The sequence below is a fragment of the Fervidobacterium riparium genome, assembly GCF_025370035.1.
GTDB lineage: Bacteria > Thermotogota > Thermotogae > Thermotogales > Fervidobacteriaceae > Fervidobacterium > Fervidobacterium gondwanense.
In genome coordinates, this window is the sequence record NZ_CP009277.1 from 938,700 (window position 1) to 1,169,385 (window position 230,686).

Consider the following 230,686-nt stretch of genomic DNA (forward strand, 5'->3'; position numbering starts at 1 on the left):
ATTCTATCTTTTCGTACAACTCTGTTAATTCGTAAGAATAGATAAGCGGGTAAAGCTTGTTGTGTATTCTCAATGACATGTCGGCATCTTCACAAGAGTACTTTGCAGCTGCTTCAACGGGGACATAAGAAAAGTCACCTGCAAAGAGTGGAACGGAAGATTGGACAACTTCCTCGTAGCTTATCATCTTGTGCCCTAAAAGCTTGAGAGCGAGGTCATCGAGATTGAATCTTTTCTCGTTGGGATTTAGAAGGTATGCTTCGAGCATCGTGTCAAAAGATGGGTAAGGAAACTCTACGCCCATCTTCTTGAGGAATTTGATGTCGAATTTTATATTATGCCCACCAAAGTTTTTTAAATTTAAAACTATCTCAAGGAAGTGTTTGGCTTTCTCATACTGGATATTCGGACCACCAATATGCGACAAAGGTATGTAATAAGCGATGCCTTCATCGATAGCGATCGATATACCAACAATCTTTCCCGTATGTGGATCTAAAGATGTGGTTTCCAAATCTAAAGATATCTTTTTTGCTTTCTCAATTTCACTAAGTAGTTTTTCAAGTTCCTTTTCATTTCGCACGACATTGTATTGAGACTTGTCCGTCAAACTCGATGAAAGTTGTAATTCTTTAATAATACTGGAAAACTCAAATTTTTTGAGTGTTTCCAAAAGTACCTCAGGTTTATATCCCTCAAATACAAGATTTTTTAGTTCTATATTTATTTCTACATTTGAATTCAGCTCAACCAGTTTTCTGCTCAGTTCAAAATCTTCAAGACTGCTTTGTATGCGTTCTCTTACTTTCTCTGGAAGCTTATCGAGGTTGTTGAGAGCGTTTTCAACACTACCAAATTCTTGCAAAATCCTTGCAGCGGTCTTTTCACCTATTCCCGGAACTCCCGGAATGTTATCTGAGGCATCTCCAACAAGTGCGAGATAATCTGCTATCTGATTTGGATAAATACCGTATTTTTCGTATACTTCTTTATCTGTGTATTTCTTAATATCCGTTACGCCTTTTTCTATACGCCATACGTAAGTATTATCTTTAATAAGTTGCAGCATGTCTTTATCGCTAGTAACTATGTTTATTTCTTCTATATTCAGAAAATCTTTGTTTCTTTCGAAGATTTTTACAAATGTAGCTATTACATCATCCGCTTCGTAACCTGGATATTTCAGAACTTTTACCCCAAAACTTTGAACTAACTCTTCAGCAAAATCAATTTGTTTTAATAAAGGTTCAGGTGTTTCTGGTCTATGCGCTTTGTACTGCTGATAGAGTTCCTTTCTATACGTACTTCCACCTTTGACATCAATAACAAAAGCGCAGTAATCCTTACCTACCGAAACATTTTCCTTCAGAAATTTCAAAAGCATCCTTGCAACACCAAAGAGGGCACCAGTTGGTAGCCCTGTTGTTGTTGACAAAGATTGATCAATTGCAAAGTATGCCCTATAAAGCAATCCAGTACCGTCAAATAGAAATACCTTCGCCACTCGATTGCAACCTCCGAATTTCTAGTAATGTGTTTACCGCACGCCTGAGATGAGGAATAACTATCGAGCCACCTACAATCAGTGCTATATCGAATGTTTCAAAGAATTCCTCATCTGTCGCACCAAGCTCTGCGCATCTAATCATATGGTAAGTGATGCAGTCATCACATCTCAGAACCATTGAGGCGACCAATCCCATGAGTTCTTTTACTTTTGGTTCCAATGCTCCGTTCTGATACACAGCACCATCTAAATTCCAGAATCGCTTTGTGTTGAGCGTACCTCTGTCGAGTATTTCCTTATTCATTCTTTCTCTAAATTTTTTGAATTCTTCAAGTGTGTTGAATTGACTTTCTGACATCCTTTTGCCCCCTTTGGAACTAAACATCAATACTTCTCAATACCAAAGCCTGCTTGTCCTGGTCCAACGTGCATTGAAATGACTTTTCCGGTCGGAGTATAGTAAACATTCTTGACTTTATACACACCTTTTAGAATCTGTTCTATCTCTTTCAGTTCCTCCATGTTGTCGCAACTAACCATGTACAAATCGACCGTACTGCCAGGTGTGAAACCTTCTGATTCTGCTTTTTTAAGTAGCTCATCCACGATAGCTTTGAAACCTCTGGCCTTAGTGAATGGAACCATATTTCCTTCTTCGTTTATATATATCCCAACTCTGATTTTGAACAGTGAACCAACAAATCCTGCAAATTTGCTTACTCTTCCGCCTTTTACCAAGAAGTTAAAATCTTGAACGTAGAAGAACGCACCGAAACCTTTAGCTTTTATCTTCTTTTCAAGTTCTTGTGCGACATCATCGAGTTCCGCTTCCAAATTAAGAAGCTCTCTGGCATAGCGAGCCATTGGGGAGATTGCAGTAGATGCCATTTTGGAGTCGACAACCTTGACGGGAATATCAACTTCATGCGCCGCAAGGGTAGCAGAATTAAATGTTCCTGACATTGCACTTGAAATTGTTATTACTAATATCCCCTCGTAACCCTGCGACTTTAGTTCCTCATATTTCATTCTCCAGTCCTCGATACTGGGTTGCGAACTCTTCGGCAATTCCTGAGCATTTTTGAGTTTTTCGTAAAATTTCTTCAGATTTTCGAATTCTCTCGTATCATCTTTTTCCGTTGAGCCATCTGGCCAGTTTACGTAGAGAGGTACAATGTCGACATCCCATTCCTTGAGCATCTCTTTTGGAAAATCTGACGTACTGTCAACCAATATCTTTACTTTCTTAGGCATACTCCACACCTCACTTTGTTTATTCTGATTTCGCTATCACTTTAAAGAGTTCTTTGATGTTCCTTATAGATATAACTTCCATTTTCGAATCTTTTGGGGTGTATTTAACGTTCTCAGGAATTATAATCTTATCAAGCCTAAGATTTTTTGCATTATCTATCCTTTTTGTAACGTTCACTGCCGCTCTAACACTGCCATCGAGTCCTATCTCTCCAACCATGAATGTATTTCCGATATATGAATCTAAGAAAGAGGAAAGAATCGCACCTGCAATAGCCAATTCGCAACCTGGATCTGTAATATTTAAACCACCAGAGACATTCAAATATATATCGTGGAAGTCAAGCGGCAAGTTCAGGTGCTTAGCAAGCACGGCTGATATTATAATCACTTTCCTCACGTCTACACCGTGGGAAATTCTCCGTCCTGAAGCCATTTTGACTCTCGAAACTAACGCTTGAATCTGAACATTCAAAGGTCTACTGCCTTCAAAAACTCCTGTAAACACGTTTCCAGCGGTGTCTGAATACGTTAAAAGCTTGTCTTCGGAAAGGCTACTCAAACCTTCTTGCGTCATCTGGAAGACTGCAATCTCGCCGCTTGGACCGTATCTGTTTTTCTGAACTCTGAGTATCCTATAATCGGTTGTCCTCTCACCTTCAAAGTAAACAACAGTATCCACAACATGCTCAACAAGTTTTGGACCAGCGATCAAACCTTCTTTAGTCACGTGTGCGATCAAAATTGCCGGTATTCCGTTCTTCTTGCTAAAAATCCTCACTTTTTCAACGACGGCCTTAATCTGAACAACTCCACCTACTGGTGAGTCAATATCAGCACTGCTCAAAGTCTGGATGGAATCAACAATTATGAGTTTTGTTTTGTCCACATCGATGTTATTTAGCACGTCTTCTATTTGTGTTTCCGATGTAATTAATATGTTATTATTCTTTATATTCAAGCGTTTAGCTCTGTTTCCTATCTGCGAAACACTTTCTTCACCTGAAATATAGTACACGTGCTTTTCATCATTGACTGAGGATATTGAATTGCAAATCTGGAGTGCCAAGGTACTCTTTCCAACCCCAGGCTCTCCACCCAATAAAAGAACCTGCCCGTGTACAAAACCGCCGTTTAGAAGTTGATCCAAAGCGGGTATGTTTGTCTTGATTCTTTTTTCATTAGTTAATTCTATCGCACTCTTTATATCAAAAAAGCGAGGATGAGCCTGAAACATCCCCGCACTATCTGCTCGTATAGATTTTGAACTAAGAGAAACATCTTTCATCTGAAATTCTTTAGCGGTATTCCATTCACCGCATACTGGACACTTACCAAACCACTTTGGAGATTCGTAACCGCACTTATCACATACGTATATAGTTTTCCCCTTCGCCATAGTGGTAAGTCCTTTCTCAGTTTTTTCTTAATTAACTGTCTGCATCTCAGCTTTTTTGTTTATAACAAAACCAAGCTTCTCTCCTTCTTGAACAACGTAAACTTCTGAGCTATCTTCAACTTCACCTTTCAGCAGTTCTTCAGAGAGTGGGTCTTCGATGTATTTTTGAATGGCTCGCTTAAGTGGTCTTGCGCCGTAGACATTATCGTACCCAACGTTGACAAGAAATTCTTTCGCTTCCGGTGAAAGCACGAGAGTGATATGCCTTTCGGAAAGTCTTGAACGTATATCTCTCAAAAGTATGTCTATGATTTGTTCTATATGCTCTTTTGTAAGCTTGTGGAAAACTATTATTTCATCGACTCTGTTAATGAATTCCGGTTTGAATACCCGTTTAACTTCATCTAAAACCTTGTCTTTCATTTCGCTGAATTCTCTTTCTCGTGTTTCTCCCTCTACAAATCCGAGGCTCTTTCTTGTGGCAACGATGTCGCTACCACCTATATTGCTTGTCATGATTATTATAGTGTTCCTAAAATCTACAACGTGACCCTGTGAATCTGTTAACCTTCCGTCGTCCATTATCTGCAACAACAAGTTGAACACATCGGGGTGTGCCTTTTCAATTTCATCGAACAGTATCACAGAGAATGGTCTTCTTCTTACTTTTTCAGTTAGTGTTCCACCTTCTTCGTATCCAACATATCCCGGAGGTGCACCAATAAGCCTTGAGACGGAGAATTTTTCCATATACTCGCTCATGTCAAATCTGACAAGCGCTTTCTCGTCACCAAACAGGTATTCAGCTAACGTCTTTGCAAGCTCTGTCTTTCCAACACCAGTTGGACCTAAGAACAAGAAAACTCCAACTGGTCTTCTTGGATCTTTTAAACCACTTCGAGCACGTCTAATAGCCCTTGCTATCGCATTTATCGCTTCTTCTTGACCTACAACCCTCTCGTGAAGTGCGGATTCGAGTTTCAATAATTTTTCTCTTTCTGTCTCTTCGAGTTTCTTTAAAGGAATGCCTGTCCATCCTGCAACTACTTCTTCGATTTCTGGAACATCAACAGTGGCAATTGTAGAATCTATCTCTTTGCGCCAGTCATTGTACATATCATTGAATTTTTCTCTTAGCTCTTGTTCTTTCTGTTTTAATTCGGCAGCTCGTTCGTAGTCTTGCTTGGCAACAGCTTCTTCTTTTTCATTTCTTACAGATTCTATTTGTAGCTTTAATAGTTGCAATTCACTTGGCATTACAAACAATTTAAGCCTCGTTCTCGCTCCGGCCTCATCTATCACGTCGATTGCTTTGTCTGGCAAGAAATGATCAGTTATGTAACGCTGGGAGAGATAAACCGCAGCTTCTAAGGATTTATCTGTGTACTTGACTTTGTGATGACTTTCATATTTTGCCTTCAAACCTTTTAAGATTTCAAGCGCCATCTGTGGCGTTGGTTCTTGGACGTATATCTTCTGGAACCTTCTTTCAAGTGCCGCATCTTTTTCTATGTATTTTCTGTATTCATCTGGTGTCGTTGCGCCAATACAGTGAAGTTCGCCACGTGCGAGCGCGGGTTTCAATATATTTGCCGCATCTACGGCTCCTTCAGCCGAACCTGCTCCAACTATCATGTGGAGTTCGTCTATGAAGAGTATTATGTCTTTATTTCCTTTTACTACTTGGAGTAATTTCTTCATCCTCTTTTCGAATTCTCCACGATACTTCGTGCCTGCTACTATGGCTGCAACATCGAGAGAAAAAATAGTCTTACCCTTAAGTGGTTCAGGTACTTCACCAGAGACAATTTTCTGTGCGAGCCCTTCAACAATTGCGCTCTTACCTACACCAGGTTCTCCGATGAGAACTGGATTATTCTTCTTTCTCCTCACCAATATCTGCATTAATCTTTCTATTTCATTTTCGCGACCGATAACCGGGTCAAGCTCTCCTCGGAGTGCTTGCGCTGTCAGGTCTACACCAAAGCCTTCAAGTTGCCTCACGGCTGGCGAGGATGGCTGCTCTTCGTATGAAGGCAGTGGCTGAGCTTCTTCGAAGAAATCTTCCTCGGAGATGTTATCTGCGATCTCTTTTCTTAGCGCCTGAATGTTTACATTTAATTTTTTCAAAATATGGATTGCTATACCTTCACCTTCTCGTAATATACCGAGCAACAAATGTTCGGGATCTATCTTTTCGCTTCCCATCATTCGCGCTTCTTCAAAAGCGATTTCTGTTACTTTTCTTGCTCTCGGAGTCATCTGTGGTGACATAATGAAACCGCGCATTCCAAGACCGACTATAGATATTACCTCGTTCTTCACCCGCGCATATGTCAAACCGTATCTTTCCAAAATTGTAGATAATGGTTTATCATTGAGTTTTAATATTGCGAGCAAAAGGTGTTCTGTACCAACATATGAATGTCCAAGGTCTTTCGCCTCTTCTTGAGCAGTAACAAAAACTTTGGCGGATCTTTCAGAAAATCTATCGAACATATCTATCACCTCCAATGTTCAGAATTATTATACCACACTATTTAAGAAAAATAAAGCATGTGGTGTTTCACTTGCCTAATATTCATTAAACAAAGAACAGTATTGAACTAAATGTAAGTGTTGGTTGCATTTAACTTTCAATAATATGTTTTACTCTACCTATTCAGCCAGTTTGTAATGTGAAACTTATGGATGTGAATTAAAAAGTTACTTCTTTTTCTTTATAAGGCAAACGCGAAAAATGAGAAAGTCCGGTAAGATTTTTCCTTATATTAATTAACTCTGCAAGTATAATCAAAAAGGCACATAGATGCGTTACAATTAGAATACCGGAAATTCATAATGGAAAATGAGAGCAAAAAAACAGGGGGGATTTTCGTTATGGTATTTGAAATGCCACTTGAACAGCTCAAAACTTATATGGGAACAAACCCATGTCCACCAGACTTTGACGAATACTGGCAACAAGCATTGAAAGAGATGGACGATGTTGATCCACAAGTTGAAATTGTGAGAGAAACGTCTATTGAAGCACCTTATGCGGAGTGCTATAACCTCTACTTTACAGGGGTAAAAGGTGCAAGGATAAGAGTACAGCTCATAAAGCCTAAGAAGATTGAAGAACCTTGCCCCGCGATATTGAGTTTTCACGGTTATTCTTGGTATTCAGGCGATTGGAGTGATAAATTTGGATTGGTTGCTGCTGGTTTTATTGTTGCCGCGATGGATGTGAGAGGACAGAACGGTTATTCTGAAGATGTTGGTGGGGTGAAAGGAAATACAGTTCATGGACACATTATTAGAGGTTTAGACGGGAAAAAAGAAGACCTCTTGTACAGACAAATTTTCTTGGACACAGCAGAGCTTGCAAAAATAATTGCGAACATGCCGGAAGTAGATAGCCGTAGAATCGCTGCAATGGGATTTTCGCAAGGTGGTGGACTAGCTCTTGCGTGTGCTGCGCTCTCGCCTTATGTATCAAGAGTGATCTCGGTTTACCCATTCTTGTGTGATTACAAGAGAGTTTGGGAGATGGACCTTGCAAAGGATGCGTACGAGGAAATCAGGACGTATTTCAGATTCAGAGATCCACTCCATGAAAGAGAAGATGAAATATTCACGAGACTTGGGTACATAGATGTCCAACATCTTGCAAAATGGATTAAGGCAGAAGTTCTGATGGTCACGGGACTTATGGATACAATCTGCCCGCCATCTACTCAGTTTGCTGCATATAACAAGATTCAAAGTAAAAAGCAGATGTTAATCTACCCTGACTTTGGACATGAACAAATTTTCTTCCTAAATGACAAAATATTCATGTATCTCATGGAAATGCTTAGATGAGTACAAAAAGCTGACATGAGGTAATATCTATAGATTACGAAAAAGAAATTCTGCTGTTTCTTGCGTTAATTGATCGAAAACAAATAGGGGGCTTTTACTGCCCCCTATTTCGTCAAACAGGAACATCTTCGAACTCACTTTATGGGTATATTTAAACTTCCGAAAGGACACTTCATTTCTCTATAGCACCTCGAAAAATCTTTTGAACAAATTCCTTATTTAATTCGAAATCGTAATCTGAGAAAACAGCCTTACCAAGGAGTATTACTTCACCGTCGCCAAATTTGAAACTTGCAGCGAGCACAACCTTATCCACAGGTTGAGCATCATCTTTACCGTCTGAATCCACTGAATTTGCGCTTTCTGACGATATCAGTATATTTGCGTTTCCATATATCAAGAGCGAACATGTTGAGTAAAATCTCACGTTCTCTGCAAGTACTTTATAATTTGCACCATAATTATTAATTTCGTCAACAACTTGATCATCGTTAAACCTTACAGGTGAGTTCATAGCGTCTAAAATCAAATTGAGGTCCTCAGTGTTCCCACCGTTACTATAATCACTCTTTGAGGTAATGACTAATGTACCACCTTTTCTCACGAACTCCACTATATTCTTAATTTCTTCATCTGAATATCCCTTTCCGTTCATAACTATGAGATATTTTCCGTCAAGTGAATCTATCGTGTTTATGTACTGTACATCATATCCTGTTGACTTCAAGAACTTATCAAATAGGGTCAGCTTATCTTTGGAATAATCGTTAGAATGCCCTTGATCAATAAATACAACGTTTCTTAACTGTTCAATAGTCTTGGAATCTTGTGATATACCGAAGGCTTTCAGAAGTTCGATTGCACTTTCAAACACCCTCGCACTTGGGAGAGCTTCTTTGTATATATTGAAGTATTCTTCATCAGAGCCTTTTACTAAGTAAACCTTTTCACCCATCTTGTTGAGCCATTCTATCTCGTCAGGCATCAAATCCTTGAAAAAGCTCAAGCCTTCAGCACTTGGAGTTGGTATGATCACATAGTCGACATCGTAGTCTTTTAGCATCGTTTCACTAAACGACACGATATTTCCTGCGTTGCTAAGTGTTTGTATGGCTCTGAGTAATTCATCTGAAAGGTCATTTTCGTGAAGTTTGTCAAATAGTATAGAAAATCCCGCCTTTTTTGAAACTTCAAATGAAATAGACTGGATATTAACATCGTTGAACAAGAACTCAACCTTGTGTGTACCCTCAGTGAATTTTCCTAAGTCTATACTCTTGTCGTAAATAATGCCATACGATGGCAAAGAAATATCTTCGGTGGAAACTTCCAGATCATCTACCAAAATCCTTAGTTTCCCAGACTCTTCAATGTTTTCTGTGTTGTAGATATCGAAACTAATGCTGACGTTTTGTGAAACATTTGGCTTCTCCGGACCTACTCTGACATAGTTAACTTTTATACCTGATTCTGCTTCAAACCATACCGGTGCAGAGACGATTTCGTTACCGTCCTTTTGCAAGATGTAGATAAAATACCATTCGAAGCCGTCAGGAATTTCGAATGAGTTTCTATACTCAAATTCGTCCTTGCCCTGAACATCCTTTACTTCATAGGTTTTGCTTTGTGAGACGATATACATCTTTCCTACTGGGTCATTCTTATCAGAGTAAAAAACGGATATTTCGACCTGACTATCTTTAGATGAATTCAAGATACTTCCCATTACTGCACCATTTGCGTAGAAATATATCTTTACATTTTTATCCTCACTCGCAAATGTTCTTCTGCTCCACAGAGCCTCCATAACATCTTCGTATGTGAGTTCTTTAGCTAATATTCCAGTTCGACCATCGTTTGCGCTTGCCCAATTTGGTTTGTGGTTATCCTGGTTTGCAGTGGGGCTTAGATGCCAGCCTCTGTTCAGTGCTAAGATGTAGTTTCTGTACATTTCCTCAGAGATAATGTCTGAGCTCGACCAGTTACCATTACCAATTTCTACAAGATTGACGTAATTATCAGCCTCTGGCCAAAACCAGAAATTGTTGAAGTTTCCAAATGTCATTCCTGGATGATTAAATTGAGCCAACTTCTTTACCTTTACTATCCATTCATAAAAGTCTTTCAGGTCACCTTTCTCGTCTCTACTTATGAATTCTAAAGTTTCGTAAACATTTATGTGTCCTGAACCGGCAGTCCATTCAAATCCCTGCAGTCCCACAAATTTGCCTTTCACCGTTGAAGTTCTTGCCGCTTCCTGGGTAAGAGATGTCTTTGACTGACCATTGACAGGGATTTTTAAAAAGTAGCAGTGATCCGTGACTGCCTGAACATCCGCATAGTTTGAAGCATGCTCATAAGCTTCTTCTGGTGTACCTTTCCCGTCCGAAAACGATGTGTGAGCATGTAAATTTCCATAAAATATCTGGTACTCATCTGCAGAACTTAAGCTTAGTGTTGGGAATACTATGAAAGAGAAAAATAGAAGTGTTAGCAAAACTTTAGCAAATTTCGTAGTGTTCATTGACCCATCCTCCCTTCGAAATGGTTGAATTGCCAATTTCGGTTTAGCTAATCATTATACCACAAATTCGATTGGGATTGCTTATCTGGATGAGAAAAAATCGATTCTTGACAGTACAAAACGGCTATGGTAAAATCATACCGCTGTTAGAGATAAGCAGTGGCGGCGTAGCTCAGTGGCTAGAGCAGATGATTCATAATCATCGTGTCAAGGGTTCGAGTCCCTTCGCCGCCACCAATTTTTTAAGTTAGCACTGGTTTGTTTGAGCCAGCGTAGCTCAATCGGTAGAGCGACGCATTCGTAATGCGCAGGTTGAGGGTTCGAGTCCCTCCGCTGGCTCCAAATAGCTAATATCAGCTGATTAGGACTCCGACTGGGAGTCCATATTTTTTTCAATACATAGTATAATAGAGTACGAGACATGAGGTAAATTCAACGGAAACGTTTAAGAAAGAGGTGTAAGTATGGAGAAGATAGGTTTTGTGGATTTAGTAGATTTCTACGTAAAAGCCGGTGACGGTGGAAATGGTGCTGCTACTTTCAGAAGAGAAAAATACGTACCTTTCGGTGGGCCAGATGGCGGAGATGGCGGAGATGGCGGTTTTGTCTTCCTTGTTGCTGACCCAACAATATCAACGTTGTATCATTTAACCGAAAAAAGAAAATATACCGCGGAAAATGGCGAAAATGGTCGACGGAAAAAGCAAGATGGAAAGAGTGGTCGAGATTTAATATTAAGAGTTCCTGTAGGCACTGTTGTTAAAGATTATGATACAGGTGAAGTGATCGCTGACCTTGACGAGCCTGGAAAGTACTGCTGTGTTGCGCGTGGCGGTAAAGGTGGTAGAGGCAACACACATTTCAAATCATCAACAAACCAAGCACCTAAGATTGCTGAGAGAGGTGTAGCTGGAGAGGAGAGACATATCTTACTCGAGCTCAAGTTACTGGCAGACGCGGGACTCGTTGGGTATCCGAATGTTGGGAAAAGCTCTATAATATCGCGAATTAGTAATTCTAAACCTAAGATAGCAAACTATCATTTTACAACACTTATACCCAATCTTGGGGTTGTTGTCGTTGATAAACCCGAAAACTCTTTTGTTGTAGCAGACATTCCAGGGCTGATTAAGGGTGCGAGTGATGGAAAAGGACTTGGGAACGTTTTTCTGAGACATGTAGAAAGGTGTAATTTAATTGTTCACGTTGTTGATATTGCTGGTAGTGAGGGGCGCGATCCAGCGCAGGATTATTACGATATAAGAAAAGAGCTTGAGTTCTTCAGCCCATACCTGGCAAGCAAGGAAGAGATAGTGGTTGGGAATAAATCCGACCTACTTTCAGAGGAAGAACTGTTAAAAAATATCGAGAGATTTAAGAAAGCAACGGGAAAAGACGTGCTTCCAATTTCAGCCGTGGTCGGTATTGGCCTTGACAAGCTTAAGTTCAACATATGGGAGCGCATTAAGGAGAGTCGCAAATTACTTACGGACAGAGTTGATATTGAAAAGATTCAGTTTGCTAAACCAGAACCAGTTAGAATCACGTTGCCGGATAGGGTTGATATCGTTATCACAAGAAATGATAAAGGTGAATTCGAAGTAAAAAGTCAATATATAACAGCGTATCTTGAGAAGTACAAGAAAGAGGCAAAATACATGTTAGAGGATATTCTCGAAATACTTGAAAAGAACGGACTTGATGATAAGTTAAGAAAGGCTGGTGTAAAAGATGGAGATACTGTATGGATTGAGGGAGTTGAATTCACTTTCAAAGAATGATACTGCAGTTCTCTTTGGGAGTTCCTTCAACCCTCCACATTTAGGACATCTTGTCATTTTTAATTACGCATTCAATTACTTCGATGCAGATTTCTATATTTTACCAACCAAAAATCCGCCACACAAAGCGATAAATGTTCCATTTGAAAAACGTTTCGAATGGGCAGTCAAAACTTTTCAGGTTTTTAAGTCGCAATATAAAGGTCTATACATAACCGATTTGGAAAAACATATTGAAGGAGTTAATTACGCCATATATAACGTGGAATACTTCTTGAATTATTATAGAAATGTAATACTTCTTATTGGGGAAGATGCACTTGGCAATATTGAAAAGTGGTTTAAATATGAAGAACTTTTGAGAAAATCAACACTTGCCGTGTATCCAAGGACACGCGATGGAAGGCTTTACAAACGTGGACACGATGTTCTCGGGGAGTTATATGATAAAGTACTCGAACTGGACTTTCCAATTATTGAGATCTCATCATCAGATATTAGGAGATTTGTACGAGAAGGGAAATCGATAACTGGCCTTGTTCCAACCGAAATAGAGGATGACGTCATCAAAACTTACCAACATTTAGAAGAGGGAGAGAGATGGTGAAGAAAGCAAGTTTCCTTCCAGGAAATATTGGATTAGCTCCAATGGCTGGAATAACGGATTACACCTTCAGACGCATATGTTTTGCACGCGGCGCTCACTTTGCTTTTACAGAAATGATTAGTGCAAAGAGTATTCTTATGAATTTATCTGTCAACGAGACTTATTTGCCAAGAGAAGATGAAAAGTACAAAGTTGGCGTGCAGCTCTTCGGTTCGGATCCTTATGAATTATCTGAAGCAGCTTCAATTGTTCAAGAAAGAGGATTGTGGATTGATTTAAATGCGGGGTGTCCAGTTAACAAAGTAGTAAAAAAAGGTGCAGGCAGTGGTTTGTTAAGAGACCTTCATAAGTTAAAAATTATAGTGCGTGAGATGAGAAAGGTTGCAAAACGATTCACTGTTAAAACCCGTATCGGTTGGGACAAATACGAATTTGAAAAGATTTACGACATACTTGTTAGCGAAGGTGTGGACGCGATATTCATCCACGGAAGAACTGCGAAGCAGATGTACTCTGGAGAAGCTGTATGGGATATCTACAATCCTGGACTTGTTCCGTTATACATAAGTGGGGACGTATATTCTCATGATGACTTTAAAAGAGCAACTGAGAAATATGGTATGGACGGTGCTATAGTTGCCAGAGGTGCAATTGGTAACCCTTGGATCTTTTCTGGAGCAAAGCCGTCCTTGAATGAGAGAATTAAAACAGTCTTTGAACATATAGATGGCCTTTACAGTGAATACGGAACACATGGCGTTGTGGAGTTCAGAAAATTCATTGCAGGGTATACTAAGGACCTGCCATACGCACGGGAGTTTAGAAATGTGGCTATGAAAATTACAGACACCGATGAGCTAAAAAGAGCTTTCATCGAATACTTCCGAAGGGTTGAAAATGTACTCGAAGGTATTTATGCTCAAAACGAGAGGGGTTAATGAATGGGAAACGTATATCTCTTAAGACATGGAAGCACTGAATGGAATGAACAACAACTATGGCAGGGAGTTGTCGACACAGAGCTGTCTAGAAAAGGATACGAGCAGGTGCGAAACGTTGCGAGACTTTTAAGGAACAAAAATGTCTCGAGAATATTCTCCAGTCCTATGAAAAGGGCTTTACAAAGTGCAAAGATAATCGCAGAAGAAATAGGGTATACTGGGCAGATCGAAATCGACAACAGACTTCGCGAATGTGAAATAAGGTTGTGGAACGGGAAGAATTTTGAACAAGTACTGACTGACCATCACAAAGAATTCAACGAATGGAGAACAAACCTTTATTCGAATGTAGATGGGGCAGAATCTCTAGCAAGCGTGCAAGAACGGATGTCCCAAGTTTTGTCAGAAATAATAGTTCACTATCCGAATGAAAATGTTATAATTGTTTCGCATGCAATTGCGTTGAGGATGTTAATTGCCAAAGTTCTCGGTCTTGTTCCACCTTTGCATCTGAACTTTGGACTTGACAATGCTTCACTGAGCTGTCTGTATGTGAGAGACGGTACAGTGAGAGTTAAGTTCCTAAACATTTCTGCGGACGAACTCATCTACTGAATTAAACATAACCCTAAGGTGATGTTGAATGCAAGGAGGTTAAATAATGAGATTGGTCTTAATAATATTAGGATTCCTGTTTCTCGCTTATATTGGCGTGAAAGTAATACCGCTTAAATTGAGATATGCGAATATTTTTTTTGCTCTTACTACAATCTTTCATATATTTGCTGCGTTCAGTTGGTCATATGTTCTTATATCCATATCTTTTGTTCTGATAATAATTTTCTTCCTCGCCCTGCTATACCTTTTTGGTTTGTAGCTTATTAATGAAAATCTAACGTTTTTTGGGAGTGGTTGAGTTGCCTGGAAGTAGCGTGAGCATTGTCGAAGTCGATAAGTACTTTGGAGATTTTCACGTATTGAAGAATATTAACCTTGAAATCAGAGAAAATGAATTCTTTTCTCTCCTTGGTCCCTCTGGCTGTGGTAAAACGACATTGTTGAGAATAATCGCTGGCCTTGAAGATGTGGATGATGGCGATGTTCTACTCGATGATAAAAGCATCATTCACTTGCCACCAAATAAGAGACCAGTGAATACGATATTCCAAAATTACGCACTTTTTCCGCACTTAACTGTTTATGAAAATATAGCTTTTCCTCTAAGATTGAAAAAATTATCTGAAAACGAGATAAAAGAAAAAGTTGAATGGCTACTATCACTCACTCGATTGGAAGAACATGCAAAAAAGAAGCCAACACAACTCTCGGGAGGACAAAAACAGCGCGTTTCACTTGCAAGAGCACTTGCGAACGAACCAAAAGTACTTCTTCTCGATGAGCCAGTGAGTGCACTTGATGCAAAATTGAGACAGGAATTGCTAATTGAACTTGATAATCTTCATGACAAGGTAGGCATCACGTTTATTTACGTTACGCACGACCAATCTGAAGCACTCAGTGTTTCGGATCATGTCGCCGTTATGAACAATGGCATTGTTGTGCAGTACGGGACACCATATGAAATATATGAAAGCCCAGCGGATACATTTGTAGCAACGTTCATTGGTGAAAGTAATTTGATGAAGGGAACGGTAAAAGAGCTCATTTCTGAAAATTACGCACTTGTTGAATTTCCAACACTTGGGGACATCGTGTGTTTTAGGGATAAGCCATTGAACCTTGGCGATGATGTCTTGATAACTTTGAGACCTGAAAAAATTAGAATAAGTCATTCGAAACCGCAATTGTCTGCAGATTCATACACAAATATCGTTCACGGGATTGTTGATGAGACGATATATATGGGCTATCAAACGAAATATTTCGTTAGAACTGACGGTGGTTATATATTAAAGGTCTATAAACAACATGCTAGTTACCTCTTGGATGAAAAGATAATCCAGTGGAAAGACGAAGTTTATATGTACTGGAATCCAGACGATAGTTTCATCGTGGAGGTAGAAAGAGTTGATTAAAGAATTGACTAAGAAAACTTCCAAATTCAAAGGATACGAAAATTATGGGTTAACATATTTGATTTGGTTGCTGTTGTTCTTTTTGATTCCTGTCATAATTATCTTAGCTTACAGTTTTCTTGAAAGGGATTACCAAGGTGGAGTTAATTTCAACTTTTCCTTGAATGGTTACCGTGATATTCTAAATTTCAATTACTTAATTGTTTTTGGTAGAACTGTGCTAATATCCCTTATCTCATCAGCAGTATCGATTTTAATAGCGATACCTGTTGCATATTACTTAGCTTTCAGCAAATACAAAAATATATTACTTCTGCTTGTAATTATTCCATTCTGGACAAATTCTCTGATTAGGATCTATGCTTGGATATTCATATTAGGTAACAATGGTCTTGTCAATCAATTCTTAATTAAGCTTGGATTTATTGAATCTTACGTGAAGTTCATATACAACAATTTCGCGGTAGTTTTGGTCCTTGTTTATACATACCTGCCATTTGCTATTCTGCCCCTGTTTTCGTCAATAGAACGATTAGAAAAACAGATATTCGAAGCAGCTATGGATTTAGGTTGTACAAGGAGACAAACCTTCTTTAAAGTCTTGCTGCCAAATATTCGTCAAGGTATTGTGTCTGCGTTTGTCTTTGTATTTATTCCAGCGATAGGAACATATGCAGTTCCTGAACTTGTAGGTGGGAAAAACTCAAGACTTATCGGTAACGAAATAGCAAGATTACTTACAACAGCAAGAAACTGGCCAGCGGCTGCAGCCATTTCTTCTGTTCTGCTTGCGATTACAATAATAGCTGTCCTATTTTTCATTTTCGGTGGTGAAAAACGTGAAGCCAGGTAATTTTGCTAAAGCTATCTTGATAACTGTTATGATTTTCTTCTACTTACCTATTTTCATAGTTGTGCTTTTTTCGTTTAACTCGTCAAAATCACCCGAATGGACAGGATTTAGCCTTAAATGGTATGAACAACTATTCACGTCGTCTGCTCACATCTGGAGAACTTTTTTTAATTCTTTAATTGTGGGTATATCATCGAGTGCCATTGGTGTTATACTTGGTACTTTCGGAGCGGTTTCTGTATATCTCGGCAACAAGAAATTTAAGAAGATAGTCTGGACAACTACTTACATACCTTTCATAATACCGGATATAATAATAGGCGTTTCTTTGCTTGTTTTTTTTGCGACAATTCACTTAAGACTAAGCCTCTTCACAATATTCATCGCACATGTGACGTTCTCCATTCCATACACGATGATGATAATACTCACAAGACTACAAGACTTTGATAAATCAATCATTGAAGCATCTTACGATTTGGGTGCAACCAAGTTCATTGCATTGAGGAAAGTTATCTTTCCGATCGCATTACCAGGTGTAATAGCAGCATTTTTCATGGCATTCACACTTTCCATAGATGACTTTGTGATTACATTTTTCGTTGCTGGTCCGAGTTCAACAACATTGCCACTGCAAATCTTTTCCATGGTAAGATTTGGGATATCACCTGTAATTAATGCTATTTCTACGCTTCTTCTCATTGGAACTGTGATGATAAGTATCTTACTGAGACGGTATATAAGGTATATAATATAGTTGAACTCACACTTGTTTCATATTAATACAGATGGTGGAGGTGTAGTTATGGTACATGACGTAAAGGCTTACGTTGAAAGGGTTAAAAAAGCTGCTGAGTATTTGAAAGTTAAGGTATTGGAGCTTCCTGAGATTTGTATAGTCCTAGGATCCGGTTTACACGGTATCGCAGATAGCGTTGAAAACCCTGTAAGAATATCTTACAAAGACGTTCCTGAGTTTCCGGTTTCGACGGCTCCGGGACATAAAGGCGAGTTGATATTTGGGAAACTTAACGGTAAGAATGTCGTGCTCATGAATGGTAGATTCCACTACTACGAAGGATACCACATGAGAGATGTAACATTTGGTGTTAGGGTTATTCAAGAACTCGGTGTTAAGTACTTATTCTTAACGAATGCTGCAGGAGGGCTCAATCCAGACTTTGAAGTGGGAAGACCGATGATAATCTCTGACCACATAAACATGATGGGTGACAATCCTTTGATTGGACCAAACATTGAAGAGTGGGGCCCAAGGTTCCCGGACATGTCAAATGCGTATGATAAGGAGTTAAGGAAAATTGCAAAAGAAGTTGCTGGTGAACTTGGTATACCTGTTTATGAAGGAGTCTACGTTGCCGTCTCCGGACCAAACTTTGAGACTCCTGCTGAACTAAGGATGCTAAGATGGATGGGGGCAGACGCTGTTGGTATGTCAACTGTTCCTGAGGTTATTGCTGCAGCTCACAGAGGTACAAAGGTTCTTGCCATTTCAGCAATCACGGATCGTGCAGTTCCTGATGACTTAAAACCATTAACGGCAGAGGAAGTTCTTGAAGTTGCCAACAGAACAGGACAAATGATAGTTAAAATACTGTCGAAAGTTATTGAAAGACTATAAACAACGTGTAAATAAGCCAAAAGCTGGTGATTTTATGTCTATTAAAACACGTCTGCTTTTGCTTTCAATTCTTTTGGTAGCGGTTCCATTAACAATTTCAATCTTATTTACCGTTATCAATTTATCGAATGAAAGCACTAGAATACAAAATGAAGTTAAAAAGCAGCTCGGTGATCCAGAGGTTCTTTTCAAAGAGTTTTTCGATACATTTTCACAAGAACTTGAGCGACACATAAATGAATACAATGAAAAACTGGTATCAGCTGTAGAGAAACAAAAAGAAAGCGTCAGTGCAGCTTTTGAGAACGTTTACCTTGGTACACTTGAAAAAGAAGCAAATTCTATAAAGAACGTTGTTGAAAACCTTATTAAAGACAAAGTTGCTAATATTGAAAATCTTTCAAAGGTAGCTGCAACTTCGAAAGAAGTTATAAACGCTGCTGCCGAGAAGAATTTGGACCTCGCTTTGAAAAGAAGCCTGCTCAATAACTATGTTGAACGTTCAATGTTCGATTACATTTCTCTTTGGACAACCGAACCCAGTGAACCAAAGTTGAAGATAAGGCCCTTTGTTAAGCTAAATGAGAAGTTTCTTGTGGAGTATGCTTACTCATTGGCACCTGGTGTTTCATCTACTTTGTATAAAGACTTGGAGTTTTCACAGTCGATTATTGAAAGGGCTAATAAAATATTGTCATCTCCATCAGCCTATTCCGATTCCTTTGTTTTCAAAGGTTCCCAGGGAATATATATAGTCTCAATAAATCCAGTCATGCACCCCCAACTTGGCAACACAGTTACTGGTTTTGTAATATCTGCTGGTAGACTTACAGAAAGCTTTTTTGATGATATAAAAAGGCTTACAAATGCTGATTTAACAGTATATGTGGACGGTAAGGCTTACGTGACAACAAGGGTGAACGAATCCGGTGAAAGGGTCTCTGGTATCGATGAACCCTCAGAAGAAAAATATACATTCAAAGTTGGTAGTGATGAATATCTTGCAGTTAAAAGCGACCTCAACGTTATGGGAGACAAGATCGGAACATTTGAAGTTGCACTAAGAAAAGAAGTTGTAACTGCACAGATTGAGATTCCTCAGCCTGAAAAGTTTCAGCTTCCTGAAATCAAAATGCCGGACATCAAAGTAAATGTTGATTTCAACCTTGCAAGGCTTGTAGTAATCAACTTGATAGTAGGTTTTGTGATTTTAGTAGTTGCCTTGATTGCATCTGTGCCGCTTATTAACAATATCTCGAAAGAAATAGTGAGATCCGCAGATATAATTGAGAAATTTTCAAATGGCGAAATCGTATCGTTTGATGTTAAGACATTTGGAGAATTTGAGCGTGTTATAGATTCTCTAAAGGGATTGTCCGAGAACCTTGTAGACTATGCAAAGGATATGAAAGAGAGTTCAAAAGAGTTGAATACCGAAGTTGAGCAGGTTACAACCATAAGAGATACGCTCGAAAGATCTGTTTCAGATTTCAGCGATTTTGTAGAAAACTACATTCTGAATGTTGAAGATGTGAAGTCCAAGATCATGACTCTTCAAAATACAGTCGATAGCTCTATGACTAATAATCAAAACCTTTCTGAAAAACTCTCTGATTTATTGAAAGATATTGAACATGCACAGGCTGAGATATTAAAGAACGTTGTCTTAATAGAAGAAATGAACGATTCAGTCAATTCTAACGTTGAAGTGTTTTCAAAGTTCAGTACGACGGTTCAGAGAACTATAGAAAAGTTCTCTTCAATAAAAGAATCAATAGCAAAAATACAAAATGTTGCATCACAAACTAATTTACTTGCACTAAATGCGGCAATCGAAGCAGCAAGGGCAGGAGAAGCTGGTAGAGGTTTTGCTGTTGTTGCAGATGAGGTTATGAAATTATCTGTTGAAATAAACACACTTTCCAAGAACCTCGTGAAAGAAGTTGATACCTACACTAATGACCTCAGAGAGCTTGACCAATTGTATGAAAGCTCCGGTGAGAAATTCAAAAAACTGCAGCAGGCTAAGGAAGAATTTTCCTCGAATTATTATACAGTGATAGAAAAAGTTCAAAATATAGGCAGTTTGAGCGCACAAGTTGGAATGCAAATAGAAGAGAACAGTCAGGCGTTTGCTCAGATAGAAGGCCTCATGGATGATGTTGCAAATTCGATAATTTCTTCTTCACAACAGTTGCAAAAGTTCAATGAGGATTTCAGAAGAATTACAAAAGTATTTGAACAACTCAGTGAGAGTACTGAAAAACTTAAGGTAATCTCGCAAAAGATGGAAAATATTTCTCGCTGGTTTAAGGTTTAACTCTTTCGTATATCTCCACAGGGTGGCTTTCATATTAGAGAGCCACCTTTTTAGTTTTAAGCAAATATGTTATAATAAGAATGTTGCAAATTAGGTTTAAAGGAGTGATTATTTATTAGCTTCTTGGCAGTCGAAACTGCGCAGAGAGATACTATCGTTGCGATCGCCACCCCACCGGGTACAGGTGCAATTGGTATTGTAAGAATATCTGGTGAAAGGTCATGGGAAATAATTCAGAAATGTGTTCGTAAGAGCATATACGATGAGAGAAGAATTCTTTATGGAAACTTTTACGATACAGATGGCAACGTTGTAGATGAAATATTGTTTGTGGGATTTAAAGCACCAAAAAGTTATACAGGCGAAGACATGGTAGAAGTGTATTGCCATGGTGGCGTACTGGTCACTCAAAAAATACTGGCCGAATTGATAAGACATGGTGCAAGGCTTGCAAAAAATGGAGAATTTACAAGAAGGGCATTTTTAAATGGTAAGATAGATTTGATAAAAGCTGAATCAATACTCCAGATCATAGAAGCCAAGAGTGAGGAAAGCCTTCGATTAGCGATTGACAACCTTAAAGGTAAGCTATCTGAAGAGATAAACAGAGTTAGAAACTCTCTAATAAATATACTATCTAAAATCGAAGTTTCAATAGATTACGGTGATGATATAGAAGTTCCGCGCGACGAGATTATGCAGGACATAGCTGATGTGGAACATTTTTTGTCAGACAAATTGGCTCACGCTGACAAGGGTATACACATCTCAACTGGCGTTACGCTCGCAATAATTGGAAAACCAAATGTTGGAAAGAGTACACTTTTGAACAGATTGCTTTTGGAAGATCGTGCTATAGTAACAGATATCCCTGGAACAACGAGGGACATTATAAAAGGTGAGATAAAGATCCAGGGCATTCACTTTGTCATATCAGATACTGCAGGTATTAGGCATACGGATGACTTTGTGGAAAAGATTGGAATTGAAAGGGCAATAAAGGAAGCAAGCCAAGCTGATGTGGTCATATTCTTGCTCGATGCGACAACTGGTTTCACTAAGGATGACCAATATATACTTAATATAATTAAAGATAGCAATTTCATTCCGGTGTGGAATAAGATAGATTCTGGAAACAAAGTCATCAAAGTTTCTAAAAACAACGAAGATATTCTGCTCAGTGCATCGAGTGGTGTAGGATTGAGAGAACTCGAAGCAAAGATCGTTGAAAAGGCACAACCACTAGTAGCAGAGGGACAACTGTCACACATAACGTCCAAACGGCAAATTGAACATCTGAAATTAGTGAATGAAAATGTTGTCAAAGCTATGAGGTCGCTTAGAGAAAATTACCCACTTGATATCATATCAATAGACATCCGCAATGCATTGTCTGAGCTCGATAAGCTCCTCGGGAGAAATTTCACAGATGATTTGCTTGAGAACATCTTTGCAAATTTCTGCGTAGGTAAATGATTAAAAAAAAAGCGGGCTTTTTTTGCCCGCATAAAGCCGTGGGAGGTGTATCTCAAGGGGGATAGGGGGTTCTCTGTAGTGAGTATACCATTTTTTGTGTTAAATTATCAGTACTCTTTATTATAATAACACCGAACAATTGTGTTACAAAATACTTGAATACATGATGTGTTAAGAAGAGCCTTAAAAACATCTCATTTTGCCTCTCAATATATTAGACTCGATATAATTCAAAATCGTTCAAAATTTTCTAAAATTTTTCCAGGCAGAGGTGGGTTTATGAATTTTGACGTAGTTGTTGCTTTATTGGTCGTAGCAATTGTGTTGCTGATGATAATACCTATATCTGACTTCATGCTCGACTTCTTTCAGTTATTGAACATATCGATTTCACTTGTAATCCTATTCTCAACGATGTATATAACTCACATACTTGAGCTTGCATCATTTCCGACATTATTGCTTATTGTAACTATATTTAGATTAGCCCTGAATGTTGCCTCTACGAGGGCTATATTATTAGAGGGACCAAAATTTGGTGGTAAAGTGATTCAGACGTTTGGAAATTTCGTCGTTGGTGGTAACTACGTCGTAGGAATCGTAGTTTTCCTTATTTTGGTGATCATTCAGTTTATAGTCATAACACGTGGTTCGGAAAGAATTGCGGAAGTTGCAGCGAGGTTTACACTTGATGCAATGCCTGGAAAACAGATGAGTGTCGATGCTGACTTGAATGCAGGACTGATAACGGAAGAGGAAGCGCGACGTAGGAGGGAAGAGATAAGGCGAGAAGCAGATTTTTATGGTGCTATGGATGGAGCCTCAAAATTTGTACGAGGCGATGCGATAGCGAGTATCATAATTACAATAGTTAATAGTCTCGGTGGTATAATTATAGGGGTATTGATGCACCAACTGGGTTTTGCTGATGCTGCTAAGACCTTTCTTTTGTTCACGGTTGGTGATGGGTTAGTTAGTCAAATACCGGCACTTATGGTTTCAACCGCAACGGGTATAATTGTTTCTCGTAGTGCGACGAAAGATAACCTTGGAACCGAATTGATAAAAGAACTTTCAGGAGAAAAGAGAGTTATCATTTTAACAGGATTTGTACTGATCTTTCTCGGTGTTTTTACTCCCCTTCCAACATTCACGAGTTTAATAATTGGCGGATTTTTCTTGATAGTCGGATTTATGATACGTAGGCAAGAACTATTACAACCACAAGTGCAACCGATTGGTCCAACGCCGCCTGGCCCTGGTATGCCAGCACCATCTGGTCCTATTCTCTCAACACCGGAAGAGGTTTCAGAAGTTCTTCAGTCAGATACTGTTGAAATTAACATAGGTTATGGACTTTTACCACTCGCGGATCTTTCACAAGGTGGCGATATGCTTGAAAGGCTAACTATGATTCGAAGACAGTTGGCACAAGAATTGGGACTTGTGCTTTCACCAATTCGAGTTCGAGATAGTGTGATATTGAAACCAAACGAATACGCTGTATTTATTAGAGGTGCTGAAATTGACAGATATGAACTAATCCCTAACAGGCTTTTGGCTATAAATCCTGGATTTGTAAGTGAAAAGATAGCTGGTATAGAGGTGAAAGAACCCGCTTTCGGTTTGCAGGCTTTTTGGATAGACGAATCGAAAAAGGAAGAAGCCATTCAAAAGGGCTATACAGTAGTCGATCCGCCGACAGTCTTTGCTACGCACATAACTGAATTGCTACGCAAACATGCTCCTGAACTGCTTGGGAATAGAGAATTTCAGCTACTGGTAGACGGCGTACGAAATAAGTTTGACAGATTAGTTGATGACGTCTTCAACGTTGTGAAACCAACGGTTGTGAAAAAAGTATTACAAGAGTTACTTGCTGAAGGTGTTTCGATAAGAAACTTACCATATATCTTTGAGCTAATACTTGATAACGCAGATAAAGCAAGAGATGTTGAGATGCTCGTCGAGTATGTACGAAGAGGTCTCAAAAGGCAAATCACAATAAAACTCTTAGCACAAGATAAACAAATACACGGAATCGCACTTGATAGTGAGCTTGAAAGGTTACTTACGGAGTCGATTTCCGAAAGCGAAGAAGGTAGATACCTGAGTGTTAACCCGCAGATTATGCGCGAGATTATAGAAAAGATTTCACAGGAATTGGAACAACTTATGAGAAAAGGTTTTGCACCTGTGCTCGTTGTTTCAGGTACCATAAGGCCTTACATTGCAAAAATGGTCATTCGATTCATACCTGGCGTAACAGTGATTGCATTTGAAGAGATACCTGAAGATATGAATTTGTCAATTGAGGGTGTGGTGAAGATATGATAGTGAAGAAGTATGTTGTTAGCGACATAAAAGAAGCTTTCGAAAAAATAAGAGTTGAACTTGGCAAAGATGCTGTGATTCTCAGCACGCGAAAGATAAAGAAAGGTGGTTTTTTAGGGATTGGTGCAAAGACTTATATTGAAGTGACGGCGGCCGTTGAGGAAAAGAAACAGCAACAAACCGAAGATAAGGGTCAGATATATAAATTGCAGGAAATACTTTCTAAAACCAAACAACCCCAGCAAAGTCCAGAAGATATTACGGAACTAAAGAAGATGATGCTTGAACTTAAGTCCATGATGGTGAGTCAGAGAAGCAATGAACCCCAGTGGGTTCAAGACTTTAGAAAAGCTTTGAGTAAACAAGACATAGATGAAGAGATATCAGAAAAGATCATCGAATACGCAAGGGTAAAATACCAGGAACTGGATTTTTCAAATGAAAACACTAGACTAATACTCTCAGAGATGTTCCTTCCTTTCTTGAATACATCGGTACCAGAGATAAAGGGAAAAGTTATGTTTGTAGGGCCGACTGGTGTTGGGAAGACCACAACACTGGCAAAATTAGCCGCAAAATTGAAGCTAAACGATCATAGAAGAGTTGGGATAATTACTCTTGATACGTATAGAATAGCAGCGGTTGATCAGCTGAAAACTTACGCTATGCTTCTCGATGTCCCGATAAGAGTTGCATACACTCCAAAGGAAGCAAAACTTGAAATAGAAGCACTCGCTGATTACGATATAATCCTTATTGACTCCGCTGGAAGAAGTCAAAAAAACGAACTCCACATGACAGAAATCAAAGCAATGAGTGAGATTGTTGAACCCGACTATGTCTTTTTAGTTGTTGGCATGCAATACAGATCAGAAGACGTGAAAGAGATTGCTTCTAAGTTCTCGATAGTTTCACCAACCCATGTAATTCTTTCCAAGATGGATGAAACATCATCGCTTGGACACTTTGTAAACGTTCCGACATTTTTGAATGTTCCCATAGCTTTTGTTACGAATGGACAGAGAGTACCAGACGATATAATTGAAGCGAACAGCAGGGAATTAGCCGTTTTACTCTCACGCGAGGTGTTAAAAAATGCAAGATCAAGCAAGTAGTTTAAAAAGCAGTCAGATAGTGTCAGTTATAAGTGGAAAAGGTGGGGTAGGTAAAACGTTGGTGTCTACAAACATGGCTGCAGTAATCGCGGAAAGCGGAAGAAAAGTACTGCTCTTAGACGCCGATGTGGGATTTACAAATGCGGATATACTTCTCGGAGCGTACCCGAAGTTTACAATGAAAGATTTCGTGAATCATAAATGTTCGATAGAAGAACTTGTCACACCAACAAAATATGGTTTGGATCTCATGTCACTTGGGGGAGACGTTACCGACTTACTTGCGACAAACGAGTTAGTCTTGAAGGATTTCGCGGTGCACTTCTTGAAGCTGTTAGATCATTATGATTTGGTCATAATGGACATGCCACCAGGTTTTTCGAATTCCTACATGCCATTCCTAACATTGACGGACGATTTTGTTATCATGACAACACCAGAACCTACATCTGTGGTTAATACTTACACCATGATAAAACTCCTCAGTCTCAAGGGAATTAATGGTGAAAACATCCATGTTGTCGCGAACATGGTTCAGAATTCTAAGGATGCAACGAAACTTATGGAAAGGCTGACTGAGGTTGTTGAAAAGTTTGCAGGAAACAAGGTGTCATCCGTTACACTTATGAAAGAACACCCGTTGGTGGTCAAAAGTATTCAAGACAGAGAGCTTTTTGTTGTCAGATACAGAAGCATACAACCAGCGTTTTCTATTATGAGAATCGCTTCTAATTTGCTTAAGGAGAATATCAACAAAAAGGATGAAAACACTCTGATTCAGAGATTTCTCAATTTCTTTAGAGGTGAATACAGGTGACTTTGGAAGAGTATATTAATGCCAATTTAATGAATGCTGTGCTTCGAGGATTTACAAAAGATGGAGAAATAACAGTCCGACTCAAAGGTATAAAAGGACGAGTTTTTGTGATAACTTTTGTCACAATTCTCAGTATCCCAGAATTACTCAGAGTAGATGTTCCAATCGAAGGTTTTGTTATAACATTTGTCGGGAAGCTTAAAAGCATAAATGAAGGCTTGTATGAATACGAAGCTCTGGACAAAGTTGGTATTTTGCAAAGAAGGACTAAGCCAAGATACGCCGCGTTTGAGGAGTGCTCGATATATGGTTTTGATACCGTTATTATTGACGTCTCAGAAAACGGATGTCAGGTAATATCAGAATTCAAACCAAAGCTGAAAGAAAAGATAGAGATGAAACTCGAGAGGATAAATTCCTCTATAGTTGAGGGCACGGTAATGTGGGTTGTTGAAGAAGAAGAATGTTATAGGTATGGAATCTTCATTGAGGATATAAAACCTGAATGGAAAGAATTAGTTGAAAACTATAAGCAAATAGGAGAGGGACTGTGATGGCTTATGTAGAACTTGTCGATGCTTCAAAAACGCTGAAGATAGGTTTACCGGCAAGTATAAAAATAGTTTTTGTCAAAGAATTGGAAGGTGTCTACAAGAGTAATGTTGCAGACATAGATTTCAACCGTCGAATCCTTTTTTTATCAATTCCATCTTTAAAAGGCAAGTTTATACCAATTCCCAAAGGTGTTAGAATGACCGTAAATCTTTTCGATAGATCTTCAGTATATGAGTTTGATACTGTATCTTTGGGAGTCATAAAGTATGATAACATGTACGTGATTCCAGTTCCATTCCCTGAGAGTGTTAGAAAGACGGAGCGTAGAAAATTCGTTAGAGTGCCAATTTACGTGGAGGGAAAATTTTATATTTCAGTTGAGAATGAGACAGAGTCGTTTGTTTTCACAACCAAAAATATTAGTGCCGGTGGGCTCATGATGGCTACAAAGAAGTATTTGAAGGTTGGTGATATAATATATATCGATTTAAAGCTTGATACAGACTTGATGATGAACAAACAGAAGTCTAAAATTGTTCGCGAAGATGAGCACACTGAAGATGGATTTGTATACGGTGTTCAATTCTTGGATTTGCCAGTCTCTCTTGAAACAAAATTGGTTAGATTTGTTTTCCAGAAAGAACTGAAAATGAAGAGTATAAGATAATTTTCAATGGTCTTGCCTTATTTGAAGGGAGGAAGAAGGATGCTTGAAAAGCTTACAGACGTTCAGTTAGACGCGATAAAAGAAGTTGGAAACATAGGAACAGGTAATGCAGCAACTGCACTCTCAATGATGCTTGATAAAAAGGTGGACATTTCGGTTCCTCAGGTAAAAGTTGTCCCTATTTCTAAGATACCTTTTTTGTTTGAGAAACCTGAGGAAGTTGTTTGTTCAGTAAAGATGGAACTTAGAGAGGATATGACGGGTGAGATCCTCTTAATTTTTGAACCCAACACAGTTAAGATTATAGCAAAAGCATTAACAGGTGTAGAAGTTAATGATGTCACCGAACTTGATGAATTTACATCTTCAATGCTCAAAGAAATAGGAAATATAATGTGCGGTTCATATGTAACTGCACTGGCAGGTTTTACAAACCTTTTCATAAATCCAGAACCACCAGAATTAACCATAGATATGATAAGCGCCATAATATCAGAAATTTCAATTCCATTAGCGATGGCAGGTGAGGAAAGCATAATGCTCATTGAGACGCTCATAGAGATAGAAGGCATAGAACAAAAGCTGCAGGGATATCTGCTCTTAGTTCCATCCGTGGAGTCATTGGAAAAGCTCCTTAAAGCCTTAGGGATGTGATAAATATGAAGAAAAAGGTTATAATAGGAATAGGCGAATGGGCTGTTGAAAAGAATCCCGCAGTTTTGGTAACACTCGGCTTGGGTTCTTGCGTTGGCGTGTGTATTAGAGACCCAGTGGCTAAGGTAGGAGGAATGGTTCATGTAATGCTACCTGAAAGTGGCGGTAAACCTACGAATACACCTGGCAAGTTTGCTGATACCGGTATAGATTTGGTCATTGAAGAGATGGTAAAGATGGGAGCAAGTAGGGGTAGACTTGAGGCTAAGATTGCTGGTGGAGCCTCGATGTTTCAGTCTGCTATGGACATAGGTGCAAGAAACACCCAGGCTGTGAGAAATGCGCTTCAAAGAAATGGTGTAAGGATTTTAGCTGAGGATACAGGCGGTAATAAAGCTAGGAGCATTGAATATGATATTGAAAGTGGGAAGTTACTTGTTAGAAAAGTTAAAACAGGTGATGCTGTGGAGGTTATAGAAATTTGATTGTTAATAAAGAATCAATAATAAGAGAATTCTTGCCTTTAATCGGAAAGATGGCTAAGGATCTAAAAGTTAATCTTCCACGTAATGTTGAAATTGATGATTTAATTCAGGAGGGTGTAATTGCCCTCTTGCAAGCTGTGGAAAAATACGACCCAAGACATGGAGCAACATTTAAGACATATGTCTATAATAGAATAAAAGGTGCAATGATAGACTATTTGAGAAAATTAGATTATCTCCCGAAGAATGTCAGACAGGATATCAAAAGGTTGGACAAGGCACTTTCAGAATTTTACGTACAACACCAGCGACTCCCAAAATATGAGGAATTAGCTGAGATCCTTAACATGAGTGTAGAAGATATCCAGCAAATTTATAATGAACTGATGTTGAAGCAGTACATGAATATTGATGAATATCTTTTTGAAGTTCAAGAAAATTCACATATTAACTTTGATATATCATCAGACGAAGATGTTAGAGAACAGGCATGGAAATCTATACTTTATGAACAACTAATTTTGGCGATAAATAAATTAGATGAAAGAGAGCAACTTATACTTAGCCTAAGATTTGAACATGAGCTTTCACTTAAAGAAATTGCTGAAATTCTTGGTGTAAGCGAATCAAGGGTTTCTCAATTATTAAGTGCGATACTCTCGAAGCTTCGAGCTTCTATTGAAGCAGAGAGGGAGTGATGCAGATGGCAGAACCAATTAGTGGCATACAGAATCAGACGATCTTTTTGAAAGTTAGCCATGAAAATTCTCATATGGTGAGTATACAGCAGTATGCTGCACAAGCTGCAAGTATGAGTAGTGCACAAAGTGTTGCGAGAAGAACTGAAGCAGAGCTCCGTTCAACAAGAAATGTTGAAAATACCGAGCAAAAGTACATGAAAAGCGCCACGGAGGGCAAGAGTCAGGGAGAGTACTACTCCTCGGAGAGAAAAGCTAAAGAAGGGGTAAGGGATAAAATTAAGAATCAAGATAATTCTCATATATTAGATGTGAGGGTATGAATTATGATCGGCTATCTTAGCGTCAAAAGCATCGATGGAAAGTACTTGGGAGGAATCTTGATCGTTAACGATTACGGCATTCCTGTCGAGTTCAAGTACTCCGAGCCTATAGTTCCAACGAGGCTGCAGCAAATTATTTACGGAAATTCGCTTGAATATTACTTAAATACCGAGATTATTTCAAAAGGTTTGATACAAAAGCTGGAAAATCGACCAGAATTATTGTTAGTCGAGGATCCTATGTTACTTTTCGACAAGAATATCGTTATGGTAACACTGCTACCACAAATGGTTAACGAAAAAACTGAAGGCAACGAAGCTGTTGTAAATGTCAATAACAAGAGTATACGAATAACTTTTCCTGAAAACATAAAAGTAGAGAATACTCTTGTCCAAAAAGTTGTAGAGCTATCTCAGAAATTCGATATATTTGAACCATTTGATAGGATAGAGAAGGCACTTGAGTACGTATGCGAATCGCAAGAGAGATAATAGAAACTCTCAAACTTGAACTGGGTTTTCTAAAGAGCAAAAGTGTACAGTTGGAATTTAAGTCTGACGTGAAAAATGAGTCTATCAAGTTTGAGTCTCAGTTTGATAAGCTCGATATTGTAGTACCTTTTTTTAAAGATTTGCACGCAAGTTTTTCTCTGAAAGTTGATAGTTTAGTTGAGAATTCGCAAGCTTTAAAAGTAAGAAATACTAACGGAAACTTAACTTTGAATGTTAACAGTTGCCATCTTGCCCAACGCATAGCCGTACATGAATCGCTTCCAAAGTCGGAATTCCTGATAAAAAATTATGAGATGGCATCTTACTATGCAAAAATACAATCGGTTACCCCATCCTTTGATTTCTCTGCACTTTCTCACAACGTTATAGGGCAGGCTAAAATTAGTGGGTACCGTAGCGTCAAATTTCCTTCAAATATCCGAGTTGAAGAGGGAAAAAATTTTCCAATCTACTTGTGTGAATATATACCCTCACAGTATGTAGAAAAAGCAAAAATCTTGGATGCGTTAAAAGCATTGAGTCAAAAACACGATATATCCCACCTAAAGTTTTACGCTTATTATAAAGAAATACCAATTACGAATGTTGAGTCAATAAAGATCCTACAAAATAGAAACATAAGGGTTTACTTTAACTCCAAGGTTGCTTTGAAAGGGTATAATAGGAACGTGACATTCAAAGATGTATTGGTTTTTAAATACGATGACAAGTATCTTTACCACCTTTTATAGTTTTTTCACACAAAATTAGACAAATTTAATCTTCATATATTAGGTAACTATGCTTATAATAGTTACAGTAGCACTTTGACGATAGAGCTGAATTTTTCATTTTCTTTGGGAGGTGTGGTAAGTGAAGTTGCTCACGTTTAAGGGAGGAGTGCATCCACCCGAGAGGAAATTAACAGAGCACGAAAAAATTCAGAAAGCCCCATTGCCGGAGAAGGTTGTAGTCATGATGGCTCAGCACGCAGGTGCACCTGCAAAGCCAGTTGTTCAAACTGGGCAGCAAGTCAGGACCGGGCAAGTTATCGGTGAACCACAAGGTCCTATATCAGCCTATGTTCATTCGCCTGTGACTGGAACCGTTGTTAGTGTTACAAAAATTAACAGCGCTGTTCACGGCATGGCTGTCGAAGCTGTTACAATCGAGGTAACAGGTGAAGACGAATGGGAACTGTTACCAAAGTTGGATTGGGCCAAAGCTTCTAAGGAAGAGCTTGTTGAAAGAATCAAACAGGCGGGGATAGTTGGTTTGGGTGGTGCAATGTTCCCAACTCATGTAAAGTTGAATCCACCGAAACCCGTGGACACTCTGATAATCAATGGTGCAGAGTGTGAACCGTATCTCACGATAGACCATCGAGTAATGCTTGAAATGAGTGAGGATATACTCTTAGGTATAGAAATTACAAAGAAGATACTCGGGGTAAAAGATGTTTATATTGGAATTGAAAGTAATAAGAAAGATGCCATTGAAAAACTTGAAAGAGAATGGAATGGCAAGGTAAAAGTTGCACCACTCAAAACAAAATATCCTCAGGGTGCAGAAAAACAACTGATAAAAGCTATCACGGGAAAGGAAGTTCCAAGCGGGGGACTACCATCCGATGTTGGGGTTGTTGTGCAAAACGTTAGTACAATGATAGCCATAAAAGAAGCTGTTATCGACGGGAAGCCACTGATAGAAAGAGGATTAACACTAACCGGTGAAGGTGTAAAGCAAAGAGGTAATTGGTGGGTAAGGATAGGTACACCAATATCTTGGATTATAGAAAAGCTTGGCGGTGGTTTAGTCGAAGGTTATGAACAAATAAAGGTATTGATGGGTGGACCCATGATGGGAATACCTGTTCCAAATTTTGATACTCCGATTCTCAAAGGAAATAATGGTATCACCATTATACTTGAGCAAGAAAGAAGGAGCACTAATTGCATTAGATGTTCCTATTGTGTTCATGTCTGTCCGATGAATTTGCAACCATACCTTTTGGATTTGATGGCAAGAAAGAAAAAATATGACGAAGCCGCTGCTATAGGTCTTCTCGACTGTATCGAGTGTGGCTCATGCACTTACATCTGTCCAGCTAACGTAGAGCACGTTAAATCCATAAAATTGGCGAAGAAGGTATATCGCACACTGAGAGGTGGTAAAAAATGAAACTATCCACGAGCTCAGCACCTCACGTCAGAACCAAAGACTCAACAAGCAAGATAATGTTGGACGTGATAGTAGCCTTGGTCCCGGCCGTTATAGCAGGTACTTACTTTTTCGGGCTTTACGCTTTGGTTCTTTCCATCATAGGAATGGTGAGCGCTGAATTAATTGAGTTATTTATTATGAGAGTATTGAGGAAAGATAAGAGTTTTGTTCCGAATGGTAGCGCGGCAGTAACAGGTTTGCTTCTCGCACTAAACGTAAGTGCCGCGACTCCTTGGTGGGTACTGGTCATAGGAGTTGTCTTTGCTATTGCCATAGTCAAACACGCTTTCGGAGGATTGGGTCAAAATATATTCAATCCAGCGCTTGCCGCAAGGGTGTTCCTATTGGTTTCTTTCCCAACAGCAATGACCACATGGTATAAACCAATTAATTCGTTTGCTGGATGGTATACTGATGCTCAGACAACTGCTACACCACTCGCAATACTTAAACTTCAGGGATTTAGCAAGGTTATGGAGAACACGAATTATTTAGATCTTGCTTTCGGAAACATAGGCGGTTGTATTGGTGAGACAAGCGCAATACTGCTATTTATTGGCTTTTTGTATTTGCTTTTCAGAGGAAGGATAAAAGTGATAGTTCCAGCAACATATATAGGCACTGTTTTGCTGGTCGCCTCGATTTTCTATTCGATAAATCCGGAAAGGTTCGGCTCACCCACTTTTCATCTCTTAGCTGGTGGTCTGATGCTTGGTGCTCTCTTTATGGCAACTGACATGGTAACATCTCCAATGACTTTGAAAGGGCAAGCCATATTTGGTGTTGGCTGTGGAGTACTAACGATGCTTATTAGATACTTAGGTGGTTATCCTGAAGGTGTGTCACTCTCCATACTGCTGATGAACAGTTTAGTCCCGATAATTGACAGGCACACCCAGCCAAAGATATTTGGGAGGGGAAAAGCATGAATAACAAGAATAATGAAAGCAAGAAGGCAATGTGGAAACTTAGCATTACTCTCATGATTTATACACTTATTGCTGGAATCGCTCTTGCGCTTGTTTACCAGTACACGCAGACAAGGATAGCTGAAGCTGAGTTAGCTAATGTTATAAAGTCGATGGAGTATTTACTTACAGACGAAACTGGTAATCCAATAGTAAGTCCAGAAGAGATTAAAAAGCTTGTGATTGAAAAGAGGAACGAAATGGGTAAGGTAATATATCAAGATGATATAGGTACAGTAATCTCTCCCGTGTACGAATTCGAAACTTCAGGTCAGAAATATTACATTCTCAGTGGTTACGCTGTTGGTTATGGTGGGAATGTCGTTACAATGGCAGCATTCAAATATGATAGGAACGAGCTATCACTAAGTTCGATAAAAGTCCTTGACTATTCGCAAGAGACACCAGGACTTGGTGCTAAGATCTCCGAAGAGAGCATCCAAAAAAGATTTTTCCCAATTCCAGAAGAGGGACTGAAAGCTGGGTTAAAGGTGGATAAAGATGCAGGTAAACAATCTGTAGACCCTGATGAAGCAAAACTTGAAGGTGTAGTAAAAGTGTCAGATGTCATGACTGGTGCGACGATCACACCGAGGGCTGTTGTGAATTCTCTGAATACAATGTATAAATTCTTGAGAGAAAAAGAATTAGGAGGTGAACAGTGATGGCCTCCAAGCTCTCAGAGTTCACGAAAGGTATAATAAAAGATAACCCAACGTATGTTCAAGTTCTCGGCATGTGTCCTACGCTTGCTACGACTACAAGCGCCAAGAATGGTTTTGGTATGGGAATTGCTGCGACGGTAGTTCTCGTGATGTCAAATGTTGTTATATCAGCCATACGGAAAACAGTTCCTGATAAGATACGAATCCCGATATTTATAACTGTAATTGCTACATTCGTTACGATAGTAGACCTCTTGATGCATGCATTTACGTACGAGCTGTGGAAAACGCTTGGATTATTCATTCCGCTTATTGTTGTCAACTGTATAATAATGGGACGTGCGGAAGCTTACGCTTCAAAGCACGGTGTTGTAGATTCATTACTGGATGGTCTTGGCATGGGGGTTGGATTTACATTGAGTTTAACATTGCTTGGAAGCATTAGAGAATTGCTCGGAAATGGTACAATTTTCGATGTAGAAATATGGGGAAAGGCGTTCAATATGTTTGTTATGATACTTCCACCTGGGGCGTATCTCACACTCGGTTTGCTTGCAGCTCTCTTTGCGGCAATATCTATAAACAACCAAGAAAGGGCAAAGAAAAAAGCACAACAGGAAGCACAAAAAGCGCAACCCGCACAGAAGGCTGGTGAATCGAAATGAAGTTGTTCCTTATATTATTGTCCGCAATGTTAGTTAACAATTATGTTTTTGTTAGATTCCTTGGTATATGTCCGTTCTTAGGTGTGTCACGAAAAACATCAACTGCGCTCGGTATGGGCTTTGCGGTGATTTTTGTTCTCGTAATGTCATCAGCAATTTCTTGGTCACTCGATTTGCTTCTAATAAGGCTTCACTTAGAATTTTTGAGAACAATAGTCTTCATATTAGTTATCGCGACTTTCGTACAATTTGTTGAGGCATTCTTGAAAAAGAATAACCCAACGCTCTACGAAGCTCTCGGTATTTATCTTCCTCTGATTACAACGAACTGTATAATACTCGGAATTGCGATTGTAAATAGCTTATCGAAGTATAACTTGTTAGAAGCTGTATTCAACGCCCTTGGTGCTGGCATTGGATTCCTGATAGCGCTGTTGATTTTCGCTGGTATAAGGGAAAAGCTTGACTTGTACGATGTGCCAAGACCATTTCTTAACCTGCCGATATCTATGATAACAGCCTCTCTTCTTTCCTTAGCGTTCATGGGATTCCAGGGCATGATTAAGTAATTTCTTAGTAAATATATAGAATAGCGAAGTTCCGGGGTGACCCCGGAACTTTTTATGTATTTAACATTTTTTGGAAAGAAAGTTTTCTGATCATTCAAAAAGTATAGGATTTGTGGTAAAATAATATGATGCAAATAAGGAGCGAATTAAATGGAGGTGCACATATGAGTGTGAAAGAATGGAAAAAGGTGCTTTTTGGTAAGGAATGGACATTCCAACACGGTAAAGTTGCTAAGCAGTCCGCTGGTTCTATTTGGGCGAGGTTTGGTGACAGTGTTGTTTTGGCAACCGTGAATGTTTCTGACAATATTGTTGAGGGTATCGACTTTGTTCCTTTAACCGTTGAGTTTATGGAGAAGTTCTATGCAGCAGGTAAGATACCTGGAGGTTTTGTTAAAAGAGAAGGGAAGCCTTCAGAAAGCGGAATCCTTTCTTCAAGGCTTATAGATAGACCTATTAGGCCACTCTTTCCAAAGAGACTAAGAAACGAAGTCCAAGTTATTGTAACTGTTCTATCGGTTGATCCTGATTGTCCAGCAGATGTACTTGGAATATCTGCCGCGTCTCTTACATTAAATATTTCAAAAATACCATTTGACGGTATTGCCGCCGGTGTCCAAGTTGGTTATGTCGATGGTGAGTTCATAGTCTTTCCGACAGTCGAACAACTTGAAAGAAGTAAGATAGATATCGTCGTTGCTGGAACTAAAGACGCTATCACAATGGTTGAAGGTGAAGCAAAAGAGGTAAGCGAGGACGAGATGCTCAAAGCACTAATGGTTGCGCATGAAGCAATCAAGGAAATTGTCGCGTTCCAAGAGGAAATTTTGAAAGAGTTCCAGATTGAGAAAATGCCTCTTCCAGAGCCCAAATACAACGTTGAGCTCGTCGAGAAATTCGCAGAATATGTAGATATGAGCGAACTTGAAAAGAGAATATTTATCCGTGGGAAACAGGAACGAGCTGAGATGGCTGACGATTACTATGAGAGTATAGTTCAAAAATTCTTCGAGGATAACAATATATGCGAAGAAGAACAGGAAGAATACAAAATACCACTGAAGGAAAAGTATGACGAACTGTCCAAGAAACTTATGAGAAAAATAATTATCGAACGCGGAATGAGAGCAGATGGGAGGGGGCCAAAAGACATTAGACCAATTACATGTGAAGTTGGTCTCTTACCACGAACACATGGTTCGTCTCTTTTCACGCGTGGCGAAACCCAGAGCCTTGGTATAGTCACGCTCGGTTCTCCGGCAGAAGAACAGATAATCGATACGCTTGTTGAGGAAGGAACTAAAAGATTTATTCTTCACTACAACTTCCCGCCATTTTCAACAGGCGAGGTAAAGCCACTCAGAGGTACAAGCCGAAGAGAAATTGGGCACGGGCACCTTGCCGAACGCGCTGTGAAAGCAATTATCCCGTCCGAAGATGAATTCCCGTACGTTATAAGGGTTGTATCTGAGATACTTGAATCCAACGGTTCATCGTCGATGGCAACGGTATGTTCCGCTTCATTAGCATTGATGGATGCGGGTGTTCCTGTTAAGAAACATGTTGCTGGAGTCGCGATGGGGTTGGTACTTGAAGGCGATAAGTCTGTTGTGCTTACAGATATTCTCGGGCTTGAAGACCACTGGGGAGATATGGATTTTAAAGTCGCGGGAACAAACGATGGTATAACAGCATTTCAAATGGACTGTAAAGTCTCTGGGGTTAGCGAAGAGCTTCTCAGAACGGCACTTTACCAAGCAAAAGAAGCAAGGATGTTCATCCTTGGTAAACTCTACGAAACAATATCTGAACCAAGGAAGGAGTTATCACCATATGCCCCAAGAATTAGTTGGTTCTATATTGACCCTTCAAGGTCTGGAGAATTGATCGGACCGGGTGGTAGGATTATAAAATCGATAATTAAGATGTTTGATGTAGAGATAGCTCTTGATGACGAGAGTGGAAAAGTAACAGTTAGTGGTGTTAACGCAGAGAAAGTCAATGAGGCCGTCGAATACATTAAAAACATGTTTAGAGATGTGAATGTTGGTGATGTATACGATGGAAAAGTAACGCGCGTTGAAAACTACGGTATATTCGTGGAAATCGCACCGGGTAAAACAGGTTTGACTCATGCGAGCAAGCTTGGTAATATGAAACCGAACGCGTTCAAAGTTGGCGACAGAATCAAGGTAGAAGTTGTAAGCATAGATGAGACTGGTCGTTTTCAACTAAGGAGGGTTGAATGATCAATCTATGATAAAAATAGCGGAGAACGTTTATTATTACGAAATCCCTGGTGTTCGTTCTGCAACAATAGCTTTCATTGTTGGCAGTGGTCCGGTTTATGAACCGGACCATTTACTCGGTATTTCTCACTTCATTGAACACACAGTTTTTAGAAAAACAAGAAAAAGAACACTGAAAGATATAAAATTTCCCATTGAGGAAGTTGGTGGAAGCTTAAATGCATGGACCGACAAAGAGGACACCGTTTATTATGCCAAAGTCCCATCATCGTATTTCAAGACAGCGTTCGATATTTTACGAGAAATAGTTTTTGAGCCTTACTTTATCGAAAGGAACGTGGAACTAGAAAGGAAGATCATCCTCCAAGAGTACTATTCAGATATGGAAATTCCTGAGCAGAGGTTGTTTAACAAATTCTTTGATGAACTGATAGACGGTCCACATTCAAAATCTGTAATCGGCAATGAGAAAACTATAAAAAGCATAACGATAGATGATATCGTACAGTTCCATTCCGAAATGTACGCACCCTATAACGTTAAAGTCTTGATAGCTGGTCATATAGACAAGAAAGATCTCGAATACGTTAAGAAAAAACTAGATCTCTCAGAGGGTATTCGAACTACAAAACAAAACTCTATGCTCAAGCCAGGAATTGTTTACGATAAATTTCAAGAGACACAACAGATGCATTTTCTTTTTTCTCATAACGGAATATCGCTTTCTGATGAAGAAAATATCTACGGAGCTATGGTTCTCAAAACACTGCTTGGAAGCGGTATGAGTTCTGTCCTTTTTGAACAGATAAGGGAAAGAAAAGGACTGGTTTACGATATAAGCGCTTCTCACTTACAAGGAAAAGAATGGGGAGTTTTCCTCATCTATGCGGCCACTTCAATTGAAAACTCAAATGCACTTGTTAGCGAGCTGTTCGGTTTGCTGAAAAACTTGGAAATTACTAAGAAGCTCTTTGACTATGGAAAGAAACGATTGCTTGGATATTTGGAGTTACTTACAGAAAGTACATCATCTCTCATTTCGCTTTACACACAATATTTAGCCAATGACTTAAGAGTTAAGACGTTAGATGAGATAATAGAAAATGTAAAAGCAGTAGATTTGGAAGCGGTAAAGAAAGCATATGAAAAAATGATATCTGGACAATGGTCAATGACGTGTGTTACGCCAAATGAAGAGCTGAGTATTGGACTGGAAGATATAAGAGTATGAAAGTAATAAAGTGGAGGTGTGAAAAATGCACGATTTCGATACATTAACACCCCGTCAGATAGTAGAAGAGCTAAACAAATACATAATAGGGCAGTATGAAGCGAAAAAGGCTGTCGCTATCGCAATTCGTAATAGGATAAGAAGACAGAGGTTGCCAGAAGAATGGAGAAAAGAAGTAATACCTAAGAATATACTGTTAATAGGTCCAACAGGTGTTGGAAAGACCGAGATAGCAAGAAGATTGGCACAACTCTCAGGTTCTCCGTTTTTGAAAGTTGAAGCGACAAAGTTCACAGAAGTGGGCTACGTTGGAAAGAATGTAGAATCCATGATACGCGATCTTGTTGAAATCGCGGTCAATATGGTTAAGCAAGAGAAGATAAAAGAAGTAGAACCGAAGATTAAAGAACTCGTGGAGGAGAGAATTCTTGAGGCACTCGTCCCAAGTAAAAAACAGAGTGTACCATTTGCAAATATATTCGGTTTTCAACCGCAATCAGAGCAACCTGATGAGCATGACATTAGAAGGCGAAGAGCAGAATTAAGAGAAAAACTCAAGAATGGTGAATTGGAAGACATGGAGATCGAAATAGATGTTGAGGCGTCTACACCAGGCGTTGGATTTGTGGGAATTCCCGATATGGAAGATATGGGGATAGATTTTTCTCAGGTATTGGGAAATATTCTACCAAAGCAGAAGAAAAGAAGGAGGATGAAAATCTCCGAAGCTCGGAGGGTATTGGCACCTATTGAGTCAGAAAAGGTTATAGATATGGATGAAGTTGTGCAAAAAGCGTTGGTGCTCGCACAAGAGAGAGGAATCATATTTATTGACGAGCTTGATAAAGTAGCGGGTGGGGGGCAAACACATGGACCTGATGTTTCAAGACAAGGTGTGCAAAGAGACTTACTGCCAATAGTTGAAGGAACTACAGTGACAACAAGGTATGGACCAGTGAGAACCGATTATATACTCTTCATCGGAGCCGGGGCGTTCCACATGACAAAACCGACAGATCTCATCCCAGAACTGCAAGGAAGATTTCCTATAAGAGTTGAGCTTGAACCTCTAAAAGAGGATGATTTTATAAGGATATTAACTGAACCTGAAAATGCTCTTGTAAAACAGTACAAAGCGCTGTTGTACACCGAGGGTGTCGAGCTTGATTTTACTCAAGACGCGATACGACAGATAGCGAAGATCGCATATCAACTTAATGAAAGACTTGAAAACATAGGCGCAAGAAGACTGTACACCGTTGTTGAAAAGCTCTTAGAAGACATCATGTTCCAAGCACCTGAAGTGGAAGAAAAGAAAGTAGTCATCGATGGAGAATTTGTTGTAAAAAAACTCGGAGAAATAGTAAAAGACGAGAATATTTCATCGTATATCTTGTAAAACTATGTCAAATATCTTAAATTGGCAAAATAGTGTACGGGGGTGGAAACGTGTTAAAGACGAACATACGTAAGTTTAAGGAAGGGTTGCTTGCTTACATGTTCTTGCTGCCAGCTTTGCTGGTGCTGAGTGTATTTACATTCTGGCCAATTGGATTTTCCTTCGTTCTAAGTTTCTTTAAATGGGATTTTCGAAACATGAAAAACCCATTTTTCTACGGCTTAGGGAACTACAAAGAGATTCTTAAATTTGACTATCCTGTAAAATTTTCCTTTTACAAGGGATTAATCTACAGCTTACTCTATATTGCCATTGCATTCTTGACGACAATGTTGGTATTTGCCATTGTCCAGTTTGTAATCAAAAGAAGCAGGACGAGAAGAGATGTTTTATTCATAGCAACTTATATAGCTGTTGTTCTAATTTATCTTGTTTTACGTCAATCCCTCTCGTTACTGGCGGCAATTTTGATGTTCATATTGTTCTCGGCAGCAATCGTATATTTTTGGAAAAAATCTACGTTCACCAGTCTAATTAAAGAACATGCGTGGATTAGTGCTATTATATTTATTATTTCATACCTTGTCTTTGAGTTCCAATTGTCAGCAAGTCTAAACAATCAGTCTTATGGTCTAATAGATTACCTACTCGATGCCTCTGAAAAAAATCTCTTTGCAAAAGCACTTCTCAACACGACGTATTACGTTATCCTCACCGTTCCTATTGGCTTGACTTTAGCGTTGTTAATAGCACTTTTATTAAACAATGATATAAGGTTTAAAGCATTTTTCAGAACATCTTTTTTCATACCATTTGTTACATCAAGCGTTGCTGTTGGATTGATCTGGAAATGGATATACAACGATGATGTTGGATTGTTAAACTATATATTGACTTCAATGGGTTTGCAACCTGTCAAGTGGTTGAAAGATGCAAAGTGGACCATACCAACTGTGAGCATTGTTTCAATTTGGAAGAGTGTTGGATACAACGCTATGATATTCTTAGCAGGCCTGCAGAACATCGACACATTTTACTATGAAGCAGCGGAAGTGGATGGTGCGAATAGTATGCAGAAGTTTTTCAAAATAACATGGCCACTACTTTCTCCAACAACATTTTTCCTACTCATAGTATCTGTGATAGGTGCTTTCAAAGTCTTCCAGGAAGTATTCATACTCTACGATGGACTTCCAGGTCCTTACGGAAACAGCGGTATGACAATGGTTTACTACGTCTTTGATCTATTTTACCGACAACAGAGGATGGGTATAGCAAGTGCTGCAGCTTACCTACTATTCTTAGTAATTCTCGTCTTCACATTCATCCAGTACAAAGTTGGCGACAAAGTTGTAGAGTATGTCAGCTGAGGGGGAAAATGTATGAGAGAGCTTAAAAAGTTGTTCATATATGTGTTGTTAATTATTGGAACTGTTGTCATGATAGCACCTTTTGCCTGGATGCTTGTAACTTCTTTCAAGCTTCCTTCTGAAGTAAATTCTTGGCCCCCAAGATGGACTACAAAATCATTTTTATCAAGTAGGATTGTAAAAGTAGTTCCCTCTACAGGTACTGTCTCGACAGCCAAAGGATTGAGTCTTAGAGAAGCGCTTACATTCGTTTCTAAAAAAAGCACTGGTTTGAACCTTGTCGTAAACGATGATCCGTTTTATAGAGGAACACTTCGGATACCATTGAAGAATGCGAAGTACAGCTATGGTATAGACAAGCAAAAGCTTGACGAGTTTATTCAAAAACTCGAGTTACCTCAAGAATTTAGCAACGAGTATGGTACTCCAGAAGAGTTTTTTGAAAGTGTGTTTCTGTATTACAAGAGTGGAGCTAACCCATATTTCAAAAGGTCTGAATTTACAAACAACTTACTTATGACACTAGATTCTCTCTTTGATACGATAGATACTATAATGACTTTTGGTATAGATAGAATAGTAGATGATGAAGAAAGAGGCAATTTTGAGAACTTCTTGAGAGCAAAACAGAAAGATATCGAAGAGCTGAAAACAAAACTTGAGAAATTTAAAGCAGGTACTGAGCTTGTTTTGAGTGATAAAGAGATACACGAAATTCTGAGTATCATTAATAATTACAACTTCGTTTACGATGGTTTTAATGAGATAAGCGATAATTATAATAACGTTTTCAGAGGTGGTTTGGGCACATATTTACAAAACATAAAATTCTACACAGAGGTTGCTACTTACTTTGGACAAATACAGTCTCTTGTTGTTGACAGCGATATTATCGCAGTACCAATGACGAAAAAAGAACGAATTGAGCTACTTATTAAGCGTTCAGAAGACTTGAAAGACAACAAATTGTTGCAGGAGATAGTTAGAAACGTTCCACTGAATAGTGTCGTTGAAGAGTTTGCAAAGAGATTGGATGATAGGATTTTGAAAGAGTATGAACTGAGTTCCAGCGAATTGACAAGTATAAAGACATTGATAGGAAATCTTATTAATATAGCACTTGAGAATGGAATAGATGTAGAAAAAGAAGCATCAGTATCGTTTGAAAATCTAACAAAAAGAATAGAAGAGGTTGTAGGCTTCAATTTGTCGTACATGTCAACAAAATCTAAACTTGATGCTTTTGCTGAAGAGATAGATAATTCTGAAAATCTATTCAAGGACATTACATTGAACGTTCAAGAGATGCAAAATCTGAGAAATATATACGAGAGCACTATATATGCATGGAAAATAAAAACTGCGCCAGCTTTTGTAAAAGATATTCTTGTAAAAGAAGGAAAGAATGTTGAGATAGTCATGGAAGGTGTCCATCCTGTTTATTTTGTCGATGACAATATTCAAACTGTTAGCCTGACCTTCATGTTTTCAGAAGTTGTCAAAAACATCTTTCAGAACTACGTTGATGCTTGGAATGCTGCGCCATTTGGACGGTATTACGCAAACACAATATTCGTTGCCGTTGTGACGACGATTCTCGAAGTCATTATTTCAGCAATGGCTGCTTATGCATTTTCATGGATGAATTTCCCTGGGAAGAAGATTCTTTTCAGCATATTCTTAGCTACAATGATGGTACCGGGAGAGGTCTTGCTTGTGCCGAATTTTATAACAGTAACTAAGCTTGGATGGATTGACACGTATTACGCCCTTATCGTTCCATGGGTTGTCAGCGTATTTTCTATATTTCTGATGAGACAGCATTTCATGAGTATTCCAACAGAACTCTTTGATGCTGCAAAGATAGATGGCTCGTCGCACTGGAGATTTTTGTGGCAAATAGTTGTTCCTTTAAGTAAACCTGTTGTCATAACCAGTGCATTGTTGAAATTTGTAGGAAGCTGGAATGCGTTCTTGTGGGTTCTGATAGTAACTAATAGTCCAAAATACAGAACACTAACTGTTGGACTTCAAGCATTTAGCTCAGAGGTTGGTACTCTCTACAACATGTTGATGGCTGCCGCAACGTTTAGTATACTGCCAGTTGTTGTTATATTCCTTTTCACACAGAAGTATTTCGTAAGAGGTATTGCAAGAACCGGATTAAAATAACTATTTTGGAATTATAAAAATCAGCGATCGTATAGGGGCACTCTGCAGAATTGATGAGTGCCCTTTTTTAATACTTTTAACATAAATGCCAAATGAATGACTCTTAACAACTTAATCTACAGTGATAATATAAATATATGAAAGGAATATTGAAGATTAAGGAGCAGATCAACTAATGTACAACAAGACGATGAAACTTTCTGTTTTGGAAGGAGCCCTTTACACACTTGCATTCAACGCCACACAGGGGTTTGTATATTCAACCCTTGCTCTTTACTATGACTTTGATCCGCTACTTGTTTCAGTTTTAGCGGTTTTACCAGCAACGTCACAATTGATACAGTTTCTAACTCCCATGATATACAAATTGATACCGTCAAAACAAAAGGCTATATTTTGGCTTGCACTAATTGCACGAACAGGATTTATCGTTCTGCCTATCTCAATAATTGGAAGGATTAGGAACGATATTATCGTTGCGGTTCCTTTTGTTCTTTTCAGTGTACTTAACAGCTTAGTTGGTAGTCTATGGACCTCCGCAATGAAAAATATAGTTCCTGAGGAGCAGAGGAACAGGTATTTCGGCATGAGGAATACTATTGCAACTTTTGCAGGTCTAATTGCGTGGGTTTTGTATTCTCTAATTCTTCAGTACTTTGAAAGAGAACTTGCATTGTTGCTGATCTATTCCGTTTCATCTGTGATATTTATAGTAACGGCATACCTTTTATATTTACACGATATACCAGAGACAAAAGTTGCAGAGTATAGTTTATTGATGCCACTTGGAACTTTGAGAAACAAGAAGTTTCGGAATTTCTTGTTGTTTGTATTTATATGGAATTTTGCAATTCAATTTGCTGGCCCGTTCTTTAGCTATTTCGAGGTTTCTCAATTGAAGGTTCCTTATTCATATCTTGGTGTACTCAATGTTGTGAATTCAGTCCTTGCTATGTTCTTTTACACTTTCTATGGAAAGGTAACGAGCAACATTGGTGAAAAGAATATGATAAGGTACGGTATTACACTTGCTCTCGGAATACCGTTTCTGTATTCAATTATGACTCCGAGCAACTATAAGTATTTGCTCTTGATTGATGTGACTGTTGCCGCGATGGCTTGGAGTGCTATAAACCTCGCATATTTTACTTTGCTTTTAAGAATAGTAGATGAGCCGAGCGAGGTATACATATCCATGCATGCTTTTGTCGCAGGCGTTGCATCTCTGATAGCCTCACTTGCTGGTGGCTTTACCTTGAAAGCAATTAGAGATGTCACTATTGGAAATTTAACAGGTTACAACATCATGTTCATGTTGGCATTCATTCTGAGGCTTGCAGCTTTGATATATTTCATAAAGATGGATATCGGAGAAAGTCACAGACCTCTAAAGTTTTCTGAAATTAGTCAGATATTTCTAAGAAGACACAAGGAGTAAATCAGGAGGAGTGTTTGATAGATGTACATAACTATTGGTGTTTTTGATGGTGTTCATAAGGGACATGTAAAAATACTTTCAAGGCTTAAGGAGCTATGCGAATTTAATGATTGTGGTGCTCGTGTATACACAATTGTGTACCCAATGGAATACTACACTGGAAATTTTGATGGGTTAATTACATCACTTGAAGATCGATTTGAACTGCTTTCCGTTTATGGTGACGTTGAAATACTTGAACTGCCAAATATAAAGAATTTTGAGCCAGAAGAATTTTTTGAAAGGATTTCCTCTAACATAGATGGTATAGTTGTTGGTCATGATTTTCGATTTGGAAAAGGCGGAATTGGGGATACTGTTTTACTTTCTAAACTTTGCAATGAAAAGAGAATAAGACTTGAGGTTATACCGCCCGTAATTGTGGATGGTGTAAGGGTAAGCAGCAGTTATATAAGAAAACTCATAAAGAACGGACAGGTTTCAGAGGTCAGAAAATTTCTTGGTAGAAATTACTCAATACACGGAACTGTATATAGAGATAAGCAAATAGGAAGAAAGCTGGGATTTCCAACTGCAAATATAAAAAGACCAGACCATTATCTTGTTGAACCGATGCCAGGTGTCTACTTTGTAAAAGTCTATCTGCCTGTTCAAAAGTATGGCTTGATGAATGTTGGTTACAGGCCTACAATAGAGCATTCAAGGAAGTTAAAATATGAGGTATACATATTAGATTTTTCCTCAGACATCTACGGGCAAGAAATTCGAGTGGAATTCTTGGAATTTATGAGACCAGAGATAAAATTTTCTTCCATCGGCGAGCTAATAGATCAGATGAAAAACGATGAGGCAAACGCAAGGAGGCTTATTGAAGAGTATGAAAAGAAGAAGTCTTAATTGTAAAGACTTCAATATGTTGTCGAAGTTAATAATAGAACATTTCCCACGACCTCATTCAGAAACGGATCCATACAAAGTTCTAATAACAACTATACTGAGTCAAAGAAGCAGGGACGAGAATACAAACGTTGCTGCAAAACAACTTTTTGAAGTGTATAACAATATAGAAATCTTAGCAAATTTGAACCCAACGCAACTTTACGATTTGATAAAACCAGCTGGTTTATATAAAGAGAAAGCAGAAAGAATAGTTCAAGTATCAAGGATAATCTTAGAAGAGTATAATGGGGTAGTACCTGACACGCTAGAAAAATTGCTGCGTCTTCCCGGTGTTGGTAGAAAAACGGCGAATATCGTCCTATATGTTGGTTTTGGAAGACCTGCACTTGCTGTTGATACACACGTTCACAGAATTTCCAACAGATTGGGTTGGGTTAATACAAAGAGACCAGAAGATACAGAAGAACAATTAACAAAAATATTGGACCCCGAACTTTGGGGTCCAATAAATGGTTCTATGGTTGAGTTTGGAAAGAATATTTGTAAACCTGTATCACCAAAATGCGAGATTTGTTTTTTGAAAGATTGCTGTCGATATTATTCAGAACTAAAGAGATAAATATTAATTCTATCACTTCTTTTGAGCAAACGCCTGAGCCATGAATCCACCTTGTGCTTGCAATTTTGCCAGTGCACTTTCAAGCGTTGAGTACTTTGCCCAGAGCTGTTGCTCTTTTTTCTGCAAGTACTCAAGCATTGTGGCCATACGCTTGGAAAGTATTCGTTTCTCTCTCTCGAGCCTTCCGTTCAAACCAGCAACTGTGTCTATTTCGCCGTTGAATTTTGTCAATGTCCAGCTGTAATCTTTTATTTGAAGCGCCAATCCTTTAGTTCCCTCAGTATTCCCAAAAAATTGCCAGACCGCTTCCGCACCGTTGGCATCGATGAAACTTTTCAGCTTGTCTTCATTCAAGGTAATTTTACCTCTCATTGTGTTAGTGAAACCTTTTCCTGTATCACCAGATTCAATTCCAAGAGTATTCAAAGTTTTTCCATCAATGTTCATTGTTAAGAAGCTTCTGAATTTGTCAAATGTTCTTCTTATGAACGAATCGCTCTTAAGTAATCCTTGAATCTTCTCATCTTCAGTCATCTGGTCTTCTGTTTTACCTCTAACTTTATTCTCAGTGAGTTTTGTATAAAGAAAATCGGTCAACTCATTCCACTTATTTACAAATTCTTTCACACGCTCGACTATCTTATCCTTGTCTGTTGAAACTGTAACTGTTGTTGCTCCAGTTGCTGTTAAATTAAGCGTCAGCCCGTTGTATGTCAGACTGTTAGTTCTTGAGGTCAATTGTTCAGTGTATCCATTTAATGTTACGTTTACCTGTGCAACACTTCCAAGTGTAAAGGTACCAGTGTCCAGTCTTAGAATGGTTAGTAAATCGCTATCACCTGTCACATCAATAATATTGTCTCCTGTTGTTTTGCTTGTTATGACTAACCTTCCGTTTTTATCGTCATAAGTTGCGAGTACTGAAGAGACTGAACTATTTATTTTCTGAACTATGTTACTAATCGTATCTGTATCTTTTAAAGTTATATTTGTTCCATTAATCGTTAGAGTTCTGTCGCCAGTAATTCCGAGATTAGAAAGTGTCTTATATGTTGAGTACGCTCCGACATTTCCGCTACTTTCCAAGGTGAATGTTCCGGATTGTTGAGTCATAACCGCGTCGTTTAATCTGAAAACAAAAGTGAAGTTACCAGACGTATTTGAAATCTGAAACGCCTTATCAGATGTTATTTTAAGTTTTCCATCTGTAAAAGTAACGGTCGCACTCGCACCAAGGCTTGTGAGTGCGCTTTGAAGATTAGCAACGACATCATTTATCGTATCTGTCGTTGCAACACTAATCGTTGTCTCGGTTGTACCTATCTTTATTTTCACAGTTGAATTCTGTGAAGCGTATCTTGCATCTATGTCACCAACCATATCTGCCGATGTAATAGTCTTTCCAAAGTCCTCACCTAAGAATATGCTGTTTGTAGCAAGTGACAATACTTCGACATTGTATGTACCGTCTTGAGCAGTTGGCGTGGCAACCGCACTGAGGATAGAATTTGAGGCTGTGGCACTTTTAGGTATAAGTGTTGCCTGGAGCGAGAAGTTTGACAGGTATGTATAGAAATCTCTAATCTTATCTGAGACCTTTTGATAGGCCTTTTGTAAATAAGTATATTGCAAATATTTTTCATTGAGTCTCTGGAGGGGCATTGACTCAACTTCTAATAACTTTTCAATGATAGATTGTGTATCCAGACCACTAACCGCACCGCCGATTTGCAGCCGTGACGAACCCTGGTAGCGATAATTGATGTTATTTGCTATACTTGAAAGGTCCATTTAATCACACCCTTTCGTCCATCAAAACCCCCAACAATTCCTGTATATTCTTTGCGAGTTTCACTGCAAGTTCTGGAGGAATCTGGCGAATAATTTCCCCCGTTTCGGGATCTTTGATCTTTATGACGACCATGTTTGTATCTCTATCTATTTTGAATTCAGCTTCTCCTCTAAAAATTTTCTTTAATTTTTCAAGGTTTTCCTTAAACAAGTCAATATTTTCAGATTGAGGAGTGACTACACCGATTTGCTCACTTTGATGATTAGAGTTATTTTCGGTTGTTTGTACATGTGTGTTCGGCATTGGAGATTTCTTTTGAAATTCTTGGTCAACATTTGGTACTCCCAAACCTTTTATAACCTCCATACGGACCCCTCCGTTTATTAGAATATCCCTTATTCGTTATCGCCTAGTTTTTTATTTTCTTTAATTGAATCAAGCAGCTGACCTATTCTCACAGTTGCTTCAATGCCTTTATCTTCTTTAAACCTCAACTCGGGAGCTACATACATTCTTATATTCTTGGCTACGAAAGTTCTAAAATACCCCTTCTTAGATTCAATGTATTCCAAAATCTCTTTTCTTTTATTTTCGTCACCAAGGACACTAACATAAATATCAGCATATCTTTTGTCTTTTGATACTTCTACTCTTGAGATCGTTATGAGAGACCTTGATTTTTCTATGAATTCGTCCTTCATTTCCATCAGCGCCTCAGAAATCACTTTTCGCAACTCTGATTCGAGCATTTTAAGCTTGTATTCCTGCTTCATCTTCAACACCTCCGTATATTATATCTTTAGATTTATCAAACACTCTATCAAGTTCATTGTATATTACTTTCAAGGCAGAAGGTTTCAACCCCAAAACACTTAAAGCAAACGGGTCAAGGTACGGTTCACCGTATGACAGTGAATAGCCAGGTAGGAATATGTTAGAATAAACGTTTGCTAAGTGGACTATACATATCATCTCTATATAACGAGAATCTGGGTTCAATGATGGTTTCTCGTGGTATTGCGCTACACTTATGTATTCATCTGGGAATTTCCACAATCTTAGGAGTTCACCACCTATCTCCATGTGATTTTCAACATTTCCCTTGTATTCCAAAAGAAAAAACGGTACTTGAGATCTTTCACCAACTTTTGAAATTTCATAGGTATACTTGGGAAACATCAAATCAAGTACCAACTTCCCAATATCATGCATCATCCCAGCCAAGAAAACTTCTTCTCTGTTTATGAAACCTATGCTTTTTGCAATATGCTCTGAAAACACTGCTGTTAACATGAAATGAGACCATAATTTATCATGGTCGATAAAGGTATGTTTCGAATGAAGTGCCGAATAAGTAAAGACGCTTAACGCAAGATTTCTGACCGTTTTGAAACCTACGATTACAATCGCTTCACTTAGCTTAGTTATCTTGCGTGGAAGACCATAATACGCGGAGTTAACTAACCTCAATATTTTGGTTGATAACCCGACATCCATAGATATAGCCTTTTCGAGGTCTTTTGCACTCGAATTTGGATTTGAAGCTGTTGAGATTATCTGTTGTACCACTATGTCAGGTGTAGGTATCTCAGTAACTGTGTTTAGTAGCTCTTTAATCATTATTATTCCCTCTTGGATTATTATTTTGGTATAATTACAGTAAAGATACTGCCCTTACCTTCTTCAGATTCTACCTGGATTGTGCCTTTATGCAATTGAACAATCTCTCTAACAATCGCAAGTCCAAGACCTGTTCCCGGTATTGAATATGTAAGATCATTATCGACCCTGTAAAACTTGTCGAAGATCTTGTCCAGCTTATCACCAGGAATTCCTATTCCGTTGTCTGAGACCATTAATCTGATCTGATCATCTTCATCTATTGCCTCGATTTTCGCATATCTTTCTTCCTTGCTTTTGTCTGAGAATTTGATAGCATTCGTCACTAAATTTAGAAGAACTTGTTCCATACGCCCCGGGTCACAATTTACAGTCACGTTCTTGCAATCGACCATGATGTCAACGTTATAATCACTTGCCATTTGTTTTGCAGACTTCACAACATTTTCAACAATCTTGCATATGTCCGTGTTCTCCTTTACTATCTTCATAGTGTTAGATTCAATTTGTGAAAAATCAAGTAAATCGTTCAACAAATTTTCAAGCCTTTCAGACTGAGTTTGAATAATGGTAAGGAATTCTTGGATTTCTTCCAATGTCATTGGCATGTTAAGCATCGTTTCTGTGTAAGCCTTTATGGCAGCTAAAGGCGTCCTCAATTCGTGTGAAATGTTCGCTATAAAATTGGTCTTTATTTTGTCGACTTCTTTTAACTTTTGAATTTCCTTTTCAGTCGTTATGTTTCTCAAACTTACCAAGAAACGTTCTTCACCGAAAAATTCGACCTTCTTAATAGTTATACTGAAAAATGTGCTCTCCTTTTCGAATTCGAAAAAACCTGACTCGTGCTCAACTTCTTCTCGAATTTTTTCGAGCAAAGACCCACTTTCCTCAAGAATTTGTTTGGCTTTAAGATTCATAAACTCGATTTCTGTGTCTTTAAATACCAGAATGCCATCGTTTGAAACGTTAAGCACTGTCTCAAAATACTTTCTCGAATCATCCACCATCTTGAACAATCTAAGGTTCTCCAACGTAATTCCCGACAGATATGCAATTAACTGGAGGTAATCAATTATCTCTGGAGTTGGTTCACTTGTTGTTAAAAGTACAGCTATAGCAAGGCTCTTCTTTCCTTTAAATATTGGAACAAGACCTACATACAGGTCTTCAAATGGTAAAAACGTTGGATGTAACCTTTCCTCAACCCAACTGATATAATCGCTGTAATAGTTCTCACTTATCGATACGCCATTAGGTTCTAAATAAATTACATTTCCAGAGCTCAGAATGTTTAATACCTGAAAGTCTAAAACGCGTTTTATAATCTCACTCAGTGCAGTATAGAGAGTCTTTTCGTCTTCCACCTTTGAGATTTCCAACATATACTTCGAAAGTAACTGCTGAACGTCCATAATAAAGCACCTTCTCAATTAGCTTTAATATTTTACTATTCTTATCTTACATTTTTTCGGGCGCACTCACTCCGAGTAGTTTTAAGCCTTCTGAAAGTATGATCTTTACACCAAGAGCCAAATTTAACCTTGCATTTGTGAGTTCTGGATTGTCAGTGTCAACTATCTTGTACTCAGCATAATACTTGTGAAACGCGGAAGCAAGCGTCTCGAGGTAGTCAGTGAGATAGTGTGGTGAAAGTTTTTCTTTACATCTTTCTAATATATCATCGAAAGACGATATGTGTTTTATAATTTTCATTTCACTCTCGTTTTCGAGTAATTCAATGTTTTCTAACAGATTAAATTGAACACCTTTTTGTCTTGCATTTTCAAAGATACTTGAAATTCTGGCATGAGCATATTGTACATAATAAACGGGGTTTTCATTCGTTTTCGATTTTGCCAGTTCCAAGTCAAAATTTAAATGAGTATTTACATCTACCATAGCAAAGAAATATCTTGTAGCATCTTTGCCAACTTCCTCTATCAGCTCATCAAGTGTTACAAATTCTCCGGCTCTTGTACTCATTTTTACAATCTCTTCACCACGTTTCAAAGTCACAAACTGGTGAAGTAAGAAAACGAGAAAATCTTCCGGTACATCCAAAGCTTTCATCGCTGCGTACATTCTTGGAAGATGACCATGGTGATCACTTCCAAAGATATCGATTGCGATGTCATAGCCCCTCTTAAACTTCTTGTAGTGGTATGCAATATCGGTTAGGAAATATGTATAGCTGCCATCATTCTTTATCAAAACTTTATCGTTATCATTCACAAAGCGTGACACTCTAAGCCAAAGTGCACCCTCATGTTCGTAGGTTAAATCTTTTTCTTTCAGTATATTTAGCACTTCATCTACAGTTCCATCATCTATCAGGCTCTTCTCACTATAAACGTTATCAAACTTGGTGTCTAACATTTCCAAGGTCTTATCAAACATTTTCGTGATTTCGCGCAGTGCGTAATCCCTGAAAATATCTTCAATTTCGTTGTCCCATGTTCTGAAAAATCTATTACCGCAATCCTTTAATACGAGCCTTGCAATATCGATAACATAATCGCCTTTGTAACCGTCCTCGGGTATTGGTTCTTCGTATCCAAGGAGTTGATTGTACCTTGCCCAAACTGACTTTGAAAGGAGTTTTATCTGCCTTCCGGCATCATTTAAGTACATCTCTTTAGTTACATCGAAACCGATATACCTTAGGATATTACCCAGAACATCACCTATAACTACCTGCCTACCATGTCCAACTGTAAGAGGACCTGTTGGATTCGCACTACCATATTCCAACAATATTTTTCCTTTGTTCTTGAATCTCCAGATTCCTTCAGGACTTCTTAGGAAGTTGTCCAAGAAATCCCTGTAAAAAGTTTTTGATACTTTGAAGTTTATAAACCCAGGACCTGCGATTGAAATTTCGTCAAACATAGGATGTCCAGTTAATTTCTCCACAAAGTACTTGGCGACTTCACGTGGTGGTTTTTTAAAGAATTTCGCTCCAATTAATGCTATGTTAGTCGAAAAATCTCCAAATTTTTCTTCCGGAATCTCTACAACGAAATCATACTCCATTCCTGTTTCCATGAGATAACTCTTAAGTAGTGATTCTATCTCTCTTTTTATCATCTACTAAAAACCTCCTGTTTGTTGTGAATAATTTTAAATATTCAGAATTACTCTTCCGAGTTTTGCAGGGCTTCAACTATAACTTTCCATACATCTTCTATGCCTTCCTTGCTCAAAGATGAACAAGGAATGATTTTTTCTACACCATATTCAGAAAGGACTCTTTTGAAATAAGAGATTTGCTTGTTTAGCTCATTAGAAGAGAGTTTATCTGTTTTCGTCAGCAACACAACTGGACTAATTCCTAAGATCTGTAACCATTCGAGAAGCTGTTCATCGGATTCCATCAATTCGTGCCTCGAATCAATAAGTGAAAAGAGGAGCTTCATATTCCAACTTCTTTCTGAAAAGTATCTTTCTATAATCTTCCTCCACTCTTCTCTATCTTTTTTTGAAGTCCTTGCGTAACCATATCCGGGAAGGTCTACAAAATAAAACTTTCCGTTAACCTTAAAATAATTTATTGTTTTCGTCTTTCCTGGATTTTTACTAACAAAAGCAACTTTTTTTCCTAAGAGCGCATTTAATAAGCTTGATTTTCCAACATTTGATCTTCCAACAAACGTGAATTCCCCAAGGAGGGGGTCAGGAAATCTATCGTTTGGAGTTGCTATCACCTTTGCGAGTTCTACGTTTTCCGCTATTCTTTTTTGTAATTGCATCGGATTTTTCTTGTTTAGATTTGTCACAGAGTGCCACCTCCAGTACCTCATCTATAGTTTGGACGAACACAAACTTCATCTTTTCGCACACATCTTTTGGTATTTTTTCCAAATCAACTTCATTCTTCTTAGGCATAATGACTGTATTGATTCCTTTTCTGTAAGCCGCCAATACCTTTTCCTTAATTCCGCCGACCGGTAATATACGACCTCTGAGCGTTATTTCGCCAGTCATTGCTATGTCGTTTCGAACGGGTATATCCTTGATTATAGAGACCAGAGCTGTTGTTATAGTAATTCCCGCGCTTGGACCATCTTTTGGTACTGCGCCTTCTGGCACGTGTATATGTATATCGTTTTTCGAAAACTTTTCAGCATATTCATCGCCGCACATCTTTTTGGCAAGACTTAAAGCAATTCTTACCGATTCTTTCATAACATCGCCCAATTGTCCGGTTATTATCAGTCCGCCATTGCCTGGTAAAAGTGTGCTCTCTACATAGAGTGTAGTTCCACCGTTTGGTGTCCATGCAAGTCCTGTTGCAACACCTACAAGTGGTTCATCTAATCTGTCTTCTTCTCTGACTTTGCTTGGTCCAAGATATTCTGATACTTTTTCGGGAGTAATTACAACTTTCTTTCCGACTTTTGTGTATTCCAATGTGGCTCTTCTAATGACGCTTCTAAGCTGTCTTTCAAGTTCCCTTACACCAGGTTCCATTGTATATTCATTTATAATTTTCCCTATCGATTCATCTTTGAATTCAAAAACCTTCTTATCTGTTTCTGTGAATTCTTCGTATATCTTTGGAATTATGTGCTTCTTCGCAATATGAAATTTTTCAACATCCGTGTAACTTGAAATTTCAATAACTTCCATACGATCTCTCAGTGCTGGTGGTATTGAGTATATTACGTTAGCGGTTGTTACAAATAGTACTTCGGATAGGTCGTATGGTAACTCGATGTATAGGTCAACAAAGTCCTTATTCTGTTCGGGATCAAGCACTTCAAGGAGTGCAGATGCTGGATCTCCTTGGAAACTTATTCCCATTTTGTCTATTTCATCTAAAAGTATTATGGGATTCCTCACTCCAAGTTTCCTGATTAGCTGTATGATTCTTCCTGGTAATGCACCAACGTATGTTCTTCGATGTCCCCTGATTTCGGCTTCGTCTCGCAATCCGCCAAGGGACATTCTGCCGAACTTTCTGTTCATCGCCCGAGCTATCGATTTTGCGAGCGATGTCTTTCCAACTCCCGGAGGTCCAACGAAACATATTATAGGTGCCTTCGCCTTGTCAGACAGCTTTCTTGTCGCAAGGTATTCAAGGATTCTTCTTTTCGGTTCTTCGAGTCCGTAGTGGTCCTCTTCCAAAACCTTTTCAGCAAGGTTTATATCCAATGTGTCCTCAGTCTTCTCGTACCAAGGTAGATTGAGAATCCAGTCAAGATAAGTCCGTATGACGTTAGCTTCAGGAGCGTATGGTGACATCTTTTCAAGTCTTTGCAGTTCAGCTTGTGCTTTCTCTTTTACGTAATCTGGGTATTTACCTTCCTCTATTTTTGCTTTTAATTCCTTTATTTCGACATCTTCTTCTCCGCCGAGCTCATCGCGAATAACTCTAAGTTTCTCGCGCAAGTAGTATTCTCTTTGGGTTTTCTCAATTCTTTCCTTGACTTTCTGGTCTAACTGTTGTTCTATCTCAAGCAACTCGGTTTCTCTAACTAAAATATCGAGAATCTTCTCAAGCCTATTTGCGGGATGTACTATCTCAAGCAATTCTTGTTTTTCTTCTATAGTACCTGGACAAAGTGAAGCGGCTATATCTGCGAAAACATCCGGATTATCAACGTCTTCTAACAGCATTAACGTCTCCGGCGGTATTTTTCTTGAATACTGAACATATTTGTGGAGCTCTTCTTTCACCATCCGCATAAGAGCTATAAGCCTTTTAGACTTACCATATCGAGTTCTTAGCAAATCGAGTTCGAATACGAAAAACTTTTCGCCAACATTCTTCGTCCATCTTGCCCTTGTGATACCTTCTACTAAAACCTTGAACGTGTCATCTGGAAGCTTACCAACTTGAATTACCCTTACAACTGTTCCAATCTTGTAGAGATCATTTTCAGTTGGATTCTCGACGGTAGGATCTTTTTGATTTACAACAAAAACCAGATTATTTGTTTTCTCCATAGCCTCTTCAAGAGCCATGAGGGACATTTCTCTTCCAACATAAAATGGAACCACCGTGTTTGGGAATATAACCATGTTACTCCTCATAGCTATTGCTGGGAGTGTATTTGGAATAGATATTCGCTCTTCGCGGGCCTTTTTCGCTTCTTTCTCCAATCTGCTGAACTTCCTTTTATTCTTATTGTTCTTTATATTCTCCAAAGTTTAAGCACCTCCTGAACCTGCTAACCCTCTTTGATGGTACTCGCAGTCTTACCTTTCTGTGTTTTTCATCTTCATGTTCGAAGAATACAGTGATAACATCCTCTATGAAGTACGAATCTATCAGATTTCCCCATTCTATAACAAACACACCATTTCTGTCTTCTATTTCACCTTCGAGTACATAGAAAACGTCTTCTATTCCGTTGAGTCTATAGGCGTCTAAGTGATATACCGTCTTCGAACAAGCATATACGTTCATCAAGGTAAAAGTTGGACTTGTAACGATCTCTTCACTGCATCCAAGACCTGTAACAAGTCCTCTTACAAATGTTGTCTTTCCTGAGCCTATTTCACCTGAAAGTATTATAACATCACCTTCGGCAAGACATTGGGAAAATGTTCGCGCAAATGATTTCAATTCTTTTTCTGTCAAGATTCCCAACTCAAAGCACGATTCACAGCCTGTTTCCACTTACCGAACTCCTCCTCACGTGACTGTTTTGGTGTAAAGATTCTGTCTATTTTTCTTATCTCTTGAAGTTTCTTTTTGTCGACAATTCCAAGAGCCATAGCTGCCAATGTTGCCGCACCCAGGGCTGTTGTTTCCCTGTTCACTGGACGTTCAACAACTGAACCGACAACATCAGAGAGTATTTGTATTATAAGATTATTTTTCGACACACCGCCATCTACTTTGAGAGTATTAACCTTTATAGAACTCTCCTTCTCCATTAGCATGACGAGTTGTCCTACAGAGAATGCTATACCTTCAAATGCTGCGTATATTATATGCCTCTTATCGGTTCCTGGTGTTAAGCCAATTATCAAACCCCTTGCGTACGGGTCCCAGTACGGTGCGCCTATACCTGTAAGTGCTGGAACGAAATAGATACCTCCGTTATTTCCAACCTGTAAGGCTAATTCCGTTAATTCGGAACTATCTTTTGCAAATCCAAGATTTCTAATAAGATAGTTGACCAATGTGCCGGTTATGAAAACACTTCCTTCAAGTGCATATGTTAGCTCATCTTTTATTTTCCATCCAATTGTAGTTAACAGGTTGTGTTCAGATGTTATTAGGTCACTACCAGTGTTCATCAATATGAAACTACCAGTGCCGAGCGTACATTTAATATCTCCCTTTTGAAAAGCAGTTTGCCCAAAAAGTGCTGCCTGCTGGTCACCAACTAACGAAGCTACTGGTATACCATCTTCTGTATAGCCTATTAACTGTGCAGTATCAACTACCTGCGGCAAAAATTCTCTTCGTATATTAAATAGCGAAAGAAGTTCATCGTCCCAGTCTAAGGTTTTTATATTGAAAAGCATAGTTCTTGATGCATTTGAATAATCTGTTACATGTTTACCTGTAAGCTTCCAAGCAAGAAAAGTATCAATTGTTCCAAATCTTAAGGTTCCTTTATTGTACGCTTCTTTTACATCTGGCACATTTTCGATGAGCCACTCCATCTTCGTTGCTGAAAAATATGGATCAACAACTAAACCTGTTCTTCTTTTGATTTCGGTTCCGTATTCCTTTCTTAAATAGCTTGAACGCTCTGCTGTTCTTCTGCACTGCCAAACTATCGCATTGTAAAGTGTTCTTTTACTTTCAGCATCCCATGCAACAACCGTTTCTCGCTGGTTTGTTATGCCAATGACTTCAATCTTTTCTCCTTTTGAATCTGCAACTCTTTTACACTCTTCAAGAACCTCCACAACTGTTTGCCAAATATCATCAGGGTTATGCTCAACCCATCCTTCTTTCGGATATATCTGTTTAAATTCTCTTCTCGCTTCGTGAATTATCCCAAAGTCTTTATCAAAAAGTATAGCTCTTGTGCTTGTAGTTCCCTGGTCGAGTCCAATGTACATTTCCCTTTCCCCCTCTACCATTCGGCATTCTTATTTAAAAAATTTGCTAATTATATTCAATATAATCGTTAAAGCTACGCTTAAAATGATCATCGTTGTGATTGGAAAGATAAACACAAAATTCTTTTTCCTAATAACAATATCTCCTGGCAACCATTTCAAATCACTCATCTTCGATATCAGCAATATCATCAAGCCCATCGTAATAGTTACTACTCCTACCACTATCAATAACCTTCCAATTTCCCGCATTTTCTCCCTCCTTAAAGTATGTAAATGGGAGTGCGACCATCTCGCCATCTTCTGTTTGTAATGTTACTTTTGAGAGGAAGACGTTTACAGTTATTACTTTAGCGATCTTACCGTCATAGTATATCGTTGAACCTTCATCTGGTATGTTTTTGAGCGCTTCTATGTAATATTCGTGTTCATAAGTAAGACAGCACAGCAATCTTCCGCACGGACCAGTTATTTTTGAAGTATTAATCATCATCTGTTGTTGTTTTGCATGTTTTAGCGTAACACTGTCGAACTCTCTTAAGAAATAAGAGCAACAACTCTTTTTACCACATAATCCCAATCCTTTAATGAATTTCATCTCATCTCTTGCACCAACTTGCCTAAGTTCGATGCGTGTTTTGAATTCCTTTGCGATATCTTTTACTAATTCTCTAAAATCCACACGTGTTTTTGAACTAAAATATATTACCAACTTGCTCCTGTCGAATATATATTTTGATTGCAGAACTTTCATGGGCAATTCGTGCTTCTTCACAAGTTCAATAGTTACTTCACGTGCTCTTTTTGCAATTTCCTCATTTTCGCGAATTATATCTAAATCTTCTACCGTTGCTTTTCTTAAAACCGACTTCAGTTCGTAGTCTACATCATCTATGCTTATATCTTTCGGCCCCAAAAGAACTTTGCCGTAATCAGTTCCAAACTCACTGAGAACAATTGCGTAGTCTCCATAGGTCATTTTCTCACCATTATCTAAGTAATAGATAATCTTACCCATTGGCATTAATTCAACACCATAGACTGTTGCTTGTAAACTCACAGATTATCACCTCTTAAGTTAAGTAATAAAGTATAGTACGTAAGCTGGTAATTAAAGTTAAAAACTTTTGCTTTAAGCACACTATCACAAACTTGTGCAAGTCTAATCTTTTCTTTCAGTGTTAATCTTTCATCTTTGAAGGCAGTCCACATAACCGCTTTTGCTGTTATTTTCAGAAATCGGACATCATTTTTCTTAGAAAGGCGTAAAAGAAATTTACTAAAGGTTCTTAAATCCGCTGAGATATTCTTTTTGAACATTTCTTTTAATGACATGAAGATCGTTAAATCTGACAGATCTTCTGTTTTAGATTCAAATAGTTCATCTTCTGAAAGAACGTCGTAGTTTCCTCCCACCAATTCTCTGAGCATATCGTAGTTCCAGTAAGCTATAAATCTTTGAAAATCGTTTAATTCAGAGCTGATTTCTAATTTGACATACAATTTCTGCAATCTGCTCCTTATCGTTGGAAGTAGAGAGTTCCACCTTGTTGTTACAAGAATCAAGACAGCATAAGCTGGTGGTTCTTCCAATGTCTTTAAGAAAGCGTTTGCTGCTTCCTGCGTTAATTTGTCAGCATCATAAATAATGACAAATTTTGAATCACCCTGAGGAGTAAATTCTAAAAAATTTATGGCATTTCTTATTTCATCGATACCGATATTAGTTTCAGGCTCAATGATGAGTACGTCAGAAATCTTTGAAAAATCGATTATTGATCTCAACAAAGTCCTGGCGAATGATTTATTCACAACTACAAGACCATACGATTTACCATTCTCGATTCTTTTTCTCAGATTTTCAGCAGCATTAGAAATTTCATTGAATGTGACATCCAAAAAATAATGCACCTCCTGATTCACTACTTTTCCAATATATTTTATTATACCACATTTGCCAGTTTTAGACTATTTCAAACAGGTGTGGTATAATTTTATTTGCAAACTAACTGGTTAATGGAGGCAAAATAGAATGCGAGAAGAAGCTCTTGAAATACAGAAGGCCGTAGAACAGGAAATACAAAGAATCCTTAATGGGTTATTTGAAGATACACCAGGAGAACTGAAAGATGTGATCGTTGAGTTTTCACATTTTGTACTAAGGCCTGGAAAGAGGATCAGACCTTTTTTGCTTGTGTTAACATACAAGGGGTACTCGGATAACGATGCTGAAAATAATGCTCTGAAGTTAGCAGCAATAATTGAAATCATGCATGCCTTTTTACTCGTGCATGATGACGTTATCGATGAATCACTTTTAAGAAGAGGGGAACTAACGTTACACAAGATATACGAATCCAAATTTGAGAACGAAAAGCTCGGTAAAGACCTTGCAATAATTGTTGGAGATATAATATCGTTTTATCTTCTTGGCGTGTTATCTGAACTAAACATTGAAAGTCGAACCTTCAGAAAAGTATTGAGACTCTTCTCGGATTGTTATGTAAAAACAGGTTACGGTCAGCTGCTTGATATATTATACACTGGACGATTGGATGAGACAATATTAACAGACGATATCCCGGCAAAGATCAGCTTGTTAAAAACCGCGTACTACACGTTTATACATCCAATGCTTTTCGGTTACTATCTTAGTGGCCAGAATGATGAAAAAGAAATAAAAACGCTCACAGAAATAGGCAAACTCGTTGGGATTGCTTTTCAGTATCGAGATGACATAATTGGTACATTTGGTGGGGACAAAAAGAGTGTTAACGATATTGTTGAGGGTAAGGCTACCATACTGATAAAGAAAACTTCCGAAAAGCTCTCAAGCGAGAAAAAAATGACTTTGTTTGATATCATTTCCAAAAAGGAAAAAACTCAGGAAGAGATCGAACTCATACAGAGTCTGATTTTGGAGAGCGGGGCGTTAACTGAAACTGTAAATGAAATAAACATTCTCGTATTGAAAGCATTAGACTTACTTGAGAAGTTATTTATGAAAGATAGGTCCAAAGAAGAGATCAAGAGAATATTGAACAAAATACTCGAAATTCCGCAGATTGGAGAAGTTAGGAACGGTGGTGAAATAAGTGGCTGATTATCCACTTCAGTATAAGAACCCCGGACCTGACGTTGTACTAAAAACGAAGAGAGGTTATCCAAGATTAGGTGCAACACCTGATGAAACAGGGGTTAACTTTGCAATATTTTCTAGAAATGCCACTCGAGTTATCTTGGAACTTTACCAAAATTACTATGATTCGATACCATCGCATTCTTTTGAACTTGATCCCATAAAAAATAAAACCGGAGACATTTGGCACATATACGTCTACGGCATTGGACATGGCCAATATTATGGTTGGCGTGTAGATGGAACTTATGATCCACTAAATGGTAAGCGATTTAATGTTAACAAATTGCTCATAGATCCATACGCAAAGGCAGTAACAACATTTTTTGACTGGAACGATGATGCTGTTTATGGGTACGAGAGAAATTCTCCGATGGGAGACTTATCATTCTCTACAATTGATTCTTCAAAAAGCATGATAAGGTCAATCGTAATTGATGATTCAAAGTATGACTGGGAAGACGACAGGCAACTACACATACCGTGGAACGAAACTATAATATACGAGATGCACGTTAGACTTTTCACTATAAGCCCGACTTCAAACGTGAAATTTCCGGGCACATTCCTTGGAATAATTGAAAAGCTTGACCATTTAAAAGAGCTCGGCGTTACTACAATTGAACTTATGCCAATTTTTGAATTCAATCTTAACTCAAATCCCAATGTGAATCCAGTTACTGGAGAGCAGCTTAAAGACGTTTGGGGATACAACCCATTGAACTTCTTTGCAGTCACCGGAAATTACTCAGTTGGGCTGAAGCTCGGTGAACAGGTGTTTCTATTCAAAGACTTTGTAAAGATGCTTCACAAGAATGGCTTTGAAGTTATTTTGGATGTTGTGTACAACCACACAGGAGAAGGTGGAGAAAAGGGACCTACGCTTTGCTTTAGAGGAATAGACAACGAGATATATTATATGCTTGATCCGAAGAATAAAAGGTACTACTTAAATTATTCAGGGTGTGGCAATACCTTGAATTGTAATCATCCTGTTGTCAAAGAGATGATAATTGACAGCCTGAGATACTGGGCGACCGAAATGCACGTTGATGGTTTCAGATTTGATTTGGCATCTGTGCTTGGTAGGACGCCAGACGGTAGGTGGATAGGTGATTTATCGCTTTTGAAAGACATAGCCGAAGACCCAATTGTTGGAAAATTGAAATTGATTGCTGAAGGTTGGGATGCTGCAGGTGGTTATCACTTAGGACTCTTTCCAGAAGGATGGGCTGAATGGAATGGAAAATATCGAGATTGCGTTAGAAAGTTTGTCAGAGGCGATAATGGAGTAATTGAAGAGTTGATGCTTAGAATATCTGGTAGTCCCGACCTCTACGCAAATAGAAAACCGCATGCAAGCATAAATTTCATAACATGCCACGATGGATTCACCATGAGAGACCTGTTATCTTACAATAAGAAACATAACGAAGCAAATGGCGAAGGAAATAGAGATGGTACAGATGAAAACTTTAGTTATAATTACGGAGTTGAAGGTGACACAGATAATGAAAAAATCGTGAAAATACGAAAACAGCAGGTAAAGAACTTTTTTGCCATACTTATGCTTTCTCATGGAACTCCAATGATTTTGATGGGTGATGAATTTTTCAGAACACAAAATGGGAATAACAATGCTTACTGTATTGATGATGAAACAACGTGGGTTGATTGGACATTGAAAGAGAAACACAAAGATTTGTTTGAGTTTGTTAAAAAGATGATTCGCTTTAGAAAGTCACATCCTGCCTTAAAGAGAGAGTGTTTTTACGAAAAATACGATAAATTTGGCAATCTCATAACGGATATAACTTGGCATGGCATTAATCCTTTTGAACCAGACATGTGTTATCATTCTCATTCGATAGCTTTTATGATATCTGGATCAGATCCAGTTAAGGGTTTAAGGATAGATAACAATATATACGTTATCTTGAATCAATGGAAAGAACCTTTGAACTTTGTACTTCCGCCACTTCAAGGCGAAGATTGGTACTTAATCGTAGACACATCTAGAGATTATCCGGATGATTTCTTGGAAACTCCATACTTAGTGAAGGGATATTATACAGCTCAACCGCATAGTACTGTCATATTTATATCTGATTAGGGGAGGAATGCGGAGCATGGAAACTTTCTTTGGAACGATTGTCTTTTTGACAGGAATTCTTTTGAATAATTGGGTTTCAAGTTTACTTCTATCAAGACTAATCCTTATACTAACGATGGTAGGGATAGGTTTTCTTATAAAAAATCCATACGCAGTTGTTGTATTGACACTTCTTCTTTTACCATCGAGGTATATTTATACTCCTGTTGGAAAGGAGATGCTTAAAGATTTACGCAGGTTCTTATTTAACAGAGCCATGATTCGTAACAAGACTTACCTCACATTAATCGGTACCGCGGGCGTATTTCTTGGATTTGCGCTCCCTGCAATTAAGAATTATCCAATTTCAATCTCTGTTGTGATTATCGTTGCAATAGCAGTGATATATATTGTTGAATATTCCAACGAAAAAGCTTTTTATGATAAAGTCAAAATAGCACTCGGAAATAAAAGTGACGAGATTGAATCGTTAAAGGTAGCTTACGAAAAAATGGTACTCTTTTCGAGTACCAATGTTGATGATTTGATAAAAAATCGCATTGAACTATTCAAGAACGTAAAAGAAAAAAGAGAAACCAAATAAAAATTTCTTAGACAATTTCAACAATGAATTCCATCTCAACCAGTGCGCCTTTCGGAAGGCTTGCAACACCGACAGTGCTTCTCGCTGGGAAAACTGAAGTTTGAGCTTCAAAGTATTTCTGATAGACTTCGTTGATTTTCGAAAACTCGTCCAAGCGAGTTGTAAATATGGTTGTCTTGACGACGTTTTTCAACGTAAGACCAATTTCGGAAAGCATGGCTGATAGATTTTTCAAAATCTGCTCAGCTGCTTTCTCTACGTTTTCATTAACTAATTCGCCATTTTCCGGGTTAATCGGCAATATGCCCGAAAAGAAGATCACATTTCCAACTCTTATGGCCGATGAATAAGGACCGACAGCTTTGGGGCCTTTTGAAAAAGTCAGAACTTCCATGAAAGTGCACCTCCTCAACTGTATTTATTGGACTTGTATTTTCTTAAACTTTTCTGTGGCTGCTTTTCTGTAAAGCTCCGCACCATCGTGCGGATTACCGTCAAAGGCTATCTTTCCATCCTCAATGTAAATACATCTATCTACGTAAGGCAGAAACAAATTAAGTTCATGAGTCGCAACGATCACGCCTTTATTTGTCTCTTTCAACTTAAGCACGGCGTTCAAAACTTCTCTTTTACCGTTTTTGTCGAGCATGGCGGTTACCTCATCGAGCAATAAAAACTCAGGATTAAGTGCTAAGACTGAGGCAATAGCGAGTCTTTGTTTTTGCCCACCTGAAAGGTAATATGGATCAAAAAATTTGAGATCTGAAAGCTCGAGTAAATCTAAGACATACCTCGCTCGAGTCTCCATTTCTGTTTTACTGAACCCGATATTCTCAAGACCAAAAATAACATCTTCAAATACCGTGCTGCCCACAATTTGAGTTTCCGGGTTCTGAAAAACGTACCCTGTTAATTCAGATATATCTGAATATTTTTCCGGAATGATTATCTGTCCTGCAAAATCAATTAACCCGGCGAGAACTTTCAAAAGGGTCGATTTCCCGGAGCCGTTTCTACCTATTATCATGACTATATTACCTGTTTCGAATGTCGTTGTTATACCTTTCAAAACCTTCTTACCTGAGTAATTAACAGAAACATCCTGTAACTTGATATGCACATACTTCACCCCTTCTGGTATAATGATACCATGCGGATAAATTTTATGCAAAGAATACAATAGAGAGAATTTTTAAGAAAAGAAAGGAGGTTTCTAAAATTATGGATCTAAAAGAACAGATTAAAGAATACGTTTTGTCAACGATAGGAGTCTTACTTACAGCACTCGGGCTTGTGATATTCTTTATTCCGAACAACATAGCAGCCGGTGGGGCGAGTGGTATGGCTATGATACTCCATCGTTTGTTAAATGCGATACCCATTGGTGTTTGGATGTATATTATTAACATCGTCTTGTTCATTCTTGGATTTACACTTGTAGGAAGGGATTTCAGTTTCAAAACGATATATTCAACATTCGCACTGAATTTCTTTATAGACTTATTTGATAGAATACTCAAAATACCTCGCTATACAGGAGACGAATTGATGCTTGCCGTATTTTTTGGCAACGTATTAGCCTCAGTAGGTATGGCGATTGCCTTTGCAAACAACTCATCGACAGGCGGAACGGACATTGTAGCTAAAATATTGTCAAAGTATTTCCGTGCTCCGATAGGTACAACACTGCTCATGATAGACTTCTCAATCGGTATCTTAGCCGGTTTCACATTTAACCCACGTATAGCGATGTATGCACTACTTGCTATCATAATAAACGGCATAACGATAGACTTCATATTAAAAGGTTTGGAACTTGCGGTGACTATGACTATCATTTCGGGTAAAGTTGATTCAATAAAGGACTATATCCTGAATAAGATGGAACGAGGAGCAACTATACTGAAAGCCCGAGGCGCTTATTCAGGAAAAGATTTGGATGTCCTATATGTTGCATTAAGGCGCAGAGAACTTGGAGAAGTTTTGCATGTTATAAAGCAGATTGATCCTGATGCGTTTGTCATAGTTAACGAAGCAAGATACGTGCTTGGAGAAGGTTTCAGAAGTATAGATAAGGTTGTTTAATTCTATGAAAAAGCCCCCTCATCGGGGGCTTTCTTATCGCAAGTGCTTGTTAAATCTTGAATCTTCTCATTGATTCAACTAGCTTTTCTGCAATATCATCAAGGTTTTCTGCTGTCCTTGCAACGTTTTCTATCGCATCTGCTTGTTGTTTAATAGCCATTGTTACTTCGTTCATCTGCTCAACAACGCTTACCATTGACTTACTTGCACTGTCCATTGCACTGCTCATTTCTTCAGCTGCTGCACTCTGTTGCTGCGCACTCGCCGCTAAGTTCTCGGTCATCTGGGACATTCTAACGATACTCTGTAATATCTGTTCAAATTGTGACTTGATTAATGTGGATTGCGTTGCCGCTTGGTTGACTATTTCAACAGTTTCTTTTGTCGCATCACTTGCTTTCAAGCTTTCATCAACTATTCCCCTCAGGATGTTCGCAATATTCTGTGTTGCTTGTTTGCTCTCTTCTGCAAGTTTCCTAATTTCATCTGCAACAACAGCAAAGCCTCTACCAGCTTCTCCTGCCCTTGCTGCTTCTATCGCTGCGTTCAGTGCGAGCAAGTTTGTCTGTTCTGCAATTGAGTTTATCGTATCTACTATCTCACCTATGTTCTTTGCGCTTTCGCTGAGCTTTTCAACGGTTTCAAATGTTATGTTAGCTTTTTCTTTCGTCTGCTCGATGACGTTAGCTATAGACAATATTGCTTTCTGACCCTCACTCGAAAGTGATGATACTCTTTGAGCTTCTTCACTGAGCTTTTGCGAAGCGTTTGCAACATTCTGTGCACTTGCGGCGACTTCTTGGATACCGCTTGTCATCTCTTCAATAGCAGCCGATGCGGTGTTCACATTCGTGTTTACATTATCAACCTGCGCAGTGAGTTCTTCTATCGTGGCACTTGTTTCTTCAGATGCCGCAGCAAGTTGGGAAGCCTCTTGTTTTATAGTATTTCCTTCTTGGTTAATCTGTGCAACCACATCTCTAAGAGAAGTTATCATCTTTGTAAGTGCAGTTGTGATTTTACCAATCTCATCTTTAGATTTAGTTTCAACATTGATAGTTAAATCGCCTTGTGCCACTTTGTCGGTTGCTGTAACCATTTCACTGATAGGCTTTGCTATGAAAGCTCTTGTAAGGAATAGTGCTATAATTATCGATACGATAACTGCCGATGCTGTGATGGCTATCGTAACAATGGTTGCGATATTGACTTCTTTCATCAGATCTTTTTCTGAAACAACTGTTGCGAATATCCATCCATTTTGTAATCTCTTGTAGCCTGTGACCCTGGCCAAAGTGGGATGTGAAATTGGAGGGATGAGTTAACAAATAAAAAAGAGAGTTAACAAAAAGGGGGAACCGTGCCAAAATTGTATCGAACACCAATCAATACGAAAGGAGGCACAGTTCCCCGTGATCAAAGTTATTATACCAGAAAAATCATTAGAAGCTATTGCGAAAATTGTCTTTAAGAGGTCAAGGAGGATGTTTACGAGGAAATATTCGGATTTAGACATATTAAGAGTCATCATTGCAATGTGTTTGACGAAATGTCAGTATGTGAGGGAGTTCTACGATGAAGTCAAGAGAGGGAATATCTATTATCCATACAAGTTACCAACTCGGCAGACGTTAACGTATCGGATGAAATATATAGACAAAGCGAAGATATCAGGAATAATGAAGAAGGTAGCAGGGAGCATACTTGCGATAGATTCGAGCGAGTTGAGAAATAAGAAAGAGAGATTGCATGCGTTGTACAACAGCAAAGAGAAAGTAGTAGTGGACTTCGAGGTAAGTGAGAGGCGAGAATGGGACGTAGGGATAGAAATGACGAAAGGGTGCAAAGGTAGTTTAATAATAGGAGACAGGGGATATCACGTTAAAAAGTTCAGGGCAGAAGGGGAAGGAGAAAAGATAATCAGGCCGAGGGGAAAAGCTGGTGAAGAATTCATGAAAAGTGAGCTGATGAGGGCGATATACAGGAAGAGGTGGGAGATAGAGTACTATTTTGAAAGGTTGAAACTGGGATTAGTGATAGAGAAGATAAACAAAGCGACGTTGTTTACGAAGTTAACGATAAGGTTAATTGGGCAGGAGTTAACATACTTGATAGGGATGCTGAAGAAACAACCGAAGCTATACACAGTTCTGTTCACTTAGATTTTACATTGGCCAGGGTGTGTAGCCTGTGATGCGATTCATGCCTTCGTAGGTATAACCAAACACACCACTTTTAGAACCAGATATCCACTTCTTGAAAAACTCCTGATCACTTATGTTTTTACCAATTAATGAACCGTCTGTGTGTAATATTATGTTACCGCCACTTGTCACAACAGCATTGAGATAACCGTGTTCTTTGCTCATTAGTCCTTCTGAAAGTTTTGAAATGTCAAAATCAAGTGCAACTACACCGACTATCCCTTCATCGGTTTGGATAGCTTTCGCTATCGTCACTATGAACTTTCCAGAAGAAGCGTCGGCATATGGCTCCGTGATCACTACTTGACCAGGCTTCGTAACAGCGTCTCTATACCAAGGTCTAGAAGTTGGGTCAAACCCCTCGGGAAGCTCCGTTTCTGGTACCAAATACATCCTTTTGTCTTTCAATCCAACATACACGTACATCACATCTGGGTAACTTGTTGTAACGCTGTTGAACAACTTTTTCATCCATTCTTCTTCCTGATAATCATTCTTGTAAACACCTAAAACGTTTGCATCTTTTGAGAGCAATTCTATAAGCTTTACATGTCCATCAACAAAACTCATCAAGTTGTCACCATTGTTTTCAGCAAGTGCTTGAAGATTCTGTTCCGTCTTTACTATAATCGTCGAGCGGAGAGTTGATGTAGAATAAATGCCTATAGCTACCATAAAGAGCACCGAGACCATAACAACCACCAAGATTTTTTGGAACATCGTAAGGTTTCTCATAAAGTACCCTCCTCTTAGAATTTGTGCAAAGATTTTGATGTTTGATGTAAAAGATAATTATTTCTATTCATATTCATGATTATACCACAAATATGTACATGTATGTTAGAAGAGAAATTTAATCTACAAGCACCTATACGTTAAGCAATTCTTTCAAAAACAAAACAATTCCAAAAAAGAACATATACCTCCACACTTCCAAAAGTTAGTAAGAAAGTAGGTTTCAACGATAGCCAATATTGAAAATGTAAATGGATTTATCAATGCTACTACAAGTAAGACAAGAAGTTTATGTAGTAAAATCACTCCACACTTCTCAGTTAATTTCTTGTTAATAAAAACCCCAATCCCATATGGGATTGGGGTTTTCGTAATTTGTCAAATCTTGAATCTCTTCATCGATTCCACTAGTTTTTCTGCCACTCCATCAAGAGTTTCAGCGGTTTTTGCAAGGCTGGAAACGGCATCAGCTTGCTGCTTGATCGCTGTTGCTACTTCTCTTAATTGGTCAACAACGCTTATCATTGACTTGCTCGCGTTGTCCATTGCACTGCTCATTTCCTCGGCTGCTGCACTTTGCTGCTGTGCACTCGCTGCCAAGTTTTCTGTCATTTGCGACATTCTTACTATGCTCTGCAATATTTGTTCAAATTGAGATTTAATCACCGTAGATTGACTTGCCGCCTGATTAACAATTTCTACCGTTTCTTTTGTCGCATCGTTTGCTTTCACACTTTCATCTACAATCCCTCTCAGTATATTGGCAATGTTTTGTGTCGCTCTTTTACTCTCTTCTGCGAGCTTTCTTATCTCATCTGCAACAACTGCAAATCCTCGTCCAGCTTCTCCTGCCCTTGCGGCTTCTATTGCTGCGTTTAGCGCTAAAAGATTAGTCTGTTCCGCAATTGAATTTATTGTGTCAACTATTTCTCCTATGTTTTTTGCACTTTCACTCAATTTTTCAACAGTCTGAGATGTAATGTTCGCCCTATCTTTAGTTTGCTCAATGACAGCCGCTATTGACAGGATTGCCTTCTGACCTTCGTTCGCAAGATTGGATACTCTTTGGGCTTCTTCACTGAGTTTCTGAGAAGCGTTAGCTACATTCTGTGCACTTGCTGCAACTTCTTGTATACCGCTTGTCATCTGCTCTAAGGCAGCCGACGCGTTGTTTACACTCAGATTCACATTATCAGCTTCTGCTGTTAATTCTTCTATAGTAGCACTCGTTTCCTCTGAAGAGGCAGCAACTTGTGATGATTCATGCTTAAGAGTCACTGCCTCTTGTTGGATTTGCATAGCAATTTCTCTCAGAGAAGATACCATCTTCGAAAGAGCATTGGCAAGCTTACCAATTTCTTCTTTAGATTTTACTTGTATATCCACAGTCAAATCTCCTTGCGAAACCTTATCGGCTGCGGTAACTATTTCGTTGATTGGTTTAACTATAAGTCTTCTTGTGAATAAGAGTGCGATGAGTATTGAGACAACTATTGCTAAGAGCACAATTGATAATGTAATTATCGTTGCAATGTTGACATTCTTCATTAGGTCTTTCTCTAAAACAAGCGTTGCAAATATCCAACCATTCGGTAATCTCTTATAACCGGTGATTCGCTTAACGTTGTTAAATGTGTAACCAAATACACCGCTCTCAGGTCCAGAGAGCCATTTCTTAAAGAATTCTTGGTCGCTTACGTTCTTACCAACTAATGAGCTGTCAGTATGTAATATTATATTTCCTCCACTTGTCACAACGGCATTGAGATAACCAAGCTCCTTACCCTTTGACATGAGCTTTTTTGAAAGTTCCGATATGTCAAAATCAAGCGCTACTACACCTACTATTCCTTCATCTGTTTGGACAGTCTTTGCAATTGTTACAACGAGCTTCCCAGTAGCTGCGTCTGCGTATGGCTCAGTGATAATTGTCTTGCCAGCATTCGCTATGGCTTCCTTATACCATGGTCTCGTTGTTGGATCGTATCCCTCTGGAAGTTCCTGTTCAGGTATTAAAAACATTCTTCTATCTTTCAACCCGACGTAAACATACATCACATCTGGATAACTCTTCATAACACTTTGGAACAGTTTTTTCATCCAGACTTCTTCCTGAAATTCGTTTTTGTAAACCCCCAATACATTTGCATCTTTTGAGAGTAGCTCTATTAGTTTGATATGTCCGTCTATGAAACTTACAAGGTTATCTCCGCTGTTCTCTGCAAGTGATTGAAGATTTTGCTGTGTCATTTCAATAATAGTAGAGCGCAAATTCAGTGTGGAGTAAGTGCCTATAGCTAACATGAACAGTATTAGAATAACAACAATCACCGATATCTTTTGAAACATAGTAAGGTTTCTCATAAGAATCCCTCCTTCTGATTGGTGTCCACCAACAGTTTAGATTTAATTCATCAATACATAAATCCTCTTCTGAGCATAGGTTCTTGGTTCTGAGTTCGAAGTACGTATTGTAAAAATTAAAATTCAAAGAAAATCTGCGCAAAGTGAATGATAGCTTTATTTTCATTAGAAATATCAGTCTAAATTGTGTTTCTTCAGATACAATTATTTTGACATCAAAAGACTAAAAATGGTTTAATCAATTATGTAATGTGAATGGTGATTCATATTTTTTATTATGAGTCTTTTCTGAAGTTTAAGGAAGGTGGAGGTGGATTTGATGGTCTATATACTCGGGGCAAAAAGAACGGCTATAGGCACATTTGCAGGTTCTTTGAAAGATATTCCGGCACCACAACTCGGAACGATTGCAGCAAAGGGGGCTATTGAGCAATCAGGTGTTCCTGTGGAAGATTTCGATGAAACGATTGTTGGATGTATACTTACCGCAGGTCAGGGGATGGGACCAGGTAGGCAGGTTGGTATATATGCAGGTATTCCTGTTGAGAAACCTGGTTATACTGTCAATATGCTGTGTGGTAGCGGAATGAAGGCAGTTATGATCGGTGCTACCGATATCGAGCTTGGAGAGGCAGATGTAGTGCTTGCAGGTGGCATAGAAAGTATGTCTCAAGCACCATTTTTGCTTTCTTACCGCGCTCGTTTTGGTCTGAAGTTTGGAAATCAGGAAATTCAAGACCACATGATACTCGACGGATTAACCGATGTATTCAATAAAGTGCACATGGGGATGACCGCTGAGAAACTTGTAGAAGAGTTTGACATATCTCGTCAAGAGCAAGATGAATTTGCGTACAACAGCCAGATGAAAGCAAAGGCAGCAATTGAGAACGGAAAATTTAAAGACGAAATCGTTCCCGTTGAAATACCAGACAAAAAGGGTGTCAAACTCTTCGACACGGACGAACATCCAAGATTTGACGTGACTCTGGAAAGTTTGGCAAAACTTAAACCAGCTTTTAAACCAGATGGAACTATAACTGCAGGTAATGCAAGTGGTATAAACGATGGAGGAAGTGCAATTGTCCTTGCAAGTGATAGGTATGTTGAAAAGAAAGGATTGAAACCTCTTGGAAGAATAGTTGCATGGGCACAAGCGGGTGTTGACCCAATGAGGATGGGGATAGGTCCAGTTCCTGCGACAGAAAAGGTTCTTAAGAAAGCCGGTATGTCGTTCCAAGATATCGAATTGATAGAGCTGAACGAAGCGTTTGCAGGTCAGAGCCTAGCCGTTATTAAAGGCTGGGAACGAGCATTTGGAGTTACGAAGGAATGGATACTGGAGCGCACAAACGTAAACGGTGGTGGCATTGCGCTTGGACATCCAATCGGTGCAAGTGGAAATAGGATAATCGTTACGCTCCTGTATGAAATGAAAAAGAGACATATAAAATACGGACTTGCGACGCTTTGCATCGGTGGTGGAATGGGTACTGCGGTTATCGTTGAGAATATTGAATGATTCTTATATAAAAGGGGGTAAACAACATGAGATTGGAAGGTAAAGTTTGCATAATCACAGGCGCAGGAAGCGGTATTGGAAGAACGGCGGCTGAACTCTTTGCAAAAGAAGGTGCTATCGTAATTGCATGTGATGTTGGAGAAGCATCTTACGAACATCCGAACATACATTTTTACAAACTTGATGTGACTGATAGAAACAGGATAGCAGAAGTTGTGAAGGATGTAATCGAAAAGTTCGGAAAAATAGACGTGCTTATTAATAATGCAGGTATCACACGCGATGCGCTCATTCAAAATATGACCGAAGAGGATTGGGATAGAGTAATAAATGTAAACCTGAAAGGCGTTTTCAATATGACTCAGGCAGTTGTCCCTTATATGCTCGAAGCTGGAAAAGGTAGTATAATTAATACATCGTCTGTGGTAGGTGTCTACGGAAACATTGGGCAAACGAATTACTCAGCGACAAAGGCTGGGGTTATAGGTATGACAAAAACCTGGGCGAAAGAATTTGCAAGAAAAGGCGCACAAATTAGAGTTAACGCAGTTGCTCCGGGCTTTATAAAAACCCCAATGACAGAGAAAGTGCCAGAAAAGATTTTAACGGCAATGGCTGAGAAAGCAGCATTAAAGAGGCTTGGAGAACCTATAGAAGTTGCTTATCTTTACCTGTTCTTGGCATCCGACGAATCAGCATTCATTACAGGTCAAGTCATAGGTGTCGATGGAGGACTTGTACTATAGTGTAGTTGATAATAATAAAATTGAAGCGCTCCTTTTAAGGAGCGCTTTCTTTCAATAATTTCCTACATAGGAAGCTATTATCTGCCTTATCTTATTTTCCTGAATTAACTTCTGAACCGCTTTATCAATTCGACTCTTGAGCTCTTTATTCAATGATATATAGCCTATCTTGGTCGTATAAATGAGTTGCTTTTGGACTGTAAGTCCGTACATTTTAGCAAGGTATAGTGCGTTGATGTAATCAAAAAATGCGCCATCGATTTTCTTTATCAAGAGATGTGTTATTATCTCTTCGTTAGAAACGTAAGATATGTACTTAACTTTCCTCCCGCTTTGATTCCATTGCTGAACGATGGTTTCTCCTGTTGCCCCTTTTTTGACTCCAAAAGTAATGCTTTCCGGTCTTCCATCCCACTTTAGATCACTTCTTGTCACAATAGCTAAACCTGAATCCATATAGGGTGTTCCGAAATCGTAGAGTTTCTTTCTCTCATCTGTCATATGTATGCCGCCTACGACTACGTCCATCGATAATTTTGTTAAAATCTCAGGGGAAATTGCGGAAAAAGGTAATACGTACACTTCAAGCTGATAACCTATCTCTTGAGAAACCGCCTTCCATATATCACATTCTATGCCTTTGAATGTGTTCCCACTCCAAAATGCATATGGAGAACCTAACAGGAACCCAACTTTAAGATACTGAGAGAAGATAAACGATGTAGGCAATATAAGAACAAGAGATAATAGTAGCAGAAGAATTCTTCTTATCAAACCGAAGCACCTCACTTCTTGGAATTTGATAAAACTTGTCTCTCATCTACTCTTTTAGACTATGCGAAGCTTTGGATCGTTGAAAGCTATATAAATTATTAAAAAAAGTACAGGGAAGGAATCCCTGCCCTTCTCTTTTCGAATTAGAACTATCCTATAACAGCTTTCTCCCACTTCTTCAATATTTCATCCAATCGTTCGTTAATCTTTGGGTCTACTCTCAAAATCTTCTTTGTTTCAGGAACGTATTTAAATACTTCAGGTAGTTCGATGTTTATAACAGGAAGCATCCACTGGTTCAGAGGAACTTCTTTTTGAAATTCAGGTGTCAAAATAAATTCTATAAACGCTCTTGCAAGTGCCCTGTTTTTGGCATTCTTAATTATACCTGCGTATTCTTCAAGAACGTATGCGCCTTCTTCAAAGATTACAGGTACATACTTTATTGAGCCGTATTTATACATGCTGTAAGCTCCGTCTGTTGCAAAACTAACTATTATGTCAGCCTCACCTGTTTCAATCATCTTGAATGCTGCACTCCAACCACTTGTGAATGTAAGTACGTTCTTCTTGAGCTCTTTCCAGTACTCCATAGCTCCATCTTCACCAAAAGCCGCTATTGTCCACATGAGGAATGTCAATCCTGTACTTGAAGTTCTTGGGTCTATTAAAACGATTTTGCCTTTGTATTCCGATTTCAGCAAATCTTTGAATGATCTTGGAGGATTTTTTATCTTCTCCGCGTTGTAAAGCATAGCTATAGCGCCATAATCGTACACGGTCCCGTAGTCGTTTACAAAACCTTTGTACATCAAATTTTTAGAATTCGTTGCTCTGTATTTTTCCAAGATACCTTCGCTGATAGCCTTGTTCAGTTGCTGGAGGTTCAATCCTATGACTATGTCAGCTCTTGGCGAATTTTTCTCAGCTATTAGCCTTGCAAGCACATCGCCCATCGAACCAAAGCTGACAACTTTTACTTTGCAGTTGTACTGTTTTTCAAATTTTGGTATAACAACCTTTGCTATGCCCCCTGCAAAACTGTCGGATGTGTATATGACAAGTTCAGCAGAGAAAGATACCGCTGTGATGAGCACAAGAGTTAAAAAAAACAGCTTTTTCATAAAAATCCCTCCTTTTCACGATATTCATACGTTATGCGCATTTAAAAGAAAAAATCCCTCCAATTTTACGGAGGGAACATCGTTTTATTATTAATTTTTCCAGATTCACACTTATTGTGTGCCCTGGTCCCTCCGCCGGTATTAACCGGATCAGGTTCGAAGGGTCGGGAACTTGCGTTCCCCTCTCAGCCCCGCATTTAGGAGCTCCCCTCCAGGTATAGTATTTCACAATGAATTTTACAATAGCTGTTACTAACAGTCAAGTCGTTGAGTTTTCGGAAAGTTTAATCGTCGATTATTGCGCATAACTTTCATTGTGATAAAATTAACTTAAAGGTTATCTCTAAAACCACTTACTTCTAAGAAGGGGTGAAACTATGAGAAAGCACATTCTTATCTTGCTAAGTGTTTTTGTACTTACTATTTCGTTTGGTGGTGTCTTGCATTTTGAACATGCGGACATTGTTTTTCCGGAAGGTTATGAAGAAAACGCCAAACTTGTTGGGAAGATATTCGAAAACGTTCGGCAACAGGTTATCGATTTAATTGGAAACGACCCGGGTAGAGTTACTTTCATACTTCAAGATAAGGGAGCCATAAGTAACGGATATACAAATCCTTTACTTCACAAAACAATAGTTCTTTACCTCTGGCCACCGGAAAGTTGGTTCCAATTCTCATTGCCGCTCGAGGATTGGTATACATATCTTATCATTCACGAATTTACGCACATGGTGCATTTAACCTACCAAGATTTATTCTCAAAGATAATAAGTATCTTAACAGGCATTCCGTATTTGCCTCAAATGTATGGACCATTTGTCGAAGGCACAACGGTCTTTGCTGAAAGCTCTTTTTCGAAATCCTCAGGTAGACTGAATAATCCGTTCTATTCTGATGGTATGTATTATTATTCTATTCCAAATTTTCCGTCATTCACCTATAAAGAATTGATGCCTGTTGATGACTTCAGAGGAGGTTTGCTGTACTACAATTTCACAGCTGGCTTTTATAAATATCTTGTAGATACGTACGGTCTGGATAAGATGAAAAAATATCTTGAATTAACTTCTGCATTTTTACCTGACCCAGAGATTGGGAGCAAGTATAAAGATATCTTTGAAAAAGTCTTTGGAAAAACTTTTGACGAGCTTTATACTGATTGGATTAGAAGTGTAATGAAGATAAAATACCATGAAGGTGAGCTTATATACAAACTTCCAAATACTCAGATCTACAAAATCGACAAAACAGATAAAGGCATTCGAATACTAACTGATAAATTTGGTCCCTCAACTTCTTACATTGGTACCACTAATTCAGAATTGATAGAATTGGATCAAAGCGGAAAGGAAATTTCAAAACAAGTTCTTTTTGCAATGGATTTGAAAATTGATTCTGATACAAAGTATGGTCTTATCAAAAGCGAGACTATGGGAACATACGAGAATCAGGTTTGGGATTTGAGTGCAAACCGGATTATTGCTAAAGGAAACATATCGGCATTTGCGGTAGCAGATAAGAAGGTATACTTAGCAAATTATGACAATAGAACTATGAAGACCAGAATTGTAGGAGAGAACTTTGAATTAACAATAGACAAGTATGTTTCTTATATGGACGGTAGAGATACGAAATTGGCTCTTCTGCTGTCGGATTATTCGATTCTTATAGTAGATACCAAAACCAAAGAAACGTTTGAGATAACTGACGATGCAATGAAGGGCCCGTATGTAAGATTTTGGAAAGATGGCATTCTCTTTACAAGAGTTGATGGAAAATACGTGAATCCATATTATTATGACCTATCTAAGAAAAAACTTTATCAACTTGGAGAAAATTTGTTGGTTTATGATTTTTGCGTAGCAGATGATTTCATCTATTATGTAAGCTATATTCCCTACACGGTGAATACCGGTATGGGAATTTACAAAATCAAGTATAGTCAATCTGAAGCAGAATTGAAATCATATAAATACGATTTCAGTTTTACTGACGTGAAATTTGAGTACGGCTCTGAGCTCGCGTTTAGAATGAATAAATTCATGCAACCGCTTACTTGGATTCCGATGTACGAGTACAACGAAACTGACGACATTCATCGTGGGTATATGATATTTACTTTTGGAAACATAGAGAACGATACGTTTGTAGTCTTAACACCAATCTTTGACCTCAAAATAACAGATTCAAGCTTCAACCTTTCTTATTCACAGTACATCGGTGCTATCCAATCTAAGGATACTTACGAGCTTTTCGCCAGTTATTATTATCCAACAAACGACTACAACTTGACCGGTGCGTTTAGATTTGGGACTCTTAAACTAACGCCTAATACTAACATGTATGGTTACTTGACTTTCAGTTTTAGAAGTGAATATAGCAATATACTCGACGCTTACTTCAACCTATTTGCTACCTTTAATGTACCTGCTGTTTATTCAAAAAACATAGGCTTTGGGTTACTTGTTACATCGAATTTGTTTGGTTACCCTTATAAATCCCAAGCTTTCTTATTGCTCAGCAGTGAAACGTACGAAGAACTATTCTCGTATGAAAAGCTGTTGTCAAACTTGTACGCTTTCGGCTATTTTGGCATTGCTTTGAATTTAGACACAACATTTGAAAGCCAAGCTGCTGTAAGACTCGAGGATATTCAGACAGTTTCGTACGATGTTTCATTAGCATACACGTTGTTCAAAGACAGTTCATTTATATTCGGAAATCTTATTTACGTACGAAATAGCGGTATTACCCTCGGAATTTCCAATCCAGTAGCTTTATCAAATGAATCCATCTATGGACTTTACACTCATTTCTTTATTGAAACGTATGTCTCAGGTTTAAAGCTCTATCCTGTTGCAGGTATTTTTTCACCATTTACTGAAATCCTAAGCGAGGAGCCATTGTATCTGATTTATTTTGGACTCAATTCATCGCCACATGGTTTACCACTGTCGCCATGGGTGATACCAAGTAGATAACAGTCTAGTAATATGGAGAATGTTTTGTTATAGTTTGTAAGAAAACTACATTTTAGGGGGCTAACATTGTTATGGGAAGGTTTTTTCATAAATATCACTTGCTATCGTTTTCTGTTTCAATTCAAGCGTATCTTTTCAGTACTTTTATAAATTCAACCGCAGCAAAACTGAATTTTACATTTACTCAAATTGGACTTATCAATCTTGTTGCATCCTTTGTCTACGCTTTAGCGAGTATTACGATAGGTCATAGCGGATACAAGTATGGTTATAAGAAAACCATGTCATTGCTTTTCGCGTACCTCCTGTTTGTTTCATTCTATGGACTTGCGGTTCGAACACCATATGCATTAACGCTCTTTGCAATATTACAAGGAGCGTTCTTCGGTTCATTTTTCCCTCAAGTTGAAGGGCTTATTGCAAAGTCAGAAAGTACTCTCGGAATAGATCCACCATCAATTACCGGCAGGTTCACGTTATCATGGAGCACGGGAAATATAATTGGAGTGACGTTTGGTCCATACTTAACCGTTCGCTTGTCATACATTATATTCATGATAGGTCTTATCCTTTCATCATGTAGCGCTATTTTGATTACAAAGGACGGCAGGAAAAGCGGTGATGTTATTGTATTTAAGCCTGCACATAAGTTAACGGAACATACGTACAATTCTTCTATAGTTAACGATTCAAAGCTCATGAGAAAGCTCAGATTAGAATACAGGATAATCCTGTTCTTGGGCGGGCTTGTTTACACATCTGTGATGGCTGATTTTCCGAAACTGATTTTACTTGCAGGTTTAAATTTGGATAAAGCCGGATTTTTAATAGTGGGGGCCAACATAGGTGTTTTCCTGACGTTTGTTCTTCTTCAATCCTGGAAAGGTTGGGTAGGCAACGAGAAAATCTGTGCTTTGCTTCTTAGTGTCGTCCCGGCAACTGGTATCTTGGCAATTTTTGCAAAATCACCTTTGCCGTTTTTTATAACAGCGCTTTTTGCAGGTTTCAGTTATGCTGTTCCCTATACTTTTGCGATATTCTACGGTCTGCTTTCTGAGACCGAAGCACACGGCAAGCAGGGAGCATTGCATGAGATGGTCATAGGTATGCTCTTTGGGGTTGGTCCATTCTTGGGAGGGTTGTTACTTGATAGATTCAATGGAAATACAGGATTGGTTGTTTATGCATTAGCTATATCACTTGCTATTTATTCCATACAGCTATTCTTCAACAAGTTCTATGTACTAAAATCACAGAACTAAATCACTCGTTTTTTTGTCCAGTTAGATTTTACAAACGCATAAAGCATCACACTTGCTTCTGCAAATTCAGAAACAGGAAACGCAAGCCACAATCCGTTTATACCTAATTTGAAAGTCAAAATACTCAAAAGAACAAACGGGACCATAACACCCCATCGACTTATAATGCTTGAAATGAACGGAATAGAGGTCTTTCCGGATCCAAAGAACGCACTTGAAATACCAGCAGTAACCGAAATAAAGAACATTGCAGTCAAGACAAATTTGAGACTCTTAGCACCAATTTCGATAACTATTTGGTTTGTCGTGAATATTCTAAAAATGTCGTCTTTAAAACTCGCAATCAAGGTCAGGATAACCATGTTGATAATGACACTATACAAGGTTGCCATGAAGGCAACCTTTTTTGCCAACCTTTCATCGTTCTTTCCAAGCGCAAATCCAACTAATGTACTTGAACCTATTGAAAGACCGAATATCGGAATAACGGAAAAACCCATAACTCGTTCTATTATGCCGAAAACAGTGACGATTTCCGAACCAAATAGCGATGACAATTTTATGAGTACGGTATACGAAAGATTTCGAAGGAGCATCTCTATACCTGAAGGTAAACCAATGGTAATTAGTTTTCTATCTATTAGCCTGTCCAATTTCAGCAATCCTTTAAACGAGACCTTCACCCCATCTATACCTCTTGAAAGTAACGTTAATCCCCAAATCAGAGGAAAGAAAGAAGATAAAACTGTTGCCCAAGCAGCTCCCTCTATTCCCAAACCAAGACCGCGGACACCTATGTAAGGTATTTTTTCAAAAATGAATACCGGATCAAGGATAATATTTAAAAAAGCCCCAAGAGCCATTGTAGTCATTGCTAAAGTGGCTCGTCCAATGTTGCGCAGTGCGGTAAAGGTAGAGTAAGTCATGAAAAATATCGGCATAAAAAATATGCGGATGTAACCATATTTAATTGCAGATTCGACAACTTCTCTATCCTTTGAAAAGAACCACACAAGCGGTTTGAAAAATACAATTAAAATTGTCGAAGCAATTACCGCAACTAATGCCTTAAAAATAAGGGTTTGTTCTATTATTCTTGAAGTTAAGCGTTTGTCACCCGAACCATAAGATTGTGATATCAACGATACCGAAGATGTGCCTATTATCTCGTTAAGAATCTCAACGAGCAAAAGATTGTAGAAAAGATAACAATGCCTGCAATCGCTTTGTATGATATCTTGCCTATCCAGAACATATCTACCAAGTCGTATAGCGATTGTATTGAAAACCCAATCATCGTCGGGACAGAAAGTTTAAATAGATTCTTGGAAATGTTTCGAAAATCACTTTCTAAATTTATCATTCTCACCCTCCACTCGTCTGTGTACCTTGTCTGTGCACATAGTGCACCAGTTAACTTTCCCTTATATGTTTGTACATTCTTATCATAACATAAGCGTTTACAAAATAAAAAACGGAGCTAACTGCAAAGATTAACGTGTAACCAGAATTAAAGCGCGTGAAATAAGCGAAGAGCTCTGCAGAAAAAGCTCGAGAGACGTTGTTGAAAAAGACGTTCATGCCGTTTATCGATGATAAATACACTACATCGATACTCGAGAAAACCGTAGCAGTTAACAAAGGACTGACCATGTTCATAACCGCAAAGCGGAGTATGTACACCGAAGTGAACGTGATAGGTTCTCTTACAAAACTCAGCATAACTATCAAGATAGGCACGACAACGTATGAGAAGATCAGTACATTCATATCGCCAAATTTCTTGCCAAGCTTGTGTGAAAACATCGCTCCTAAGCTCGTTGCCAACTGCGCACTTGCGAGGATAGAACCGATTATCGCAGGTTTCATGTGGAATATATCATAGAAGATAACGTTTCCAAAGCTAACGAACAATCCTGCACCGAAACCAACGCTTATAGTTGACAGGAAATAATAAACTACTATCTTTCTCATTCTGTAATCCATGTTTCTTACAATGGAGAAAAATCTTAAGATACCCTCATTTGATTCTCTCTTTACCATCAATTCAGAAGCTTTCATTTTGAGAATTGGATATATCGCTATGAGCCTTGATAGACTCGAAACTATCAGAACAGGTCTCAAGCCAAACAGGTCGCCAAACACACCACCAAAAACATTTCCAAGAACACCGGTGAACATCCCAATACCGAAATTCATTCCAAGGTGCTTTGAACGATTACGCGCGTCTGTTTTAAGTATCAGCAAAGTTGAGAGTATTACACTTGTTGCAGACGAAAAGCCACCGAAGAGCAATGACATAATCGCGAGTTGGTGGACAGAAGTAACGAGTATTCTATATGTTCCAAAAAATACACTGAGCAAATGAGTGAACACCATTAGTTGCTTCTTATCAAATCTATCTGCAAGCAAGCCAAATATCAATCCAAAAAAAGCGATTCCCCACAGTGAAAACGAAGTTATCCTACCAACAGCACTTGTGGAAAGTCCAGATGAGCGCAGTAAGAGATTGAATATTGTTCCATATATACCCTGGGCAAGTCCATCGATGAATGTAAAAAGTGTTACGAGATAGGGAATTGGCATCAATTAACCCTCCAATAAGGTGCTTGACCTGTTTCGAAAACTGTTAGCATACGAAGTGTTTCAAGTATATTCTACCATCCGGCAGCAGACAATTCAACTTCAATATAAGAATCCACCATTGTTTTATTTGTGTATTCTTCGAGAAGAAATGTGCGGAGATTTAATTAGCACTCTTGACATATGAGTGCTAATCTGGTAAAATTGTCCCGGAATGGAAATAAGAAAAAGGATTAAGAAAGGGGTGGTCATGATGATGTTTAACACGGAAGACTTCACCGAAAACGCTCAGGAGATTTTGCAGTCCGTTTCCGATGTTTTAAACAGATACAGGCAAAATCAGATGGCGCCCGAGCACATATTGTTGACTATGTTAGAAAACACAAAAAATGCAGCTTATGATATTCTAAGCCATCTGAATGTAGATATTGATGCACTCCGCAGTGATGTCGAACGCGCTATTAGTTCAAAAGGCTCATACTACTATTCTTCAGGTGGAACAGGTCAGGTTTTCATAGCACCAGACACTACGAAGGTAATCAACGAAGCTAAACGTGAAGCGAAACGCATGGGTGACGAAAAGGTAGGTACGGATCACCTGTTGCTGGCGATGACGATTGTTCCAGAAACTACAACTTACAGGTTACTTACAAGATATGGCGTAACTCAAGACAAGCTTTACAGCGCCATCAAAGAGTTGAGGATGAAGAGAACGTATTCTGAAGAGGAAAATATAGACGTACTTGCAAAATTTACAGAAAACCTTACAGAGATGGCAAGGAACGGTCAATTGATGCCGGTTGTCGGTCGAGAGAACGAAGTTAATAGGATGATAGAGATTCTTGGCAGGAAGATCAAAAACAATCCAGTACTCATTGGTGATCCTGGTGTTGGGAAGACTGCGATTGTTGAAGGGCTCGCACAGAGAATTGTAAAGAATGAAGTTCCTGATTTCCTTAAGAACAAGACAGTCTTAAAACTTGACCTCGCAAGACTCGTTGCAGGAACGAAATTCAGGGGTGAGTTTGAAGAAAGGTTGAAGAAGCTGATAGATGTTCTCAAGAAACGAACAGATATAATACTGTTCATAGATGAGCTACATACTGTCGTTGGCGCAGGTGCTGCGGAAGGTGCACTTGACGCGGGAAATATTTTGAAGCCGGAATTGGCGAGAGGAACTCTAAGAGTTATTGGTGCTACAACCGTTGAGGAATACCGAAAACATGTAGAGAAAGACAAGGCCCTTGCAAGAAGGTTCCAAGTTATATTCGTACCAGAGCCAAGCGTTGAAGAGACAATTGAAATTTTGAAAGGATTGAAGCCGAAGTTTGAAGAATTCCACGGTGTTAAAATAACTGATAAGTCTATTGAGGCAGCTGCGAAGTTGTCTTCAAAGTACATTACTGATAGATTTCTGCCTGACAAGGCGGTTGACTTGGTTGATGAAGCTGCTGCAAGAGCGAAGATTGACGGTAAGGCAGAAATATTGGAAGAAGATATTGCAAGGATTGTGGAACGTTGGACAGGCATACCTGTTGGCAAGCTAATGGGTGATGAAAAGGAGAAGATTAAAAACTTAGAAAAGTTTATACACGAGAAATTTGTTGACCAGAAAGAAGCAGTTAGGCTTGTTTCTAACGCAATTAAGATGGCAAGAGCAGGTATAAGGAATCCTAAGCGTCCACTTGGCGTGTTCCTCTTCTTAGGTCCGACTGGTGTTGGGAAAACTGAACTTGCAAAGCGATTGGCTGATGTAATCTTCGGAAGTGAAAAGGCACTCATAAGGATAGATATGAGCGAGTACATGGAGAAGCATTCAGTTGCAAGGTTGATAGGTGCGCCTCCGGGATACGTTGGTTACGAAGAAGGTGGGCAACTTACCGAACAGGTTAGAAGAAGACCGTACAGCGTTGTACTATTCGATGAAATAGAAAAGGCTCATCATGAAGTTTTCAACGTCTTATTGCAACTTTTCGATGATGGAAGGCTTACAGATGGAAAGGGTACAACTGTGGACTTTAGAAACACGATAATAATCATGACGAGCAACATCGGTTCAGACGTAATTATCCAGGATATCGAAGATGGCTTGGAAGATGCTATTCCAAGGCATATGGAAGAAGAGATGCGCAGGTACTTCAGACCCGAACTCATCAACAGAATAGACGCAGCGGTTGTATTTAAACCTTTGAAGAAGGAACATATAAAACAAATAATCTCCATCTACTTGAAGGAACTAAACGAAAGACTTGCTGATAGAAAGATTACAGTTGAACTTGATCAAAACGTAATGGAATATTTAGCAACAGAAGGATACGTTCCTACGATGGGTGCAAGACCATTGAGAAGGTTGTTTGAAAACACTATAGAATTCAAATTAGCAGAACTTATCATAGATGAAAAGGTCAAAGAAGGAAACAAGGTGCTCTTCTCGATGAAAGATGAAGGGTTAAGCTGGGAAATACTCTAAAGCAGAATACATGTATCAGTTTTGGCATCTGCAAGTACTCTTGCAGATCCCGTGATTTCTTAATAGTATTCGTAGTTCCATTCATAGTTAGTGTTGGCGAAGTGTTTCAAAAAAAGACAAGATAGGCACTCTTGGATTTTGCCAGTTGAATTTTGCTTGAAGCTGTTGACAGAACAACGGTTATATGATAGAATGTATCTCGCAACGGGGCGACGTAGCCAAGGGGTCTAAGGCGGAGGTCTGCAAAATCTCTATTCGAGGGTTCAAATCCCTCCGTCGCCTCCAAGAGAGTGGGCTCGTAGCTCAGTTGGTAGAGCATCCGGCTCATAACCGGACGGTCGGGGGTTCGATCCCTCCCGAGCCCACCAGAAAGATACCGCGGGCGTTATGCCCGTATTTGTTTTATGCTCAATAATCCCGCTCTGCTAAAAGAAGGCAGGGCCGCATAGACCGAGGGAGGAGGTGCTTTATGAGGATTTACGAAACGATGTTCATCATCAAACCAGATTTGTCAGAGGAAGAAAGAAACAGCTTGGTTGAGAACGTGAAGAAGTTTTTGGAAGAGAGAGTAGGAGCACATGTGGAAAACGTAGACAGGTGGGGTATAAGGAAACTTGCCTACAGAATCGGCAAATACTCAGAAGGAGATTACACAGTTCTCTACTTCAGGTCAACAGGTCAAGGTCTTGAACAGTTCGAAAACTATTTCAGAGTTCACCCAGAGTTCATTAGATGGCAGACATTTAGAAGAGAAGACCTTGAAAAGAAAGAAAGAAGAGCAGCAAGAGCAAAAAAGACAGAAGAAGTTTCATCGGAATCCCAGGAGGGAACAACAGAAGAGAAGGGTGAATAATTATGTCTTACAATAAGGTTGTTCTTGTTGGAAGGCTAACAAGAGATCCTGAAACAAGACAAACACTCGATGGAAATCTTATAACAACGTTCACGCTTGCTGTTAATAGAGGTAACAACGGTGATGATGTGGATTTCATTCGTATCGTTGCATTTAGAAAACTCGCTGAGCTTGCACACAATTATCTTCAGAAAGGGCGCATGGTCCTCGTCGATGGTAAGCTCAGGATAAATAAATGGAAGACAAACGATGGACAACCGCGTTCAACTGTCGAAATATGGGCAGACAATATAGTTTTTGTTGATTCTAAGAAAGGCGATAGAGAAATACCTGATGAGATTCCGTACGAAGAAGTCTTTGGTCAAGATGTTGAAACAGATGAAGACATACCAAATGATGATGAACCACCGTTTTGATGTTTTAAACATATAAAAAGGAGGGAATAATATGCCAAAAGTAAGGCAGAGAAGAAGAAAAGTTAAAGCATGCAAAATGTGCGAAATGAAAGTAGAATACGTTGATTATAAAGATATAAGAGTACTCAAGGACTTCCTCAATGAAAAGGGTAAGATCCTTCCAAGAAGATTAACAGGTAACTGTGCAAAGCACCAAAGAATGGTCAAGGATGCAATAAAGAGAGCAAGACAGATGGCATTGATCCCTTACATAAAGTACTAAGAATAAAAGCCGCCTAAACGGCGGCTTTTCTTTTGGGAGGATTCATTGTGGACAGTTCTTTTGCGTTTAAGCTGTCGATTCTGATAACATTAGTAATTTCTGTTTTGTTAATTACCATAAACCTATATGCTGTGGAAATAAAACAAGGTTGGATACTTTTCACCAATGGACCTGATATTAATTCGATAATCAATTATCCAGCCAAAATTGTAGTTATTGATTACTCGTCAGATGGTACAGACAGGCGGGCATTCAGTAGTGCTGAGATTAATTTGCTTAAGTCTACAGGAAAAAAGGTTTTTTTATACATAAATTTTGCGATTGCAGAAGACTGGAGATTCTATTGGAACAAACTTCCAAAGAGTATCATCTTAGGTAATCTCGAAGGTTGGACCGGTGAATACTACGTAAAATATTGGTACGCAGAATGGTATTCGATAATAAAAGAATATATGACAAAAATCTCTAACGCTAACTTCGATGGAGTAGTGCTTGATTGGATAAATGTTTATACGCACGAAAATCTTCAAAAGCTAAGTGGTAAGACACAAGAAAATCTTAAACTTGCGATAGTGGAAAATATTAGGAAAATTGTCTCAGAATTTCCGAAAATGGAGTATGTATTAATCAACGGTGAAGATATCTTAATTGAGTTTCCTGATTTGAAAAAGAGTATCAAGTATGTTTTAGTGGAGAGTCTGTTTTTCACAAATACCAAATTAAAACTCAGTACAAAATATTATACCGAGCGATTAGGTAAGCTCTTAAAGCTTAGAAACGATGGAATTGAGATTCTTTCAGTTGAATATATAGATAATGGGAATCCTTTAGATAAAACTAACTCTGAAAGGATAAAAACTTATGTTGAATTAGCAACGAAATACGGTTTTATTTATTACATAGCACGCACGGATATGAAGTTGGATATTCTAAATGTCCCAAGAGTTATGAATTAAGTTGTTATTCAAGGTCGTCTCTCATTCCTATTTCATTGAGTATTATAAAATCTTTGTTCCGCCAGTCCTTCTTAACTTTGACATGGAGATCCAAATATACCTTCGATTCGACAAAATACTCAATGTCTTTTCTCGCACTTTCACCTATCTTCTTTATCATCTGACCTTTTTGGCCTATGATAATTCCCTTTTGGCTATCTCTCTCAACATATATATTAGCTCTTATGTAAACAATGCCGTTGTCACGCTGTTTTACTTCTTCAACTATAACAGCGACGGAATGTGGCACCTCTTCGTATGTGAAGTGGAATATCTTCTCGCGTATGAGTTCCGCAGCTATGAATGAAAGCGGTCTATCAACGAGAATATCATCAGGATAGAATTGTGGTCCTTCCGGGATATTATCCTTAATAACTTTAAGTAAATCGTCTAATCCTGAACCTGTTAGGGCGGACGTACGTACCACTGCAATCAGATCGTTTACAGATTCCCTAATTTTGTCTTCAATTTCAACGATTGTATCCTCTTTTACTAAGTCTATTTTGTTTATAATACCTATTGTAGGTGTCCCGGATTGGTTTATGTAATCCGATATAAATTCTTCGGGCGTCTCAAAACCTTCCTTTGCATCTATCGTAAACAACAGTATATCAACGTTTTTCAAAGCCTGAACAGCTGCTTTGACCATGTATTCCCCAAGTCTGTGTAATGGTTTGTGTATTCCCGGTGTGTCTACGAAGATGATCTGTGCTTCATTGTCTGTATATATCACGTTTATCCTATTTCGAGTTGTCTGTGGTTTCTCAGAGACGATGACTACTTTCTTTTTCATGATCGCGTTAATGATTGATGATTTTCCAACATTAGGTTTTCCCACAAAGGAAGTAAATCCACTTCTCATATTTCACACCTCTTGTTATCTTATCATTGTCTTCAACTATTCTGATTGTTCACTCTTTTCTTGCTTTAATTCAGATATTAATTCGCTCAGCAAAACCTTAATATCATCGCCGAGCTTAACTCTTCTGTCAAGTAAATAAATACGGTTTATGAGGTTTAATACAGACTTAGCTGTATAGTACAAAACGTGATTGAATGGTGGGTTTTTAGAATTCTTAAACCTAAATCCAAGGAATCTTGCAACTTTTGGCGATGCAATTTCTGTTTCTTTTGCTAATTTACTTATCTCTGGCCACGAATATTCACTTTGTTTTCTATGTAAATTGGCGATTATGTCGAACAGATCTATAAAGTGTTTTGCGAGTGCGTAAGAGATTACAACTGCATCGTACTCGGAAACGATGTCATTCAAAAGCTCTAAGGCTTTTGAGTATTTTCTCTCACTGATGGCAAATAAAAACTCATCTAATCTACTTATTGTACGCTTGTAGACAATCTCATCAACATCTTCGATAGAGACTTCGTCATTAGAGTAGGTCTTTAATTTTTCAAGTTCTGTTAGTATTCCAAACTCGTCACTACCAACAAGATTGTATATTTCTTGGGCGACTTCTTTATTGCAAATTATGTTCAATTCCTTGGCTGTTTGTAGTATTAACTCGATCCACTTTTCTTCTTCCCAGTCCTTTGGTTTTTCAAGAACAACAACTTGCCCGCCCTCTATGTCTTTAGAAACTTTTTGAGTTCTTACAAAAACTGTTACTTGCTCATTTGAAAATGAGATATTCATGAACTCGTTCTTTTCACTTTTCGACCACTCATCGAAATCAACAAGGTCATATACCTTCGAATTAGAGAATAAACCAACACTTTGGGATGCATATTTCAGTTCCGATATTTTATCTGTGTCATCTGCATATATTCTTCTGTAGTGTATATCCTTTCCAGATATGTAATTTTTTACGTAAAATTCCTTTTTGAGCTCAGAATCGCCAGTAAGATATATAACCATAAGATGTTATCATTTGTCCTCCCTGTTGTTTATTACTTCGACTATTTTTCCACTTTCCATTCTGAATATTCTATGGGCAATCTGTGCAACGGTATGGTCATGCGTGACTATGACGAAGATAGTCCCAAATTCTCTGTTAAGGTCTATAATCAGTTGTTTTATCTGTTCCCCATTCTTCGCGTCAAGAGCTCCGGTAGGTTCATCTGCCCATATTATCTTTGGGTTTGTCGATAGAGCTCTTGCAACGGCAACCCTTTGTTGCTCACCGCCTGAAAGTTGTGAAGGATAGGCATCTTTTCTGTGTATGATTCCCATTTTGTTTAATAATTCTAATGCACGATCTCTTGCTTGTGTTATGGGGGTTTTATTTAGTAACATTGGCAGTTCGACATTTTCGACAGCTGTTAGTACGGGTATCAAGTTGAAGAACTGGAATATAAATCCCATATACTTTGCCCTGAATTTTGCCTTTTCTTCTTCGCTCATTTTTGTTATTTCTTTCTCTTCAATAATTATCCTTCCAGTTGTTGGAATATCTAAACCTGCAAGCAAGTTGAGCAGTGTTGTTTTACCAGATCCAGAAGGTCCCAATATTGCAACGATTTCCCTGTCATAGATTTCCAAATTCACACTGTCGAGTGCAACGACCTTAGAATTACCACTTCCATAAACCTTTGATAGGTTTTCAGCTAATATCACAGGATTTTTTGATTCCATCATTTCACCTCAGTTTGAATTTTGAATTTCTCTCGAAGTTTCTTTTCAACAATTTCTGGTACCCACTGAGAGATTGTGCCTCCGAACGACGCAACTTCTTTGACAAGACTTGAGGAAAGAAACGAAAAATTCTTATCGGTCATAAGGAATACGGTTTCCACACCGTCGCAAATTTCTTTGTTTGCAAGCGCCATTTGCAATTCATATTCAAAATCTGTAACTGCCCTGAGACCCCTTATTACTACATTGATCTTCTTCGCTGAAGTGTATTCCACAAGCAGACCAGAAAATGTTTCAACATGTACATTTGGTATGTTTTTCAAGCATTCTTGAACCATTTCTATCCTCTCATCAACGCTGAATGTGTAATTCTTCTTTTTGTTTTCCATTATAACCACATAAAGCTCGTCGAATAGCAACGCTGCCCGCTTTGCAATATCTATATGACCGTAAGTTATTGGGTCAAATGACCCGGGATACACAGCTTTTACCATATCGTACACCCCTTCTATTGCTCAGAGTGGAAAACATCTGGCTCGAAGAAATTTGTAGAGGATGGATTGAACATCAACGTTACTGTCCCTATTGGACCGTTTCTTTGCTTTCCAATGATTATCTCAGTTTCATGTGGCAAATCTACGTGCTGTTTTTTGTAGTACTCATCTCTGTACAGGAATATAACTACGTCGGCATCTTGTTCGATTGCCCCTGATTCTCTCAAATCGCTAAGACGTGGGCGTTTGTCTTCCCTTTGCTCAACTGCACGTGATAATTGCGAAAGTGCTATGATTGATACATCAAGCTCTCTTGCAAGCAGTTTTAAAGATCTAGAAATTTCTGAGATTTCTTGTTGTCTGCTGTCTCTCCTTCCATCTCCTATATCCATAAGTTGCAGGTAATCAATAAATATCGCATCTATGTTATACTCCTTTTTCATTCTTCGCGCTTTAGCCCTCAAAACTCTCGGTTCGAGGTTAGACTCATCATCGACTATGATGTTTGCTTTCATTATTCTTGAAGCTCCTTGTACAAGCCTCTTCCATTCATCATCGCTCAACCATCCGCGCCTAACTTTCTGTAAGTCCACGAGAGATTCCATACAAAGGAGCCTTTGTATAAGTTGTTCTTTGCTCATTTCGAGACTGAAGATACCCACAGAAGCTTCTCCAATCATTGCCATGTTCTTAGCAAGGTTTAGCGCAAAAGCTGTTTTACCAACACTTGGCCTCGCTGCGATGATAATCAAATCAGACTTGTGGAACCCAGAGGTCATTTCGTCCAACTTTTTGAAACCTGTTGGAATTCCCGTAACTAATCCTGTCATTCCTTTTAAATGTTTGTTTCTCAGATCTTCGAGATGTTCAAAAACCTCGGTAAGTGCGCTTCTTATATCAATGTATGTCTTTGTTGCTCTTGATTCAGCGATTCTAAACACAAGTCTTTCTGCCTCATCCAAAACCTCTTCTACGTCAAGCGCTTCGTTGTATGCTTTTTCGACAATCATGCTACCTGCTGTGATAAGCTCTCTAAGAACTGCTTTATCACGAATGATCTGTGCATACATCTCAGAGTGTGCGGCAGTTGGCACGTTATCAGCAAGCTGAGCAACGTAAAGTTCACCGCCTATTTTTTCAAGCAGCCCCTTTGATTTTAGCCTGTCGCAGACAGATATTATATCTATAGGTTGGCCATCATCATGAAGCTCTTCTATGGCGCTGAAGATAGCTTTGTGTTTTTGGTCGTAAAAATCTGCTGAGCTTACAATTGAAACAATGTTATCCAATCTCTCTGGCTCAATTAATATGCTTCCAATTAGGGCTTGTTCTGCTTCTATGCTGGCAGGTATATTCTTCACTTATGCTACCTCCTCAAACTGCTATTAGTCGAAAATGGTATTTTTCTTCTTCAATGTTAAGCCGCTAAGAATTATTATAAATAAGGAGACGAGAACAATATATTCTCCAAACTTTATATAAAACGTTTCTTGTGTATTTATGCTGATATACATTGTTCTTGAAATTGTTCCATAAGGAAGTTGTGTATAGTTTCCAAAGATGTCTACAACACCACTTATGCCGGTGTTCGAAACTTGAATGACATATCTTCTTGTTTCTATAGCTCTGAAAATCGATTGGACAAAATGCTGTTGGAGCGGAATGCGTGAGTTATACCATCCATCATTAGTTATAACCACTATTGCCCCAACATCGCGAGCCAATTTTCTTGACAAGTTTGGAAAGAAAGACTCAAAACATATTTCAAAGCCGATTTTTCCATACCCTGGAATATCGATATCCTTTAGCGTCCCAGGCGAGAAATAATACATTCCCTTCAAAAAGCTCAGAGAGCCAAATATGCTCCCATACGGTAGCATTTCGACAAATGGAAAGAGCTTTACTTTATCATATTTATCTAAGAAGCTTCCATTACTATAAATAACAGCGCTGTTAAAAGCTTTGTCTTCATCAAGAGTTGGGAACCCAACAACTATTATTCTTTTAGAGAATATTTCAAGAAGCTCTTTTTCAACATCAGAATTTCTTATATCTGTTCCAGGAAAAACAGCTTCGGGAAATATTGTCATATATTCTGGCGTATCTGAAAATTGTTTTTTTATATAGTCGACGATTTCTGAGGAACTGTAAGAATACTTGACTTTTTGCGGTACATTTGTTTGGGCAAGAACAACAGGTTTGTCCCCAATTATCTTAGGTATGAATCGCTCGATAATACCATCACCAGAAATTATTATGACAAATATTGATAACATTACAAGCAGATTTGCTTTGCTTTTTTTGAGCAATCTGTAAGATTCATAGTTTATTACAACGATTACAAAGACCAATCCAAGGGTGCCAGTAATAGAAAGTAGTTGTAATATCCCTGTGAAGTTGTACAGTGCATCACTCAATCTTCCACCTGTGAATCCCAGGTCGCCGATTCCCCTAAGATATTCTGACAGTGTGTACGCAGAAGCAACGAACAGTGGTTGCAGAAACCTGTATTTTATCCTTTCAGCCCAGAGACCGTATAAGAAGCCGAATAACAAAAATGGCAGGGCTTCAAGTACGCAAAAAAGCAAATATACGAAAAAACCCGCGGTTGGTCCAAATCTTCCGAAAAGCTCTGGTAAACCTGTGGTGAGTGTGTTAATTAAGTAGTGAAAATTAACAAAAGAGAAAATGAAGAAGTATAAAAATGAGCTAAGAGCTGTGAGAATGGGTCCCTTTCTCTCTAACGAAAAGAACAGCGGTATTAACGCAAAAAACACTAATCCCCCGTAGAGATAACCTGGCATGGAAAGAGTCGTGAGAAGCGATGCGATTAAGATATTTAATATCTCACCCACAAAATTCCCCCCGTTTTCTCATTAATTTATACACATAAAGAAGTTTAATTATTTTATGAATATCTCAACCGCTTTTCTCAGATGGTTGGCAACGTATTCTTGGTCTTCTTTTTCAAGGTCAGTGTAGAACGGTATTGCTATTGTTCTTCCTGAAATATCTTCCGTAACAGACAAGGTTCCCTCGCTCCATCCAAGTTCTCTATATGGTCTTTGTAGGTGCACAGGAGAGAAATAATTTCTACATTGTATGCCATTCTCTTCCAAATACTTCATAACGTTATCCCTAATAGACTTGTTTGCAGGCTTTGGCAGTCTTACCACATACACAAACCATGACATCTTTGTCACGTAATCCATAACCTTTGGAGTTTCAATGCCAGAGTCTTTTAACAGTTCCTCGTATCTCTTCGCTACGGTATTTCTCTTATCAATAATCGTATCTATTCGCTTCATCTGAGACCATCCAAGCGCTGCTGACATTTCATCTATTCTGTAATTGTATCCTATATAATCGTGCGAAAGCCATCCTTGACCTTCTCCTCTTCCTTGGTTTCTCATCGCAGCAGACAGTTTGAATATTTCGTCACTATCTGTAACTATTATGCCACCTTCGCCTGTGGTTATCTGTTTATTGGGATAAAACGCAAATGCGCCAGCTAATCCAAATGTTCCAACTTTCTTTCCTTTATATTCACTTCCGAGGGCTTCACAAGAATCTTCAATTATCTTCACGTCATATTTCTCGCATACGTTAACTACGCTATCCCAATCCAATGGATGCCCAAATACGTCAACCGCCATTAGAAACATACTTCTGTATTTTCCAGCGTTTTTTTCAACGACTTGCTCAAAATGTTCCATATCCATATTCATAGTCTCAGGTTCTATGTCAACGAACTCAACATTCCCACCTTCATAAAGTGCAACGTTTGCAGAAGCAACGAATGTAAATGACGGAACTATGAGTAAATCATCCTTTCCAAACCCCAAAGCTTTGATGATTAAGTGCAGAGCACTTGTACCGCTTGAAACTGCGACTGCATATTTTGTCCCAACATAGCTCGCAATACTCTCCTCAAACATTCTTGTGTATTTTCCTATGCTCAACCTGCCTGATTTCAAGACTTCTACAACAACTTCTATATCACCTTCTGATATCTGCGGATTTGAAAGTGGAACTGTCTTTTTACCTTTTTCTTCCATCTCATCAGCTCCTTATATTGTAATAATTCTGCACTCCAGAGAGATTATATCATAAAACGACAAAAAATGTCCCTAATTGGGACACTTTTATACCTGCATTTGTTTACCAACTATTCGATTTTTATTCTTTTCAGAAAATTATATTCATTGAAGGCTTCTTCATACATACCAGCTTCTTCAAAAAGTTGTGCAAGTTTGAGGCGCTTGTCAGGATTAAAAGGATCTTTTTCAACAATCTTCTTGTAAATATTTGCCGCACGTTTTTTCAAACCAAAAGTCCTAAATAGAACATACCGTGGATAGCGAAACGCGAAGACAATTGTAATTGGGAGAATTATAAGAACGGTGATAATAAGCTTTTGAACATATGAAGACAATTTTATACTTCCTAACTTTTTAAGATGCTCAGCAAACCATATAGAAATCCTTTTATGCCAAGATATCTTATTCTTTTCTTCCTCCTTTAGAAAAAGTTCTTCCATTTCTTGGAGTTTGTAGCCATCATTGCTAAAGTACCTATAAAGTTCGAGCAATTTGACTCTTTGATTTTCGTCCGACTCGGAATACTGCTTATACAAATGTTTGAGAAGCTTACTGCCAGCATCTGCAATATCCAATTTCTTAAGGATGTTTTTAACAAAGTATTCGCGTGCTTTTTGGTCTTCTAACAAAATTTGTATTATTTCACGTGTGAATTTTTCAAAAAAATGCTCTGTCTCTGGTAGAAACTTTAATAAAATAATTACTGATAAATCTTTAGATATATTTTCACTGATGTAATTTACTATTCGCTCAGTCCCAAAAATCTCTACGATGTAATATTGCGAGCTTTTAAGAATCTCAAAATTCTTAGAAAACTCAACAAGCTGTGACAAATCTTCTTTCACTGCAAATTCGTAATCTTTGAGTTTGCGTTTTGCGTTTACAAGCCTTCCAATTCTTTCGATTTTTTCTTCCTCATCTTTAGATATGCTACTACCGAGCCTTGAAACATAAACAAGATACATATCCCAGGCAAACTCTGGGTCAGTTTTTGACTTCTCAGCGATTTCATCTAATGTCAGTGGAAAGACAAGAGAAGAGAGTAGAATTATAGCAACAAATAAAGACTTGAGAAATATGTCAACTTTAGTGCTTTTCTGACAATCCGAAAGGTTCTGTTTCATCGTTTTCCTCCGGTTCGACATGAATTACGACATCATATATTTCCTTTGTATCGCTGAGTTTTCTTTTGATACACTTTGTTATATCGTGTGCTTCTTTTACACTCATAGTGCCAGTGACTTCTATATCCATATCTATATCGAATTTCCCACCGACCTTGCGTACCCTGACTTTGTGTGGGTTTAGAGCACCACACTCTTTACACACTTTGAATATATTTTCGTAAATCCACATCTCTTCTTCCTTGAGACCATCCATTAACTCGTGAGCGTTCTCTTCAAATACTTCCCATGCCACTTTTATAATTATACCAGACATCACGACACCAATCAAAGGGTCCATCCATGCTAATCCAATTTTGTTTAATCCAACCCCAAGGAACACAAGTCCTGAAAGCAGTATATCATTTCTCATATTCTTTGCTTCCGCAATCATTGAATTACTCTTGTATTTCTTACCTGTAGAGTACTCAATCGTAAACAAGAATGTCTTTCCAGCGACCGACAATACCGCGACTAAAAGGGGTAAGAAACCTTCCAAAACTTGATAACGCCCTGTTATAAGTCTATGCAAACTTTCAATAAGTAGGCTCACGCCAGCATAGAATACGACGAAAGAGATTATCTTAGCACCTATGTTCTCAGCCTTTTGGTGTCCGTAAGGGTGTTCCTTATCTGGTGGTCTTCGAGAAATTATCGTTGCAAGTAACATTGTAGAAGATGTCAGGATATCGGTAGATGTGTCTATACCGTCCGCTAAAACCGCCATGCTCTTGAAAATCAGCCCAACGGTCACTTTTAGTACTGCGAGCAGTAAATTCGTTGCCACAGCTATTATTGCAACTTGGCGAAGTTTCTTATCAATTGTGGAGTTCTGCAATTTAATTCCTCCTTATTGTAGATTTTTATAAAAACAAGGGGCTTATTCAAGCCCCTTGATGCTGAGAATCATTATCAATTATTTTCCAAGAGCCGTTTTCGCAATCGCTACGTATTCCTTGAAACTCACTGGATCGTTGACTGCAAGCTCAGCAAGCATCTTTCTATTTATGGTTACGTTTGCTAACTTTAATCCGTGGATGAGTTCGTTGTATTTCAAGCCTTCATTTCTCGCTGCTATATTGATTCTTGTTATCCAGAGCTTTCTGAAATTCCCTTTCTTGTTTCTTCTTCCGTCGAAAGCGAATTTAAGAGCTCTATAATAGGATTGTTTTGCAAGGGTATATCTTCTGCCGAGTGCACCTCTGAATCCTTTGGCGAATTTCAGAACCTTTTTTCTTTTCTTCTTAGCATTTACAGCATTCTTTACTCGCATGTCTATTCCTCCCTATGATTATTTTTTTCCAAGAAGTCTAAGGATTCTTGAGCTATCAGAACTTGCAACTACATCTTCGAGTCTTAAAGCGCGGAGCGTTGATCTTCTCTTCTTTCCAGTTTTGTGCCACGCATTTGCATGCCTTCTCATTATTTTTCCATTCTTTGTTACTTTAAACCTCTTTGCTGCGGTTTTGCTTGTCTTCATCTTTTGCTTAGCCATGACTCATCCCTCCTGTAAAAGTTTATTCTATTCTTACAAATTCTTGGGTTTAAGAACCATCCACATATCTCTGCCTTCAACCTTCGCTTCTTTTTCGACATTACCGATATCAGCTATATCTTTCGCAATTCTATCTAATATCTCCTTCCCTTTGTCCATGAATGCCATTTCTCTGCCTCTGAACATCACGGTAACCTTAACCTTGTTACCTTCTTCCAAGAACCGTTTAATGTGCTTAAGTTTTGTCTGATAGTCATGTTCATTTATCGCGGTTCTAAATTTCATTTCTTTAACTTCTATTATCCTTTGGTTCTTCTTTGCCTTCTGCTCTCTCTTTGCAAGTTCGTACTTATATTTACCGTAGTCCAAAATTCTTGCCACTGGTGGTTGAGCATTTGGTGCAACCAAAATCAAATCTAACCCTCTTGATTTTGCCAAGTCAATTGCTGTGCTCTTAGACATTACACCAACAGCTTTTCCTTCCTCATCAACAACCCTCAGTTCAGAGAATGGAATCTCTTCGTTCTTTATAATCTTTTCCTTCTCGTTTTTAATAAGTTTCACCCTCCTACATAAAAATATGGTATAAATAATTTAGCTTAAAAAAATTGAGGGCAGGACAACTTATGTCACCTTGGCTTTTAAGCCATTTAAGGAGTCTGTTGCCTGCCTTTAACCATGATTAGTTGGTTGGGCTTTCAGCCCTCGTCAGCATGGAGGATTGGTTCAGCAGGCTCCCTGCCCTCATCATTCGAAAGGAGGATTTTTCATGGATAACTTCCCTGTTTTCGTCGGCATCGATGTTTCCAAGGATAAGTTCAACGTCTGCGCTATCTCTAATCCCAGTTCCATCATCTTCGAATCTTCTTTCGATATGTCCCAGCAAGGCTTTTCCTCCTTCGCAAACAAACTCTCTGCCTTCCCAAAACAATCCATCATCATCGCTATGGAATCTACTGGCTGTTATCATCTCAACCTTCTGGCTTTCCTTTCTTCCAACGACTTTGCTTGCGCTGTTTTTAATCCTCTAACTGTTAAAAACTTTGCTTCTCTTCGAAAGACCAAAACCGACAAAATCGATGCTCGCATTATCGCTACTGCTTTGTTTTACCTACAACATCAAATTCCTTCTTCTGCTTTTGTCAACTCTGAGCTTCGTGATATTGTCAGAGCACGCGAAAACATTATCCACCGCATCGCAAAAGTTAAAGGCAATATCGAAAAACTGCTCAACGTTCTTTTCCCTGAACTCGAAAGAGTTACCAATATCTACAGTGACACTATCCTCAATCTTCTTTCTCATTTCCCTTCTGCCAAGGCTATTCAAAAGGCTCGTAATCTGGATGTGTTCTTTTCCAAAGACCGTGGCAGAAGTACAAAACTTAATGCTCAAAAACTTAAAGAACTCGCTAATAACTCGATTGCTCAATATTGGCCGATGAAAGAAAAGATTCTTGTGCAAAATATCAAAGAACTACAATTTTTACAGCAACAGCTTGAAGAACACGACAAGATGATGAAAGAATATTGCGAATGTAGTGCGATAAACCTTGATATCGAGATACTCACGTCAATACCAGGTATTGGTGAAAACAGCGCGATGCATTTCTTGGCAGAAGTTGGAGATATCTCAAGATTTAGTACATACAAAAAACTCATTGCGTATTGTGGACTCGATCCAAGCATTGCCCAATCAGGCAAAAGCAAAGTAGAAGGACACATATCGAAAAGGGGCAATGCCCACCTAAGACGAATACTATGGCTAATGGCAGTGAGTGTAGTGATTCACAACGAATATTTCCGAACATACTATGAACGAAAAAGGCAGCAAGGTATACCGTACAAAAAAGCGATAATGTCAGTAGTACACAAGTTATTGCGAACGTTGTACGCAATGTTGAGAAAGAAAGAGAAGTTCAATATTGATTATGCTATCTCACACTCAAAACAAAAATTTAATTTTGCATAGTTGACTCCTTAGTAGGATTAAAAAAATAAAGCGAGCATGCGCCCGCTTGATTCATTCTTTATAGAATTTAAGTTTTAACACTTCTGATCTGAACCCAACTAGCCGATTGCCGCTGGGTGGGAAGCCGGGCGCCTCCACTTCAACTAAATGCCTTAAAAAACTCTGGTGGGCCGCGTGGGACTCGAACCCACGGCCACCTGATTAAGAGTCAGGTGCTCTACCTACTGAGCTAGCGGCCCAATTATGGTGCCCCCAGGAGGAATCGAACCTCCATTTGCGGATTAGGAATCCGCCGTTCTATCCTTTGAACTATGGGGGCGTCGAATCTGGCAGCCCCACGGGGAATCGAACCCCGACCCTCGGACTGAGAATCCGATGGACTAGCCGTTATCCTATGGGGCCTTGTATATATGCATTTGAAAGACTCATCACTAACCGTGTTATATATTAACATATCACGAGAAATTGTCAAGACTTAATTTTCACGGTCTGTAGTTAATGATGTATGATATAATATGTTTAGAGGTGAGATCATGATAAATGTGCTGCTGAAAACAATCATGTTTGTTCCAAAATTTGGTATACATTCGCTTCAGGTCGGTTTTCTGGCATCGAAAATTGCTAAGGAACTGAATTTGGATGAATTTGAAATGTTTTACGCCGGTGTATTACACGATATAGGTGTCCTTACTCCACACAAAGGTATCTTGTTAGATGACATTGACAACGAATTTCTTATAAAAGAAGACATCCCGACATATGAATCTCCAACAAAAGACCATACCCTTATATCGTCTTTCGAAGTTTCAAAAATTTCCGCACTTTTAAAACACTTTCCAAATCTTTCTTCAAGTATACTTTTACATCATGCACTACCAAATTACTTGAATGAGTCATCAACAAAGGATGTTGCCGCAAATGTCATTTCTATAAGCGAAGAGATTTCTAAGTATGTGTTAGTAAATGATGAGGAACTAACTTATGAGGATTTTCTTGTACCTTTGTCCATGATCAAGAATAGATTTTTCGGCAGTGTTTACGATGCCGCGCTCAAGGTTATTAAGCAAGAGTACATAAGATGGATGCTTTACGACATTAAAGCTGGGTTTAACAGGGAAAGATTGATCCAGGAATTCAAGTTAGATACTAAGCTTACCATAGACGAGATTATAGAAATCGGTGCCGTGCTTGCTTATATAATTGATTCAAAGAGCCAATTTACAAGAGAACATAGTTGGAGAGTGGCGAAAGTCTCAGCTGCTATTGCGAAAGAAATTCTTTTAAATGAGCACGAATTTTTTATTGCTGGTCTATTTCACGACATAGGAAAGATAACTACACCTATAGAAGTCCTCGAAAAAAAGGGGAAGTTAACAGCAGCTGAGATGGATATAATGCGCAAACATGTTTATTACAGCTATCTTATACTTTTAGAGCATGAAGACGAACCATGGTTCTGGCCAGCAGTCAGGCATCAAGAAAGAATTGATGGGAGCGGTTATCCTTGGAAACTCAGGGGAAACCAAATGAGTTTCAAAGATAAAATATTGCAGGTTGCCGATTATTTCACTGCCGTTCTTGAGCCCCGCCCTTACAGAGGAGCGAACACACCCGAAAAAGCTTACGAAGAAGTTGAACGTGCGGTTCAAAATGGTGTACTTGACAGCGGACCAGCGAAAATTTTAAAAGAACTTGTCTTTGGTGGATATAATTTTGACTCTATAGATTTCATGTCATCGATTCAGAAAGATATAAACGATTTCGAGAAAAGCCTTATTGAATGAGTATAATAAAGTCGGAGGTGTTAGAATGGATTTGAGACAGATTAAGAAAATAGCTATTATAGGTGCCACAACTAATCCGGAAAAGTTTGGGAATATAGTCTTGAAAGATTTATTGAAAAAAGGATACGATGTTCTCCCTGTCAGTCCAAGGTATGATTTCATAGAAGGACTGAAAGTTTACAAAAGTGTTGAAGAATTACCGGTCGATACGGAACTTATCGTTTTCATCGTTCCACCTGAAATTGGGATTGAAGAACTGAAGAAGGCTTACGGTACCGGATTTAGAAAATTCTGGTTCCAACCCGGAGCCGAATCACCAGAAATTCTTGAGTACGCAAAAACGTTGAATGATGCTGAATTCTCATTCATTAAATGCATAATGGTTCAAACAAATTGGTAATCTATGGTTATCGAATATTTTCTTAAGGGGTGTATAACTTGACAGAAATTCTTGAAAAGGTTCAAAAAGTTTTTGCTAATATCAAAGTATCAGAATTTATGACGAAGGACGTCGTGTATGTGAAACCAGATAGAACGGTAGCTCAGGTAAAAGAGATCCTGCGACTAAAGAGGATTTCAGGTGTCCCAGTTGTGGACGATGAAGGAAAAGTTGTTGGAATAATAAGCATAGAAGATATTATTAAGTGCCTTGAAAATGGTACTCTCAACGAACATGTTGAAAAACATATGACGCAGAATGTTATTTGCTTAGATGAAAATTCAACTTTGCAAGATGTAATTAAACAATTTGAAAGATATAGGTATGGTCGTTTCCCAGTAGTCGATAATAATAACCGTCTCGTTGGTATCGTAACCAAAAACGACATTTTAGCCGCTGTTGCTACAAGACTTGGTCTTCTTTATTTGCATGACGAGCGTCGGAAAGAGGTACTTGATGAGGATATTCTGAATAGATCCCTTGTCACGGGCGAAGAAATTGACAAAAAAGGGGCAGATTTCTATTTCAAGGTTGATTATTTCGACATAAATCTTGCTGGAGTTGGTGCTGCACAGCTAAAGAAGTTTCTTATAAGTAAGGGAATAGATTCATCAAACGTGAGACGTGTAGCGGTAGCTACTTACGAAGCCGAGACGAATGTTGTTATCCACAGTGGAAGCGAAGGCGAGATATTCTGTTTTATATATCCAGATAGGATAGTTGTGAGAGTAGAAGATAAGGGCAAGGGTATCGAAAGTATAGAACTTGCAATGAAAGAGGGCTATTCTACAGCGCCGGACTATGTCCGAGAACTTGGATTTGGCGCTGGAATGGGGCTACCAAATATGAAAAGATTCTCAGATAAGATGGTTGTTTTATCTGAAAAGGGTAAGGGTGTAATAGTTGAAATGGTTTTCTATATTCAACCTTCCTAATTTCGAATTGAACGATTTCAGATTTTAGAAAGTCAAATTATTGTACGCTTCAAAAATTAGGGAGGGAAATTGTATGGATCAGAATTTGTTAACATGGGTACTTATCGGTGTTTTAGCGGTTGGTATAGTTGTCGGTGCGATATTTTTCTTGATGCCAAAAGATAAGTACATTGAGGTCGACGGGGTTAAGGTCTGGAAAATTCCAAACGATGCTGAAATTATATTTGTGGATCAGTCGAAAGCCGCAAGTGTGAAGAGTCTTGTTCAAAAAGGGCAACTTATTGCGTTTGTTGGCGAAGCACAGGGAACAGGCACGTCTCAAGACAAGGAAAAAGCAAAGATTCGTGCGTATCAACAAGTTGCAGAGTTTCTTAATGCAAAAGTGCAGACATTTGCCCAACTTGTAGAAGGTCAGCTTCAAAACGTTCAAGTGTCAGGTAATAAGCAAGAGATAGTCAGCGCATCTGTTGATGCTTATAAGAGGGTTACATCCCTGCTCGCGGATGCCAATATTTCAGGAGCGTATGTTTTTGCCGTTTGGACAGTCAAACAAGGTAATGTAGTCAACACCTATTCTTTGTTAGTCTACGATCCTGCTCAGATTATAAAGCTACTTGAAATTGATGCAGTGGTAAAACAAAAAGTCGATGAGCTTGGAAAGCAAGGAGTGAACTTCTTCGAGAACTTGAATGCAGTTCTCGGTGAAGCGACAAAAGGGACTCCGATGGAACAAAAGTAATATACTTTTATTCTTGCCCCCTGCAGGTGTGCAGGGGGTAATTTTATTTTAAACTTGCACTTTGTAGTGCAGGCAAGGAGGTGTTTACATGGATACAACTACAATTATATTAATATCCGCAGTACTGGTTGGTGCTATTGTAATTGGTTTTCTTTTCCTTATGCCAAAGGAAGAACCTTCTCGACCATTAGACACATCTTCAGCTGTTAAAACCATGGAAGACATTAATAAAGTGATGTCCAGTAGTTCAGGTTCGGCAACACCATCTACTCCTTCTCAACCAACGCAGCCGACTCAACCAACTCAACCTTCTCAGGGTACACAGTCTCCACAACAGCCTTCTACCTCTCCAGTACAACCACCAGCTCAGTTATCAAGTGCGTACATTCAGGCATACGGAGAAGGATATGGCAAGACAGAATTGGAAGCAGAGGAAATCGCTAAGAATAATGGATTAAAGAATCTAACTGAACAGCTCTATGTTCAGGTAAAAACATCTGCAGAGCTGAAAGAAAAGCTAACAACAGTTATCCAGGATGGAAAAGTCAGGGAGAAATTTGAAAGCCAGTATGAAAAAACTATACAGACGAAAACAGAATTTGAGTTAACGGGGGTTACTTACAGGTTAGTCGAAAGAAAGCAATCCGGGAATCAATACTACGCCAAAGTGCAAGTATATATAGAAGCAGAAAAGGCAAAGCAAGCATTAGAAGCTTACATAGCGATCAATATCGGCAAAACTTTGCTGGACAACAAGATGGTATTCACTGCGAAGAATATTGCTGACAAGTACGAACCACTCCTTTCCCAAAATGTGTTTCCACCCAAAATCAGTGAGGAACTTACTAGTTTGATAAGTCAAATAAAATCAAAATATGATAAAGTTCAAGGGCTCATAAAAAATATAAATTCTGCACAGGTTAGAGATGCACAAACTGCATTCGACGCTGCAGACTTGGTAAACCAGTTATTTGCGACAGTCAATGATTTACCAGCGAATTTAATAGATACTGAAAAACTCAGACCTTACTTGAAGGATGTCAAAATATCGCTAAGCGGTCCTAAGGAAGTCCTTCTTGGTGAGCAGGTTAAGGTCGAGGTGAAAGTCGAGCCCGGTACTGTGAAATCCTTATTCGTCTATGGTGATAATATTGAAACGCAGGATTTAGTTACCCTTCAAAATGGAACAGCAGTTTTGTCTGCCATAGTAAAAGCTCCAAATTCAAAATTGAATGTGTCGTTATCTGGTATTGTTGAGAGTGCCTGGGCACCGGGAAGCGTTACCCAAGATCCTGATATTTTGCGAACAACTTATAAAGGTGAGCAGGAAATAAAGATTATTGCTGGTGGTACGTCAAAGATACTTTCTGACCAAAAGCTTATGCGGGAAAATGCAATTAAAGATGCTCTTGTAAAGACTATCAAAAAAGTAGCATCAGAACTTCTGGCTGGTTCGGATAGAGAACTACTTGACATACCGATAGACGATTACATCCTCGGCAAAGTTGTCGGAGCTATTGACTATGAGATAACGGCTACAGGCGAGTATAGCGGTTTGTATTACGTTCTTGTAAGTTCTACGATTTCAAAGGACGTTTTTGAAGCGTACGTAAAAGATGCGCTCAGAAATGCACCATCTGGTTTTGCTATGATTATAACAGAAGGTGATACTCTCGGATATGTTGAACCGGCCTTGATTGACGAATTAACAAGGTCAAAAATAAACCTCGTGTCGAAGGATTTTTCGAAAAAGGTACTCGAAACCCAAGCGAAAACTAATCTTCCACCAGCTACGCTTGCAAAGATAACTGCACTGAGCGCTGCAAGGTATCTTTTGTACGTTACAGTAAATTACACATCAACATACCTTTCGGATTATAAGGTTTATTCTGTCCGCACGCTTGTAACAACTCAAATAATTGATACAATCACCGGTAATATACTTGCAGCACCGAGATTTGAAGAAACCAATACTGGAGCAACAGAACAGGCGGCAATCTCAAAAACTGTCTCGGGACAGAAATTCAAAGATTACGTAAATGAGTTGATAAGCTCGTTAAGATTCGAAAATGTAGCAACGAAAGCAGCTTATAGGTACACATTCATACTTGAAAAGACCATTTACGGTTCGATATTACTTGATAATTTGAACGCAAAATTCAAAGATATGAAGGTAATAGAAAAGGTTGATACAAAACTGATTGTCGAATTGGAAAACGTACCTCCTTCAGATTTCGAAAGGTACCTTTCAAGTATCGATGTTTTGAAGATCAAAAAGACATCAGATAATACATATCAAGTTACAAAATAATCAAAACCGTCTGTCGCTTTAAAGCAAATGTCTAAGGGGAGGCTGAAACGATGGGATTAGATAGCACTACAGCGTGGATTATACTTGTGGTTTCAGGAATTCTGTTAGCAGGATTGCTTATATTTCTTCTCTTACCAAAAGAGGACGTACAATGGATAACAGCAAACGGTGTAAGAATACAGAGCATACCAAAAGATGCAAATATTGTGTACGTTAACAACAGTATGGAGAAGAGGGTTGCGGAACTTTACAAATCAGGGAAGCTTCTTGCATTTCGTGGCGAAAGTATCGGTGGTGGAATAGACACTGTAACGGCACGTGATAAGGCAAAAATTAACGCGTTTAAAGAACTTTCCGAATATTTCACAGCAAGGGTCCATACATTTGCTACATTAGTTGAGGGACAACTCCAGTCGGTTACTGGACAAAACGCACAACAAGTCAAAAGTGTTGCTCTCGATGCTTATAAAAGAGTAACACAGCTCTTTTCTGACGCTCAAGTATCAGGTGCCTACATCTACGCGATCTGGGAAGAAAGAGTGGGAGCGCTTGTGTACACATATGTACTTTTAGTTTTTGATCCAGCAGGTGCTATTGAAGCGTTAAAACAAAATGAAGAAATTTCTAAACAAATTGAAGAACTCGGAAAGTCTGGCGTCGATTTCTTCAAAGCACTCAATGCCGTTATCGAAGAAGCTCAAAAATAGACTAATAAGAAAACAAAAAAGCGGGGAAAGCTCCCCGCTTCATTCTTCTTATTTCTTCTCTGCAATCAATGGCTGAACAGGTCCAAATGCTTTGAAAGGCCAAATTCTAAGAATTGGACGTCCAACAACCGCACTTTTTGGAACGAAACCGAAATATCTACTGTCAAGACTTTGTGAAGAATTATCTCCCATGAAGAAATAGAAACCTTTTGGGATCTTTACATAAACTTGCCCGTTCTCTTCCCATACATAGTTTGAGAAGTCGATATTGTTTGGGATAAGATATCTATCGACAAATACAGTGTAATCTATACCGTAGGGTACAGGCTCAAGACCACCCAATATGCTAAATACTATATTCGCAATCTCGTTCCCATCTCTTGAAGCTAAATTAAAGAGATATTCTCGGTATTTTGGCTTGTCATTTCTCAACCGGCTTGCCTCAGCAAGATAGCTCCACAGTTTTGGATACTTAAATATTCCTTCAAGAGTATAATTCACGCTCTTTAAATGTTCCGGTATCTTACCGTTTACAAATAATTTCCAGTTTCCGTCGACATTTTTGAGAGTTATAACATCTCCTTCTTTTGCAACAAGACGTTTAACATATTTTACAGAGCCTGAGAATTGCTTTGGTGTGAACATATCCATGAACTTGTCGAATGCTCTTAGCATTTGCTGGGCTCTCTCGTCAGGGAAAGGAGTATAGAATACTACTATCTCTCCTATTTCTGGTTCGCGTGCCGAATATGTTATTTTTTCAACAAACAGACGGTCCCCTACATTTATTGTGGGGACCATAGATGGTGTAGGGACGAGCATTGTTTCAAACACAAAAATTCTTATTATAGTTGCTGCAACTACCGCATAGATTAAAGTCAAAAAAACTTCCTTAACTATGCTTTTAGCTTTCTGCCCTTCTTTTGTTCTTTTATCTGTAATATTTGATTTGGGCATTTTATTTTCTCTCCTTAATTTTCACCTTACCCTTGACGTTTCTGAGATAGTAAAGCTTTGCCCTTCTCACTCTTCCTTTCTTTATAACCTCTACCTTTTCAATGGTTGGAGCATAAAGTGGGAATATTCTTTCAACACCTATTCCGCCTGCAGCAACTCTTCTTACTGTGAACGTTTTGCTAACTCCCGAACCTCTGATAGCTATAACGATACCTTCATAAGCCTGGATTCTTTCCTTGTCACCTTCTCTTACTCTCACGTGGACTCTTACGGTATCTCCAGGTCTGAACTGAGGAACTTCCTTAAGTTGGCTCTTTTCGATGATTCTCACTAAGTTGTCCATGCTCATATGTATGACCTCCCTTTTGCTATTTTACTTTTCTTCGATGACTGATTCACCAATCAATCTATCAAGTATTATCGCTACCGCTGCTCTAACGGATAGGTGATTAAAGTCGCTCTTTCCTCTTACTGGTTCCAAAGAGTAATCGCACATATTTTCGAGTTCCTTAGGCATTCCCCAACCAGTTCCGAAAAGCAATAATACTGGTCTTTCGTCTTCAAGGATAATCTTTCTTCCTTCTTCGTATGTTATTGTGTTTGGCCTGACTTTTGCTGAAGTGAACATAACTATTGGTTTTTGTCCTTCCGATTCTTCTATGTCCTTTATGACATCTTCGACGTATGACTTTAGCTCGACAATAGACAATGCATCAGAACGATTTGGATTATAGGTTTTACCAAACCCATCCGTCCAATAACCGAGCACCTTTCTTACGATATCTTGCTGAGCTGGAAGATGAGTGACAACATAATATTTTTTGATATTGTATGTGCGGGAGCTTCTTGCTATATCGTGTATGTCTAAGTTAGTTACAGCCGTGGTTATTATTCTACCGTCTCTCCCGAGCACAGGGTAATGTATCAGCGCAGTGTAAACTTTATTGAGCATTTGACATCAACTCCTTGAAGAGGCTTATTAAAGCCTTCTTGTCTAAATCATCAAATGCGTGTTTCATGAACAAGTCAGGTCTCTTAAGTATCGTCTTTTTGAGCGATTCTTTCCTTCTCCACAGTTCTACTTCTTCGTGATTGCCGCTGACCAACACTTCTGGCACTTTGAAACCCTCAATTTCCCTTGGACGTGTATAATGTGGGTGGTCTAATAAGTCATTGTAGAAAGAATCGTTCTTTACCGATTCCTCCTCAACGACTCCTGATACAAACCTTGACACGACGTCTATAACTACCATTGCAGGTAACTCTCCACCAGTAAGAACATAATCACCTATAGATACTTCTTCATCGACAAAATGACTGACTCGCTCATCTATTCCTTCGTACCGACCGCAAATTATCAGTATATGTTCCTTTGATGCTAATTCTTGAGCAAAGCTATTTGTAAGTCTTTTTCCTTGTGGTGTTGTAAGTAAAACGTAAGGTTTTCCGTACTTTTGATTGTAAAACTCGAAGAATCTAAAAAATGGTTCGGGCTTCATTACCATACCCGGTCCACCGCCATATGGGTAGTCGTCAACAACTTTGTGTTTGTCTGTTGTAAAATCCCTCAAATTAAATATTTCAATGTCAATGAGACCATTCTCAACAGCCTGTGCAATTACTCCGTAATCTTTTATTACTTTTACAAAGTCCGGGAATATGGTAACTACACCTACTCTCACTCTAACCACTCCGGAAGCTTGACCTGAATTTTCTTTCCTTCCTTGTCGATCTTTAGAACGTACCGTTCAATAACTGGAATCATAATCTCTTCCTTAGAGCTTTTATTCTTCTTCACAACTATCACATCGTTATTCCCAGTTTCTACGATGTCTTCAACAAGACCAATATAATTTTCGTTTTCGTCATAGACTTCGGAATTGAGTAGTTCGTAGAAGTAATATTCTCCATCTTTCGACTTTGGAAATGCCGATTTGTCTACATAAATTACAAATCCTTTAAGTTTCTCAGCTTCAGATATAGTATTTACACCAGCTATGTGGACAATAAAATATCCGTGAGCCTTTTTGATCTTTTCGAATTTGCAATACGTAAACTTTTTCTGAGCCTCATTATATGCTATTACTTCAACGAGCTTAGCAATTACTTCTGGCACATTTGTAAAAGTGTGTAGTTTCAAATCTCCATTTAAACCGTGAGTATTACTCAATACACCAACAGGTATCTTTTCTTTCAAAAGTTCTTCTACTTTCCTCATCTTATCACCTTCAGGATGAAGTCAGAATCATCGGCCATAGCGGAAAGCAATATCTTAATAGATTTGATTGTCCTGCCGTCTTTACCGATAACCTGACCCACATCCTCTGGATGGACAGAAATATCAAAAACCTTTTTTCCGCCCTCTTCATACTCGACTACTACGACATCGTCTGGGTGTTTTGCTATTGACTTGAGGACGTACTCGAGGAAATCTTTCACGCTTATGCCTCCTTCTGACCGTTCCATAGTCAAGAATGCTTATCCTTAAACTTCTCACTTCTTTGCTTTTGCAGCTTCAAGCTTTTCGTAAAGTCCAAGTTTTCCAAGAAGTTTTGAAACTGTTTCACTTGGCTGAGCACCTTTCAACATCCACTCAACTGCTTTATCAATGTCAACCTTCACTTCATATGGTTCCTTGAGTGGGTTGTAATAACCAAGGCTCTCGATGTACGCACCATCGCGTTTCTTTCTTTGATCAACGACGACGATTCTGTAGAATGGTTGTTTCTTCTTTCCCATGCGTGTTAATCTAATCCTAACCACTAACAACACCTCCTAAGTTTTCTATGTGATGACATCGTCAGAATTTCAAGCCCTTCAAACCGAATGGCATTCTCCCTTTTTTCATCATCTTCATAAGCTTTTTCATTTCTTCATAAGATTTCAAGAGTTTGTTTATATCTTGCACTGTTGTACCGCTCCCATTGGCGATTCTCTTCTTTCTACTTGCGTTTATTATTGAAGGATTGTTTCGCTCTTCTGGTGTCATTGAGTTAATTATAGCCTCCACTTTCTTAAGTTCTTTTTCACTTGTGTTCAAATCGACTTCGGGCGCACCAGGCAGAGCCTCAAGAATCTTGTCCATTCCAAGCTTTTTGATCTCTTTAATCTGCTCTCTGAAATCGTCCAAAGTAAATTCCGCTCTCATGAATTTTTCGCCCATCTTTTGCATCTTTTCTTGGTCTAATTCTCTCTCAACTTTTTCGATCAGAGAAAGCACATCACCTAAACCAAGAATTCTGTTTGCCATTCTGTCGGGATAGAACTCGTCGAAATCATCTATCTTTTCTCCAACACCAACAAATTTAATGGGTTTTCCGGTGATATATCTTATTGTGAGTATTACACCACCGCGTGAGTCACCGTCGAGTTTTGTAACAACAAATCCACTCACGTCAAGCCTTTCGTTGAAAACCTTACCAGAATTAACGGCATCTTGACCGGCCATGGCATCGACAGTTAGGAGTATCTCATCTGGATTTACCATGTCCTTTATCTTTTCAAGTTCATTCATCATTTCATCGTCGATATGTAAACGTCCGGCAGTATCTAAAATTACGACATCATATCCGCTATCCTTAACTTGCTTCATTGCTTCCTCAACGATTTTCAACGCATTCTTTCTATCACCAGTTATGACTGGCACATTTATCTTTTTTCCTAAGGTTTCCAACTGATCAATTGCTGCAGGTCGGTAAGTATCAGCGGCAACTAAAATTGGATGTTTACCTTGCTTTTTAAGATAGTTAGCTATCTTAGCAGCACTTGTTGTTTTACCGGTACCCTGAAGACCTACCATCATAACGTACGATGGGTTGTGAATCAACCTGAACGATTCTTTCTCACCCAACAATTTTATTAGTTCGTCTCTAACTATTTTAATGAACATCTGATCAGGAGTAAGTGATTTAAGCACCTCTTCGCCAAGTGCCTTTTTCTTGATCTCTTCAACAAACTCTTTAACTACTTTGTAGTTAACGTCTGCTGCTAAGAGAGACGTCTTTACTATTTGTATGGCTTCTTCTATATTCCTCTCTGTGATCTTTCCTTTACCAGCCAATGTCTTAAATGCATTGGATAACTTATCCCTTAAACCCTCAAACATCTTATCACCCCGCAGAAGTGTTCCGTAGAATATCATACATTCTATTGCAGAAAAATCAATTAATTAAACAAGTCATAGGTAACAAAGACGAAAAAGATATGTTAATTTTAGGTGTCCATAGTTAGATGAGTTTACTTAACAAACACATTTGTCGTTACATAATTGCAAAGATAGAAATTGGAGGTTTTGTGCTATAATCCGTAATGAGCTATTTTAAATCATTCTGGAAGATGAACATACAGGCTTTTATTCATAAATCCGTTACACAATCTTGCTTTATGGCTGAAGTTACGATGCCTTTTATGGATTTAACTTAAGGGAAGAATGTTAAAGGAATATTGGGGGGATTGGTTTGATATTTCTTATCAATCTTTATACCCTTCTGGTTGGTATATCGCGTGCTGCTTACACTGCGCTATTTAATTTGTATCTTAAGTCACATAATATCCCCAATGCTGTTATAGGAAATGCAACATTTTATTATTCTTGGGGAATGGCTATCGGGGGGTTCTTGTTTGCCGGGATTTCAGATAAGATAGGAAGAAAAAAGACCATCTTATTTACGATGCCTCTTTATGGATTATTTGGAATGCTTAGGCTTCTTAATGTACAAGGATCATTATACTTGTATTTGATATCCTTTTTGTTTGGATTTTTCGATACATCAGTCATAATGCCCACGATATCCGTTATTGAAAACTCAGACGAAAAAAAGAGGCTAAGAAATTCCAATATAAATTTCGCTATAGTAATGATCACCGGTGTCATTGGATATTTCGGTGCTGGGGTACTCTCAGAACGTATTGGTCTGTATCCAAGTCTCAATATCTCAATGATACTTGCAATATTGTCTATATTGCCAGTATTGGCATTTCCAAATGTTCGTATAAAGAAAAGATTAATTAAGAGGAAAAATGAATTGTCACCGTCACAGCTGATAATGTTAATTTATTACATATCTTCCGGTGCGCTTGTTAGTTTGGCTGCTGGAGTTTTTATAAATTTTGGAAATGTCATTTTCTATGACCTATTTTCATTCTCAACGGCTATGATTACTGTTGTGCTTGCGATATCTCAGTTATCCACAGCGGCGACATCTCTTTTTTCACACAAACTTACTCACAGATACGGCTATAAATTGTCGCTGTTTTTGATATACCTTAGTGTTTCAGTTCTAATTTTCCTGATGCCAATTTTCATGCTTAATTCATATGTTTTCAGCATTGCTTACATTCTCAGATACGTCTTGATAAATATTTCAACACCGCTCTACATGGTATTCTGCCTATCTTATCTTCCAAGACAGTACATAGCTACATATTCAGGATTGAGCTACTTTGTTAATAATGTCATGCGGGCAGTGTCAGCACAAATATTTACAAAATTGTCTGTAACCGGTGAGACAGATTACAATAAGCTTTTTGGAGTTACTGGATTGTTTTATCTATTGAACACATTACTCACACTGTTTGTGTTCTACCTGATGTATAAAGTGTCAGAACAGAATACTAATTCTGAGGCCCACAAATTATCAGAAAAGCAGAACAGCAAGAAAAGTAGACCTGTTCCTAAAGCGAAGAAAACTTTTCCACTTTTTAGAAGAACAACTCATGTTAGTATTCATATCCATACTCCTAATACAACGACGAAAAGGCATTATGTTTCTGTGTTCGTTAAACAAGGATCAGTAAGGAGAAAAAGAAGCGACTTTTGATTTTGAAATTTTGTGCTATAATCAAAATGTCGAAAAAAACAAAGGATGTGATTTTATGGGTATTAAGAATGGAGATAAGATCAAGGTTCATTACACAGGGATGTTTGAGGATGGTCAGGTTTTTGACACTTCGCTCAACAGAGAACCGCTCGAATTTGTAGTTGGAGCAGGTCAAGTTATTCAAGGTTTTGAAGAAGAACTTATCGGTTTGGAAATTGGTGATAGGAAGAAATTTCTTATACCTTTTGAAAAAGCTTATGGCCCAGTAAGAGAAGACTTAAAATTCAGTGTTCAAAGATCGATGCTTCCTGAAGATGCTAATGTAGGAGACCTTCTTGAAGTTCACCAACAAGACGGTGGTTTCTTCGTTGTGCGAATTGAGGAACTCAATGAAAATGTTGCGATACTTGATGCAAACCATCCGTTGGCTGGAAAGAACCTTATATTTGAGGTTGAGATCATAGAAATTTCGTAATTTTATGCGTGTATGCTTGATTGTTGAAGGAACGTATCCTTACATTACAGGTGGGGTTTCTTCATGGATTCAAATGATAATTGAAAATATACCTGACGTAGAATTCGACGTGGTCCATTTAGCACCGTGGAAATGGTCACGTCCTTTTTCTTATAAAATGCCAGTTAATTTGAAGAGCGTGTACGAATATCCGCTTTTTTCTGTGGATTTCAAGAAGGACGGAGAAATGTTAGATGAAAAGGAAATAGTTCGTAACATAAGACAACTACTCTTTTTGAAGGAAAGTAGAGTTGAGTTTTTTTCTAACATCCTTAGATCTGTTTCAGGAAAACATATTGATTATATACTTCAAAGCAAGACATTTTGGCAATTTCTGGTTGACATTTACGAACGTTACTTTTATGAAGAAGGGTTTCCAAGTTTCTATTGGACAATTATAGGTTTTGTGCTTCCAATTTTAAGCGCCATCCAATCAATCCCACCAAAAGCTGATATATATCATTCAACAACCACCGGCTACGCAGTTCTCAGCGCTCTTTCTGGAAAATATATACACAAGGGAAAGCTGATAGTAACAGAACACGGGATATATCATCGTGAAAGAGAAATAGAGATCATAAAATCAACGAGTATTCAAGAAATATATAAGAAGACATGGATTGAGATTTTCAGACTCATAAGTGAAACTGCTTATCAAGAGTGTGATGCGCTAACAACCCTCTTTGAAAAAAATCAGCTCTTCCAATTTGAGTTGAACGCCGATATCCGCAAGTCTCGAGTTATTCCCAATGGTATTGATGTTAAAAAGTTTTCAGCAATCGAGCCTGTCGAACATGACACATTTAACATAGGAATGATTGGCAGGGTTGTCACCCTGGCCAATGTAAAATCTAAGTGAACAGAACTGTGTATAGCTTCGGTTGTTTCTTCAGCATCCCTATCAAGTATGTTAACTCCTGCCCAATTAACCTTATCGTTAACTTCGTAAACAACGTCGCTTTGTTTATCTTCTCTATCACTAATCCCAGTTTCAACCTTTCAAAATAGTACTCTATCTCCCACCTCTTCCTGTATATCGCCCTCATCAGCTCACTTTTCATGAATTCTTCACCAGCTTTTCCCCTCGGCCTGATTATCTTTTCTCCTTCCCCTTCTGCCCTGAACTTTTTAACGTGATATCCCCTGTCTCCTATTATTAAACTACCTTTGCACCCTTTCGTCATTTCTATCCCTACGTCCCATTCTCGCCTCTCACTTACCTCGAAGTCCACTACTACTTTCTCTTTGCTGTTGTACAACGCATGCAATCTCTCTTTCTTATTTCTCAACTCGCTCGAATCTATCGCAAGTATGCTCCCTGCTACCTTCTTCATTATTCCTGATATCTTCGCTTTGTCTATATATTTCATCCGATACGTTAACGTCTGCCGAGTTGGTAACTTGTATGGATAATAGATATTCCCTCTCTTGACTTCATCGTAGAACTCCCTCACATACTGACATTTCGTCAAACACATTGCAATGATGACTCTTAATATGTCTAAATCCGAATATTTCCTCGTAAACATCCTCCTTGACCTCTTAAAGACAATTTTCGCAATAGCTTCTAATGATTTTTCTGGTATAATAACTTTGATCACGGGGAACTGTGCCTCCTTTCGTATTGATTGGTGTTCGATACAATTTTGGCACGGTTCCCCCTTTTTGTTAACTCTCTTTTTTATTTGTTAACTCATCCCTCCAATTTCACATCCCACTTTGGCCAGGGTCGCAGGGTTGTGCCAATAAAAGACGTGATAACTGGAATTAAAGCGTTCGATATTTTTGTAAAGAAGCATCCAAATTCAAAATTGTACATCATCGGACCAACAGACGAGGATGAAGAATATTATCAAAGGTGCGTTGACATTGTTAGACTTTTTAACTTGGAAGAAAAGGTAATATTCACTGGCAGGGCGAATGTCTTGGATTATTATCCTCTGATCGATGTTTTGCTAATAAGCAGTATCTCCGAGGGTCAACCGCTTGTACAATTAGAGGCTATGGCATCAGGCATTCCAGTTGTTGTTACAAACGTAGGGAATTGCCCAGAAATCGCGCTTGACCCTGATGGGCAATCTGGTTTTGTTGTTGAGCCGAAAGATTATCAAGCCATGGCTGAAAAACTTGATGTTTTAGCATCAGATAAACACTTGTGCAAAACTTTTGGTGAAAATGGAAGAAAAATTGTACAGGAAAAATACAACTTAGAAAAGATGATTAGCGAGTACAGAAGGTTGTATGAGGAGGTTTTGAGTAGTGCAATACAAAACACTTAATAAGTTTGTAAAAGTCATGATTGTTCTAATATGGTCTTTAATACTATCAGAAACAATTGTATATTCAAAGACTCTCTTGCTGTATAAGGGATCAGAACAGGGATATGGATACAGTATCCTTCTGAAGTATGTTGCCCCAGCCTTGAAAGACATACTTGAAGATTACGAAATAATTGATGTCGAAAGTCTGAACTTCATCAGTTTTGATTTAAATAATTATGATTTAATAGTAACATGCTATTACACGCCTCAAATGAGAGATGCTAAGAAGTATCTCGAGAAACTCTCGATGTTTTTGATCAATGGTGGAAAGTTATTCATTATAAACAATCTCGGAGCAACACTTGATTCATCTGGTGAAAACCATCCGGGTTTATATGAAATCAATTCTGTGTATAATCTGCTTGGTTTGTCATACTATTTCGGCTGGAGAAAGGTTAAACCAAGTACCATAAATATAAATGAGAATTTTATAAACACGACCTTGCTGAAATTTGAAAATGAAAGAGATGTTGAGCGCTACACACCAATAAGTACGTTTATCAAAACTCTTGTTGAACTGAAAGATCAGCAAGGTAATACATATAACATGGCTTTTCTAAGTCCACTTGGTGGACTGATAGCGTACAACTATCTTTTCGATGATGACGGGAAAATTGTACTCGACCTTCAGAAGATTTTTTCGAACATACTTATTGGCAATGATGAAGAATTCAAAATATTAGTTGTTGGTCAAGATAACTATGAGCTTCGGAAAGCTCTTGATTACACCTCATTCAAATATCAATGGAAAAAGCAGATGTCATCTGTACTGTCCACATATGATTTGGTGTTTCATTTTGGTGGTAGTTATCCACCGGCCGACAAGAACCTTGTAAGTTATTTATCTAATGGTGGAACTGCTGTTATTATTGGAAAAGGTAGTAACTTAAGTTTTGTTGATTACATGACAGTAAGTGACGAAGTTTTTCCAGTGCCGGCAAATTTGAAATTTAATGTAAAGAAGAACATCAGTTGGGAAAAACCACCACAAAATTCGAAGGTTCTTGTAACCTCATCAAATGGCGAAGCGCTTGTTTGGTCAATTCCACTTGGAAATGGTACCGTGATATTCTACCCAATTGAATTGGTAAGTAAAACCTACAGAGGCTTGCTTATGCAAAGTGCTTTGTCACAGCTTAAAGTATCAATACAACCTATAGTGAACAGCTGGTCTATGCATCTTGATGACTTTCCATTACCTGCATATAAAAGGAAGATTGACATAATTACGAGAGAATTTGGAGATATCACTGACAATGAGTTCTACTACAACATCTGGTGGCCAATGATGAAGCAACTTTCGAAGGAGTTTTCGATTAAATATACTACTATATTTGTCGCAAATTATAATGCTTCCGTGACTTGGCCATTTAGTTTTCAAGAGTATACGAATACACCAGAACAGATGCGAGCTCTTCAAGAACTTATCAGCAGCTCTTACGAGATAGGGTTGCACGGATACAATCATATTCACTTGACTCAAGAAAATTGGAAACCTGAAAATCTCGAAACGGTTCTAAAGCTTTACAAAACTTTTCTAAAGAACACATTAGGAGACAACTACATACCATATGTTTATGTCGCACCTAATAATATAATAGACTCGTTCGGAGTTGAAGAATTGCTAAGAACTTTTCCAAGCATTAAAGTCATAGGCACATCTTACACCACAACTCAAAAGCTTTTCGATGAATTTGAAGTTATTCATGGAAAAGTTGTTGTAATGCCGAGAACCACATTTGGATACTATCCCGCTGAAAATCTCTTGGCAAGTTCAATACTTTCACTCATGACCTTTGGTACATTTCAGTACTTCCTGCATCCTGATGATTTATTCTCCAAAGACAGAAATCCTGATGGGAAAACTTGGAAGGAGATGTATAATAGCCTTAGAGAATTTCTTTCGACTATGACAAGGTATTACCCTTTCTTGAGAAATCACACAGCATCTGAGAGTGGTGAGATTCTTTATGATTTCTTAACTCAAAAACCCATAATAAGAAAATTTGCAAACAAACTAAGCGTTGAGATTCCTATTGGTCACCATTTGCCGAGGTTTTATTATTTAAGAGTACGAGGAGCATTTTCGATTTATGGTGGTAGAATAGTGTATTCTTATGGCAACCTTGTTGTAATTGAGCAATTGGAAAATAAGATGGAAATTATCCTAAAATGAGAGGTGTATTGTGTGAAGTTCATAGCATTAGATTTAGGTGATGATATTGATATAAAAAAATTAATGCAAGAGAAATCCTCGCATGTTGAGTACATAAGATGGGAAGAACCTTTTAAGTTCAAGTATGGTGATGGCATGGTATATGTCTATTCATTTGGTGCTGTTGTCGGGTTGAATGTTCCAACAAAGCAATTTAACAGTTTACTATCAGAGCTCGATGAATACGTGGTTGGTCAGGTCAAACATACCTCTGTTGAAACACTCGAAATTATAGCGAATAAAGAGAAGGAGTTTGAGGTTTTTGAAGATAGGTTTTACATTCCAAAGCTTGACGACGGTGTTATCGCAACTGTAGCATTCGTATTAGCTCAGAGTGTCTCTTTAGAGCGAGTTGAACAAAAGACAGGTGTTCTCATAGACGAAATAGAAAAATTTCTCTCTGAAAAAGGAAAAGTAGCAAAAGGAAGAAAATCTCTCGGATTAGCAATGAAAATATTGAAGACTCGCCACGAAATACTATCCGACGTTATGATTCTGGATAAACCAGACATTACTTGGGAAAGCGAAGTCTATGATCAAATATATCAGAAGCTCTCCCGTTACTATGAATTATCAAGACGGTACAAAAATGTTACAACAAAACTTGACCATGCTTTTGAAGTTGCTAGTGTATTGCTTGAAATTCACAGCGAAAGTAAGGCTAACTTTTTAGAATGGATGATTATTCTCCTTTTTGTTGTAGAAATCGCCATGTCGCTTATAGAAAAACTTTTTTAATTAACATTATTGTAGTATAATTAATTTTGCCAATATCTTTAAAAGGAGGGATAAGGTATGAGAAAGTACATTGTTCTGCTTTTCTTAGTGTTGAGTCTTTTGGCGTTATCGGTTAAGATCACGGTTTTCCACGTCAATGATACTCATGGTCATGCATGGTCCTTCACCGATTCAGCAGGAAATGTCATTGGCGGATTCGCAACAGTTGCGTCTATTATTGATGCCGAACGCAAAGTAAATCCAAACGTTCTATTCTTACACGCTGGTGACATCAATACAGGTGTTCCGGAGTCGGATTTGTTAAATGCCTTACCTGACATTTTCGTTCTCAACAGAATGAAGCTTGATGCAGTCGCAGTAGGAAACCACGAGTTTGACAAACCACGCGATGTGCTTTTAAAACAAATCTCGTGGGCAAAGTTTCCATTCTTGAGTGCGAATATTTACAAAGGTGGCGAACCACTCTTTACACAATACATAATTAAGAACGTTGGAGGAGTTAGAATAGCTATAATTGGTTTTACAACTGAGCATACTAAGATTTTAGAGGGGCCAAATTCAGAAGACCTCGAATTCAAAAATGTTATCGAGGTTGCAAAACAATTGGTACCAGAAATTAGAAAACAGGCAGATGTTGTAATCGCTCTCACACACCTTGGCGTTGGGCAAGGATATTCAGATATTTATACGACTGCAGACCAATTGGCACAGAATGTTGAAGGTATAGACTTAATAATTGATGGACACAGCCATACAAATATGACATCACCAATGGTTGTCAATGGTGTTCCAATTGTTCAAGCATTTGAATGGGCGAAGGTTCTTGGAAAAATCGATATGGAAGTTGAAAACGGTAAGGTTGTAAAAATAGAGTGGAGTGCTATACCGGTTATCCAATCAAAGGTTGTTGGAAAAGACGAAGCAGGTAAGAATATATACCAGGTTGTGACACCTGAAGCACCTTATGTGAAGACCGCTCTTGATTACTTCAAAAAATTAGGTGGCGCAAAACTTGATACGGTAATCGGCAGAACCGAAATACTCCTGAACGGTGAAAGAGCGGATGTCAGATCAAAGACAACGAACCTCGCAAACTTGATAGCAGATTCAATGAAGTGGAAAACAGGTGCAGATGTGGCACTTACAAATGGTGGAGGTATAAGGGCATCGATAAAACCGGGTGAGATAAAGATTCGCGATGTACTCACAGTGCTGCCATTCGGAAACACCCTTTACGTTCTTGAAATGAAGGGCTCTGACTTAGTTAAGGTTTTTGAATACGCCGCTTCCGTTCCGAACGGTCAGGGAGCATTCTTACAGGTTGCTGGCGCAACATGGAAAGCAGAAGGCGGAAAACTTACAGAGTTACTCATCGGTGGAAAACCAGTTGACCCAGAAAAGATTTACAAAGTTGTCACGAATGACTATATGGCAGCGGGTGGCGACGGATACGCAACTCTCAAGGGTCAAAAAGGATACAATACCTTCTACGTCATGGCTGACGTTGTTGTAGAATATATACAGAATGTTCTTGGCGGTAAGATAACTACCTACGATGATAAGCCAAGGGTAGAAAGAAAATAATAACATAACAAAATCTAGCAAATTTTAGGATTTTCGAAGGCGGGGCAATTTTCAAGCCCCGCCTTATTTTTTCACAGTAGTTAGTAATTGCCGTTCTTAACATTTTTTTGTGAAATGTTGTATAATAAAGCTGAACACCGAAACAGGGGTGATTAGAATGGAAAGAAAGTATCAGATTTTAGAAGTGCTTAAGAAGAGTAAGACACCCATTAAGGGAAAAGATTTGTCGGAGATGTTTAATGTAAGTAGACAAATGATAGTCTCAGACATCGCTGAGTTAAGAGAGGAAGGATACAAAATTGTTTCCACAAGAGATGGATATGTCTTTGACCATGGCAATACTGTGAGAAGGGTCATTGCTGTGAAACACAATGTGAGTGATATATATGACGAACTCAAAAAGATTGTAGAAAACGGTGGTAAGGTTCTCGATGTTATAGTTGAGCATCCAATATACGGAGAATTGACAGGTCGTATAGATGTGGGGACTCTTGATGAAGTTGAGAAATTTGTATCTCTGCTTGCCTCAACCGGTACTAAACCGTTGTCTGAAATATCAAACGGTATCCACCTACATACAATTGAAGCACCAGACGAAGAGACGATGAATAAAATACTGAAAGCAATAAGAAGATATCGAATAACAAAAGATAATGAAGAGGCGACAGAATAAAAACGTAAGTCTAAACAGGGGGTGGTTCTAATGGAAGCTCTTATAATTGTTGATTTACAAAACGACTTTGCAAAACCAGGTGGTGCATTATACTTTCAAGGTGCAGAGAATGTCATTTCTCCAATAATAGAATTGGTTAATGATTTCAAAAAACGGAATCTTCCGATCATTTACACTCGAGATTGGCACGAAGATAACGATTATGAGTTCGACGTATGGGGCGTCCATTGTCTGCACGATACTAAGGGCAGTGAAATTGTCGATGAATTAAAAGAAGCTTTAGTTGGATACGATAAGGCATACGAAATTAAGAAGAGTAGGTACTCTGCGTTCTATGGAACAAACTTAGAAAATCTGCTCAAAGAACTCGGAGTAACGAGTGTTCATGTTGGTGGACTGGTTACTCACATATGTGTCCTATTTACGGTTGAGGAGCTTAGAAATAGAGGAATAGAAACAACTGTCCATACAAAGTGCGTTGATAGTTTTGACAAGGCAATGCACGAATTCGCTTTACGTCAAATGAAGGAAGTGTTACTTGCTAAGTTGGTATAAGAACATTTTCTTTCCAAATACGAGAACGCAATTGTAATCAATCTTAATAGGATGTTAATTGTACTTTGTCGAAAGTGTGTTAAACTTACTTAGCATGTGTGAATATCTAACATATTGCACGCCACACCTTTCTCCTTGCTGATTGGAAATCCGCCCGAATTTTATCGTAAAGAGAAAAAAGCAAGGTGAGGGGTGGAGAAAATATCGCGAGGAGAGAGGTAGAAGAACATATGAACAGTACGACAAGTGTTGAAACAAAACTTAGTTTCAAAAATTTTGGTTTAAGCGATGAAACACTCAAGGCTATTGAAGAAAAAGGGTACGTGGAACCAACGGAAATACAGAGGTTAGTCCTCCCAATAGCTTTGGGAACAGATAAGGACATCATTGCGCAAGCTCAAACTGGTACTGGGAAAACCGCAGCCTTCGGAATTCCAATACTTGAAAGAATTGACTTCAAATCAGGCAAGAGTATCAAGGCTTTGATAGTAACACCAACAAGGGAACTTGCATTGCAGATATACGAAGAGTTGAAAAGTCTTAAAGGAAACCGAAGAATCAGAATAGCCACAGTATATGGTGGGCAGTCGATGGAAAGGCAGTTAAAGGATCTGGAAAAAGGCGTTGACATAGTTGTTGGTACACCTGGAAGACTGCTTGACCACATTAATAGAAAGACAATGGATCTCTCGAATGTCCAATATTTGGTACTTGATGAAGCAGATAGAATGTTAGACATGGGATTTCTTGACGACGTTTTGGAGATTATAAAACAAACGCCAGAGTCTAAAAGAACGTTCCTTTTCTCGGCAACTATGCCAAAGGAAATAGTTAACATAGCAAGAAAATTCATGAAAGAATACGAACACATCTCAACAGTTGGAGAAGAGCTAACCACAGAGAATGCAGAGCAGATTTATTTCGAAGTCGATGAAGCTGATAAATTACCACTTCTTTGCAGAATTATTGATATGAATCCTGGTTTTTACGGTATCATCTTCTGTCAAACAAAATCCGAAGTGGACGAACTATCAAAGAAACTTTCTGATCTTGGATACAACGCAGATGGTTTGCATGGAGATTATTCTCAGTACCAACGCGAAAGAGTTCTCGACAAGTTTAGAAAGAGGCAATTGAATATTCTTGTGACCACCGATGTTGCCGCTCGTGGAATCGATATAGAAGGTCTTACACATGTGATTAACTATTCAGTACCGAGAGACCCGGAATATTATGTACATAGAATAGGAAGAACTGGCAGAGCAGGAAAAAAAGGGTTTGCCATTACATTCGTTACTAAAGATGAATATTATCACTTTTCAAAAGTCAAGAGATTTGCAAAAGCCAAGATTGTAAAAGACAAAGTACCAATGGTTGAAGAAATCCTTAATAGACAGCTTGAAAATATTGTAGAAAGTATAAAATCAATGCCCCATGTATCAAATGAACTATATAAGGATATAGCGCAGAAACTTCTTCAAGAGATGGGACCTACGGAAGTTGTTGAAATGCTCCTGCACGCCCTTCTCAAAGAGAGAATAGATGTCGAAAGATACGGAAACATAAAGCCAAAGGATTTCTCGAAGAATGTTAGCAAAGATTCAACAGTGAGATTGTTTGTTGCTCTTGGAACTTCAAAAGGCCTCGACAAGAAAAAACTCGTTGAGTACATTTCTGAAAAGACGGGAATCGAACAAAGGAACATTAACAACGTGCGTATATTTGAAACCTATTCTTTTATAGACGTGAGCGAAATCGATGCGGAAATAATCATGAAGACTTTCAACAAGAGTTCAAGAAGAGGCAAGAAGCCATCACGGCCGCTTGTGCAAATTGCAAAACCAAAGAATTAATCAAGCTTAGTTTAAGATAATAGTGAAAAAGGCTCGCAATTTGCGAGCCTTTCGTTTTTTATCATATTTAGACGCCTTCACAAGAAATACTTTCACCTGGTTTCAAAATAACACATCTCAGTCCAAGTTTTTCTACACCGTCTTTGAACTTCTCGGCATCAGCATGTATTATATCCCAGGTATTGTAATGTATAGGTACGACAGTCTTAGGTTTGAACATTTCAACAGCGATTAACGCATCTTCCACATCCATTACGAAATTACCGCCTATCGGTATGAAAGCGATGTCTACGCCTTTCAATAGTTCCATTTCCTTTGTCAAACCGGTGTCACCAGCATGGTAAATAGTTTTGCCTTCAGCTTTAATCAAGAATCCGCAGGGATTACCCCCATATATTACCTTATCTCCATCATGAATACCAGAACCGTGGAGTGCTGGTGTGAGTTTCACTTTCCCAAATTCAAAGTAGTATACCCCTCCAACGTGCATTGGATGCACTTTACACCCTTTGGTTTGGAGATAATTGCAAAGTTCATAGTTTGATATAACAGTGGAGCTATGCTCCTTACAGATTTCTACAGTATCTCCTATGTGATCAGCATGTCCGTGAGTAACTAATACGTAATCAATCTTTGGAAGCTCAAATCCCTTTGGAAAAGCAGGATTTCCGGATATGAAAGGGTCTATTATCACGTTGTACTTTTCTTCGATATCGCTTACAAGTACAGCGGCATGTCCCAAAAATGTAACTTTCATAAATCCCCCTCCTTTAATAGTAGTGAAGAAAATTCATTCGTATAATACTGCCTTAATAATTGCAGGTTCTAATCTAAATCTTGCACCCTTTCCTTGAAGGAAATGATGCGCCGCAAGCAGATGAATGGACAGTTCACTGTACATTAACTCACTATTGTTGTTCACATTTCTCACAACCGCTACGCGCTTTCTAAAAATCCCGTCTTGAAATGGACAAGCTAAAAATCCGCGTGCCTCGTCTACACGTATCTCCCATTTTTCGAACCTAATCGGTTCGCCAAGCCCTTTCAGACCTTCTTTCATAAGTTTTCTCATCAATTTCGCTACCTCAACAAAATCAAGCCCTAAGAACTGAAATTCTTCTTCATCCGCAGCTATTATATCTACGATATTTCTATCATCATCTCCTAAAAATCCATCTGCTGTTATCTTGCCTGGTTTCATATTCTCTTGAGCTCTTATATATTTGGGAGTCATTTTCATATGTATCCCCCCTCATCATGCGAATTTGTCGTAATAGACATCTTTGACTCCATGGTTATCAAAAACCTGGACACACGCGTTTATCATTCCGGGACTACCGCACAAATAACCTTCTTTTGGATTCTCATTTGGTATAACACTCTGCAAATATTTATCAAGAACATTTGTAATAAGTCCTGTTTCTCCGTCCCAATTATCCTCCGGTAGTGGATCAGAAAGCGCTGGTATGAAGTGAAATTTATCCCATTTCTTTTCAAGTTCTCTGAAAATTTCAACGTAGTACAGATCTCTCTTACTTCGAGCTCCGAAGAAGTACCAAACATTTCTATCTGTGATTCCCCTCTCCCACATATCGAAGATTATGGATTTTATCGGTGCCATTCCACTTCCACCAGCAACCATTATCATATCAGCGTTTGTATCGCGCATGTAAAAATCGCCGAAAGGTCCAACAACCTCTACAATATCTCCTTCTTTCATGTATTTGTGAACGTAAGTGGTAGCTATACCACCAGGAACTAATCTTATCAACAGCTCAACATGATTCTTATCACTTGGCGAAGAAGAAATGGAATATGCTCTTTGTGTTGATTCTCTTATGTTTTCGTAAGGTGGTATAACCAGTTGAACGTATTGACCTGCTTTGAAACTAACTTCTTTAGGCTCGACAAGCCTTATTCTTAATTCCTTTATGTCGTACGTAACATCTTTCAAGCTTTCAACAATTCCTTTGAATTTCCTAATATTGAAGAGTTCTTCCGGCAAGTAAATCTTGATATCCTTTTTCAATTTTATTTGACATGCAAGCCTTACGTTAGCATTTATTTCTTCTTTTGACATGTACGGTAATTCGGTGGGCAGATGTGGACCGACATCGGACAGGACTTTAACTTTACATGCACCGCAACTACCTCTCCCGCCACAAGCCGAAGGTACGAAAATTCCTTGTGAACTGAGTGTTTGAAGCAACGGAGAACCTCCGTTTACTTTCAAGACCTTTTTTGAATCATTTATATCTATCTGCACTTCGCCGTAATTATTTACTATGCTATCAACTATGGTGATAATTATTGCAAGGACTGTACTAACCGCTGATACAACTAAAGGCGCAATAATCATACTCATACAAATCACCTGCCCATTTTACAAAATCGCTCCGCTTTACTGAACGTTTATCATGCCAGCGAAACCTATGAACGCCATAGCCATGATTCCGATAGTGATAAGTGTTATACCAACACCCTTTAACGGGGCTGGAACAGGAGCATTGTCTGTTTTCTTCCTAATTGCAGCCAAAAGAACTATTGCAAGCCACCAGCCAATTCCGCTGCCTAAACCAAAAAAGACTGACTGGATGAAAGAATAATTGCGCAGTTGCATGAAAAGTGCAACACCAAGGATAGCACAGTTAACTGTTATTAATGGTAAGAATATACCAAGGACCATATAAAGTGTTGGTGAAACTCTATCGATTATCATCTCGAGAACCTGAACAACAGCCGCGATGACGATTATATAAACTATGTATCTAAGATAACCTAAATCAAGTGGTTGAATTATGTACTTCTCTATCAACCAGTTCAGAGCCGTGGTCACGGTCATAACAAGCGTAACAGCAACGCCCAGTCCGTTAGAAGACTTGAGGTCTTTTGAAATAGATATAAAAGAACACATCCCTAAGAAGTTTGTTAATAATATATTGCTTGTAAGGATAGATGCAAAGAAGAGAATTAATGGGTTTATGTTAGGAATTAAACCTGTCATCTTTTATCACCCCCTACTTGTGCTGGCTGTTGTACGCTTTGTCTCGATGTCTGAATATCTTTCTTTATCTGTGCACCTCTCACTATCCAAATAAAAGCAGCAAGTACGAAAAATGCACTTGGTGGCATTACCATAATTGTCCACTTTGTAAAGGAATCAGGTAGAACTGGAAATCCTAAGATTGTACCAAATCCGAGAAGCTCCCTGAAGAAAGCAACGGTGACAAGCACCAACATATATCCGAGACCGGCTGTGAAACCATCCCAGAACGAGATTAGAGGCTTGTTTCCTTGCGCAAACGCTTCTGCACGTCCCATTATGATGCAGTTGGTAATTATCAATCCAACATATGGACCAAGAGCTTTACTAACCTCAGGTACGTACGCCCTCAGTATTATATCAACGACAATCACATAGAATGAGATCACAAGAACCTGAGTGATCATCCTGACCTTTCGAGGTATGATGTTCCTTATCATTGAGATAGTGAGATTTGACAGGGCGGTAACGAGAGTAACACCTATAGTCATAATAAGTGTGTTGCGCAGATTGTTTGTGACTGCTAAAGTAGAACAGATTCCTAATATTTGAACAAAAACAGGATTTTCAAGCCAAAAGTTGTTCTTGAAAATCTTCTTGAAATCTGACATATCACTTCACCCCCAACAATTCTTTTAAAATGGGGATATAAGTTGCTATGATTTTCTCAATAGATTTTGAAGTCAAAGTTGCACCTGTTATTGCATCGACTTGACCATCGTCTTTTGTTTCACTCACTTTTGTTGTTGATACGATGATTCTATCATTCACAAGACTTTCGTTTTTAAATTGATCCTTAAACCAACTTTCTTCGATTCTACCACCAAGTCCCGGTGTTTCACTTTGAGATATGAAATCTATACCTACTATTTTTGAGACGTCTTTATTCACAGCCAAAACACCGGAGATATTTCCCCAAAGACCACTTCCGTTGAATAAAATAGCATATACTTCGTCACCGTTAACAACAGCGGAAAATAAGGTATACGAACCTACATTTTCAACCTTAACTTGCGATTTATATATCTCCAATGCCTCTTCATTCGATTTATAACTTATCCCCATTGCATTCAAAACAGCCCTTACTGTAAACAATTCTTGATTGATCTTTACCTTTGACGTTGTTAAGTAATTCAAACCAGAAAGTACAAATACAAAAACAAAAGATATAACAAAAGTAAAAATCACGGTATAAATTTTACTCTCCCTGTCAAATTTCATGCTCCCACCTTCTTTGCTTCAGGAACGGATTTTTTCACTTTTTTCTCTTTTATAATTTCATCAAGAAGTGGTGCGAATACATTTCCTATTAAGATCGCGAAACTCCATCCCTCAGAGAATAGTGAGAACGTCCTTATAATAACACCGCTTACACCTATTATCATTCCATAAATCCACTGCGATTTAACCTTCTTTGGTGCAGTTATTGGCTCTGTTGCCATAAAGACTGTTACAAAAATCAAACTACCAGACATGATAGCAGGTAATGTTGGCAGTGCCTTGGGCACGTTGAGAATGTCTAAGAAGAACGTTAACAATGCAGCAGCGCCATATGTGGAGAGCATAAGCCTCCAGCTTGCTGTCTTTGTGTAGATTAAATATACAGCAGCTGCCAGAATCAGAAAGACAGGCGCCTCACCAAAAGAGCCAGCGCGCCAACCCAAGAATAAATCTAAAATATTAACTAGACCGTTCTCTCTTAATATCTGCAAAGGCGTCGCGGAAGTAATGGAATCAAGACCAAGAATGGAAGGTCTGACCCAATTCGTAGTCATGTAGACTGGAAAGGTTATATATATAAACAACCTTCCAACAATAGCGGGATTAAAAACGTTCCTTCCAAAACCGCCATATACTTCTTTACCAAAAGCCACTCCAAACGCAATTCCAAGCGCTGCTACCCAGAATGGAACCTTTGGAGGAAGCGAAAGCAAAAACAACATTGCCGTGACAAGAACAGCTTCACTAACAGGTTTGTTTTTGTTCCTTTCAAATGCGTATTCAACCAAAATGGCAACGCCAAACACAACCACGGCATTAATCAAAACTGTGAAACCGTAAGCAAATACAGAGAACAATAAAATAGGCAATAGAGCATACAACATCTTTCTCATCATGGGTTGCTTCTGAAAAAAGCTCTTTGCCATAGCACCACCCCTTTCTGATTGAAAGTACAATTTATCATCCCACACAATGTACAGCATATATAATTATACCATGTTTTGTTTTTTCTAAACAACAAAGTAGTCAAATTTCTCTAACTTCAATTTAGGTAAAACTAAGTCTTAATTTGCTTAGAATTCTATTTTCTGATATAATAAAAAATGGAGTTGCAAGGAGGTGGAATTATGACAAGATTTTCAACAGCAGCAGTGCTATTAGTTGTTATGGTGATGACTGTATTTGCCGGACATCTTGACAACATTTTCAACATTTCTAACTTCAGTGGTCAGTACAAAATCATCTCACCTCAAACTCTTGAAAAGACTTCCGGCTGGGTTTCTGTTGAAGGTGTAATTTACAATCTTGGTAGTTCAGTGTTGAAAAAGCACGTAAAACTCTCAGAAATCGATTCAAAATTGCTGACGAAAGACAAAATTGTGGGATTGCTTGGTGTTACGTACTCTGAATTATCCAAATACAACGGTAAGAATGCTCCAGTTATGGTATCTGTGGGCGGTATTATCTATGACTTGAGCAATTCTAAATCATGGAGTGGTGGAAACCACAAGAATCAACATACAGCTGGTCAAGATTTGACATATGATATTTTAAAACTCTCACCACACGGGATAAGCAAAATCAAATCCTTCCCATCGTATGGTGTTCTTGTCTTTACGCCAGATGAGATGTTAAAATTCGATGGAAAAAACCAGAAAAAGATATACGTTTCCGTGTACGGAATAGTCTACGATGCAACCTATTCAAGAAAATTCTCAGGTGGTGAGCATTACGGACATGATATGGGTGTTGACCTAACAAATGAAATACTCTCATTGCAAGGTCACGTTAACTTGCTGAGCAAATTGTATGCAATAGGATTGTACGTATTTGATGAAAAAAGCATTGCGAAATTCGACGGCAAGAACAACAAACCGTTTGTAATTGCCGATGATAAAGTTTACGATATCTCCAAAAATTCTGATGGCGTGAAAGCCGGCTCTATGCTTACAGGTACACCTCGAAAAGAATGGTTAGTCGTAGGATATGTATTCAAATAACCTATGACTTAAACAAGAAGGGAATGATTAAATGCTTTTTCGCTACCTTGGAATAACCAGTGCTATTCTACTATTTTTTCAACTATCATTGTTCTTGTTCAGAAGATTGTACAAGTACCTTCCAAAAAAACCAAAGGTGTTTATACCATTGCTGAAATTTCTTAAGAATGCCCATACTTATACTGGGATAGCTCTTGTTGTAATAGGATTCATTCACGGAATGCTGATACTTGGAAGAATTCAGCTTCATACAGGATGGATACTCTGGTTTGGTGCACTAATTATGTTTATCAGTTTCCTTTTCAAGAATAGAGTAGGCAAGAAATGGATAGTGATTCACAGAGCAATGGGGTTTGTCCTTTTGATGCTCTTAGCTATTCATTACTTCTTCCCATGGATTCTGTGACTAAGAAGACTGGTAAAATGGCCTCCCTGTTCTTGATCCGGTGTGGGTTCAGGGAGGCTTTTTGATTTTTGGTAAAACCACTTGACATATCTTAACGTAGTAGTAAAATCTATTTACTGCGTATTAAAATACTATGTTACACAGTAACATTTTTTAAGTTATTTTAACCGTGGTATGGAGGTGATTATAGTGAAGTTTCAAGGAACTTGTGGAGAGGTTGAAGTGACACAAAAGGCGTTAAAGAAAATAGTATATTACTCATTAACAGAGCTTTCTGATAAGTTAAGTGTATCCGCGAGAAACTGGCTGCAGAAGGTTTTAAACATATTCTCTTCGGAAGAGTCAAACTTGGTTATCAATGATGATTCCGGTGTGACGATTGACCTGTACGTAGCTGTTGGTTATGGAATAAACATCCCTGAAACTTTTGCAGTTGTCAAAGATAAGATTATAGAATCCTTTAAGAAGCATTTTGCAATTGAAAATGTAGATGTAAACATGCATGTTACCGAACTTAAGTAACTGCATGATACAAAAACATGGGAGGGTTGAACATGGGTTATGTTGAAATAAATTCCAATGTCTATCAAGAGATTGCGTACAGAAGTATTTGTGAGTATCTTGGAATTCAAGAGGCAGATAAAGTTATTAATTTTAAGAAAGGAAACATAGTTGTTGAAAAAGTACAATCTGCAAATGAAGACCAAAAGGAGATAGTTAGACTTTTTATTTCTCTGCCCGCTGAATTTAACAGTAATTTTGTAGAGTTTGCTAATTCTATTGCTTGTCACGTAAAAAAGAGTGTTCAAGAGATGACTGGTATGATGGTTGAAACAGTGAATGTGAAAATATCCGATGTTTTAAATGAAACGATTGCTGAATAGCTCTTGGTAGTTTTTTGCGTGCATTTGTTTTTCAGTCAATTGTGTTCTGATGAATTAGATGTATAATAAATAATATAATGATCAGTGTTATGCTATTGGACTTAAAGCCTTTCAATGGCTCTTTAGATTGTTGAGTAGGGGGAGCAAAGATGGCAAAAATAAAAGATAAAGAAAATATAGAAAAATACACTATAGGGGAAGAGATAGCAAATTCAGTTACTCATGGAGTAGGTGCACTTTTAAGCCTCGCCGGTTTTGTTATCCTTATAATTGTTGCTGCTAACAACGGAGGTGGAGGTAAACTTGCCTCAGCGATAGTTTATGGTATTTCTTTGTTTATTCTGTACATGAATTCAACTTTATATCACTCAATCCAACACAAAAAGGCAAAATACGTTTTAGAAATCATGGACCACTCATCGATATATATTCTGATTGCAGGAAGTTATACACCTTTCCTTATAATATCCTTAAAAGGATGGCTTGGATGGACTTTATTCAGTATAATTTGGGCTTTAACTATTGTTGGTATTGTCTTTAAGGTATTCTTTGTAAAAAAATTCATGATTTTGTCAACTTTGCTTTATATACTGATGGGTTGGATGGTTGTCTTAGTTTTTAAACCGCTCGTTAATAGTGTATCAAATGTGTCTCTTATGTTTCTCGTTGCTGGTGGTATATTATATACGGTTGGAGCTATCTTCTATGTATGGAGGGGTTTCAAATATCATCATATGATTTGGCATCTTTTTGTTTTGCTTGGAAGTTTGAGTCACTATTTTGCTATACTTGATGTGCTATTGACTAAATGAGAGACGTTAACTCATAATATTCACGGGGTGATAGTTTGAAAGTATTGCCTGGTTTACTCACGGTCCTTTTTCTAACATTCTTGATGTCAGTTTTTGGACAGACTTTTGCCTCTAATAATTTTACGATCAACATAGAAATTAGGTTCCCTGATAATATCTTTTTCGACTCGTCCCCAGATTTGGAAAACGACTTTGCTGCGGAGATAGTTTTCGAAGCTCCTAATGGAATGAGAATGTTATTTCCATCACATAGCCTCATTAACAGCTTTTCAGTTTCTAATCCAGGTCATTATAGAGTATTTGTTGATGTGTTTTATAAGAGCAAAAGGTATTTCACTGGAAATGGTGAAACATACGTTGGATGGGATAAACCAGATAGCTTCTTAGTTGTAAATCTAAAGCCCATTACCTCAAAACTTTTAATTACATTCAAGATGGACCAAAAGAGTGAATACTTTAAGGGTAAAGTTATATATTTGGAGAATGTGATCAGCAAAGAGCTCACAACGTTTAGTCAACTAAATGAAGAAGAACCAATAAACTTGGAGCTTCTTCCGAGCAATTATGAAATCGGTATTGCAAAAAACGATGGTTCGCTTACTAAGTTGGTCAACTATCCTATGGCACTTCAACCCGGTGAATTCTCAGCAATAATGATGAAAGTTGATACAAAGAAAAACAGTATAATTTTAGAAAAAAATGTTGCTCGCCTGTCAAAAGTAATCTCATTTGATTCAGAGGCAAAGAGGATATGCTTCGAACTAGAAGGAGATTTTAAGCTGTCAAAAGATGTAAAAGTGGTTGGGTATGAAAAATCAAATTGGGCTAATGTTCTCTACCCTGGTGTGAAAAACTTGATCGTTGAATTTTCAGGCGATCGCATATCACGAATTCTTTCCTTTGAGAATGATTTTCCAAAAAGAGTGAGAGTTCTTGTTAGCTCGAGGATTAATTCAGTTGGTGGTATAGTTTCAAATAAATTCAGCGATTTACTAATAGAACTTAACGGAATTTATGATTTGTATTCAGGGGTAGGTAATAACTTAGTGCGTCTTCTTTCACTGGTAGGAAATAGAAAAGTTATGTTGTATAAGAATAATGACTTTGTATACATTGAAACAGAAAGTGGAATATTCGGACCGTTTATAGATGGAACAAGGTTTTATTTGAAAAGTAAGAATTCTGATTCGTATGTTCTACTCGTTCAGAGAAGCAGAAACAAGTATTATGGCGATTTTGAAATACTGGCCACAACACAAGGTGGATTTTATTTGATAAACGATGTAGAAATAGAACAGTACCTCTATTCCGTTGTCTCAAGCGAAATGCCCTCGACTTATCATTTAGAAGCTCTTAAAGCTCAAGCAGTAGTTGCCAGAACATACGTTATAGACAAGATTCTTTCTGATCGAAGGTATACAAAAATTGGTGCAAACATTGACGATTCAATAAATTTCCAAGCCTACAACACACAAAAAACAAACGAAAAAGCAGTAAGTGCTGTAAAATTAACCAGCGGAGAGCTAATGCTCTACAACTCTAAACCTGCATCGACATTTTACTATGCTGTTTCAGGTGGCGTAAACTTCGATGTTAAGGATGTCTTCAAAATGTCGGTACCATATCTGAAATCGAAAATCAACGGTACAAATATGGCAAGCATCTATTTTTTAGATGATGAACAAAGTATTCTGAATTTTTTGAAAAACTGGGATAGACAATCACTGAGCGAGATTGGCTTTGTTGAAGTCGAGAACGGATTTTTTAGATGGAAAGTTGAGTTTTCTCCACAAGAACTGTACGAGCGTTTAAGTAATCTGAAAGTAAAGTCAGTGTCAATGAAGAATTCTCAGTCTACAAGAGATAATACTCGCACCCTGCTTTATAGCGTGTTAGACTTGTCGAAAAAATTAGATGAAAAATATTGGAGTAATAATCCTGTTATTGTTGAAAACACTGATTTAAAAATTGAGGAAGCGGAAATTTTATCTTTGCGAGAGGAGCAAGGAATTAACTGTTTACAATATTCTAAGAATAATGCTCCCGTAGAAGTTACTGAGGAAGGAGTTACTGAAGAGGATAAGGAAAATGAAGAGAAAATTACAGACATATATATAAGCAAAAGAACTAATGGAAGATACGTGGAAGAACTCACTGTAGAGACGGCAGACAGCATATATAAACTTTCCGAAGCTGACGTTAGAAAACTTTTTGATATTTCAGGAAAGAAAATCACTTTACTTAATGGGATACAACGTGATGACTTTTCTTCATTCCCCAGCAAATTCTACTCCATTGATGTAATTAGGGACAGTGAACTAAACATTAATTCTGTAGTCATCTATGGCGGTGGGTTTGGACACGGCATTGGTTTGAGTCAAGTTGCCGCAAATGCATTTGCCAAAAAATACGGCTGGACATATCAACAGATATTAGAGTATTTCTATAGTGGCACAAAGCTTATAAAAGTTTACTAAGTCAATCTAAGTGAATTGCTACTAGAGTTTCCTGAACATTTCGTATTGAGTTAATACTATGTTAAATTTATTTTCTAAGAGAGCCTGATGCAACTTGTCATCTTCCGCAACAGAAACAACAGATATCAAATGAGCATTTGTATTTTGGAGAATATAGTCAACCGAGATATTAATGATAGATGACCAGTCCAAATCTTCTGAAGATTTCGGGGCACAATCTACAATGTAAGCACTGTTATCTTCATTCTTGCCCCATACTAAGTATCCTTCGACATTTTTAAAGTGCAATCGTACAAGGTTATATCTTCCGTCAGAAAGTAGGAGCGTAATTGGCTCACGCTGCCAATTTACTTTCCGTGGGATATTTATCTCGTTAGAGATAGCTATGGAATAGACAAGCCTATTATCAGCGGTAAATGAAGAGTATTTGATTGTCGATGGTTGAGGATTATTCAAAACGAAAGTATTTAGATTACGCACTTTTCGGAATCCGTTCTTGTCGTAAAAACGTACGGCTCGTTCATCTGAAGATGCAACCTCAAGGAATATACTATCTATATTTTTGGTTTTCAAATGCCTGAAAGCATGCTTCAGAATTTGCTCGGCTAAACCTTTTCCTCGCTCATTAGTGACTACTCCCATCGCGTCAATCCTTGCCTTGCTTCCTCGAACAGCAGTTAGTATGAAACCAAGCGGTTCATTGCCACGCAGAAAGATGAACGAATCAGCAAAAGATATGGAGTTTTCGCGTGCGTCCATTTTGAAAGATAAAACGTTCCAATTTATTGGAACTACATAATCAGCAAAGATTCTGTTTACTAACTCAACAAAATCTATCAAAGGGTATTCTGCTAACGTTACAACTCTCGTTTCAGTCATATAAACACCCCCTTGGAAGTTAAAGAACCTCGGTTAACATTATTTGTCTTTCAGAACGGTTTTGATTGCTCTTACCAAATTTTCGTCCTCAATCCCAAGAACCGATATTTCCTTCTTTCCAACAGCCTTTGCCAAAGTCTTCTTATCAAACACTTCAAAATAATCAACGTTGTTAATATCGCATCTTATTATAATATCCTTCTTAACCCTCTCACCTGCATCCTTCGCTATGATTAATAGTTTATCCTTAATTTTTGGGTTATTTAGATATTCTTTTATCATATCTTTTCCAAACACTATCTTATTTGCCTTTGCAGCGAATCCCAAGTAACTCAGTACTCTAATAAGTTTTTCTTCCATTGTTTCACCTCAATGAGATAATCGTTCAATAATGATTCTAAATATGAATTTCGTCACTCATAACACAGGCGTATGCGTTATGCAAATGAATTGATTCAAAACTTTCAACTTCAACTTTGTACCATCTTATTTTATCATATCTTTTAAGTTCAAGTGCAACATCTCTTGCTACATCTTCAACAAACTTAGGATTGTCATAAGCGTGTTCAGTTACATACTTTTCATCTGGTCGTTTTAGCAAAGTGTATAGGGGCGAACTTGCGTTTCTCTCCACAATTTCAATTATCTCTTCAAACCACACCATTTCCTTGCTTTCAAATGTGACTGTGCAGAAAGCTCTTTGATTGTGGGCTCCACGCTCACTGATTTCTTTAGAGCACGGGCATAAAGTGTGTATTGGAACTCTAACGCTTGAAAGAAAGTTAAAAGACTCATCGTACATTTCTGCTTCAAATGAACACTCGTATTCAAGATAACTTTCACTCCTGGACACAGGAGCCTGTTTTCTGAGAAAGTACGGGAAAGATATTTCGATAACGGATCTTTTGGCATGTAGAACTTCCTTTAATCTGGAAAGTATCTCTCTAATTCTTTTTGGATTAATTTCAAGATGGTACTCATTTAAGACCTCGATGAATCTACTCATGTGCGTGCCTCTATATCTCTTTGGAAGATCAACACACATATTTACAGTAGCAACCGTCGACTGAGAACCATTTGTCTTGTCCAGAACAACTACGGGGTATCTTACACCTTTAACGCCAACCCTTCTTAGATAGACATTTCTACTATCATGTTGACTTTGAACATCTTTGAGCATCGTCCAGACCTCCGAGAAAAGGAATTAAGGATTTTAGAAGGAGACTAATATGAAGTTGATAGTTTATTCAAAGCTTCTTCGACTCGTTTTTTCATGTCTCCAATCGATATTTCTCTGAGCAACATCAAAGCCTCTTTTCTGTATATTGAATATTGGAAATTATCTATAAACGATGACAGGAAAAGCTTTGCACTTTCAATTTCTCCAATTTTGTAAAGTGACATTCCAAGGTAAAAGTATATCTCATCAGCCCAAGGGTTTTCCTCGTCTTTGATGGTTCTCAATATGTCAGCCGATTCTGAATAATTACCATTTCTGTAAGCGCTCTTGGCATTATCTATTTTTGTTCGTATAGACGTTATTTTTTGTTTTGAAACCAGATTTACCAGATCTTTCAAGTCATTTTCAGAAACGAACTTTTCAAAGTTTTGATCATTATTTACGTAAAGTTCGTATGCTTTGACTACCCTTTTTGTCTGCTCTAACTCATTTGATATTTTCAGACTATGAGAATAACTTATTATAAACAATACAGCAAATATAGTTAAAAGGATTAAACTAAATCTCTCTACTTTCATACGCGCATCTCTCCGGGTAAGTTATCTTTATCCTCGAATTTGCATGATTCTCCAGGATTATTTAAAGGAATATCAGAATTTGAAAAGTGTTCAAGAACGGTTTCCCTGAATACATTAAATAGCTCAGGATCGAACTTGGTACCAACCATGGTTTGCATAAGTTCTAAGGCTTCTGATGGAGTCAATGCCTTTCTATACGGTCTGTCTTCGGTAAGAGCTATATAAACGTCAACAAGTGCTACAATTTGAGCTCTGAGGCTTAGCGTATTCTTTGAAAGACCGTCAGGATATCCGCTACCATCTACATTTTCATGATGATGCCTGACTATATCCGCTACGAGCTCCCAACCTGGAATCTGTAAGACGACACGTTCTCCTAATATTGTATGCTCTTTCATAACTTCGAACTCTTCTAAACTTAGCTTTCCGGGTTTTAGAAGAATTCTATCGGGTATTCCAATCTTTCCAACATCGTGCAATATTGCACCGTACTTTATTGCGTTGAGTTCCTCAGGGTCAACAATTCCGAGCCTTGAGGCAACTGATAAAGAAAGCTGCATAACCTTCCTTGAATGTTCACCTGTGCCAATGTCTTTAAGCTCCACCGTTTCTGCCAAAGTATTAATAAGTAGAAAATTTCTTTCTTCTAAAGCGGATTGCATTTCTTCAATTTGAGACATTGTATTCTCAAGTTCTTCTGTTGTCGATTTATACCCTTCAATTGCTTCAACATATCTTGAAAACAAGTTTTCCAAAGCTTGCTGTATCTTTCTCAGAGGTTCATGTTCAGTTTCAATTGGTTTATATTCTACATGTTCGCCAGTTTCTACACGCATAATCATATCGTTAATTATTGTCTCCAGAGCTTCTGTGGCTCTCTCCAAATCTCTTTGTTTATTCCGATGAATTCGGTTGATCGAGAGAAATGCAATCAGAGGTACGAACCCCCAAAGAGCCATGACGGAGGCTCTAAAGAATGTGATTTCGGTTGTCGGAATGATTGAAATATCGAATTTTGAATTTGTTGTTGCTGACTGCTTGAAAAATCTTGGAATCGTGTTGTTCTCCAATGCACCAATCAAGCCATAATTGTTTGAGTAAACAATTTTTCCGTCTAATGAAATAGTTACGGTATAGTCATCTGAAGGGAAGACGATGGCCGAAAAAGGTATTTCTATGAGTATCAATTTATCGCTTTCCTTCGTCACGTATTTTAGAGAATATTCTTTAGTCGAAATACCAGGCAAATAACTGTTCGGACCCATTTTAAGATAATTTGAATAATCGTAATCGTTTATCTTAAAATCGTTCGAAAGTTCAGTAATTATGCCTATTCTATTTTCTATGTGCTTGTCAATTGTGATCGCGAAATTCTTGAGATATACCGATGAGTAATTCAAAACCGAAGAAAAGTATAAGTAAGTCGAAAACAAAAAAACTATTAAAGAGAGAACAAAGATAATTATGGCGTATTTTGCTTTCACTCTGAATATACCTCCTTGAACTGTCCTTCTATCACTTTGTAAAGACCTATTTTTTGACTTATTCCATACGGTGTAAAGTATAAATATCCTTCTTTGGTATTTATGATTGATCTACTTAAAAACCTTTTCATCTGCTCAATCGATAAAAACCTATGATCCGTCAATAATCTCTCACATTCTTCTATTAGCTCTGTCTCCGTGTTTCGAACGCTTAAAGAAGGAACTACTGCATATGTATTTACAACAACACTCACTCCTAAAGAGAGGAACTCAGGAGTGAAAGCTGCCTCACTTACTATTATTCTTACATCGTCATCTTTTGTCCTAATATATTTCACGATTTTAGCAGATTCTGTGCCTATAGTCGTTAATATAACCGCATCAAATTGGCTAGTCTCAACTGAAAAAAGGGAACTTATATCATCGTAATAAACGTAGTTGCCTGCAAACACGTTCAGTAAGCTCTTAAATTCATCAGCATACTCTCTATTATTATTGTCCAGAACAAGCAATATACGGTTGACCTCGAATAGTTTAAGATACTTCTTAAATGCATCTATTATTTGCAAATTGCTTGGAGTGAAAGAATAAAAATAACCTGAATTCAAGAGCTTCGTAGAGGAAATTGTTGGAGAGATCGAAAGCATTTTGTATTTCTTTAAATATGGCAATATTTTCATTCCATCTGTTGACATTGATGGGCCTATAACAAACTTAATTCCGAGTCTGGAAAAATACTGAAATGCTTTATCGACGTTTCCCAAAATGTTAAAAGTCACAAGATTTAGCGTTGTCTTTTTCTCACTGAGATAATCATCAGCATTCGTAATTGGATTATAAACATATCCAACAGTTTTAGAAGAATAATTAAACCATGTGTAGACGACAAGGAACATTAAAACTAAAACTAAAAATAGTTTTTTCATATTTTTAGACACCCCACATGGTTATAGATTATTGATTAGATAAAAAGCCTGACATCATCGGTTATCACATAATCTATTAAATCAAAAATATCTCTAATTACATCCTTTGAATTTACGGTCCAGAATACAATCTTTATGCCAAGTTCTTTAAGTTCATTCAGTATACTTTTCAGCCTTTCAGGATACTGCATATAACCTTGAATAGGAAGGTGTACGCTGTATGTATTAGTTTTGAATAACTGTAATATTTCTTCGTCACTCATTGAAAGGTGGCGATCATCAAAAAGATATCCGAACTTGAGAGTTGGATACTTTTGCTTTAGTTCCGAAATAAGAGTATGGTTAAACGAACTGTATATTATTTCTCCCTGATAAAGCTCTTCACACATCTTTAATGCAATTTCGCCAGCCTCGTATTCTTTCAGCTCTATATTCAAGCACTTGCCATCAGGAGCTGCCTTTAGAAACTCTTCTAACGTAGGGATGGTTAGTCCATCACAAGAATGTTCTTTTAGCTCAGCTAAAGTTAAATCATGAACTTTAAGATCGCTTCCATCAAAAGTTGAAAGATTATCATCGTGAATCAATACAGGAACACCGTCTCTTGTTAGTCTAACGTCCGTCTCGATACCGTCTGCTCCAAGATCAATCGCCTTTAAAAGCGAGGCGAGAGTGTTTTCCTTAACCAAAGTTGGAATTCCTCTGTGACCAAGAATATACATTATCTCATCTCCTATTGAAGGGTTACAAAAAAATTATATCAGAATTTTATTCCTAATCCAAACACAAATTTAAGAATTCTTGTAACAAATGAAAAAAGGTCTTGGGCAAACCCAAGACCTCTATTGAACTTATCTACTTTTCAAATCAAATTCGCAACTTTATGGCGTCCACTACATCTTTAACCGTTTTAATCTTTGATAAGTCTTGGTCACTGATTTTTACACCGAACTCATCTTCAAAAGCCATAACTAAGTCCACTATGTCTAAGGAATCTGCTCCTAAATCTTCAGTCAAACTCTTTTCCAGTTTAACGTCTGACGCATCAACACCAAGTTGTTCAGCGATGATTTCACATACCTTGCTTTCAAGTTCTTCCATATTATATACCCCCTTCTACTTCTTAAGACTTTTAGTTTCCAAATTCAATACGTTGTGACTCCTCACCAACGCAAATTAATATACCATATAAAATGTTTGTTGTCAACAACTATTTTTATGTATAGCAAAAAAATTAAACTTGACTAATTTTGTTGATGTTGATATAATTTGTTTGAGCTTCAGCTAGCTATCTTTTGAGAGGTGAGTAAAATGGTAACTTTCATCACTGACACTGGTTGTGATATTCCTAAGGCTTTGAATCTGCCTTATGAAGTCGAGTATTTGCCACTAAGGGTATTTTTGAAAAATCAAGAATACGATGACAAAGTGACAATAACACCTGAAGAACTTTATAATGATGAGCTAAAAGGTGAACTCGCGAGTACTTCTCTACCAAGGCCGGAGATTATCGAAAAAAGAATAAAAGGTGCTGCTGAGAAGAGTGAGTATGTATATGTAATAACCATATCTGCAAAACTTAGTAACACGCACGACCTTATAAAGAATATAGTCAATTCGCTAAATCTGAAGAATGTAAAGGTCTTAGATTCAAAAACCGCTTCAATAAAGCAAGCATATGTCCTCTTAAAGGCTATGGAGTATGTTCAGAAACGAGACAATCTTACGCAGGCTGTTATAGACAGTATAGTTTCCAATAGCCTTCTTGTGTTTTATGTGCCAACTTTGGAATATCTCTATAAAGGAGGACGAATAGGTAAAGCAAAAGCGCTTTTGGGAAAAGTTCTGAATATAAAACCAATTCTCACGACAGATAATGAAGGCGAAGTCAGCACACTTGCAACAGCTCGTTCTGTAGAACTTGCAATATCGTCGATGGCTAATCTTGCTAAGAATTTTGTTCAGAGCAAAGGGTTGGAAAATTCTTATTCTATTGTAGGCGGCTACACGATCGGTTCCACAAAGGTTAATTTAGAAAGGCTGCTTAGTAATTTCTCTACTTCAAGTGTGATCGGCTCTTCAACAATAGGTTCAGCGATAGCTGCTCACGTTGGTCCTGAGGCGTTCGGGTTGGTTATAGGCGAAAGGATAGAGTTATAACGACTAATCTTTACAATGCAGTGGAGGTGTTTGAAATTGAGAAAGGTCGTCATAACAGGTATGGGGGTTGTGTCTCCTTTGGGAAATAGTATTAGAGAATTCTCCCGGAATCTTAGAGGTATGGAGATTGGTATTGATCGTATAACGTCATTTGATGCTTCGCACCTTCCTGTCCAGATAGCAGCTGAAATTAAAGATTTCAAACCAGAAGAATATATGGACAAAAAGCTTGTAAAAAGGCTCGATAGGTACTCACAATTCGCTTTGGCAGCGGCAAGACAAGCAGTTGAGATGAGTGGACTAACGTTCAACGGCATTGAAGATCGAGTTGGCGTTTTGATATCTTCAGGTATGGGTGGATTTCTAACTCTATCTGAACAGAACGAGGTATTGCGAGAAAAAGGACCGGATAGGGTTAGCCCATTTTTGATACCGATGATCTTAATAAACATGGCAAGCGGCGTTGTAGCTATGGAATTTGGATTAAAAGGTCCTAACTTTGCACCTGTTAGTGCGTGTGCAACCTCTGTTCACTCGATAGCCATAGGTTCTATGCTGATAAGACATGGATATGCTGACGTAGTGTTAGTCGGTGGCACAGAAGCCACTATTGCACCACTTCCAATAGCTGGTTTTGCATCTATGCGGGCTCTTTCAACAAGAAATAATGAACCCAAGAAGGCTTCGAGACCATTTGACAAAAACAGAGATGGTTTTGTGATGGGAGAAGGTGCAGGCGTTTTAGTCTTAGAAGCCGAGGAGTTTGCAATCAAGAGAGGTGCCAGAATAATAGCCGAAGTTAAAGGTTTTGCGATGAACGATGACGCACATCATTTCAGTGCACCTGATCCAGAAGCCAATGGTTCATCTAAGGTGATGAAAGCTGCCATAAATGATGCGACACTCAAACCAGAAGATATAGATTTTGTTAACTGCCATGCTACGAGTACACCAGCAGGTGATGAGGTTGAACTTAAAGCAATAGAGAAAGTTTTTGGTGAACATGTAAAAAATATCTATGTCAATGCAACAAAGACACTCACTGGTCATTTGCTCGGAGCAGCCGGTGCTGTTGAAACGATAGGTGCGATAATTCAGATGAACGAGGGATTTGTACACGGCATGCCCAACCTTGAAGAACTTGATGGACCTGAATATTTCAATATTCCACGTGAAACAGTCAAAGCAAACATAAGAAACTTTGTCAAAAATTCTTTCGGTTTTGGTGGTCATAACGCTTCCGTGGTGGTGGGAAAATATGTCTAACATCTCAATGAAGAGGGAAGACATAATGAATATTTTACCACACAGAGAACCTATACTTTTGGTTGACGAAGTTATGGAAAAAGGTGAAGATTATATTATAGCCAAGAAGTACATTACAGCTAATGAACCTGTTTTGAAAGGGCATTTTCCTGATTATCCTATATATCCTGGCGTCTATATCATCGAAGGTCTTGCACAAAGTGCTGGACTTCTCTTACTTAAACCAGACTTATCAAACACCGTTCCGTTGTTTTTGGGTATCGACGAAGCAAGATTTAAGAAAGAAGTAAGGCCAGAGTGTGAGCTTGTTTACAATGTAAAACTCCTTGAACAAAAAGGTCCAATAACATTTGTTGAAGGAAAAGCGCTTGTAAATGGGCAAATTGTAGCGAAAGCGAGATTAATGCTTGGCGTTAAGGAGAATAACAACGGTGGGGTTGATGCTGTATGAAGATGAACAGAGTGTGCGAATTACTGAATATTGAATATCCAATCATCATGGGTGGAATGTCTTGGGCAGGAACGCCAGTCCTTGCAGCTGCTGTGTCAAACGCAGGTGGACTTGGAATAATCGGTTCCGGTGCGATGAAGAGGGAACATTTGAAAGAAGCGATTGACAAAATCAGAGCGCTCACAGATAGACCTTTTGGTGTCAATATTATACTTGTCTCACCATATGCCGACGAACTTGTTGATTTGGTCATTGAGGAGAAAGTACCAGTCGTAACTTTTGGAGCTGGAAACCCTGGTAAGTACATGTCAAAGCTTAAGGAAGCTGGCACTAAAGTAATACCAGTGGTAGCTTCCGACAATATGGCAAAGATGATGGAACGCATCGGAGCTGATGCTGTTATAGCGGAAGGTATGGAATCTGGAGGACACATTGGGGAGGTCACCACACTTGTACTTGTCAATGCAGTGTGCAAGGCTGTTAAAATCCCTGTAATAGCCGCGGGTGGAATTGCAGATGGTAGAGCAATGGCAGCCATGTTCGCTCTTGGAGCTGAAGGGATACAGATGGGAACAAGGTTCATTGCAACTGTTGAAGCAGACACTCACGAAAATTTTAAGAAGCTTATACTCAAATCTTCAATACGCGATACTGTTGTAACTGGAGCAGCACTCGGTCATCCGGCAAGAGTTATAGAAACCAGATTTGCAAAAAAGGTAAAAGAATTGGAAACTAAGAGTTTGCAGGAGGCGGAAGAAGTCTTAGTTGGAAGCTTAAGAAAAGCTGTCGTAGATGGTAATATCGACGAAGGCTCGTTTATGGCAGGGCAGTGTGTAGGCTTAATAACCGAGATAAAGACTGTAAAAGAAGTAATTGAAGATATCATCATTGAATTCCACAGAGCAATTGAAGATTTGATTGAGAAATCTCGTCTTGTAAGTAATTCAAAGGGCTTTAATGATGAAAAAGTGGGGGTGAAAATATGATAAGGGCATTCATATTCCCTGGCCAAGGTTCTCAATACAGTGGTATGGCTAGTGACTTTTCCAAATATGAATCTTGGGACGAATACGCTCAAAAAGCAAATGAAGTATTAGGCTTTTCTATCACAGAAATCATGGATGGTGACGAGGAAACTCTTAAACTTACAGAAAATGCCCAGCCTGCAATATATCTTGCAAGTTATGTTGCATATGTTGAGATCTTTAAGAAAGGTATAGAACCTGAATACGTGGCTGGACACAGTCTTGGCGAGTACACAGCACTTGCTGCCGCTGGTGTTTATGACTTCGAAACGGGCATATATTTAGTTAGAAAGAGGGGCGAGTATATATCGCAAGCTATCGAACCAGGTAAAGGAAGTATGGCTGCTGTTATCGGTGTATCTGCTGAAGAGCTTGAAGAACTTGTGAAAAAATATGAAGGATTATACATCGCAAATTACAATTCGAATGAACAGACCGTAGTTAGTGGAAAAGCAGAGAGTATTAAATCTTTTGTGATTAATTTAACAGAACAAGGAAAGAGAGCAATGGAATTAAAGGTTTCTGGTCCATTCCATACACCATACCTTGATAGCGCAAGGGAGAAGATGGCAAAGGAAATTGAGCATATAAAATTTAATAAGCCAAAATATCCGATAGTTATGAACAGTGTTGCAAAAGAAATCTCAGATCCGCATCAGATAAAACACTATGTCTTAGAGCAAATAAGTGGACCAGTTTATTGGAAACAATCGATCGACAGAATGTTGGAACTTGGTGTCGAAGAGTTCATTGAGCTCGGACCTAAGAACGTGTTGTCATCAATGCTTAAGAAAGCTAAGTTTAATGCCAAACACTTCACAGCTGTTGTTCAGGAGGGGGTCTTGGATGGCAAATAATTACAGATATACACAAAATAAATCGGAAAGGACTCTTCGGCTTGGGTTCATACCACTTTTTACAGCTTTGACAGCAGTTGGTGCACAGATTTCACTCCCTATTGGTAGTGTTCCGATTACGCTACAAATGCTATTTGTCTTCCTAACAGGTTTTCTACTTGAGCCAATCGACGCTTTTGTATCTATGGCACTATACTTAGTACTTGGAGCAAGTGGTATACCTGTTTTTGCAAATTTTTCAGCAGGATTATCACATCTTGTTGGTCCAACCGCAGGGTACCTTTGGGCATTTCCTATCTCGGCATTGTTGATAGCAAATTTGAGAAGGAAACTGGGCAATATTTTTGCAGGGTTCGTAGGATTATCGATAGTCTATTTTCACGGTTGGTTAGTTCTTGGAATGTATCTGAAGAACTTCAGTAAGGCTTTTTTAGTCGGTGTAGTTCCGTTTGCGTTAATCGATGCAGTCAAATTAGCTCTTGCGATATACGCAGCTCAAAAGATTGAAAAAGTATTAGGAGGAAGCGTGTATGGGAAAGCTTGATGGAAAAGTTGCTATAGTGACGGGGGCATCTGGCGGGATAGGTAGGGCAATTGCTAAGGAACTATCAGACGAAGGCGCTGTGGTGATTGGTTTCAACTACGCTCCAACAGGCGCTGATAATGAGTATGTTGTTGATATAACGGACCGAAAAAGTGTTGAAAATGCGGTCCATGATGTGATTCAGAAGTTCGGAAGGATTGATATGTTAATCAACAACGCTGGTATTACTAAGGATAATCTTACTTATAGAATGAGCTATGAAGACTGGGATAGCGTCATCAACACAAACCTGACTGGTGCTTTCAACTTGGTTAAATCATGCATAAGAGATATCGTTAAAAATCAAGGAGTTATTATCAACGTTTCGTCAGTAGTTGGACTGGAAGGTAATATAGGTCAAGCAAACTATTCAGCATCTAAAGCGGGACTGATTGGGCTGACAAAATCTCTGGCTAAAGAATTTGGAAGAAAGAACGTCCGGGTTAATGCAATAGCACCAGGATTCATTGAGACTCCAATGACCGAGAAATTACCAGAAGAGATAAAAAAAGCAGCGATAGAGAAGATATCGATGAGAAGATTTGGAAAACCGGAAGAAGTCGCAAAAGTAGTTAGATTTCTTGTTGCAGAAGCAACATATATAAATGGTCAAGTAATAGTGATTGATGGCGGTATGGAATTGTAATTTCAGTTGCTTAAAACTGAAATACTCCTCCTCTCTAAGTGTTGCCTATCGTATAGCTTTAATACCATAGTTGCCGGTCCAAAGAACGGACCGGTATTTTTCATTCACTTTCGCGAAGAAATCTTCTTATCTCCAGAAGAACTTTTTCATTCCAGAGAGGTAAATGTCCCTCGCTTGGTATCAGAATGAATTTTGACTTTTTAATATGTTCTGACAAGTACTTCCCTATACTTGGTGGTGTGATGGTGTCGTTTTCACCATATATTATAAGTGTGGGAATGTTCAAATTACTTAAGTCTATTTCTATCTCTTCTTGTGCAATTTTGTCCTTAGAGAACTTAACGAGTACTTCCGCAGGCAGGAAATAATTTTGTGAGAAAATATAGTCAAAGTGTTCCATATTTTTCAAATCCTTTGTCTCACCGAGGAAATTTCTGTACACAAATTTCACAACAGGATAAGTCTTCAAACCTACGTTTAACAATAGCGTAAGCCTATCGAATGTTTCTTCATCTGATGGTACATTCGAATTAACGTTTATATTTTCATTTGATTGTCTAAAACTAAATGCAGAATCCACCAAGATAAGTCTTTCGACTCGACCAGGCTGGTTGATAGCCGTTAGTATTGACAAATAACCACCCATAGAATGACCAACAAGAGTGAATTGGTTTATATTTAATGATTCTATGAAAGATATAATTACTTTAACCAAGTTTCTATCTGAGTAATCAAAGGTTACGCTTTTTTCTGACAGACCAAACGGTGGAATATCTAATGCGACACACCGATATTCTTTGGATAGTTCTCCCATTAAAAAGTTCCAATCATATGATGAACCACCAAATCCATGTAAAAAGACTACTGTCTTCCCATTAACAGGACCGCTCTCTCTGTAAGATAAAGTCAGTCCTTCAATTCGAACTGTCCTAATTTCCTTAGAAAGCTGTTTATGTAGATTTCTTGTAGCTATGTCAGTTGTGATGAGAAATGCCAAAAGGCTTATTAGTATAGTTCGAAGAAGATTAGCCACTTTAAACACCTCTTTCAATAAGCACATATTTAGACAATGCTTACCTTATTCAATTATACTCCTGCTGGTATTTGCCTAAATTAACATAAAAGAAAAAAACAATTTATCAGAGAGTGTATACGAGAAATTAGAAAAGTATGGTAGAATTATACAGGTACTTTTCTAAAATTTTGATTTTGGAGGTGTGAAAATGAGTAAAAAGTGGGTTTATTTCTTTGCCGACGGCAAAGCCGAAGGAACCGCTCAAATGAAAGAGTTGCTTGGCGGTAAGGGTGCAAACCTTGCTGAAATGACAAACGCCGGTGTTCCAGTACCTCCTGGCTTTACTATCACAACTGAGGTTTGTAAGTATTACTACGACAACAACAGAACTTATCCACAAGATTTAGCAGAACAAGTCAACGCAGCAATTAAAGAGTTGGAAAAAGTTACAGGAAAAGGTTTTGGGGATCCGATAAAACCTCTTCTTGTATCAGTCAGGTCCGGTGCTGCAATTTCCATGCCAGGAATGATGGACACAATCCTCAACCTCGGTCTTAACGACGAGACAGTTAAGGGTCTTGTTGAAATGACCAACAATGAAAGATTCGCATACGACTCATACAGAAGGTTCTTACAGATGTTTGGTGATACTGCACTTGGCATTCCTCACTCTGATTTCGAAAATGCACTCTCTGAAATGAAAGCTAACAAAGGTGTAAAGCTCGATACAGACCTCGATGCAGAAGACCTTAAGAAGCTTGTCGAAATTTACAAGGAAATTTACAAGAAACATGGAAAAGAATTCCCACAAGATGTAAATAAACAGCTATGGGCAGCTATTGAGGCTGTTATTTGGTCATGGATGAGCGACAGGGCAATTAAGTACAGAGAAATTCACGGAATCAAGGAAGGACAACTTCTCGGAACAGCTGTTAACATCGTTGCCATGGTATTCGGTAACATGGGTGACGACAGCGGTACTGGTGTCTGCTTCACGAGAGATCCAAACACTGGAGAAAAGGTACACTATGGAGAGTTCTTGCCAAATGCGCAAGGTGAAGACGTTGTCGCAGGTATAAGGACACCATATCCTCTCGAAAAGATGAAGGAAATGATCCCACACGCGTATGATGAACTTATTGAAATAATGGATAGACTTGAAGCATATTTCAAAGATATGCAAGACATCGAATTCACAGTTGAAAGAGGAAAACTCTACATTCTCCAAACAAGAAATGCTAAGAGAACAAGCCAGGCAGCTATAAGAATCGCTGTTGATATGGTACACGAAGGGCTTATCGACAAGAAGACAGCAGTCCTTAGAGTACAGCCGTCAGACATTGAAAGAGTCCTCCATCCAAAATTCGATGAAAATGAAAGAAAGAATGCAAAAGTTATAGCAAAGGGACTTCCAGCGTCACCAGGTGCTGCAACAGGTAAGATTTACTTCGACGCACACAAGGCTGAGAAAATGGCTGAAGCAGGAGAAAAAGTGCTGCTTGTAAGACCTGAAACAAGCCCTGAAGATGTTGGCGGTATGAACGCAGCAGAAGGCATACTCACCGCACGTGGTGGTATGACATCGCACGCGGCAGTTGTCGCAAGAGGTCTTGGTAAGCCAGCGGTAGTCGGAGCAGAGAGCATATACGTTGACGAAGAAGAAGGCTTCCTTAAAGTTGGAGATTTTGTTGTCAAAGAAGGAGAATGGCTCTCAATCGATGGTACGACTGGTGAAGTTTTCCTCGGTAAAGTGACAACAGTCAAACCACGCGGTCTTGAAGGACCAGTTGCAGAACTGCTATCATGGGCAGACGAATTCAGAAAACTCGGCGTTAGGGCAAACGCAGACGTTCCAAGAGACGCAAAGGTTGCAAGGGAATTCGGAGCAGAGGGTATCGGTTTGTGCCGAACAGAACACATGTTCTTTGAAAAGGACAGAATACCAAAGGTCAGAAGAATGATCGTTGCGAGAACAGTTGAAGAAAGAGAAGCAGCACTTGCTGAACTTCTGCCACTCCAGAAAGAAGACTTCAAAGGCCTCTTCAGAGAAATGAAGGGTTACCCGGTTACAATAAGATTGATTGACCCACCACTCCACGAATTCTTGCCACACGAAGAAGAACAGATGGCGGAAGTTGCTGCTCAGATAGGTATAAGCGTAGAAGAACTTAAGAAAGTTGTTGAACAACTCCACGAGCTCAACCCAATGCTTGGGCACAGAGGCGTGCGACTTGTCATAACATATCCTGAGATAGCTGTTATGCAGACGAAAGCAATAATTCTTGCCGCAATAGAGCTCAAGAAAGAAGAAGGAATTGACGTTGTTCCAGAAATAATGATTCCTCTTGTAGGACACATTAACGAACTTAAATACATTAAAGATGTTGTAATAAAGACCGCTGATGAACTTATCAAACAACATGGCGTTGAACTTAAATACCTTGTCGGTACGATGATTGAGGTTCCAAGAGCGGCAGTTACAGCTGATCAGATTGCTCAAGAAGCTGACTTCTTCAGCTTTGGTACAAACGACCTTACACAGATGACCTTTGGATTCAGTAGAGATGACGTTGGTAAGTTCTTGCCAGAGTACCTTGCAAAAGGTATACTCGAAGATGACCCATTCAAACACGTTGATACACAAGGCGTTGGTCAGCTCGTTAAGATGGCTACAGAGAAAGGAAAAGAAGTCAAGGAAAAACTCAAATGTGGAGTTTGTGGTGAACACGGTGGAGATCCAAAATCCATCATGTTCTTTGCCACAACAAAACTCGACTATGTCAGCGCATCACCATACAGAATTCCAGTTGCAAGACTTGCAGCTGCACAAGCAAGCATCAAATACAGAAGCTAATAATTGTCTTTCTCTCGGGGCGCTTTTGCGCCCCATATATTTATTGCTGTGAAAAAGAATATGGAGCGTGGTTTGAATGGTTACCTTGATTTTCTCAATCATCTCATCCGTTCTGACTTTTTTCCTAACAAAGAACTACTTATCTTTTCTACTAATTCTACTTGGCGTATATTTCTTGATAAGAAAGAACGAACGAGCTGAATCACTTGCAGGTTTAAATATGCTGCTTATAAGTGCTATGGCACTCTTCGGGAAATTCAAATTTTACGACGACACGCAAATATTCCTAATTATAAGGGGTATATTCTTAATGTTTATTGGAACATTCTTAGTCATACCATATGACCTAATGAAGAAATGGTATTCTTTAATCCCAATGTTATTACTGACCGGAATGGGTATAGGTGCGATAGGATATCTGAGGTGGGGTATGAAAGGTTATTTCCTCGGACTTATTCTCATTCCGGTTATCATTCGTGAATATCACCTTCAGAAAAAGGCAACTGATGAGTTGAATAACATAAACAATAAATAAATTGGCAAAGAGGTGGGGTATAATGAAGGTTCTCATACTTGCCGCTGGTCTAGGAAAAAGAATGAAGTCTAAGTACCCAAAGGTTGTTCACAAAATCCTCGGAAAACCGATGATAAATTGGGTTATTGACCTTGGAAAGAGATTTGGTGAAGTCGGTGTTGTTGTTGGTCACAAAGCAGAAATCGTTAAAGGATACTTACCGATGGATGTGCGAACATATCTTCAAGAACATCAGCTTGGCACAGGACACGCAGTAATGTGTGCAAGGGAATTTATAGACGAAAATGATGATGTGTTAATTTTATACGGTGACGTGCCTCTTCTCAAGAGTGAAACGATAGAAAAGTTGAACGAAATACATAAGAGTAGAAATGCTGATGTTACTGTACTTTCATTTATCGCTGACGACCCAACTGGGTACGGTAGAATAATCAGACAGGATGGAAGGATAAGGATTGTTGAGCACAAAGATGCTTCGGAAAGCGAAAAAGAGATAAAAGAAGTAAACAGCGGCATATATATATTCAAAGGAAACTTTCTTTTAGCAAATTTGGATAGACTGAACAATAACAATGCACAGGGTGAATACTATCTAACTGATCTTGTAGGTTTGGCTCAAAATGCCGAGGCTTTAATCTTAGATGACCCAATCCAAGTTTCAGGCGTAAACGACAGAATCCAGCTCGCCCAGCTTGAAAGTATAGCAAAAGAGAGAATTCTCAACGAATTGATGCTCTCGGGTGTTACGATCGTTGATCCGCAATCGACGTTCATAAGTCCTGATGTAGTGATAGGTATGGACACTGTTGTCCATCCATTTACCATTATAGAAGGCAAGACAACAATAGGTGAAGATTGTGAAATAGGTCCATACACGAGAATTATCGATTCGGAAATAGGAAATAAAGTGAAAGTTATGAGATCCGAACTTGAAGGTGTGAAGATAGAAAACAACGTCTCGGTCGGGCCATTTGCCCGATTGAGAGAAGGAACTGTGCTTAAAGAAAATGTGAAGATAGGTAATTTCGTTGAAACGAAGAAATCCATAATCGGCAAGAATTCAAAGGCGCAACACCTGACATACCTCGGTGACGCAACTGTTGGAGAAGACGTAAATGTTGGGGCTGGTACAATAACTTGCAACTACGATGGATATAAAAAGTATCCGACACATATAAAGGATAAAGCGTTTATTGGTAGCAATTCATCACTCGTTGCGCCTGTCACAATTGGTTCAGGGGCAATCGTTGGTGCTGGATCTGTTATCACTGAGGATGTTCCTGACGATTCATTAGCACTTGGAAGAGCGAGACAGACAATCAAGGAAGGTTGGGCAAAACAAAAGAGGGAGGCTATGGAGAATGCAGATAACAAGAAATGAAATGAAAATTTTCTCAGGAAATGCGAACAGAGTCTTGGCTGAAAAGGTTGCAAGTTACATTGGAATGCGACTTGGCGATATTACCGTTGGCAAATTTGCAGACGGGGAAATAAACGTAAGAATAGAAGAAACGGTCCGCGGCCACGACGTCTTTGTTATTCAACCAACATGCCCTCCAGTTAATGAGAACTTAATGGAGTTACTCATTATGATAGATGCATTTAAACGAGCGTCAGCAAACAGCGTTGCAGTCGTAATGCCTTATTACGGGTACGCAAGGCAAGACAGGAAAGCCAAAGGACGAGACCCAATCACTGCTAAACTCGTAGCCAACCTTATTACCGTTGCCGGTGCAACAAGAATAATGACCGTTGACTTGCATGCAGAACAAGTTCAGGGGTTCTTTGACATACCAGTTGACAACTTGTGGAGCTTCCCAGTTTTTCTGGAAACTTTGAATAAGGACGGCTTACTTAACGAAGATGCCGTTATAGTTTCGCCAGATGTTGGTGGTGTGAAACGTGCCAGACAGATTGCTGAGAAAGTTGGTTTACCATTGGCGATATTGGATAAGAGAAGACCAAAAGATAACGTCGCAGAAATACTCAATATTATAGGTGATGTAAGTGGAAGAACTGCTATAATTGTCGACGACATCGTTGATACTGCAAGATCTCTTGTTGAAGGTGCGAACGCAATTAAGAATGCTGGTGCAAGTAGGGTTGTTGCTTGTATAACACATCCAGTGCTTTCTTCGGGTGCTGTTGAAAGAATAGAGAATTCGAGTATTGAAAAGATTTATATTAGTGATACAATATATCATCAGAGTCTTCCGAAAAAATTCTACATTGTTTCCGTTGCACCACTTCTTGGAGAGGCTATTATACGTGTAAGAAAGAATCTATCTGTAAGCATACTTTTTAAATGATGAAAAATAAAGAATAAAATAAAAACCTTAAAAAAAGAAAAAAAGGAGGTATTCGACATGGAGCACGTAGTTAACGCGCAGCTTAGGTCGGTAGTAGGAAAAAAGCGCGCAGTCAGAAGATTGAGAGCACAGGGCGTCATTTTAGCGATAGCCTACGGTCCTGGAGTTGAAAAACCATTGAACTTGACGCTCAAGAAGGCTGATTTTATGAAACTTTTTAAAGAAGTTTCCGAATCAACACCTCTCACACTTGTTGTGAATGACGAGAGCGGAAAAGAAGTATTGAAGCACATGGCATTCATTAAAATGGTACAGTACGACAAAGTAACTGATGAAGTTAAACATATCGACTTTTACATTCCAGAAGCTCACCACAAAATGAAAATCAACGTTCCAGTACACTTCATTGGCAAGGCTATTGGTGTTGAAAAAGGTGGAATACTGGAAGTTGTACACCACGAAGTTGTTGTTGAAGCACTCCCAGACAGAATTCCAGAAGTTATAGAAATCGATGTTGCTAACCTTGGCCTTGGTGAAAGTATAAGAGTAAAAGACGTAAAACTTCCGGAAGGCGTTAAAATTGATATGGAACCAGAAGATGTTCTTGTTACAGTAGTAGTTCCAAGAGGTCTTGAAGTTGAGGAAACAACAGCAACAACAGAAAGTGTAGAACCAGAAGTGCTGAAGAAAGGTAAGAAGGAAGAGGAAGAATAAGAATAAGAGAATTATACCCGAAGATTTTGAAATAAAAAAGACTGTAAAAAGTCCCCCGAATGGGGGACTTTTCTAACAAGGAAAACAAATTTGTGAGAGGTGCAGAAATTAAGATGATAATAATAGGACTTGGAAATCCGGGTGAAAAATACGAGAATACACGTCATAATGTCGGATTCATGGTACTCGATAAATTGTCTAAATCATGGAAAAGGGGACCCAACTATCTATATTCTGATATAAACATCTTTGGCGAAAAAGTAAGACTTGTGAAACCTACAACGTACATGAACTTAAGTGGAGAGGTCTTTAAATATTTACCGCATGATGATATAATTGTGGTGTATGACGACCTTGATCTACCACTTGGGAGGATAAGGATCAGAAAGAATGGCAGTGCTGGTGGACATAACGGTATTAAATCCATAATATCGTTTATTGGTCAAGATTTTCCGAGGATAAGAATAGGAATTGGACCAAAACCACAAGATATTGATGCAGCAGACTACGTACTCTCAAATTTCAGTCGTGAAGAATTCGAAAAATTGGAAAAAGTTATAGAACTTACGATCGAAGCCATAGAAAGTATAATCTCTGAAGGTATAGATAAAGCTATGAATAAGTATAACTCTGCAACGGTATAGAGGCCAGAAGGTGATAGAGGTTATGACTAATGAAAGAAACATTAAGTGCACAAGGTGTGGAAGCAGAGCACAAATTTCACAGAAGGTATACGTAGATGGTACTTACAAGATAATATCTTACTGCAAGAAGTGTGTAGGTGAAATTTTCTCATTTGAAACTGAGAAGTTTACCCGAGCAGGGATTCAAACGATTGTATCTCACAAAAAGCTCATGGAAGAATCTCCCGCTAAAAACAAAAAGTTCGAATTTTCGTTAGAATTCCTCTACTCAGAGCAACCAAGTACAATCCAGCTAACTATGTTTCCAAGAGATGCTAACTTGTACGGAAAAATTGTATCAGATATAGAAGGCAGAAGATTGACTTTACTTGAGCACAAATTAAGCAAGGCCATCAGAAAAGAAGACTATGAGAAGGCGAAAAAGCTCAAAAAAATGATAGATGAAATAAACAAAAAATTAAAGCAACAGCCCTGGTGATATTCCAGGCTGTTGTTTTTTATCACAAAATATAATTAAAAGCGGAAACAATCATCATTACTGCGACAACAATCCTTATTATCTTCTTTGTTACCCTCATATTCAGATAAGAACCGATATATCCTCCGAAGAATGAGCCAACTCCTAAGATTAACCCTGGTAATAACTCAATCTTGTTTTTGAAAGAGAAAATGGCTAATGAGAAAACAGTAAAAAGTAATGTTAAGAATATCTTCATTGCGTTAGCTTTCCTTATATCAAATCCTTCCAACATGGTTAGTGCGTATATCAAGAAAAAACCAACACCTGCTTGGATATATCCACCATATATTCCTATAAGAAAGAATACAAGAAAACTAAGAAACCTATTTGCCTTGAATTTTCTCCCTTCCTCCCAAACTTTTGGAGAAAACAAAACGAAATATGACATGATCAAAAATAGAATACCAACGCTCAATTTGACAACGCTCTCTGGTAAACTCAGAACCGTCAAAGTTCCACAGATAGCTCCAAGAACTGTTGGTATCGAAACGAAAATAATATCGGCTAACAAGATCTCCTTTCTTCTGAAGAAGTTCCAAGTAGCAGATATGTTTTGCAGCAGTATTCCAATTCTATTTGTTCCATTGGCAACTGTTGTTGATAATCCATAAAATCCTAATACAGGAAGTGTTAGAAACGACCCACCGCCTGCTAAGACGTTGATAATGCCTGCGAACAAACCGGCTACGAAAAGTAATAATTCCGCCATCAATACACCTCCAAAAACTTCCTCAGCAACCTAATGAGGTTCCATAAATCTGATAAACTTATCATTTCAACTTGTGAGTGCAAGTATCTGACAGGAACGCTCAGTGCTATCATTGGTACTCCCTTCTCAACAAACACACTTGCGTCATTTCCGCCGCCCGTAGTACCGATTTGAACAGGTATATCATTTTCTTTCGCCAGCGAAAGAACGAATCGAACAAGTTCCAAGTCGGATATCGAGCTGTTATCAAGAGCTCTAATGACCGGTCCCTTTCCGAGGTCTATGTGTTTATTCTGCTTACTGCAACAAGCGAAAGAGTCAATTGCGATTGCCACATCAGGGAAATATGTAGATGCCAGTGCTTTTGCACCCCTCAACCCAACCTCTTCCTGAACCGTCCACGCAAAAATTACACGCGACTTATTAGAAAGCTCTTTAGAACATTCAACTAACGTATAACATCCAAATCTATCGTCCAAGCTTCTCATCGAAAGATACTCGTTATTCAAAATGGCATAGTCCTTTTTGAATACCGCATAGTCCATCACGTCGATACCTAATTTCAAAACTTCATCTTTGTTTCTTGCACCGACGTCAATTACCTTATCAAAACTTACTCCGTCTGTCTTCAGGTGCGGTGGTACTGCTCCAATCACGCCGGGCAACACGCCGTCTCTTGTTATAATCTCAACAAACGAGCCTTGAATTGCATCTTCGATAATTCCACCGACGTTTCTCACTTCAAGTTTTCCATCTTCTCTTACACTTGTTATATAGAAACCTATCTCGTCCATATGTGCCATAAGTAGTATCTCTTTATGATTTTCGCTTCCCGGCTTCTCATAGATCAAATTCCCAATTTTGTCTGTTTTAAGCTGTCCGTCTTGTGCTCTTAGCAACTTTGAGATCTCGTTTCTAACATTTTCCTCTCTCCCTGATACCCCTGGAACGCTACAAAGTGCGATTAAATCTTCCAAATTTACATCTCCTGAAGCGCCTCTTGGAATTTTTGATAACATAACATCACTCCTCCCAATTTGAAATGAAAAACCGCTTCTCATAAGTAGAGTATATCACAAAACTGGTTCGTAATACTAAATTATTTCAGATACAAATTAATTTTATCTCTTGACAAAAAATTTGGTATAATATAAAATAATTTTTGTCAACCACCAAATAAAATGTGGAGGGATGGTTATGAGTAGTCGTGATAACATTTACAAATATGAGAAAAGAAACCTTTCGCTGATTATTAGCGGGCGGTTTGAATCGTTAATAGGTGCTGCGGCATTAATGGTTGCAATGCCACTGTATATACTTGATAAGACGGGTTCTGGTATGATGATGGGGATATTTACCCTTCTTGGTATTCTCCCCAGACTGATAATAACACCATTTGGCGGTGTTATTGGTGACAGAATAAACAGAAAGCATATAATGGTAATTCTCGATGAACTTCGTGGAATTTTGCTCTTAATTATGTACCTTTTCGCATTGGTTGATAAACTATCAATATCATTGGTATTGTTTTTTAGAGCAATTCTCTCACTCTTTGATGGGCTTTTTGACGGACCAACTGGCGCTATGTTTGGTGATGTTGTTAAGAAAGAAAACTTAAAACGTGCCACATCGCTGAACGCAATGGCTAATAGTGTGGCAAATATTATAGGTCCTATTTTAGGTTCTATGCTTTATGGGTATTACGGTTTTACAAATGTTCTTATTCTCACTGGGTTGTTATACATCTTCTCTGGAATTACAGAGTTGTTCATAATCTATAATCATTATAGAAGAGAAGGTAAGATGAACTTCTTAAAAGAGTTAGTTGAAGGAATTAAATTTGTCAAGGATAATAGCGGATTGAAATTTCTGTTTACGTTCGCAATTGTCATAAACTTTCTAATGTCTTCTCTTTTCAGCGTAGTTTGGCCCTATCTGTTGAGAACTGTTTGGAAATTTTCGTCTAATCAATTTGGCTCGTTCCAGGTCTTTGGGACTCTTGGAGCATTGGTTGGAAATGTTGCTATAATGTTTTTCCTTCATAAGTTTAGTTCAAAAATGTTGATCTCCTCTGGACTTCTCATTCAACAAGCAACCACTTTAATTTTCTCATTCTTGATAATGCCATTTTTCGGTTTTAACAATCTTGAACTATACCTTATAAACTCGATTGGAGTTTTTGTATTCAGCTTCTTTAATGTACTTGTTAATATTCCTATAAATGCAAATCTTCAGTTATTGGTCCCATCCGAGCTACGCTCGCGAGTTTTCTCTGTTTTATCTTTTCTCGCAACCGGCAGTGTACCGATATCGTCTTTGTTGTACGGCTATTTAATAGATAGAATTAGTCCATTCTGGCTCTTTCTTAGTGTGAATATTGTTTCCACCTTTGTTGTTGTTATATTCCTACTCACGGCACCGAAAGAAGCTTATGAACCTGCTCCGCATGACTCGACAGTTGCTATCTGATGAAAAATATGATATAATATAAACAATAATGAAATCAAACAAAGGGGTGAGAGAAATTTCCGACTTTGCACGCGGAGTGATACTCAGTTCTCTTGCAGGAATTACAACAGTTGTAGGTGCTGTTCCTTTGCTACTGTTCCATAAACATTTTGGTGAAAAATTGATAGATGCACTATTAGGTATGGCTGCTGGAATAATGCTAGCAGCCAGTGCTTTTAGTTTAACTGGCCCAGCTTTGGAAATTGGTGGAGGTATGAGATTTTCATTCGGGTTCATACTTGGTGCAGTATTGGTCGACCTTTTCGATAAATTTTCACCACACGAGCATTTTCTTAAAGGCCATGAAGGAGCAGAACTAAGAAGATTAGGAAAAATATGGCTTTTTGTGATAGCTATAACGATTCACAACTTTCCTGAGGGTATGGCTGTTGGTATCAGCGGTTACACTCCAGAAGCAATAGATGTGGCCATAGCGATAGGTGCTCAGAATATTCCGGAAGGTGCAGCTACAATGGTTGCTTTGATGAACGCTGGATATTCTGTAAGAACCTCGCTTCTTGTTACCCTTCTTACTGGTATTGTTGAAATAATTGGTGGTATTTTTGGTGCTGGTTTGATATTGATAAGTAAAAAGCTCTTGCCATACATGCTTGCCTTTGCTGCAGGTGCTATGGTTTTTGTTGTCAGCGATGAAGTTATACCAGAAACACATCTGAGAGGCAATGAAAGGCTCTCAACATACTTTTTGATATTCGGTTTTTTGATAATGTCTGTTCTCGATGTTTTATTAGAATAAAGTTGTTTGTTAAAAAGTTGGAGAGTTTTCCTTAGGCAAAAACATGAAGCTGGCTTTATCCTTTCCTGTGCGTTTTGATATATATAACATCTCATCAGCAGCTTTAAGAACTTCCGTTGGAGATGAGTAGTATTCAGAACTAACGGCACCGCATGAAATAGTGCAGCTCCCATGAGAAAACTTCGTATTGCGCACGGTATCCAAAATATCGTCTATCAATCGGACAACACTATCTGCGTCTAACTTAGGAAGAATTGCGCAGAACTCTTCACCACCATACCTTCCAACAATCCCATTTCCTTGCACCTTTTCTTTCAAAATCTTTCCGATTGTCTTCAGTACTTCATCACCCACAAGGTGCCCGTATGTATCGTTGACCTTCTTAAAGTTGTCGACGTCGAACATAGCAACGTAGTATGTAAAATCCGACTTTTTTGAAAGTTCGTGTGTCTCTTCCAAGAATCTCAGTAGTTCTTTCTTATTAAACAGACCTGTTAATCCGTCTATTGTCGATGCTACCCTTAGTTCTCTGAAAAGATTCAGGGTGTTAAAAAGCAATGAGAGGCTTTCATATGCTTCATTCAATGTCTTTATAAGCACTCTAAAATCTGCAGTCTTCGAAAAGGCTATCAGTCCTATTTCGTTGTCATCGTACTTGATGGGAAATGTTATAAGGTCTTCAATTTTTAGTTCCTGACCATATCCACCTATGTATGACCAATCAGATGGTTGAATTGGCTTTTCAAAATTTTTTACCAATTCATCGTGTAACGTCTTACGTGTCGCCTGAAATCCAAAATTATATATACGTCCTTCGATAGGTGATAATAAAAGAACAGCAGAGGCAGAAAACTGAGCAAAATTTTCAAACAAATTAACAAGTTTTCTGACCACATAAAGTTCGTCGCGTGCAAACTGAATTAACGATAATATTTCCCTGTTCAAAACTTCGGATCTCATTTTCTGTTCTAAAACATCATATATGTTGCTTATGTAGAACTTTTCAGTACTATTGTTTGCGCAAAAGTTCATTTTTATGAATGATTCAAGTTCTTTCTCGAGATCATCCTTGGGAAGTAATTTTGAAAGAAATTTGTTGGCACCACTGTGTTCAGCCCAAAACTGGTTTATTATGTCATCAGAACCTGTTAGAACAACGATTCCTGCGTCCTTGAACGCAGGAATCGACCTAAGGTAAAGGCACATCTGCAATCCTGAAATACCAGGCATATTGTAATCAGTAATTATGATATCCGGGAAATTTTTCAATGCAATCTCTATACCTTGCATAGCATTTTCAGCAGTAAATAATGCTTCGATTTCAAATTTCTCAAGAATGCTTTGCAAGACTAATCGCCAAAACTTGCTGTCATCGACTACAAGAACCTTCTTACCCACTTAATATCCTCCCATGCATTGTCTATCAAAGTTGGAATTCAGCAATATTATACAACATTTTTCTCTTTTTCAAAAACCATGTTTTCGAATCTTTTCAAACCGAGGTATGATATGTCGGTATGAAGTGTCTTACCAAACACTATCAGTTCTGCAAGAGCCTCACCAACTGCCGGTGCAACCATGAATCCATGTCCGGAGTACCCTACAGCATAGTAATAACCTTTGACTTTCTCACTTTCACCAATTATTGGCTGCGCATCTGGAGACATGTTGTACATTCCGCTCCAATGTCTAATCAATCTAACGTTCTTAAGGAATGGGAAAATTCTTATCATTTTGCTGGTAAGTTCCTTCTCGAATTTGAATGTCACATTGTAGTTTATGCCAGGTTTCTCATCTTTATCGCCTTGACCGAGTATGAATTGACCATGTTGTGTCTGTCTCATGTAGAAGTTGCCTGAAAAACTTATAGCCATCATTGGAAAGAAATTTTCAAGAGGTTCTGTAACCATTATTTGATGTCTGTAACTTTCCGTAGGAAGTTCCACTCCCACCAATTCAGATATTTCTCTCGACCAGGGACCCGAAGCGTTAACGACCACATCGCAAGAAAAATAACCCTTTGAAGTATTGATTCCTACCACCCGATCATTTATAACATCTATATCGGTTACTTCTGTATGCGTAAATATTGCGCCTCCCATTTTTCTAATTGCTTGAGCATATCCAATGACAGCTTTATGAGGATTCGCGTGTCCATCTGTTTGGCAAAATGTTGCTAACCTTAATCCTTCAATATTTATGTAAGGATACCTCTTACTCACTTCGCTTGGCGAGAGAATTTCAACATTCAGCCCTTCTTCTCTTTGCATTAAAACGTTGCGTTCGAACTGTGCGGCTTCATCCTCAGTATACGAAAGTACCAAATAACCACCTTGTGTATACTCAATATCCATTCCTACGTCCTCTCTGTATCTTTCAAATAACTTAACACTCCTCATTGCGAGTCTTACATTCGGTCTCGTTGACCATTGTTGTCTTATACCACCAGCACACCTTCCTGTTGAACCTGAAGAAAGGTACGATTTCTCAAATATAGCAACTGAGGTCTTACCCAATTTACACAGAAAATATCCAAGAGCTGTTCCCGTTATTCCCCCGCCTATAATACACACCTCATATTTTTTGTTACTCATTTTTGCCCACCTCCGACGACAAATCATCTTTTGAATTATTACCAGCATTAGCTATAGCCTCAAATGGGATAGGCATTGTAGGTGGGCGATACGCGCCAAGTTGGATGTCAGAAATATTCATACCAGTCTTTTGGGAAAGAATTTGCAACGTAAGTGTTCGACAAGTCTTCCCTCCACACGGTCCCATTCCGATTCTTAATAGCCGCCTTAATTCCTCGTAATCAGTTACCCCCATATCGATTACTTGTTCAATATCCTTTCTTGTTATTTCTTCACACCTGCACACGAATTCTTCTGACTCCTTCACAAATTGGAAACTTCGAACTGTGCTTTCAAGCCCTTTTGGTACTTCTAGAAAGACGATATGTGTTTTTCCTTTGTTGTTTACGGTCACGTTCTGAACTCTTCCTCGTGAAATTACTCTTCCTTCCTTGTCAAGCAAATCCACAACTTGATTTTTTTCTGGCATAGGTAGTAATTCATATGGTATACCAATAATTGATAAGTTTTCTTTTTCTTGAATCAAGAATATTGCAAGCCCTGGACATTTCATAACACAAATGCCGCATCCTATGCATTTATCGTAGTCTATTTGTGGAATTCCGTTTATGTTCCCTCCAACGTTTATTGCACCGGTTGGACAAGATGTTTCACAAGGGTTACACGGTATCGCTTCGGGACATTCTATAATCGCTCTCAATTTTCCAACGGGTCCCATGTCCTTTTGAATTTCTTCCCTGTAACCACCTGATGGAAAGGTTATACCCATCTTTTTCAGACCTTCTCGTACTTTACTTGAAAATGGTCCTCTTCGAAATTCAACAAGTTCCTCTTTAAAATGATTTATCTTCTGACTTAAGTCTTTGCTTGTCAACTTCTGAGCGATATTATACCCTGCGATGTATCCCTCTATCATTGCAGTTGTTGCTTCTTCTATACCAGACAGATCACCAGCTACATAGATATTATCCATCGTTGTTTTCATATTTTCATCTCGAGCGGGTACATAACCTCCGAGTTCAGGAATGTGTGAAAGTTTTGCACCTGCCTGTGCTACAAGTTCGACGTTGGGCTGAAGTCCAACAGCAAGGCATATTGCGTCAACAATATACTCCTTTTCTGTTCCAAGTATAGGCTTGAACCTTTCGTCAACTTGTGAGACAACTGCACCTCGAACCTTATCATTTCCGACAGCCTCAATTATCGTATGCCTAAGAAGAATTGGTATTCCGAGTCTCTTTACTTTGTTTGCATGAACTGCGTAACCGCCGACTCGTGACGAGGCTTCCACAATTGCCTTGACTGTTGCACCTGCTTGAACTAATTGATATGCAACTATAAGTCCGATATTTCCTGCGCCAACGATCAAGAATGATTGTCCTGGCAGAACTTTATACTGGTTCATCAATGTTTGAACAGCCCCTGCACCATAAACGCCCGGAAGTGTGTTGTTTTTGAACATCAGAAATTTTTCTGTTGCGCCAGTTGCTATCAACAAATAATCTGCTGTATATTCATGAATAATGCTATTCAATCTGTCATACAGAACAATCGTGTCTTCATATATACCAGTTACTGTTGTTTGCTGCATTATTTCGACACCGAGATTTCGCACCTTATTTGTCAGGATTTTTCCTATCTCAAATCCTCGCGTTGATGCATAGAAACCCTCATGACCAAAGAATTTGTGAGTCTGCTTTGGTAATTGTCCACCTGGTTCTAACCCTTCATCGACTATCAACACTTCTTTACCATTTCCAAGCGTTTCAGCGATAGCGATTGCTCCAGTCAAGCCAGCAGGTCCTGAACCCACAATCAATGCTTTTACATGTTTTACCATTTCGGTTTCCCCCTTCCGACCTGCCGATTAACTCTCATCCCTTCCCTTACAGGTGTTATACAAGCCCTAACATTTGGAATTCCATCGACCTCTACCAAACATGCTGAACATTTTCCAATTGCACAGAAAAAGCCTCTTGGATGGTTATGCTCAGTGAACCCAAAAATATCAACCCCGTTTGCTATAAGTGCACTTGCGATAGTATCAGTCGTAAAAGCTTTAATCGGAGTGTTTTCAAAAAAGAACGTTACAAAACGTTCGTCGTCCCCTTTAACGATCTCAATCACAGGATGTGCTTTAACTCTCATTTCCAGCTGTTTCCCCCTTCCCCAGAAATACGGTATGGTGTTCAACAACAATTATAGAATATTGCCTCTGTTGAACCAAAATACGAAATTTGTTCGTTATCCAAAGCAATTTACCAGTACGGTTCAATACTTATGTTTTACTTTTCTTTATGTTATAATGTTCGTGTGGACAGGATTATAGATAAATTCCTTTAAAGAGGTGATATCTTTATGTACAAAGCCAAAGCGATTCTTAAGAAAGATATAAAAAGAAGAGTCTTATCTGGACATCCCTGGATATACGACAACGAAATCGAGCGTATAGAAGGCAGTTTCGACGATGGAGACGTCGTCGGTATATACACATTTGCAAATCAGTTCCTCGGAATTGGATATATAAACACAAAATCTAAGATAACAATTAGGATACTTTCAAGAAAACCCGCGGAAATTGATCAAGAATTTGTCAAAAATAGAATTTTAGAGGCAATTAAAAACAGATATAACCTTGCCAAAGAAAATGCGTTCCGTGTGATCTTTGGCGAAGCTGACGGAATGCCAGGACTAATTGTCGATAAGTTTGGAGAATACATTTCTGTACAATTCAACACGCTTGGTATTAACAAACTTAGAAGCTATATTCTACGAGCGCTCATAGAAATATTCAACCCTCTTGGCATTTTCGAGAGAACCGAAGGAAGTGCTGTACGAAAAGAAGGGCTAGAAGAGTTTAGCGGTTGGATTTATGGTTCAGGCCCGGAGCTAATTCCATTTGAAATTAACGGTATTAAGTTTTTCGCTGATACGAAGGGACAAAAGACAGGAGCATTTTTAGACCAGAGAGAAAATGCCAAAAAGCTTATGGAATTCGCAGAAGAAAAAAACTGTTTAGACTGTTTTTCATATACTGGCAACTTTGGAATGCATCTTCTCAAAGGTGGAGCCAAACATGTAACTTTTGTTGATTACTCAGAACGTACTATCGATGTGGCAAAAGAGATAGCTAAAATGAATGGATTCAAAAACTGCGAATTCGTCGTGGCAAATGTTTTTGATTTTCTTAAGAACCAGTATGAGAACGCGAGAAAATATGACATAATAGTTCTGGATCCACCATCTTTTGCCAAGAGTGCGACAAGTAGGGATGCGGCCTTTAAAGGGTATAAAGAGATAAACTATCGAAGTATGAAGCTAGTAAAAGATAGTGGTATATTAGCAACGGCTTCATGTACCCAGGTTGTTTCTCAGAGTGAATTTGAATCTATATTAGTCGATTCGGCTATCGATGCAAGAGTTGTCTTGAGACTTTTGCACAGAGGTGGACAACCGATTGATCATCCGCAAATTTACAATATCTTAGAGACCATGTATTTGAAATTTCTAATTCTTCAAGTTTCGCTTCTTAACAAATAACCGTGTTTGCTGTGGTATAATGAACCTTGAGCCATGATATCAATAAAAAAGTAGGGGGTAATAGTGGTGTTTGTTAAGGGTAATTTGAGCATTAGAAGTGCAAAAGGGTTTGTTTACTTAATTTTCTTTACATATCTATTCTTCCTATCTTTTTCTAACACGTTTGCTGGTGCGCTTTTAGTCTCGGGGAATGGAATATATGATGAATCAGGAAACTTGATAAAGAGTTTGACAGTGAATGATTTGTTGTTTGATGGTACAGATTATTATTATATACAAGCTGACGGTATCTATACACTAGATGGAAAGACAAAGATAGATATTAAGAATGCTCAAAGAGTTGGATTAAACTATGTCTTAGCAAATCTAAAGGTCTACAAGATTTCAAAAGGAAATGCGACAACTATAGGAACAGTTTCATCGAAAATGAAAAGTATCTACGTTCAAGATGACTACATAATTGGCGTTGAGGGGAATCAGATTGTTTGCTATTTCCAAGACAAAATCGTATGGTCAATATCGACCACTTCCTCATTGATAAAAGTGAGTGGCTCTTACTTGGCTGTCTTTGATTCACAAACTCAGCTCTTTAACATTTCGAATCCAAAATATATAAAACTCGAAAGGGTATATCCTAAGTTCAAAGATTATGTGTACTTCGATATCTACCACGTCTTTGCAGATGATTCGAAAATCTATTTCTACCGCGGTAATGCAAGGCTTAGTACAACTTTTCCATACAAAGGAACCTTACTAACAGATGGTACATTCTTGTACTCAGGAACTTCAGTGATTTCATCAGAGCTCACACAAAAGGAGCTGAGATTTTCAGTTAAATCCTTAGTACCTGTTCCTTCGAGTAACGAAACAGACGAAGAAGAAAAACAAGTAGTCCAAATTCCAAGTGTACAGCAAACAACTACACAACCTACAACGGCTAAAGAAGACGAGACAGTTGAGAAATCTGATAAGAAAGTTACTTCACAAGAGAAACCAACAGAACCAGAACCAACAATTGTTAAACCTACAGTAACGCAACCAGTTCAAAAGACACCAAAACTCTACGAACTTACATGGAAAGTCGTATTGAGCGACGATATTTTTGGAAAACCAGCTGTAAAAGATAACGTGGCGTATGTACCAACGCTGAAAGGAAATCTCTTATCAATTTCCAATGGAAAAATAAACTGGACTTACAAAGCCTCATTTGTTGTGGTAGGACACGTAACGGTTGGAGAGCATATATATCTTGCTTCCTGGGATGACAACGTTTACGCTATTGACGAAAAGGGAAATTTAAGGTGGAAATTAGCTCTTGATGGCGATATTTCACAAGGACCTGCATGGGATGGTTATTACTTATACATTGTCACGGATAACGGTACAGTTTATACCATAAAAGACAACGGTAAAAACGCATCTATAGTGTCATCATATAGAACAGCTTCATATCCGGTAGTTCCACCGTCTGTGTCACTATCAGGAAAAATCTTTGTAGTAGATGGTGTCGGCAATTTATGGAGAGATAAATCTGTTCAATCTTTTGTAGGGAAAGTAAAGAATCTGCCGATAGTTTCTGAAACTCCGTATATCAGCCAGCAGCTTGGATTCACATTATATGATGATATGGGCGTTACTTATGAATTTGTTCCTATGGTGAAAGAAACACAGATTCTCAGAGGAAAATCGGTATTTATGACCTTAAACGAAGAAGTAACAGATGCGGTTGTAAGCAAAGAAAAGCTTTACATAATGACTTCATCTGGTAAGTTGCTAATCATAGACAAGAGCACAAAAAAGACTCTCTTTTCTGATACAGTTCCCAACGGCAAGTACATAAGCCTGAGCAATGGGTATCTTTACGCATTCGGAAAAGAAGTAAGGAGCTACTATGTTAACGATACACCTGCTGGTTTCTGGAACAGTTTATTTGCAAATCCATTGAACTGGAATTCCGCAGTTAAATAATGTAGGTGAGATTTTGAGATTCCTCGGCGATTTTTCTTATTATGCTGTGGCTGTACCAGTCTATAGAGATAGTTTCTTGTTTGAGGTAAGGGCAGAAAATATTTCACAACCACTTGAGGTATCTTTTCCAGGAGGAAGAATAGAAGAGTTCGAAACACCAAAAGATGCCGCCTTGAGAGAACTAAGAGAGGAAATTGGCATCACAAATTGTAGATTGATAAGAGACTTAGAGCCTTTAATAACCCCTTTTAATACTGTTATCTTTCCATTCTTGGTCTCATTAGACACTAACGAGTTAAGAGTCAATTCTGAAGAAGTCAAAGAGACTTTTCTTGTACCAATCGACAATTTTGGAGAGCCATATGCTGTAGGTTACGTCAACGTCGAGTTAAGACCAAGAGAGGATTTTCCATTTTCGCTTATACCTTATGGGGAAGATTATCCTTGGAAGAAAGGGGTTTATAAGGTATTTTTTTACAAATACAATAATTATGTAATATGGGGGCTTACAGCACGTATAGCTCAAAGAGCTTACGAAGTCTTAAGAAAATCTGAAACTTGACTCTTCGGGGGGATAGGGGTATGTATTTTAGTACCAAGTCGGCGGTGATAGTTGGTATAAGCCCTTTGCTCGTGACAGTCGAGGTTGATATAAATTCAAGGAGTGTCAAGCGAGATATAAACATAGTTGGATTGCCAGATGCAGCGGTTAAAGAAAGTAAGCAAAGAATTCTCAGTGCTTTCAAGAATTCAAACATATCTATTCCTGATGGATTAATAACTGTTAATCTTGCACCAAGCGATGTGAAAAAAGAAGGAACTTATCTTGATTTAGCAATTGCATTAGCTATCCTTGGTGCAAATAGATACATTCCACCATTACATATGATAGTTCTTGGGGAACTCGGACTTGATGGAAATATCAGAAAAGTTAAAGGCGTCCTTCCTATTCTCTTAGAATTCAGCCAGCCTGACACAACCTTCATAATACCATATGACAACATTCCTGAAGCATCAGCAACAAAAAGTAAGTTTCTTGCGTTTAAAAACTTATACGACACAGTCGTTTCACTCCGCAATGGGAATTACCAGCCTCCGCAACACTCCATTCCAAGTATTGAGAAATCACAATCTGAAGTCGATTTTTCAGACATAAGGGGTCACGTAATGCCAAAGAGAGCACTTGAAGTGGCGGCAGCTGGTGGGCATAATGTCTTGATGGTTGGACCTCCGGGAACTGGCAAAACTATGTTTGCAAGAAGATTTTCAACAATATTACCCCCGCTAAGTGAACAAGAAAAGATAGAAATATCGAAGATTTACAGTGCAGTAGGTTTACTCGATTCCAAACTAATTGAAGAACGTCCTTTTAGAAGTCCACACCACACTTCCAGTGCGGTAGCAATAATTGGTGGCGGAACAAACGTTAAACCTGGGGAAGTAACGTTAGCTCACAACGGGGTACTTTTTTTGGATGAATTACCCGAATTCAGAAGAGATGTTTTGGAAGCACTTAGAGAACCTCTTGAAGACGGTGTTGTTACGGTTTCAAGATCAAAAGCGACTCATGTTTTTCCAGCAAGTTTTCAGTTCATCGCCGCTATGAACCCTTGTCCTTGTGGTCATTATGGCGACAAAGAAGTAGCTTGTAAGTGTTCTCCATACGAGATCAGAAGATATTGGAAAAACATATCAGGTCCTATTCTTGATAGAATAGATATACAAATTCAAATACCGCGGATAACATTTGAAGAAATGAGAGGTAAAACGAATATCGCTGCAGAATCAAGTGAAGCTATACGGGAACGCGTCATTAAGGCACGCGAAATTCAAGACGCAAGGTATAAGGATGAACGAATAAAGCTTAACGCAAAGCTAACCCATAAAATGGTTGAAAAGTATATTATTCTTGAAGAAAACGCGGAAGAACTTCTGAAAGAATATTCTAAGAAGTTTAGGTTGTCTGGAAGAGCGATAGATAAGATACTTAAAGTCGCGCGAACGATTGCTGATCTTAACAACAGTGAACGGATTGATACATTAGCTATAAGTGAGGCTGTGCAATATCGCCTCAACAATATGGACTTAGAGTTTGTATTATAAGACAAGGGGGGATTTTGGATGTCGAAAATTGAAGAACTTAAAACATACTACCGCAAAGCCGAAATGTTTGAAAGCGCCGTTTCACTCATGTACTGGGATATGAGAACTTACATGCCACCAGATGCTGCACAGTATCGTGCTGAAGCATTTTCTGAAGTAAGCACATATGTGTTTAAACTAATCATATCTGACGACCTTGGAAAACTTCTTGAAGAATCAGTACCAAGCAATGAGATTGAAGAGAAGATGATAAAACTGGGTAAGAAAGAATATTATAGATATAAAAAGATACCACCCGAGATGTTTGAAGAAATGATGCAACTGAGTACTCTCTTAGAACATAAATGGGAAACCGAAAAATTTACTGGCAATTATCAAGAACTTTACCCACTATTTCAAAAATTAGTTGACTTAAACAAGAAATACGCAGAGCTCCTTGGATACGAAACCGAACCCTACGATGCGTTACTTGATCTCTACGAACCGGGAGTAAAAGCCAACGAAATAGAGAGAGTATTCTCTGAAATAAGGGATTTTATTCAAAATGTACTTAGAAAAATAGAATCTGCGGAAAAATTCGAAGATCCTTTCAACAGGACATTTGAAATAGAAAAACAGAAAGCATTCAATCATTGGTTGTTACAATACTTAGGGTATGATTTCAGAAAGGGACGTCTTGATGTTTCAACTCATCCATTTACCAATCCCGTTGGGCTTAACGATGTTAGAATAACAACCCGATACTTTGAAGAGGACATAAAGAACTCTATATACTCTACAATTCACGAATTTGGCCACGCACTCTATTCACTTTCGATTCCTGAAGAGTTCTATGGACTGCCTATTGGAGCAAGTGCATCTTACGGTTTTGACGAAAGTCAATCACGATTTTGGGAGAACATAGTCGGCAGGAGTTTGTCGTTCTGGAAAGGTGTCTACGATAAATTCGTTGAAATATTCCCGGAAATGAAAAAATATACACCCGAAGACTTGTGGAGAGGTGCAAATAACGTTAGAAGATCCTATATCAGAACGGAAGCCGATGAAGTAACCTACAATCTGCACATAATACTTAGGTTTGAAATTGAAAGAGATCTAATAAACGAAAAAATCTTAGCAAAGGACATCCCAGAAATTTGGAATGAGAAATTTGAAAATTACTTCGGTCTGAAAGTACCAAGCAATACATTCGGATGTATGCAAGACCCACACTGGTTCGGTGGCTCGTTTGGATATTTCCCAACTTATGCACTCGGAAACTTCTATTCAGCCCAGATTTACGAAAAAATGAAAGAAGAAATAGACTTTGAAAGAGCCGTGGAAGAAGGTAAATTTGATATCATCGCCAATTTCTTGAAGGAAAATATCCATTCGAAGGGTAGGCTATACGAACCAATGGAATTAATCCAGATTGTTACTGGAAAGCCATTTAGCGCATCTCCTTTCATCAATTACATTAAAGAAAAGTATTCCAAAATCTATGACATTAAAATTTAGTGATCTTTCCCAAAGCAGTATAGAATTCAAAAGGCTCGGCGAATGCCGAGCCTTGTTATTTTTTGTAGTACACATAAAATTACTTGACAATCAGAAATAGACTTAGTATAATCTAAGTAGGTAAGTGATATAAATCACATAGCAAAATGTAGAACATGAGAATGAGGAGGTTAAATGATATGAAAGTTATTGTGATAGGATGTACGCACGCGGGAACTGCTTTTATTACGACAGCGAAGAGATTGTACGGTGAAAATGTGAAAATAACCACGTACGAAAGAAATGACACGGTGTCATTTCTTTCATGTGGAATTGCACTCCACATTGGTGGCGTTGTAGAGGACCCAATGAAGCTCTTTTACTCATCTCCAAAAACACTCTCAGACTTAGGTGCAGAGATGAAAATGAGGCATGAAGTTGTTGACGTTAATTTCGACGAGAAGTATGTAGTAGCAAAGAATTTAGAGACCGGCGAAACGTTCAAAGACTATTTCGACAAGTTAGTTATCACTTCAGGTTCGTGGCCCATTGTTCCTGACGTACCTGGAAAGGATTTACAAGGCATACTCCTTTCAAAGAACTTTTACCACGCAAAAGATATAGCGAATCACTCAAAGAACGCTCAGAAGATAGTTGTTATAGGTGCTGGCTATATAGGCGTTGAACTGGCTGAAGCTTTCAGACACAGAGGAAAGGAAGTTGTGCTTGTTGATGTCGCAGATAGAATATTGTCAAGGTACTTAGACATGGAGTTTACGGAACTGCTTGAGAAGGAAATGGCTGAGAACGGCATAAAACTTGCTCTTGGAGAGAGTGTTGTAAAATTTGAAGGCGAAAACGGCCGTGTAAAGAAGGTAATAACAAATAAATCAGTCTACGAAGCCGATATGGTAGTTTTAGCGACAGGTTTTAGACCGAATACGGATATTTTCAAAGATAAACTCAAAACTCTGCCTGGTGGAGCTTTGGTTGTTGATGAATATTTACACACATCTAACCAAGATGCCTATGCTGCAGGCGACAGCGCAGCAGTGTGGTACAACCCTACGGACTCTTATGAATATATTCCATTAGCAACGAATGCTGTTAGGATGGGGACAATCATAGCGTATAACCTATTTGAGGACAGGATAAAGTATCCTGGAACTCAAGGTACATCAGGTGTTAAGGTGTTCTCTTACAACGTAGCGACATCTGGTATAAACGAATTGCTCGCCCAGCAAAAAGGGATTGACTACGACGTCATATATGCAATTGAAAACAACAGACCAGAATTCATGCCTGACTATGAACCGGTATACGTAAAATTAGTTTATAGAAAAGATGATGGAACGATTGTTGGAGGTCAAGTTATGTCAAGGGCGGACGTAACTGAGAGTGCGAATACACTTTCTGTTGCTATTCAAAATAAATACAAAATAAAGGACTTAGCTTTTGCTGATTTCTTCTTCCAGCCATACTTTAATAAACCATGGAATTTCCTTAATACCGTTGCCTTAAATGCTTTAGAAAAGATGGATAAATCAAATAAGTAATTTATAGTATCTTCTTCAAAACGGACCAGCCACTGGGAAATATCTTTTTAGTGGCTGGTTTTCATTTTAAAAAGAGCACATCTGAAGATAACAAATTTTAGAAGACTGTTGTATAATAAATTTGTGATGCGAACAATTCTTAAGGGGGGATTTTATGGAGTTAGAAGATGTTATACTTTGTAGGCGTAGCATTAGGCAATACAAAAATGAACCTGTTCCATACGAAAAGTTGCAAGAAATAGCTAAATACGCATTGCTCGCACCGAGTGGAAGAAATCACAAACCAGTGGACATAGTGATAGTCACTGATAGACAGGCTATTGAGAAGATTAAGAAATCACGAGAAGGTGCGTTTTCATTTCTGTCCAATGCACCTGCCTGCTTTGTAATTGTTGCTGATGAGTCAAGCTCTACATGGATTTCCGATGCTTCCATCGTTGCTTCGTACGTACAACTTTTAGCTGTTGATTGCGGCCTTTCAAGCTGCTGGGGACATGCTCATGAGAGGTACTATAATAATCTCTCCGTGGAGGCGGAAATCAAGAATATATTACATGTTCCCAGTAACTACCGTGTACTATGTGTAATCGGTATTGGATATGCTGACGAAGAGAAACCCCATCATTCGTTACAAGAAGTAGACAATCGAAAGATACACACAAACCAGTGGTAATTCAATGTATTTTCTAATCTTTTGGAGGTGGAGAAGTTGAAAAAGAACAACCTTAAAACGAACAAAGAGAGTGTTGTAAAGTTGTCTATTCTTGTTGAAGTTGCACATCCAGTCGTTAGAATGCCAGTTGTCGATGGTAACGGAAAGGTTTACTATTTTCCCGGGGTTGGTGGGATAACCTATAATTTTGGTCTTGGCGATAATGCATTCAAGATGCACGGAGACCACATCGAACCTGATATCAGTGCAAAGAACAAGGATAAAGATATTAATCCAACGTGTATGGCATTAGCATGCATTGGTAACGAAGTTACTGTTGTATCTGGCGATGGAAAAGGAATGAAAGGATATGTGATAGGTAAGCATGGAGGAATTGATCATGTCTTAATTTGGGTTCCCGATAAAGAAAAATTAGCGATTGGAGATAAAATCCAAATCAAAGCTTGGGGACAAGGATTGGAACTCGTTGATTTTCCTGAGATAAAGGTTCTAAACATAGACCCAGAACTCTTTGAAAACATACCAATAAAAGTTCAGAAGAAAAAACTCCATGTACCGGTAACAGCGATCGTTCCTTCACACCTTACAGGCTCTGGAATCGGTGCAGGTAATCCAGCAGCAACGGATTACGACATGAATACGTTGGACAAAGAAGAAATAGGGAAATACAAACTCGATGAAGTGCGAATTGGAGATCTCGTCGCTATATCGGACCATTACAACGGCTATGGTGCGGGTGGTTACAAAGGAGGCGCAGTTTCAATAGGTGTGGTTGTCCATTCCGATTGCTTCAAAACTGGTCACGGACCTGGAATGGTTATAATCATGACGTCCAAGGAAGGTAACATAGTGCCAGTTATCAACAAAGAAAGCAATATAAAAAATTATTTGGGAATTTAAACCGCTTGACATTCGATAAATTTATAAAATAATCTGACCAGGCTTTTCAATAAGCCTGGTCATTTTTATTAAGAAAAATGGAGAAATCAAGAGCATTTAGGTGAAATAACAATATAATCAATTCTTTTTGCCGTTATGCATGATATGTGTCGCTACGTATATATAGTTTTTACTTGGTTATAAATGATATAATGTAAAAGCTGATTCACTATAAATATAAATGATGATTCATATTTAATTATGCGGATAGACTTAACTATTATTTTGGGAGGTAGGTTGTATGAAGTATGCAAAGATTATTTCTTCAGGAATGTATGTTCCACAAAAAATTATGAGCAACGCAGAATTTGAAAAGAAAACCTTATTTACCATCGATCCATATTTTTCGGAAGTGATAGGAATCAATCACAGACATGTCTCTGAAGATTGGGAAACACCAACATATATGGCGGCTGAAGCAGCAAAAAAGGCTTTACAAAGGATAGGAATGAGCCCTGAGGAAATAGATTTAATCATTGTTGGAACTGATACTCCAGAGTCGATATCACCACCAGATGCTCCTCGCGTTCAGTACTTGATAGGTGCACACAAAGCAGAACCACTTGCTTTTAACGTTAATGCTTCTTGTGCTAACGGAGCCTTGATGCTCGATATAGCCGCAAGGTACATTGCAATGGGTGATTACAAGAATGTTCTTGTTGTCGGTACTTATGCAATGACAAAATTTCTCAGCTGGAAGTACTCTTGGGAAGCACTCTTCAGTGACGGTGCAGGTGCGTTGATACTTACCGCATCTGATGAACCTGGTTTTATCGGTAGCGTTTCCAGGGCAGACGGTAGCTGGTGGCAGAACTGGGGTATCTATATGGGAGCAGGAACTATGAATCTTGAAGGTTTTGAAAGAGGACTTCACAAATTAGATTTGAGAGCTGCATATCCAGCAACTGTGAACGAAGAAGGCTGGCCTATGCTTATTAACAAACTCATGGAAAAATACAATTTAACAAAAGAAGAAATTGGAGTGATTTTCTTCACACAAGTTAGAAAGAAGACTATAGAAAAGGTCATGGACATACTTGGACTTCCCATCGAAAAAACTCATATGATAATGCATAAGTACGGCTACACAGGTTCAGCTTGCGTATACATGGCATATGATGATGCTCTCGGCGAAGGTAAATTGAATAACCTTGAAGGAAAAGTTGTGATTTTCTTAACTTCTGGTGTAGGGTTCCAGCAGGTTGCTACCGCGTTTAGGGTCTAAGAGAATATAGAATTTTCGGATGTGAATCTGGGAGGTAAGAATTTGCCAAGGCAGAAGAGAATTCCGCAAAGAACAGATGGAATAGAATCGAAGGAACGATTGAGATCTGCAGCAGTGAAACTATTCAGCAAGAATAATTTTACCGATGTGTCGATTTCCCAGATCTCAAAGAAGGCTGGATTAAGCAGTGCTGCGTTCTACCAATACTACCTTAGTAAAGACGAAATTTTCAGAGAAATTGCAGATGAGTTTTTCTCTGGATTAAGGCAGTTTCTGACTGGAACAAGTCTTTTTGAAGTAGGGTTGAGCTACATAAGATATTGCAATAATAATAAACATTTTGTGAAAGCAATGCATTTAAATGAATACCACTTCGAATGGATTAGGAACAATCTTGAAGAAATACTCTACAGTGTGTCAAAAAAATTCGAATTGTCTGAAGTTGGGCATTTTTATTTCTGGTCACCACTGAGATTTGCCGTAAATTTTGGAGACTTGCTTGATGTAGAGATTCATCCTGAGATTTTTGTAAACATAGTTCTGAAAGGTATAAATTACAAAGTTTTCAAAGGTAATGTAAGGCAGCTGCCTGATGATATTTTTAACTTTCAGCCGGTCAAACATTTGCTTTCAGGTGATGAAAAGCGTGAAATTATACTTGCTAACGCGGAAAGTCTTTTCGGGACCTATGGTTTCAACAAAACTCAAATTTACGATATAGCAAGAGCTTCAGGGATAGCCGTAGGAACTTTCTATCTCTATTTCAAAACCAAGAAAGAGCTACTAAAAGAACTTGTTGAGTGGATCAGTCGAGGGTTGAGATACAACGTTAAACTTGCAGTTGAGAGATATAAAAACCAACCGAGAATAATTCAAGAGATAGCTGGCTTTTACGCTTTTGTTCAGTTTTTTAAAAATCATACCAATATGTACAAAGTAGTTCGAGAAAGTCAATCGTTAGATTTGGAGTTAGCCAAGACTTATTACATCTCTATTTATAAACCATATTACAGTAATTTAAGATCGCTCTTTGAAAATGCTTCCAAAGATGAGGTTATACATTATAACAAAGATGTCCTATCCAAATATTATTCATTAATGCTTATGGGTTTGGGACACTATTTAGGTGAGAAGTACCTCATAAGCGGAAGAGTAGCCGAGACAGAGAATTTAGAAAAGCTTCTCCAAGATCTATGTGTTTACATTTGCGAAGGCTTAGGGGGCGAATGACGTGCGTTTGGAAAAGATAAGAGAACTCTATAACCGAAAGCTTATCGATATTGATTCCGTTCTTTCGTTACTGAAAGATAACTGGACGATAGTTGTCGGAATGACGCCAATGGAACCAAAAATATTCCTCAGAAATCTTCATAAGACACAGGCTAATGGTTTGGAAGTATATACATGTCTAAATACCGAACCATATGAGTTTTGTTCAAACCCTGAGTATTTCGAAAGGTTTTATAATTATTCTTGGTTCTTCGGACCGTACAACAGAAAATCTTCAAGGAATACTTTTTACGTTCCCAACAACTTACACCAAGCAGGCACCAACTTAATAGATTCAAGTCATATAAACGTGTTTGTTGGTGTTGCTTCCCCAATGGATGAGAAGGGTTTTTTCACGCTTTCGGCAAGCGTTGTGTACGAGAAGGATGTCTTGGAAAATGCCGATATTGTGATTCTGGAAGTTAATCCAAAAGCTCCGCGCACGCACGGAGATACTCAGGTTCATATCACAGATGTGGATTATCTAATTGAGGTAGATTATGACCTGCCCCGAGCAGAACTTCTCGAACCAACAGATATTGAAAAAAAGATAGCCGAAAACATTGTCGAACTCATTGAGGACGGTTCAACGATTCAGCTCGGAATCGGTGGAATACCAAATGCTGTCGCAAAGTTTTTGGCAAATAAAAAAGACTTGGGCGTTCATACTGAGATGTTTACCGAAAGTATGATTGACCTTTTTGAAGCTGGGGTTATCACCAACAAGAAGAAAACCCTATGGAACGGAAAGTTTGTCTGTACCTTCGCATATGGCAGCGAGAGAATGTACAAATTCGTTGATGACAATCCTTCAGTCTTATTTTTACGTGGTCGATACGTCAATGATCCATACGTAATATCACAAAACGAGAAGATGGTTAGCATAAACACTGCTTTGATGGTTGACTTAACTGGCAATGTCTGCTCAGAAGCTCTTGGAACAACTCATTACAGCGGTACTGGTGGACAACTCGATACTCATCGTGGCGCTGTAAAAAGTAAAGGTGGAAAAGGTATAATTGCGATGAGGTCAACAGCCAAAGATGGGCAAGTATCAACAATCGTTCCAGTACTCCCTCAGGGTTCTCCAATCACCGTTTCGAGACAAGAACTTGACTATGTAGTAACGGAGTGGGGAGCTGTAAAGTTGAGAGGTCTTCCAGTTAGGAAAAGAGCACTTGAACTGATTTCCATATCTCACCCGGATTTTAGGGAAAGCCTTTTGCAAGAAGCAAAGAAGCTTGGAATTATTTAGGTTTAGAGTTCACTGTATCCTATCTTAGGAGGTGGGTAGTATGAAGAGGTTCTTCACTTTTATTTTGGCATTAGTACTATTAGTAAATGTATTTGCGGAAGTAGGCGTTTACAACGATAAGGTAGTCATTGGCTCGTTCCAAGCACTTTCCGGAGCTTATGCTGTTATTGGACAAGAAATGACTAAAGGAATGAAGGCGTATTTCAACTGGATCAACAGCCGTGGTGGCATACACGGAAGGAAAATAGAACTCATCGTTGCCGATGACCAGCTCAACCCTGCAAAGACTGTTGTTGAAGTCAAACGATTAGTTGAACAAGACAAAGTATTCGCAATCGTTGGTGGACTTGGAACGTACGGGTGTTTGGCAGTAATGGATTACCTTGAGCAAAACAAAGTTCCGTTTGTCTATCAAGGAGCTGGAACATCAAAGTTGGTAGTACCGCCAAAAAGGTACATATTTGGCGTTCAACCAGACTACACATTAGAAGGTGCTTTGATTGCAAAGTATGTTGGAGAAATTGCAAAGTTTAAGTCTCCTGCCATAGTTTATATGAACAACGACATAGGCTTGGAAGGGTATGCAGCGTTCAAAGAAAGACTTTCAACTTACAAAATGTCACCATCTGTCGAAATATCCTACAATCCAGCAGATACTGATTACAGTGGCCCAGTTATCAAACTTGTTGAAAAGAATCCTGATGTCATAGTTATTTATGGACTAATAACTGATACTATCAGATGGATAAAGACAATAAGGGATTATGGGCTTGATAGCAAGATCATAACGATTTATCCAAATGCTGATCCATCCTTCATCAAGCTTGCCGGAAAATATGCGGAAGGCGTAATATTCACTGGCTGGGTACCACTGGCAACACCAGACAGACCAGATTTCGTTAGAGACTACCAAAGAGCTATCTCTATTTTCCAACAGACATACCCAAAAGAAATTCCATCATCTTACGCAGTTGCAGGATTTATCGCAGCTGAAGTCTTCACTGAGGGTTTAGTAAGAGCAGGCAAGAACCTAACAAGAGAAGGCTTAGTGAAAGCACTTGAAAGTTTCAAAAACTGGGACGGAATATTGGCAAAAGACATCACTTGGGGTCCGAACTTGAGAAGAGGAAAAACATCAATGTACTTTATGGTAGTAAAGAATGGGCAATTTGTCCCACTTACCGATCTCATTAGACCATAACTACATCTCTTATCTAAAAACAGGATCTGGATATTTCCCGCGGGTTATTTTCGAAGCCCGCGGGTTTAAAAAATCAAGAAAAATGTAATCGGGAGTTGGTGATTGATGCTTAGGCTTGAAAATATAACTGTTAGATTCAGCGGGCTTGTTGCTGTTGATGACTTATCTATGATTGTTGAAGACAGAACGATTCATTCATTAATAGGTCCTAACGGTGCTGGTAAAACAACCGTTTTTAATGCTATTTCAGGCTTAGTAAAGCATGATGGAAGGATTTTCTTGGATGAAAACGAACTGACTAAGTTACCAGTCCATAAAAGGGTTTATTATGGAATAGGTAGAAGTTTCCAAAATATTATCATATTCAAATATCTTACCGTTCTTCAGAACTTGATGCTTGGAATTCATCCTCACTTGGATTACACGTTTTTTGACAGTGTTTTTGAGACTATGAAGTTCTCGACACACGAGAGAAAGGCGAGACTAAAAGCTATCGAAGTTGCTGACATTCTCGGTATTAAGAGTATTCTCGGAGTATACGCAGGCACGCTACCGTATGGTTATCAGAAATTAATAGATGTTGGTAGGGCACTTATGAGTGAGCCAAAAATAATCCTTCTCGACGAACCGGCTGCTGGTTTGACAGAGAAGGAATCAGATATATTTAAAGAAAAGATTTTAAAGATAAAGGAAGCAGGGCTGACTATTTTCCTAATTGAACACGACATGCGAATGGTCCTTGATATTTCTGACGAAATAACAGTTCTCAATTTTGGAAAGAAAATAGCTGAAGGAACGCCAGATGAGATTGTTAAATCACCAGAAGTAATAAGTGCTTACCTTGGAACTGAGATAACTCAACCTTGAGCTGCTGTAAATTTGTGAGGTGAAAAGTTGATGGCTAACGATTTAACAATTAAGAACCTTAACGTGTGGTACGGTCCTGTTTATGCTGTTAAAGGTATCGATATCAGAATTCCTGAAGGTAGTATAACAACAATTCTTGGAGCAAATGGTGCAGGAAAAAGCTCGACTCTTAAAGCTATAGCTGGCGGTATAAAGTATCAAGGAAACATTTTTATTGGCGAGAACGCTATAGATGATTTTCCGGTACATCAAAGAGTCAGAAGAGGCATAGTCCTCTGTCCAGAAGGCAGAGGAATTTTTTACAACATGACTGTAAAGGAAAATCTCTTGGCTGGTGCTTACACAAACAGCAGGCCAAATTTTGAAATAGCATTCAGCGTTTTTCCATTCTTAAAAGAAAGACTGAACCAAATAGCAGGAACACTTTCTGGTGGAGAACAGCAGATGCTTGCAATAGCAAGGGCACTTATGGCTTCACCAAAATATCTGCTTTTAGATGAACCTTCACTTGGACTTGCACCAATTATCATTCAGAAAATTGCTGAGGTTATAAAAAAGATAAATGAAACTCTAAGAATGACGGTTGTGTTAGTTGAACAAAACACTTCCCTTGCTCTCAACCTTGCACAGTATGGATATGTACTAGAAAACGGGCGAGTAGCATTATCTGGTAAATCCGAAGAGCTAAAGAATAATCCTGTTATCCAAGAAAAGTATCTTGGAGGTGCTTCGAAGTGATTAATCAAATTTTGCTTGGTTTATCTACAGGTGCAATGTACTCACTGGTTGCTATAGGTTTAGTGATGATGTACAAAGTCAGTGGTGTCATGAATTTTGCTTTTGGAAACATGGGAATGTTTGCTACGTATATAACGTGGTGGTTTCTTTCTTCTGTAGGTTTAAATATGTATCTTTCCATAGCAGTAGGTATTATTTTTGCGGCGATTATGGGTATACTAACTGAAAGATTTGGCCTGAGACCGATTAGACATCTTTCGCACGGTTCTATGTTGATAGTTACGTTTGGATTACTTATGATTCTCGAAGGCTTGGCAGTTCAAATTTGGGGAACACAGTATAAGTCATTCCCTGAGTTAGTCACAGGTGCTCCATTTGTTCTTAGAGGTAACTTTGGAGTAATGGTTATGAGAAGACAAGATTTGCTCATTTTTAGCTTACTGTTAGCTATTTCTATACTACTGGCAGTTATTACAAAATATACGCGATTTGGAATTGCCGTTCGTGCGGTATCTGAAAACGAGGAGATTGCCGGTTACATGGGAATAAACACTGGAACGATATTGAGCTTTTCATGGGCGTTTGGTGTTTCTATGGCTGCGCTTGTTGGTATCATATCCGCTCCAAAGGTTTTTGTCTCTCCTTCAATGCTAGTCTTTTATCAAATCCAGGGATTTACTGCGGCGGTTCTTGGTGGATTTGAAACTTTTACCGGTGCAGTATTTGGTGGATTAATACTTGGGGTAATTGAAAAGATCGTAGGCAACTATATATCCGAGGGATTTAAGGCGACAATATCTTTGATAATAATAATCGTGGTTTTAGTCTTTTTCCCGAAAGGACTCTTTGGTAGAAACATAAGGAGGCGAGTATGATGTGGCTTTGGATCTTCTTGGCTGTATTACCTTTCTTGCTTATCAAAAATGCTTTCATAATGACAATCCTTAGTCTTGTTGGAATATACTCGATAGCCTCCTTAGGATTGAACTTGATAATGGGTTATTCTGGGCAGATATCAATTGGTCATGCAGCGTTTATGAGCATTGGAGCCTATACTTCCACCCTTCTTGTTATGAACTACAATCTCCCAATTGTCTTTGGCATCTTAATAGGTGGGATTGTTGCGTTTTTATTTGGATTACTAATCGGATTTCCTGCACTAAGACTTTCAGGTTTCTACCTTGCAATAGCTACATTGGGTTTTGTTGTTGCGGTAGAACAACTTTTCAGTTCTCTTGAACACTTAACAGGCGGTCACGCAGGTATCAGGAATATACCATTCCCATATCTTTGGAATTCGGATGTTGAGAAATATCTCTTAGTTCTCAGCTTCCTGTTTATCTCTTACATACTTCTTCAAAGACTAATAAACTCCAAGAATGGTAGAGCATGGATGGCGATAAGAGAAAATGAAATAGCATCGGCGGTGATGGGTGTTAATGTGGCAAAGTACAAAGTTTTAGCATTCGCAATTGGTTCTATGCTTGCTGGAATTGCTGGTGCATTATACGCACATGTCATTGGTTACATTGCACCGAGTGACTTTGGAATAGCAAAGTCACTTGATTTATTAGCAATATCTGTCATAGGTGGTATGGCTTCGCTTGATGGTCCCTTCTATGGTTCGCTTGTATACACAGCTTTGCCTTTCTTGTTCAGCAGATCACACCTATCACTCTCAATCGTGTTCGGAATAATACTTATATTTGTAGTTTTATTCATGCCACTTGGTGTAAGTTTTTATATTGGGAAATTCAGAACGAAGTACCTAAACTCAATTGCTGCCTATCTTAAGAAGTCACGAAAGCCGTATGGTCAATTCTTAGACACGAAGTTTGGGAAAATTCACTATATAAAATCTGGCTCAGGTCCTAAGAATTTAGTATTAGTTCATGGTAATTTTGCATCTGCAAGATTCTTTGAACCTCTTATAGCGTTAATTCCAAAGAACGAGTACACTGTGTACGCGTTGGACCTTCCAAATTTTGGATTCTCGGAAGAATTTGAAGGTGAGGTAAGTATCGAGAAATACGCTGATGCATTGAGTGCATTTATTGAGAAATTGGGTATCTCAAACATTATATTACTTGGACATTCACTTGGTGGAGCCGTAGCGATGGGATACGCTGTTAAAAATCCGTCTAAGTTGCAGAAACTGATATTAGTTGACCCAGCACCGGTCTACGGTATGCCAAAGTATGATGAAAGTGCGTACAAGATTATTGAACTTTACAGAAAGAATCCAGATATGATAAAGAAGGCACTCATGATAAATGCGCCAACTTACGAAAATGAAAAGTTCTTCAAGAAGATTATGTCTGATGCTTTAAGGATGGCAAGAAAGACATTCATAGGAAATGCAAAAGCGTTAGCGAGTTATAACTATTCGGAACAGGCAAAGAATATTGAAATACCAGTAAAGGTTGTCTATGGAGACAAAGATGTAATCCTGACATTGGAATCGATGGAAATCACTGCGAAGGCTTTTAAAAATGGTGAGCTTATAGTTTTAGAAGATATAGGCCATAGCCCTGTTGTTGAAAATCCGGGCGAGATAATTAGAATAATCAAGATGTAAATAAACGAAAACTGATATTGTTAAGTCCAAATATATGAGTGGTATAATACTCATGTAGCACCAAACTTTGTTGGAGGTGAAAAGTATGAAAAGGGTTCTCTTGCTATTACTCATAGGAGTCTTGGCTGTTTCCAGTTTTTCATTTATGGGCGTTGAGGCAACTAATATTCAAGAAAACGTTTTTGGTTTGTACGCCAGATTAGACGCTGGTTTAATCACGCTGATGTATCCTTTTGGCGTCTATGACATGGAAGGCGGAGTTTCAATCTTCGAAGGTTTCAATTTCAATGATATCTTTTTTGGCTTGAATCTTGATATACCACTCGGAGGAATACATCTGCGTGGAGCCGCGTACACAACTGTAGGAGATTTTACCAATTACATGGACATCCAGAAGCTCGGCATCTATGGTCGTATTGGACTTGGACTTGACATACTTTTCATTAGGCTTGAAGGTGGAATAAGACTGTATTACTTGTTTGGAGACCCAGAGTTTGAATTTTCATTTGACCCAACACAGTATTACTTTGCGGTAGGTTTAGCATTCTGACATATCTGAAAAAAGCAAATCAATAGAGCAGGAGGGAAAATAGATTCCCTCCTGTGTTTTTTTATATCAAAAATCTTTTGAAAACAAATACCCTTTGTCTCATACTTTCAAAAAAATATGAGTATTGATTCGTTAATATTAATGTAATTATATATAAATAAGAATGTGGAATTGTTCATACAACATTATGCATGGACAATTTGTCTAAATCAGTGTGAGTTACGTTTTTTAAGATAACGTTTGAAACATGTTTGTTTTTCGTACCAAAAGGCTGATACTTATAGGGGGGTGGGATGTTCTAAATTCAACTTATCATTTCGATTTATCACTTGTTAAGTGCTGTTCTGCTCACTCCATTGAAAAGAGGTGAACTATTTGCGTACTGCTATTACAAAAAGAACAAGTTTTTGGTTTCTCAGTACTCTTCTTATCATTGTCTCTATGATTTATTCATGTGAGCCCAAGCCAATCCCTTCAAAAAGTAATTTGATGATTCGAATACTCATTGACGAAGAAGTGATTAAGTATTACACAGTTTCCCAAGCGAGAATAACTATTTTAAGAGAGAACGATGATTTTATTGTTGCAGATGAGTTGGTAACAGTAAGCTCAACAGAAACTCTCATTCAGATCAGGGATGTGCAACCAGCACAGTACACAGCAGCACTAAACATATCATTGACCGCAAAAGATGAGTACAGTCTGCCACCAAGCTGGAAAGGAACTAAGAACGTAACAGCAACAATCAATCCTGGAATGTCAAAGGTCTTGAATGTATACATATCAAAGGAAGATGTTGGACATAAAAGGCAACTTCACATCGAGTGGCAAAAGTGCTTAGGAGGAACAAATGAAGAGCGGGCTAGTGCTATTCAGCAAACGACAGATGGCGGTTTTGTCATCATTGGAACGACTAATTCAAATGATGGGAATGTTACTGAAAATCACGGTGATTTCGATGTATGGATTGTCAAATTGGGTACAAGCGGAGATATTGAATGGCGAAAATGCGTCGGTGGAACTAGTCATGAAGAAGGTTCCAGTATTCAACAAACAAAAGATGGTGGATATATTATTGCAGGAAGAACTATTTCAAAGAACGGAGATGTAAGTGGTAACAACGGTTATTATGACGTATGGGTGGTAAAGTTAAAGTGAGAAGTTATAACAGAAGGAGGCAGTAACTATGAGAAAACTTCTTTTTGCCACTAGTTTCATCTTTTTGACAACACTCTGTTTGCCGTTTTTGGGGCTGGAAATAGAACATTTTCCACCATCAAGTCCTTATTTTGAGTCACCTCCGCCAGAATACTACGTATCCGTGAGAGCCGATGTCTTAATCTTTACACTTATGTATCCTATAGGTGATGTTGATCCAATTAGCGGAAATTTCCATCTTGCTCCAACGTTTGACATCAACTCACTTCTACTTGGATTAGGTATCAAACTTCCACTCGACCCTATTTTCATTCGCGGAGCTGCCTATGTTAACTACGGCAAAATGATGGAATTTCCGAGCACTGGAACACTTCATGTTTTCGGAAAACTTGGTGGTGGATTTAAAGTGTTATTCCTTTGCCTTGAAGGTGGTATTCGCTGGTACTACATCTTAGAACCCTCAACGACAAACTTTTTCCTTTCTCCTGAAGAGTGGTATGTATCGCTTGGACTATGCTTTTAGTTTTTTTGTGAAGAGAACTCTCTTAGTTTTCTTAAAATAAGCTCCGTAGCTCTGACATCATCTTCGTTGTAGATTAGTATTTCGTAAAGGATATGCTTGTCACTGGTAGCCAAATATTCCGCATAAGAGCGGACAACTATTTGACCATTAAGAGACGTTCTCCAGTTAAAGCCAAAGAATCTTGCAATACTTTTGAGAGAATAAGAGGGTACGGGTAACGCTACGTGATCTGCATAAAGTTTATAAACGTCTACAAAAGTTTCAAAGAATTTCTTGGGTAAGTTGATGTTATACTTCTTTGATAGCTTTTTAAATCTTGTTACTTCGTAATTGTGGAAATGGTACACTATTTTTCCTGTGTTTTTAATATATTCGACCGTACTTTCGAATGCTTCTCTTTCAGAGCTTACTCCCTCCGCAAGAAATGGGATATATTTGTCGTTATCCAATATTCCAAATAGATAATCAAAATTGAAAGGTGTATAACTTTCTATATCCAGAAATATCCCGTCTCGTATCTCAGGCAGTTGCTTAAAAACTACTGGCTTTTGCTCTATAATGCTTTTAGCTTGTGCTACAATCCTTCGTGACTTTTCTTGGCCGAAAAGCTCTTCTACAATATGATAAAGTTTTATTACATCCTTCAAGTTCGTTATGCCGTACGAACGAAGTTTTTCCAAACTGCTCCCTTTTACTCCATGCAGGAAATTCAAACCTTCCACTTCTGCAACTTCTCTAAAACATTCTCCTGAATACTGACAAGTTCTGCACAAGTGTGTCTTTACCACTTTAAATTCCGAGTTTTCACAGAAAAATGATAGTAATGACAACATCTTAGTGACATAAGGTCGCCAATTGATAAAAACGCTATAAAACGGGCTTTCCATTATTATATTCTCTACACTTCTACCATTGCTTTCAATAACATACCCAATGAAAGCTGCCTCAAGCATATGGTATTCAGAAACTCTTTTTCCACTCTTTCTAATTTTAACAACGTACGGTTCACGCGATACAACTTCATCAACTACAGCCACCAACGTGCAGCCAAAAGCTTCCGTCTCAAAGATGTCAAAGAGTTCATTGAATTGATCTTTTTCTATTTTTCTTTCTTTTAGCTCAAATTGAGCTTTTCTTGGACAGAAGTATATTGTCTTAACATCGCTGTTTGTTATTCGCATCCGTTTTCATGCTCCCGAATATCAAAAATTTTTCACCAAAAATTTTGCAATAAACTTGTCGCCAAACAGGCGTCTTACTAAATGATAACTTAGCTGATTTTCAATACCTGGAATGTACAGTGGTTTACCATACTCAAAAGCCTGAAGTGCCCCCGATACGACTTCCTGAGGTTTCATTACTCGTTTACCCGGTTTCATCTTCGCCCTTTCAAAAAACTTTGTTTCCGTCGGACCTGGAGCAACGCACAGGACATGGACATTCTTATCCTTAAGCTCCGCCCACAAGCTCATTGAAAGGCTGTAAACAAAAGCCTTTGTCGCACCGTAAACTGATAGGTGCGGGATTGGGAAGAAACCGGCAACCGATGCGATGTTTATAATACCGCCGTGTTCTTTTTTCACCATCTTCTCAACGTAGTGACGTGCCAATTTTGTCAAAACTTTAACATTCAGTTCTACCATATTTTCGTACTCATGCTCGGAGTGACTCACAAAATCACCGTACAAACCAAAGCCAGCATTGTTAATTAATAAGTCAATCTCAAATCTCGACGTATTATCAATCACTTGATCGGTATCCTTTGTCAAATCGGCTTGAATAATTACAACACTCACATTCGAGATCTTATGAATTTCATCAGCCACTTCACTCAGTGCTACAGCATTTCGTCCAACTATTATTACATTAACTCCTTTCTGGGCTAACTGGATTGCAAATTCTCTACCTATGCCTGAGGAACCACCAGTTACTAAAGCCCATCTGTAATTATTCAAGTCGTATCTCTTATCAGCCATACTTATCATCTCTTCAAACTGTGCGAAATAGCACAGCTTGAGCTGGGGTATTTTTAGCCGCCTTTTGTTGTAACTCTCCCACCCCAGCAGGCGGTTTTCGGGAGAGCATTGCTTTCTAATTGAATTATACACTCAATGTGATAAAATAAAAGTACCAAATAATACGTTCCACGAACCAATTCATATTTTCAAAAACAAACAGTCTATCAAATATTAATTAGGGGTGTGGAAAATGATTAAAGACATATTAAGGATTGCTATACCAGTTTCCGTAGAGAACTTAATAGCCAACACTGGAACCTTCATCCTGACGATCTTTTTATCTCGACTCGGCGACGTTGAGGTGGCAGTTAATGGCATTGCTAATCAAGGTTCTTTTTTAGTTATCTTGTTCCTTTTTGGATTGAACACAGGAGGAGCGATTTTTGTCTCGCAGTATTGGGGGAAGAAGGATTATGCAGGGATTAAGAGAACTTCTACCTTGATGATATACTCATCTATTGTCATAGCTACTGCTTTTTTCGCACTAACATTTTTCTTTCCATCTATATTTACGAGAATATTCACAAATGACCCGCGAGTAATAGAAACTTCTGTACTCTTTTTGAGAATAATATCTCTTTCATACTTTGGCTTAGCTTTGGAGATAGCATTCAGAACCCTACTCAGAGGTATCGAACAGGCTAAAATTCCGATGGAATCGTATATTTTTGGAACAATATTGCAAATATTCTTAGCTTATACTCTTTTGTATGGAAAATTCGGATTTCCAAACATTGGACTACTTGGTATAGCTATAGCTACGACTGTAGCTCGTTTTTTCATTCCACTCTACCAAATCGTACGTGCTACATTACTCAAAGTGCCTTACAGCTTCAACATATCTATCATTGAGAGGACATTCGTAAAAAAATTCTTCGAGTTTGCAACGCCAACAACACTCAATGAAATAGCATGGTCTCTTGGAATGACTGTTTACGGAATCATCTTTGGAAGAATGGGTACCAATGTCTACTCCGCGAGAAATATACTGTCCTCTTTCGAAAATTACGTATGGACGTTCACATTTGGATTGGTCATAGGAACATCAGTCATCGTTGGCAAACACATAGGAAAAACAGAATACGATAAAGCGCATTCATTTGGTAAGAAGATGCTCTTAATAAACGCAGTAATAGGTTTTCTTTCCGCAATTATAATAATTGTTGTGTATTACATATTACTGCCAACGTTTAAAATTGACGTTGAAACGAAGAAGATGCTTACGACAACTATGTGGGTAATGCTCTTTGGCGCTCCCGTAAAAGCTTTCAACGGTGCAGGGATTGTAGGTGTACTACGTGCTGGAGGCGATGCAAAGTTCGCATTCATTCTTGAAACAATAACACTATGGGTGATAGGCATACCGCTTGCGTTAATCGGTGCGTTTATCTTTAAATTATCACTTCCATTCGTTTACCTTTTGACGCTTTCTGATGAAATAGCGAAAGCCATAGTTGTTTACTTTAGAATCCGTGGAAACAAATGGATAAGAAACGTGACTATGAGCACTGAAGAAATAGTCATTGCGGCTCAAAGCGAGGAGATTGCAGATTAAATATATATCATCTCTACCGCAGGGGGGATAAAATGATAACATATCAAGAAATATACAAACAGGTTTGCGATGCGCTTATAGAGCTGAACACACAAATTACACCTAAGGTTGAAGAGATATTACGAGATTACACAGGACCATTTTCTAATGAGTTGAAAGAAAATATAAGGATAGCAAGAGAAAACAGAATTCCGCTTTGCCAAGATACAGGTATTGTCGAGTTTTTCGTTTTCAAAAAAAACAAATTCCACAGATTAGATAATTTGCAGTCACTTCAATCAATACTCTTTAAAGCTGTAGAAGATACTTATCAAATAAATGGCTATCGAAAAAGTGTAGTAAATGATCCTCTCTTCTCAAGAACAAATACCAAAACCAACCTACCTGCGGTAATCCATGAATTTGATGTTGATGAAACTCTCTATAAAGACGCTCCAAAATTGGAAATCTGGATAATGGTCAAGGGTGGTGGAAGTGAAAACTTATCTGCTTTGTTTATGCTACCACCATCTTCGAAAGAAAACGTTGTACTCGAAGCGGTTGCAGAACATATTGGAAAGAGCGGACCAAACGCATGTCCGCCAATATCGGTTGGAGTTGGCATTGGTGGAACTGCTGACTTCGCGATGCTTCTTTCAAGATTAGCGTTATTCGAGCATAAGCCGAACATACCAAACGTTATAGAATACACCGAATTTTCTCAGAAGCTTCACAGCTCGCTTGAAGCTTTGAAAATAGGCGTTCAGGGGCTTGGTACAGGACCGAGCATCATAAAGACAAAAGTGCTTGGCTACCCGACGCATATCGCTACCTTACCTGTTGCTGTAAGTGTCGATTGCTATCTAACAAGAACAAAGAGGGTGGCCTTTTGATGAGCCAGAAAGTTGGATTTATTTACAATGGCAACGCTGATGAGGGTAGGCAATTTCTTTGCAATTTACCTGCAGGTACTCAGATTAATTACGCAGGCAAACTTTATGCTATGCGTGATGCTGCACACAAAAGATTGGTTGAAATGGATAAACAGGGCGAACAACTACCTATAAACCTTGGAGGGAAAATAATATTCTACGCGGGACCAACATTTGTAAATGACAAGATGATTATTGGTCCCACAACCTCCAAAAGAATGGATTCATTCTTTGAATTCACCGCACAGAAGGGCATATTGGCAACCGTGGGTAAAGGAGTTAGGACACAGGAAGTCATTAAAGCAATAGAAAAATACAAGGTACCATACCTCGTTGCACCGAGTGGTTGTGCTGCATACCTATCTCAGAAAACAATAGACTGGCGTATCGTTGCATTTGAAGACCTCGGACCTGAGGCGATTTATGAAATAACTGTAAAAGATTTTCCAATGATTCTGTTTATTGATTGTTGTGGGAGGAGTTTGTAGAGTAATTACCCCACTTTTGTATTGCTTTGCGAATAATAAATACTGTCTACTCATTAATGGCATTAATCCAAGACCTTATCTTCTGAAGTATTTCTTCTCTTTTACTTTCTTCCGGATTCACAAAATGCAGTGGTTGGAGAACGTTATTTCCGGGCAAGACTTTGGTGATTTGCTTGACACATTTAGCAATACTTCCACCGCCATTTGTGACCAATATTCCAAGTTTTTTTCCCGAGAAACTAGCTTTGCTCAAAAGCGTGTTTATCGGTGGTGTGCAATTCCCTGCCCATACAGGAGTGCCAATCACGATGAGCTCGTATTTTGAGAAGTCAGGAATTTTTGTTTTGAGCTCGGGTTTTTCTCTGAAAACGGAAGCCTTTCCACACCAGAAATATTTTGCAAAGCCTTTCTTTGGATATTCTTTAACAGTTTCTAATTCAACCAAATCAGCCTTCAATTCTTCGGCAAGTAACTTTGCAACGTATTTTGTGTGCCCTTCGAGTGAGTAAAATACAACCAAAGATTTCATAATTATCAGCCCCCAATTATTTTGCTATTATTCCTTGCAAAACATTTTTGTATGCAAATTCCCTGTAAAACTCTTCCCAGCTCACAACTTCCGAGCTTATCATATTCGATACCCCAAGACATTTCAGTTTCTGCTATTCTAAGGTGATTATAGCACATCTTCTATTAAATTAAAAAAATTCCCGAGTTTTACTCGGGGAGTCAAGGGAACTAATAGTTTCATTTCATCTCCCTTATGGGCATTGAACAGAATTTATTTCTATAAAATTGGAATACAGCAAGCGAAACCAGTATAATTGCACCAATTATTGCTATCTTTGGTAATAATGTGTACTGATTGTTATAACCTTCAGGTGAGATTAGGTTCTTGTAGATGCCGAAATACGCCCATGCGATAGGCAAAGGAAAGATTGCGTTCTTTATTCTTATTAGAACAAGCCACGTGAGTACGACCGCAACAAGAAGTATAGTTACACCCCATATCTCTGGTGAAATACCAAATCCATTCCAATTAATACTTACAAGCCACAGCGTTATGTTTGCAACCGTTGCAATAAACAGCCAACCGGAGTATAAACCAAACGTGACAGGGAATAAGAATCTTCTTTGAGTTTGGAGCTTGCCAATTTTCTGAACCATCAGTACGTCTGTTATAAGCAGAGCAAAAATCGCAATGGTTGAAAGTCCAATTAGATCAAAAGAGAATAAAATAATCCAGACAGTATTGAAAATACATGATAACCAGAAGAGTAAACTGATTTCATCGACGACTTCACCGTAATATTCATCTTTTGCTCTGATTACCATCACAATAACAGAAGCAATTAGAAGAGTATAAATCAAACTCCAGATACTGAATGTCGAGGGTGCAGGTGTTATCAATGTTGGATACGAATCTGATATATCCTTTTGCGAACGTCCGTTGATGAAACCTAAAGTTCCTAAGGTATTTATGACAAGAGTCAATACAAGCAAAATACCGCTAACCATAGCTTTTGTTCTTCTGTTCATGCTATTTTCCCTCCTTTGATATGTTGGGTAAGTGTTAATAACATCCCTTAATAATATTATACACACTTTGCATGTAATCTTACAGTAAAAAAGAAAAAAGCCATACGCAACTATGGCTTCTTGATGGTATTTGATTACATTAGACTTCAAAAAAGGTATAACGACAATAATCCTTATCAAAATAAATCAGAGAAGATTGTTTTCAGTACATGTTAGAAATTTCTAAAATATTTTAGGATATACGTACTGTTGCTATTTGCTCTCTATAGTTGATGAACTGTTTGAATTTATCTTTCGAAGTAAATAAAAGCCTGATATGCCAATTTCGATAACTGCGAATATATACAGAAATATCATTACCATTACCAAGACTGTTACCCAATCACCGAATTCTCTTTCACCTGAAGCGAGCCCGGTTATAACAGCTATACCTTGTCCTCCAAATAAGAGTATAACTGCTGACAATAATCCGAATCCTATCTGTTTTACGTAATGTTTGGTCCTTATCGAAGCCACAAGAAGTAGAATAGCGCCCGCAAGAAATACCAAAAACAACTCAGCTGGCATTAAGAAATCGAATAAAAACCTTCCCATTTGTATCAAAGCAACTATGGAGAAGAAAGCAGGGGCTAATACCGGTATCCATACGAGTATTAAGCCTGTAATTGTTAGAATTTTATTCAATTTTCCTACCATGGAATTCACCTCCTACATAAAAATATGGTATAAATAATTTAGCTTAAAAAAATTGAGGGCAGGACAACTTATGTCACCTTGGCTTTTAAGCCATTTAAGGAGTCTGTTGCCTGCCTTTAACCATGATTAGTTGGTTGGGCTTTCAGCCCTCGTCAGCATGGAGGATTGGTTCAGCAGGCTCCCTGCCCTCATCATTCGAAAGGAGGATTTTTCATGGATAACTTCCCTGTTTTCGTCGGCATCGATGTTTCCAAGGATAAGTTCAACGTCTGCGCTATCTCTAATCCCAGTTCCATCATCTTCGAATCTTCTTTCGATATGTCCCAGCAAGGCTTTTCCTCCTTCGCAAACAAACTCTCTGCCTTCCCAAAACAATCCATCATCATCGCTATGGAATCTACTGGCTGTTATCATCTCAACCTTCTGGCTTTCCTTTCTTCCAACGACTTTGCTTGCGCTGTTTTTAATCCTCTAACTGTTAAAAACTTTGCTTCTCTTCGAAAGACCAAAACCGACAAAATCGATGCTCGCATTATCGCTACTGCTTTGTTTTACCTACAACATCAAATTCCTTCTTCTGCTTTTGTCAACTCTGAGCTTCGTGATATTGTCAGAGCACGCGAAAACATTATCCACCGCATCGCAAAAGTTAAAGGCAATATCGAAAAACTGCTCAACGTTCTTTTCCCTGAACTCGAAAGAGTTACCAATATCTACAGTGACACTATCCTCAATCTTCTTTCTCATTTCCCTTCTGCCAAGGCTATTCAAAAGGCTCGTAATCTGGATGTGTTCTTTTCCAAAGACCGTGGCAGAAGTACAAAACTTAATGCTCAAAAACTTAAAGAACTCGCTAATAACTCGATTGCTCAATATTGGCCGATGAAAGAAAAGATTCTTGTGCAAAATATCAAAGAACTACAATTTTTACAGCAACAGCTTGAAGAACACGACAAGATGATGAAAGAATATTGCGAATGTAGTGCGATAAACCTTGATATCGAGATACTCACGTCAATACCAGGTATTGGTGAAAACAGCGCGATGCATTTCTTGGCAGAAGTTGGAGATATCTCAAGATTTAGTACATACAAAAAACTCATTGCGTATTGTGGACTCGATCCAAGCATTGCCCAATCAGGCAAAAGCAAAGTAGAAGGACACATATCGAAAAGGGGCAATGCCCACCTAAGACGAATACTATGGCTAATGGCAGTGAGTGTAGTGATTCACAACGAATATTTCCGAACATACTATGAACGAAAAAGGCAGCAAGGTATACCGTACAAAAAAGCGATAATGTCAGTAGTACACAAGTTATTGCGAACGTTGTACGCAATGTTGAGAAAGAAAGAGAAGTTCAATATTGATTATGCTATCTCACACTCAAAACAAAAATTTAATTTTGCATAGTTGACTCCTTAGCTTAAGTATAACTCTTTTCGTAGATATATCGATACATTAAGACTTCATACATATACTTAGAGCAGTATAGATAGACCATAATAGAAGAAGAATACAGCTCATAATGTTATCTGTTCTTCCATTGTGCACTAATATACAAAAATAAAAAAGCCTTGAGATTTCTCAAGGCTTCCGAAATTCTTATATTTTGGTGGAGCCGATGGGATTTGAACCCACGGCCTCTACCGTGCGAAGGTAGCGCTCTCCCAACTGAGCTACGGCCCCACGTAATGATAAATCCGTTTAAGATTCTACCATATGTGGATGCATCTTTCAAGAGGGTCTTTTCTTAATTTAATAATGTTTGTGGTATTCTGTTCAAAGTTGATGAATTTCAGTGTATAATATTTTAGATGAACCAAAGAAAATAAATCGGGGGGATATAAATGAGAAGGTATTCTGTTCCAAAGAAGCGCGGCGGAAAGATGGTTGCATTTTTGGTAATTGCTATAGTATCGATAGTTATCATCGGAGTTGTTCTTTTCAATATAAGAATCCAAAGCGTGCAAAGGCCACATGGTGAGTTCAAATTGTTAAGCATCAGAGAAGTTTTTCAACATGCGTTCGGTGAGGCAAATGTCCAGATAAGCCTTTTTGGAAGCGTCAAAGTTACGGGAAATGATGAAATGAATAATAGCTACACAGTAGTTGTCTCACAAGACGGTACGATATTTATACATATAAATGGCACCATACAACCAAACGTTGAAGATGTGTACAAGGAAATTTATACAAGAGCTTTGTATAAAATTTTAACGAGTACACCTCTTTCTGATTACGAGTCGTCTGATCCAACGTCTTTCCTGAGTTATCTAAATAATATTGCGATGGAATATTATAAAGAGAACGAAAAGGATTATCTCAGGATAACTGGAAGTGATAAAGAAGGAAATATACTCAAGATTTCTTACGCTATCACTAAGTTCGGTGGCAAATTTAAAGTTACAGCGGAAAAATTAGTTATTAATGGTAAAGAATTAAACTCTAATGCAATGCGTGTAACACTTGCAAAAATATACAAGAAGGAAATCGATAAAGATTTAATTGAAGCAATTAAAAACAGCTTTCTTAAAGACTTTCAAAATGTCTCCATTGGAGAAGTATTCTCAAAATTGTCAAACGCAAGATGGACTATAAAAGATGAAACTAAGAAAGTTGTAGAATTAAATGGTATAGAGAAAATTGAAGAAAGTGAAGTAGCACTTACATTAGGGTTCAGAATAGACGAAAATGGAGACACTGTCATAGATTATCTGTTGTTAAATGGCGAGAAGATCGATGAAAAGGCCATTATTTATTACATCAGTTATATTTATTCAAAGTACGGTTATGCAGATAAAGAAAAGGATATAGCTAAGTTCAAGGATTTAATTTTAAAATCTCGACTGCCGAATGGTTTATCAACTTTTCAAGAGTTTTTCGACAAGCATTTTTCAGAAGTTCAATGGGATATGTATTACAAACCTAATTCATATGAATTCGTAGTGTCTGGAAAGACACGGGCTAAGAATACGCCGGTTGAGCTGAGATTCATCTCTACACCTGATGGACTTTATTTGGCTGAATCGGTTTACGGCAGTGAGAAAGCAAAATCGGACATTGTTATCAACAATGTTTTAAATGAGAGCCTTCAAGTTTCACAGACTAACATATTGAGCGTTGTAATGAATGGCAAAATAGTAAAGTACTCCCCTGTTCAAAGTAACAAAGTCGCTTTTGAGTCTTTCTTGAAATCTCCAGTATGGCAGTATGACAGTAACGCGGACAGAGTTGTGTTGTCAGGCATAGGAAAATATGGTTCACGTGATTGGAACTTCAAATTTGTGTTTGAAACTTTCTTTGGTAAAGAGCCTGTGTTGGAATATGTTTATATGGACGGTACACAAGCTATCGACGAAGTTGTTGACTACGTAGTATCAAAAGTCTTTAGAGTAGAAACCTTAGGAAATAATCTGTCTGAACTTGTTAAAAATACAATCTTTACATACAAAACATATGAAGAGATCCTTGGACCTGTTGGCTGGTCTATAGATAGGCAATACGATAGGGTTGTTTTTTCGAGTTCAAATTTAACTGTGTATTTTAGTGTAGAGCCGTCAGGAAAAGTAAACGTAGTTCAGCTGTTCTATAAGGGACAAGATATGTCAACAAAAACTGCAGAAATAGTTAAACTGCTTGAAGACGGTGGTAGTCTGGAAAGTTTGGAAAAGAAGAAAACTCAGCAATCTCAACAGCCTCCTCAGGAAGAAAAAGAAGAGCAGCAACCTGAAGCTCCACAAACGGGACAATTCTGAACTTGGAGGCAGTACGATGCAGCATAATTATTTCTTGACGATGATTTTCTCGTTTATAATATCAGTCACAACGATACCTTTGTTTGGAAGGATTGCATACAAAACAGGGATAGTGGACAAACCCGATGGAGACTTGAAACCTCATGAAAGAATAACACCTTATCTCGGTGGGTTATCAATATTCTTGGCTGTAATAATAACAACTGAGTTTGACATCATTTCAAAAATATGTCTCACGATCCTTACCTTGACTGGGTTGTATGACGATGTTAGAAATCTAAATCCAAAGATTAGGTTATTAATTGAATTTGTAGTTTCTACTCTGTTAGTATTCAAATATTTAGGACTCTCAATCTTCCTACCTTTCTATGTGCTTGTTGTCGTTGCGCTCATAAACGCAACGAATATGATGGACGGGTTAGATGGTGTATGTGCAAGTGTCAGTCTGTTGTCTGCTCTTGGATTAGCAGTTGTCTCTACTTCAAAGTATGATACCACGCTACTTGTAGCTCTTGTTGGAGCGTTGTTAGGTTATCTAATTTATAACTACCCACCGGCAAGGATATTTATGGGTGACGCTGGAAGTTATCTAATTGGAGGAACACTCTCGATAGGTCTTCTTTCTGCGTTTAGAGAAGGCACAAACAATTTTCCGAGAGCTGTTTCAGCACTAATTCTTGTATCAATTTTCTTTTTTGATCTATCATCGGGTGTTTTCAGACGACTGCTAAACGGACGTTCACCCTTTAGCGGTGATAGAGGTCATGTATATGATAAAATCTATAATGTTGTAAATGATAAACGAAAAACTTTATGGACAATGATATTTATCCAATGTTTCGTCTTACTTGTAGGACTAATTGTTAGAATCAATATTTACATGATGATATCTGGCGTTGTTGTAATATTAATACTTTACGCGTTTCTCTCCAAATGGTTGAATATTCTCAAGTACTGACAGAATTAAATCTGTGATATAGGGAGGCGGGTACACGTGTTGTCATTCTTTGAAGAACTTGTTCTTTACATTACTATTCCACTTGTTGCACTATTTGCACACAGGCAGTACACATACGAATTCAGTACGCCTAAGTATGCCATACTAACGGTCGCAACTTTGTTGATAGGGTTATACCTTCTTTGGAGAATGTTCAAAACCAAGCAGATCAAGTTCTTTGCTTCCAAGATCCATTTTGTGTGGTTCGCATTTTCCATTGTGGCTCTGCTTTCGACAATCAATACGTGGAAAGACAATCCTTACTTTTTCAGACAAGGTATTGATATAGGTTTGTATCTCTTCTTAAACGTAATTCTGGCATTTTATTTCGCTACAATTTTAAACGACAAGCAAAAAATTGTTAGATTCTTATTTATATTTGTATTAACAGGTTTATTTATCGCTGTAAATGCAATTCTTAACTTCTACATGGGATATGACATCTTCTTAGGTCAAGTTGGTAATCCTTTTGAGCGCGCAAGTATAAAGGCTAATATCGGTAATGTCATATTTGTATCTAACTATTTGAACATGCTTTTGCCAATAGCTCTGTATTTTGTCATAAGCCTTGATATAGGTGCCATAAATCTAAAAAAATTCGTTGGAATAGCCTTTGTTAAGATAATGTCTCTAATCTCTGCATTATTGTACATTACCGTTATAATATTCTCTCAAACCCGTTCTGAATATTTGGCATTGATAGTTGAAGGTATTCTACTAGCAGTCGCTTACATCTTCTATATTAGGAAACGAGAAAACTTACACGAAAAGGAGTTAGAGAAGAAAAATCCGAGCTTACTTAAAAAGCTCAAATTTCTGAGACGCATTTCAGTTGCTGTGTTCGTATTAATTACTATTCTTCTTATCGTTCTTTACAACGTACCGTCGGCGTTTAACAACTACGGTTCATTCAAAATGACTGATAGATTCAGCGCAATGGCTTCTGTTTCAAGTATGGATGAAAGATTTCTCTCTTGGTTTTCCACAATATACATTTGGCAGAAGCACAAAATCTTGGGGCAAGGAATAGGTACTTATCAAATCTATAGCCTTTATGGTATTGCTGATTTGATAGAAAACAATCCAGAGTACAACTACGGTTGGAACAATTTCAAGCGCGCTCACAATGATTATTTCCAAGTACTTTCCGAAACAGGATTGATAGGTTTTGGTTTAATCTTGGTTATGCTTATTTTATTAGTAATATACGTGGTCAAGAACACTCAAAAGATAGATGAACAAGACGATATAACCCTCTTTTCAATGCTTGTTTTAAGTGGTGTTGTCTTTGCGTTCCAAAGTGTCTTCAGTTTTCCTGGGCACCTTTTGCCCAACGCACTTCTTGCGACGTTTGTTCTGAGCGTAGGCTTAGGGAAGTATTTTAACAAAGTTGATGGAAAAGAATACAAACTTCACGGCGTTAAAGCTGTGGCGCTGGGTTTGGTTCTTGTAGGTACTATTGGTGCTTCGACATACCTTAGATGGAACCACTTCATTTCAGAAGTTTATTTTAGAAACGGAAACGTTGCTTTCCAAACTATGACTATGTTAAGAGACCAACAAACGCAAATTGAAAATTACCTGAAACAGCTTGACCAAATCGAATCAGATTTGAACAGTTTCTCTGGTCAATTTGTCGGACTTTCAGAGGAAAATTGGCACGGTCAGAAACAAGCTGAGGCAAGAAGACTGGGAATTGCGTACGATAGATTGAAAGCAGAGAATGAAAGACAGCAAACAATTCAAAATATTAGAAGTCAGATAAACGCAAATAGAAACCAGTTACTTGCACAGAAGCAGGGTATACCAAACGAAATAATGAAGCAGTATCAAGAAGCTAAAGAAAACCTCCTTAAAAGTGTAAAATTGAATCACACTTACGGAAAGTCATTCTTCTATTTGGCAGCGCTTGCTGCAGATCCAATAAGAATTGAAGAACTAAAACAACGCTTGAAACAAGATCCTCAGTCTGTCCTAAACCAAGAAGCAGATGAATATCATAAATTGTTGCCTGAAAGATTTAAGACAAGGTATTTTGCTGTGCTAAACGATTATTTGAAAGCTAATCCAGATTTTGTCGACAAGTTTGACCTTGCAACTACCCAAGCTCTTGTCGATTCTGCCGGTATCTACGAATTATCTTTGTTGACATTTACCGAACGAAATACATTCAAAACGCTTGCTGTTAGATACAATTCGCTTTATAGAGTAACAGAGATGCTTTTAGACAATATCAAAGGCGCAGATCTTGAGCAAAAGATAGGAGGGCTCTTATCAATATTCTTCAATAAATTCGATACGTGGACAAGAAGGACACTTTACATAATGCCGGGTGGTTGGAATAGGTTCCCAGATTGGAAAAACATCGATATCGAGCTTGCAACAAGTGGTGGACAAGATATTTATAGGTTCTTTGCTAATATGACTGTGACGCTCAAAGATCCTATAAATTACGATGCAAGGCGTTTACTTGTTGACATGGCGAATCTGGAAATAAAGACGTGCAAGTATATGGAATCCAAAGGAGTATGGGGAGTACCTGATGGTGTACTTGACCACTTGCACGCCTTAGCAAGAGAGTATCAGCTTATCTCAGATTACCAAGAAAGTGTATACACTTACAAGCAACTTTTGGATATGTATAAAGAAACTTATGAATACATTTCAAAGAAGCTTTCTGATGAAGACTCTTGGAAGAGTACCTTTGAACAACTTGTCGAGCAGTCAAAGCAGAGCTTAGACAAAATTCTGGAAGACGATGAAAAAGGAAGCCTTTCAAACAGCCTTACCCCAATATTTGTTGATAAAATAAACAGGCTACACGAACAACTGATACAAACAGATTTCAAAGCCGTCGAAAAAGATTTTGTTGACCAACTTTCAAGACTTCCGGCTTCGATTTGGCCACAGGTTTCAAAGAAGAGTGTATGGAAAACAAATGCGTACAACTCAATGTTAGATTTTGAAAATCAGACCAGGGTTCTCGGATTCTCTGACAACGCGAAATCTCAAATTACATCGCTTATGACATCTATAATAACTTCCCGAAGCATGATGCTTTACGAAAGATATGCGAGATTTAAAGCGCATTACGAACTAATAAAAGATGAGTTATTAAGCACAGTCGTCATGTTATTGGATAAGTATAAGTCAGAGGAAGAATCTGAGATACTCAAAGACTGGGGAGAAGTGTCTTTTAACATACCAAAATACGCGAGTAAGGGTGAAGTTATTGAATTCCTGAATCAACTCCTAAATGAATATTCTAAGTAGTGAAATGTTCTAAAAAGAAGAGAACGAGGTGGGTTAACCACCTCGTTATTTTTTTCGCTGTTCAAAAAGCCATTCTATCATTTCTTTGTTTCGATATGTAGGAACCCAAGATGCGTGCGGAGGTAATCCAAGAGAACCCATATATCCTTTTGGATACTCTGTATATTTCACAGGCGCTCCGAGTTTTTCCAATTCACGAACCAAATCCCTTGTATAATGAACAGGAACGACGTCGTCATCCTCTGCGTGGAAAAACCAGATTGGAATCTTGGCTATTTTATAAGCCTTTCTTACATTTCCGCCACCGCAGACAACAACACCAGCGGCAAATCTATCGGGACACATTGTCATCAGTGCCACACTTCCAAATCCGCCCATTGAAAGACCAGTAATGTAAATTTTAGAAGTGTCGATTGGGTACTTATCAATTAGCTTTTCTATTATAACATTCACTGTCGCAAGCAACGCGTTCGGCTCTAAATACTCAGATGAACCGACAATTCTAAATGATGTACCCCAGTATGAATCTTCAGGACATTGAGGTGCAAGAACGAAACATGGGTGTTTGACTTGCACCTCATCACTTGCCCAAACGGTTGCTCCTTCGTTTGCGGTGATTTGCTTAATATTGTCAGTCCCTCGTTCACCTGCTCCGTGGAGAAAGACGACAAGAGGATACACAATATCTTCTTGCTCCTTTTCCGCTTCGTTTGGAACAAATAATCTGTATACTATTCTTAGCGAACCATACTCATATGAAAATGGTTGAAATTTTTTTACGTAATCCTTTTCTACCATTCTTCCACCCCCTATAGATTTATTGGCTACTGTCAAAACGAAACCAATTGTAATTTCTTCATAATAAACTTCCCTTCCTTGCGTCAAATCAGCTCTTAGGAAATATTTACGAAGAAGTTTCAGCATTTTCCATAATTATTATACACTTTAAGCTATGTTAATTCCACATGACTTCTGTTTGTGTATATTATCCGAAATAGGCATATCAATTCAAACTATAACAACTTAGGATAAGTAACTTTGAGCTTTTCCGTATTACGAGAAATCTTCAGGTAGTTCCCCGCATTATAGCGACCAGCATAAAAATGTAATACAGTTAGAAATAATTAGTAAATGATAAGATTTTGCTACTAACTCTTGCTCATGAGACTTTTTCGTCAATAGTCTTACTTGCTATTATGTTGAATTGTTTGACTTGGGTACCAAATTTCTGATATATTTCAATTATGACTTGAGCAAGCGTTTGCTCTTACATTCAGAATACTAAATATTCAAAAAGTAGGTGGATGTCAGATGGTGACCCTCAAAGATATTGCTAAAATGACCAATGTCTCTGTTTCTACTGTATCAAGGGTACTAAATGGTAAGGGTAGAGTAAGTGAAGCTAAACGTAATGAGATTTTAAACTTGGCCAAGGAAATGAATTATACTCCAAACTACCATGCAAGGATAATGGCTAAGAAGACAAAGATCGCAACAATAGGACTTATTGTTCCTGACATTGTAAACCCATTTTTTGCCAGACTTACTCGAGGAGTAGAAGAAGAATGTGGAGAGAATACGTTGATTGTCTTAATGGACTCTTTCAGAAGCCTTGAAAGAGAAGAGAAGCTTATAAGAAACGCTCGGATGCGCGGAGTTAATGGATTAATAATTGGGAATTCACGTGTAAACGATGAGATAGTAACAGAAGTTTCTTCTTACATACCTGTAGCTGTTTTTGATAAAGATTACGATATGCCTAATGTGGTTTCAATAGTCTTGGATAACTTTTATGGGGCTTACAATGCTACAAAACACTTAATAGAAAATGGATGCAAAAATGTAATACATCTTGGCGGAACGCATGAGTTATACGTTTCGATCAAGAGATTAGAAGGTTATATTGCTGCAATGAAAGAGTTTGAATTAACTCCGGTTTATTATACTGTTGGATACGATATCTCTTCCGGTTACGAAAATATGAAAAGAATTCTCAGTGAGGGAAAAAGTGTTGACGGAGTATTTTGCATGAATGACTTGGTAGCTATAGGTGTTATGAAAGCTATCAACGAATTCGGCTTGCAGATCCCACGTGATATTGCTGTTGTCGGATTTGACAACGATGAAGAACTCTGTGAGCTGGTTACACCACCTCTTTCATCCGTACATCAACCAGTAGAGCAAATGGGAAAAGTTGCGGCTAAACTTCTACTCAGACTTATAAATGGAGATAAGACAGTAAAGAGGTACATCTTTTCACCGAATTTGGTTGTTAGAGAATCAAGTCTAAAAGGGGGAGAAGTGCTTTGAGACGTGCACTTGTAGTTGCTTCTCATAGTGATGATCCAATAATAGGAATGGGAGGAACTATCAAAAAGCTGACATCCAATGATTATGAAATCCTTGTCCTGAGCGTTTGCGGCGATAGAATATTAGGATTTGAAGATTCGGTGAGGCTTCTTGGAGCAATACCAATGTATCTTAATTATTCATACGGAAACATTGATATTGAGAAATTTAAAACGGATTTGGAAAAAATTATTGAGGACTTTAATCCAAAAATAGTTTTTACTCATTGGCACGAAGAAATATTATATGACCATCAGGTTGTAGCAAGACAAACTTTAGAGCTTTCGAGAAAGTATGAAAAGAAGATTTACATGTTTGAAATCCCAGCATCAAGTCTTGAGTTTGAGTTTGACACAGCAGTCGACATAAGTGAGTATTATCGTCAAAAGGTAAATGCAATACAGTTGATGAGGCATGCATTCGAAAAACATGTTTACAGTGATGAGATATTACCATCTATTTTATATACATCAGGTTTTAGGGGCGTCCAGGTTGGCTGTAGGTATGCGGAAGTTTTTAAAAGTTCTGGTTCTCGGTTTCCACTTGCACCTTATAGAAATATACTCACGAGGACAGATAATTTATGAGGAGGGATAATTATGAAAAAGCTTAGGATTGGTGTAATCGGTGCTGGAAAGATTTCTGAAGTTTTGCATGTGCCCAATACTGTTTCTTCCAAATACGCACAGCTAGTAGGTATAGCTGACAGCAATGAACAGAGGCTTAGCCTTTTCAAAAGTCTACTAAAAGATGAACGAGTTCATTTCTATACAGAATATCATGAGCTTCTTGAACGGGACGATGTTGATGCTGTAATTGTTGCATTACCAAATTATCTTCACGCAAGGGTAACTATAGAGGCTTTAGAAAAAGGCAAAAACGTGCTTGTTGAAAAGCCAATGGCTACGAGCTTTAAAGAAGCAATGGAGATGCTAAGAACTGCCAAAGAAGTTAAAAGAGTGCTAATGCCTAATCATTCGCAAAGATTCTTCCCGCATCATCTAAAAGCTAAAGAAATAATACAGTCAGGTTTACTCGGAAACATTAGATTAGTAAAAACAATGTTTAGTCATTCAGGACCTGAAAATTGGTCTCCAAATGCTAATTGGTTTTTCCAAAAGAACTCCGCGATGTTTGGTGCTTTGGGAGATCTTGGTATCCACAAAATAGATTTGATAAGATACCTAACAGGTTTGGAAGTAACAGAATGCATTGGAATAACAACAACTTTAGAGAAACGGGGAACAGTAGAGGATATCGGTAGTGCGATCTTGAAACTCTCAAATGGAGCGATTGCAACGCTTGATGCAAATTGGATTACAAAAGGTTTGGAGGAAAATTATTTTGTAATATACGGAGAAAATGGCACTCTAAAGATAGGACAAACCGATCCATCAAAGATAGATGTTTATCTTGCAAGACCAGTGGAAATGCACGGAGAAACATCTGTCAGACCACTCTTCACAAACCAGGATCCATTTTGGAAAATGCCTATAATAGACCATTTTTCAAAGGTCTGTTTGGGACTTGAAGAACCGATAGTAAGAGCAGAGGATGGGGTTATAGGGATCAAAATAATTGAGAAAATTTTCGAATCTTCGAATAAAGATTTCCGGTAATAAGTCAAGAGGAGAAAAAATAGAAAAATAAAAAACCTAGTCAACACTTTGACTTTCAATAACTTAATATTTCACTTTCATTCTTCACATACTTGATTTCGTTCTTTTTACCTATTTCATCGGTACATACGGTACGTTGTTCTTTAGTAAATAATACACTAAATTTACTAATTTCCTTGCAGTTAATATTAGCGCTCTCATGTGTTTGTGTGTTGTTGCTTCTGCGTACTTTTTGCGATAATATTCTTTGTATACAGGATCGTATGTCTTTACTCCGTTCGCTGCCATTACTAGGTATGTTCTTAGATACTTGTTCCCTTTTTTCGTTAGTTGGTTGTTTTCTGATTTGTAATTTCCACTTTGATTGATTGTCCATACAAGCCCTGCGTATGATGCTAACGCTGAGGCTTTTTCGAAACGATTGATGTCTCCTATTTCGGCTATAATTCCAGCTGCAGTTATTTCTCCTATCCCTTTGACTGTTGTTAGTGTGTTCGGAATTACTTTAAGTAATTTACTTATTTCTTTCTTTACTAGTTCGATTTGTTTTTCATAGTGCTGTATCAAATCGATAGTGGAAACAATAGATATTCTCAGAGTGTTTGAAGGATTAACAGACAACCTCAAGGCATCTTTAGCAAGAGTTTGGAGTTTTTCTGCTAAGACTTGTGAAGAGACATTGTGTCTGGAAATTTTCGCAATATATTCAAATAACTCTTCAATTGGCATGTTTGCGATTTCTTCGATTGTATAATCTTTAAGCAGGCATTCGAAAGTCTTATTTAGTTTAAAGTCAAGTTTAGGGAAATAAAGAGAAACATACGAATAGAGCCTAAGTTTCAATCGAGCGATATCTTCGTTGAACTTTAAATAAAGTCTGGTGAGATTACGAAGCTCAGAGATGATATATGAGTTATTGACAAAAGGGACTAAAGACTCAGGAAATTTAGAAGCGATAGAGAAAATAAGTTCAGCATCGATTTTGTCAGTTTTAGGACGATTGAGAATTTTGCGATAGAGCTTAATGTTATCAGTTTTAACCCAAAAGACAGGTACGTTGTTTTGAAAGAAGAAGTTAGCGACATTAAAAGAAAAAACACCAGTTGATTCAAGGACAAGAGAAAAATCGGAAGAAGAAGCAAAAGCTTTGTTAAAAAGTTCAACAATGCCTTGAGGAGAGTTCTCAACAGTCCCACTACCGATGAAATCAGAAAAGAAAGAAAGATAGTTCTTTGAGACATCAATAGCTAAAATAGCCAAAGGAATCACCTCCGGATTGAGTACAGCCTTACAACCTCGCGGTACATAAGAAAACGAGGCAAAACATTTTCCGGCAAGTAAAAAGCTGTACTCTAGTTAGGCAATCTTATTTAAGAGAACAAAGTCTCAAGGAGGGGCAACCTGAAACTATTTTACCAGAGGTGTTAAAAAATATGCATTCAATTTTCAAAGACCAATTTTAATTTTTACCGAACTTATTATACGAGGGGGGGTGGTGAGAATTGAGCAATAGTGATGATTTGATTTCTGCCAGAAACATATATATGCATTTTTCTTCTGTTCCTGTTTTACAAGATATCAATGTCTCTTTTCAAAAGGCTAAAATTTATGGTGTCGTAGGAGAGAATGGAGCTGGCAAGACAACATTGATGCGTATACTGTCCGGTTTCTTGCAACCAACAAATGGTGAGATTTTTGTCGAAGGTGTTAAAGTAACTCTTAATCCAGTTAAAGCAAAAAGTCTCGGAATAATTATGGTTCCTCAAGAATTGAATCTAGTTGATACACTAAAGGTATACGAAAATGTCTTCTTGGGAGATGAACTAACAAGGAACTTCTTCTTGAAAAAAAGGGATATGATTGAAAGCACAAAGCACTATCTTGAGAAGTTTGGCCTAAGCATAGATCCAACTCTATATGTTTCTGAGCTTTCTCCTGCTCAGAAACAAATGGTTGAGATTATCAAAGCTATATCGAAAAAGGCGAAAATTTTGATAATGGATGAACCTACATCTTCACTTACAGAAGATGAAGTGAAAAAGCTTTTTGAAGTTATATATAATATGAGGAGATTAGGGATATCTGTTGTTTTCATATCGCATAGGCTCAAAGAGATTATGTCAATTACTGACTGGACCATTGTGCTGAGAGATGGAAGGAAAGTTCATGAAGGAGAAACAAAAGAACTGACGGAAAAGCAGATTGCAGAACTTATGATAGGAAGGAACTTGGACGACATTTATCCACAAAAGATAGTGCCAGAAAATAACGTTGTATTCGAGGTGCGAAATTTAACATCAAAAGATAACTCCATCAAAAATGTTAGTTTTAAAGTTTTTAAGAATGAGATACTTGGCTTTTATGGATTAGTAGGCTCTGGCCGAACTGAACTAATGCAAACAATATTGGGAATTAAAAAACTAAAGAGCGGAGAAATTTCATTGAACGGGATACCCATAAGTATTTCCTCAGTAATGGAAGCTAAGAAGTTAGGTATTCTGTACCTTCCAGAGGATAGAAAAGCCGCCGGAATAATACTTACACTCGAGGTTTTTAAGAATTGTACACTAATGTCTCTTGAAAAGTTCTCAAGATTCTTGTTAAACAATCGACTTGAAATAAGCACTTTTAAGCATTTTCAGGAGAAGTTTGATATAAAGGTTAAGACTCCATATCAGATAGCCAAAACACTAAGTGGTGGAAATCAGCAAAAGGTGGTAATCTCTAAACTTGTTAATGCTGGAGCAAGGATATTCATTTTTGATGAACCAACACGTGGTGTTGACGTTAATGCAAAGAGTCAGATTTATCAGATAATGTCGACACTACTGAAAGACATGGATGCCACTTTTCTTGTAGTCTCATCTGAACTGTCAGAAATAATAGGGTTATGCAACAGAGTCATAGTGATGAGGGGAGGAGAGATTGCCGGAGTAGCTATTGGAAGTGATATTAATGAAAAGTACCTGATTTATCTTGCAACAGGTTTGGAGGAGGTGAATTATTCCAGTGGCTGACGACGCGTTAAAAAAGAGTTGGTTTAAACGAAATTTGCCCAAGTATCTGATAGTTTTTATACTGATTGGGCTGATGGCTATTTCCGGTGCTCTTAGTCCATCTTTTCTGAAACCACGGAATATACTTAACATTTTTTGGCAAACATCTTATGTTGGTATCATTGCTATCGGGATTACTTTTGTAATGATAGCAGGAGGAATAGATCTTTCGGTTGGTTCTCTGGTAGCATTACTTGGCTCGACATCTATTCAACTAGTAAATAAATTAGGTGATAGGACTGCTTCTATCATTCTTTCGGTTACAGTTGCATATTGCTTGTCAGTCCTTTTAGGGTTTGGAGCAGGTCTCCTAACAACTAAGGGTAAGATACCAGCGTTTGTCACAACACTTGGAGCAATGGCAATATATCGCTCTTTGGTACTGAATTTTGCAAATGGTGGAGTTTATATGACAACGTCTGAAAAATATATCAGCATAGGAATGAGATTTGTCTTTGGCTTGCCCTTACCTATGATTGTATTTATCCTATATGCTATTATAGCCCACGTTTTGCTTGAGAAAACAAAATTCGGTAGGTACGTTTACGCTGTAGGTGCAAACGAAGTCGCGGCTTTATACTCGGCAATTAGTGTAGATCTCGTAAGAACTTTGACCTATGTTGTTAGCGGCGTTTCCGTAGCTACATCTGCATTCTTGCTTTCTTCAATGATGGGGTCTATAAGTTCTTCTTCAACAGGGGTTGGCTATGAGTTGGATGCAATCGCTGCTGCAGTAATAGGAGGAACAAGTCTTAGCGGTGGAAAAGGTAGCATTTTTGGAACATTTTTCGGCGCTCTCATTCTTGGTGTAATCAACAATATGCTTGTTATGCTAAACGTTGCCGTATACTTACAAGGTATGGTTAAAGGGTTGATAATTATAGGTGCGGTCTTGTTGCAGAATCTGCGAAGGGACTAGACCCCTTAAGGGGTATCCGAGGGAGGTGCTGGTATGAAGAAAGTGTTGGTGTTACTTCTTGTATTGATGACGGTTTTTATCTTTGCGGCTCCGCTCAAGATAGGAGTAGCGATACCTGCAGCAGATCATGGGTGGACTGGTGGAATGGTTTGGTGGGCTCAGTATGCTATAAACCAGTACAAGAACGATCGAAACCTTGAATTTTATCTAGTCACAGCAAAGGAACCGAGTGAGCAAATCGCACAAGTTCAAGCGTTGCTAGCAAAGGGTATTGATGCACTTGTTATTAACCCTTATGAGTCAGCACCACTCACACCAATTTGCGTTCAAGCTTTCAGACAAGGAGTTTTCACTGTTATCGTGGATAGAGGTATTAACTCTGAAGAGTACAACACATATATCGCAGGAGACAACTACATGTATGGTTATCTTGCTGGCAAGTATATCGCAGAAAAGTTGAAAGGAAACGGAAATATTGTAATTATCAGAGGAATACCATCAACGATTGATGATGAAAGGGTAAAGGCATTCAAAGATGCAATTAAAATGTACCCGAATTTGAAGGTCATCGCTGAACAACCTGGATACTGGAGTAGAGAGAAAGCTTTCGAAGTAATGCAAACACTCTTGACAAAATTCCCAAAAATTGATGCCGTATGGACTGGCGACGATGATATGTTGCATGGGGTTATACTTGCACTAAAGCAAGCTGGAAGAGATAAAAATATAGTTTTGGTTGGTGGTGCATGTGAGAAGAATATTGTTAAGATGATAATGGATGGAAATCCATTAGTGAGTGTTGATTTTACATATCCTCCTAACATGATTTCAACTGCAATTAATCTTGCAGTAATGGCACTTAGGAACCAAAGTCTTAATGGTTTCTACCAAAAAGGTATTCCAAGAAAAATTGTACTGCCAACAGAAACTGTTACAAAAGAGAATGCTAAAGAGTATTACTTCCCAGATTCAGTGTTCTAGTGAATTAGTGAAAGGGCCGGGCTCTGCCTGGCCTATTTTTCGTTAGTTTGAAGGAGGTGGATGAATGAAGGTAGGATTCTTGACTGTGGCACTTGGGGAAATGAGATTTGAGAAAATGGTTCAATGGGCTCATGAAAACTTGTTTGAAGCTTTGGAGGTTGCTGTTTGGCCATTGATAAATGAAAGGGACTTTTCTTCAACTACAATAGACGTTGAAAAGCTTGATAAGAAAGGAGTAGAAGAAATAAAGAGTGTTCTGGACAAATACGGAATAATTATTTCATCACTTGCATACTACGACAATAATCTTGATGCTAATGAAGAGAAGAGGGCAAAGATCAATCAGCATCTGGTCCGTGTTATAGATGCGGCAAATCTTTTGGGAGTGGAGTTAGTTGGTACATTTATTGGTAGAGATATTAGAAAATCAGTAGAAGAAAACATTATAGAATTTGAGAAAGTTTTTAAACCATCAATTGCTTATGCAGAGAGTAAGAATGTTAGGTTGATGATTGAAAACTGTCCAATGATTGGATGGCAGCAACCAGAAAAGATTGGTAATATTTTCTACTCACCTGAATTATGGAGAGAGATATTCAGAATAACCCCAGATTCATTTGGATTGAATTTTGACCCATCTCACCTTTATTGGCTTGGTATTGATTACCTAAAGGTTATTGGTGAGTTTGGAAGACGAATTTTTCACGTGCACGCAAAAGACGTTGACATAGATGAAACGCTTGTTCTCGAACAAAGTATCCTTGGGCATTTCGGAACAAATCTTCATGGACAAAGTTGGTGGACATATAGGGTTCCAGGTTTAGGAAAAATTTCATGGGGTGACTTTGTACGTGAATTAAGAAAAATAGGTTATGACTATGTCATCAGCATAGAACTTGAAGATCCAGTTTGGTTTGGTCCTATGGAAAAATCTGAAAAAGGCTTAAGGCTTGGGCTTAACCATCTGAGGAAGTTCTTGTGAAGATGTACTCTTTCTTTTATTTTCACCTCGCTATTTCAATAGCGAGGTTTTTTTATAATTGAAGTTTTGACTGCTTAAGATCATTACAAGGATCTTTTTGAAAAGTGATATCATAGTAATTGATAAGTTTTCATATCGCACAACACTTTGTGAATTTGGAGGTGATAATCATGTTCAAGATGTTCAATAGTTATCTCTTCCTTGGTGCACATCCAGATGATATTGAAATCTGGGCGGGAGGATTTATTCTAAGAATACTGAGAGAAAACAAAGACGCAAAAGTGCATTGTGTAGTTCTGACTGATGGGTCGGCAGGTTACGGAACAGTTGAAGAACGTAAGCAAGAAAGCTTGAACGCTGCGGAGATATTGGGGACAGAAACATACGAAATTCTCGGGCTGAAAGACGGTTCACTTTGCATGCAGCAAGATCTGCCAAAGATAATAGCAAACCTTATTCGAAAGTACAAACCCGATATGCTTGCCACTCACCCCAGGACGGACAGACACCCAGACCATTCAGCGATTGGGGAAGCTGTGGACAAAGCACTTTTTATGGCAATGACATCACCAGAGTTCTTGGAATATGAACCTCACGTGTGTAGAAATGTCCTTTACTTTGTATCTGATCCTTTTCAGATGCCATCAAGAAGGCTGTATATAGACATTTCAGAAGTTTTCGAAGAAAAATACAGAGTTATTCAATGTTTCAATACACAACTTGACATACTGCTACCATATATTGAACTAAATAAATTCTACGGAAAGCTATCAGGATTGTTAGCTGCTGAGATATTCGAACCAGTTAGTATCATTATTTGAGCATCAACACACAAAAGAATTTGAAAGGGTGTCTAAACATGCAAAAAAGACTTGTAAGACCGGTAATGTTTGTCTTCCTATTTATCATAGTGTCGGTAATATCATTCTCTGCAAAACCTGTTATTGATGTTTCAGTTACAGTCTTTGGCGATGAAGCGATTAGGAAAATTGCGCAAGGAATTGCTCTTTCCGAGGTACTTGATACGAACAAATTCAAGATAACATTGAAAGAGGCTTTAAAAACTCTTGCTGAAGAACTTCGACTTCAAGATTTATTGTCGACCGAGAATGTTGTGCTTTCAAAGGAGGAAAAAATTGAAGGGAAGCTTGCGATCGAACTATCAATAAGAGATGCCGGCTACAAGAAAAGGTATGAAGAATACGTGATCAACAATATATCGGGTGATTACATATACTATTCTGGAAAATACGTCAGAGTAATTCCTGGCGAACGATACAAATATGACTACGAAAAGAAGGCTTACGTACGTAGCGAAGAAGGTTCGTATGTAAAAGGTACCAACGGTGAATTTTATTCATATTTTGGAAACTTCTATTCAAGAGAACCACACGAGGAAATTGATTACTATATATCCTATTCGGTAAGTTTGAAACTTACTTATAGATTTTTTGAAGAAAGTTATGATATCTCAGATAACTTTGTTGATAATGCTATGGTCTCCGTTGTAAAGTACTTATACGATCCATACAACAAGAGATTGATAAGGAATGAATCGCCAGTAAGTGAGGTTTATGAAGTTTTATCTTCTCATATTAGCAGTGCTATATATCAAAGGATTATGAGCTCCAGGAAATTAAAGGGCGAAGTTGAAAATGTCAAGTTCCCAAGAGTTATTGTCAACATAGGTTCTCAGGATGGCGTAAAGAACGGTATGATTCTCGGGGTTAATGATGGTAAAAAATACATAGCAGAATTAAGAGTAATGAGAGTTGGTGGAGATTACAGCGAGTGCGAAATAAATTACTTAAGAAAGGGCTCAGAAATTCTTGCAGGAATGTATGTGTTTGAAAAGTATTCGGACTTTGTTCTTCCATTTGGAGTTAGCATGTTTTATATTTACAATTCATCTGGTGAGCATTTTGCCGAATTTTCACTGATTGGAAAATCACTGAACATCCATAGAGAAACCGTCGCAACCTTTGATTTTGGGATGCGATATTCATTTGTTGAAGAAAGATTGAAAAGCTTAGTCTTTAGCTTTTCAAAGAATCTACTTTTCGAACCTGTTAAACTGAAGTTATTGAGTTCGATAATTTTCGACTATGATTTGGAAGATGAAATATTCCAACCCGTATCAAAAATAGGTTTAGAAACGCAAATAGGGATGCTTGCGGTGAAATTTCTAACCGATTTTACATTTTCAAGTTATGAGATAGGCGGTGGTATTTCATGGTGATCAAGAAGAAAATACTGTGTTTACTTACATTATTGTATGTCCTTCTGAGTAACGTAATTTTGTTAGGCTCGATAAGTATAGAGATACGCATCAAAGTATATCTCGATAGCAAAATCTCACCGGTATACGAAAATGTGAGTCTCCTGGATTCGTTTGCTGAAGCTTTTGCGGATGCAAAAGAAGGGAATGCAAGGATTGTTCACGTTCTTAACGTTTCAAAGGAGACGTTTTCTTACAAAGTCAACGAATTCGTGCCCGACGAAAACGGAACGTATATTGCTTACAAAGGAAGCTACTATCAGACTAACGATAGGAGAAGGTACTCGTATGACTCAAAAAACAAGAGGTACGTTCCTGATAAGAACGGAAGTTATATCTACTTAACCGATTATCCTTGGGCAAGGAAAGACGAGGATAGGTACATATGGTATGGTCTTGGCTCTTTTTATTCGAAAAAAAGCTACACAGTTACAAAGGAAAAGTACTTTATTGCAGGTGTTGTTACCGATATAGACCTCAGCACTTTCTTCGTGAAGTCTATAACACCGGTCTTCTCGTCCGGAGATACACTTCTTAGTGCCATCAAGAATGCTTCTAAGTATTATTTAAGTATTGTGAATGAATACAGTCCAGATAAAATAGACGTTGCGCTTGTTTTTGAAAAATCTTTTAATCCAATTCTTAGAGCAAAGATCTTAGCGAAATTCCAAGAGGATACTCGTTACAATATATACGATAGGTTGTATCTCAAAGAGCTGATGGATATAATCCGCACAACAGAGTTGTTCGGTGGAGAAAATATCGAGCTGAAATACAAACCACCCAAATTCATACTAAGCTTTGAAAACTACTTCGATAAGGTGGATAGATACAAAGAGGAAAAGTATTACTTTTTCTCAAACGATGTGAATGGTGCATATATAAACAAATCGGGCTTTCCGGTTCGTGTAGAGGTTGGGAATTACTACAGATATGACTCATCTCAAAAGAAGTATGTGCTTGATAGAGAAAAGGGAAATTACATTAAGTACTACAAAGGACCTTGGGAGAAAGATGAATACATAAGCACCTCATCATTCTATGATTACATCTTTTATCAAACTGATAATGTTTACAATTTCTACAGCTTCTCGGTGAAAGCTATTTCCACAGAATCAGCCGAAGTTGTTGGTGGGAAGTTCTTCAGCGATAGTGTGCATACAACGTTGAAAAACCCGGTAGACCGCTTTTTATCTGAAAGAGTTCAATCAGCAACAGAAAATCTTTGGGAGAGTTATACATCAATAGCGGCAAATGTTCAGAAATTTTTCCAGAGTGTTTTTCCGTTGACTACTGCTGTAAGAGAAGTTAACAACCTCGATGTTCAATTATTGAGTGGGAAGAACATAGGAATTAAGCCCAACTACGTTTTTGCAGGTATTGAAAATGGCTACACGACCGGATTCATGCGCATAACAAATGTTGGTGATTTGAAATCCAGCGCGAAGATCTTTTACATAGTTCCGGGTGAAAGTGTTAAGCCTAATACCTTCGCAATTGAGACAAAACAATACCCTGTTTCATTGAATCTCAGGGCAAGTTATTTTATCGATGACGAGAGTTTCGGTATAAGAACGGGTTATGCACATGCTGATATATATGGCAATTATAACTGGTCATTAACATTTGGTATTTTGTTCCCATACAAAAACTTTTCTTCAACAAGCATCGATACGGAAATTCCAATGAGAATTGAGTATTCAAAATTCTTAGGACTCCAGAATTTTGAGTTTAATTTTGGTGGGTACTTTACGGTTTTGAATTCAACATCCAACAGCTCAACCCAACTTCAAGATTTCGGTATATTCAGCGGATTTACACTCTCTACGTATTCAAGGAATTCCGCCCTATCTTTTGGTGGCAGTAGTTTTTACACGCAATTACTAATTAAAATTCCACTCGGCAATGTTGGAAATTTAGAAACGATATTCACTTCCAACAATTTTAACTTAGTAATTGGCATAGATACTCTGTTTTAAAACATTCTTTTTTCCATTTTCACGTGCTGTATTCCGGCTTCGATGAATATGTCACTTATTGCCTCATAGCCAAGTTTTCCATAAAAATCACGTACCTCAAGCTGTGCATTTAAAACAATCAGCTTGGGGTTCGTTGTTTTAATGTATTCTTCAATAGCTTCCATTATCTTTTTACCGTATCCCATACCTCTGTATTCTTCCAATACCGCAACTCGTTCCACTTTCCAATGTGTTCCGATATCTCTGATTCTTGCCGTTCCTACATAGTTTGAAAAATGCTTACACAAGAAATGAACTGCTTCTGTATCTTTTCCATCCTGCTCGAGCTTCTCATCGATGTTCTGTCCTTTAACGAACACATCATACCTTATCTTTTTGCATATTTCATATCTTTCGTCTTGAAAGTCAAAATGTTCTATTATGAGTGCCTTTTCGTACGCTTCTTTCAACCGTCTCAGTATTTCTTCAAGCAATGCCCTTGGACATGCGAAATTGAGACGCACTGCTTGAGGATCTCCAAACTCCTGACCATCGTTGAGATAAACACGTGCATGTTCGAGAAAGTATTTCTGCGGGTTTCCAAGTTTTAACTTACTGCAATCTATCCACATTAAATAAGTGCCTTCTGGTAGCGTTGGTCTTGTTAAAGGCATATTTCTGGTTATAAACCCATATGCAAAATCTCTATTCGATTTTAGGTACTCAACTAGCTGGTCCACCCAATCTTCGGATTTGTAGGCAGCTTTCAAAGCTTCAAGGCTTAAAACATTGCCTGTGAGCAACTCTAAAGATTCAAGGTAGTTCTTATACAACACTCTCAATGTTCTATTTGGAATTATTCCATATGAATTTGTCAGACCTGCGATATTAAAAGTCTTCCCAGGTGAGTTCAAGATCACAACATTCTCAGTGCCAATTTTAAGCATCGTTGTGAATTGATTTGGCTTATAGATTATGTCCGCATGAATTTCATCTGAGATAATAACAAGTTCATGTTTTAGAGCTACGTCATACAACTTTCTAAGCTCTTCCTCACTCCAAACCCGCCCTACAGGATTGTGTGGATTTGAGATAATAATCATCTTAGTTCTGCTATCTATCAATTTTTCCAAACTATCATAATCCATATGCCATTTTCCATCTTTGTTAACCAATCTATTCTCAACGAGCTGTCTGCCGTTGTTGAGCACTACCCTGAAAAATGGTGGGTAGACGGGAGGCTGGATTATGACCTTATCACCTGGTTGTGTCAGAGAATTTATCAAAAACGAAAGCATTGGAACTACCCCTGGTCCGTTAACTATCCATTCTTTCTCTACACATGCATCGTACCTTTTTCCGTACCACTGTATTATTGCGTTATAATAATCAGCTGATCTAAATGTGTAACCGAAGATTCCATGTTCAATTCTCCGCTTGAGCTGGTCAACAACGGTCTGTGGTGATTTAAAGTCCATATCAGCAACCCATGCAGGAATCACGTCATCACCATAGTTATTTAATATCATATCCCACTTGAATGAATCCGTATTTCTTCGCTCAACATATTCGTCAAAGTTGTAAGGATTTCCAAACATCGAACATTGCCTCCTTGTAGTTATCTTGCTCTCATAATTGATTATATAACACAACTATCAAAAAGCGAAATGCCCCTTTCAAGGGGCATTTCGTTCAAGTAATCGAAAAGCTGTTTTATTTTTGAAATCTTTATTCCCATTCAATCGTTGCAGGTGGTTTTGATGTTATATCGTACACTACCCTGTTTACTCCTTTAACCTCGTTAACAATCCTTTTTGCCACATGATTCAAGAATTCGTATGGTAACTTTGCCCAGTCGGCGGTCATTCCATCTTCACTTGTCACTGCTCTGAGTGCGATCACATTTTCGTATGTTCTATAATCTCCCATAACTCCAACAGTCTTGACTGGAAGCAGAACAGCAAATGCTTGCCAAACTTTGTTATACAATTCCCATTTCTTCAGCTCTTCGATAAATATTGCGTCTGCTTCTTGCAAAATTTTCACTGAATCTCTCGTGACAGGTCCGATAATTCTAACAGCCAGACCGGGTCCTGGGAAAGGATGTCTGTTTAGTATATTCTCGGGTAAACCGATTTCTTTTCCAATCATTCTTACTTCGTCTTTAAACAAATATCTTAAAGGCTCTACTATTGTGAATGGAAGTTTTTCTGGAAGTCCTCCAACATTGTGGTGAGTCTTTATTTTAGCTCCAGCTTTTCGTTCGGCAACCTTGCTTTCTATTACATCGGGATAGAGCGTTCCTTGAGCCAGATATTTAATATCACCGTGTTCTTCTTTCAATCTCATAGCTTCCTCGTAGAAGACATCGATAAATGTATGTCCTATTCTCTTTCGCTTCTCCTCAGGATCTTCTATCCCATCGAGAACAGAATAAAAACGTTCAGAGGCATCAACGTAATGTATTTTAATCCCAAGTCCTTCAAATTGTTTAAGAACTTCTTGTGCTTCGTTTTTTCTCAGCAATCCTGTATCGACAAATATAGGTATTAACTTATCAGGAACTGCTTTGTGGAGCAAGAGCGCTACAACGGAAGAATCGACTCCACCAGACAAACCAAGGATCACTTTTCCATCTATTTTCCTTCTTAAATCTTCAATTATCTCCTGTGCGACGTTTTTCATAGCCCAGTTTGGAGATAAATTAGCGACTTCTGATAGGAAATTCTTTAGAATCTCTTTTCCGAATTGAGTGTGAACTACCTCAGGATGAAATTGGACACCGTAGAACCTGTTATCAACACTTCTAATTGCGGCATAAGGCGAATTTTCGCTTTCGGCGATTACTTCGAAACCGTTGGGCAAAACTTCGACTCTATCGGAATGGCTCATCCAGACGGTGAACTTTTCAGGTAGATTTTTGAGGATTCCTACTTGTTTGAGGACTTTTAGTTCAGCAGGTCCAAATTCTCGATGCGAGGATTTTTCAACCTTCCCGCCAAGTTGGTGAACTATGGCTTGGAGTCCGTAACATATTCCCAAGACGGGTAAGTTGCTTTCAAAAACGTACTCAGGAATTTTCGGAGCATTTTCGTCGTAAATACTCGATGGTCCACCAGAGAGGATAAAAGCAACTGGATTAAGTTTTTCAACATTTTCCTTTGGCTCGTCATATGGGACCAATTCTCCGTAGGACCCAAGCTCTCTTACTCTTCTTAAGATAAGCTGTGTATACTGAGAACCGAAATCAAGCACCACAACTGTTTTGTGTTCCTTTCCTGCACCTGATATCTCGAGTTTTTTCATATTCTTCTCCCCCCACGGTAGTATTCTATTAGTATATTTAAAAACTACCATATCAAAGAAAGTATTTCAAGAAATCTTACATTACATTTCCTTTTCAGATAAAAATATTGCTACGGTATAGGGTTGAACCACTGTCAATATTTAAACTGTGGACTTTGTGTTTTTCCCAATTCGTTCACCTCTTTGATTTTGTGGCTCCTTTCAACAATTCCGATTGTTTATCAATGATCTTTCTAACATTCTCAAAAACTGAGTCTATTTCATCTTTTGACATAGCTTTGCTTGCTATGACTGAATCACTAAGATTTCCAGACTCGACCTTTTGGATTAAATCATTTATTTTCACTAATCTCTGGACTATTAATTTATCAACTAAAAGGAATATAACTATACCAATTAATACTATAACGACACTAAAAATAATTGCATGTCTCACAAACGCAGCGCGCACTATAGCCTTCAAAGAATCGACATAAACGCCTGTACCAAACCACCAATCGAATGGCTTGAAGTATTTTACATAGCTGTACTTTGTTTCAAGCTTATTCGTTGCAAAGTTCAGCCAGATGTATTCATAAAATCCTTCACCTTTTGTTTTTGCTACATCTCTCAAACCTCTTTGGACCCATCTTCCCTTAGGGTCCTGAACGTCCAAAAATTCTCCTCGTTTTCTATCGAAAGGTATAGCCACTGTGTTGTCCATATGGTACCCGAAAATGTAATTATGACCGTCGTCGTATTTCATACGGGATATAACTTCACTAGCCAAGTACATTGCTTCTTCTTTTGATAGCTCTCCTTTCTCATACAATGAATTGTAATAGTTCTACACCCCTTCGGCAGCTTCTGTTATCTCCTTTGCAACGTTTATTCTTTCATTCAATAAAGCTTTGTATCTCGAAATGTAAAGATATGGCAAAGCTATTACTGAGGCTATTATGAGAATAGGAACAACAGGGAACATAATCTTAACTCTCAAAGAAGATGTAAAAGTCTTTTCTGCTTTTGCCATATTTTTCCCTCCTCTTCGTTTAAGCACTCTGTTTATAATGGACTTATTTTGATTACCATTATAATTAACTACAACAAATGCTGTAATTAAACTAAATTTGGAAAGAAAAGAAGAATAGAAATTCTAAAATAGTATCCATAATTATACTTATCCAAAAGGATAAGACATATTACATTCTATTTTTCATTTTCCCTAAATGAATAAATTTTGAGCTCGCAAAGAAGTTATGGTATAATGAAGTTACTATACACATATCAAGAGTACTCTCGGGGCAGGGTGAAATTCCCGACCGGCGGTAAAGCCCGCGAGCCTCTTAGAATGTTTTAAGAGGTTGATCCGGTGAAATTCCGGAGCCGACGGTGAAAGTCCGGATGGGAGAGAGTGCTCTAATAGGCACAAGAAACTTATGTGTTTCTTTAACCTATTAGAACGTAATTTAAATAACCCCGAGAGTCATCTCGGGGTTTTATTTTTTACTAAAACCTTCGGAAGGTGGTGAGCAAGTTGGGACAGTATGGTGAATTTACAAAAGCAGACTATTATTACATAAAAAGAGCCTTATCTCTTGCCAGGAAAGGTGTTGGATATGTTAACCCGAATCCACCTGTTGGGGCTGTGATTGTAAAGGGTGGCGAAATCATAGGTTCAGGATACCACAGAGCATACGGGCAATACCACGCAGAAAGAATTGCAATAATGGATGCAAAGAGCAATGGCGCAGACCTTCGAGGTGCAACGATGTACGTGACATTGGAGCCGTGCGATCACTATGGTAAAACACCACCATGTACCGATGCAATAATCGAGGCCGGTATTTCAAAGGTCATAATAGCAACGCGTGATCCTAATCCTGTAAGTGGTGATGGTATAACAAAACTTAGGAACGCTGGGATTGATGTACAAATTGGACTCATGGAAGAAGAAGCTAAGGATATCATGAGATTCTTCATTAAATCTGTGACAAAGAAGATACCATATGTAACACTTAAGTACGCTGCAACGTTAGATGGAAAGATAGCAGACTTGGAAGGTAACTCGAAATGGATCACGAATAACATGAAGAATATCGTTCACAAACTAAGGCATGAACACATGGCTATACTTGTTGGTGCGAATACTATTTTGAAAGATAATCCTTACTTAAACACAAGAGTATCCGGAAATACAAAATACCTGAATCCAATAAAGGTAGTCTTAGACCGTGAAGGTAGGATTTTAAAATTGAAGAATCTTCATGACCTGAACATATTCAAAACAGTTGATAACCATGGTTTTGGTAAAGTAATATTGTTTACATCAAGCAAAGACAAATTCTGTTTGAAAGTATCTGAAGATAAACTTCAAATTATACATTCCGAAGAAATCACACCCGAATTTGTTCTCGAAACTCTGCACAATCTTAAGATTAACTCACTACTTGTTGAAGGAGGCTCAGAGATTTTCTCGCAATTCTTAGACTTTGCAGACGAGATATACGCCTTCTATGCTTTGAAAGTACTTGGGAAAGGTTTATATGTATTTTCATGTATTAGCAACTCATTGGAAGATTCAGGTAAACAATTCAAAGATTTTGAAATATCAAAGCTTAATGTCTCTCAAGACAAGAAAGAGTTCATGGTGGTGATTAAAAGATGTTCACTGGAATTGTAGAGAGAGTTGAGCAGGGAGAATTCTTAGGAGATGTTATAAGATTAAGAAAATGTTGGGATGATGTTATCTTGGGCGAAAGCATTTCGGTAAATGGTGTTTGCTTGACAGTAAGTAAGATAGATTCTCAATATCTATACTTTGATGTTGGAAAAGAAACTCAAATATTGACAAATCTTCGCAAATCAAGATACTACAACCTTGAAAGAGCGATAAGAGTCGGTGATAGGTTGTCGGGCCACTATGTAACTGGGCACGTTGACGGAATGGTTAGATTCGTCTTAAAGAATAGAGTTTCTAACACGATTTATATGTATTTTTCTTTACCTAAGGAGTACTGGGGAATTGTGAATAAGGGGGCGATAACGTTGAACGGGATAAGTTTGACAATTGCATCTGTTTCCATTGACACGTTCAGTATCCAAGTTATACCCCACACATATGAAAATACTAATCTCAAATATCTGAAATCAGGCGAAGAAGTCAATTATGAAATCGATATCTTGGCGAAATACACTTGGAGGTGTTTAGAGTGGAAGAAAGAACTCTACAAAGACAATTTAGAACTTTAGAAGAATTGCTCTCAAAAGTTAGGGACCAATTCTTACAAGGCAAGCCAGTAATTTTGATAGACAGTGAAAGAGAGATCGAAGGAGATTTTATCTTTCCTGCTGAGATATGCACCACTGAAGTTATGAATTTCATAACTACCGTCGGTAAAGGATTGCTTTGTGTCGTTGGACCAGAAGAAGCATTACTCAAGAGAGGATTCTTTAGATTACCGTCGAATTTCGGTGGTAATTACTTCATACCTATCGATTATATTGATTCATCAAGTAGGTATAAAACTGGTATTCCAGCTTGTGAAAGAGCTCTAAGTTGTAGAATGTTCTCAGATGAAAAATTAGATCTTTCAGAATTCAAGTATCCAGGTCATGTGACGGTTATAGGAGCAAAGGAGTTTCCGATTAGAAAAGGACATAGTGAAGCATCTGTAGAGCTTGTGAGACTTTCAGGGTTTAAGCCATATTCAGTCATAATCGAGATTTTAGACTTAGACGGTGAATCACATAATATAGATTATCTGTATACACTATCCGAAAAATACGGGTTGCTCGTGCTAGATATCCAGGATGTATGGGAAATGTATGTGAAAAATACGCAGTTAATTAATCCACTTGCACGAGCAAAGCTACCTACAAAATATGGAATCTTCGAAATTATTTCTTTCAACAACACACTTGATCACAAAGAACACTTTGCTATTATCAAAGACTGGCGTGATAGAACCCCGCTTGTCAGAATCCATTCAGAGTGTGTAACAGGTGATTGTTTAAGCTCTTTAAGATGTGACTGCGGTTCGCAATTGGAAAAGGCTTTAAAAGCTATTGCTGATAATGGCGGAGTACTAATATACTTACGCCAAGAAGGACGAGGAATTGGCATTTCGAGAAAGATAGAAGCTTACCGACTTCAAGATACCGGACTTGATACATACGATGCGAATGTTGAAATCGGTAGGAAACCAGATGAACGTGAATACAGCGCAGCGTATCAGATATTAAAGAGTCTCCATATCGATAGATTAAAGCTTCTGACCAACAATCCTCGTAAGAAGCAAGAATTAGAAAGATATGGAATTATTGTCGAAGATGTGATCAATCTATATGGAGAGGTAAACGAGTTCAATATCAAATATCTCTTAACTAAGAAAGTTAGATTTAAGCACGATATAAAACTGTGATATTCATTCGAAAGGGGTGTTACTATGACACTAAAAACATTTGAAGGTCACTACGATGGTAAAGGTCTCAAATTTGGAATAGTGGTTTCGAGATTCAATTCGACGGTAACAGAAAGATTATTGGAAGGTGCACTTGACTGCCTTTTGCGTCACGGTGTAGACGAGAACGACATTGAAGTGGTAAGAGTTCCTGGAAGTCTGGAAGTTATATACACTCTAAACTTGCTTACAAAGAGTGATAAATATGATGCAATCATTGTTCTTGCGGCTGTTATTCAGGGCGACACATATCACTTCAATATCGTTGCAAACGAAATAGGAAAAGCAGTAGCTCAGTTCAATATGAATTCTAACATGCCCATAACCTTTGGAGTCATCACAACAGAAACTGTTGAGCAAGCACTTAATAGAGCTGGTATAAAAAGTGGCAATAAAGGGTTTGAAGCTGCGATGGCAGCTCTTGAAATGGCTAATTTGAGACGCAAGATATGTGTTTGAAATCCCCTCCCCTCTCGGAGGGGATTTAGCAAGAAAATCATTATTACTATTGTTTCTGTCAATATTAGTCATTTTAATTTTCCAAATTTACTCATTGATCATGACATAGCATTTTCATAATCTTATGAATAACATCCTTTGGGTTTCTTCCAAAAATTCTTATCATCGCTTCCTTTCCATACCAACCTTCATCGTAAATTATGTCAGGAACTTTCCCTAATGCTTCGATAGCACTTTTTATCATATGCTGCATCGATTTTCCGTCTTCATTTCTCACTTCTTCAGGTTCGCTATTTCTGTCATATTTGAAGACATTGAGACCAGCTCTGAGAGCATTTTCGATATATTTCGGTTCGTACCTTATATTGCTCGCACATCTAATGTGCGGAGCAAATTCCTTAATTGTCAAAACCATCCTTGCAGTATGAGACTTATCCTTGAATGAAGGTCCTGAAACAAATGTTGGTTTCCCTTCTTTTAAACGTATTCTGCCAGGAAACTTAGCAACTTCGTATTCACTTTTAGACCATGGGAGAGCATAAGAAATATTCTGCCCAACTTCAGGTACGGTCTTACTTCCTATTTCTTCGACTTCTTTTACAACAGCTTCGAGTTCTTCCAAAATTTCGTACTTCATCCATTCCCTCGAGAGTTTTTCGCTTTGGACTTGTTTTGGATATCCTGATTGTGCACTCCGGCTAAGTATCTTATTCATAACTTTCATTGATTCATTGATAGCCGTTTCAACCGGATATTTAAGATACAAAAAACCTGCGAATAGACTGCTAAAAGCACAGCCTGTGCCATGAAATTGAGAATTACCATCAACAATTACTTTTTCCTCCTCAAAATATCTACCAGAATAAAAGAGTTTAATTTTCTCACAATCATCTTCTGAGTGTCCGAATGTTATTATGTATTTTTCATTTCCACCTTCGAACGACAAATTAAGCTTTTGAGCTTCAATGTTGTTTAGTATTATATAGTCAGCGTATTTTAAATGCTCCTTGACAACTTCTTCTGACTCAAAGAAATAACCAGAGCTTGAACTAAGAATGATGTTCCATACTATCTTTGAATTGGGAAACTTCTCTCTTATAAGTCTGACAAACTCCGGAGAGATAAGCCCAATTTTTACAACTTCCGGTTCAGGCAGAACAGAAAGCTCTCTATCAATCTCTTCCCATTTTCTGAATGTGACAGAATACACCCTTTCTGAATTTTGCACTGTGTGACAACTGACAACTCCGAATGCTGTAATCCCAAGTAATGAGAGTGATTTAATATCTTGTAAAATACCAGCCCCAGCAGAAGGGTCAAAGCCGGATATGACTAAGAACATCATAATCCCTCCCAGTATTCGAAAAGTTTCTCGAGTCCAGATTTGCAATCATTTGAAGCCTCTATTGTGAAATCACAGTCTAAGTACCTTATTCTGTCGAGAAGTCTTAGAAATTCTTTTGAATCCCCCCACGGTGCATGGTGGCATTTTTGGTATGTTTCAATATCAGCATAGTATATATGAACTTCTGAAATATACTCTTCGAGAGTGTCTATAAACTTAACAACATCAAATTCGTACTGTTCACTATCTAAGAGCAAGTGCCCTATATCTAAGCAAAGTGTAGCGTTTGACTCTTTAAGCAACCATGAAAAATCTTCTGCTGAGTGGAAGCTATCGTTGAAGTATACGTTCTCAATCCGAATGTCTATAATCTCTCTCAGCTCGGTTAAGTGTTTAGTGGAACTATCTACAACCTTTTTCTCGGCTCTCCAGTCTTCTTTTTGCATTGCGTTTGGATAATGGATGACAATGTATTGCGCTCCCATGTTTTTCGCAAGATGAGCACATTCGATATTCTTCTTGAATGTATCATCTCTTAGTTCATCATTTAGAGAAGTTGGATTTGGGTGAATTTCTTTGTACCGGAATATAAATGGTGCATGTATACCAAATGTTGAGTTACGTTCATTCAAGAATCTTTGGATGATTTCTATATCCTCACTTTTGAAAAATGTGAGCTCGTAGTGCTTCGCATATGGCAACGTGTAAATCAATTCTTTATTCGCCCTGATCAAGCTTGTAGATATACATTTTCTTTTCATTTTCTTCTTCAATAAGCCCACTACCTCTTTTCTTTACTGATTCGCAAATTCTTTTGTTATCTTTATTGCACAAAACGGTCCACACATTGAACAACCATCAGACTCATATGGTCTACTTTCAAGTTTTTTCTTTGCATCTTCTGGGTGTATCGCAATTTCAAACATCTTATTCCAGTCAAAGTTTGCTCTGGCAAGTGCCATATTGTATTCAAGTTCCAATGCCTTCTTATTTCCCTTCGCAACATCTGCAATTACTGCAGCTATTCTTGAAGCGATCACGCCATACTTTACATCATTTTCGTCAGGCAAAGCAACGTGTTCTGCTGGTGTTACGTAGCAAATGAAATCACAGCCATGATAAGCGGCTAAAGCAGCGCCTACTGCACTGACTATGTGGTCGTGTCCAACGCCTCTATCTGTTGGAAGTGGACCAAGCAAGAATACAGGAGCACCTTTACCAATTTTCTTCATCAGTTTGACATTCATTTCGATTTCATTTAGAGGCACATGACCAGGTCCTTCGAGCATAACCTGGACACCTTTTTTTCTTGCCATGTCAACCAACTCTGCCATAACAAATAATTCCTCAAGCTGTTGAGGGTCAGTTGCATCTACCACAGTTCCTGGTCTCATACCATCGCCAAGACTAAGAGTTACATCAAACTCCGCAGCGATGTCCAGAATCTCGTCAAAATGTTCGTAAAATGGGTTTTCCTTTCTATTTTGTATCATCCAACCAGCAATGATAGATCCCCCACGGCTAACTATTCTTAGTACTCTTTTGCTCTTCTTGAGTTTTTCTAAAACATTTTGTGTTATGCCAACGTGGATTGTCATAAAATCTATACCATCCTTGGCATGAGCGTATACCATATCAATAAAATCTTTTTCCGTAAAATCTACCACGTTCTTACAACTTTCGTATGCTTTGACCGCAGAATCGTATATCGGAACAGAACCAACAGGAACTGGAGAATGTTCAACAATTGTTTGCCGAATCTTTGAAAGGTCTCCCCAAGTAGAGAGCGTCATAACAGCATCAGTACCTGCTGAAATTGCGATTTCAAGCTTTCTCAGTTCTTCTTCTAAGGACGAGTATCCCGCAGAAGTTCCTATATTTGCATTAACCTTTACAGAAAAGTCTTCTCCAACTATCATTGGTTTGGAAACGTTATGAAGCTTGTTTTTTGGAATAACTGCCTTTCCTTCTGAAAGTTTTTTCAAAACATATTCAACGGAAAGTCCCTCGTTTTCGGCACACTTTCTAATTTCATCTGTAACTATACCATTTATAGCATTTTGCATTTGAGTAGGCATGTTCTTCACCACCTTTTCTTAGTCAAATTCTTAGTCCAACCTTTTCAATTCAGACAATATTAACTCTGCTGCACGGATACCTGAAAAAATCATCCCTCCGAATATTGGTCCCATTCTTGGTCCACCACCAACGCTCACGGCAGCCATTCCCATCACGTAAAGTCCGGGATAAATCTCTCTTGTATTTTCAACAACGAACTTTTCACCATTTTCTGCATCCATTGGAAATTCGTAATCGACAGTACCACAGCTGCAAAGATTTTCCGTTGAACCTGTGACACTCATCATAATCCCGCGTTTTGATAGTAACCTAACAAGATTAGCCGGATGCCCGGTACCGTCTACGGTGAATTTAGCAACAACGGTAATCGGATCGACATGAAGCCTTTCTTTGACTGTTGGAAGCCAGTTTATAACCACACCACAAACGCGTTTATCGTACATGACCAAATCTTCGACAAAAACGTTATTGAAAAGAACAGCGCCGTTAAGGGTTGCATGATACAGCAGTGCGGACGCAAAGTGCACGGAATCAACGGTTATCAAATCGCCGTGCTTGACATATTTTATAGAATACTCTTTGAGAAAACCCTCTAACTCGCTTTCTAAAACCAATTCGTTGAACATCATTCCGCCACCCCAAATTCCACCGCCGGGCTCGTTCTTGGCTTCAAAGATTGCAACTTTCTTCCCCGCTTTAGACAGTTCGATAGCGAGTGCTAACGCGCTTGGTCCCGCACCTGCAATAGCAACGTCTACCTCGAGGTTTGCTTTTAATTTCTGAAAATACCTTTCCACAATGAGCTCTGAAATTCGATAATCTTTTTTGCTGCTTAATTCCTTCAACATATCAGTAACCTCCCTTAGTTTGTTTGAAAATAAAGAAAGTCCCTCCGAAATTCTTCGGAGGGACCCATTCTGCTTTTTTTACACTAATTAAAATTCTTTAGAATCTTTCTCCCGAATCCCTCCGCCGGTATTACCCGGATCAGGTTCATAGGGTCGAAGGATTGCCTCCTTCCTCTCAGCCCCGCTGTATGGAGCTCCCCTTCGGGAAATTATTCACTTTTCTAATTTGATAATAATACACTTTTAGAAAAAGTCAAGCATTTAAGAAATTGAAAAAATCAAGAATTTGGTCTGTTTGTATTAAAATTCTATACCTTTCCTTGCCATGATACCTTTTGTATAATAATGCTTAACCTCTCTCATCTGAGTAACCAGATCAGCGTATTCCAAAAGTTCATTTGGAGCATATCTTCCCGTAATTATAATCTCGACGTCTTTATCGCGTTTTTCCAACAGTTCAAGCACTTGGCTAACTGGGATGAGACCATAATAAATTGCTACGTTTAACTCGTCAAGAATAACTAAATCGTATGTTCCATTGAGAATGAAATTTTTTACTTTTTCAAACCCTTTTTGAGCAAGTTCTATATCGATTTTATCAGGATTTCTTTTGATAAAGCAATCTCGTCCGAACTGTTCGATAGTAATGTTTGGGATATATCTTTCTACGTCAAGTTCGGTGTATTTCATACCCTTTATAAATTGCCCGATAAAAACATTCATACCTGCACATGCGGCTCTAAGTGCCTGGCCAAATGCTGCTGTTGTCTTACCTTTACCATTACCTGTATAAACATGCACAAACCCCATCATTATGCCTCCCATCATTCTTTTCTACATTCCACAAGTTTTTGAATTAGTTTTGCATTTTCATTAGCGTTCTTTAGTCCGATCCTTACAAAAGATTCCATTCCAAAATCGTACATAGTCCGCACGTGCATTCCATTATTGTTGATGAAATTCAAAAACTCTTTGGTATTATCAAAGCTGTTTCCAACCTTAATAACAAAGTAGTTTACACTTGAAGGAAAGTAAGCGTACCTTTGAAACCGTTCACGTTCTTGAGAGATATATCTCTGGGTTAATACCTTGAATTCAAGGAATTTGCTGTAATTCTTAATAATCTCTTGAATTGCAAGGTAACCAAGAGAACCAACGCCCCACGGACTTCGGTATTGTTTAAGAAATTCAGAAAATTTCTTGCTTTTGGCATATCCAATCCTTATTCCCGGATACCCGAGAATTTTCGTAAATGTTCTTATACGAATAACATTTTCAAAGTTGTCTAAATTATATTTTCCCTTTAACTCTTCGGATACAAAGTCTATAAAGGATTCATCAATTATGCATGTCACACCATAGTTTTCTAATTCCCGAACTAAATCATCGAGTTCTGCATAAATGCCCGTTGGATTGTTCGGGTTGCTCAACATGACATACATCTTTTTTCTACTCTTTGTTCTAATCTTTTTTGACAGCCGAAGGATTCGTTCGTAATCTAATCGACGGTTGTCAAAATCGACTATACTAACTTTATATATTTTGTTTTCATTAAATTGTGCAACGCGTTCGTATTCTCCGTAATTTGGAGTTGGAATGATTACCTCAGCATCTTCAAGCGATTTGAAGCCGATAATTTGCAAAACCTCAGTAGCTCCGGCGAAGATTTCGCAATCTTCACCAAAGACATTTTTAAAATCCTCTTCAAGCCATTCTATATAAGTGTATTTCGATGAGTACTCCTCACCAAGTTTAAATATACCCTTCAAAAAATCGGGTTTTAAAGGATTGATTGAAACTGAAAAATCAATTATAGTTTCTTTGTTTATTCCACCATGAAAAACGCTCATATGACGCCCCCAGCGTTGAGTAATATTCTCACTGCATAAGAAAGAAAGACTATGAATAACCATAATGAGCAAATGTTTTTATACAGCTTCAATCCACGCTTCAAATCACTCTTTTCTGGAAGTTTCCCTTCAAATCTATACATACCGATTTTTTCAAATCCAACGCTCAGTACGCCGGCAAACGCACTCATCGGATAAGTGCCGTTTATTTTCAATCTCCCGTAGAGCTTGATGTATTTGAGAGCATTACGAAAATTGAACAGTGAAATAATCAGTGCACTTAATCTTGCGGGAATGTAGTTTGCAACATCATCAAGCCTTGCTGGAAGTTTCCCAAACCATTCATACGTTTGATTTCTGTACCCAAACAGCGCATCGTATGTGTTAATTATTCTATAGACCACAGCACCAGGCAAACCGAATAGCAAAAAATAGAAAATGGGCGCTACAACTGAATCATTGAAATTCTCTGCTAAGCTTTCGAGTGCTGCCGAGTAGAGATGCTGCTTTGATAAGTTTCTTGTATCTCTGCTAACAATCATGGAAACATTTTGCCTTAAGATTTTTTCATCTTCTACATTACATCTTTCAACATGCGTATAAAGGCTCTTAATTGCAAAGGTTGATTTAGTAAGGTAAGAACACAGTACTATGTAGATAAGGTAATAATTAGATCTTAAACCAAGAACAAAAAATATTATGCTCAGCCAAAACGAAATTTCGAAAATTTCTGAGACCATTCCTAAAACAAATCTTTCGGAAGCGCTACTGCATCTTTGAGTGTGCTTGTCAAAAAACTTACTTAGAAATCCAAAGTATACAACCGGATGAATGGCTGTTGGATATTCTCCGAAAATTATGTCAAATGTGACAGCAATAGTTAGTGAAATTACATTATCAATTGTATTATCCCAAAGGAACATATAAGCACTCCCACATTGTTAGAAAATTTATTCACTATGTTTGTTAATCAAAAATTGAGAAAGCAAGTAAAATGAATAACTGTGCAATCAAACAAGTACCCCCAATGACATCGCCCGTAACTCCACCGATTTTTCTTTCGGATATTGAATTAACCACGATTGCTACACTGATAGCAATTAACAATGACAAAACGTATCCCACGTAGCTCAAAAAAATTAAAGGAAGCGTAAATAGGATTCCAACGAGATTTCTTTTGCTCGTTGGATAAAGTAATGCACCAAGCCCTTTGTTCTTTGCAGGTTTAGAGAAAAGAATTAAAAGAGTCATCGTTAATCGTCCAAAGACAGAAGAAAATAACAGAGCGTATGGTGGAACAAGAGAAAATAGTTGATAAAAGACGATAACGTATAACGTGCCATAAAAAACAGCAAAAGGTCCAACATTTCCTTTCGACATTATTTCGAGTCTTCTTTCAGCATTCGACTGGTTCAAAAAACCGTCGAACATGTCGAGAAGTCCATCAAAGTGAAAAAGATCGAAAAGATAAAAACCTGCTGCAATTGAAATTACTTTGACTAATAAACTTCCACCTACGTTGGGAATAAGCCTGCTTAATGTCGCCCCCGATAGATAGATACTTCCAATGAGGTATCCAACAATAGAGAAATATTTTGGTACTTTCCGAATATCTCCAGCGTCTAACTGATATCCCTTCATGTTAACGGGTATACGAGATATAAAGCTCAAAGCTATCATAAACTCTCTCACGAACACCATGAGAAGATTGCCCCCTGCAGCTATTTTGTTTTAAGAACAGTTCGCTCAAATAGTGTTATAGAGTCTATTAAGTCATCTAAATTGAAAATCTCAAAGCATATAAGACTGATTTCAGAGATTCTCCTTCTTCCTAAAAAGTTGATAACATCTTCAAGCGTTTTTTTATCAAGCTTTTCGTGGTCTTTTCCACTGTGCACACCCATCATGTGAATTTCGTTTA

General features: G+C 38.3%; 221 protein-coding genes, 8 tRNA genes and 3 riboswitches (2 of these 232 only partly in view). Of the genes, 133 read left to right on the plus strand and 96 right to left on the minus strand.

Going from position 1 to position 230,686, the window contains the following annotated elements:
- The 5 genes in view from polA to IB67_RS04250 are tightly spaced (at most 27 nt apart) and all read right to left on the minus strand, a layout consistent with a single transcriptional unit that may run on beyond the window.
- On the minus strand, nucleotides 1-1,504 hold the 5' portion of the coding sequence (gene polA / locus IB67_RS04230; protein WP_072757951.1) for a DNA polymerase I. Its footprint begins 1,190 nt before the window's first position; only the first 1,504 of its 2,694 coding nucleotides appear in the window; the start codon lies at nucleotides 1,502-1,504; the stop codon falls past the left edge of the window.
- A complete protein-coding gene (locus tag IB67_RS04235) occupies nucleotides 1,482-1,865 on the minus strand; it encodes a carboxymuconolactone decarboxylase family protein (protein WP_072757953.1) in 384 nt (127 codons plus the stop codon). The genes polA and IB67_RS04235 overlap by 23 nt, the downstream gene beginning before the upstream one ends.
- A gap of 26 nt (nucleotides 1,866-1,891) precedes the next feature.
- Nucleotides 1,892-2,761 carry a DegV family protein gene (locus tag IB67_RS04240; protein WP_498875487.1) on the minus strand — a complete coding sequence of 290 codons (870 nt, stop codon included), beginning with the start codon at nucleotides 2,759-2,761 and terminating at the stop codon, nucleotides 1,892-1,894.
- Between the two features lie 19 nt (nucleotides 2,762-2,780).
- Nucleotides 2,781-4,160 carry a DNA repair protein RadA gene (gene radA / locus IB67_RS04245; protein ID WP_072757956.1) on the minus strand — a complete coding sequence of 460 codons (1,380 nt, stop codon included), beginning with the start codon at nucleotides 4,158-4,160 and terminating at the stop codon, nucleotides 2,781-2,783.
- A gap of 27 nt (nucleotides 4,161-4,187) precedes the next feature.
- Nucleotides 4,188-6,659, minus strand: a complete 2,472-nt coding sequence (locus tag IB67_RS04250; RefSeq protein WP_072757959.1) for an ATP-dependent Clp protease ATP-binding subunit — start codon at nucleotides 6,657-6,659, stop codon at nucleotides 4,188-4,190.
- 381 nt (nucleotides 6,660-7,040) lie between these two features.
- On the opposite strand from IB67_RS04250, the gene IB67_RS04255 reads away from it, so the two are divergent.
- Complete coding sequence (locus IB67_RS04255) at nucleotides 7,041-8,006, plus strand: acetylxylan esterase (RefSeq protein WP_072757960.1); 966 nt, start codon at nucleotides 7,041-7,043, stop codon at nucleotides 8,004-8,006.
- Between the two features lie 172 nt (nucleotides 8,007-8,178).
- Here IB67_RS04255 and IB67_RS04260 read toward each other — a convergent pair whose 3' ends face one another.
- Nucleotides 8,179-10,530 carry a DUF4350 domain-containing protein gene (locus IB67_RS04260; protein WP_434223566.1) on the minus strand — a complete coding sequence of 784 codons (2,352 nt, stop codon included), beginning with the start codon at nucleotides 10,528-10,530 and terminating at the stop codon, nucleotides 8,179-8,181.
- Between the two features lie 161 nt (nucleotides 10,531-10,691).
- On the opposite strand from IB67_RS04260, the gene IB67_RS04265 reads away from it, so the two are divergent.
- The 37 genes from IB67_RS04265 to IB67_RS04445 all read left to right on the plus strand — a co-directional run bounded on the left by IB67_RS04265 (nucleotide 10,692) and on the right by IB67_RS04445 (nucleotide 46,791).
- A tRNA-Met gene (locus IB67_RS04265) sits at nucleotides 10,692-10,767 on the plus strand.
- Nucleotides 10,768-10,796: 29 nt separating this feature from the next.
- A tRNA-Thr gene (locus tag IB67_RS04270) sits at nucleotides 10,797-10,872 on the plus strand.
- Between the two features lie 122 nt (nucleotides 10,873-10,994).
- Nucleotides 10,995-12,311: a GTPase ObgE gene (gene obgE / locus IB67_RS04275; RefSeq protein WP_424695526.1), complete on the plus strand. Its 1,317-nt coding sequence runs from the start codon at nucleotides 10,995-10,997 to the stop codon at nucleotides 12,309-12,311.
- Nucleotides 12,262-12,918 (plus strand): nicotinate-nicotinamide nucleotide adenylyltransferase, encoded by a 657-nt coding sequence (locus tag IB67_RS04280; protein WP_072757964.1) that lies wholly within the window; start codon nucleotides 12,262-12,264, stop codon nucleotides 12,916-12,918. The genes obgE and IB67_RS04280 overlap by 50 nt, the downstream gene beginning before the upstream one ends.
- A complete protein-coding gene (locus IB67_RS04285; protein ID WP_072757966.1) occupies nucleotides 12,912-13,856 on the plus strand; it encodes a tRNA dihydrouridine synthase in 945 nt (314 codons plus the stop codon). Before IB67_RS04280 ends, IB67_RS04285 begins: the two co-directional genes overlap by 7 nt.
- A gap of 3 nt (nucleotides 13,857-13,859) precedes the next feature.
- Nucleotides 13,860-14,474 carry a histidine phosphatase family protein gene (locus IB67_RS04290; RefSeq protein ID WP_339744635.1) on the plus strand — a complete coding sequence of 205 codons (615 nt, stop codon included), beginning with the start codon at nucleotides 13,860-13,862 and terminating at the stop codon, nucleotides 14,472-14,474.
- A gap of 46 nt (nucleotides 14,475-14,520) precedes the next feature.
- Nucleotides 14,521-14,736, plus strand: a complete 216-nt coding sequence (locus IB67_RS04295) for a hypothetical protein (RefSeq protein WP_072757970.1) — start codon at nucleotides 14,521-14,523, stop codon at nucleotides 14,734-14,736.
- Between the two features lie 40 nt (nucleotides 14,737-14,776).
- Nucleotides 14,777-15,895 carry an ABC transporter ATP-binding protein gene (locus IB67_RS04300; protein WP_072757973.1) on the plus strand — a complete coding sequence of 373 codons (1,119 nt, stop codon included), beginning with the start codon at nucleotides 14,777-14,779 and terminating at the stop codon, nucleotides 15,893-15,895.
- Nucleotides 15,891-16,748, plus strand: coding sequence for an ABC transporter permease (locus tag IB67_RS04305; RefSeq protein ID WP_143145258.1), 858 nt, complete (start codon nucleotides 15,891-15,893; stop codon nucleotides 16,746-16,748). The genes IB67_RS04300 and IB67_RS04305 overlap by 5 nt, the downstream gene beginning before the upstream one ends.
- Nucleotides 16,735-17,505, plus strand: a complete 771-nt coding sequence (locus IB67_RS04310; RefSeq protein WP_072757975.1) for an ABC transporter permease — start codon at nucleotides 16,735-16,737, stop codon at nucleotides 17,503-17,505. The genes IB67_RS04305 and IB67_RS04310 overlap by 14 nt, the downstream gene beginning before the upstream one ends.
- A 48-nt stretch (nucleotides 17,506-17,553) precedes the next feature.
- Nucleotides 17,554-18,387 (plus strand): purine-nucleoside phosphorylase, encoded by an 834-nt coding sequence (locus tag IB67_RS04315; protein WP_072757977.1) that lies wholly within the window; start codon nucleotides 17,554-17,556, stop codon nucleotides 18,385-18,387.
- Nucleotides 18,388-18,421: 34 nt separating this feature from the next.
- Entirely contained in the window at nucleotides 18,422-20,707 is a 2,286-nt protein-coding gene (locus IB67_RS04320; protein WP_339744640.1) for a methyl-accepting chemotaxis protein, read from the plus strand.
- Between the two features lie 123 nt (nucleotides 20,708-20,830).
- Nucleotides 20,831-22,183, plus strand: coding sequence for a tRNA uridine-5-carboxymethylaminomethyl(34) synthesis GTPase MnmE (mnmE, locus tag IB67_RS04325; protein ID WP_498875488.1), 1,353 nt, complete (start codon nucleotides 20,831-20,833; stop codon nucleotides 22,181-22,183).
- A gap of 279 nt (nucleotides 22,184-22,462) precedes the next feature.
- Nucleotides 22,463-24,517, plus strand: coding sequence for a flagellar biosynthesis protein FlhA (flhA, locus tag IB67_RS04330; protein WP_072757984.1), 2,055 nt, complete (start codon nucleotides 22,463-22,465; stop codon nucleotides 24,515-24,517).
- Nucleotides 24,514-25,632 (plus strand): flagellar biosynthesis GTPase FlhF, encoded by a 1,119-nt coding sequence (flhF, locus tag IB67_RS04335; RefSeq protein WP_072757986.1) that lies wholly within the window; start codon nucleotides 24,514-24,516, stop codon nucleotides 25,630-25,632. Before flhA ends, flhF begins: the two co-directional genes overlap by 4 nt.
- Entirely contained in the window at nucleotides 25,613-26,449 is an 837-nt protein-coding gene (locus tag IB67_RS04340) for a P-loop NTPase (RefSeq protein ID WP_072757988.1), read from the plus strand. The genes flhF and IB67_RS04340 overlap by 20 nt, the downstream gene beginning before the upstream one ends.
- Entirely contained in the window at nucleotides 26,446-27,003 is a 558-nt protein-coding gene (locus tag IB67_RS04345) for a PilZ domain-containing protein (protein ID WP_072757990.1), read from the plus strand. The genes IB67_RS04340 and IB67_RS04345 overlap by 4 nt, the downstream gene beginning before the upstream one ends.
- Nucleotides 27,003-27,671 carry a flagellar brake protein gene (locus IB67_RS04350; protein WP_072757992.1) on the plus strand — a complete coding sequence of 223 codons (669 nt, stop codon included), beginning with the start codon at nucleotides 27,003-27,005 and terminating at the stop codon, nucleotides 27,669-27,671. The genes IB67_RS04345 and IB67_RS04350 overlap by 1 nt, the downstream gene beginning before the upstream one ends.
- A gap of 39 nt (nucleotides 27,672-27,710) precedes the next feature.
- Nucleotides 27,711-28,325: a CheY-P phosphatase CheC gene (gene cheC / locus IB67_RS04355; RefSeq protein WP_072757994.1), complete on the plus strand. Its 615-nt coding sequence runs from the start codon at nucleotides 27,711-27,713 to the stop codon at nucleotides 28,323-28,325.
- A gap of 5 nt (nucleotides 28,326-28,330) precedes the next feature.
- Entirely contained in the window at nucleotides 28,331-28,810 is a 480-nt protein-coding gene (gene cheD, locus IB67_RS04360; protein ID WP_072757995.1) for a chemoreceptor glutamine deamidase/glutamate methylesterase CheD, read from the plus strand.
- Nucleotides 28,807-29,508, plus strand: a complete 702-nt coding sequence (locus IB67_RS04365; RefSeq protein ID WP_245789459.1) for a FliA/WhiG family RNA polymerase sigma factor — start codon at nucleotides 28,807-28,809, stop codon at nucleotides 29,506-29,508. Before cheD ends, IB67_RS04365 begins: the two co-directional genes overlap by 4 nt.
- 5 nt (nucleotides 29,509-29,513) lie before the next feature.
- Nucleotides 29,514-29,831, plus strand: a complete 318-nt coding sequence (locus IB67_RS04370; RefSeq protein WP_143145246.1) for a hypothetical protein — start codon at nucleotides 29,514-29,516, stop codon at nucleotides 29,829-29,831.
- A gap of 3 nt (nucleotides 29,832-29,834) precedes the next feature.
- On the plus strand, nucleotides 29,835-30,323 hold the full coding sequence (locus IB67_RS04375) for a hypothetical protein (RefSeq protein WP_072758000.1): 489 nt from the start codon (nucleotides 29,835-29,837) through the stop codon (nucleotides 30,321-30,323).
- Nucleotides 30,302-31,075 carry a hypothetical protein gene (locus IB67_RS04380; RefSeq protein WP_072758002.1) on the plus strand — a complete coding sequence of 258 codons (774 nt, stop codon included), beginning with the start codon at nucleotides 30,302-30,304 and terminating at the stop codon, nucleotides 31,073-31,075. Before IB67_RS04375 ends, IB67_RS04380 begins: the two co-directional genes overlap by 22 nt.
- Nucleotides 31,076-31,196: 121 nt before the next feature.
- A complete protein-coding gene (gene rsxC, locus IB67_RS04385) occupies nucleotides 31,197-32,504 on the plus strand; it encodes an electron transport complex subunit RsxC (RefSeq protein ID WP_072758003.1) in 1,308 nt (435 codons plus the stop codon).
- The gene (locus tag IB67_RS04390; protein WP_072758005.1) at nucleotides 32,501-33,475 is read left to right on the plus strand and encodes an RnfABCDGE type electron transport complex subunit D; all 975 of its coding nucleotides are present in this window, start codon (nucleotides 32,501-32,503) and stop codon (nucleotides 33,473-33,475) included. Before rsxC ends, IB67_RS04390 begins: the two co-directional genes overlap by 4 nt.
- A complete protein-coding gene (locus IB67_RS04395) occupies nucleotides 33,472-34,179 on the plus strand; it encodes an RnfABCDGE type electron transport complex subunit G (RefSeq protein WP_072758007.1) in 708 nt (235 codons plus the stop codon). Before IB67_RS04390 ends, IB67_RS04395 begins: the two co-directional genes overlap by 4 nt.
- Nucleotides 34,179-34,844 carry an electron transport complex subunit RsxE gene (gene rsxE, locus IB67_RS04400; protein ID WP_072758009.1) on the plus strand — a complete coding sequence of 222 codons (666 nt, stop codon included), beginning with the start codon at nucleotides 34,179-34,181 and terminating at the stop codon, nucleotides 34,842-34,844. The genes IB67_RS04395 and rsxE overlap by 1 nt, the downstream gene beginning before the upstream one ends.
- On the plus strand, nucleotides 34,841-35,413 hold the full coding sequence (locus IB67_RS04405) for an electron transport complex protein RnfA (RefSeq protein ID WP_072758011.1): 573 nt from the start codon (nucleotides 34,841-34,843) through the stop codon (nucleotides 35,411-35,413). The genes rsxE and IB67_RS04405 overlap by 4 nt, the downstream gene beginning before the upstream one ends.
- 164 nt (nucleotides 35,414-35,577) lie before the next feature.
- On the plus strand, nucleotides 35,578-37,662 hold the full coding sequence (locus tag IB67_RS04410) for a polyribonucleotide nucleotidyltransferase (RefSeq protein WP_498875489.1): 2,085 nt from the start codon (nucleotides 35,578-35,580) through the stop codon (nucleotides 37,660-37,662).
- 7 nt (nucleotides 37,663-37,669) lie between these two features.
- Nucleotides 37,670-38,893, plus strand: a complete 1,224-nt coding sequence (locus tag IB67_RS04415; protein WP_072758015.1) for a M16 family metallopeptidase — start codon at nucleotides 37,670-37,672, stop codon at nucleotides 38,891-38,893.
- 25 nt (nucleotides 38,894-38,918) lie between these two features.
- Nucleotides 38,919-40,292, plus strand: coding sequence for an ATP-dependent protease ATPase subunit HslU (gene hslU / locus IB67_RS04420; RefSeq protein ID WP_498875490.1), 1,374 nt, complete (start codon nucleotides 38,919-38,921; stop codon nucleotides 40,290-40,292).
- 98 nt (nucleotides 40,293-40,390) lie between these two features.
- Nucleotides 40,391-41,662, plus strand: a complete 1,272-nt coding sequence (locus IB67_RS04425; protein WP_072758296.1) for a carbohydrate ABC transporter permease — start codon at nucleotides 40,391-40,393, stop codon at nucleotides 41,660-41,662.
- A 12-nt stretch (nucleotides 41,663-41,674) separates the two neighbouring features.
- Nucleotides 41,675-43,834: a carbohydrate ABC transporter permease gene (locus IB67_RS04430; RefSeq protein WP_072758019.1), complete on the plus strand. Its 2,160-nt coding sequence runs from the start codon at nucleotides 41,675-41,677 to the stop codon at nucleotides 43,832-43,834.
- A 175-nt stretch (nucleotides 43,835-44,009) separates the two neighbouring features.
- Nucleotides 44,010-45,272 (plus strand): MFS transporter, encoded by a 1,263-nt coding sequence (locus IB67_RS04435; protein ID WP_072758020.1) that lies wholly within the window; start codon nucleotides 44,010-44,012, stop codon nucleotides 45,270-45,272.
- 21 nt (nucleotides 45,273-45,293) lie between these two features.
- Nucleotides 45,294-46,169: a riboflavin biosynthesis protein RibF gene (gene ribF, locus IB67_RS04440; protein WP_072758022.1), complete on the plus strand. Its 876-nt coding sequence runs from the start codon at nucleotides 45,294-45,296 to the stop codon at nucleotides 46,167-46,169.
- Nucleotides 46,150-46,791, plus strand: a complete 642-nt coding sequence (locus tag IB67_RS04445; RefSeq protein WP_072758024.1) for an endonuclease III domain-containing protein — start codon at nucleotides 46,150-46,152, stop codon at nucleotides 46,789-46,791. Before ribF ends, IB67_RS04445 begins: the two co-directional genes overlap by 20 nt.
- Before the next feature lie 12 nt (nucleotides 46,792-46,803).
- On the opposite strand, the gene fliD is transcribed toward IB67_RS04445, so the two are convergent.
- Genes fliD through IB67_RS04510 form a run of 13 tightly spaced genes read right to left on the minus strand, consistent with a single transcriptional unit; the run spans nucleotide 46,804 to nucleotide 60,133 of the window.
- The gene (gene fliD / locus IB67_RS04450; RefSeq protein WP_498875491.1) at nucleotides 46,804-48,582 is read right to left on the minus strand and encodes a flagellar filament capping protein FliD; all 1,779 of its coding nucleotides are present in this window, start codon (nucleotides 48,580-48,582) and stop codon (nucleotides 46,804-46,806) included.
- A 4-nt stretch (nucleotides 48,583-48,586) separates the two neighbouring features.
- The gene (locus IB67_RS04455) at nucleotides 48,587-48,949 is read right to left on the minus strand and encodes a flagellar protein FlaG (protein ID WP_084634321.1); all 363 of its coding nucleotides are present in this window, start codon (nucleotides 48,947-48,949) and stop codon (nucleotides 48,587-48,589) included.
- Nucleotides 48,950-48,978: 29 nt separating this feature from the next.
- Entirely contained in the window at nucleotides 48,979-49,356 is a 378-nt protein-coding gene (gene rbfA / locus IB67_RS04460) for a 30S ribosome-binding factor RbfA (RefSeq protein ID WP_072758029.1), read from the minus strand.
- Nucleotides 49,334-50,203 (minus strand): HDOD domain-containing protein, encoded by an 870-nt coding sequence (locus IB67_RS04465; protein ID WP_072758031.1) that lies wholly within the window; start codon nucleotides 50,201-50,203, stop codon nucleotides 49,334-49,336. Before IB67_RS04465 ends, rbfA begins: the two co-directional genes overlap by 23 nt.
- A 20-nt stretch (nucleotides 50,204-50,223) precedes the next feature.
- Nucleotides 50,224-51,618 (minus strand): sensor histidine kinase, encoded by a 1,395-nt coding sequence (locus tag IB67_RS04470; protein ID WP_498875492.1) that lies wholly within the window; start codon nucleotides 51,616-51,618, stop codon nucleotides 50,224-50,226.
- Between the two features lie 46 nt (nucleotides 51,619-51,664).
- Entirely contained in the window at nucleotides 51,665-53,293 is a 1,629-nt protein-coding gene (gene argS, locus IB67_RS04475; RefSeq protein WP_339744683.1) for an arginine--tRNA ligase, read from the minus strand.
- Between the two features lie 47 nt (nucleotides 53,294-53,340).
- A complete protein-coding gene (gene yihA / locus IB67_RS04480; RefSeq protein ID WP_339744686.1) occupies nucleotides 53,341-53,982 on the minus strand; it encodes a ribosome biogenesis GTP-binding protein YihA/YsxC in 642 nt (213 codons plus the stop codon).
- On the minus strand, nucleotides 53,888-56,356 hold the full coding sequence (lon, locus tag IB67_RS04485) for an endopeptidase La (RefSeq protein ID WP_084634322.1): 2,469 nt from the start codon (nucleotides 56,354-56,356) through the stop codon (nucleotides 53,888-53,890). Before lon ends, yihA begins: the two co-directional genes overlap by 95 nt.
- Entirely contained in the window at nucleotides 56,334-56,792 is a 459-nt protein-coding gene (gene tsaE, locus IB67_RS04490) for a tRNA (adenosine(37)-N6)-threonylcarbamoyltransferase complex ATPase subunit type 1 TsaE (RefSeq protein ID WP_245789460.1), read from the minus strand. Before tsaE ends, lon begins: the two co-directional genes overlap by 23 nt.
- A complete protein-coding gene (gene glpK, locus IB67_RS04495; protein WP_498875493.1) occupies nucleotides 56,789-58,234 on the minus strand; it encodes a glycerol kinase GlpK in 1,446 nt (481 codons plus the stop codon). Before glpK ends, tsaE begins: the two co-directional genes overlap by 4 nt.
- Before the next feature lie 30 nt (nucleotides 58,235-58,264).
- Nucleotides 58,265-58,486, minus strand: a complete 222-nt coding sequence (locus IB67_RS04500; protein ID WP_072758039.1) for a DUF2905 family protein — start codon at nucleotides 58,484-58,486, stop codon at nucleotides 58,265-58,267.
- Nucleotides 58,398-59,294, minus strand: coding sequence for a PSP1 domain-containing protein (locus IB67_RS04505; RefSeq protein ID WP_072758041.1), 897 nt, complete (start codon nucleotides 59,292-59,294; stop codon nucleotides 58,398-58,400). The genes IB67_RS04500 and IB67_RS04505 overlap by 89 nt, the downstream gene beginning before the upstream one ends.
- On the minus strand, nucleotides 59,291-60,133 hold the full coding sequence (locus IB67_RS04510; RefSeq protein ID WP_072758043.1) for a DNA polymerase III delta subunit-related protein: 843 nt from the start codon (nucleotides 60,131-60,133) through the stop codon (nucleotides 59,291-59,293). Before IB67_RS04510 ends, IB67_RS04505 begins: the two co-directional genes overlap by 4 nt.
- Nucleotides 60,134-60,266: 133 nt before the next feature.
- On the opposite strand from IB67_RS04510, the gene IB67_RS04515 reads away from it, so the two are divergent.
- The 3 genes from IB67_RS04515 to IB67_RS04525 are packed head-to-tail and all read left to right on the plus strand — an operon-like array spanning nucleotide 60,267 to nucleotide 64,069.
- Nucleotides 60,267-61,337: a polyprenyl synthetase family protein gene (locus IB67_RS04515; protein WP_072758045.1), complete on the plus strand. Its 1,071-nt coding sequence runs from the start codon at nucleotides 60,267-60,269 to the stop codon at nucleotides 61,335-61,337.
- Nucleotides 61,330-63,486, plus strand: coding sequence for a glycogen debranching protein GlgX (glgX, locus tag IB67_RS04520; RefSeq protein ID WP_072758047.1), 2,157 nt, complete (start codon nucleotides 61,330-61,332; stop codon nucleotides 63,484-63,486). Before IB67_RS04515 ends, glgX begins: the two co-directional genes overlap by 8 nt.
- Before the next feature lie 16 nt (nucleotides 63,487-63,502).
- Nucleotides 63,503-64,069 carry a hypothetical protein gene (locus tag IB67_RS04525; RefSeq protein ID WP_072758049.1) on the plus strand — a complete coding sequence of 189 codons (567 nt, stop codon included), beginning with the start codon at nucleotides 63,503-63,505 and terminating at the stop codon, nucleotides 64,067-64,069.
- Between the two features lie 7 nt (nucleotides 64,070-64,076).
- Here the strand turns inward: IB67_RS04525 and IB67_RS04530 are convergent, their stop codons facing one another.
- A complete protein-coding gene (locus IB67_RS04530; RefSeq protein WP_339744699.1) occupies nucleotides 64,077-64,463 on the minus strand; it encodes a Rid family detoxifying hydrolase in 387 nt (128 codons plus the stop codon).
- 24 nt (nucleotides 64,464-64,487) lie between these two features.
- Nucleotides 64,488-65,189 carry an energy-coupling factor ABC transporter ATP-binding protein gene (locus tag IB67_RS04535; protein WP_339744702.1) on the minus strand — a complete coding sequence of 234 codons (702 nt, stop codon included), beginning with the start codon at nucleotides 65,187-65,189 and terminating at the stop codon, nucleotides 64,488-64,490.
- A 101-nt stretch (nucleotides 65,190-65,290) separates the two neighbouring features.
- Between IB67_RS04535 and IB67_RS04540 the strand changes: the two genes are divergently transcribed.
- Nucleotides 65,291-66,154: a YitT family protein gene (locus tag IB67_RS04540; protein ID WP_339744705.1), complete on the plus strand. Its 864-nt coding sequence runs from the start codon at nucleotides 65,291-65,293 to the stop codon at nucleotides 66,152-66,154.
- A 49-nt stretch (nucleotides 66,155-66,203) separates the two neighbouring features.
- Here IB67_RS04540 and IB67_RS04545 read toward each other — a convergent pair whose 3' ends face one another.
- Nucleotides 66,204-67,373, minus strand: coding sequence for a methyl-accepting chemotaxis protein (locus IB67_RS04545; protein WP_498875494.1), 1,170 nt, complete (start codon nucleotides 67,371-67,373; stop codon nucleotides 66,204-66,206).
- A gap of 193 nt (nucleotides 67,374-67,566) precedes the next feature.
- Between IB67_RS04545 and IB67_RS04550 the strand changes: the two genes are divergently transcribed.
- Nucleotides 67,567-68,316: a transposase gene (locus tag IB67_RS04550; RefSeq protein WP_498875164.1), complete on the plus strand. Its 750-nt coding sequence runs from the start codon at nucleotides 67,567-67,569 to the stop codon at nucleotides 68,314-68,316.
- Nucleotides 68,317-68,319: 3 nt separating this feature from the next.
- On the opposite strand, the gene IB67_RS04555 is transcribed toward IB67_RS04550, so the two are convergent.
- Both IB67_RS04555 and IB67_RS04560 read right to left on the minus strand, forming a co-directional pair.
- Nucleotides 68,320-69,093, minus strand: a complete 774-nt coding sequence (locus IB67_RS04555; protein ID WP_498875495.1) for a cache domain-containing protein — start codon at nucleotides 69,091-69,093, stop codon at nucleotides 68,320-68,322.
- A gap of 378 nt (nucleotides 69,094-69,471) precedes the next feature.
- Nucleotides 69,472-71,457, minus strand: a complete 1,986-nt coding sequence (locus IB67_RS04560; protein WP_424695417.1) for a methyl-accepting chemotaxis protein — start codon at nucleotides 71,455-71,457, stop codon at nucleotides 69,472-69,474.
- 319 nt (nucleotides 71,458-71,776) lie between these two features.
- On the opposite strand from IB67_RS04560, the gene IB67_RS04565 reads away from it, so the two are divergent.
- Nucleotides 71,777-72,979, plus strand: coding sequence for an acetyl-CoA C-acetyltransferase (locus tag IB67_RS04565; protein ID WP_339744714.1), 1,203 nt, complete (start codon nucleotides 71,777-71,779; stop codon nucleotides 72,977-72,979).
- Between the two features lie 26 nt (nucleotides 72,980-73,005).
- A complete protein-coding gene (locus tag IB67_RS04570; RefSeq protein ID WP_072758057.1) occupies nucleotides 73,006-73,725 on the plus strand; it encodes a beta-ketoacyl-ACP reductase in 720 nt (239 codons plus the stop codon).
- Nucleotides 73,726-73,776: 51 nt separating this feature from the next.
- On the opposite strand, the gene IB67_RS04575 is transcribed toward IB67_RS04570, so the two are convergent.
- The gene (locus IB67_RS04575; RefSeq protein WP_245789466.1) at nucleotides 73,777-74,499 is read right to left on the minus strand and encodes a substrate-binding periplasmic protein; all 723 of its coding nucleotides are present in this window, start codon (nucleotides 74,497-74,499) and stop codon (nucleotides 73,777-73,779) included.
- Between the two features lie 149 nt (nucleotides 74,500-74,648).
- Nucleotides 74,649-75,623 (minus strand): thiamine ABC transporter substrate-binding protein, encoded by a 975-nt coding sequence (locus tag IB67_RS04580; protein ID WP_072758059.1) that lies wholly within the window; start codon nucleotides 75,621-75,623, stop codon nucleotides 74,649-74,651.
- A gap of 110 nt (nucleotides 75,624-75,733) precedes the next feature.
- A riboswitch (TPP riboswitch) is annotated at nucleotides 75,734-75,844 on the minus strand.
- Nucleotides 75,845-76,000: 156 nt separating this feature from the next.
- On the opposite strand from IB67_RS04580, the gene IB67_RS04585 reads away from it, so the two are divergent.
- Together IB67_RS04585 and IB67_RS04590 are read left to right on the plus strand one after the other, a co-directional pair.
- Complete coding sequence (locus IB67_RS04585; RefSeq protein ID WP_072758061.1) at nucleotides 76,001-78,607, plus strand: hypothetical protein; 2,607 nt, start codon at nucleotides 76,001-76,003, stop codon at nucleotides 78,605-78,607.
- A gap of 71 nt (nucleotides 78,608-78,678) precedes the next feature.
- Nucleotides 78,679-79,869: an MFS transporter gene (locus tag IB67_RS04590; RefSeq protein ID WP_072758063.1), complete on the plus strand. Its 1,191-nt coding sequence runs from the start codon at nucleotides 78,679-78,681 to the stop codon at nucleotides 79,867-79,869.
- Here the strand turns inward: IB67_RS04590 and IB67_RS04595 are convergent.
- Genes IB67_RS04595 through IB67_RS04605 form a run of 3 tightly spaced genes read right to left on the minus strand, consistent with a single transcriptional unit; the run spans nucleotide 79,866 to nucleotide 82,455 of the window.
- Nucleotides 79,866-81,059: an MATE family efflux transporter gene (locus tag IB67_RS04595; protein ID WP_498875496.1), complete on the minus strand. Its 1,194-nt coding sequence runs from the start codon at nucleotides 81,057-81,059 to the stop codon at nucleotides 79,866-79,868. The genes IB67_RS04590 and IB67_RS04595 overlap by 4 nt on opposite strands.
- Complete coding sequence (locus IB67_RS04600) at nucleotides 81,032-81,232, minus strand: hypothetical protein (protein WP_498875497.1); 201 nt, start codon at nucleotides 81,230-81,232, stop codon at nucleotides 81,032-81,034. The genes IB67_RS04595 and IB67_RS04600 overlap by 28 nt, the downstream gene beginning before the upstream one ends.
- 50 nt (nucleotides 81,233-81,282) lie before the next feature.
- Entirely contained in the window at nucleotides 81,283-82,455 is a 1,173-nt protein-coding gene (locus tag IB67_RS04605) for an MFS transporter (protein ID WP_072758068.1), read from the minus strand.
- Nucleotides 82,456-82,708: 253 nt separating this feature from the next.
- On the opposite strand from IB67_RS04605, the gene IB67_RS04610 reads away from it, so the two are divergent.
- From IB67_RS04610 to IB67_RS04640, 7 genes are all read left to right on the plus strand, one after another.
- Nucleotides 82,709-84,922 (plus strand): ATP-dependent Clp protease ATP-binding subunit, encoded by a 2,214-nt coding sequence (locus IB67_RS04610; RefSeq protein ID WP_072758070.1) that lies wholly within the window; start codon nucleotides 82,709-82,711, stop codon nucleotides 84,920-84,922.
- A 208-nt stretch (nucleotides 84,923-85,130) separates the two neighbouring features.
- Nucleotides 85,131-85,207, plus strand: a tRNA-Cys gene (locus IB67_RS04615).
- A gap of 7 nt (nucleotides 85,208-85,214) precedes the next feature.
- Nucleotides 85,215-85,290 (plus strand) — tRNA-Met (locus IB67_RS04620).
- 101 nt (nucleotides 85,291-85,391) lie between these two features.
- Nucleotides 85,392-85,775, plus strand: coding sequence for a 30S ribosomal protein S6 (gene rpsF, locus IB67_RS04625; RefSeq protein WP_072758072.1), 384 nt, complete (start codon nucleotides 85,392-85,394; stop codon nucleotides 85,773-85,775).
- Between the two features lie 2 nt (nucleotides 85,776-85,777).
- Entirely contained in the window at nucleotides 85,778-86,191 is a 414-nt protein-coding gene (locus IB67_RS04630) for a single-stranded DNA-binding protein (protein WP_084634325.1), read from the plus strand.
- A gap of 31 nt (nucleotides 86,192-86,222) precedes the next feature.
- The gene (gene rpsR / locus IB67_RS04635; RefSeq protein ID WP_072758076.1) at nucleotides 86,223-86,453 is read left to right on the plus strand and encodes a 30S ribosomal protein S18; all 231 of its coding nucleotides are present in this window, start codon (nucleotides 86,223-86,225) and stop codon (nucleotides 86,451-86,453) included.
- Between the two features lie 47 nt (nucleotides 86,454-86,500).
- On the plus strand, nucleotides 86,501-87,409 hold the full coding sequence (locus IB67_RS04640; protein ID WP_498875498.1) for a glycoside hydrolase family 191 protein: 909 nt from the start codon (nucleotides 86,501-86,503) through the stop codon (nucleotides 87,407-87,409).
- A gap of 4 nt (nucleotides 87,410-87,413) precedes the next feature.
- Here IB67_RS04640 and era read toward each other — a convergent pair whose 3' ends face one another.
- The 12 genes from era to infC all read right to left on the minus strand — a co-directional run bounded on the left by era (nucleotide 87,414) and on the right by infC (nucleotide 97,854).
- Nucleotides 87,414-88,310, minus strand: coding sequence for a GTPase Era (era, locus tag IB67_RS04645; RefSeq protein ID WP_339744728.1), 897 nt, complete (start codon nucleotides 88,308-88,310; stop codon nucleotides 87,414-87,416).
- A gap of 36 nt (nucleotides 88,311-88,346) precedes the next feature.
- Nucleotides 88,347-89,321: a DNA polymerase III subunit delta gene (locus IB67_RS04650; protein WP_339744731.1), complete on the minus strand. Its 975-nt coding sequence runs from the start codon at nucleotides 89,319-89,321 to the stop codon at nucleotides 88,347-88,349.
- Between the two features lie 9 nt (nucleotides 89,322-89,330).
- Complete coding sequence (locus IB67_RS04655; protein WP_084634326.1) at nucleotides 89,331-90,038, minus strand: ABC transporter ATP-binding protein; 708 nt, start codon at nucleotides 90,036-90,038, stop codon at nucleotides 89,331-89,333.
- Entirely contained in the window at nucleotides 90,038-90,532 is a 495-nt protein-coding gene (gene coaD / locus IB67_RS04660) for a pantetheine-phosphate adenylyltransferase (RefSeq protein ID WP_072758083.1), read from the minus strand. The genes IB67_RS04655 and coaD overlap by 1 nt, the downstream gene beginning before the upstream one ends.
- A gap of 14 nt (nucleotides 90,533-90,546) precedes the next feature.
- On the minus strand, nucleotides 90,547-91,893 hold the full coding sequence (gene dnaB, locus IB67_RS04665) for a replicative DNA helicase (protein WP_072758085.1): 1,347 nt from the start codon (nucleotides 91,891-91,893) through the stop codon (nucleotides 90,547-90,549).
- A gap of 24 nt (nucleotides 91,894-91,917) precedes the next feature.
- The gene (gene lnt / locus IB67_RS04670) at nucleotides 91,918-93,387 is read right to left on the minus strand and encodes an apolipoprotein N-acyltransferase (RefSeq protein ID WP_424695419.1); all 1,470 of its coding nucleotides are present in this window, start codon (nucleotides 93,385-93,387) and stop codon (nucleotides 91,918-91,920) included.
- 48 nt (nucleotides 93,388-93,435) lie between these two features.
- Entirely contained in the window at nucleotides 93,436-94,590 is a 1,155-nt protein-coding gene (locus tag IB67_RS04675; RefSeq protein ID WP_072758087.1) for a DegT/DnrJ/EryC1/StrS family aminotransferase, read from the minus strand.
- Nucleotides 94,591-94,700: 110 nt separating this feature from the next.
- Complete coding sequence (locus tag IB67_RS04680) at nucleotides 94,701-95,756, minus strand: tetratricopeptide repeat protein (RefSeq protein WP_072758089.1); 1,056 nt, start codon at nucleotides 95,754-95,756, stop codon at nucleotides 94,701-94,703.
- Nucleotides 95,719-96,633: a cation diffusion facilitator family transporter gene (locus tag IB67_RS04685; RefSeq protein ID WP_245789469.1), complete on the minus strand. Its 915-nt coding sequence runs from the start codon at nucleotides 96,631-96,633 to the stop codon at nucleotides 95,719-95,721. The genes IB67_RS04680 and IB67_RS04685 overlap by 38 nt, the downstream gene beginning before the upstream one ends.
- A 78-nt stretch (nucleotides 96,634-96,711) precedes the next feature.
- Entirely contained in the window at nucleotides 96,712-97,068 is a 357-nt protein-coding gene (gene rplT / locus IB67_RS04690) for a 50S ribosomal protein L20 (RefSeq protein ID WP_072758091.1), read from the minus strand.
- A gap of 18 nt (nucleotides 97,069-97,086) precedes the next feature.
- The gene (rpmI, locus tag IB67_RS04695) at nucleotides 97,087-97,290 is read right to left on the minus strand and encodes a 50S ribosomal protein L35 (RefSeq protein WP_072758093.1); all 204 of its coding nucleotides are present in this window, start codon (nucleotides 97,288-97,290) and stop codon (nucleotides 97,087-97,089) included.
- Nucleotides 97,291-97,323: 33 nt separating this feature from the next.
- Nucleotides 97,324-97,854 (minus strand): translation initiation factor IF-3, encoded by a 531-nt coding sequence (infC, locus tag IB67_RS04700; protein WP_218587305.1) that lies wholly within the window; start codon nucleotides 97,852-97,854, stop codon nucleotides 97,324-97,326.
- Between the two features lie 205 nt (nucleotides 97,855-98,059).
- Here infC and IB67_RS04705 point away from each other — a divergent pair, with 205 nt between their 5' ends.
- Nucleotides 98,060-99,259 (plus strand): IS110 family RNA-guided transposase, encoded by a 1,200-nt coding sequence (locus IB67_RS04705; RefSeq protein ID WP_498875160.1) that lies wholly within the window; start codon nucleotides 98,060-98,062, stop codon nucleotides 99,257-99,259.
- Between the two features lie 163 nt (nucleotides 99,260-99,422).
- Here the strand turns inward: IB67_RS04705 and IB67_RS04710 are convergent.
- The 3 genes from IB67_RS04710 to IB67_RS04720 form a co-directional block, all read right to left on the minus strand.
- Nucleotides 99,423-99,498 (minus strand) — tRNA-Lys (locus IB67_RS04710).
- 5 nt (nucleotides 99,499-99,503) lie between these two features.
- Nucleotides 99,504-99,578, minus strand: a tRNA-Arg gene (locus IB67_RS04715).
- A gap of 8 nt (nucleotides 99,579-99,586) precedes the next feature.
- Nucleotides 99,587-99,661, minus strand: a tRNA-Glu gene (locus IB67_RS04720).
- 131 nt (nucleotides 99,662-99,792) lie between these two features.
- Between IB67_RS04720 and IB67_RS04725 the strand changes: the two genes are divergently transcribed.
- The 6 genes from IB67_RS04725 (at nucleotide 99,793) to IB67_RS04750 (ending at nucleotide 106,174) form a co-directional block, all read left to right on the plus strand.
- Nucleotides 99,793-101,043, plus strand: coding sequence for an HD domain-containing phosphohydrolase (locus IB67_RS04725; RefSeq protein WP_072758095.1), 1,251 nt, complete (start codon nucleotides 99,793-99,795; stop codon nucleotides 101,041-101,043).
- Between the two features lie 25 nt (nucleotides 101,044-101,068).
- Nucleotides 101,069-101,443, plus strand: a complete 375-nt coding sequence (locus IB67_RS04730; protein ID WP_072758097.1) for a CoA-binding protein — start codon at nucleotides 101,069-101,071, stop codon at nucleotides 101,441-101,443.
- Between the two features lie 98 nt (nucleotides 101,444-101,541).
- Nucleotides 101,542-102,417, plus strand: coding sequence for a CBS domain-containing protein (locus IB67_RS04735; RefSeq protein ID WP_084634333.1), 876 nt, complete (start codon nucleotides 101,542-101,544; stop codon nucleotides 102,415-102,417).
- A gap of 73 nt (nucleotides 102,418-102,490) precedes the next feature.
- A complete protein-coding gene (locus IB67_RS04740) occupies nucleotides 102,491-103,156 on the plus strand; it encodes a hypothetical protein (protein WP_072758101.1) in 666 nt (221 codons plus the stop codon).
- A gap of 88 nt (nucleotides 103,157-103,244) precedes the next feature.
- Complete coding sequence (locus IB67_RS04745; RefSeq protein WP_072758103.1) at nucleotides 103,245-105,467, plus strand: LPP20 family lipoprotein; 2,223 nt, start codon at nucleotides 103,245-103,247, stop codon at nucleotides 105,465-105,467.
- A 50-nt stretch (nucleotides 105,468-105,517) separates the two neighbouring features.
- Nucleotides 105,518-106,174 (plus strand): hypothetical protein, encoded by a 657-nt coding sequence (locus tag IB67_RS04750; RefSeq protein WP_072758106.1) that lies wholly within the window; start codon nucleotides 105,518-105,520, stop codon nucleotides 106,172-106,174.
- A 48-nt stretch (nucleotides 106,175-106,222) separates the two neighbouring features.
- Here the strand turns inward: IB67_RS04750 and lepB are convergent, their stop codons facing one another.
- The 8 genes from lepB to ffh are packed head-to-tail and all read right to left on the minus strand — an operon-like array spanning nucleotide 106,223 to nucleotide 111,236.
- Nucleotides 106,223-107,131, minus strand: coding sequence for a signal peptidase I (lepB, locus tag IB67_RS04755; protein WP_072758108.1), 909 nt, complete (start codon nucleotides 107,129-107,131; stop codon nucleotides 106,223-106,225).
- Nucleotide 107,132: 1 nt separating this feature from the next.
- Nucleotides 107,133-107,480 (minus strand): 50S ribosomal protein L19, encoded by a 348-nt coding sequence (rplS, locus tag IB67_RS04760; protein WP_072758110.1) that lies wholly within the window; start codon nucleotides 107,478-107,480, stop codon nucleotides 107,133-107,135.
- 24 nt (nucleotides 107,481-107,504) lie between these two features.
- Entirely contained in the window at nucleotides 107,505-108,083 is a 579-nt protein-coding gene (locus tag IB67_RS04765; protein WP_072758112.1) for an RNA methyltransferase, read from the minus strand.
- Nucleotides 108,073-108,813, minus strand: a complete 741-nt coding sequence (gene trmD, locus IB67_RS04770) for a tRNA (guanosine(37)-N1)-methyltransferase TrmD (RefSeq protein WP_072758114.1) — start codon at nucleotides 108,811-108,813, stop codon at nucleotides 108,073-108,075. Before trmD ends, IB67_RS04765 begins: the two co-directional genes overlap by 11 nt.
- On the minus strand, nucleotides 108,810-109,349 hold the full coding sequence (rimM, locus tag IB67_RS04775) for a ribosome maturation factor RimM (protein ID WP_339744756.1): 540 nt from the start codon (nucleotides 109,347-109,349) through the stop codon (nucleotides 108,810-108,812). Before rimM ends, trmD begins: the two co-directional genes overlap by 4 nt.
- Nucleotides 109,346-109,570: a KH domain-containing protein gene (locus tag IB67_RS04780; protein ID WP_072758117.1), complete on the minus strand. Its 225-nt coding sequence runs from the start codon at nucleotides 109,568-109,570 to the stop codon at nucleotides 109,346-109,348. Before IB67_RS04780 ends, rimM begins: the two co-directional genes overlap by 4 nt.
- A gap of 54 nt (nucleotides 109,571-109,624) precedes the next feature.
- Nucleotides 109,625-109,894 (minus strand): 30S ribosomal protein S16, encoded by a 270-nt coding sequence (gene rpsP, locus IB67_RS04785; RefSeq protein WP_072758119.1) that lies wholly within the window; start codon nucleotides 109,892-109,894, stop codon nucleotides 109,625-109,627.
- 37 nt (nucleotides 109,895-109,931) lie between these two features.
- The gene (gene ffh, locus IB67_RS04790; RefSeq protein ID WP_072758121.1) at nucleotides 109,932-111,236 is read right to left on the minus strand and encodes a signal recognition particle protein; all 1,305 of its coding nucleotides are present in this window, start codon (nucleotides 111,234-111,236) and stop codon (nucleotides 109,932-109,934) included.
- A gap of 352 nt (nucleotides 111,237-111,588) precedes the next feature.
- On the opposite strand from ffh, the gene IB67_RS04795 reads away from it, so the two are divergent.
- From IB67_RS04795 to pelF (IB67_RS04805), 3 genes are read left to right on the plus strand one after another with little or no spacing between them, the layout of a single operon-like run.
- Nucleotides 111,589-112,950, plus strand: a complete 1,362-nt coding sequence (locus IB67_RS04795) for an MFS transporter (RefSeq protein WP_498875499.1) — start codon at nucleotides 111,589-111,591, stop codon at nucleotides 112,948-112,950.
- Nucleotides 112,951-113,005: 55 nt separating this feature from the next.
- Nucleotides 113,006-113,425 carry an FKBP-type peptidyl-prolyl cis-trans isomerase gene (locus IB67_RS04800; protein WP_072758124.1) on the plus strand — a complete coding sequence of 140 codons (420 nt, stop codon included), beginning with the start codon at nucleotides 113,006-113,008 and terminating at the stop codon, nucleotides 113,423-113,425.
- 4 nt (nucleotides 113,426-113,429) lie between these two features.
- Nucleotides 113,430-114,323 (plus strand): GT4 family glycosyltransferase PelF, encoded by an 894-nt coding sequence (gene pelF, locus IB67_RS04805; RefSeq protein ID WP_498875500.1) that lies wholly within the window; start codon nucleotides 113,430-113,432, stop codon nucleotides 114,321-114,323.
- On the opposite strand, the gene IB67_RS04810 is transcribed toward pelF (IB67_RS04805), so the two are convergent.
- A complete protein-coding gene (locus tag IB67_RS04810; protein ID WP_498875164.1) occupies nucleotides 114,316-115,065 on the minus strand; it encodes a transposase in 750 nt (249 codons plus the stop codon). The two genes, pelF (IB67_RS04805) and IB67_RS04810, sit on opposite strands and share 8 nt — an antisense overlap.
- Before the next feature lie 138 nt (nucleotides 115,066-115,203).
- Between IB67_RS04810 and pelF (IB67_RS04815) the strand changes: the two genes are divergently transcribed.
- The 7 genes from pelF (IB67_RS04815) to IB67_RS04845 all read left to right on the plus strand — a co-directional run bounded on the left by pelF (IB67_RS04815) (nucleotide 115,204) and on the right by IB67_RS04845 (nucleotide 123,403).
- Nucleotides 115,204-115,743 carry a GT4 family glycosyltransferase PelF gene (gene pelF, locus IB67_RS04815; RefSeq protein ID WP_498875501.1) on the plus strand — a complete coding sequence of 180 codons (540 nt, stop codon included), beginning with the start codon at nucleotides 115,204-115,206 and terminating at the stop codon, nucleotides 115,741-115,743.
- Nucleotides 115,724-117,961, plus strand: a complete 2,238-nt coding sequence (locus tag IB67_RS04820) for a DUF2194 domain-containing protein (protein WP_339744763.1) — start codon at nucleotides 115,724-115,726, stop codon at nucleotides 117,959-117,961. The genes pelF (IB67_RS04815) and IB67_RS04820 overlap by 20 nt, the downstream gene beginning before the upstream one ends.
- A 12-nt stretch (nucleotides 117,962-117,973) precedes the next feature.
- Nucleotides 117,974-118,738, plus strand: coding sequence for an RMD1 family protein (locus IB67_RS04825; protein WP_339744766.1), 765 nt, complete (start codon nucleotides 117,974-117,976; stop codon nucleotides 118,736-118,738).
- A gap of 57 nt (nucleotides 118,739-118,795) precedes the next feature.
- Nucleotides 118,796-120,322 carry a 5'-nucleotidase C-terminal domain-containing protein gene (locus tag IB67_RS04830; protein WP_434223562.1) on the plus strand — a complete coding sequence of 509 codons (1,527 nt, stop codon included), beginning with the start codon at nucleotides 118,796-118,798 and terminating at the stop codon, nucleotides 120,320-120,322.
- A 157-nt stretch (nucleotides 120,323-120,479) separates the two neighbouring features.
- Nucleotides 120,480-120,995, plus strand: a complete 516-nt coding sequence (locus tag IB67_RS04835; protein ID WP_072758130.1) for a transcription repressor NadR — start codon at nucleotides 120,480-120,482, stop codon at nucleotides 120,993-120,995.
- A gap of 30 nt (nucleotides 120,996-121,025) precedes the next feature.
- The gene (locus IB67_RS04840; RefSeq protein WP_072758132.1) at nucleotides 121,026-121,550 is read left to right on the plus strand and encodes a cysteine hydrolase family protein; all 525 of its coding nucleotides are present in this window, start codon (nucleotides 121,026-121,028) and stop codon (nucleotides 121,548-121,550) included.
- Nucleotides 121,551-121,780: 230 nt separating this feature from the next.
- Nucleotides 121,781-123,403 (plus strand): DEAD/DEAH box helicase, encoded by a 1,623-nt coding sequence (locus tag IB67_RS04845; protein WP_072758133.1) that lies wholly within the window; start codon nucleotides 121,781-121,783, stop codon nucleotides 123,401-123,403.
- Between the two features lie 67 nt (nucleotides 123,404-123,470).
- Here IB67_RS04845 and IB67_RS04850 read toward each other — a convergent pair whose 3' ends face one another.
- The 7 genes from IB67_RS04850 to IB67_RS04880 are packed head-to-tail and all read right to left on the minus strand — an operon-like array spanning nucleotide 123,471 to nucleotide 128,593.
- Nucleotides 123,471-124,160: a metal-dependent hydrolase gene (locus tag IB67_RS04850; RefSeq protein ID WP_072758135.1), complete on the minus strand. Its 690-nt coding sequence runs from the start codon at nucleotides 124,158-124,160 to the stop codon at nucleotides 123,471-123,473.
- A gap of 33 nt (nucleotides 124,161-124,193) precedes the next feature.
- Nucleotides 124,194-124,643 (minus strand): hypothetical protein, encoded by a 450-nt coding sequence (locus IB67_RS04855; RefSeq protein ID WP_072758137.1) that lies wholly within the window; start codon nucleotides 124,641-124,643, stop codon nucleotides 124,194-124,196.
- Nucleotides 124,644-124,658: 15 nt separating this feature from the next.
- On the minus strand, nucleotides 124,659-125,768 hold the full coding sequence (locus tag IB67_RS04860; RefSeq protein WP_072758139.1) for an NADH:ubiquinone reductase (Na(+)-transporting) subunit F: 1,110 nt from the start codon (nucleotides 125,766-125,768) through the stop codon (nucleotides 124,659-124,661).
- A gap of 36 nt (nucleotides 125,769-125,804) precedes the next feature.
- Nucleotides 125,805-126,407, minus strand: coding sequence for an NADH:ubiquinone reductase (Na(+)-transporting) subunit E (locus tag IB67_RS04865; RefSeq protein ID WP_072758141.1), 603 nt, complete (start codon nucleotides 126,405-126,407; stop codon nucleotides 125,805-125,807).
- The gene (locus tag IB67_RS04870; protein ID WP_072758143.1) at nucleotides 126,404-127,057 is read right to left on the minus strand and encodes an NADH:ubiquinone reductase (Na(+)-transporting) subunit D; all 654 of its coding nucleotides are present in this window, start codon (nucleotides 127,055-127,057) and stop codon (nucleotides 126,404-126,406) included. The genes IB67_RS04865 and IB67_RS04870 overlap by 4 nt, the downstream gene beginning before the upstream one ends.
- Before the next feature lies 1 nt (nucleotide 127,058).
- Nucleotides 127,059-127,667: an RnfABCDGE type electron transport complex subunit G gene (locus IB67_RS04875; RefSeq protein ID WP_072758145.1), complete on the minus strand. Its 609-nt coding sequence runs from the start codon at nucleotides 127,665-127,667 to the stop codon at nucleotides 127,059-127,061.
- Nucleotides 127,664-128,593: an RnfABCDGE type electron transport complex subunit D gene (locus IB67_RS04880; RefSeq protein WP_072758147.1), complete on the minus strand. Its 930-nt coding sequence runs from the start codon at nucleotides 128,591-128,593 to the stop codon at nucleotides 127,664-127,666. Before IB67_RS04880 ends, IB67_RS04875 begins: the two co-directional genes overlap by 4 nt.
- Nucleotides 128,594-128,794: 201 nt before the next feature.
- Here IB67_RS04880 and IB67_RS04885 point away from each other — a divergent pair, with 201 nt between their 5' ends.
- The 6 genes from IB67_RS04885 (at nucleotide 128,795) to IB67_RS04910 (ending at nucleotide 134,246) form a co-directional block, all read left to right on the plus strand.
- Nucleotides 128,795-129,667 (plus strand): cytochrome b5 domain-containing protein, encoded by an 873-nt coding sequence (locus IB67_RS04885; RefSeq protein ID WP_072758149.1) that lies wholly within the window; start codon nucleotides 128,795-128,797, stop codon nucleotides 129,665-129,667.
- Nucleotides 129,668-129,698: 31 nt separating this feature from the next.
- Complete coding sequence (locus IB67_RS04890) at nucleotides 129,699-130,073, plus strand: hypothetical protein (protein WP_072758151.1); 375 nt, start codon at nucleotides 129,699-129,701, stop codon at nucleotides 130,071-130,073.
- A gap of 189 nt (nucleotides 130,074-130,262) precedes the next feature.
- Nucleotides 130,263-130,595: an Asp23/Gls24 family envelope stress response protein gene (locus IB67_RS04895; RefSeq protein ID WP_072758153.1), complete on the plus strand. Its 333-nt coding sequence runs from the start codon at nucleotides 130,263-130,265 to the stop codon at nucleotides 130,593-130,595.
- A 32-nt stretch (nucleotides 130,596-130,627) separates the two neighbouring features.
- Nucleotides 130,628-130,957, plus strand: a complete 330-nt coding sequence (locus IB67_RS04900) for an Asp23/Gls24 family envelope stress response protein (protein ID WP_339744800.1) — start codon at nucleotides 130,628-130,630, stop codon at nucleotides 130,955-130,957.
- A 149-nt stretch (nucleotides 130,958-131,106) separates the two neighbouring features.
- The gene (gene trhA, locus IB67_RS04905) at nucleotides 131,107-131,769 is read left to right on the plus strand and encodes a PAQR family membrane homeostasis protein TrhA (RefSeq protein WP_072758156.1); all 663 of its coding nucleotides are present in this window, start codon (nucleotides 131,107-131,109) and stop codon (nucleotides 131,767-131,769) included.
- A gap of 35 nt (nucleotides 131,770-131,804) precedes the next feature.
- Nucleotides 131,805-134,246, plus strand: coding sequence for a SpoIID/LytB domain-containing protein (locus tag IB67_RS04910; RefSeq protein WP_434223561.1), 2,442 nt, complete (start codon nucleotides 131,805-131,807; stop codon nucleotides 134,244-134,246).
- 21 nt (nucleotides 134,247-134,267) lie between these two features.
- Here the strand turns inward: IB67_RS04910 and IB67_RS04915 are convergent, their stop codons facing one another.
- From IB67_RS04915 to acpP, 8 genes are all read right to left on the minus strand, one after another.
- Nucleotides 134,268-135,125 (minus strand): GNAT family N-acetyltransferase, encoded by an 858-nt coding sequence (locus tag IB67_RS04915; RefSeq protein ID WP_072758160.1) that lies wholly within the window; start codon nucleotides 135,123-135,125, stop codon nucleotides 134,268-134,270.
- A gap of 39 nt (nucleotides 135,126-135,164) precedes the next feature.
- Nucleotides 135,165-135,485 (minus strand): L7Ae/L30e/S12e/Gadd45 family ribosomal protein, encoded by a 321-nt coding sequence (locus IB67_RS04920; protein WP_072758163.1) that lies wholly within the window; start codon nucleotides 135,483-135,485, stop codon nucleotides 135,165-135,167.
- 37 nt (nucleotides 135,486-135,522) lie between these two features.
- The gene (gene folE2 / locus IB67_RS04925; RefSeq protein ID WP_339744809.1) at nucleotides 135,523-136,305 is read right to left on the minus strand and encodes a GTP cyclohydrolase FolE2; all 783 of its coding nucleotides are present in this window, start codon (nucleotides 136,303-136,305) and stop codon (nucleotides 135,523-135,525) included.
- A gap of 44 nt (nucleotides 136,306-136,349) precedes the next feature.
- A complete protein-coding gene (locus IB67_RS04930) occupies nucleotides 136,350-136,883 on the minus strand; it encodes a tetratricopeptide repeat protein (RefSeq protein WP_434223560.1) in 534 nt (177 codons plus the stop codon).
- Nucleotides 136,880-138,367 carry an HD-GYP domain-containing protein gene (locus tag IB67_RS04935; protein ID WP_434223559.1) on the minus strand — a complete coding sequence of 496 codons (1,488 nt, stop codon included), beginning with the start codon at nucleotides 138,365-138,367 and terminating at the stop codon, nucleotides 136,880-136,882. Before IB67_RS04935 ends, IB67_RS04930 begins: the two co-directional genes overlap by 4 nt.
- Nucleotides 138,364-139,293, minus strand: coding sequence for an ABC transporter substrate-binding protein (locus IB67_RS04940; protein ID WP_498875502.1), 930 nt, complete (start codon nucleotides 139,291-139,293; stop codon nucleotides 138,364-138,366). Before IB67_RS04940 ends, IB67_RS04935 begins: the two co-directional genes overlap by 4 nt.
- A 35-nt stretch (nucleotides 139,294-139,328) precedes the next feature.
- Complete coding sequence (locus tag IB67_RS04945; protein ID WP_434223557.1) at nucleotides 139,329-140,015, minus strand: glycerophosphodiester phosphodiesterase family protein; 687 nt, start codon at nucleotides 140,013-140,015, stop codon at nucleotides 139,329-139,331.
- Between the two features lie 145 nt (nucleotides 140,016-140,160).
- Complete coding sequence (gene acpP, locus IB67_RS04950; protein ID WP_072758175.1) at nucleotides 140,161-140,394, minus strand: acyl carrier protein; 234 nt, start codon at nucleotides 140,392-140,394, stop codon at nucleotides 140,161-140,163.
- 210 nt (nucleotides 140,395-140,604) lie between these two features.
- On the opposite strand from acpP, the gene IB67_RS04955 reads away from it, so the two are divergent.
- From IB67_RS04955 to IB67_RS04985, 7 genes are read left to right on the plus strand one after another with little or no spacing between them, the layout of a single operon-like run.
- On the plus strand, nucleotides 140,605-141,453 hold the full coding sequence (locus IB67_RS04955) for a DegV family protein (protein ID WP_072758177.1): 849 nt from the start codon (nucleotides 140,605-140,607) through the stop codon (nucleotides 141,451-141,453).
- 36 nt (nucleotides 141,454-141,489) lie between these two features.
- Nucleotides 141,490-142,719: a beta-ketoacyl-ACP synthase II gene (gene fabF / locus IB67_RS04960; protein ID WP_072758180.1), complete on the plus strand. Its 1,230-nt coding sequence runs from the start codon at nucleotides 141,490-141,492 to the stop codon at nucleotides 142,717-142,719.
- Nucleotides 142,720-142,726: 7 nt separating this feature from the next.
- Nucleotides 142,727-143,170 (plus strand): 3-hydroxyacyl-ACP dehydratase FabZ, encoded by a 444-nt coding sequence (fabZ, locus tag IB67_RS04965; protein WP_072758320.1) that lies wholly within the window; start codon nucleotides 142,727-142,729, stop codon nucleotides 143,168-143,170.
- Between the two features lie 2 nt (nucleotides 143,171-143,172).
- Nucleotides 143,173-144,156: an enoyl-[acyl-carrier-protein] reductase FabK gene (gene fabK, locus IB67_RS04970; protein WP_072758322.1), complete on the plus strand. Its 984-nt coding sequence runs from the start codon at nucleotides 143,173-143,175 to the stop codon at nucleotides 144,154-144,156.
- Complete coding sequence (gene fabD, locus IB67_RS04975) at nucleotides 144,156-145,052, plus strand: ACP S-malonyltransferase (protein WP_072758324.1); 897 nt, start codon at nucleotides 144,156-144,158, stop codon at nucleotides 145,050-145,052. Before fabK ends, fabD begins: the two co-directional genes overlap by 1 nt.
- Nucleotides 145,042-145,596, plus strand: a complete 555-nt coding sequence (locus tag IB67_RS04980) for a biotin transporter BioY (protein WP_072758182.1) — start codon at nucleotides 145,042-145,044, stop codon at nucleotides 145,594-145,596. The genes fabD and IB67_RS04980 overlap by 11 nt, the downstream gene beginning before the upstream one ends.
- A complete protein-coding gene (locus IB67_RS04985) occupies nucleotides 145,583-146,281 on the plus strand; it encodes a beta-ketoacyl-ACP reductase (protein WP_072758184.1) in 699 nt (232 codons plus the stop codon). The genes IB67_RS04980 and IB67_RS04985 overlap by 14 nt, the downstream gene beginning before the upstream one ends.
- A gap of 100 nt (nucleotides 146,282-146,381) precedes the next feature.
- Here the strand turns inward: IB67_RS04985 and IB67_RS04990 are convergent, their stop codons facing one another.
- On the minus strand, nucleotides 146,382-147,314 hold the full coding sequence (locus IB67_RS04990; RefSeq protein WP_072758185.1) for an alpha/beta fold hydrolase: 933 nt from the start codon (nucleotides 147,312-147,314) through the stop codon (nucleotides 146,382-146,384).
- 190 nt (nucleotides 147,315-147,504) lie between these two features.
- Here IB67_RS04990 and ppdK point away from each other — a divergent pair, with 190 nt between their 5' ends.
- From ppdK to IB67_RS05025, 7 genes are all read left to right on the plus strand, one after another.
- The gene (gene ppdK / locus IB67_RS04995; protein WP_072758187.1) at nucleotides 147,505-150,150 is read left to right on the plus strand and encodes a pyruvate, phosphate dikinase; all 2,646 of its coding nucleotides are present in this window, start codon (nucleotides 147,505-147,507) and stop codon (nucleotides 150,148-150,150) included.
- Between the two features lie 76 nt (nucleotides 150,151-150,226).
- Complete coding sequence (locus IB67_RS05000) at nucleotides 150,227-150,685, plus strand: hypothetical protein (RefSeq protein ID WP_498875503.1); 459 nt, start codon at nucleotides 150,227-150,229, stop codon at nucleotides 150,683-150,685.
- Between the two features lie 22 nt (nucleotides 150,686-150,707).
- Nucleotides 150,708-152,066: a bifunctional UDP-N-acetylglucosamine diphosphorylase/glucosamine-1-phosphate N-acetyltransferase GlmU gene (gene glmU / locus IB67_RS05005; protein WP_072758191.1), complete on the plus strand. Its 1,359-nt coding sequence runs from the start codon at nucleotides 150,708-150,710 to the stop codon at nucleotides 152,064-152,066.
- Nucleotides 152,047-152,994, plus strand: a complete 948-nt coding sequence (locus IB67_RS05010) for a ribose-phosphate pyrophosphokinase (RefSeq protein WP_072758193.1) — start codon at nucleotides 152,047-152,049, stop codon at nucleotides 152,992-152,994. The genes glmU and IB67_RS05010 overlap by 20 nt, the downstream gene beginning before the upstream one ends.
- A 57-nt stretch (nucleotides 152,995-153,051) precedes the next feature.
- On the plus strand, nucleotides 153,052-153,708 hold the full coding sequence (locus IB67_RS05015; RefSeq protein WP_498875504.1) for a 50S ribosomal protein L25: 657 nt from the start codon (nucleotides 153,052-153,054) through the stop codon (nucleotides 153,706-153,708).
- Nucleotides 153,709-153,821: 113 nt separating this feature from the next.
- Nucleotides 153,822-154,352 carry an aminoacyl-tRNA hydrolase gene (pth, locus tag IB67_RS05020; protein WP_434223572.1) on the plus strand — a complete coding sequence of 177 codons (531 nt, stop codon included), beginning with the start codon at nucleotides 153,822-153,824 and terminating at the stop codon, nucleotides 154,350-154,352.
- Between the two features lie 10 nt (nucleotides 154,353-154,362).
- Entirely contained in the window at nucleotides 154,363-154,830 is a 468-nt protein-coding gene (locus tag IB67_RS05025; protein ID WP_434223556.1) for a UvrB/UvrC motif-containing protein, read from the plus strand.
- A 22-nt stretch (nucleotides 154,831-154,852) separates the two neighbouring features.
- Here IB67_RS05025 and IB67_RS05030 read toward each other — a convergent pair whose 3' ends face one another.
- On the minus strand, nucleotides 154,853-155,581 hold the full coding sequence (locus IB67_RS05030) for a sulfite exporter TauE/SafE family protein (RefSeq protein ID WP_339744856.1): 729 nt from the start codon (nucleotides 155,579-155,581) through the stop codon (nucleotides 154,853-154,855).
- The gene (locus IB67_RS05035) at nucleotides 155,581-156,600 is read right to left on the minus strand and encodes a M42 family metallopeptidase (protein WP_434223555.1); all 1,020 of its coding nucleotides are present in this window, start codon (nucleotides 156,598-156,600) and stop codon (nucleotides 155,581-155,583) included. Before IB67_RS05035 ends, IB67_RS05030 begins: the two co-directional genes overlap by 1 nt.
- Before the next feature lie 178 nt (nucleotides 156,601-156,778).
- Between IB67_RS05035 and IB67_RS05040 the strand changes: the two genes are divergently transcribed.
- Together IB67_RS05040 and IB67_RS05045 are read left to right on the plus strand one after the other, a co-directional pair.
- Nucleotides 156,779-158,050 carry an MFS transporter gene (locus IB67_RS05040; RefSeq protein WP_434223554.1) on the plus strand — a complete coding sequence of 424 codons (1,272 nt, stop codon included), beginning with the start codon at nucleotides 156,779-156,781 and terminating at the stop codon, nucleotides 158,048-158,050.
- Between the two features lie 55 nt (nucleotides 158,051-158,105).
- A complete protein-coding gene (locus IB67_RS05045; RefSeq protein WP_434223571.1) occupies nucleotides 158,106-158,846 on the plus strand; it encodes a ZIP family metal transporter in 741 nt (246 codons plus the stop codon).
- 9 nt (nucleotides 158,847-158,855) lie between these two features.
- Here the strand turns inward: IB67_RS05045 and IB67_RS05050 are convergent, their stop codons facing one another.
- Genes IB67_RS05050 through IB67_RS05065 form a run of 4 tightly spaced genes read right to left on the minus strand, consistent with a single transcriptional unit; the run spans nucleotide 158,856 to nucleotide 163,588 of the window.
- Entirely contained in the window at nucleotides 158,856-160,244 is a 1,389-nt protein-coding gene (locus IB67_RS05050; protein ID WP_434223553.1) for a GGDEF domain-containing response regulator, read from the minus strand.
- Nucleotides 160,245-160,291: 47 nt separating this feature from the next.
- Nucleotides 160,292-161,440 (minus strand): NAD(P)/FAD-dependent oxidoreductase, encoded by a 1,149-nt coding sequence (locus tag IB67_RS05055; RefSeq protein ID WP_434223552.1) that lies wholly within the window; start codon nucleotides 161,438-161,440, stop codon nucleotides 160,292-160,294.
- Nucleotides 161,433-163,280 (minus strand): FAD-dependent oxidoreductase, encoded by a 1,848-nt coding sequence (locus tag IB67_RS05060; protein ID WP_434223551.1) that lies wholly within the window; start codon nucleotides 163,278-163,280, stop codon nucleotides 161,433-161,435. Before IB67_RS05060 ends, IB67_RS05055 begins: the two co-directional genes overlap by 8 nt.
- Entirely contained in the window at nucleotides 163,274-163,588 is a 315-nt protein-coding gene (locus IB67_RS05065) for a (2Fe-2S)-binding protein (protein WP_434223550.1), read from the minus strand. The genes IB67_RS05060 and IB67_RS05065 overlap by 7 nt, the downstream gene beginning before the upstream one ends.
- 210 nt (nucleotides 163,589-163,798) lie before the next feature.
- On the opposite strand from IB67_RS05065, the gene IB67_RS05070 reads away from it, so the two are divergent.
- From IB67_RS05070 to IB67_RS05160, 19 genes are all read left to right on the plus strand, one after another.
- Nucleotides 163,799-164,980, plus strand: a complete 1,182-nt coding sequence (locus tag IB67_RS05070) for a class I SAM-dependent rRNA methyltransferase (RefSeq protein ID WP_434223549.1) — start codon at nucleotides 163,799-163,801, stop codon at nucleotides 164,978-164,980.
- 66 nt (nucleotides 164,981-165,046) lie between these two features.
- Nucleotides 165,047-166,948 (plus strand): outer membrane protein assembly factor BamB family protein, encoded by a 1,902-nt coding sequence (locus IB67_RS05075; protein WP_498875505.1) that lies wholly within the window; start codon nucleotides 165,047-165,049, stop codon nucleotides 166,946-166,948.
- Nucleotides 166,949-166,961: 13 nt separating this feature from the next.
- Nucleotides 166,962-167,510, plus strand: a complete 549-nt coding sequence (locus IB67_RS05080; protein ID WP_434223547.1) for an NUDIX hydrolase — start codon at nucleotides 166,962-166,964, stop codon at nucleotides 167,508-167,510.
- A 20-nt stretch (nucleotides 167,511-167,530) separates the two neighbouring features.
- A complete protein-coding gene (locus IB67_RS05085) occupies nucleotides 167,531-169,051 on the plus strand; it encodes a YifB family Mg chelatase-like AAA ATPase (RefSeq protein ID WP_434223546.1) in 1,521 nt (506 codons plus the stop codon).
- A gap of 18 nt (nucleotides 169,052-169,069) precedes the next feature.
- A complete protein-coding gene (locus tag IB67_RS05090; RefSeq protein WP_434223545.1) occupies nucleotides 169,070-170,548 on the plus strand; it encodes a carboxypeptidase M32 in 1,479 nt (492 codons plus the stop codon).
- A 179-nt stretch (nucleotides 170,549-170,727) separates the two neighbouring features.
- Nucleotides 170,728-172,083: an FAD-dependent oxidoreductase gene (locus IB67_RS05095; protein ID WP_424695254.1), complete on the plus strand. Its 1,356-nt coding sequence runs from the start codon at nucleotides 170,728-170,730 to the stop codon at nucleotides 172,081-172,083.
- 154 nt (nucleotides 172,084-172,237) lie between these two features.
- The gene (locus IB67_RS05100; protein WP_424695255.1) at nucleotides 172,238-172,756 is read left to right on the plus strand and encodes a nitroreductase family protein; all 519 of its coding nucleotides are present in this window, start codon (nucleotides 172,238-172,240) and stop codon (nucleotides 172,754-172,756) included.
- 36 nt (nucleotides 172,757-172,792) lie between these two features.
- Nucleotides 172,793-173,656, plus strand: coding sequence for a DUF4438 domain-containing protein (locus IB67_RS05105; protein WP_424695257.1), 864 nt, complete (start codon nucleotides 172,793-172,795; stop codon nucleotides 173,654-173,656).
- Nucleotides 173,657-173,936: 280 nt separating this feature from the next.
- On the plus strand, nucleotides 173,937-174,920 hold the full coding sequence (locus IB67_RS05110) for a 3-oxoacyl-ACP synthase III family protein (RefSeq protein WP_424695258.1): 984 nt from the start codon (nucleotides 173,937-173,939) through the stop codon (nucleotides 174,918-174,920).
- Between the two features lie 42 nt (nucleotides 174,921-174,962).
- On the plus strand, nucleotides 174,963-176,150 hold the full coding sequence (locus IB67_RS05115; protein WP_424695260.1) for a TetR/AcrR family transcriptional regulator: 1,188 nt from the start codon (nucleotides 174,963-174,965) through the stop codon (nucleotides 176,148-176,150).
- 1 nt (nucleotide 176,151) lies between these two features.
- Nucleotides 176,152-177,444, plus strand: a complete 1,293-nt coding sequence (locus tag IB67_RS05120) for an acetyl-CoA hydrolase/transferase family protein (RefSeq protein WP_424695261.1) — start codon at nucleotides 176,152-176,154, stop codon at nucleotides 177,442-177,444.
- A 40-nt stretch (nucleotides 177,445-177,484) separates the two neighbouring features.
- Nucleotides 177,485-178,645 (plus strand): ABC transporter substrate-binding protein, encoded by a 1,161-nt coding sequence (locus tag IB67_RS05125; protein ID WP_424695262.1) that lies wholly within the window; start codon nucleotides 177,485-177,487, stop codon nucleotides 178,643-178,645.
- 105 nt (nucleotides 178,646-178,750) lie between these two features.
- Nucleotides 178,751-179,512, plus strand: a complete 762-nt coding sequence (locus IB67_RS05130) for an ABC transporter ATP-binding protein (protein ID WP_424695263.1) — start codon at nucleotides 178,751-178,753, stop codon at nucleotides 179,510-179,512.
- A gap of 30 nt (nucleotides 179,513-179,542) precedes the next feature.
- Complete coding sequence (locus IB67_RS05135; protein ID WP_424695264.1) at nucleotides 179,543-180,250, plus strand: ABC transporter ATP-binding protein; 708 nt, start codon at nucleotides 179,543-179,545, stop codon at nucleotides 180,248-180,250.
- Complete coding sequence (locus tag IB67_RS05140; protein ID WP_424695265.1) at nucleotides 180,247-181,125, plus strand: branched-chain amino acid ABC transporter permease; 879 nt, start codon at nucleotides 180,247-180,249, stop codon at nucleotides 181,123-181,125. The genes IB67_RS05135 and IB67_RS05140 overlap by 4 nt, the downstream gene beginning before the upstream one ends.
- Nucleotides 181,125-182,828 carry an alpha/beta fold hydrolase gene (locus IB67_RS05145; RefSeq protein ID WP_245789485.1) on the plus strand — a complete coding sequence of 568 codons (1,704 nt, stop codon included), beginning with the start codon at nucleotides 181,125-181,127 and terminating at the stop codon, nucleotides 182,826-182,828. Before IB67_RS05140 ends, IB67_RS05145 begins: the two co-directional genes overlap by 1 nt.
- 85 nt (nucleotides 182,829-182,913) lie before the next feature.
- Nucleotides 182,914-183,378 carry a hypothetical protein gene (locus IB67_RS05150; RefSeq protein ID WP_072758229.1) on the plus strand — a complete coding sequence of 155 codons (465 nt, stop codon included), beginning with the start codon at nucleotides 182,914-182,916 and terminating at the stop codon, nucleotides 183,376-183,378.
- A gap of 375 nt (nucleotides 183,379-183,753) precedes the next feature.
- Nucleotides 183,754-184,536, plus strand: coding sequence for a hypothetical protein (locus IB67_RS05155; protein WP_072758231.1), 783 nt, complete (start codon nucleotides 183,754-183,756; stop codon nucleotides 184,534-184,536).
- 28 nt (nucleotides 184,537-184,564) lie between these two features.
- A complete protein-coding gene (locus IB67_RS05160) occupies nucleotides 184,565-185,059 on the plus strand; it encodes a hypothetical protein (RefSeq protein WP_072758233.1) in 495 nt (164 codons plus the stop codon).
- Here IB67_RS05160 and IB67_RS05165 read toward each other — a convergent pair.
- Nucleotides 185,056-186,240, minus strand: coding sequence for a TM0106 family RecB-like putative nuclease (locus tag IB67_RS05165; RefSeq protein WP_072758235.1), 1,185 nt, complete (start codon nucleotides 186,238-186,240; stop codon nucleotides 185,056-185,058). The genes IB67_RS05160 and IB67_RS05165 overlap by 4 nt on opposite strands.
- 21 nt (nucleotides 186,241-186,261) lie before the next feature.
- Nucleotides 186,262-187,035, minus strand: coding sequence for an SDR family NAD(P)-dependent oxidoreductase (locus IB67_RS05170; protein WP_072758237.1), 774 nt, complete (start codon nucleotides 187,033-187,035; stop codon nucleotides 186,262-186,264).
- A gap of 232 nt (nucleotides 187,036-187,267) precedes the next feature.
- Here IB67_RS05170 and IB67_RS05175 point away from each other — a divergent pair, with 232 nt between their 5' ends.
- Genes IB67_RS05175 through IB67_RS05185 form a run of 3 tightly spaced genes read left to right on the plus strand, consistent with a single transcriptional unit; the run spans nucleotide 187,268 to nucleotide 190,031 of the window.
- Nucleotides 187,268-188,632 (plus strand): MATE family efflux transporter, encoded by a 1,365-nt coding sequence (locus tag IB67_RS05175; protein WP_072758239.1) that lies wholly within the window; start codon nucleotides 187,268-187,270, stop codon nucleotides 188,630-188,632.
- A gap of 32 nt (nucleotides 188,633-188,664) precedes the next feature.
- Nucleotides 188,665-189,504: a fumarate hydratase gene (locus IB67_RS05180; RefSeq protein WP_072758240.1), complete on the plus strand. Its 840-nt coding sequence runs from the start codon at nucleotides 188,665-188,667 to the stop codon at nucleotides 189,502-189,504.
- Nucleotides 189,504-190,031, plus strand: a complete 528-nt coding sequence (locus tag IB67_RS05185) for a FumA C-terminus/TtdB family hydratase beta subunit (RefSeq protein ID WP_072758341.1) — start codon at nucleotides 189,504-189,506, stop codon at nucleotides 190,029-190,031. The genes IB67_RS05180 and IB67_RS05185 overlap by 1 nt, the downstream gene beginning before the upstream one ends.
- A 46-nt stretch (nucleotides 190,032-190,077) precedes the next feature.
- Here IB67_RS05185 and IB67_RS05190 read toward each other — a convergent pair whose 3' ends face one another.
- The 3 genes from IB67_RS05190 to IB67_RS05200 all read right to left on the minus strand — a co-directional run bounded on the left by IB67_RS05190 (nucleotide 190,078) and on the right by IB67_RS05200 (nucleotide 192,266).
- Nucleotides 190,078-190,560, minus strand: a complete 483-nt coding sequence (locus IB67_RS05190; RefSeq protein ID WP_424695267.1) for a flavodoxin family protein — start codon at nucleotides 190,558-190,560, stop codon at nucleotides 190,078-190,080.
- Nucleotides 190,561-190,778: 218 nt separating this feature from the next.
- Entirely contained in the window at nucleotides 190,779-191,570 is a 792-nt protein-coding gene (locus tag IB67_RS05195) for a TspO/MBR family protein (RefSeq protein WP_424695268.1), read from the minus strand.
- 252 nt (nucleotides 191,571-191,822) lie between these two features.
- Nucleotides 191,823-192,266 carry a hypothetical protein gene (locus IB67_RS05200; RefSeq protein WP_424695269.1) on the minus strand — a complete coding sequence of 148 codons (444 nt, stop codon included), beginning with the start codon at nucleotides 192,264-192,266 and terminating at the stop codon, nucleotides 191,823-191,825.
- Between the two features lie 213 nt (nucleotides 192,267-192,479).
- On the opposite strand from IB67_RS05200, the gene IB67_RS05205 reads away from it, so the two are divergent.
- Nucleotides 192,480-193,679 carry an IS110 family RNA-guided transposase gene (locus tag IB67_RS05205; RefSeq protein WP_498875160.1) on the plus strand — a complete coding sequence of 400 codons (1,200 nt, stop codon included), beginning with the start codon at nucleotides 192,480-192,482 and terminating at the stop codon, nucleotides 193,677-193,679.
- Between the two features lie 200 nt (nucleotides 193,680-193,879).
- On the opposite strand, the gene IB67_RS05210 is transcribed toward IB67_RS05205, so the two are convergent.
- Nucleotides 193,880-193,955: transfer RNA gene (locus tag IB67_RS05210), tRNA-Ala, on the minus strand.
- 161 nt (nucleotides 193,956-194,116) lie between these two features.
- Between IB67_RS05210 and IB67_RS05215 the strand changes: the two genes are divergently transcribed.
- Genes IB67_RS05215 through IB67_RS05225 form a run of 3 tightly spaced genes read left to right on the plus strand, consistent with a single transcriptional unit; the run spans nucleotide 194,117 to nucleotide 200,294 of the window.
- The gene (locus tag IB67_RS05215) at nucleotides 194,117-196,024 is read left to right on the plus strand and encodes a hypothetical protein (protein WP_072758248.1); all 1,908 of its coding nucleotides are present in this window, start codon (nucleotides 194,117-194,119) and stop codon (nucleotides 196,022-196,024) included.
- 16 nt (nucleotides 196,025-196,040) lie between these two features.
- Nucleotides 196,041-196,982, plus strand: a complete 942-nt coding sequence (locus tag IB67_RS05220) for a glycosyltransferase family 4 protein (protein WP_084634330.1) — start codon at nucleotides 196,041-196,043, stop codon at nucleotides 196,980-196,982.
- Nucleotides 196,983-197,018: 36 nt separating this feature from the next.
- The gene (locus tag IB67_RS05225; RefSeq protein WP_434223543.1) at nucleotides 197,019-200,294 is read left to right on the plus strand and encodes an O-antigen ligase family protein; all 3,276 of its coding nucleotides are present in this window, start codon (nucleotides 197,019-197,021) and stop codon (nucleotides 200,292-200,294) included.
- Nucleotides 200,295-200,339: 45 nt separating this feature from the next.
- Here the strand turns inward: IB67_RS05225 and IB67_RS05230 are convergent, their stop codons facing one another.
- Nucleotides 200,340-201,092 carry a carboxylesterase family protein gene (locus tag IB67_RS05230; RefSeq protein ID WP_434223542.1) on the minus strand — a complete coding sequence of 251 codons (753 nt, stop codon included), beginning with the start codon at nucleotides 201,090-201,092 and terminating at the stop codon, nucleotides 200,340-200,342.
- A gap of 513 nt (nucleotides 201,093-201,605) precedes the next feature.
- Here IB67_RS05230 and IB67_RS05235 point away from each other — a divergent pair.
- Genes IB67_RS05235 through IB67_RS05245 form a run of 3 tightly spaced genes read left to right on the plus strand, consistent with a single transcriptional unit; the run spans nucleotide 201,606 to nucleotide 204,262 of the window.
- Nucleotides 201,606-202,604 carry a LacI family DNA-binding transcriptional regulator gene (locus IB67_RS05235; RefSeq protein ID WP_434223541.1) on the plus strand — a complete coding sequence of 333 codons (999 nt, stop codon included), beginning with the start codon at nucleotides 201,606-201,608 and terminating at the stop codon, nucleotides 202,602-202,604.
- Entirely contained in the window at nucleotides 202,601-203,230 is a 630-nt protein-coding gene (locus IB67_RS05240) for a PIG-L deacetylase family protein (protein ID WP_434223540.1), read from the plus strand. The genes IB67_RS05235 and IB67_RS05240 overlap by 4 nt, the downstream gene beginning before the upstream one ends.
- A 12-nt stretch (nucleotides 203,231-203,242) precedes the next feature.
- Nucleotides 203,243-204,262, plus strand: coding sequence for a Gfo/Idh/MocA family protein (locus IB67_RS05245; RefSeq protein ID WP_498875161.1), 1,020 nt, complete (start codon nucleotides 203,243-203,245; stop codon nucleotides 204,260-204,262).
- 111 nt (nucleotides 204,263-204,373) lie between these two features.
- Here the strand turns inward: IB67_RS05245 and IB67_RS05250 are convergent, their stop codons facing one another.
- Nucleotides 204,374-205,522: an IS110 family RNA-guided transposase gene (locus tag IB67_RS05250; protein WP_164542215.1), complete on the minus strand. Its 1,149-nt coding sequence runs from the start codon at nucleotides 205,520-205,522 to the stop codon at nucleotides 204,374-204,376.
- Nucleotides 205,523-205,764: 242 nt separating this feature from the next.
- Here IB67_RS05250 and IB67_RS05255 point away from each other — a divergent pair, with 242 nt between their 5' ends.
- The 7 genes from IB67_RS05255 to IB67_RS05285 all read left to right on the plus strand — a co-directional run bounded on the left by IB67_RS05255 (nucleotide 205,765) and on the right by IB67_RS05285 (nucleotide 214,457).
- The gene (locus IB67_RS05255; protein ID WP_434223538.1) at nucleotides 205,765-207,279 is read left to right on the plus strand and encodes a sugar ABC transporter ATP-binding protein; all 1,515 of its coding nucleotides are present in this window, start codon (nucleotides 205,765-205,767) and stop codon (nucleotides 207,277-207,279) included.
- Nucleotides 207,272-208,237, plus strand: coding sequence for an ABC transporter permease (locus IB67_RS05260; RefSeq protein ID WP_434223537.1), 966 nt, complete (start codon nucleotides 207,272-207,274; stop codon nucleotides 208,235-208,237). The genes IB67_RS05255 and IB67_RS05260 overlap by 8 nt, the downstream gene beginning before the upstream one ends.
- 33 nt (nucleotides 208,238-208,270) lie before the next feature.
- Nucleotides 208,271-209,218 (plus strand): substrate-binding domain-containing protein, encoded by a 948-nt coding sequence (locus IB67_RS05265; protein ID WP_434223536.1) that lies wholly within the window; start codon nucleotides 208,271-208,273, stop codon nucleotides 209,216-209,218.
- Between the two features lie 64 nt (nucleotides 209,219-209,282).
- On the plus strand, nucleotides 209,283-210,200 hold the full coding sequence (locus tag IB67_RS05270; RefSeq protein ID WP_434223535.1) for a sugar phosphate isomerase/epimerase family protein: 918 nt from the start codon (nucleotides 209,283-209,285) through the stop codon (nucleotides 210,198-210,200).
- Nucleotides 210,201-210,370: 170 nt separating this feature from the next.
- Nucleotides 210,371-211,021 (plus strand): PIG-L deacetylase family protein, encoded by a 651-nt coding sequence (locus IB67_RS05275; protein ID WP_434223534.1) that lies wholly within the window; start codon nucleotides 210,371-210,373, stop codon nucleotides 211,019-211,021.
- 38 nt (nucleotides 211,022-211,059) lie between these two features.
- Nucleotides 211,060-212,439, plus strand: coding sequence for a hypothetical protein (locus tag IB67_RS05280; RefSeq protein ID WP_434223533.1), 1,380 nt, complete (start codon nucleotides 211,060-211,062; stop codon nucleotides 212,437-212,439).
- A complete protein-coding gene (locus tag IB67_RS05285; protein WP_143145254.1) occupies nucleotides 212,436-214,457 on the plus strand; it encodes a hypothetical protein in 2,022 nt (673 codons plus the stop codon). Before IB67_RS05280 ends, IB67_RS05285 begins: the two co-directional genes overlap by 4 nt.
- Here the strand turns inward: IB67_RS05285 and IB67_RS05290 are convergent.
- From IB67_RS05290 to IB67_RS05305, 4 genes are all read right to left on the minus strand, one after another.
- On the minus strand, nucleotides 214,454-216,034 hold the full coding sequence (locus IB67_RS05290) for a PatB family C-S lyase (protein WP_072758261.1): 1,581 nt from the start codon (nucleotides 216,032-216,034) through the stop codon (nucleotides 214,454-214,456). The two genes, IB67_RS05285 and IB67_RS05290, sit on opposite strands and share 4 nt — an antisense overlap.
- Before the next feature lie 130 nt (nucleotides 216,035-216,164).
- A complete protein-coding gene (guaA, locus tag IB67_RS05295; protein WP_072758274.1) occupies nucleotides 216,165-217,742 on the minus strand; it encodes a glutamine-hydrolyzing GMP synthase in 1,578 nt (525 codons plus the stop codon).
- A 175-nt stretch (nucleotides 217,743-217,917) separates the two neighbouring features.
- Nucleotides 217,918-218,553: a cache domain-containing protein gene (locus IB67_RS05300; protein ID WP_072758276.1), complete on the minus strand. Its 636-nt coding sequence runs from the start codon at nucleotides 218,551-218,553 to the stop codon at nucleotides 217,918-217,920.
- 15 nt (nucleotides 218,554-218,568) lie between these two features.
- A complete protein-coding gene (locus IB67_RS05305) occupies nucleotides 218,569-218,754 on the minus strand; it encodes a hypothetical protein (RefSeq protein WP_072758278.1) in 186 nt (61 codons plus the stop codon).
- A gap of 258 nt (nucleotides 218,755-219,012) precedes the next feature.
- Nucleotides 219,013-219,141: riboswitch (FMN riboswitch) on the plus strand.
- Between the two features lie 117 nt (nucleotides 219,142-219,258).
- On the opposite strand from IB67_RS05305, the gene ribD reads away from it, so the two are divergent.
- From ribD to ribH, 4 genes are read left to right on the plus strand one after another with little or no spacing between them, the layout of a single operon-like run.
- Complete coding sequence (gene ribD, locus IB67_RS05310; protein ID WP_072760688.1) at nucleotides 219,259-220,404, plus strand: bifunctional diaminohydroxyphosphoribosylaminopyrimidine deaminase/5-amino-6-(5-phosphoribosylamino)uracil reductase RibD; 1,146 nt, start codon at nucleotides 219,259-219,261, stop codon at nucleotides 220,402-220,404.
- On the plus strand, nucleotides 220,386-220,973 hold the full coding sequence (locus tag IB67_RS05315; RefSeq protein ID WP_072760686.1) for a riboflavin synthase: 588 nt from the start codon (nucleotides 220,386-220,388) through the stop codon (nucleotides 220,971-220,973). Before ribD ends, IB67_RS05315 begins: the two co-directional genes overlap by 19 nt.
- Entirely contained in the window at nucleotides 220,934-222,145 is a 1,212-nt protein-coding gene (locus IB67_RS05320; RefSeq protein WP_245789658.1) for a bifunctional 3,4-dihydroxy-2-butanone-4-phosphate synthase/GTP cyclohydrolase II, read from the plus strand. Before IB67_RS05315 ends, IB67_RS05320 begins: the two co-directional genes overlap by 40 nt.
- Before the next feature lie 24 nt (nucleotides 222,146-222,169).
- Nucleotides 222,170-222,643: a 6,7-dimethyl-8-ribityllumazine synthase gene (ribH, locus tag IB67_RS05325; RefSeq protein ID WP_072760684.1), complete on the plus strand. Its 474-nt coding sequence runs from the start codon at nucleotides 222,170-222,172 to the stop codon at nucleotides 222,641-222,643.
- A gap of 91 nt (nucleotides 222,644-222,734) precedes the next feature.
- Here ribH and IB67_RS05330 read toward each other — a convergent pair whose 3' ends face one another.
- The 9 genes from IB67_RS05330 to cbiR form a co-directional block, all read right to left on the minus strand.
- Nucleotides 222,735-223,985, minus strand: coding sequence for a thiamine-phosphate synthase family protein (locus IB67_RS05330; protein WP_072760671.1), 1,251 nt, complete (start codon nucleotides 223,983-223,985; stop codon nucleotides 222,735-222,737).
- The gene (locus IB67_RS05335; RefSeq protein WP_342742947.1) at nucleotides 223,985-224,761 is read right to left on the minus strand and encodes a sugar phosphate isomerase/epimerase family protein; all 777 of its coding nucleotides are present in this window, start codon (nucleotides 224,759-224,761) and stop codon (nucleotides 223,985-223,987) included. Before IB67_RS05335 ends, IB67_RS05330 begins: the two co-directional genes overlap by 1 nt.
- A 21-nt stretch (nucleotides 224,762-224,782) precedes the next feature.
- Nucleotides 224,783-226,066 carry a phosphomethylpyrimidine synthase ThiC gene (gene thiC, locus IB67_RS05340; protein WP_072760669.1) on the minus strand — a complete coding sequence of 428 codons (1,284 nt, stop codon included), beginning with the start codon at nucleotides 226,064-226,066 and terminating at the stop codon, nucleotides 224,783-224,785.
- 30 nt (nucleotides 226,067-226,096) lie between these two features.
- On the minus strand, nucleotides 226,097-226,915 hold the full coding sequence (locus IB67_RS05345) for a sulfide-dependent adenosine diphosphate thiazole synthase (RefSeq protein WP_072760667.1): 819 nt from the start codon (nucleotides 226,913-226,915) through the stop codon (nucleotides 226,097-226,099).
- 98 nt (nucleotides 226,916-227,013) lie between these two features.
- A riboswitch (TPP riboswitch) is annotated at nucleotides 227,014-227,126 on the minus strand.
- Between the two features lie 89 nt (nucleotides 227,127-227,215).
- The gene (gene cobO, locus IB67_RS05350) at nucleotides 227,216-227,725 is read right to left on the minus strand and encodes a cob(I)yrinic acid a,c-diamide adenosyltransferase (protein ID WP_072760665.1); all 510 of its coding nucleotides are present in this window, start codon (nucleotides 227,723-227,725) and stop codon (nucleotides 227,216-227,218) included.
- Between the two features lie 14 nt (nucleotides 227,726-227,739).
- Nucleotides 227,740-228,765 carry an aminotransferase class I/II-fold pyridoxal phosphate-dependent enzyme gene (locus tag IB67_RS05355; RefSeq protein WP_072760663.1) on the minus strand — a complete coding sequence of 342 codons (1,026 nt, stop codon included), beginning with the start codon at nucleotides 228,763-228,765 and terminating at the stop codon, nucleotides 227,740-227,742.
- Nucleotides 228,762-229,688 (minus strand): adenosylcobinamide-phosphate synthase CbiB, encoded by a 927-nt coding sequence (gene cbiB, locus IB67_RS05360; protein ID WP_072760661.1) that lies wholly within the window; start codon nucleotides 229,686-229,688, stop codon nucleotides 228,762-228,764. Before cbiB ends, IB67_RS05355 begins: the two co-directional genes overlap by 4 nt.
- A gap of 43 nt (nucleotides 229,689-229,731) precedes the next feature.
- Complete coding sequence (locus IB67_RS05365; RefSeq protein WP_072760659.1) at nucleotides 229,732-230,466, minus strand: adenosylcobinamide-GDP ribazoletransferase; 735 nt, start codon at nucleotides 230,464-230,466, stop codon at nucleotides 229,732-229,734.
- Nucleotides 230,467-230,486: 20 nt separating this feature from the next.
- Nucleotides 230,487-230,686, minus strand: partial view of a cobamide remodeling phosphodiesterase CbiR gene (gene cbiR / locus IB67_RS05370; protein WP_072760657.1) — the 3' portion only. It continues 451 nt past the right edge of the window; 200 of the gene's 651 nt are visible here — the last part of the coding sequence; its start codon lies beyond the right edge, outside the window; its stop codon occupies nucleotides 230,487-230,489.

Bases quoted from the DNA above. Each gene is read 5' to 3' on its own strand.
- IB67_RS04430 (WP_072758019.1), top strand. From the start codon at position 41,675: ATGAGAGAGCTTAAAAAGTTGTTCATATATGTGTTGTTAATTATTGGA.
- IB67_RS04410 (WP_498875489.1), top strand. From the start codon at position 35,578: ATGAGTGTGAAAGAATGGAAAAAGGTGCTTTTTGGTAAGGAATGGACA.
- IB67_RS04850 (WP_072758135.1), bottom strand. From the start codon at position 124,160: ATGAAAGTTACATTTTTGGGACATGCCGCTGTACTTGTAAGCGATATC.
- IB67_RS05230 (WP_434223542.1), bottom strand. From the start codon at position 201,092: ATGGTAGAAAAGGATTACGTAAAAAAATTTCAACCATTTTCATATGAG.
- IB67_RS05060 (WP_434223551.1), bottom strand. From the start codon at position 163,280: ATGGTAAAACATGTAAAAGCATTGATTGTGGGTTCAGGACCTGCTGGC.
- pelF (WP_498875500.1), top strand. From the start codon at position 113,430: ATGCGTGTATGCTTGATTGTTGAAGGAACGTATCCTTACATTACAGGT.
- fabK (WP_072758322.1), top strand. From the start codon at position 143,173: ATGAACAGAGTGTGCGAATTACTGAATATTGAATATCCAATCATCATG.
- IB67_RS04945 (WP_434223557.1), bottom strand. From the start codon at position 140,015: ATGTATATTCTTGGTCACAGAGGAATTCCAACTTTGGTTAAGGAAAAC.
- IB67_RS04500 (WP_072758039.1), bottom strand. From the start codon at position 58,486: ATGCGGGAAATTGGAAGGTTATTGATAGTGGTAGGAGTAGTAACTATT.
- IB67_RS04980 (WP_072758182.1), top strand. From the start codon at position 145,042: ATGGCAAATAATTACAGATATACACAAAATAAATCGGAAAGGACTCTT.
- IB67_RS05035 (WP_434223555.1), bottom strand. From the start codon at position 156,600: ATGTTATCAAAAATTCCAAGAGGCGCTTCAGGAGATGTAAATTTGGAA.
- IB67_RS05095 (WP_424695254.1), top strand. From the start codon at position 170,728: ATGAAAGTTATTGTGATAGGATGTACGCACGCGGGAACTGCTTTTATT.
- IB67_RS05000 (WP_498875503.1), top strand. From the start codon at position 150,227: ATGGTTACCTTGATTTTCTCAATCATCTCATCCGTTCTGACTTTTTTC.
- IB67_RS04730 (WP_072758097.1), top strand. From the start codon at position 101,069: ATGGATTTGAGACAGATTAAGAAAATAGCTATTATAGGTGCCACAACT.
- IB67_RS04655 (WP_084634326.1), bottom strand. From the start codon at position 90,038: ATGGAATCAAAAAATCCTGTGATATTAGCTGAAAACCTATCAAAGGTT.
- IB67_RS04320 (WP_339744640.1), top strand. From the start codon at position 18,422: ATGTCTATTAAAACACGTCTGCTTTTGCTTTCAATTCTTTTGGTAGCG.
- IB67_RS04765 (WP_072758112.1), bottom strand. From the start codon at position 108,083: ATGCTCAATAAAGTTTACACTGCGCTGATACATTACCCTGTGCTCGGG.
- IB67_RS05245 (WP_498875161.1), top strand. From the start codon at position 203,243: ATGAAAAAGCTTAGGATTGGTGTAATCGGTGCTGGAAAGATTTCTGAA.
- hslU (WP_498875490.1), top strand. From the start codon at position 38,919: ATGCACGATTTCGATACATTAACACCCCGTCAGATAGTAGAAGAGCTA.
- IB67_RS05135 (WP_424695264.1), top strand. From the start codon at position 179,543: ATGGCTAACGATTTAACAATTAAGAACCTTAACGTGTGGTACGGTCCT.
- IB67_RS05085 (WP_434223546.1), top strand. From the start codon at position 167,531: ATGTATTTTAGTACCAAGTCGGCGGTGATAGTTGGTATAAGCCCTTTG.
- IB67_RS04930 (WP_434223560.1), bottom strand. From the start codon at position 136,883: ATGAAAGTAGAGAGATTTAGTTTAATCCTTTTAACTATATTTGCTGTA.
- IB67_RS05170 (WP_072758237.1), bottom strand. From the start codon at position 187,035: ATGGCTGATAAGAGATACGACTTGAATAATTACAGATGGGCTTTAGTA.
- obgE (WP_424695526.1), top strand. From the start codon at position 10,995: ATGGAGAAGATAGGTTTTGTGGATTTAGTAGATTTCTACGTAAAAGCC.
- folE2 (WP_339744809.1), bottom strand. From the start codon at position 136,305: ATGCTCAAAGATGTTCAAAGTCAACATGATAGTAGAAATGTCTATCTA.
- cheC (WP_072757994.1), top strand. From the start codon at position 27,711: ATGCTTGAAAAGCTTACAGACGTTCAGTTAGACGCGATAAAAGAAGTT.
- IB67_RS05290 (WP_072758261.1), bottom strand. From the start codon at position 216,034: ATGTTTGGAAATCCTTACAACTTTGACGAATATGTTGAGCGAAGAAAT.
- IB67_RS05365 (WP_072760659.1), bottom strand. From the start codon at position 230,466: ATGGTGTTCGTGAGAGAGTTTATGATAGCTTTGAGCTTTATATCTCGT.
- IB67_RS04890 (WP_072758151.1), top strand. From the start codon at position 129,699: ATGCTTTTTCGCTACCTTGGAATAACCAGTGCTATTCTACTATTTTTT.
- fabZ (WP_072758320.1), top strand. From the start codon at position 142,727: ATGAAGAGGGAAGACATAATGAATATTTTACCACACAGAGAACCTATA.
- IB67_RS04370 (WP_143145246.1), top strand. From the start codon at position 29,514: ATGGCAGAACCAATTAGTGGCATACAGAATCAGACGATCTTTTTGAAA.
- IB67_RS04865 (WP_072758141.1), bottom strand. From the start codon at position 126,407: ATGACAGGTTTAATTCCTAACATAAACCCATTAATTCTCTTCTTTGCA.
- IB67_RS04580 (WP_072758059.1), bottom strand. From the start codon at position 75,623: ATGAAAAAGCTGTTTTTTTTAACTCTTGTGCTCATCACAGCGGTATCT.
- IB67_RS04880 (WP_072758147.1), bottom strand. From the start codon at position 128,593: ATGGCAAAGAGCTTTTTTCAGAAGCAACCCATGATGAGAAAGATGTTG.
- acpP (WP_072758175.1), bottom strand. From the start codon at position 140,394: ATGGAAGAACTTGAAAGCAAGGTATGTGAAATCATCGCTGAACAACTT.
- IB67_RS04255 (WP_072757960.1), top strand. From the start codon at position 7,041: ATGGTATTTGAAATGCCACTTGAACAGCTCAAAACTTATATGGGAACA.
- IB67_RS04875 (WP_072758145.1), bottom strand. From the start codon at position 127,667: ATGAAATTTGACAGGGAGAGTAAAATTTATACCGTGATTTTTACTTTT.
- IB67_RS04870 (WP_072758143.1), bottom strand. From the start codon at position 127,057: ATGTCAGATTTCAAGAAGATTTTCAAGAACAACTTTTGGCTTGAAAAT.
- IB67_RS05090 (WP_434223545.1), top strand. From the start codon at position 169,070: ATGTCGAAAATTGAAGAACTTAAAACATACTACCGCAAAGCCGAAATG.
- IB67_RS04560 (WP_424695417.1), bottom strand. From the start codon at position 71,457: ATGAGAAACCTTACTATGTTTCAAAAGATATCGGTGATTGTTGTTATT.
- IB67_RS05160 (WP_072758233.1), top strand. From the start codon at position 184,565: ATGAGAAAACTTCTTTTTGCCACTAGTTTCATCTTTTTGACAACACTC.
- IB67_RS04280 (WP_072757964.1), top strand. From the start codon at position 12,262: ATGGAGATACTGTATGGATTGAGGGAGTTGAATTCACTTTCAAAGAAT.
- IB67_RS04285 (WP_072757966.1), top strand. From the start codon at position 12,912: ATGGTGAAGAAAGCAAGTTTCCTTCCAGGAAATATTGGATTAGCTCCA.
- rsxE (WP_072758009.1), top strand. From the start codon at position 34,179: ATGGCCTCCAAGCTCTCAGAGTTCACGAAAGGTATAATAAAAGATAAC.
- argS (WP_339744683.1), bottom strand. From the start codon at position 53,293: ATGATAAAAAGAGAGATAGAATCACTACTTAAGAGTTATCTCATGGAA.
- IB67_RS05015 (WP_498875504.1), top strand. From the start codon at position 153,052: ATGGAGCACGTAGTTAACGCGCAGCTTAGGTCGGTAGTAGGAAAAAAG.
- IB67_RS05275 (WP_434223534.1), top strand. From the start codon at position 210,371: ATGTTCAAGATGTTCAATAGTTATCTCTTCCTTGGTGCACATCCAGAT.
- IB67_RS04800 (WP_072758124.1), top strand. From the start codon at position 113,006: ATGGGTATTAAGAATGGAGATAAGATCAAGGTTCATTACACAGGGATG.
- IB67_RS05065 (WP_434223550.1), bottom strand. From the start codon at position 163,588: ATGAGAGTTAAAGCACATCCTGTGATTGAGATCGTTAAAGGGGACGAC.
- IB67_RS04340 (WP_072757988.1), top strand. From the start codon at position 25,613: ATGCAAGATCAAGCAAGTAGTTTAAAAAGCAGTCAGATAGTGTCAGTT.
- IB67_RS05130 (WP_424695263.1), top strand. From the start codon at position 178,751: ATGCTTAGGCTTGAAAATATAACTGTTAGATTCAGCGGGCTTGTTGCT.
- IB67_RS04555 (WP_498875495.1), bottom strand. From the start codon at position 69,093: ATGAGAAACCTTACGATGTTCCAAAAAATCTTGGTGGTTGTTATGGTC.
- glpK (WP_498875493.1), bottom strand. From the start codon at position 58,234: ATGTACATTGGACTCGACCAGGGAACTACAAGCACAAGAGCTATACTT.
- IB67_RS05175 (WP_072758239.1), top strand. From the start codon at position 187,268: ATGATTAAAGACATATTAAGGATTGCTATACCAGTTTCCGTAGAGAAC.
- IB67_RS05265 (WP_434223536.1), top strand. From the start codon at position 208,271: ATGAAGAAAGTGTTGGTGTTACTTCTTGTATTGATGACGGTTTTTATC.
- IB67_RS04465 (WP_072758031.1), bottom strand. From the start codon at position 50,203: ATGATTAAAGAGCTACTAAACACAGTTACTGAGATACCTACACCTGAC.
- IB67_RS04390 (WP_072758005.1), top strand. From the start codon at position 32,501: ATGAAACTATCCACGAGCTCAGCACCTCACGTCAGAACCAAAGACTCA.
- IB67_RS04540 (WP_339744705.1), top strand. From the start codon at position 65,291: ATGGATCTAAAAGAACAGATTAAAGAATACGTTTTGTCAACGATAGGA.
- IB67_RS05190 (WP_424695267.1), bottom strand. From the start codon at position 190,560: ATGAAATCTTTGGTTGTATTTTACTCACTCGAAGGGCACACAAAATAC.
- IB67_RS04835 (WP_072758130.1), top strand. From the start codon at position 120,480: ATGGAAAGAAAGTATCAGATTTTAGAAGTGCTTAAGAAGAGTAAGACA.
- rpsR (WP_072758076.1), top strand. From the start codon at position 86,223: ATGCCAAAAGTAAGGCAGAGAAGAAGAAAAGTTAAAGCATGCAAAATG.
- IB67_RS05110 (WP_424695258.1), top strand. From the start codon at position 173,937: ATGAAGTATGCAAAGATTATTTCTTCAGGAATGTATGTTCCACAAAAA.
- IB67_RS04545 (WP_498875494.1), bottom strand. From the start codon at position 67,373: ATGAAAGAAGTCAATATCGCAACCATTGTTACGATAGCCATCACAGCA.
- IB67_RS05150 (WP_072758229.1), top strand. From the start codon at position 182,914: ATGAAAAGGGTTCTCTTGCTATTACTCATAGGAGTCTTGGCTGTTTCC.
- IB67_RS05165 (WP_072758235.1), bottom strand. From the start codon at position 186,240: ATGCGAATAACAAACAGCGATGTTAAGACAATATACTTCTGTCCAAGA.
- IB67_RS05345 (WP_072760667.1), bottom strand. From the start codon at position 226,915: ATGTTGAAGGAATTAAGCAGCAAAAAAGATTATCGAATTTCAGAGCTC.
- IB67_RS04250 (WP_072757959.1), bottom strand. From the start codon at position 6,659: ATGTTCGATAGATTTTCTGAAAGATCCGCCAAAGTTTTTGTTACTGCT.
- IB67_RS05305 (WP_072758278.1), bottom strand. From the start codon at position 218,754: ATGGCAAAAGCAGAAAAGACTTTTACATCTTCTTTGAGAGTTAAGATT.
- ribF (WP_072758022.1), top strand. From the start codon at position 45,294: ATGTACATAACTATTGGTGTTTTTGATGGTGTTCATAAGGGACATGTA.
- IB67_RS04830 (WP_434223562.1), top strand. From the start codon at position 118,796: ATGAGAAAGTACATTGTTCTGCTTTTCTTAGTGTTGAGTCTTTTGGCG.
- IB67_RS05100 (WP_424695255.1), top strand. From the start codon at position 172,238: ATGGAGTTAGAAGATGTTATACTTTGTAGGCGTAGCATTAGGCAATAC.
- IB67_RS05040 (WP_434223554.1), top strand. From the start codon at position 156,779: ATGAGTAGTCGTGATAACATTTACAAATATGAGAAAAGAAACCTTTCG.
- cobO (WP_072760665.1), bottom strand. From the start codon at position 227,725: ATGGGGTTTGTGCATGTTTATACAGGTAATGGTAAAGGTAAGACAACA.
- IB67_RS04705 (WP_498875160.1), top strand. From the start codon at position 98,060: ATGGATAACTTCCCTGTTTTCGTCGGCATCGATGTTTCCAAGGATAAG.
- pth (WP_434223572.1), top strand. From the start codon at position 153,822: ATGATAATAATAGGACTTGGAAATCCGGGTGAAAAATACGAGAATACA.
- trhA (WP_072758156.1), top strand. From the start codon at position 131,107: ATGGCAAAAATAAAAGATAAAGAAAATATAGAAAAATACACTATAGGG.
- rpmI (WP_072758093.1), bottom strand. From the start codon at position 97,290: ATGGCTAAGCAAAAGATGAAGACAAGCAAAACCGCAGCAAAGAGGTTT.
- IB67_RS04455 (WP_084634321.1), bottom strand. From the start codon at position 48,949: ATGGAGGTTATAAAAGGTTTGGGAGTACCAAATGTTGACCAAGAATTT.
- IB67_RS05315 (WP_072760686.1), top strand. From the start codon at position 220,386: ATGTTCACTGGAATTGTAGAGAGAGTTGAGCAGGGAGAATTCTTAGGA.
- rplT (WP_072758091.1), bottom strand. From the start codon at position 97,068: ATGCGAGTAAAGAATGCTGTAAATGCTAAGAAGAAAAGAAAAAAGGTT.
- IB67_RS04860 (WP_072758139.1), bottom strand. From the start codon at position 125,768: ATGAGTATGATTATTGCGCCTTTAGTTGTATCAGCGGTTAGTACAGTC.
- IB67_RS04290 (WP_339744635.1), top strand. From the start codon at position 13,860: ATGGGAAACGTATATCTCTTAAGACATGGAAGCACTGAATGGAATGAA.
- IB67_RS04605 (WP_072758068.1), bottom strand. From the start codon at position 82,455: ATGCCAATTCCCTATCTCGTAACACTTTTTACATTCATCGATGGACTT.
- IB67_RS04840 (WP_072758132.1), top strand. From the start codon at position 121,026: ATGGAAGCTCTTATAATTGTTGATTTACAAAACGACTTTGCAAAACCA.
- IB67_RS04470 (WP_498875492.1), bottom strand. From the start codon at position 51,618: ATGGACGTTCAGCAGTTACTTTCGAAGTATATGTTGGAAATCTCAAAG.
- IB67_RS04405 (WP_072758011.1), top strand. From the start codon at position 34,841: ATGAAGTTGTTCCTTATATTATTGTCCGCAATGTTAGTTAACAATTAT.
- IB67_RS05070 (WP_434223549.1), top strand. From the start codon at position 163,799: ATGTACAAAGCCAAAGCGATTCTTAAGAAAGATATAAAAAGAAGAGTC.
- flhF (WP_072757986.1), top strand. From the start codon at position 24,514: ATGATAGTGAAGAAGTATGTTGTTAGCGACATAAAAGAAGCTTTCGAA.
- IB67_RS04920 (WP_072758163.1), bottom strand. From the start codon at position 135,485: ATGGAAGAAAAACTTATTAGAGTACTGAGTTACTTGGGATTCGCTGCA.
- IB67_RS04750 (WP_072758106.1), top strand. From the start codon at position 105,518: ATGGGATTAGATAGCACTACAGCGTGGATTATACTTGTGGTTTCAGGA.
- IB67_RS04260 (WP_434223566.1), bottom strand. From the start codon at position 10,530: ATGAACACTACGAAATTTGCTAAAGTTTTGCTAACACTTCTATTTTTC.
- IB67_RS04380 (WP_072758002.1), top strand. From the start codon at position 30,302: ATGCGAATCGCAAGAGAGATAATAGAAACTCTCAAACTTGAACTGGGT.
- thiC (WP_072760669.1), bottom strand. From the start codon at position 226,066: ATGCCTACTCAAATGCAAAATGCTATAAATGGTATAGTTACAGATGAA.
- IB67_RS04295 (WP_072757970.1), top strand. From the start codon at position 14,521: ATGAGATTGGTCTTAATAATATTAGGATTCCTGTTTCTCGCTTATATT.
- IB67_RS04955 (WP_072758177.1), top strand. From the start codon at position 140,605: ATGGTAACTTTCATCACTGACACTGGTTGTGATATTCCTAAGGCTTTG.
- IB67_RS04675 (WP_072758087.1), bottom strand. From the start codon at position 94,590: ATGGAAGAAAAAGGTAAAAAGACAGTTCCACTTTCAAATCCGCAGATA.
- lepB (WP_072758108.1), bottom strand. From the start codon at position 107,131: ATGCCCAAATCAAATATTACAGATAAAAGAACAAAAGAAGGGCAGAAA.
- IB67_RS04900 (WP_339744800.1), top strand. From the start codon at position 130,628: ATGGGTTATGTTGAAATAAATTCCAATGTCTATCAAGAGATTGCGTAC.
- IB67_RS04515 (WP_072758045.1), top strand. From the start codon at position 60,267: ATGCGAGAAGAAGCTCTTGAAATACAGAAGGCCGTAGAACAGGAAATA.
- IB67_RS04350 (WP_072757992.1), top strand. From the start codon at position 27,003: ATGGCTTATGTAGAACTTGTCGATGCTTCAAAAACGCTGAAGATAGGT.
- IB67_RS05280 (WP_434223533.1), top strand. From the start codon at position 211,060: ATGCAAAAAAGACTTGTAAGACCGGTAATGTTTGTCTTCCTATTTATC.
- IB67_RS04745 (WP_072758103.1), top strand. From the start codon at position 103,245: ATGGATACAACTACAATTATATTAATATCCGCAGTACTGGTTGGTGCT.
- IB67_RS05010 (WP_072758193.1), top strand. From the start codon at position 152,047: ATGCAGATAACAAGAAATGAAATGAAAATTTTCTCAGGAAATGCGAAC.
- IB67_RS04585 (WP_072758061.1), top strand. From the start codon at position 76,001: ATGAGAAAGCACATTCTTATCTTGCTAAGTGTTTTTGTACTTACTATT.
- IB67_RS04570 (WP_072758057.1), top strand. From the start codon at position 73,006: ATGAGATTGGAAGGTAAAGTTTGCATAATCACAGGCGCAGGAAGCGGT.
- IB67_RS04610 (WP_072758070.1), top strand. From the start codon at position 82,709: ATGTTTAACACGGAAGACTTCACCGAAAACGCTCAGGAGATTTTGCAG.
- IB67_RS05270 (WP_434223535.1), top strand. From the start codon at position 209,283: ATGAAGGTAGGATTCTTGACTGTGGCACTTGGGGAAATGAGATTTGAG.
- fliD (WP_498875491.1), bottom strand. From the start codon at position 48,582: ATGGACCTTTCAAGTATAGCAAATAACATCAATTATCGCTACCAGGGT.
- IB67_RS05205 (WP_498875160.1), top strand. From the start codon at position 192,480: ATGGATAACTTCCCTGTTTTCGTCGGCATCGATGTTTCCAAGGATAAG.
- IB67_RS04650 (WP_339744731.1), bottom strand. From the start codon at position 89,321: ATGGTTATATATCTTACTGGCGATTCTGAGCTCAAAAAGGAATTTTAC.
- flhA (WP_072757984.1), top strand. From the start codon at position 22,463: ATGAATTTTGACGTAGTTGTTGCTTTATTGGTCGTAGCAATTGTGTTG.
- IB67_RS04435 (WP_072758020.1), top strand. From the start codon at position 44,010: ATGTACAACAAGACGATGAAACTTTCTGTTTTGGAAGGAGCCCTTTAC.
- IB67_RS04235 (WP_072757953.1), bottom strand. From the start codon at position 1,865: ATGTCAGAAAGTCAATTCAACACACTTGAAGAATTCAAAAAATTTAGA.
- rpsF (WP_072758072.1), top strand. From the start codon at position 85,392: ATGAGGATTTACGAAACGATGTTCATCATCAAACCAGATTTGTCAGAG.
- IB67_RS04915 (WP_072758160.1), bottom strand. From the start codon at position 135,125: ATGACTGAAACGAGAGTTGTAACGTTAGCAGAATACCCTTTGATAGAT.
- IB67_RS04630 (WP_084634325.1), top strand. From the start codon at position 85,778: ATGTCTTACAATAAGGTTGTTCTTGTTGGAAGGCTAACAAGAGATCCT.
- ribH (WP_072760684.1), top strand. From the start codon at position 222,170: ATGACACTAAAAACATTTGAAGGTCACTACGATGGTAAAGGTCTCAAA.
- guaA (WP_072758274.1), bottom strand. From the start codon at position 217,742: ATGAAAAAACTCGAGATATCAGGTGCAGGAAAGGAACACAAAACAGTT.
- IB67_RS05185 (WP_072758341.1), top strand. From the start codon at position 189,504: ATGAGCCAGAAAGTTGGATTTATTTACAATGGCAACGCTGATGAGGGT.
- ffh (WP_072758121.1), bottom strand. From the start codon at position 111,236: ATGTTTGAGGGTTTAAGGGATAAGTTATCCAATGCATTTAAGACATTG.
- IB67_RS04425 (WP_072758296.1), top strand. From the start codon at position 40,391: ATGTTCTTGCTGCCAGCTTTGCTGGTGCTGAGTGTATTTACATTCTGG.
- IB67_RS05235 (WP_434223541.1), top strand. From the start codon at position 201,606: ATGGTGACCCTCAAAGATATTGCTAAAATGACCAATGTCTCTGTTTCT.
- coaD (WP_072758083.1), bottom strand. From the start codon at position 90,532: ATGGTAAAAGCTGTGTATCCCGGGTCATTTGACCCAATAACTTACGGT.
- IB67_RS05355 (WP_072760663.1), bottom strand. From the start codon at position 228,765: ATGAGCGTTTTTCATGGTGGAATAAACAAAGAAACTATAATTGATTTT.
- IB67_RS04600 (WP_498875497.1), bottom strand. From the start codon at position 81,232: ATGATAAATTTAGAAAGTGATTTTCGAAACATTTCCAAGAATCTATTT.
- IB67_RS04845 (WP_072758133.1), top strand. From the start codon at position 121,781: ATGAACAGTACGACAAGTGTTGAAACAAAACTTAGTTTCAAAAATTTT.
- IB67_RS05145 (WP_245789485.1), top strand. From the start codon at position 181,125: ATGTGGCTTTGGATCTTCTTGGCTGTATTACCTTTCTTGCTTATCAAA.
- rimM (WP_339744756.1), bottom strand. From the start codon at position 109,349: ATGAGGAAAGTAGAAGAACTTTTGAAAGAAAAGATACCTGTTGGTGTA.
- glmU (WP_072758191.1), top strand. From the start codon at position 150,708: ATGAAGGTTCTCATACTTGCCGCTGGTCTAGGAAAAAGAATGAAGTCT.
- rbfA (WP_072758029.1), bottom strand. From the start codon at position 49,356: ATGAAGCAGGAATACAAGCTTAAAATGCTCGAATCAGAGTTGCGAAAA.
- IB67_RS05195 (WP_424695268.1), bottom strand. From the start codon at position 191,570: ATGAACAGAAGAACAAAAGCTATGGTTAGCGGTATTTTGCTTGTATTG.
- IB67_RS04375 (WP_072758000.1), top strand. From the start codon at position 29,835: ATGATCGGCTATCTTAGCGTCAAAAGCATCGATGGAAAGTACTTGGGA.
- rplS (WP_072758110.1), bottom strand. From the start codon at position 107,480: ATGAGCATGGACAACTTAGTGAGAATCATCGAAAAGAGCCAACTTAAG.
- IB67_RS05180 (WP_072758240.1), top strand. From the start codon at position 188,665: ATGATAACATATCAAGAAATATACAAACAGGTTTGCGATGCGCTTATA.
- IB67_RS05215 (WP_072758248.1), top strand. From the start codon at position 194,117: ATGAGAAGGTATTCTGTTCCAAAGAAGCGCGGCGGAAAGATGGTTGCA.
- IB67_RS05330 (WP_072760671.1), bottom strand. From the start codon at position 223,985: ATGTTCTTAGTCATATCCGGCTTTGACCCTTCTGCTGGGGCTGGTATT.
- IB67_RS04530 (WP_339744699.1), bottom strand. From the start codon at position 64,463: ATGGAAGTTCTGACTTTTTCAAAAGGCCCCAAAGCTGTCGGTCCTTAT.
- IB67_RS05030 (WP_339744856.1), bottom strand. From the start codon at position 155,581: ATGGCGGAATTATTACTTTTCGTAGCCGGTTTGTTCGCAGGCATTATC.
- ppdK (WP_072758187.1), top strand. From the start codon at position 147,505: ATGAGTAAAAAGTGGGTTTATTTCTTTGCCGACGGCAAAGCCGAAGGA.
- IB67_RS04725 (WP_072758095.1), top strand. From the start codon at position 99,793: ATGATAAATGTGCTGCTGAAAACAATCATGTTTGTTCCAAAATTTGGT.
- IB67_RS04740 (WP_072758101.1), top strand. From the start codon at position 102,491: ATGGATCAGAATTTGTTAACATGGGTACTTATCGGTGTTTTAGCGGTT.
- IB67_RS04315 (WP_072757977.1), top strand. From the start codon at position 17,554: ATGGTACATGACGTAAAGGCTTACGTTGAAAGGGTTAAAAAAGCTGCT.
- IB67_RS04240 (WP_498875487.1), bottom strand. From the start codon at position 2,761: ATGCCTAAGAAAGTAAAGATATTGGTTGACAGTACGTCAGATTTTCCA.
- IB67_RS04680 (WP_072758089.1), bottom strand. From the start codon at position 95,756: ATGAAACAGAACCTTTCGGATTGTCAGAAAAGCACTAAAGTTGACATA.
- radA (WP_072757956.1), bottom strand. From the start codon at position 4,160: ATGGCGAAGGGGAAAACTATATACGTATGTGATAAGTGCGGTTACGAA.
- IB67_RS04525 (WP_072758049.1), top strand. From the start codon at position 63,503: ATGGAAACTTTCTTTGGAACGATTGTCTTTTTGACAGGAATTCTTTTG.
- IB67_RS04855 (WP_072758137.1), bottom strand. From the start codon at position 124,643: ATGAAAATGACTCCCAAATATATAAGAGCTCAAGAGAATATGAAACCA.
- IB67_RS04735 (WP_084634333.1), top strand. From the start codon at position 101,542: ATGACGAAGGACGTCGTGTATGTGAAACCAGATAGAACGGTAGCTCAG.
- IB67_RS04395 (WP_072758007.1), top strand. From the start codon at position 33,472: ATGAATAACAAGAATAATGAAAGCAAGAAGGCAATGTGGAAACTTAGC.
- IB67_RS04590 (WP_072758063.1), top strand. From the start codon at position 78,679: ATGGGAAGGTTTTTTCATAAATATCACTTGCTATCGTTTTCTGTTTCA.
- IB67_RS05220 (WP_084634330.1), top strand. From the start codon at position 196,041: ATGCAGCATAATTATTTCTTGACGATGATTTTCTCGTTTATAATATCA.
- IB67_RS04415 (WP_072758015.1), top strand. From the start codon at position 37,670: ATGATAAAAATAGCGGAGAACGTTTATTATTACGAAATCCCTGGTGTT.
- IB67_RS04940 (WP_498875502.1), bottom strand. From the start codon at position 139,293: ATGAAAAAACTATTTTTAGTTTTAGTTTTAATGTTCCTTGTCGTCTAC.
- IB67_RS04445 (WP_072758024.1), top strand. From the start codon at position 46,150: ATGAAAAGAAGAAGTCTTAATTGTAAAGACTTCAATATGTTGTCGAAG.
- IB67_RS05055 (WP_434223552.1), bottom strand. From the start codon at position 161,440: ATGAGTAACAAAAAATATGAGGTGTGTATTATAGGCGGGGGAATAACG.
- cbiB (WP_072760661.1), bottom strand. From the start codon at position 229,688: ATGTTCCTTTGGGATAATACAATTGATAATGTAATTTCACTAACTATT.
- era (WP_339744728.1), bottom strand. From the start codon at position 88,310: ATGAGAAGTGGATTTACTTCCTTTGTGGGAAAACCTAATGTTGGAAAA.
- IB67_RS04985 (WP_072758184.1), top strand. From the start codon at position 145,583: ATGGGAAAGCTTGATGGAAAAGTTGCTATAGTGACGGGGGCATCTGGC.
- IB67_RS05125 (WP_424695262.1), top strand. From the start codon at position 177,485: ATGAAGAGGTTCTTCACTTTTATTTTGGCATTAGTACTATTAGTAAAT.
- IB67_RS05200 (WP_424695269.1), bottom strand. From the start codon at position 192,266: ATGGTAGGAAAATTGAATAAAATTCTAACAATTACAGGCTTAATACTC.
- cheD (WP_072757995.1), top strand. From the start codon at position 28,331: ATGAAGAAAAAGGTTATAATAGGAATAGGCGAATGGGCTGTTGAAAAG.
- IB67_RS04885 (WP_072758149.1), top strand. From the start codon at position 128,795: ATGACAAGATTTTCAACAGCAGCAGTGCTATTAGTTGTTATGGTGATG.
- IB67_RS04565 (WP_339744714.1), top strand. From the start codon at position 71,777: ATGGTCTATATACTCGGGGCAAAAAGAACGGCTATAGGCACATTTGCA.